This window comes from Pseudomonas sp. P179, assembly GCF_000478485.2.
Classification (GTDB): Bacteria; Pseudomonadota; Gammaproteobacteria; order Pseudomonadales; family Pseudomonadaceae; genus Pseudomonas; species Pseudomonas aeruginosa.
In genome coordinates, this window is sequence record NZ_KI517354.1 from 2,020,977 (window position 1) to 2,242,367 (window position 221,391).

At 67.3% G+C, this 221,391-nt stretch carries 204 protein-coding genes, 4 pseudogenes and 1 riboswitch (2 of these 209 running past the window's edge); of the genes and pseudogenes, 98 read left to right on the forward strand and 110 right to left on the reverse strand.

Annotated features, from left to right (window positions below):
* The 3 genes from HMPREF1224_RS21935 to HMPREF1224_RS21945 all read right to left on the reverse strand — a co-directional run.
* Positions 1–222 carry the start of a nuclear transport factor 2 family protein gene (locus HMPREF1224_RS21935; RefSeq protein ID WP_003118297.1) on the reverse strand. Its footprint begins 261 nt before the window's first position, so only the first 222 of its 483 coding nucleotides appear in the window; its start codon is at positions 220–222; its stop codon lies off the left edge, out of view.
* Positions 223–292: 70 nt separating this feature from the next.
* Positions 293–1,009, reverse strand: coding sequence for a phosphatidylcholine synthase (gene pcsA / locus HMPREF1224_RS21940; protein ID WP_003105024.1), 717 nt, complete (start codon positions 1,007–1,009; stop codon positions 293–295).
* Positions 1,010–1,120: 111 nt separating this feature from the next.
* Entirely contained in the window at positions 1,121–2,146 is a 1,026-nt protein-coding gene (locus HMPREF1224_RS21945) for an amino acid ABC transporter substrate-binding protein (RefSeq protein WP_003119272.1), read from the reverse strand.
* Between the two features lie 296 nt (positions 2,147–2,442).
* On the opposite strand from HMPREF1224_RS21945, the gene HMPREF1224_RS21950 reads away from it, so the two are divergent.
* Positions 2,443–3,090: an alpha/beta hydrolase gene (locus HMPREF1224_RS21950; protein ID WP_003105021.1), complete on the forward strand. Its 648-nt coding sequence runs from the start codon at positions 2,443–2,445 to the stop codon at positions 3,088–3,090.
* 15 nt (positions 3,091–3,105) lie between these two features.
* Here the strand turns inward: HMPREF1224_RS21950 and HMPREF1224_RS21955 are convergent, their stop codons facing one another.
* Positions 3,106–5,004, reverse strand: a complete 1,899-nt coding sequence (locus HMPREF1224_RS21955) for an acyl-CoA synthetase (protein WP_003118296.1) — start codon at positions 5,002–5,004, stop codon at positions 3,106–3,108.
* Positions 5,005–5,287: 283 nt separating this feature from the next.
* Here HMPREF1224_RS21955 and rhlB point away from each other — a divergent pair, with 283 nt between their 5' ends.
* The 4 genes from rhlB to dauR all read left to right on the forward strand — a co-directional run bounded on the left by rhlB (position 5,288) and on the right by dauR (position 9,764).
* The gene (rhlB, locus tag HMPREF1224_RS21960) at positions 5,288–6,811 is read left to right on the forward strand and encodes an ATP-dependent RNA helicase RhlB (protein WP_003158777.1); all 1,524 of its coding nucleotides are present in this window, start codon (positions 5,288–5,290) and stop codon (positions 6,809–6,811) included.
* 160 nt (positions 6,812–6,971) lie between these two features.
* The gene (gene dauB / locus HMPREF1224_RS21965; protein ID WP_003143090.1) at positions 6,972–7,919 is read left to right on the forward strand and encodes an NAD(P)H-dependent anabolic L-arginine dehydrogenase DauB; all 948 of its coding nucleotides are present in this window, start codon (positions 6,972–6,974) and stop codon (positions 7,917–7,919) included.
* A gap of 22 nt (positions 7,920–7,941) precedes the next feature.
* Complete coding sequence (gene dauA, locus HMPREF1224_RS21970) at positions 7,942–9,069, forward strand: FAD-dependent catabolic D-arginine dehydrogenase DauA (protein ID WP_010793392.1); 1,128 nt, start codon at positions 7,942–7,944, stop codon at positions 9,067–9,069.
* A gap of 62 nt (positions 9,070–9,131) precedes the next feature.
* A complete protein-coding gene (gene dauR, locus HMPREF1224_RS21975) occupies positions 9,132–9,764 on the forward strand; it encodes a transcriptional regulator DauR (protein WP_010793393.1) in 633 nt (210 codons plus the stop codon).
* Between the two features lie 23 nt (positions 9,765–9,787).
* On the opposite strand, the gene HMPREF1224_RS21980 is transcribed toward dauR, so the two are convergent.
* From HMPREF1224_RS21980 to HMPREF1224_RS45920, 5 genes and pseudogenes are all read right to left on the reverse strand, one after another.
* Complete coding sequence (locus HMPREF1224_RS21980) at positions 9,788–10,579, reverse strand: ABC transporter substrate-binding protein (protein ID WP_003118292.1); 792 nt, start codon at positions 10,577–10,579, stop codon at positions 9,788–9,790.
* Between the two features lie 964 nt (positions 10,580–11,543).
* Complete coding sequence (locus tag HMPREF1224_RS44255; RefSeq protein WP_071536042.1) at positions 11,544–11,882, reverse strand: hypothetical protein; 339 nt, start codon at positions 11,880–11,882, stop codon at positions 11,544–11,546.
* Positions 11,882–12,190, reverse strand: a complete 309-nt coding sequence (locus tag HMPREF1224_RS46190) for a colicin E5-related ribonuclease (RefSeq protein WP_170870257.1) — start codon at positions 12,188–12,190, stop codon at positions 11,882–11,884. Before HMPREF1224_RS46190 ends, HMPREF1224_RS44255 begins: the two co-directional genes overlap by 1 nt.
* Positions 12,173–13,552 (reverse strand): annotated as a pseudogene (locus HMPREF1224_RS46195) (S-type pyocin domain-containing protein); the annotation flags it as partial. The gene HMPREF1224_RS46190 and the pseudogene HMPREF1224_RS46195, both read right to left, overlap by 18 nt.
* Positions 13,543–14,176: pseudogene (locus tag HMPREF1224_RS45920) on the reverse strand (hypothetical protein); the annotation flags it as partial. The pseudogenes HMPREF1224_RS46195 and HMPREF1224_RS45920, both read right to left, overlap by 10 nt.
* Positions 14,177–14,505: 329 nt before the next feature.
* Between HMPREF1224_RS45920 and HMPREF1224_RS21990 the strand changes: the two are divergent.
* The 3 genes and pseudogenes from HMPREF1224_RS21990 to HMPREF1224_RS46200 form a co-directional block, all read left to right on the forward strand.
* Positions 14,506–15,081: a recombinase family protein gene (locus HMPREF1224_RS21990; RefSeq protein ID WP_010793395.1), complete on the forward strand. Its 576-nt coding sequence runs from the start codon at positions 14,506–14,508 to the stop codon at positions 15,079–15,081.
* A 4-nt stretch (positions 15,082–15,085) separates the two neighbouring features.
* A pseudogene (locus HMPREF1224_RS44260) lies at positions 15,086–16,647 on the forward strand (IS481 family transposase).
* A gap of 7 nt (positions 16,648–16,654) precedes the next feature.
* Positions 16,655–17,185 (forward strand): annotated as a pseudogene (locus HMPREF1224_RS46200) (AAA family ATPase); the annotation flags it as partial.
* Positions 17,186–17,541: 356 nt separating this feature from the next.
* Here the strand turns inward: HMPREF1224_RS46200 and moaA are convergent.
* From moaA to HMPREF1224_RS22040, 8 genes are all read right to left on the reverse strand, one after another.
* Positions 17,542–18,531, reverse strand: a complete 990-nt coding sequence (gene moaA / locus HMPREF1224_RS22005; RefSeq protein ID WP_003092949.1) for a GTP 3',8-cyclase MoaA — start codon at positions 18,529–18,531, stop codon at positions 17,542–17,544.
* 56 nt (positions 18,532–18,587) lie between these two features.
* Positions 18,588–19,406: a peptidylprolyl isomerase gene (locus HMPREF1224_RS22010; protein ID WP_010793396.1), complete on the reverse strand. Its 819-nt coding sequence runs from the start codon at positions 19,404–19,406 to the stop codon at positions 18,588–18,590.
* A 54-nt stretch (positions 19,407–19,460) separates the two neighbouring features.
* The gene (gene narI, locus HMPREF1224_RS22015) at positions 19,461–20,144 is read right to left on the reverse strand and encodes a respiratory nitrate reductase subunit gamma (protein WP_003092953.1); all 684 of its coding nucleotides are present in this window, start codon (positions 20,142–20,144) and stop codon (positions 19,461–19,463) included.
* 2 nt (positions 20,145–20,146) lie between these two features.
* Positions 20,147–20,887 (reverse strand): nitrate reductase molybdenum cofactor assembly chaperone, encoded by a 741-nt coding sequence (gene narJ / locus HMPREF1224_RS22020; protein WP_003092956.1) that lies wholly within the window; start codon positions 20,885–20,887, stop codon positions 20,147–20,149.
* Positions 20,888–20,892: 5 nt separating this feature from the next.
* Positions 20,893–22,434, reverse strand: a complete 1,542-nt coding sequence (narH, locus tag HMPREF1224_RS22025) for a nitrate reductase subunit beta (protein WP_003092958.1) — start codon at positions 22,432–22,434, stop codon at positions 20,893–20,895.
* A gap of 11 nt (positions 22,435–22,445) precedes the next feature.
* Complete coding sequence (locus HMPREF1224_RS22030; RefSeq protein WP_003092960.1) at positions 22,446–26,231, reverse strand: nitrate reductase subunit alpha; 3,786 nt, start codon at positions 26,229–26,231, stop codon at positions 22,446–22,448.
* 75 nt (positions 26,232–26,306) lie between these two features.
* The gene (narK2, locus tag HMPREF1224_RS22035) at positions 26,307–27,713 is read right to left on the reverse strand and encodes a nitrate/nitrite transporter NarK2 (protein ID WP_003119260.1); all 1,407 of its coding nucleotides are present in this window, start codon (positions 27,711–27,713) and stop codon (positions 26,307–26,309) included.
* An 11-nt stretch (positions 27,714–27,724) separates the two neighbouring features.
* On the reverse strand, positions 27,725–29,020 hold the full coding sequence (locus HMPREF1224_RS22040) for a nitrate/nitrite transporter (RefSeq protein WP_003105298.1): 1,296 nt from the start codon (positions 29,018–29,020) through the stop codon (positions 27,725–27,727).
* 174 nt (positions 29,021–29,194) lie between these two features.
* Here HMPREF1224_RS22040 and narX point away from each other — a divergent pair, with 174 nt between their 5' ends.
* From narX to HMPREF1224_RS22090, 10 genes are all read left to right on the forward strand, one after another.
* Positions 29,195–31,063, forward strand: coding sequence for a two-component system sensor histidine kinase NarX (gene narX / locus HMPREF1224_RS22045; protein ID WP_003105296.1), 1,869 nt, complete (start codon positions 29,195–29,197; stop codon positions 31,061–31,063).
* Positions 31,060–31,719, forward strand: a complete 660-nt coding sequence (narL, locus tag HMPREF1224_RS22050; protein WP_003092968.1) for a two-component system response regulator NarL — start codon at positions 31,060–31,062, stop codon at positions 31,717–31,719. Before narX ends, narL begins: the two co-directional genes overlap by 4 nt.
* Positions 31,720–31,803: 84 nt before the next feature.
* A complete protein-coding gene (gene anvM / locus HMPREF1224_RS22055) occupies positions 31,804–32,199 on the forward strand; it encodes an anaerobic/virulence modulator AnvM (protein WP_003092971.1) in 396 nt (131 codons plus the stop codon).
* A gap of 171 nt (positions 32,200–32,370) precedes the next feature.
* Complete coding sequence (locus HMPREF1224_RS22060) at positions 32,371–32,835, forward strand: hypothetical protein (protein WP_003092973.1); 465 nt, start codon at positions 32,371–32,373, stop codon at positions 32,833–32,835.
* Positions 32,836–32,850: 15 nt separating this feature from the next.
* Entirely contained in the window at positions 32,851–33,600 is a 750-nt protein-coding gene (locus HMPREF1224_RS22065; protein ID WP_003105293.1) for a class I SAM-dependent methyltransferase, read from the forward strand.
* Between the two features lie 86 nt (positions 33,601–33,686).
* Complete coding sequence (locus HMPREF1224_RS22070) at positions 33,687–34,517, forward strand: SDR family oxidoreductase (RefSeq protein WP_003113772.1); 831 nt, start codon at positions 33,687–33,689, stop codon at positions 34,515–34,517.
* A gap of 20 nt (positions 34,518–34,537) precedes the next feature.
* Complete coding sequence (locus HMPREF1224_RS22075) at positions 34,538–34,924, forward strand: hypothetical protein (RefSeq protein WP_003113771.1); 387 nt, start codon at positions 34,538–34,540, stop codon at positions 34,922–34,924.
* A gap of 94 nt (positions 34,925–35,018) precedes the next feature.
* Positions 35,019–35,675, forward strand: a complete 657-nt coding sequence (gene tpbA / locus HMPREF1224_RS22080; protein ID WP_003105672.1) for a tyrosine phosphatase TpbA — start codon at positions 35,019–35,021, stop codon at positions 35,673–35,675.
* A 104-nt stretch (positions 35,676–35,779) separates the two neighbouring features.
* Positions 35,780–36,679, forward strand: coding sequence for a TIGR01459 family HAD-type hydrolase (locus tag HMPREF1224_RS22085; RefSeq protein ID WP_010793397.1), 900 nt, complete (start codon positions 35,780–35,782; stop codon positions 36,677–36,679).
* A 29-nt stretch (positions 36,680–36,708) separates the two neighbouring features.
* Positions 36,709–36,954 (forward strand): YgjV family protein, encoded by a 246-nt coding sequence (locus HMPREF1224_RS22090; protein WP_003092978.1) that lies wholly within the window; start codon positions 36,709–36,711, stop codon positions 36,952–36,954.
* A gap of 58 nt (positions 36,955–37,012) precedes the next feature.
* Here the strand turns inward: HMPREF1224_RS22090 and HMPREF1224_RS22095 are convergent, their stop codons facing one another.
* Positions 37,013–38,287, reverse strand: coding sequence for a cation:proton antiporter (locus HMPREF1224_RS22095; protein ID WP_003105667.1), 1,275 nt, complete (start codon positions 38,285–38,287; stop codon positions 37,013–37,015).
* Positions 38,288–38,729: 442 nt separating this feature from the next.
* Here HMPREF1224_RS22095 and HMPREF1224_RS22100 point away from each other — a divergent pair, with 442 nt between their 5' ends.
* From HMPREF1224_RS22100 to HMPREF1224_RS22115, 4 genes are read left to right on the forward strand one after another with little or no spacing between them, the layout of a single operon-like run.
* Entirely contained in the window at positions 38,730–39,452 is a 723-nt protein-coding gene (locus HMPREF1224_RS22100) for an ABC transporter permease (protein ID WP_003092982.1), read from the forward strand.
* The gene (locus HMPREF1224_RS22105; RefSeq protein ID WP_010793398.1) at positions 39,452–40,387 is read left to right on the forward strand and encodes a glycine betaine ABC transporter substrate-binding protein; all 936 of its coding nucleotides are present in this window, start codon (positions 39,452–39,454) and stop codon (positions 40,385–40,387) included. The genes HMPREF1224_RS22100 and HMPREF1224_RS22105 overlap by 1 nt, the downstream gene beginning before the upstream one ends.
* Positions 40,387–41,049, forward strand: a complete 663-nt coding sequence (locus HMPREF1224_RS22110) for an ABC transporter permease (protein WP_003119254.1) — start codon at positions 40,387–40,389, stop codon at positions 41,047–41,049. Before HMPREF1224_RS22105 ends, HMPREF1224_RS22110 begins: the two co-directional genes overlap by 1 nt.
* A 12-nt stretch (positions 41,050–41,061) precedes the next feature.
* Entirely contained in the window at positions 41,062–42,225 is a 1,164-nt protein-coding gene (locus HMPREF1224_RS22115; protein ID WP_003113768.1) for an osmoprotectant ABC transporter ATP-binding protein OsmV, read from the forward strand.
* Between the two features lie 127 nt (positions 42,226–42,352).
* Here the strand turns inward: HMPREF1224_RS22115 and HMPREF1224_RS22120 are convergent, their stop codons facing one another.
* From HMPREF1224_RS22120 to HMPREF1224_RS22135, 4 genes are read right to left on the reverse strand one after another with little or no spacing between them, the layout of a single operon-like run.
* Positions 42,353–43,261, reverse strand: coding sequence for an efflux RND transporter periplasmic adaptor subunit (locus tag HMPREF1224_RS22120; protein ID WP_003113767.1), 909 nt, complete (start codon positions 43,259–43,261; stop codon positions 42,353–42,355).
* A 36-nt stretch (positions 43,262–43,297) separates the two neighbouring features.
* Positions 43,298–43,498: a DUF1656 domain-containing protein gene (locus tag HMPREF1224_RS22125; protein ID WP_003082823.1), complete on the reverse strand. Its 201-nt coding sequence runs from the start codon at positions 43,496–43,498 to the stop codon at positions 43,298–43,300.
* Positions 43,488–45,683: an FUSC family protein gene (locus HMPREF1224_RS22130; RefSeq protein WP_003119252.1), complete on the reverse strand. Its 2,196-nt coding sequence runs from the start codon at positions 45,681–45,683 to the stop codon at positions 43,488–43,490. Before HMPREF1224_RS22130 ends, HMPREF1224_RS22125 begins: the two co-directional genes overlap by 11 nt.
* On the reverse strand, positions 45,680–47,170 hold the full coding sequence (locus HMPREF1224_RS22135) for an efflux transporter outer membrane subunit (RefSeq protein ID WP_019396150.1): 1,491 nt from the start codon (positions 47,168–47,170) through the stop codon (positions 45,680–45,682). The genes HMPREF1224_RS22130 and HMPREF1224_RS22135 overlap by 4 nt, the downstream gene beginning before the upstream one ends.
* Positions 47,171–47,415: 245 nt before the next feature.
* On the opposite strand from HMPREF1224_RS22135, the gene HMPREF1224_RS22140 reads away from it, so the two are divergent.
* The gene (locus HMPREF1224_RS22140) at positions 47,416–48,369 is read left to right on the forward strand and encodes a LysR family transcriptional regulator (RefSeq protein WP_003092994.1); all 954 of its coding nucleotides are present in this window, start codon (positions 47,416–47,418) and stop codon (positions 48,367–48,369) included.
* A 94-nt stretch (positions 48,370–48,463) separates the two neighbouring features.
* On the forward strand, positions 48,464–49,441 hold the full coding sequence (locus tag HMPREF1224_RS22145; protein WP_003104226.1) for a 2-hydroxyacid dehydrogenase: 978 nt from the start codon (positions 48,464–48,466) through the stop codon (positions 49,439–49,441).
* Between the two features lie 17 nt (positions 49,442–49,458).
* Here the strand turns inward: HMPREF1224_RS22145 and HMPREF1224_RS22150 are convergent, their stop codons facing one another.
* Positions 49,459–50,361, reverse strand: a complete 903-nt coding sequence (locus HMPREF1224_RS22150; protein WP_003092997.1) for a DMT family transporter — start codon at positions 50,359–50,361, stop codon at positions 49,459–49,461.
* 125 nt (positions 50,362–50,486) lie between these two features.
* On the opposite strand from HMPREF1224_RS22150, the gene mdrR1 reads away from it, so the two are divergent.
* The 4 genes from mdrR1 to fecA all read left to right on the forward strand — a co-directional run bounded on the left by mdrR1 (position 50,487) and on the right by fecA (position 55,377).
* On the forward strand, positions 50,487–51,368 hold the full coding sequence (gene mdrR1 / locus HMPREF1224_RS22155) for an efflux pump transcriptional regulator MdrR1 (RefSeq protein WP_003132628.1): 882 nt from the start codon (positions 50,487–50,489) through the stop codon (positions 51,366–51,368).
* Between the two features lie 100 nt (positions 51,369–51,468).
* The gene (locus HMPREF1224_RS22160; RefSeq protein WP_003092999.1) at positions 51,469–51,978 is read left to right on the forward strand and encodes a sigma-70 family RNA polymerase sigma factor; all 510 of its coding nucleotides are present in this window, start codon (positions 51,469–51,471) and stop codon (positions 51,976–51,978) included.
* On the forward strand, positions 51,975–52,928 hold the full coding sequence (locus HMPREF1224_RS22165; protein WP_010793400.1) for a FecR domain-containing protein: 954 nt from the start codon (positions 51,975–51,977) through the stop codon (positions 52,926–52,928). The genes HMPREF1224_RS22160 and HMPREF1224_RS22165 overlap by 4 nt, the downstream gene beginning before the upstream one ends.
* A 94-nt stretch (positions 52,929–53,022) precedes the next feature.
* Positions 53,023–55,377, forward strand: a complete 2,355-nt coding sequence (fecA, locus tag HMPREF1224_RS22170; RefSeq protein ID WP_003104233.1) for a TonB-dependent Fe(3+) dicitrate receptor FecA — start codon at positions 53,023–53,025, stop codon at positions 55,375–55,377.
* A gap of 95 nt (positions 55,378–55,472) precedes the next feature.
* Here the strand turns inward: fecA and ivy are convergent, their stop codons facing one another.
* Positions 55,473–55,934, reverse strand: a complete 462-nt coding sequence (ivy, locus tag HMPREF1224_RS22175) for a lysozyme inhibitor Ivy (RefSeq protein ID WP_003093002.1) — start codon at positions 55,932–55,934, stop codon at positions 55,473–55,475.
* Positions 55,935–56,154: 220 nt separating this feature from the next.
* Between ivy and HMPREF1224_RS22180 the strand changes: the two genes are divergently transcribed.
* The 6 genes from HMPREF1224_RS22180 (at position 56,155) to tsiT (ending at position 60,916) form a co-directional block, all read left to right on the forward strand.
* Positions 56,155–57,738: a peptide chain release factor 3 gene (locus HMPREF1224_RS22180; protein WP_003093004.1), complete on the forward strand. Its 1,584-nt coding sequence runs from the start codon at positions 56,155–56,157 to the stop codon at positions 57,736–57,738.
* A gap of 384 nt (positions 57,739–58,122) precedes the next feature.
* The gene (locus HMPREF1224_RS22185; protein WP_003093006.1) at positions 58,123–58,518 is read left to right on the forward strand and encodes a PAAR domain-containing protein; all 396 of its coding nucleotides are present in this window, start codon (positions 58,123–58,125) and stop codon (positions 58,516–58,518) included.
* A complete protein-coding gene (locus tag HMPREF1224_RS22190; RefSeq protein WP_003104236.1) occupies positions 58,515–59,042 on the forward strand; it encodes a DUF4123 domain-containing protein in 528 nt (175 codons plus the stop codon). The genes HMPREF1224_RS22185 and HMPREF1224_RS22190 overlap by 4 nt, the downstream gene beginning before the upstream one ends.
* Positions 59,035–59,418: a hypothetical protein gene (locus HMPREF1224_RS22195; protein ID WP_003104238.1), complete on the forward strand. Its 384-nt coding sequence runs from the start codon at positions 59,035–59,037 to the stop codon at positions 59,416–59,418. Before HMPREF1224_RS22190 ends, HMPREF1224_RS22195 begins: the two co-directional genes overlap by 8 nt.
* On the forward strand, positions 59,415–60,200 hold the full coding sequence (tseT, locus tag HMPREF1224_RS44270; protein ID WP_003104240.1) for a type VI secretion system effector protein TseT: 786 nt from the start codon (positions 59,415–59,417) through the stop codon (positions 60,198–60,200). The genes HMPREF1224_RS22195 and tseT overlap by 4 nt, the downstream gene beginning before the upstream one ends.
* A complete protein-coding gene (tsiT, locus tag HMPREF1224_RS22200; protein ID WP_003093015.1) occupies positions 60,197–60,916 on the forward strand; it encodes a type VI secretion system immunity protein TsiT in 720 nt (239 codons plus the stop codon). The genes tseT and tsiT overlap by 4 nt, the downstream gene beginning before the upstream one ends.
* Positions 60,917–61,623: 707 nt before the next feature.
* Here tsiT and HMPREF1224_RS22205 read toward each other — a convergent pair.
* The 11 genes from HMPREF1224_RS22205 to HMPREF1224_RS22255 form a co-directional block, all read right to left on the reverse strand.
* Positions 61,624–63,966 carry an endonuclease/exonuclease/phosphatase family protein gene (locus HMPREF1224_RS22205; protein WP_003104243.1) on the reverse strand — a complete coding sequence of 781 codons (2,343 nt, stop codon included), beginning with the start codon at positions 63,964–63,966 and terminating at the stop codon, positions 61,624–61,626.
* Positions 63,967–64,002: 36 nt separating this feature from the next.
* Positions 64,003–65,565, reverse strand: a complete 1,563-nt coding sequence (locus HMPREF1224_RS22210; protein WP_003110915.1) for an alkaline phosphatase D family protein — start codon at positions 65,563–65,565, stop codon at positions 64,003–64,005.
* A 251-nt stretch (positions 65,566–65,816) separates the two neighbouring features.
* Positions 65,817–66,332 carry a ubiquinone anaerobic biosynthesis accessory factor UbiT gene (locus HMPREF1224_RS22215; protein ID WP_003104247.1) on the reverse strand — a complete coding sequence of 172 codons (516 nt, stop codon included), beginning with the start codon at positions 66,330–66,332 and terminating at the stop codon, positions 65,817–65,819.
* Positions 66,326–67,216: a U32 family peptidase gene (locus HMPREF1224_RS22220; protein WP_003110916.1), complete on the reverse strand. Its 891-nt coding sequence runs from the start codon at positions 67,214–67,216 to the stop codon at positions 66,326–66,328. Before HMPREF1224_RS22220 ends, HMPREF1224_RS22215 begins: the two co-directional genes overlap by 7 nt.
* A gap of 11 nt (positions 67,217–67,227) precedes the next feature.
* On the reverse strand, positions 67,228–68,223 hold the full coding sequence (locus HMPREF1224_RS22225; RefSeq protein WP_003093020.1) for a ubiquinone anaerobic biosynthesis protein UbiU: 996 nt from the start codon (positions 68,221–68,223) through the stop codon (positions 67,228–67,230).
* A gap of 114 nt (positions 68,224–68,337) precedes the next feature.
* Positions 68,338–69,561 (reverse strand): molybdopterin molybdotransferase MoeA, encoded by a 1,224-nt coding sequence (gene glp / locus HMPREF1224_RS22230; RefSeq protein WP_003114306.1) that lies wholly within the window; start codon positions 69,559–69,561, stop codon positions 68,338–68,340.
* The gene (moaB, locus tag HMPREF1224_RS22235; RefSeq protein ID WP_003093023.1) at positions 69,558–70,115 is read right to left on the reverse strand and encodes a molybdenum cofactor biosynthesis protein B; all 558 of its coding nucleotides are present in this window, start codon (positions 70,113–70,115) and stop codon (positions 69,558–69,560) included. The genes glp and moaB overlap by 4 nt, the downstream gene beginning before the upstream one ends.
* 100 nt (positions 70,116–70,215) lie before the next feature.
* Positions 70,216–70,668, reverse strand: a complete 453-nt coding sequence (moaE, locus tag HMPREF1224_RS22240; RefSeq protein ID WP_003093025.1) for a molybdopterin synthase catalytic subunit MoaE — start codon at positions 70,666–70,668, stop codon at positions 70,216–70,218.
* Between the two features lie 4 nt (positions 70,669–70,672).
* Positions 70,673–70,924, reverse strand: a complete 252-nt coding sequence (gene moaD, locus HMPREF1224_RS22245; protein WP_003093027.1) for a molybdopterin converting factor subunit 1 — start codon at positions 70,922–70,924, stop codon at positions 70,673–70,675.
* Positions 70,921–71,403: a cyclic pyranopterin monophosphate synthase MoaC gene (moaC, locus tag HMPREF1224_RS22250; protein WP_003093030.1), complete on the reverse strand. Its 483-nt coding sequence runs from the start codon at positions 71,401–71,403 to the stop codon at positions 70,921–70,923. The genes moaD and moaC overlap by 4 nt, the downstream gene beginning before the upstream one ends.
* Positions 71,404–71,651: 248 nt before the next feature.
* Entirely contained in the window at positions 71,652–73,043 is a 1,392-nt protein-coding gene (locus HMPREF1224_RS22255) for a PhoH family protein (RefSeq protein WP_003093038.1), read from the reverse strand.
* A gap of 503 nt (positions 73,044–73,546) precedes the next feature.
* On the opposite strand from HMPREF1224_RS22255, the gene copA1 reads away from it, so the two are divergent.
* A complete protein-coding gene (gene copA1, locus HMPREF1224_RS22260) occupies positions 73,547–75,925 on the forward strand; it encodes a copper-translocating P-type ATPase CopA1 (protein WP_003093042.1) in 2,379 nt (792 codons plus the stop codon).
* Positions 75,926–75,956: 31 nt separating this feature from the next.
* On the opposite strand, the gene HMPREF1224_RS22265 is transcribed toward copA1, so the two are convergent.
* From HMPREF1224_RS22265 to HMPREF1224_RS22280, 4 genes are all read right to left on the reverse strand, one after another.
* The gene (locus HMPREF1224_RS22265) at positions 75,957–78,677 is read right to left on the reverse strand and encodes a winged helix-turn-helix domain-containing protein (protein WP_003124089.1); all 2,721 of its coding nucleotides are present in this window, start codon (positions 78,675–78,677) and stop codon (positions 75,957–75,959) included.
* A 332-nt stretch (positions 78,678–79,009) separates the two neighbouring features.
* Positions 79,010–80,377 carry a DUF1329 domain-containing protein gene (locus HMPREF1224_RS22270; protein WP_003103009.1) on the reverse strand — a complete coding sequence of 456 codons (1,368 nt, stop codon included), beginning with the start codon at positions 80,375–80,377 and terminating at the stop codon, positions 79,010–79,012.
* Positions 80,378–80,437: 60 nt separating this feature from the next.
* The gene (locus HMPREF1224_RS22275) at positions 80,438–82,363 is read right to left on the reverse strand and encodes a DUF1302 domain-containing protein (RefSeq protein ID WP_003093045.1); all 1,926 of its coding nucleotides are present in this window, start codon (positions 82,361–82,363) and stop codon (positions 80,438–80,440) included.
* A 211-nt stretch (positions 82,364–82,574) separates the two neighbouring features.
* Positions 82,575–84,257, reverse strand: coding sequence for a fatty acid--CoA ligase (locus HMPREF1224_RS22280; protein ID WP_003103012.1), 1,683 nt, complete (start codon positions 84,255–84,257; stop codon positions 82,575–82,577).
* 181 nt (positions 84,258–84,438) lie between these two features.
* Between HMPREF1224_RS22280 and HMPREF1224_RS22285 the strand changes: the two genes are divergently transcribed.
* Complete coding sequence (locus HMPREF1224_RS22285) at positions 84,439–85,614, forward strand: acetyl-CoA C-acyltransferase (RefSeq protein ID WP_003103022.1); 1,176 nt, start codon at positions 84,439–84,441, stop codon at positions 85,612–85,614.
* Between the two features lie 56 nt (positions 85,615–85,670).
* On the opposite strand, the gene HMPREF1224_RS22290 is transcribed toward HMPREF1224_RS22285, so the two are convergent.
* Positions 85,671–86,852, reverse strand: coding sequence for an MFS transporter (locus HMPREF1224_RS22290; protein WP_003093049.1), 1,182 nt, complete (start codon positions 86,850–86,852; stop codon positions 85,671–85,673).
* 101 nt (positions 86,853–86,953) lie between these two features.
* Between HMPREF1224_RS22290 and HMPREF1224_RS22295 the strand changes: the two genes are divergently transcribed.
* The gene (locus HMPREF1224_RS22295) at positions 86,954–87,742 is read left to right on the forward strand and encodes an AraC family transcriptional regulator (RefSeq protein WP_004345774.1); all 789 of its coding nucleotides are present in this window, start codon (positions 86,954–86,956) and stop codon (positions 87,740–87,742) included.
* A 280-nt stretch (positions 87,743–88,022) separates the two neighbouring features.
* On the opposite strand, the gene HMPREF1224_RS22300 is transcribed toward HMPREF1224_RS22295, so the two are convergent.
* Genes HMPREF1224_RS22300 through cioA form a run of 3 tightly spaced genes read right to left on the reverse strand, consistent with a single transcriptional unit; the run spans position 88,023 to position 90,684 of the window.
* A complete protein-coding gene (locus tag HMPREF1224_RS22300) occupies positions 88,023–88,193 on the reverse strand; it encodes a DUF2474 domain-containing protein (protein WP_003103026.1) in 171 nt (56 codons plus the stop codon).
* Between the two features lie 13 nt (positions 88,194–88,206).
* Positions 88,207–89,214 (reverse strand): cyanide-insensitive cytochrome bd quinol oxidase subunit II, encoded by a 1,008-nt coding sequence (cioB, locus tag HMPREF1224_RS22305; RefSeq protein WP_003093053.1) that lies wholly within the window; start codon positions 89,212–89,214, stop codon positions 88,207–88,209.
* 3 nt (positions 89,215–89,217) lie between these two features.
* Positions 89,218–90,684, reverse strand: coding sequence for a cyanide-insensitive cytochrome bd quinol oxidase subunit I (gene cioA, locus HMPREF1224_RS22310; RefSeq protein WP_003093054.1), 1,467 nt, complete (start codon positions 90,682–90,684; stop codon positions 89,218–89,220).
* A gap of 437 nt (positions 90,685–91,121) precedes the next feature.
* Between cioA and HMPREF1224_RS22315 the strand changes: the two genes are divergently transcribed.
* The 3 genes from HMPREF1224_RS22315 (at position 91,122) to betT (ending at position 95,202) form a co-directional block, all read left to right on the forward strand.
* Positions 91,122–91,901, forward strand: a complete 780-nt coding sequence (locus tag HMPREF1224_RS22315; RefSeq protein WP_003093057.1) for a MetQ/NlpA family ABC transporter substrate-binding protein — start codon at positions 91,122–91,124, stop codon at positions 91,899–91,901.
* 175 nt (positions 91,902–92,076) lie between these two features.
* On the forward strand, positions 92,077–93,051 hold the full coding sequence (locus tag HMPREF1224_RS22320) for a sigma 54-interacting transcriptional regulator (RefSeq protein WP_010793402.1): 975 nt from the start codon (positions 92,077–92,079) through the stop codon (positions 93,049–93,051).
* A 189-nt stretch (positions 93,052–93,240) separates the two neighbouring features.
* On the forward strand, positions 93,241–95,202 hold the full coding sequence (gene betT, locus HMPREF1224_RS22325) for a choline BCCT transporter BetT (protein WP_003119234.1): 1,962 nt from the start codon (positions 93,241–93,243) through the stop codon (positions 95,200–95,202).
* Between the two features lie 107 nt (positions 95,203–95,309).
* On the opposite strand, the gene HMPREF1224_RS22330 is transcribed toward betT, so the two are convergent.
* The 6 genes from HMPREF1224_RS22330 to HMPREF1224_RS22355 form a co-directional block, all read right to left on the reverse strand.
* Entirely contained in the window at positions 95,310–97,346 is a 2,037-nt protein-coding gene (locus HMPREF1224_RS22330) for an OPT family oligopeptide transporter (protein ID WP_003114310.1), read from the reverse strand.
* Positions 97,347–97,508: 162 nt separating this feature from the next.
* Positions 97,509–98,342, reverse strand: coding sequence for a taurine dioxygenase (gene tauD / locus HMPREF1224_RS22335; RefSeq protein ID WP_003159356.1), 834 nt, complete (start codon positions 98,340–98,342; stop codon positions 97,509–97,511).
* 106 nt (positions 98,343–98,448) lie between these two features.
* Entirely contained in the window at positions 98,449–99,267 is an 819-nt protein-coding gene (locus HMPREF1224_RS22340) for an ABC transporter permease subunit (protein ID WP_003093070.1), read from the reverse strand.
* Complete coding sequence (locus HMPREF1224_RS22345) at positions 99,257–100,048, reverse strand: taurine ABC transporter ATP-binding protein (protein WP_003114313.1); 792 nt, start codon at positions 100,046–100,048, stop codon at positions 99,257–99,259. Before HMPREF1224_RS22345 ends, HMPREF1224_RS22340 begins: the two co-directional genes overlap by 11 nt.
* 64 nt (positions 100,049–100,112) lie before the next feature.
* Positions 100,113–101,126 carry a taurine ABC transporter substrate-binding protein gene (tauA, locus tag HMPREF1224_RS22350; RefSeq protein WP_003110398.1) on the reverse strand — a complete coding sequence of 338 codons (1,014 nt, stop codon included), beginning with the start codon at positions 101,124–101,126 and terminating at the stop codon, positions 100,113–100,115.
* 203 nt (positions 101,127–101,329) lie between these two features.
* Complete coding sequence (locus HMPREF1224_RS22355) at positions 101,330–102,250, reverse strand: acyl-CoA dehydrogenase family protein (RefSeq protein ID WP_003143037.1); 921 nt, start codon at positions 102,248–102,250, stop codon at positions 101,330–101,332.
* A 324-nt stretch (positions 102,251–102,574) separates the two neighbouring features.
* Here HMPREF1224_RS22355 and HMPREF1224_RS22360 point away from each other — a divergent pair, with 324 nt between their 5' ends.
* The gene (locus tag HMPREF1224_RS22360) at positions 102,575–102,901 is read left to right on the forward strand and encodes an HU family DNA-binding protein (protein WP_223198316.1); all 327 of its coding nucleotides are present in this window, start codon (positions 102,575–102,577) and stop codon (positions 102,899–102,901) included.
* Positions 102,902–103,024: 123 nt separating this feature from the next.
* Here HMPREF1224_RS22360 and HMPREF1224_RS22365 read toward each other — a convergent pair whose 3' ends face one another.
* The 7 genes from HMPREF1224_RS22365 to rocR form a co-directional block, all read right to left on the reverse strand.
* Positions 103,025–103,621, reverse strand: a complete 597-nt coding sequence (locus HMPREF1224_RS22365) for an HAD family hydrolase (RefSeq protein ID WP_003114316.1) — start codon at positions 103,619–103,621, stop codon at positions 103,025–103,027.
* Complete coding sequence (gene tesB / locus HMPREF1224_RS22370) at positions 103,618–104,487, reverse strand: acyl-CoA thioesterase II (protein ID WP_003093084.1); 870 nt, start codon at positions 104,485–104,487, stop codon at positions 103,618–103,620. The genes HMPREF1224_RS22365 and tesB overlap by 4 nt, the downstream gene beginning before the upstream one ends.
* A gap of 33 nt (positions 104,488–104,520) precedes the next feature.
* Positions 104,521–106,116, reverse strand: a complete 1,596-nt coding sequence (locus tag HMPREF1224_RS22375) for a SagB/ThcOx family dehydrogenase (protein ID WP_003114317.1) — start codon at positions 106,114–106,116, stop codon at positions 104,521–104,523.
* Between the two features lie 2 nt (positions 106,117–106,118).
* Positions 106,119–106,697, reverse strand: a complete 579-nt coding sequence (locus tag HMPREF1224_RS22380; protein ID WP_003106018.1) for a GNAT family N-acetyltransferase — start codon at positions 106,695–106,697, stop codon at positions 106,119–106,121.
* A gap of 26 nt (positions 106,698–106,723) precedes the next feature.
* A complete protein-coding gene (locus tag HMPREF1224_RS22385) occupies positions 106,724–107,314 on the reverse strand; it encodes a GNAT family N-acetyltransferase (protein ID WP_003106016.1) in 591 nt (196 codons plus the stop codon).
* Positions 107,315–107,528: 214 nt separating this feature from the next.
* Positions 107,529–111,167 (reverse strand): transporter substrate-binding domain-containing protein, encoded by a 3,639-nt coding sequence (locus tag HMPREF1224_RS22390; RefSeq protein ID WP_010793403.1) that lies wholly within the window; start codon positions 111,165–111,167, stop codon positions 107,529–107,531.
* Positions 111,168–111,268: 101 nt separating this feature from the next.
* Positions 111,269–112,447 carry a two-component system response regulator cyclic di-GMP-specific phosphodiesterase RocR gene (gene rocR / locus HMPREF1224_RS22395; RefSeq protein WP_003106013.1) on the reverse strand — a complete coding sequence of 393 codons (1,179 nt, stop codon included), beginning with the start codon at positions 112,445–112,447 and terminating at the stop codon, positions 111,269–111,271.
* A gap of 281 nt (positions 112,448–112,728) precedes the next feature.
* Here rocR and HMPREF1224_RS22400 point away from each other — a divergent pair, with 281 nt between their 5' ends.
* On the forward strand, positions 112,729–113,358 hold the full coding sequence (locus HMPREF1224_RS22400; RefSeq protein ID WP_003106011.1) for a response regulator transcription factor: 630 nt from the start codon (positions 112,729–112,731) through the stop codon (positions 113,356–113,358).
* A gap of 293 nt (positions 113,359–113,651) precedes the next feature.
* Positions 113,652–114,893: a TIGR03862 family flavoprotein gene (locus tag HMPREF1224_RS22405; RefSeq protein WP_010793404.1), complete on the forward strand. Its 1,242-nt coding sequence runs from the start codon at positions 113,652–113,654 to the stop codon at positions 114,891–114,893.
* Between the two features lie 22 nt (positions 114,894–114,915).
* On the opposite strand, the gene HMPREF1224_RS22410 is transcribed toward HMPREF1224_RS22405, so the two are convergent.
* The 3 genes from HMPREF1224_RS22410 to HMPREF1224_RS22420 all read right to left on the reverse strand — a co-directional run bounded on the left by HMPREF1224_RS22410 (position 114,916) and on the right by HMPREF1224_RS22420 (position 117,628).
* A complete protein-coding gene (locus tag HMPREF1224_RS22410; RefSeq protein ID WP_010793405.1) occupies positions 114,916–116,265 on the reverse strand; it encodes an RNA helicase RhlE1 in 1,350 nt (449 codons plus the stop codon).
* A 77-nt stretch (positions 116,266–116,342) separates the two neighbouring features.
* Positions 116,343–116,846: a LabA-like NYN domain-containing protein gene (locus HMPREF1224_RS22415; protein WP_003093104.1), complete on the reverse strand. Its 504-nt coding sequence runs from the start codon at positions 116,844–116,846 to the stop codon at positions 116,343–116,345.
* 65 nt (positions 116,847–116,911) lie between these two features.
* On the reverse strand, positions 116,912–117,628 hold the full coding sequence (locus tag HMPREF1224_RS22420) for a DUF2076 domain-containing protein (protein ID WP_010793406.1): 717 nt from the start codon (positions 117,626–117,628) through the stop codon (positions 116,912–116,914).
* Between the two features lie 99 nt (positions 117,629–117,727).
* Between HMPREF1224_RS22420 and HMPREF1224_RS22425 the strand changes: the two genes are divergently transcribed.
* The 4 genes from HMPREF1224_RS22425 to HMPREF1224_RS22440 all read left to right on the forward strand — a co-directional run bounded on the left by HMPREF1224_RS22425 (position 117,728) and on the right by HMPREF1224_RS22440 (position 120,802).
* Entirely contained in the window at positions 117,728–118,309 is a 582-nt protein-coding gene (locus HMPREF1224_RS22425) for a cysteine hydrolase family protein (RefSeq protein ID WP_003106834.1), read from the forward strand.
* A 157-nt stretch (positions 118,310–118,466) separates the two neighbouring features.
* Positions 118,467–119,561: a dimethylsulfone monooxygenase SfnG gene (sfnG, locus tag HMPREF1224_RS22430; protein ID WP_003093107.1), complete on the forward strand. Its 1,095-nt coding sequence runs from the start codon at positions 118,467–118,469 to the stop codon at positions 119,559–119,561.
* Between the two features lie 83 nt (positions 119,562–119,644).
* Positions 119,645–120,301 carry a DUF7847 domain-containing protein gene (locus tag HMPREF1224_RS22435; protein ID WP_003114321.1) on the forward strand — a complete coding sequence of 219 codons (657 nt, stop codon included), beginning with the start codon at positions 119,645–119,647 and terminating at the stop codon, positions 120,299–120,301.
* Between the two features lie 66 nt (positions 120,302–120,367).
* Positions 120,368–120,802 (forward strand): VOC family protein, encoded by a 435-nt coding sequence (locus HMPREF1224_RS22440; protein ID WP_009313391.1) that lies wholly within the window; start codon positions 120,368–120,370, stop codon positions 120,800–120,802.
* 6 nt (positions 120,803–120,808) lie between these two features.
* Here HMPREF1224_RS22440 and HMPREF1224_RS22445 read toward each other — a convergent pair whose 3' ends face one another.
* Positions 120,809–121,645: an SDR family oxidoreductase gene (locus HMPREF1224_RS22445; protein ID WP_003093110.1), complete on the reverse strand. Its 837-nt coding sequence runs from the start codon at positions 121,643–121,645 to the stop codon at positions 120,809–120,811.
* Positions 121,646–121,706: 61 nt separating this feature from the next.
* Between HMPREF1224_RS22445 and HMPREF1224_RS22450 the strand changes: the two genes are divergently transcribed.
* From HMPREF1224_RS22450 to HMPREF1224_RS22460, 3 genes are all read left to right on the forward strand, one after another.
* Positions 121,707–122,846: an endonuclease/exonuclease/phosphatase family protein gene (locus HMPREF1224_RS22450; RefSeq protein WP_003106827.1), complete on the forward strand. Its 1,140-nt coding sequence runs from the start codon at positions 121,707–121,709 to the stop codon at positions 122,844–122,846.
* Between the two features lie 89 nt (positions 122,847–122,935).
* The gene (locus HMPREF1224_RS22455) at positions 122,936–123,670 is read left to right on the forward strand and encodes a substrate-binding periplasmic protein (RefSeq protein ID WP_003159347.1); all 735 of its coding nucleotides are present in this window, start codon (positions 122,936–122,938) and stop codon (positions 123,668–123,670) included.
* 23 nt (positions 123,671–123,693) lie between these two features.
* Positions 123,694–124,101 (forward strand): hypothetical protein, encoded by a 408-nt coding sequence (locus HMPREF1224_RS22460; RefSeq protein ID WP_003093113.1) that lies wholly within the window; start codon positions 123,694–123,696, stop codon positions 124,099–124,101.
* A gap of 10 nt (positions 124,102–124,111) precedes the next feature.
* On the opposite strand, the gene hrpB is transcribed toward HMPREF1224_RS22460, so the two are convergent.
* A complete protein-coding gene (gene hrpB / locus HMPREF1224_RS22465; protein ID WP_010793407.1) occupies positions 124,112–126,628 on the reverse strand; it encodes an ATP-dependent helicase HrpB in 2,517 nt (838 codons plus the stop codon).
* A gap of 141 nt (positions 126,629–126,769) precedes the next feature.
* On the opposite strand from hrpB, the gene HMPREF1224_RS22470 reads away from it, so the two are divergent.
* Both HMPREF1224_RS22470 and fieF read left to right on the forward strand, forming a co-directional pair.
* Entirely contained in the window at positions 126,770–127,186 is a 417-nt protein-coding gene (locus tag HMPREF1224_RS22470) for a hypothetical protein (RefSeq protein ID WP_003093116.1), read from the forward strand.
* Positions 127,187–127,274: 88 nt separating this feature from the next.
* Entirely contained in the window at positions 127,275–128,171 is an 897-nt protein-coding gene (gene fieF / locus HMPREF1224_RS22475) for a CDF family cation-efflux transporter FieF (protein WP_003093118.1), read from the forward strand.
* Here the strand turns inward: fieF and HMPREF1224_RS22480 are convergent.
* Complete coding sequence (locus HMPREF1224_RS22480; protein WP_031628409.1) at positions 128,164–128,847, reverse strand: DUF6515 family protein; 684 nt, start codon at positions 128,845–128,847, stop codon at positions 128,164–128,166. The two genes, fieF and HMPREF1224_RS22480, sit on opposite strands and share 8 nt — an antisense overlap.
* A 447-nt stretch (positions 128,848–129,294) precedes the next feature.
* On the opposite strand from HMPREF1224_RS22480, the gene HMPREF1224_RS22485 reads away from it, so the two are divergent.
* From HMPREF1224_RS22485 to HMPREF1224_RS22495, 3 genes are all read left to right on the forward strand, one after another.
* Positions 129,295–129,804: an Lrp/AsnC family transcriptional regulator gene (locus HMPREF1224_RS22485; protein WP_003119210.1), complete on the forward strand. Its 510-nt coding sequence runs from the start codon at positions 129,295–129,297 to the stop codon at positions 129,802–129,804.
* A 201-nt stretch (positions 129,805–130,005) separates the two neighbouring features.
* Positions 130,006–130,215: a DUF2788 domain-containing protein gene (locus tag HMPREF1224_RS22490; protein WP_003093125.1), complete on the forward strand. Its 210-nt coding sequence runs from the start codon at positions 130,006–130,008 to the stop codon at positions 130,213–130,215.
* A 100-nt stretch (positions 130,216–130,315) separates the two neighbouring features.
* Entirely contained in the window at positions 130,316–130,708 is a 393-nt protein-coding gene (locus tag HMPREF1224_RS22495) for a globin (protein ID WP_003093127.1), read from the forward strand.
* 33 nt (positions 130,709–130,741) lie between these two features.
* On the opposite strand, the gene HMPREF1224_RS22500 is transcribed toward HMPREF1224_RS22495, so the two are convergent.
* Complete coding sequence (locus tag HMPREF1224_RS22500; protein WP_003114324.1) at positions 130,742–131,311, reverse strand: pseudouridine synthase; 570 nt, start codon at positions 131,309–131,311, stop codon at positions 130,742–130,744.
* Positions 131,312–131,449: 138 nt separating this feature from the next.
* On the opposite strand from HMPREF1224_RS22500, the gene HMPREF1224_RS22505 reads away from it, so the two are divergent.
* A complete protein-coding gene (locus HMPREF1224_RS22505; RefSeq protein WP_010793410.1) occupies positions 131,450–132,535 on the forward strand; it encodes an MBL fold metallo-hydrolase in 1,086 nt (361 codons plus the stop codon).
* Here the strand turns inward: HMPREF1224_RS22505 and HMPREF1224_RS22510 are convergent.
* From HMPREF1224_RS22510 to ladS, 6 genes are all read right to left on the reverse strand, one after another.
* Positions 132,493–133,059 (reverse strand): SEC-C metal-binding domain-containing protein, encoded by a 567-nt coding sequence (locus HMPREF1224_RS22510; RefSeq protein ID WP_010793411.1) that lies wholly within the window; start codon positions 133,057–133,059, stop codon positions 132,493–132,495. The two genes, HMPREF1224_RS22505 and HMPREF1224_RS22510, sit on opposite strands and share 43 nt — an antisense overlap.
* A 150-nt stretch (positions 133,060–133,209) precedes the next feature.
* On the reverse strand, positions 133,210–134,709 hold the full coding sequence (gene amn / locus HMPREF1224_RS22515) for an AMP nucleosidase (protein ID WP_003119204.1): 1,500 nt from the start codon (positions 134,707–134,709) through the stop codon (positions 133,210–133,212).
* Positions 134,710–134,763: 54 nt separating this feature from the next.
* The gene (locus HMPREF1224_RS22520) at positions 134,764–135,195 is read right to left on the reverse strand and encodes a PaaI family thioesterase (protein WP_003093139.1); all 432 of its coding nucleotides are present in this window, start codon (positions 135,193–135,195) and stop codon (positions 134,764–134,766) included.
* 11 nt (positions 135,196–135,206) lie between these two features.
* Complete coding sequence (locus HMPREF1224_RS22525; protein ID WP_003122024.1) at positions 135,207–136,856, reverse strand: acyl-CoA dehydrogenase family protein; 1,650 nt, start codon at positions 136,854–136,856, stop codon at positions 135,207–135,209.
* Positions 136,853–137,500: a TetR/AcrR family transcriptional regulator gene (locus tag HMPREF1224_RS22530; RefSeq protein WP_010793412.1), complete on the reverse strand. Its 648-nt coding sequence runs from the start codon at positions 137,498–137,500 to the stop codon at positions 136,853–136,855. The genes HMPREF1224_RS22525 and HMPREF1224_RS22530 overlap by 4 nt, the downstream gene beginning before the upstream one ends.
* A gap of 105 nt (positions 137,501–137,605) precedes the next feature.
* On the reverse strand, positions 137,606–139,993 hold the full coding sequence (ladS, locus tag HMPREF1224_RS22535; RefSeq protein WP_010793413.1) for a hybrid sensor histidine kinase/response regulator LadS: 2,388 nt from the start codon (positions 139,991–139,993) through the stop codon (positions 137,606–137,608).
* 210 nt (positions 139,994–140,203) lie between these two features.
* Here ladS and HMPREF1224_RS22540 point away from each other — a divergent pair, with 210 nt between their 5' ends.
* The 4 genes from HMPREF1224_RS22540 to HMPREF1224_RS22555 all read left to right on the forward strand — a co-directional run bounded on the left by HMPREF1224_RS22540 (position 140,204) and on the right by HMPREF1224_RS22555 (position 143,719).
* Positions 140,204–141,001, forward strand: coding sequence for a hydroxymethylpyrimidine/phosphomethylpyrimidine kinase (locus HMPREF1224_RS22540; protein WP_003100335.1), 798 nt, complete (start codon positions 140,204–140,206; stop codon positions 140,999–141,001).
* A 10-nt stretch (positions 141,002–141,011) separates the two neighbouring features.
* Complete coding sequence (gene thiE, locus HMPREF1224_RS22545) at positions 141,012–141,641, forward strand: thiamine phosphate synthase (protein WP_003093148.1); 630 nt, start codon at positions 141,012–141,014, stop codon at positions 141,639–141,641.
* Between the two features lie 37 nt (positions 141,642–141,678).
* A complete protein-coding gene (gene hemL, locus HMPREF1224_RS22550; protein ID WP_003093150.1) occupies positions 141,679–142,962 on the forward strand; it encodes a glutamate-1-semialdehyde 2,1-aminomutase in 1,284 nt (427 codons plus the stop codon).
* Between the two features lie 208 nt (positions 142,963–143,170).
* A complete protein-coding gene (locus tag HMPREF1224_RS22555; RefSeq protein WP_003093155.1) occupies positions 143,171–143,719 on the forward strand; it encodes a tetratricopeptide repeat protein in 549 nt (182 codons plus the stop codon).
* A gap of 15 nt (positions 143,720–143,734) precedes the next feature.
* Here the strand turns inward: HMPREF1224_RS22555 and HMPREF1224_RS22560 are convergent, their stop codons facing one another.
* A complete protein-coding gene (locus tag HMPREF1224_RS22560; protein ID WP_003093157.1) occupies positions 143,735–144,067 on the reverse strand; it encodes a DUF1820 family protein in 333 nt (110 codons plus the stop codon).
* A gap of 128 nt (positions 144,068–144,195) precedes the next feature.
* On the opposite strand from HMPREF1224_RS22560, the gene miaB reads away from it, so the two are divergent.
* The 5 genes from miaB to lnt all read left to right on the forward strand — a co-directional run bounded on the left by miaB (position 144,196) and on the right by lnt (position 149,756).
* Positions 144,196–145,536, forward strand: coding sequence for a tRNA (N6-isopentenyl adenosine(37)-C2)-methylthiotransferase MiaB (gene miaB, locus HMPREF1224_RS22565; RefSeq protein ID WP_003093158.1), 1,341 nt, complete (start codon positions 144,196–144,198; stop codon positions 145,534–145,536).
* 168 nt (positions 145,537–145,704) lie between these two features.
* Positions 145,705–146,727 (forward strand): PhoH family protein, encoded by a 1,023-nt coding sequence (locus HMPREF1224_RS22570; RefSeq protein ID WP_003093159.1) that lies wholly within the window; start codon positions 145,705–145,707, stop codon positions 146,725–146,727.
* Positions 146,717–147,199 carry an rRNA maturation RNase YbeY gene (gene ybeY, locus HMPREF1224_RS22575; protein WP_003093160.1) on the forward strand — a complete coding sequence of 161 codons (483 nt, stop codon included), beginning with the start codon at positions 146,717–146,719 and terminating at the stop codon, positions 147,197–147,199. The genes HMPREF1224_RS22570 and ybeY overlap by 11 nt, the downstream gene beginning before the upstream one ends.
* Complete coding sequence (locus HMPREF1224_RS22580) at positions 147,196–148,035, forward strand: HlyC/CorC family transporter (protein WP_003093161.1); 840 nt, start codon at positions 147,196–147,198, stop codon at positions 148,033–148,035. The genes ybeY and HMPREF1224_RS22580 overlap by 4 nt, the downstream gene beginning before the upstream one ends.
* A 185-nt stretch (positions 148,036–148,220) precedes the next feature.
* Positions 148,221–149,756, forward strand: a complete 1,536-nt coding sequence (gene lnt, locus HMPREF1224_RS22585) for an apolipoprotein N-acyltransferase (protein WP_003118259.1) — start codon at positions 148,221–148,223, stop codon at positions 149,754–149,756.
* Between the two features lie 49 nt (positions 149,757–149,805).
* On the opposite strand, the gene HMPREF1224_RS22590 is transcribed toward lnt, so the two are convergent.
* Together HMPREF1224_RS22590 and HMPREF1224_RS22595 are read right to left on the reverse strand one after the other, a co-directional pair.
* The gene (locus HMPREF1224_RS22590) at positions 149,806–150,567 is read right to left on the reverse strand and encodes a YdcF family protein (protein ID WP_003100328.1); all 762 of its coding nucleotides are present in this window, start codon (positions 150,565–150,567) and stop codon (positions 149,806–149,808) included.
* A 72-nt stretch (positions 150,568–150,639) separates the two neighbouring features.
* A complete protein-coding gene (locus tag HMPREF1224_RS22595; protein WP_003114329.1) occupies positions 150,640–151,071 on the reverse strand; it encodes a hypothetical protein in 432 nt (143 codons plus the stop codon).
* A gap of 170 nt (positions 151,072–151,241) precedes the next feature.
* Between HMPREF1224_RS22595 and leuS the strand changes: the two genes are divergently transcribed.
* From leuS to arfA, 4 genes are all read left to right on the forward strand, one after another.
* Positions 151,242–153,863: a leucine--tRNA ligase gene (gene leuS / locus HMPREF1224_RS22600; protein WP_003100324.1), complete on the forward strand. Its 2,622-nt coding sequence runs from the start codon at positions 151,242–151,244 to the stop codon at positions 153,861–153,863.
* 66 nt (positions 153,864–153,929) lie between these two features.
* The gene (gene lptE, locus HMPREF1224_RS22605; protein WP_010793414.1) at positions 153,930–154,553 is read left to right on the forward strand and encodes an LPS-assembly lipoprotein LptE; all 624 of its coding nucleotides are present in this window, start codon (positions 153,930–153,932) and stop codon (positions 154,551–154,553) included.
* A gap of 37 nt (positions 154,554–154,590) precedes the next feature.
* Positions 154,591–155,628 carry a DNA polymerase III subunit delta gene (holA, locus tag HMPREF1224_RS22610; RefSeq protein WP_003093168.1) on the forward strand — a complete coding sequence of 346 codons (1,038 nt, stop codon included), beginning with the start codon at positions 154,591–154,593 and terminating at the stop codon, positions 155,626–155,628.
* 91 nt (positions 155,629–155,719) lie between these two features.
* Entirely contained in the window at positions 155,720–155,872 is a 153-nt protein-coding gene (gene arfA / locus HMPREF1224_RS22615) for an alternative ribosome-rescue factor A (RefSeq protein WP_003093169.1), read from the forward strand.
* A gap of 115 nt (positions 155,873–155,987) precedes the next feature.
* On the opposite strand, the gene HMPREF1224_RS45635 is transcribed toward arfA, so the two are convergent.
* Complete coding sequence (locus HMPREF1224_RS45635) at positions 155,988–156,206, reverse strand: hypothetical protein (RefSeq protein WP_025271290.1); 219 nt, start codon at positions 156,204–156,206, stop codon at positions 155,988–155,990.
* 228 nt (positions 156,207–156,434) lie between these two features.
* Here HMPREF1224_RS45635 and HMPREF1224_RS22625 point away from each other — a divergent pair, with 228 nt between their 5' ends.
* Positions 156,435–157,781, forward strand: coding sequence for a lytic murein transglycosylase (locus tag HMPREF1224_RS22625; RefSeq protein ID WP_003118255.1), 1,347 nt, complete (start codon positions 156,435–156,437; stop codon positions 157,779–157,781).
* 109 nt (positions 157,782–157,890) lie between these two features.
* On the opposite strand, the gene HMPREF1224_RS22630 is transcribed toward HMPREF1224_RS22625, so the two are convergent.
* The gene (locus tag HMPREF1224_RS22630; protein ID WP_010793415.1) at positions 157,891–158,781 is read right to left on the reverse strand and encodes an alpha/beta fold hydrolase; all 891 of its coding nucleotides are present in this window, start codon (positions 158,779–158,781) and stop codon (positions 157,891–157,893) included.
* A 105-nt stretch (positions 158,782–158,886) separates the two neighbouring features.
* Here HMPREF1224_RS22630 and HMPREF1224_RS22635 point away from each other — a divergent pair, with 105 nt between their 5' ends.
* Complete coding sequence (locus HMPREF1224_RS22635; protein ID WP_003119197.1) at positions 158,887–159,780, forward strand: LysR family transcriptional regulator; 894 nt, start codon at positions 158,887–158,889, stop codon at positions 159,778–159,780.
* A 145-nt stretch (positions 159,781–159,925) separates the two neighbouring features.
* On the opposite strand, the gene lipA is transcribed toward HMPREF1224_RS22635, so the two are convergent.
* The 12 genes from lipA to HMPREF1224_RS22695 form a co-directional block, all read right to left on the reverse strand.
* The gene (lipA, locus tag HMPREF1224_RS22640) at positions 159,926–160,909 is read right to left on the reverse strand and encodes a lipoyl synthase (RefSeq protein WP_003119196.1); all 984 of its coding nucleotides are present in this window, start codon (positions 160,907–160,909) and stop codon (positions 159,926–159,928) included.
* Complete coding sequence (gene lipB, locus HMPREF1224_RS22645; RefSeq protein ID WP_003093177.1) at positions 160,906–161,559, reverse strand: lipoyl(octanoyl) transferase LipB; 654 nt, start codon at positions 161,557–161,559, stop codon at positions 160,906–160,908. Before lipB ends, lipA begins: the two co-directional genes overlap by 4 nt.
* On the reverse strand, positions 161,559–161,840 hold the full coding sequence (locus HMPREF1224_RS22650) for a DUF493 domain-containing protein (RefSeq protein ID WP_003100311.1): 282 nt from the start codon (positions 161,838–161,840) through the stop codon (positions 161,559–161,561). Before HMPREF1224_RS22650 ends, lipB begins: the two co-directional genes overlap by 1 nt.
* Before the next feature lie 70 nt (positions 161,841–161,910).
* Positions 161,911–163,071, reverse strand: coding sequence for a D-alanyl-D-alanine carboxypeptidase family protein (locus HMPREF1224_RS22655; RefSeq protein WP_003093182.1), 1,161 nt, complete (start codon positions 163,069–163,071; stop codon positions 161,911–161,913).
* 65 nt (positions 163,072–163,136) lie between these two features.
* Positions 163,137–164,159, reverse strand: coding sequence for a septal ring lytic transglycosylase RlpA (gene rlpA / locus HMPREF1224_RS22660; protein ID WP_010793416.1), 1,023 nt, complete (start codon positions 164,157–164,159; stop codon positions 163,137–163,139).
* On the reverse strand, positions 164,156–165,178 hold the full coding sequence (mltB, locus tag HMPREF1224_RS22665; protein ID WP_003132500.1) for a lytic murein transglycosylase B: 1,023 nt from the start codon (positions 165,176–165,178) through the stop codon (positions 164,156–164,158). The genes rlpA and mltB overlap by 4 nt, the downstream gene beginning before the upstream one ends.
* Before the next feature lie 8 nt (positions 165,179–165,186).
* Positions 165,187–166,290: a rod shape-determining protein RodA gene (gene rodA / locus HMPREF1224_RS22670; protein ID WP_003114090.1), complete on the reverse strand. Its 1,104-nt coding sequence runs from the start codon at positions 166,288–166,290 to the stop codon at positions 165,187–165,189.
* A gap of 31 nt (positions 166,291–166,321) precedes the next feature.
* The gene (gene mrdA, locus HMPREF1224_RS22675) at positions 166,322–168,262 is read right to left on the reverse strand and encodes a penicillin-binding protein 2 (RefSeq protein WP_003093191.1); all 1,941 of its coding nucleotides are present in this window, start codon (positions 168,260–168,262) and stop codon (positions 166,322–166,324) included.
* Between the two features lie 12 nt (positions 168,263–168,274).
* Entirely contained in the window at positions 168,275–168,742 is a 468-nt protein-coding gene (gene rlmH, locus HMPREF1224_RS22680) for a 23S rRNA (pseudouridine(1915)-N(3))-methyltransferase RlmH (RefSeq protein WP_003093193.1), read from the reverse strand.
* A gap of 7 nt (positions 168,743–168,749) precedes the next feature.
* Entirely contained in the window at positions 168,750–169,106 is a 357-nt protein-coding gene (gene rsfS, locus HMPREF1224_RS22685) for a ribosome silencing factor (protein ID WP_003100305.1), read from the reverse strand.
* Positions 169,107–169,128: 22 nt separating this feature from the next.
* On the reverse strand, positions 169,129–169,773 hold the full coding sequence (nadD, locus tag HMPREF1224_RS22690; RefSeq protein ID WP_003093199.1) for a nicotinate-nucleotide adenylyltransferase: 645 nt from the start codon (positions 169,771–169,773) through the stop codon (positions 169,129–169,131).
* Positions 169,773–171,038, reverse strand: coding sequence for a glutamate-5-semialdehyde dehydrogenase (locus tag HMPREF1224_RS22695; protein WP_003119194.1), 1,266 nt, complete (start codon positions 171,036–171,038; stop codon positions 169,773–169,775). The genes nadD and HMPREF1224_RS22695 overlap by 1 nt, the downstream gene beginning before the upstream one ends.
* Positions 171,039–171,335: 297 nt before the next feature.
* On the opposite strand from HMPREF1224_RS22695, the gene HMPREF1224_RS22700 reads away from it, so the two are divergent.
* The gene (locus tag HMPREF1224_RS22700; protein WP_003118251.1) at positions 171,336–172,559 is read left to right on the forward strand and encodes an alpha/beta fold hydrolase; all 1,224 of its coding nucleotides are present in this window, start codon (positions 171,336–171,338) and stop codon (positions 172,557–172,559) included.
* Positions 172,560–172,566: 7 nt separating this feature from the next.
* On the opposite strand, the gene HMPREF1224_RS22705 is transcribed toward HMPREF1224_RS22700, so the two are convergent.
* Positions 172,567–173,424, reverse strand: coding sequence for a class I SAM-dependent methyltransferase (locus HMPREF1224_RS22705; RefSeq protein WP_003093206.1), 858 nt, complete (start codon positions 173,422–173,424; stop codon positions 172,567–172,569).
* 63 nt (positions 173,425–173,487) lie between these two features.
* On the opposite strand from HMPREF1224_RS22705, the gene HMPREF1224_RS22710 reads away from it, so the two are divergent.
* Both HMPREF1224_RS22710 and HMPREF1224_RS22715 read left to right on the forward strand, forming a co-directional pair.
* On the forward strand, positions 173,488–174,207 hold the full coding sequence (locus tag HMPREF1224_RS22710) for a DNA-3-methyladenine glycosylase (protein WP_003100299.1): 720 nt from the start codon (positions 173,488–173,490) through the stop codon (positions 174,205–174,207).
* Complete coding sequence (locus HMPREF1224_RS22715; RefSeq protein ID WP_003100297.1) at positions 174,204–175,517, forward strand: bifunctional DedA family/phosphatase PAP2 family protein; 1,314 nt, start codon at positions 174,204–174,206, stop codon at positions 175,515–175,517. Before HMPREF1224_RS22710 ends, HMPREF1224_RS22715 begins: the two co-directional genes overlap by 4 nt.
* Positions 175,518–175,527: 10 nt before the next feature.
* On the opposite strand, the gene HMPREF1224_RS22720 is transcribed toward HMPREF1224_RS22715, so the two are convergent.
* The 3 genes from HMPREF1224_RS22720 to HMPREF1224_RS22730 are packed head-to-tail and all read right to left on the reverse strand — an operon-like array spanning position 175,528 to position 177,213.
* The gene (locus HMPREF1224_RS22720) at positions 175,528–176,121 is read right to left on the reverse strand and encodes an LON peptidase substrate-binding domain-containing protein (RefSeq protein ID WP_003093212.1); all 594 of its coding nucleotides are present in this window, start codon (positions 176,119–176,121) and stop codon (positions 175,528–175,530) included.
* A gap of 19 nt (positions 176,122–176,140) precedes the next feature.
* A complete protein-coding gene (locus HMPREF1224_RS22725) occupies positions 176,141–176,851 on the reverse strand; it encodes an LrgB family protein (protein ID WP_003093214.1) in 711 nt (236 codons plus the stop codon).
* Positions 176,851–177,213 (reverse strand): CidA/LrgA family protein, encoded by a 363-nt coding sequence (locus HMPREF1224_RS22730; protein ID WP_003100294.1) that lies wholly within the window; start codon positions 177,211–177,213, stop codon positions 176,851–176,853. The genes HMPREF1224_RS22725 and HMPREF1224_RS22730 overlap by 1 nt, the downstream gene beginning before the upstream one ends.
* Positions 177,214–177,406: 193 nt before the next feature.
* Here HMPREF1224_RS22730 and HMPREF1224_RS22735 point away from each other — a divergent pair, with 193 nt between their 5' ends.
* From HMPREF1224_RS22735 to HMPREF1224_RS22745, 3 genes are all read left to right on the forward strand, one after another.
* Positions 177,407–177,862, forward strand: a complete 456-nt coding sequence (locus HMPREF1224_RS22735; RefSeq protein ID WP_003093220.1) for a MaoC family dehydratase — start codon at positions 177,407–177,409, stop codon at positions 177,860–177,862.
* A 190-nt stretch (positions 177,863–178,052) separates the two neighbouring features.
* Positions 178,053–179,792 carry a C13 family peptidase gene (locus tag HMPREF1224_RS22740; protein WP_010793417.1) on the forward strand — a complete coding sequence of 580 codons (1,740 nt, stop codon included), beginning with the start codon at positions 178,053–178,055 and terminating at the stop codon, positions 179,790–179,792.
* Between the two features lie 46 nt (positions 179,793–179,838).
* A complete protein-coding gene (locus HMPREF1224_RS22745; protein ID WP_003100290.1) occupies positions 179,839–180,480 on the forward strand; it encodes an oxidoreductase in 642 nt (213 codons plus the stop codon).
* 19 nt (positions 180,481–180,499) lie between these two features.
* Here the strand turns inward: HMPREF1224_RS22745 and HMPREF1224_RS22750 are convergent, their stop codons facing one another.
* The 4 genes from HMPREF1224_RS22750 to eatR all read right to left on the reverse strand — a co-directional run bounded on the left by HMPREF1224_RS22750 (position 180,500) and on the right by eatR (position 184,859).
* Positions 180,500–180,748 carry a YceK/YidQ family lipoprotein gene (locus HMPREF1224_RS22750; RefSeq protein ID WP_042159398.1) on the reverse strand — a complete coding sequence of 83 codons (249 nt, stop codon included), beginning with the start codon at positions 180,746–180,748 and terminating at the stop codon, positions 180,500–180,502.
* Positions 180,749–180,776: 28 nt separating this feature from the next.
* Entirely contained in the window at positions 180,777–181,406 is a 630-nt protein-coding gene (ubiX, locus tag HMPREF1224_RS22755; protein ID WP_003093227.1) for a flavin prenyltransferase UbiX, read from the reverse strand.
* A gap of 8 nt (positions 181,407–181,414) precedes the next feature.
* Complete coding sequence (gene mpl / locus HMPREF1224_RS22760) at positions 181,415–182,770, reverse strand: UDP-N-acetylmuramate:L-alanyl-gamma-D-glutamyl-meso-diaminopimelate ligase (protein WP_003159333.1); 1,356 nt, start codon at positions 182,768–182,770, stop codon at positions 181,415–181,417.
* Positions 182,771–182,927: 157 nt separating this feature from the next.
* Positions 182,928–184,859: a sigma-54-dependent transcriptional regulator EatR gene (gene eatR / locus HMPREF1224_RS22765; protein ID WP_010793418.1), complete on the reverse strand. Its 1,932-nt coding sequence runs from the start codon at positions 184,857–184,859 to the stop codon at positions 182,928–182,930.
* Positions 184,860–185,197: 338 nt separating this feature from the next.
* On the opposite strand from eatR, the gene HMPREF1224_RS22770 reads away from it, so the two are divergent.
* From HMPREF1224_RS22770 to HMPREF1224_RS22795, 6 genes are all read left to right on the forward strand, one after another.
* Positions 185,198–186,718, forward strand: coding sequence for an acetaldehyde dehydrogenase ExaC (locus tag HMPREF1224_RS22770; RefSeq protein ID WP_004351623.1), 1,521 nt, complete (start codon positions 185,198–185,200; stop codon positions 186,716–186,718).
* A 209-nt stretch (positions 186,719–186,927) separates the two neighbouring features.
* Positions 186,928–188,376, forward strand: a complete 1,449-nt coding sequence (eat, locus tag HMPREF1224_RS22775; protein WP_003093230.1) for an ethanolamine permease — start codon at positions 186,928–186,930, stop codon at positions 188,374–188,376.
* A 57-nt stretch (positions 188,377–188,433) separates the two neighbouring features.
* Positions 188,434–189,828 carry an ethanolamine ammonia-lyase subunit EutB gene (locus HMPREF1224_RS22780; RefSeq protein WP_003093232.1) on the forward strand — a complete coding sequence of 465 codons (1,395 nt, stop codon included), beginning with the start codon at positions 188,434–188,436 and terminating at the stop codon, positions 189,826–189,828.
* Between the two features lie 10 nt (positions 189,829–189,838).
* Complete coding sequence (gene eutC, locus HMPREF1224_RS22785) at positions 189,839–190,660, forward strand: ethanolamine ammonia-lyase subunit EutC (protein ID WP_003102780.1); 822 nt, start codon at positions 189,839–189,841, stop codon at positions 190,658–190,660.
* Between the two features lie 162 nt (positions 190,661–190,822).
* On the forward strand, positions 190,823–191,284 hold the full coding sequence (locus HMPREF1224_RS22790; RefSeq protein WP_003093235.1) for a GNAT family N-acetyltransferase: 462 nt from the start codon (positions 190,823–190,825) through the stop codon (positions 191,282–191,284).
* 49 nt (positions 191,285–191,333) lie between these two features.
* Positions 191,334–192,227, forward strand: coding sequence for a substrate-binding periplasmic protein (locus HMPREF1224_RS22795; RefSeq protein WP_010793419.1), 894 nt, complete (start codon positions 191,334–191,336; stop codon positions 192,225–192,227).
* Here the strand turns inward: HMPREF1224_RS22795 and HMPREF1224_RS22800 are convergent.
* On the reverse strand, positions 192,120–193,703 hold the full coding sequence (locus HMPREF1224_RS22800; RefSeq protein WP_003114908.1) for a protein kinase family protein: 1,584 nt from the start codon (positions 193,701–193,703) through the stop codon (positions 192,120–192,122). The two genes, HMPREF1224_RS22795 and HMPREF1224_RS22800, sit on opposite strands and share 108 nt — an antisense overlap.
* Before the next feature lie 193 nt (positions 193,704–193,896).
* On the opposite strand from HMPREF1224_RS22800, the gene HMPREF1224_RS22805 reads away from it, so the two are divergent.
* The 3 genes from HMPREF1224_RS22805 (at position 193,897) to ppa (ending at position 196,002) form a co-directional block, all read left to right on the forward strand.
* Positions 193,897–194,562 carry a DedA family protein gene (locus HMPREF1224_RS22805; protein ID WP_003093241.1) on the forward strand — a complete coding sequence of 222 codons (666 nt, stop codon included), beginning with the start codon at positions 193,897–193,899 and terminating at the stop codon, positions 194,560–194,562.
* Positions 194,563–194,564: 2 nt separating this feature from the next.
* Positions 194,565–195,395 carry a M90 family metallopeptidase gene (locus tag HMPREF1224_RS22810; RefSeq protein WP_003093244.1) on the forward strand — a complete coding sequence of 277 codons (831 nt, stop codon included), beginning with the start codon at positions 194,565–194,567 and terminating at the stop codon, positions 195,393–195,395.
* A 79-nt stretch (positions 195,396–195,474) separates the two neighbouring features.
* Complete coding sequence (gene ppa, locus HMPREF1224_RS22815; protein WP_003093248.1) at positions 195,475–196,002, forward strand: inorganic diphosphatase; 528 nt, start codon at positions 195,475–195,477, stop codon at positions 196,000–196,002.
* A 91-nt stretch (positions 196,003–196,093) separates the two neighbouring features.
* Here ppa and HMPREF1224_RS22820 read toward each other — a convergent pair whose 3' ends face one another.
* Complete coding sequence (locus HMPREF1224_RS22820; RefSeq protein ID WP_003093250.1) at positions 196,094–196,810, reverse strand: response regulator transcription factor; 717 nt, start codon at positions 196,808–196,810, stop codon at positions 196,094–196,096.
* A 194-nt stretch (positions 196,811–197,004) separates the two neighbouring features.
* Here HMPREF1224_RS22820 and mucE point away from each other — a divergent pair, with 194 nt between their 5' ends.
* From mucE to HMPREF1224_RS22860, 8 genes are all read left to right on the forward strand, one after another.
* Positions 197,005–197,274, forward strand: coding sequence for a mucoid induction factor MucE (gene mucE / locus HMPREF1224_RS22825; protein WP_003093256.1), 270 nt, complete (start codon positions 197,005–197,007; stop codon positions 197,272–197,274).
* A 346-nt stretch (positions 197,275–197,620) separates the two neighbouring features.
* Entirely contained in the window at positions 197,621–198,310 is a 690-nt protein-coding gene (gene aqpZ / locus HMPREF1224_RS22830; RefSeq protein WP_003102790.1) for an aquaporin Z, read from the forward strand.
* A gap of 165 nt (positions 198,311–198,475) precedes the next feature.
* Positions 198,476–199,477 carry a FecR family protein gene (locus HMPREF1224_RS22835; RefSeq protein ID WP_003110517.1) on the forward strand — a complete coding sequence of 334 codons (1,002 nt, stop codon included), beginning with the start codon at positions 198,476–198,478 and terminating at the stop codon, positions 199,475–199,477.
* 18 nt (positions 199,478–199,495) lie between these two features.
* On the forward strand, positions 199,496–201,796 hold the full coding sequence (locus HMPREF1224_RS22840; protein WP_003114910.1) for a CHASE2 domain-containing protein: 2,301 nt from the start codon (positions 199,496–199,498) through the stop codon (positions 201,794–201,796).
* Between the two features lie 404 nt (positions 201,797–202,200).
* Complete coding sequence (locus tag HMPREF1224_RS22845; protein ID WP_003114911.1) at positions 202,201–203,127, forward strand: ABC transporter ATP-binding protein; 927 nt, start codon at positions 202,201–202,203, stop codon at positions 203,125–203,127.
* Entirely contained in the window at positions 203,124–203,858 is a 735-nt protein-coding gene (locus HMPREF1224_RS22850; RefSeq protein ID WP_003102804.1) for an ABC transporter permease subunit, read from the forward strand. The genes HMPREF1224_RS22845 and HMPREF1224_RS22850 overlap by 4 nt, the downstream gene beginning before the upstream one ends.
* A gap of 9 nt (positions 203,859–203,867) precedes the next feature.
* Positions 203,868–205,670 carry a GldG family protein gene (locus HMPREF1224_RS22855; RefSeq protein ID WP_004365812.1) on the forward strand — a complete coding sequence of 601 codons (1,803 nt, stop codon included), beginning with the start codon at positions 203,868–203,870 and terminating at the stop codon, positions 205,668–205,670.
* Between the two features lies 1 nt (position 205,671).
* Positions 205,672–206,679, forward strand: coding sequence for a DUF4340 domain-containing protein (locus tag HMPREF1224_RS22860; RefSeq protein WP_010793420.1), 1,008 nt, complete (start codon positions 205,672–205,674; stop codon positions 206,677–206,679).
* A 231-nt stretch (positions 206,680–206,910) separates the two neighbouring features.
* Here the strand turns inward: HMPREF1224_RS22860 and HMPREF1224_RS22865 are convergent, their stop codons facing one another.
* Positions 206,911–208,080, reverse strand: a complete 1,170-nt coding sequence (locus tag HMPREF1224_RS22865; protein ID WP_010793421.1) for a mandelate racemase/muconate lactonizing enzyme family protein — start codon at positions 208,078–208,080, stop codon at positions 206,911–206,913.
* A 157-nt stretch (positions 208,081–208,237) separates the two neighbouring features.
* Between HMPREF1224_RS22865 and HMPREF1224_RS0112160 the strand changes: the two genes are divergently transcribed.
* The 3 genes from HMPREF1224_RS0112160 (at position 208,238) to dxs (ending at position 211,356) form a co-directional block, all read left to right on the forward strand.
* Positions 208,238–208,480, forward strand: a complete 243-nt coding sequence (locus HMPREF1224_RS0112160) for an exodeoxyribonuclease VII small subunit (protein WP_003093283.1) — start codon at positions 208,238–208,240, stop codon at positions 208,478–208,480.
* Positions 208,477–209,364 (forward strand): polyprenyl synthetase family protein, encoded by an 888-nt coding sequence (locus HMPREF1224_RS22870; protein ID WP_003114915.1) that lies wholly within the window; start codon positions 208,477–208,479, stop codon positions 209,362–209,364. The genes HMPREF1224_RS0112160 and HMPREF1224_RS22870 overlap by 4 nt, the downstream gene beginning before the upstream one ends.
* A gap of 108 nt (positions 209,365–209,472) precedes the next feature.
* A complete protein-coding gene (gene dxs, locus HMPREF1224_RS22875; protein WP_003102816.1) occupies positions 209,473–211,356 on the forward strand; it encodes a 1-deoxy-D-xylulose-5-phosphate synthase in 1,884 nt (627 codons plus the stop codon).
* Between the two features lie 124 nt (positions 211,357–211,480).
* Here the strand turns inward: dxs and HMPREF1224_RS22880 are convergent, their stop codons facing one another.
* The 13 genes from HMPREF1224_RS22880 to nrdR all read right to left on the reverse strand — a co-directional run bounded on the left by HMPREF1224_RS22880 (position 211,481) and on the right by nrdR (position 221,202).
* Positions 211,481–212,278, reverse strand: coding sequence for a cobalamin-binding protein (locus tag HMPREF1224_RS22880; RefSeq protein ID WP_003102817.1), 798 nt, complete (start codon positions 212,276–212,278; stop codon positions 211,481–211,483).
* Entirely contained in the window at positions 212,278–212,697 is a 420-nt protein-coding gene (locus HMPREF1224_RS22885) for a hypothetical protein (RefSeq protein ID WP_003121958.1), read from the reverse strand. Before HMPREF1224_RS22885 ends, HMPREF1224_RS22880 begins: the two co-directional genes overlap by 1 nt.
* Entirely contained in the window at positions 212,694–213,311 is a 618-nt protein-coding gene (gene ribA, locus HMPREF1224_RS22890) for a GTP cyclohydrolase II (protein ID WP_003110510.1), read from the reverse strand. Before ribA ends, HMPREF1224_RS22885 begins: the two co-directional genes overlap by 4 nt.
* Positions 213,312–213,441: 130 nt before the next feature.
* Complete coding sequence (locus HMPREF1224_RS22895; RefSeq protein WP_003093301.1) at positions 213,442–214,086, reverse strand: TIGR02281 family clan AA aspartic protease; 645 nt, start codon at positions 214,084–214,086, stop codon at positions 213,442–213,444.
* A gap of 2 nt (positions 214,087–214,088) precedes the next feature.
* Positions 214,089–214,835, reverse strand: a complete 747-nt coding sequence (locus tag HMPREF1224_RS22900) for a substrate-binding periplasmic protein (protein WP_003102821.1) — start codon at positions 214,833–214,835, stop codon at positions 214,089–214,091.
* An 8-nt stretch (positions 214,836–214,843) separates the two neighbouring features.
* Entirely contained in the window at positions 214,844–215,359 is a 516-nt protein-coding gene (locus tag HMPREF1224_RS22905; RefSeq protein WP_003093304.1) for a phosphatidylglycerophosphatase A family protein, read from the reverse strand.
* The gene (thiL, locus tag HMPREF1224_RS22910; protein ID WP_010793422.1) at positions 215,352–216,320 is read right to left on the reverse strand and encodes a thiamine-phosphate kinase; all 969 of its coding nucleotides are present in this window, start codon (positions 216,318–216,320) and stop codon (positions 215,352–215,354) included. Before thiL ends, HMPREF1224_RS22905 begins: the two co-directional genes overlap by 8 nt.
* Positions 216,321–216,338: 18 nt before the next feature.
* Complete coding sequence (gene nusB, locus HMPREF1224_RS22915) at positions 216,339–216,818, reverse strand: transcription antitermination factor NusB (protein ID WP_003093308.1); 480 nt, start codon at positions 216,816–216,818, stop codon at positions 216,339–216,341.
* Positions 216,815–217,291, reverse strand: a complete 477-nt coding sequence (gene ribE, locus HMPREF1224_RS22920) for a 6,7-dimethyl-8-ribityllumazine synthase (protein WP_003093311.1) — start codon at positions 217,289–217,291, stop codon at positions 216,815–216,817. The genes nusB and ribE overlap by 4 nt, the downstream gene beginning before the upstream one ends.
* A 117-nt stretch (positions 217,292–217,408) precedes the next feature.
* Complete coding sequence (gene ribBA / locus HMPREF1224_RS22925) at positions 217,409–218,506, reverse strand: bifunctional 3,4-dihydroxy-2-butanone-4-phosphate synthase/GTP cyclohydrolase II (protein WP_003093313.1); 1,098 nt, start codon at positions 218,504–218,506, stop codon at positions 217,409–217,411.
* Between the two features lie 26 nt (positions 218,507–218,532).
* Positions 218,533–219,192, reverse strand: coding sequence for a riboflavin synthase (locus HMPREF1224_RS22930; protein WP_003093316.1), 660 nt, complete (start codon positions 219,190–219,192; stop codon positions 218,533–218,535).
* Between the two features lie 183 nt (positions 219,193–219,375).
* A riboswitch (FMN riboswitch) is annotated at positions 219,376–219,538 on the reverse strand.
* An 81-nt stretch (positions 219,539–219,619) separates the two neighbouring features.
* Positions 219,620–220,741: a bifunctional diaminohydroxyphosphoribosylaminopyrimidine deaminase/5-amino-6-(5-phosphoribosylamino)uracil reductase RibD gene (gene ribD, locus HMPREF1224_RS22935; protein ID WP_010793423.1), complete on the reverse strand. Its 1,122-nt coding sequence runs from the start codon at positions 220,739–220,741 to the stop codon at positions 219,620–219,622.
* The gene (gene nrdR, locus HMPREF1224_RS22940) at positions 220,738–221,202 is read right to left on the reverse strand and encodes a transcriptional regulator NrdR (RefSeq protein ID WP_003107181.1); all 465 of its coding nucleotides are present in this window, start codon (positions 221,200–221,202) and stop codon (positions 220,738–220,740) included. Before nrdR ends, ribD begins: the two co-directional genes overlap by 4 nt.
* 185 nt (positions 221,203–221,387) lie before the next feature.
* Between nrdR and HMPREF1224_RS22945 the strand changes: the two genes are divergently transcribed.
* Positions 221,388–221,391: the start of a YbaY family lipoprotein gene (locus HMPREF1224_RS22945; RefSeq protein ID WP_003113050.1), read on the forward strand. Its footprint extends 467 nt past the window's final position; 4 of the gene's 471 nt are visible here — the first part of the coding sequence; the start codon lies at positions 221,388–221,390; its stop codon lies beyond the right edge, outside the window.

The following is a 221,391-nucleotide window of genomic DNA, read 5'->3' on the forward strand; positions in this document are numbered from 1 at the left end:
CTCGTTCTCGTCGGCGCGGACGTTCGCGTAGTCCAGGCGGAAGTCCCGCGCCCGGCTGGTCAGCAGGCGCCACATGTCGCCCACCTCGCGCCCGCGCAGTTCGCCGAAGGCCGGGTCGTGGAAGGTCGCCTGGGGAGCGTAGCAGGCCGCCATGGCCTCGCCGTCGAGGCGCTGGAAGGCCTGGTAGAAGCGCTCGATCAGTTCGGCGTTGGGGTGGGCCATGCGGGGTTCCTTGCGATGAGAGGGACTTGCCAGGCGTCCCCAGGCGGGAACGCCGTCGTGCCGGGTCGTTTCAGCCGAACCACTCGCGGGCGCTGCGCCAGAGGCAGATACCGACGAAATAGGCCGAGGCGGCGAACCACAGGCCGAGCAGGATCGGCAGGTCGGCCGGCTGCTGGACGATCAGCAGACCGCTGCTGATCAGCCAGACGAAAGTCACGGCGATGTTCAGCGGCATGAACTGGCGCACGCGGAACGGGTGGAGGAACTTCATCCGGGTCAGGGTCAGGGCAGCCAGCACCAGCACCGTGGCGAGGTTGACCCAGGGGTGCAGGTCGAGCACGTAGAAGTACACCGCCACCACGTTCCAGGCGGCCGGGAAGCCGACGAAGTAGTTATCGGTGCTCTTCATGTTGACGTTGCAGAAGCAGAACAGCGATGAAACCAGGATCACGCCCACCGCCAGCAGCTCGAAATGCTCCGGCAGGGGGATGTAGCGGTAGATGAAGATGGCCGGGATGAACACGTAGGTCAGGTAGTCGATCACCAGGTCGAGCACCGAGCCGTCGAAATGCGGCAGCATTTCCTTGACTTCGTACTTGCGCGCCAGGGTGCCGTCGAGGCCGTCCACCAGCAGGGCCAGGCCGAGCCAGAGCAGGCAGGCCTGGGGTTTGTTGTCGACCAGCGCGAGCAGGGCCAGCAAGGCCAGGATCACGCCGCTGGCGGTGACGGCGTGGACGCCCCAGGCCTTGGCTTTGTTGATGGGAGTCATCGATAGGTTCACGGGCATTTCTCTTGTTCGGTGTTCGGCATGACGCGTCGCTCTATAGTGCACCGGCACCGGTGCGTCTGTCTGTTATCGGATTGTCGGTGCTGGCGAGAGTTCAGCCAGCCCCGCCGGTCAGCGAATCGGCGGCGCATAGTGCAGGCCGCCGAGATTCCATTGCGCGTTGAGGCCGCGCGGCATCTTCAGCGGGCTGCCGTCGCCGACGTTGCGGGCGAAGATCTCGCCATAGTTGCCGACCTGGCGCACCATCTGCACCACCCAGTCGCGCGGCAGTTGCAAGTCCTTGCCGGCGTCGCCCTCGCTGCCGAGCAGGCGGGCGACGTCCGGGTTGCGGCTGTCCCTGGCCTGGCGCTCGACGTTGCTCGAGGTGACCCCCAGCTCCTCCGCGTTGAGCAGGCCGTACAGGGTCCAGCGGACGATGTTGAACCAGGCTTCGTCGCCCTGCCGCACGGCCGGGCCGAGCGGCTCCTTGGAGATCACTTCCGGCAGCACCACGTACTGCTCCGGCTTGGCCAGCTTCAGGCGCTGGGCGTAGAGCTGCGACTGGTCGGAGCTGAGCACGTCGCACTGCCCCGCCTCCAGGGCACGGGCGCTCTTCTCGTAGCTATCGTCGAGCACCGCCTTGTAGCGGATGCCGTGGGCCCGGAAGTAGTCCGCCACGTTCAGCTCGTTGGTGGTGCCGGACTGGATGCACACCGTCGCGTCCTTCAGTTCGCGGGCGCTGGACACGCCGAGCTTGCGATTGACCAGGAAGCCCTGGCCGTCGAAATAGGTGACGCCGGTGAAGTGGATGCCCAGCGCGGTATCCCGCGAGCTGGTCCATGAGGTGTTGCGCGACAGCAGGTCGACCGTGCCGGACTGCAACGCCGAAAACCGCTCGGTGGCGGACAGCGGGGTGAAGCGCACCTTCTCGGCATCGCCGAACAGCGCGGCGGCCAGCGCCCGGCAGATGTCGACGTCGAGCCCCTTGAAACGGCCCTTGGCGTCGGCGTAGGAGAACCCCGGCAGGCCGTCGCTGACGCCGCACTGCACGTAGCCCTTGCGCTTCACCGCATCCAGCGTCGCACCGGCCTCGGCCGTGGCGCTGGCGCCGAGGCAGACAGCGGCCAGCAGCAGCCAGGTACCTTTCATTATTGTCATCTGTTCGCCACTCCCTTCGCCGCCCCTGGGTGAACCGCCGGCCCCGCGCCGGTCGCTTCCCGGGCCGGTCGCCGCACTGTAACCGCAAGCGCCGCGGCACCGGCAGAGGCAGCCGGCGGCGCGACGGCGGCGGGCGACGAACGGCGTACCCGGCGCACTTCCCTTAGCAAAGCGCATCCGCGGGAAATTGGCGAATGCATGATCTGCGACAATCTGGCCGACTTGCGAGCGGGAAAGCGCCTGTTGTCGAATGGTCCTCCCATTCCGAACGCATATGCCCCCTGCCTGGAGCCGTCATGAGCGAACCCCTGATCCTCGATGCCCCGAATGCCGACGCCTGTATCATCTGGCTGCACGGCCTGGGCGCCGACCGTACCGACTTCAAACCGGTGGCCGAAGCCCTGCAGATGGTCCTGCCGAGCACCCGCTTCATCCTCCCCCAGGCGCCGAGCCAGGCGGTGACGGTCAATGGCGGCTGGGTCATGCCGAGCTGGTACGACATCCTTGCCTTCAGTCCAGCGCGGGCCATCGACGAAGACCAGTTGAACGCCTCCGCCGACCAGGTCATCGCTCTCATCGATGAACAGCGCGCCAAGGGCATCGCCGCCGAGCGGATCATCCTCGCCGGTTTCTCGCAGGGCGGCGCGGTGGTCCTGCATACCGCCTTCCGCCGCTACGCCCAGCCGCTAGGCGGGGTGCTGGCGCTATCCACCTACGCGCCGACCTTCGACGACCTGGCGCTGGACGAGCGCCACAAGCGGATTCCGGTCCTGCACCTGCACGGCAGCCAGGACGACGTGGTCGACCCGGCGCTTGGCCGCGCGGCCCATGACGCCTTGCAGGCGCAGGGCGTGGAGGTGGGCTGGCACGACTACCCGATGGGCCACGAGGTGTCCCTGGAGGAAATCCACGACATCGGCGCCTGGCTGCGCAAGCGCCTCTGACGCCCGGAGCTTCTCTCAGACGGGGTGCAGCCGGTAGTTCAGCGCGTAGCCGCCGAGCAGCTCTTCCAGCGCCGCCCGGCGTCTTTCGTCAAGCGCGGGAACGTGCAGGTGGGCGAGTTGGCCGTGGCGCTCGTCGGCGACCACCTCCACGCGGATATCCTCGGCGATCCTCCGGCTTTCCTCCTCCAGCACCCGGCGGATCGCGTCCAGGCGCAGCGCCGGCTTGAAGGTCTTGCCCACCGCGGTGACCGGCATGCTCTCGATCAGCCAGATATCCTTGGGCACCGCCGCGCGCTCCGGTACGTGGCGGCTGGCGTGCTCCAGCAGCTCTTCCTCGCTGGTGCTGGCGCCGGGCTTGAGCTGGATATACGCCACCGGCAGCTCGCCGGCCTTGGCGTCCGGCTTGCCCACCGCCGCCGCCAGGGCCACGGCCGGATGCCGGTGCAGCGCTTCTTCGATCATCTGTGGGTCGATGTTGTGGCCACCGCGAATGATCAGGTCCTTGCTGCGCCCGGTGAGCCAGATGTAGCCGTCCTCGTCGATACGACCGAGGTCGCCGGTATTGAACCAGCCATCGCCGATCCAGATATCGCGGTTCCGGTCCTGTTGCAGGTAGCCCTTGAACACCGTCGGGCCCTTCAGGCAGAGGTTGCCCACCTCGTTCGGCGCGGCATCGCGCAGGTAATTGCCCTCGCCGTCGAGCACCGCGACCTTCACCTGGCAGTACGGCAGGCGCAGGCCGATCGAACCCGGCCGGCGCTCGCCGCCACGCGGGTTGCAACTGGTGCCGCAGGTACCTTCGGTGAGGCCGTAGCCCTCGATCACCTTGAGCCCGGTACGCGCCTCGAACTGGCGGATCAGCTCCACCGGCATCGGCGCCGCGCCGCACAGGGCGAAACGCAGGCTGGACAGGTCGCGGCCATCGCTGGGGACCTGCAGCAACGCCGCGTAGATGGTCGGCACGCCACTGAAGCTGGTGACCCGGTAGCGTTCCACCAGCTTCCAGAAGTCCTGGATCAGGGTCGGATTGCGGTAGCCCTGGGGCCCGGCCAGGAGCACCTGGGCGCCGCGATGGAAGGGCGCCAGGCCGGTAACCATCACGCCGTTGACGTGGAACAGCGGCAGGCCGCAGAGCAGCACGTCGTCCACCCCGTAGTCGGCGTTCAGGCCCATGATCTCGGCCATCGCCACCTCGTTGAAGTGGCTGTGCGGCGCCAGCTTCGGCGTGCCGGTGGTGCCGCCGGTGTGGAAATAGGAAGCGACGTCGTCCGGATGGATCGCCCGTCCGCTCTCCAGGCGGTCTGCCGGGCAGTCGGCGATCAGCGTATCGAAGTCCAGCACGCCCTCCGGCAGCGGCCCGCGCTGGGCCTTGAGCGCCTCGCGCTGCGGCGCCGGTAACAGGTTGGCCGGATCGACCACGACGATCGCGTACAGCTCCGGCAACTGCGCGCGCAGGCCGGCGACCTTCTGCCACAGGTCGGTGCCGGGGAACGGCGCCAGGGTCACCAGCACCCGGGTGTTGGAGGCGCGGATCAGCTCGGCGATGTGCTCCGGCTCCAGCAGCGGGTTGATCGCATTGACGATCCCGGCAGCCTCGCCGCCCCAGATCACGTAGTGGGTCTGCGGCAGGTTGGGCAGCAGGAAGGACACCGCCTGGTGGCTTTCCAGGCCCAGCCGGTGCAAGGCGTTCGCGGTCTGGGTGACGCGGGCGAACAGCTCGGCATAGCTGATCCGCAACGGTTCTTCGGCGGCGCTGCCATGCAGCAGGCAGCTCAGGGCGATACGCTGGCCGTGGCGCTGGGCCGAGCGTTGCAACAGTTCGTAGGTGCTGGACGGCAGGTCGCGCTGTTCCAGCGGCACGCGTTCCAGGGCTTCGATATCGCTCAGCCCGACGATCGATGGGGACGGATTCATGGTTTTCTTGTTCTTCCGTTGGTGAGTGGGCGGACACTCGCCGGATCGCTCCGGCACCGTCCCGAAGATGCCACCCCCGTCGTCGCCCTACCGTTGTCTTTTTGTAGCGCGCCGCCGGTCGCGCGCACGAGTCCTCCCGAAGGCTGCCCCGGGCGCTTCGCGCAGCCCCCTCCAGGCCCCGTCCGGCCAGGGCTGGAGGGCGCCGGCCAAGCATGGATTTCTCCCCGCTGGCAACATGCTTTACACTGGCGCCCGTTCATTCCTTAACCACTACGAGATCGCCGTGCTCAAAGCACTCAAGAAAATCTTCGGCAAGGCCGACGGAACCCAGCCGCAGAGCGGTTCCTCCCCGGTCCCGCAAGGCCCTGCCGGCGCTACCGCGAAAGGTACCGCCCCCACCGGCGAAAAGCCGACCGAGAAACGCCCACGCAAACCGCGCCCCCCGCGCGCCGACAACGAGTCCGGCGCCCCGCGCGCCGCTGAAAAGGCCGAGAAAGGCGAAAAGCCCGCCAAACCCGCCGCCAAAGAAGGCCGGGACGCCAAGCCGCGCAGCGACAAGCCGCGCCGCGAACGCAAGCCGAAGCCGGTGGACAACTGGAAGCTGGAAGACTTCGTGGTCGAACCGCAGGAAGGCAAGACCCGCTTCCACGACTTCAACCTCGCCCCGAGCCTGATGCACGCCATCCATGACCTCGGCTTCCCCTACTGCACCCCGATCCAGGCGCAGGTACTGGGCTTCACCCTGCGCGGCCAGGACGCCATCGGCCGCGCCCAGACCGGCACCGGCAAGACCGCCGCGTTCCTCATCTCGATCATCACCCAGTTGCTGCAGACCCCGCCGCCGAAAGAGCGCTACATGGGCGAGCCGCGCGCGCTGATCATCGCCCCGACCCGCGAACTGGTGGTACAGATCGCCAAGGACGCCGCGGCGCTGACCAAGTACACCGGGCTGAACGTGATGACCTTCGTCGGCGGCATGGACTTCGACAAGCAACTCAAGCAGCTGGAAGCGCGCTTCTGCGACATCCTGGTAGCCACCCCAGGCCGTCTGCTGGACTTCAACCAGCGCGGCGAGGTGCACCTGGACATGGTCGAGGTGATGGTCCTCGACGAAGCCGACCGCATGCTCGACATGGGCTTCATCCCGCAGGTCCGGCAGATCATCCGGCAGACCCCGCACAAGGGCGAACGCCAGACCCTGCTGTTCTCGGCGACCTTCACCGACGACGTGATGAACCTCGCCAAGCAGTGGACCGTCGATCCGGCGATCGTCGAGATCGAGCCGGAGAACGTCGCCAGCGACACCGTCGAGCAGCATGTCTACGCCGTGGCCGGCAGCGACAAGTACAAGCTGCTGTACAACCTGGTGGCACAGAACAACTGGGAACGGGTGATGGTCTTCGCCAACCGCAAGGACGAAGTCCGCCGCATCGAGGAACGCCTGACCAAGGACGGCATCAGCGCCGCCCAGATGTCCGGCGACGTACCGCAGCACAAGCGCATCCGCACCCTGGAAGGCTTCCGCGAAGGCAAGATCCGCGTCCTGGTGGCAACCGACGTGGCCGGCCGCGGCATCCACATCGACGGCATCAGCCATGTGATCAACTTCACCCTGCCGGAGGACCCGGACGACTACGTGCACCGTATCGGTCGTACCGGCCGCGCCGGCGCCTCGGGCACCTCGATCAGCTTCGCCGGCGAGGACGATGCCTTCGCCCTGCCGCCGATCGAAGAACTGCTGGGCCGCAAGATCACCTGCGAGATGCCGCCGGCCGAACTGCTCAAGCCGGTACCGCGCAAGCACTGAACGCAGGCGTGGAGAAAAAAGGCGAAGCCATCCGGCTTCGCCTTTTTCGTTTCTGCGACACGCAGGTGCCGCCGTCGGTCATCGAGGCGGGTCGGCGCTTGCCCGGCAATACCTTAAAGTCCAGAATGGACAAATTGTTTACATCCATTCCGGAGATCGCATGAGCGCCGCCACTCCCCTGATCGTCCAGCAGGCCGAAGCCGAGCAACTGCTCGCCCGTATCGACGTCCTCCAGGCCATGCGCCAGCTGTTCCTCGACCTGGCCGCCGGCCAGGCGCTCCAGCCGGCCCAGCAACTGGTGGAGTTCCCCGCCGGTCGCGGCGACTTCATCAACTACCTCGGCGTGCTCGCCCAGGAACAGGTCTACGGAGTCAAGACTTCACCCTACATCGTTCGCGAACAGGGCCCGTTGGTCACCGCCTGGACCCTGCTGATGTCGATGCAGACCGGCCAGCCCTTGCTGCTCTGCGATGCCGCCCGGCTGACCACCGCGCGCACCGCCGCCACCACCGCGGTGGCGGTGGATGCCCTGGCTCCGACCGAGGCCGGCCGCCTGGCGCTGATCGGCAGCGGACCGGTGGCCCATGCCCACCTGCAATACGTGAAGGGCCTGCGTGACTGGCAGGGCGTGCGAGTCCATTCGCCGAGCCTGGACGAGCGCCGCCTGCAAAGCCTCCGCGCCATCGACCCGCGCGCCGAAGCCGCCGGCAGCCTGGAGGAAGCGCTGGACGAAGCCGATGTGATCCTGCTCTGCACCTCCTCGGCCCGAGCGGTGATCGACCCGCGCCAACTCAAGCGCCCGGCGCTGGTCACCTCGATCAGCACCAACGCGCCCCGCGCCCATGAGGTACCGGCGGAAAGCCTGGCGGCCATGGACGTCTATTGCGACTACCGGCACACCACCCCAGGCTCCGCCGGCGAGATGCTGATCGCCGCCGAACAGCATGGCTGGAGCCCCGAGGCGATCCGCGGCGACCTCGCCGAACTGCTCAGCGGCCAGGCGCCACGTCCGGAATACCGGCGCCCGGCGTTCTTCCGCTCGATCGGCCTGGGCCTGGAAGACGTAGCCCTGGCCAACGCCCTCTACCGCCTGCGCCAGGCAGGCTGATCGCGCGATGCAGGAGAGCAGCATGATCGAAGCGGATTACCTCGTCATCGGTGCCGGCATCGCCGGCGCATCCACCGGCTACTGGCTGTCGGCCCACGGCCGGGTCGTGGTGCTGGAGCGCGAGGCGCAGCCCGGCTACCACTCCACCGGCCGCTCCGCCGCGCACTACACGGTGGCCTACGGCACACCCCAGGTGCGCGCGCTCACCGCCGCCAGCCGGGCCTTCTTCGACAACCCGCCGGCCGGCTTCTGCGAGCATCCGCTGCTCAGCCCGCGTCCGGAAATGGTGGTCGACTTCAGCGACGATCCGGAAGAACTCCGCCGCCAATACGAAAGCGGCAAGGCGCTGGTGCCGCAGATGCGCCTGCTGGACGCGGAACAGGCCTGCTCGATCGTGCCGGTGCTGCGTCGCGACAAGGTCTTCGGCGCCACCTACGACCCCACCGGCGCCGACATCGATACCGACGCCCTGCACCAGGGCTACCTGCGCGGCATCCGCCGCAACCAGGGGCAGGTCCTGTGCAACCACGAAGCGCTGGAGATCCGCCGGGTCGACGGCGCCTGGGAAGTCCACTGCGCCGCCGGCAGCTACCGCGCGGCGGTGCTGATCAACGCCGCGGGCGCCTGGTGCGACACCATCGCCGGGCTGGCCGGCGTCCGCCCGCTGGGCCTGCAACCCAAGCGCCGCTCGGCCTTCATCTTCGCCCCGCCGCCGGGCATCGACTGCCACGACTGGCCGATGCTGGTCAGCCTCGACGAATCCTTCTACCTGAAGCCGGACGCTGGCATGCTGCTCGGCTCGCCGGCCAACGCCGATCCGGTCGAGGCCCACGACGTGCAGCCCGAGCAACTGGACATCGCCACCGGCATGTACCTGATCGAAGAAGCCACCACCCTCACCATTCGCCGTCCGGAACACACCTGGGCGGGGCTGCGCTCGTTCGTTGCCGACGGCGACCTGGTGGCCGGCTACGCCGCCGATGCGGAAGGCTTCTTCTGGGTCGCCGCCCAGGGCGGCTACGGTATCCAGACCTCGGCGGCGATGGGCGAGGCCAGCGCCGCGCTGATCCGCCACCAGCCGCTGCCGGCGCACCTGCGCGAGCACGGCCTGGACGAGGCGATGCTGTCGCCGCGCCGCCTGTCCCCCTGATGACCCGGCGGCGGGTTTGCGGCACACTCGCCTCGCCCGTCGTCCCACGAGAGTTCCTGCGCATGAGCCCGAGCCAAGACCCCAGCCTGGAGAACTACCGGGCGATCGCCGACGGCATCGCCACCCTGTTCTTCCCCCACGCCGAAGTGGTCCTGCACGACCTGCGCAGCCAGCGGGTCGACTACATCGCCAACAACCTGTCCAAGCGCGAGGTCGGCGACGACTCGGCGCTGGAAGACATGCTCGAAGGCGATAGCAACGAGCGCAACATCGGTCCCTACGAGAAGCTCAACTGGGACGGGCAGAAGATCCGCTCGGTCAGCACCGTGCTGCGCGACTCCGCCGGCCAGCCGCTGGCGGTGCTGTGCATCAACCTGAACATCAGCCTGTTCGAGAGCGCCAAGGCGGCACTCGACCTGTTCCTCTCGCCGAGCAAGCTGATCCCGCAACCGGACGCGCTGTTCCGCGACGACTGGCAGGAGCGCATCAACACCTTCCTGCACGGCTGGCTGCGGCAGCGCCAGCTCGGCTTGAACCTGCTGACCCGCGAGCACAAGCGCGAACTGGTCCTGGCCCTGCACGCCGAGGGCGCGTTCAAGGGCAAGAGCGCCGCCAACTATGTGGCCAACGTGCTGAACATGGGCCGGGCGACGGTCTACAAGCACCTCAAGGAGCTGAAGGAAGGCGGCGACTGACGGCAGCCGCCGCCGGCGAGCGGTCAGTCGCCGTAGATGTCGCTCTTGAAGTACTTGCCCTCGATGCGCTTGTAGGTCCCGTCGGCACGAATCGCGTCGATCGCCGCGTTGAGCTTGCCGACCAGCTCGGCGTCCCCCTTGCGCACCGCGATCCCGGCGCCCTCGCCGAAGTATTTCGGGTCCTTGAACTCCGGCCCGACGAAGGCGTAGCCCTTGCCGCGCGGGGTATCGAGGAAGCCGGTCTGCAGCGGGATGGAGTCGGCGAAGGTGGCGTCGAGGCGGCCGGCCACCAGGTCCAGGTAGATCTCGTCCTGGCTGGTGTAGCGCACCACTTCGGCACCGGCCTTGGCCAGCACCGCACTGGCGAAGCGGTCGGCGGTAGCGCCGCGCTGCACGCCGATGCGCTTGCCGGCCAACTGGCTGAAGCTGTCGTCGAGCTGGGCGCCTTCCTTCATCACCAGGCGGCCCGGCGTGAAGTAGTACTTGTGGGTGAAGTCCACCGAGCGCCGGCGTTCCTCGGTGATGGTGATGGAGGACAGCGCGGCGTCTATCTTGCGAACTTTCAGCGAGGGAATCAGGCCATCGTACTCCTGCTCGATCCACTGGCACTTCACCTGCATCTGCGCGCACAGCGCGTTGCCGATGTCGTAGTCGAAGCCGGCCAGTTCGCCTTCGGCGGTCTTGAAGGAAAACGGCGGGTAGGCGGCCTCGATGCCGATCCGCAGGTTGCCATCGGCGGCGACGGCGGATCCGCTGGCGAGCACGCCGAGCAGCAGGCCTCCCAGCAGGTTCTTGGTGTTCAGCGACTTGATCATGGACGACTCCAGGGGTGACGAAGGTGCGCCCGCGGCCCGGGCGGGAAACAGACGGTGATCCGCCTTTATACTTTTCGTCCAATCTGGACCAAAAAGTATACATCGTCAATCGCCGTCCCTCCTCCGCTACCCCTCCTTACCTCCTTCGAGGAATAGGCCCGCCGGCCCGCGGGACTTAGTCTTGAGCCATACACAGCCACCCGCGAGGTGTTCCGCTACGCAGACATCACCCCCTTGCTCCATTTCAGCTATCACGGTTAAGGCTCTATTTACGCCTGGATCCCCGCGTCACGCTCATGCCGCGGGGATTTTTTCGTTTCGTCAACGCCCTTGAAAGGCTTCGCTACCCGTCGCAAACCGCGCTCCGCCAGCTAGCGCGCCCAGGTCGGCGCCGAGCGCGAGTACCGAAGGGTGCCTGAGCGACGTACGGGACCCGGTCGGGCTGGACATGCCCGGCCACCCGGACGCGCGGCGCAGCTATGTGTAGCGGCTTGCAATCGAAAACCGTCGGGCTCGCAATCAGCGCGATTTTGGGCTCAGATTATCTGTGACTGACGGTGGGGGCGGGCTCACATTAATTGCGAGCGAGCTTGCAATCCATGCGGTGGGCTTGCAGTCCATTACCGCGGGCTCACGCTCTTTGCGACTGACGCTCATACCGGTAATACGCCGATCCCGATGAAGCAGATGACCTTTGCCGACGCCGAGTACGCCGGCAAGCGCAAGCAGAGGCGCGTCTGTAATGGGGGAATGGCTGCTGCGAGGTGCTCGCGGCGGCTAAAAACACAGAAATGAGCGGGTGATCGGATCGTTTTTAATCGATTCTCCGCTTTCAAATTCGCCGGGGGCTGAAGTCGGCCAGAAAGACATGGCTACTTCAGACCATCCCTAAGGGAGCTGAGCCTATATTGTTTGTAGTCCATGCAAGGGATTGCAAGCCAACTCAGCCCCAAGGTTTCCACCTTTATTTTCTGGAGGCAATTGTTACAATAAAAGCATCATGCCCAAGAGAAGCATCTTCCTCTGTACTCTCTTTCGCTCTAGTATTATTATTATTGATATCATCAGGCACTTTTACTGGATTGACAAGCCCTTCAAATATGGCATCAAGTCTTGCCTCGAACCTCCCTACATCCTTATGCCAGATGAATCCCTCAATTTTTGAAATTGCCAACCCTTTTTTAGTTGCCAAAGATACGACTTCCAGAGTTGCCTTCGTAGTTAGCCACATCTTCCCATTGCCTTCTTTTGAAAAAAAATCTAGGCCATTGTCAACTATTTCGACAGAGTTAGGATTGATCATTACTTATTTCTCCAGATGATTCGCCCGTCAACCGCCCATGCGGAATCGTTCCGATCTGCAATTTGAATAATTTCACCTGTCCTATCGTTCACAACTATATATCCATTAGGAGGACTTCCATATACTGTTGCAGAGTCATTCCGCCCCAGCCCATCTATCGTCTTATTAGGCCGACGCTTATCTGAAGAACTACCTGTTGCACCTTTTCCGATAACATCTCTAATTTCAACCTCAGTCCACCCTCTAATTGGAATTTGCTCTCTGATCTTATCATCAATAACAACATCATGAGGGTTATGATTGAACATTATATAGATTGGCTTAACCCCCGAGCCCACCGGGAAGATCACGATCAGATCGTCCAGATCTAACGGCACTCCCGGATAGGACTCCGGCTCGGCCTGTACTGGGGTGATCGTTGCTCCCTCATACACCGGAACCGGCTGCGGTACGACCGGAGTGGTGCTTGAGGGGTTCTGGCTTCCTGGAGGGGTGGCAGGGGTCCAGGTCAAGATCAGCGGTGGTGTATTCGGCACGGTGGACTTTGCGGGAACCGTCACCTCATACCGGCCCGTCGCAGCATTGAGGGTCGCGGCGCGAACAGGCACGCCCTTGGGGACAGTTGCACCGTTGGTCAACATCGCGGCAATCTGCGATTTACCACTCGGGCTCTCTTGTGCAGCACTCGTGAGTCGTACCGGCATATCAACCGTGCCACCTGCCTTGGCGACGCTTTGCAAATCAGCCGTGCCAGGAAGCCCCAGAGCGGACGCCTCCAGTGCCAATGCATTGCGAACGCCGGCAGGAACCTTGTCACTGTCTTTACCAGCCTGGTCGGAATACAGCGACAGCACCGCGAAGGTGGCAACGTATGCGCCGGGTCCACTACCAGCAATCTGAACCAGGCGATTGACAGCATTCGTTAGGGAAGCCGCCAGGCGAGCCGTCTCCACTGCCGCACTACCAAACCCGGCCACCGAAACCAGCGGCGTAGAGGTAGCCGGCATCGCCAAGGTGTTCGCAGCCTGGATGATCTGACCTGGTACTACATCGGCTGTTTTTTGCAAATCGTTGGTCGCCGCACGCTGTGCCTCGGCTACCGCTGCCGAAACCTCCTTGGCTTTGGCCTGCAGCTCTGCTTCGGTCTGCTGGGCATAGGTGTTCACCTTGGCATAGGTGCTTTCAGTGAATTGTCGAAGGGTTGCTTGTGCAGCTTGCGAAGCCGCCTTGGTGGGGCTTGCCTTGACCTGGGCGGTTAGCCTGTTGACCTCGGTTTCGACCTCGGCGGCCGCATTGGCAGCAAACTGAGCCAGCGCTTGTTTTCGTGCTGTCGAAAACGCCGTGGCTTCGTTGACGATCTGCTTGACTTTGGTGTTGAAAGCCGTGACCTGGGCTTCTCCACTGGCCTGTGCTGCCAAGGCAATCTGATTCCGAAATGCCGCGCTGATCAGGTTCTGGCTGGACGAAATCTGGCTGTTGGCTTGTTGCTGGGCTTGCGCTGTCTTGACCTGCACCGCCTGGGTTGCCGAGGCGACTGCACCACTGACCTGGGTGGAAACCTGAGACAGACTAGCATCCACTGCTTTCACACGTTGCTGGACCTTGGTGGCGGTCGGAGTGGTGATCGCGTTGAAGTCGGCACCGAGCTGTTGAGTGACCTGCTGGGCTTGCGCCTCCATTGACCGGGCTTTACTCTCCAGTGCTTGAGACGTTTGTTTCAAGATAGCGATTTGCGCCTTATAGATATCAGCGCTGTACGCTTTGGCCAGCTCACTCATATGTCGATCAAGGAACTCTCCATAGAACTTTCGACTGGCTAGCAACTGATTCTGGTACATCGCCTCTGACTTCTGAGGAAAGTCTGAAGCCGTATAAAGATTGGCCGGGCGATCCTCAATGGCCTTTAGCGATTTTGCTTTGGCATCCATGAGTGCATCAACGATACTCTTTTCATCGCGGATGTCATTGGCACTGACCGCTTTAACTGGCAACCCCGCTTCACTCTTGAGTTCATCCACCTCCTTCAAGGTTTTATTCTTCAGGTTTTTCTTGAGTTCTGAATGGGACTTATCAAGAGTATCTCTTAGCCTCCTGTACTCTTGCATTCCAGGGCCAACATACGGGCTTGGTCCTGGCGGGACAAATGGTGGAGTACCGTAGCTTGACCGACCTGTAATGTACTGGATTATGTCTAGCCCACTAGCCTGTACATGCGTAATAACCATCGACCCAGGCTCGTAACCATTATCATTTCCTCTGGTCACGACAAGTGGTGGCGCACTATTATTTGTCATGAATGGCTTTCCTATCGAAAGAGTTGAACCAATATATTTACAGAACCTTCTTGAGCGATGCAGTAGTAGGTAGAAAATGCACGGCAATAGGCCGGCCAGATGCGGCAATCAACTGCAATATCTCAGTTTGAAGCTCTACGATGGTTGCACTCCATTCTTCCCTTTGCGGTATCGCTCCGTTCGTGGAAGCGTCCATCAGACGACCGTTTTCTGGACGCCAGCCTCGTTCCCCTTGGCCGCCCCCAGAAACCGCGTACTTTTAGTCCAGTAACGATTTCTCGCTTTCAAAATTCACCTATGCTGCCTTTCGCGCATTTCTGAACGAAATCATGCTGATTGGGTACGTGCGCATTTCCACCGACGATCAACTACTGGACCTGCAACGCGATGCGATGGCCAAGGCGGGTTGCGAGCGAGTGTTCGAAGACACTGCCAGCGGCGCCAAGGCCGATCGAATCGGCCTGGCCGCGCTTCTCGCCAATCTAAGGCGGGGCGACACGGTGGTGGTCTGGCGGCTGGACCGGCTTGGCCGCTCGATCAAGGACCTGATCTACCTGGTCGAGCAATTGGAGGATGCCGGCGTGGGTCTGAAGAGCCTCCAGGAGAACATCGACACCACATCCACCGGAGGGCGTTTGGTTTTCCACCTCTTTGCCGCGCTAGCCGAGTTCGAGCGCAACCTGATCAGTGAATGCACCCATGCGAGACTATCTGCAGCACGTGCTCGCGGTCGGCTGGGCGGCCGCAAGAAACGCCTGGATCCCGCCAAGCGCAAAGTCGCCCTGAAGCTCTATCACGAGCGCCAATACACCGTGGTGGAGATCTGTCGGATGATGGGAATCGGCCGCTCGACGCTCTACAACTACATCACCGAGGCAGAACGGAATGCCCACCAGCAGGCGTAAGGCCATTCCCGTCGATTCGCTGCTGCAACGGAGGCAGCGCCTGGATCACTTGCCGAAGAAGAGCCCGGAGCGGGCCCGTCAGGTGGCCCTTGTAGCTGAACTGTACGGCGTTTCCTCCAGTACGGTCTATCGCGCCCTGGTCCTTCTGCACAGGCCTAGGCAGCCCACCGCTCCGACCAGGGCAAGCCCCGCGTCCTGCCCCAGGCGGAACTGGAGCGCTACTGCGAACTGATTGCGGCGTTGAAGCTGCGCACCACCAACAAGCAGGGGCGGCATCTATCTACACACCGCGCCATTGAGCTGCTGGAAGAGTACGGTGTAGAAACTGACCGGGGCCTCATTGTTGCCCCAAGAGGCGTACTCCACAGACCCACCGTCAACCGATATCTATCACATTGGCGATTAAGGCCTGCTCAACTGTCCCGGGAGCCAGGCGCAACTCGGTTCCAGGCTGAGCACAGCAACGATTGTTGGCAGTTCGACATGTCGCCGTCGGACCTCAAGCATATTGAGCATCCGCGGTGGATCGATCCCGCCAAGGGCGAACCCACCCTGATGCTGTTCAGCGTGGTGGATGACCGCAGCGGTGTGGCCTACCAGGAATACCACTGCGTTTATGGTGAGGATGCGGAGACGGCACTTCGTTTTCTGTTCAACTCGATGGCGCCGAAAGCGGACCCGAGTTTTCCCTTTCAGGGCCGGCCCAAGCTGATCTATCTGGACAACGGTCCGGTGGCCAAGCGTCGCGTTTTCCAGAGCGTCATGCGGGCGCTGGGCATCGAGTGGCAGACACACATCCCTGCCAGCAAGGATGGAACGCGCACCACGGCCCGCTCGAAAGGCAAGGTCGAACGTCCTTTCCGCACAGTGAAGGAAGCCCACGAGACCCTGTACCACTTCCACAAGCCGGAAACCGAAGCCCAGGCCAACGAGTGGCTGTTGCGCTACCTAGTGCGCACCTACAACCAGCAGACACATCGTGCCGAACCCCTTTCACGGATCGAGGACTGGATCACCCATGTGCCAACAGAGGGGATCCGTGAAATGTGCTCATGGGATCAGTTCTGCCGCTTTGCTCGGGAGCCCGAGCGGCGCAAAGTCGGGCCTGATGCCCGAATCACCACCGACGGTACCGCGTACGAGCTTGAGCCAGAGATGGCCGGCGACTACGTCGTGCTGCTCTGGGGGCTGTTCGACGATGAGCTGCATGCCGAGTTCGATGGCGAGCGGTTCGGTCCTCACTACCCGGTGTCCGGCCCCATTCCGCAGCACCGCTACCGGGCTTTCAAGCGCAGCAAGGCAGACGAGCGCTCGGCTCGTATCCGATCTCTCGCGGACCAGTTGGGGCTGCCAATCGCGGCGCTTTCCGGGGAAGATGTACGACTAGAGCCCGGTTCTGCTGACTCGACGCTCCCCATCCAGCCCTTCGTTTTCGAGCCCCAGGAATCCCGCATTGCGGCCAAGCTGGCTATCGCCGAGGAACTGGCAATGCCGCTGGCCAAGCTTTCAATGGATGACCGCGCCTTCATCGACCAGGTGCTGAGCGAGACCCTGGCTACGGACTGAGCCCCCCTTGAATCAGGCGGGCTATTTCGAAACCACCCATCATCAGCAGTTGATGAGAGACATCCGCGGCGCCATCTTCGAAGGCCGGCTGATCGCCCTGTGTGGTGTGATCGGCAGCGGCAAGACGGTGATGCTGCGTCGTTTGTAGCACCTGCTGGAAGAGGAAAAGAAAGTCACGGAGTCCAGATCGATGGCCATCGAGAAGCACAACATCAAGCTGGCCACCTTCATCGCCGCGCTCTTCTATGACCTTTCCACCCAGAAACAGGTACGCATTCCCACCCAGATCGAAAAACGGGATCGCGAACTGTACGAACTGGTAAAGAAGAGCAAGCGCCCCGTGGCCCTGCTCGTTGATGAAACCCATGATCTCAATGGTCATACCTTGACCGGCCTGAAGCGACTGCTCGAACTGGCCGAAGACGACAGCGGCCGGCGACGCTTGTCCATTGTCCTGGCTGGCCATCCCAAGCTGTGTAACGATCTGCGCCGCCCCACGATGGAAGAAATTGGTTACCGCACCGACATTTTCGAGTTGCAGGAAAAGATGCAAAGTGCCGGATTACCGGTATGAGCGTCAGTCGCAAAGAGCCTGAGCCCGCGGTAACGGATTGCAAGCCCGGCGCACGGATTGCAAGCTCGCTCGCAATTAATGTGAGCCCGCCTCCACCGTCAGTCGCAGATAATCTGAGCCCAAAATCGCGCTGATTGCGAGCCCGCCGGTTTTCGACTGCAAGCCGCTACAGCTATGTGATCGCGCGCAGCTCCAGCGACGGTTATGCCGTGATGTTTTCCTGGGGTGAGCTGTACAGCAGCGAGACCCTGCTGGCCTACCAGAAGAGCGGCCTCGCCCTGGCCCCTGGCGAAGGCCCGCTGGCTACGCCCTGAGTCGCCTCAGCCGCCGCTCATGTTCATGAAGCGCAGCACCTGCACCTCGCCGGCGGCGCTGAATTCATGGCGCGCCGGCTTGCGCTGGAGCGCCTCGCCGATCGCTTCCAGCAACGGTCCGTCGTGCAGTGGGTGGCGGCGCAGCAGCGCGCGCAGGTCGAGCGAATGCTCGTGGCCGAGGCACAGCAGCAGGCGGCCCTCGACGGTCAGGCGCAGGCGGTTGCAGGTGGCGCAGAAGTTGTGCGAGTGCGGCGAGATGAAGCCGATGCGTGTCTGCGGATGCTCGACCAGGCGCACGTAGCGCGCCGGCCCGCCGCTCTGCTCGGCGCTGTCGAGCAAGGCGTGGCGCTGGGCGATCAGCGCGCGTACTTCGTCGCTGGAGCAGAAGCTCTCGCCACGTTCGCGGCCGACCTGGCCAAGCGGCATCTCCTCGATGAAGCTGATATCCAGGCCGCGGGCGATGGCGAAGTCCACCAGCGCCGGCACCTCATCGGCGTTGCGCCCCTTCATCACCACCGCGTTCAGCTTGATCCGGCGGAAACCGGCGGCCTGGGCGGCGTCGATGCCGGCCAGCACCTTGTCCAGCTCGCCGTTGCGGGTGATCGCCCGGAAGCGCAGCGGATCGAGGGTGTCGAGGCTGATGTTGAGACGCGACAGGCCGGCGTCGTACAACGGCCGGGCGTAGCGCACCAGTTGCGAGCCGTTGCTGGTCATGCACAGTTCGCGCAACCCCGGCAGTGCCGCCAGGCGCTCGCACAGGCCGACGATGCCGGGCCTCACCAGCGGCTCGCCGCCGGTCAGGCGCAGCTTGCGCACACCGCCGGCGACGAACAGCCGGGCGACCCGCTCGATCTCCTCCAGGGTCAGCACCTGCTGGCGCGGCAGGAAGCGCATGTCCTCGGCCATGCAGTAGACACAGCGGAAGTCGCAACGGTCGGTGACCGACAGGCGCAGGTAGTCGATCTGTCGGCCTTGGCCATCGATCCAGTCGGTCATGTCCTGGGTACTCCGTTTGATCTTCGGGAGGGAGAGGGAAACATCGGCGCCGAAGGCTATTGCACCAGCGCCCCATCCGCACCCTCGAAGGCGAAGCCCTCGATACAGGCGTCTCCCGCCAGCACGCCGATGTACTGTCCCACCGCTCGCTGCAACACCTGCGCTTGCAGGTGCGCGGCGATCTGTGCGCGGGCCGCGTCGAAGTCGAGCGGCTCGCCGCCTTCGCGCGCCAGCAGTTCCACCACATGCAGGCCATAGCGGCTTTCCAGCGGATGCTCGAGCAGCCCGGGCGCGCGGCGCAGCAGGCGCTTCTCGAATTCGGGGACGGTCTGCCCCGGCTCGATCCAGCCGAGGTCGCCACCCGACTCCTTCGACGGGCAGGCGGAAAAACGCCGGGCCAGGTCGACGAAGCGCTCGGGATGCCCGCGCAATTCGTCGAGCAGCTCCGCGGCCTGCTTGCGCGCCGTCTCGCGGCCCTCCAGGTCGTCCGGCGCGCAGGCCAGCAGCACATGGCGCAATTGCAGGCGCCAGGGGCCGAGCAGGCGTCCCGGATTGGCCGCGTACCAGGTCCGGCAGGCGTCTTCGTCGGCTTCCGGGACCTGCACCTCTTCCTCCAGCAATTGGCGGATGCGCGCTTCCTCCGGCGTCTCGCCGTCTTCGCAGCGGGCCTCGATGCCCAGCGCGTCGGCCCGTTGCAGGAGCAACTGGCGGACGATCAGCGCACGGCAGGCGGCCTCCAGCGCCAGCGCGTAGCTGTCCGCCGGGTGGTATTGCAGCTCGCGGGCCAGCAGGTCTTCACCGATGGCCACGCCGTTGACCTTCAGTTGCGGCAGTTCGACCTTCTCGACGCGTTCTTCGTAGTGGGAGCAACTCATGATCGATCACCTCGGTTCGGCGGGCCGGCGCCGGATGCGCCGGCCGCCCAGGGTTCAGGCAGGACGTTTCTGACGCACGATCTGGTAGCGCCGGCCCAGGTACCACACCGGCGCGCTGACGATGTGCACCAGGCGGGTGAAGGGGAACAGCACGAACAGGGTAAGGCCCAGGCCGACGTGCAGCTTGTAGACCAGGCCCACCGGCGCGATGGCCTCGGCCGCCGCCAGCGGACGCAGGGTGACGATGGCCTGGGCCCAGTCGGCGAGCATCACCATCACCGAGCCATCCATGTGATGGGTCGAGGCGACGATGGTGGAGAGGCCGAGGATCAGCTGGGCGTAGAGCACCAGCAGGATCATCAGGTCGGAGGCGTTGCCGGTGGCGCGCACCCGTGCGTCGGTCAGGCGGCGCAGGATCAGTCCGCTCAGGCCGATGAAGCAGAGCACGCCGAAGAAGCCGCCGGAGACCATCGCCAGCAGTTGCTTGTTCTCGGTGCTGATCAGGTGGTGGTAGACCGAGGCCGGGGTCAGCAGGCCGACGAAGTGGCCGGCGAGGATGAACAGCACGCCGACGTGGAACAGGTTGCTGTATACCCGCATGCCCTTCTTGCTGAGCATCTGGCTGGAACCGGCCTTCCAGGTGTACTGCGAGAGGTCGAAGCGCGCCCAGCTGCCGACCAGGCAGATCAGCAGCGCGACATAGGGATAGATCCCGAAGAACAGAAGATTGGTCGACATGCTCAGACTCCTTCGCGGGCCGCGCGGTACTGCATCTGCGGTACCGGCTGGGCGACCCATTGCAATGGTTGTTCGGTGGACGCCGTTGGACGGCGGCCGCTGCTCGACGGGCAACCGCCGGCGGGGTCGGTGAAGCTCACCGGGGTTTCCTCCCAGGCCCGGTCGATGGCCTCCAGGCTGTCGTCGCGCTGTTCCTGGGCCTGGTCGCGACGCAACGCGCCGAGGTCCGGGCGCTCGCCGCCGAGTTCCAGCAACGCCTCGAAAATCGCCGCATAGGCGCTGCCGCGTTCCTCCAGGCGCAGCGCCAGCAGGCCGAGGATGTGCGCCACTTCGGCGAGCCCTTCGCTGGCCGCCGCGAACGGCAGCAGCGACAGGTATTCGAGGTACAGCGGCAGGTAGTCCGGCAGCTCCGGTACGTCGATTTGCAGGCCGGCCCCGGTATAGCGGTCGAGCAGGTCGACCATCGCCTGGCCACGGTCGCGGCTCTCGCCGTGGACGTGCTCGAAGAGCAGCAGCGAGACCGAGCGGCCGCGCTCGAAGAGACCGTCGTAGCGCGCCTGGACGTCCAGCAGGTCGCCCTGGCAGAGCTCGTTGAGCAGCGCCGCGAGGCCGTCGCGCAGCGCTTCCGGCAGTTCGCAGGTGCGGATCAGCGCATGCAGGCCGAGGCTCTCCTCGCGCAGCTCGGCGCGTGGATAGTCGAGTAGCAGGGCGAGCAGGCGGAACAGTTGGCTGTGATCGTTCATGGCGCTCACTCCTGGATCTGCACGACCTGGATCACGTCGCGGCGGTTGGTCGGCTTGCCGCCGAACAGGTTGACGGCGGAGTTGCTGCCGCCGGAACAGCCGTTGCCGAAGCTGAAGCCGCAGCCGGAACGCTCGGCGAAGGCATCGGAAAGCGCTTCCTCGCGGTGCGCGCTGGGGATCACGAAGCGATCCTCGTAGTTGGCGATGGCCAGGTAGCGGTACATCTCCTCCACCTGCTCCACGCTCAACCCGACCTTGGCCAGCACCTCCAGGTCCTGGCGGCCTTCGACGTGCTCGGCGCGCTTGTAGGCGCGCATCGCCAGCAGGCGCTTGAGCGCCAGCAGCACCGGCGCGGTGTCGCCGGCGGTGAGCAGGTTGGCCAGGTACTGCACGGGGATGCGCAGCGACTCGACGTCCGGGATCACCCCGTCGCTGCCGATGTGCCCCTCGGCGGCGGCGTTCTGGATCGGCGACAGCGGCGGCACGTACCAGACCATCGGCAGCGTGCGGTATTCCGGGTGCAGCGGCAGGGCCAGCTTCCAGTCCATCGCCAGCTTGTACACCGGCGACTTCTGCGCCGCCTCGATGACGCTGTCGGCCACCCCGTCCTTGCGCGCCTGGGCGATCACCGCCGGGTCGAACGGATCGAGGAAGATCTCCAGTTGCTTCTCGTACAGCTCGCGCTCGTTCTCGCAACTGGCCACTTCGTGGATACGGTCGGCGTCGTAGAGCAGCACGCCGAGGTAGCGGATGCGCCCGACGCAGGTCTCCGAGCAGACGGTGGGCTGGCCGGCCTCGATGCGCGGGTAGCAGAAGATGCACTTCTCGGACTTGCCGCTCTTCCAGTTGAAGTAGATCTTCTTGTACGGGCAGCCGGAGATGCACATCCGCCAGCCGCGGCACTTGTCCTGGTCGATCAGGACGATGCCGTCCTCCTCGCGCTTGTAGATCGCCCCGCTCGGGCAGGACGCCACGCACGCCGGGTTCAGGCAGTGCTCGCAGAGGCGCGGCAGGTACATCATGAAGGTGTTCTCGTACTCACCGTAGATGTCCGCCTGGACCTGGTCGAAGTTCTTGTCCTTGCGCCGCTTGGCGAACTCGGTGCCGAGGATCTCCTCCCAGTTCGGGCCCCACTCGATCTTCTCCATGCGCTGCCCGGAGACCAGCGAGCGCGGGCGCGCCACCGGCTGGTGCTCGGCCTTGGGCGCGGTATGCAGGTGCTGGTAGTCGAAGTCGAACGGTTCGTAGTAGTCGTCGATCTCGGGCAGGTCCGGGTTGGCGAAGATGTTCGCCAGCACGCGGAACTTGCCGCCGATGCGCGGGCGGATCGAACCGTCTGCCGCGCGCACCCAGCCGCCCTTCCACTTCTCCTGGTTTTCCCATTCCTTCGGGTAGCCGATCCCGGGCTTGGTCTCGACGTTGTTGAACCAGGCGTACTCCATGCCTTCGCGGCTGGTCCAGACGTTCTTGCAGGTGATCGAGCAGGTGTGGCAACCGATGCATTTGTCGAGGTTCAGCACCATGCCGACTTGCGAACGAATTTTCATGGCGTCTCTCCTCAAATGTCCTGGGGCAGCGGTTGCGGCAGGGCGTCGCCGCCGAGTCCGCCGTGGCGGGGTTCGTCCAGCCAGTCGACCTTGCTCATCTTGCGCACCACGACGAACTCGTCGCGGTTGCAGCCGACCGTGCCGTAGTAGTTGAAGCCCCAGGCCTGCTGGGCGTAGCCGCCGATCATGTGGGTCGGCTTGAGCACCACGCGGGTCACCGAGTTGTGGTGGCCGCCACGGGTGCCGGTGGTCTCGCTGCCGGGTACGTTCACGATGCGTTCCTGGGCGTGGTACATCATCACCATGCCGTCCTTGACCCGCTGGCTGACCACCGCGCGGCAGGTCGCCGCGCCGTTGGCGTTGAACACCTCGACCCAGTCGTTATCGACGATCCCGGCCTTGGCCGCGTCGTGCTCGCTGAGCCAGATGATCGGACCGCCGCGCGACAGGGTGAGCATCAGCAGGTTGTCGCTGTAGGTGGAGTGGATGCCCCATTTCTGGTGCGGGGTGATCCAGTTCAGGGTGATCTCCGGGTTGCCGTTGGGCTTCCTGTTCAACAGCTTCTCGGTGGTCCGGGTGTTGACCGGCGGCCGGTAGCTGACGAAGCCTTCGCCGAACGCCTGCATCCACGGGTGGTCCTGGTAGAACTGCTGGCGACCGGTGATGGTGCGCCACGGGATCAGCTCGTGGACGTTGGTGTAGCCGGCGTTGTAGCTGACGTGCTCGTCCTCGAGGCCGGACCAGGTCGGGCTGGAGATGATCTTGCGCGGCTGCACCTGGATGTCGCGGAAGCGGATCTTCTCGTCCTCCTTGGGCAGCGCCAGGTGGGCGTGCTCGCGGCCGGTGATCTTCGACAGCGCCTCCCAGGCCTTGACCGCGACCTGGCCGTTGGTTTCCGGAGCCAGGGCGAGGACCACCTCGGCGGCGTCGATGGCGCTGTCGATACGCGGCCGGCCCTGGCTGACGCCGCTCTCGACGACGCGATGGTTGAGGTCGCCGACCAGCTTCACTTCCTTCTCGGTGTTCCAGCCGATGCCCTTGCCGCCGTTGCCCAGCTTGTCCAGCAGCGGACCGAGCGAGGTGAACTTGCGGTAGACGTTCGGGTAGTCGCGCTCGACCAGGTGCAGCGTCGGCAGGTTGCGTCCCGGCATCGGCTCGCACTCGCCCTTCTTCCAGTCATGGCCGTCGCCGCCGAACGGCTGCGCCAGCTCGGTGGGGGTGTCATGCAGCAGCGGCACCGTGACCAGGTCCTGCTCCACGCCGAGGTGGCCTTCGGCGACGGCGGAGAACTTCTTGGCGATGGCCTTGTAGATCTCCCAGTCGCTCTTGGCTTCCCAGGCCGGATCGGTGGCCGCCGACAGCGGATGGATGAAGGGGTGCATGTCGGAGGTGTTGAGGTCGTCCTTCTCGTACCAGGTAGCGGTCGGCAGGACGATGTCCGAGTACATGCAGGTGGAGGACATGCGGAAGTCCAGGGTGGTGACCAGGTCGAGCTTGCCCTCGGCACCGTCGTCGACCCAGTCGACCTCGGTGGGACGCGGACCGCCGGCCTTGCCGAGGTCATCGTTCATCACCCCGTTCTTCGCCCCGAGCAGGTACTTGAGCATGTACTCGTGCCCCTTGCCGGAGGAGCCCAGCAGGTTGGAGCGCCAGATGAACATGTTGCGCGGGAAGTTCTGCGGATCGTCCGGCGATTCGCTGGCGAAGCGCAGGCCGCCGCTCTTCAGTTCGCGCACCACATAGTCGGCGACCGGCAGGCCGGCGGCCTCGGCCTCGGCGGCGATGCGCAGCGGATTGCGGTTCAGTTGCGGCGCCGACGGCAGCCAGCCGAGGCGTTCGGCCTGGATGTTGTAGTCCAGGGCGTGTTCGGCGAAGCGGCTGGCGTCGGCCAGCGGCGACAGCACCTCGTGCATCGACAGCTTCTCGTGGCGCCATTGCGAGCTGTGCAGGTAGAAGAAGCTGGTGCCGTTCATCTGCCGCGGCGGCCGGCTCCAGTCCAGGCCGAAGGCCAGCGGCGCCCAGCCGGTCTGCGGGCGCAGCTTCTCCTGGCCGACATAGTGCGCCCAGCCGCCGCCGCTCTGGCCGATGCAGCCGCACATCATCAGCATGTTGATGACCGCGCGGTAGTTCATGTCCATGTGGTACCAGTGGTTCATCGCCGCGCCGATGATCACCATCGCCTTGCCGCGGGTCTTGTCGGCGCTGTCGGCGAACTCGCGGGCGACCTGCGTCGCGCGCGCCGCCGGGACGCCGGTGATGCGCTCCTGCCAGGCCGGGGTATAGGGCGTGTCGGCGTCCTCGTAGGAGGTCGCCACGTTGTCGCCGCCCAGGCCGCGATCGATGCTGTAGTTGGCCATCTGCAGGTCATAGACGGTGGCCACCCGCAGGCGCTTGCCGTCCGCCGCGACGATCTCGCGGAACGGCACCCGGCGCAGCAGTACCTCGTCGTTGGCGACGCCCTTGAAGTGCGGGTGCTCCTGCCCGGCGAAGTACGGGAAGGCCACCTCGCAGGCATGTTCCGGGCCATCGAGCAGCGACAGTTGCAGGCGCGTCTGGTCACCGCTCCTGCCGTCCAGCTCGGCGATGTTCCACTTGCCAGACTCGCCCCAGCGGTAGCCGATGGCGCCGGTGGGCGAGACCAGCCCGCCGCTGCGCTCGTCGTAGGCGATGGTCTTCCACTCGGGGTTGTTGTCCTGGCCGAGGTTGTCCGCCAGGTCGGCGGCGCGCAGGTAGCGGGTCGGCTTGAACGCGCCGCCGGCGTGTTCTTCCAGCAACACCAGCATCGGCATGTCGGTGTACTGGCGGCAGTAGTCGACGAAATAGGCGCTCGGCCGGTCGAGGTGGAACTCCTTCAGGATCACGTGACCGAAGGCCATGCCCAGCGCGGCGTCGGTGCCCTGCTTGGGGTTGAGCCAGAGGTCGGTGAGCTTGGCCACCTCGGAATAGTCCGGGGTGATGGAGACGGTCTTGGTGCCCTTGTAGCGCACCTCGGTGAAGAAGTGCGCGTCCGGGGTCCGCGTCTGCGGCACGTTGGAGCCCCAGGCGATGATGTAGCTGGAGTTGTACCAGTCGGCCGACTCCGGCACGTCGGTCTGCTCGCCCCAGATCTGCGGGCTGGCCGGCGGCAGGTCGCAGTACCAGTCGTAGAAGCTCAGGCAGACCCCGCCGATCAGCGACAGGTAGCGGGCGCCGGCGGCGTAGCTGACCATCGACATGGCCGGGATCGGCGAGAAGCCGATCACCCGGTCCGGACCGTAGGTCTTGGCGGTGTAGACGTTGGCCGCGGCGATGATCTCGGTGACCTCGTCCCAGCTGGAACGGACGAAGCCGCCCAGGCCGCGCTGGCTCTTGTAGCTCTTCGCCTTGGCGGCGTCCTCGACGATGCTGGCCCAGGCGTTCACCGGGTCGCCGTGCTGCGCCCGCGCCTCGCGCCAGAGCTTGAGCAACGGCTTGCGCACCTTCGGGTACTTCAGGCGGTTGGCGCTGTAGATGTACCAGGAATAGCTGGCCCCGCGCGGGCAGCCGCGCGGCTCGTGGTTGGGCAGGTCCGGACGGGTGCGCGGGTAGTCGGTCTGCTGGGTTTCCCAGGTGATCAGGCCGTTCTTCACGTAGATCTTCCAGGAGCAGGAGCCGGTGCAGTTCACCCCGTGGGTGGAGCGCACGATCTTGTCGTGCTGCCAGCGCTGCCGGTAGGCACCTTCCCAGGCGCGGCTCTCGTTGCTGGTCTCGCCGTGGCCATCGGCGAATTCGCCCTGCTTCTTCTTGAAGAACTGCAGGCGGTCGAGCAGGTGACTCATCTTGATCTCCTCACCCGGTCTGTGCCGGGCGTTACAACGCTAATCAGGGGTTGCCGCGGGCTGCTGCCGACGGACTCAACAGGGACTCTCCGCACCCTTGCGCGCGTACCACCACCAGGTGGCGACGATGCAGCTCAGGTAGTAGGCGATGAACACGTAGAGGGCGCCCTCGGCGCTGCCGGTCATGTGCAGCGAGGTGCCGAACGCCTTCGGGATGAAGAACCCGCCGAAGGCGCCGATGGCGGCGGAGAAGCCGATCACCGCGGCCGACTCCATGCTCGCGTTGCGCGCCGCGCCGGCTTCGTCGGCCTGGCCGTCGCGCACCCGCCGGGCCCACTCGTTGCGGAAGATCACCGGGATCATGCGGAAGGTGGAGCCGTTGCCGATGCCGGCGAAGAAGAACAGCAGGATGAAGGCGCCAAGGAAGCCGAAGAAGTTGCCCTGGCCGCCGTCGCCCGGCAGGAAGGCGATCACCGCGAACACCCCGCCGATCATCAGCGCGTAGTTCCACAGGGTGATCCGCGCGCCGCCGAACTTGTCCGCCAGCCAGCCGCCCAGGGGCCGGCTGAGGGCGCCCACCAGCGGACCGAGGAAGGCGTATTGCAGCGGGTTGACGTCGGGGAACTGGGTCTTGCTGAGCATCGCGAAGCCGGCCGAGAAGCCGATGAACGAGCCGAAGGTGGCCACGTACAGCCAGCACATCAGCCAGTTGTGCTTGCGCTTGAAGATCACCGCCTGGTCGCGGAACGAGGCCTTGGCGTCGGCGATGTCGTTCATCCCGAACCAGGCCGCGACCGATACCACGGCGATGAACGGCACCCAGATCCAGCCGGCGTTCTGCAGCCACAGGCGACCGCCGTCGCCGAGCTGCTGCGGCTCGCCGCCGAAGGCGCCGAACAGGCCGCCGGCCACCGCCAGCGGCACGGCGAACTGCATCACCGAGACGCCGAGGTTGCCGAGCCCGGCATTCAGGCCGAGGGCGGTGCCCTGCTGGCTCTTCGGATAGAAGAAGCTGATATTGGACATGCTCGAGGCGAAGTTGCCGCCGCCGAAGCCGCAGAGCAGCGCGATCAGGGCGAACACCCAGTACGGGGTGTTCGGGTCCTGCACGGCGAAGCCCAGCCAGATGCACGGGATCAGCATCGAGGCGGTGCTCAGGGCGGTCCAGCGACGACCGCCGAAGATCGGCACCATGAACGAATAGAACACCCGCAGGGTGGCGCCGGAGATCGACGGCAGCGCCGCGAGCAGGAACAGCTGGTCGTTGCTGAAGGCGAAGCCGGCGCTGTTCAGGCGCACAGTCACCGTGCTCCAGATCATCCACACGGCGAAGGCGAGCAGCAGCGCGGGGATCGAGATCCACAGGTTGCGGCTGGCGATGCGCTTGCCGTTGCGCGCCCAGAACTCGGGGTCCTCGGGGCGCCAGTCGAGCAGCAGCGGTCCCCGTGCGGCTTTCAGTTGGGTATTGGCGATCATGCCCATGACGGCATTCCTCAGGAGTGGGTGGGAAGGGTGGGAGGAAGGTCGACGTCGGCCGAGGCGGCCTGGCCGTCGATGCGGCGTTGCTGCTTGATCGCGTAGTGCATCCAGACCATGCAGACCACGGTCAGGCCGAACAGCAACATGAAGCAGGAGGAGCGCACGCCGATGTGGTCGGCGGCGTAGCCGAACAGGATCGGCAGGCAGAAGCCGCCGAGGCCGCCGATCACCCCGACCATGCCGCCGACGGTGCCCATGTTGCTCGGGTAGTAGTCGTGGATGATCCGGTACACGCTGGCCTTGCCGAAGCCCTGGGCAATGCCGACGACGAACACCAGGAAGGTGAACAGCCAGACGTTCAGGCCGATGCCCAGGCTGAGGTCGCCCTGGATGCCGTGGATGGTCATGGTGGTCTGCGGGTAGGAGAGGAAGAACAGGCACACCAGGCAGACCCAGAACACGCCCCAGTTCACCGAGCGCGCGCCGTAGTGGTCGCTGAACCAGCCACCGAGGGCGCGGATCAGGCCGGACGGCAGGGTGAACAGCATGGTGATGAAGGACGCGGTCTTCAGGTCCAGGCCGTATTCGGCGATGTAGTACTTCGGCAGCCACAGGGCCAGGGCGACGAAGCCGCCGAAGACGAAGAAGTAGTACAGGCCGAAGCGCCAGACGCGCAGCTCGGCGAGCGGCGCCAGTTGCTTGGCCAGGGTCGGCCGCTGGCTGGCCTCGGCGGCGCCCTTGAGGTGCGCCGGATCGGTCCAGGTGAACAGCCAGAACAGCACGGCGGTGACCAGCATGGCCACCGAGTAGACCTGCGGCACCATGCGCCAGCCGAAGGCGACCACGATCATCGGCGCCACCAGGTTGGTGATCGCCGCGCCGGCATTGCCAGCACCGAAGATGCCCATCGCGGTGCCCTGGCGCTCCTTCTCGAACCAGGCCGAGGTGTAGGCGATGCCGACCGCGAAGGAGCCGCCGGCCAGGCCGACGAACAGGCCGAGCACCAGGTAGTGCCAGTACTGGCTGGCGAAGGCCAGGCCGTAGATCGGGATGGCCACCAGCAGCATGTGGATGAAGAACACGATGCGGCCGCCGAAGCGGTCGGTGATCAGGCCCAGCGGCAGGCGCACCAGGGAGCCGGTGAGGATCGGCAGGGCGACCATCAGGCCGAACTGGGATTCGCTCAGGCCGAGCTCGTCCTTGATGCGGATGCCGATGATCGAAAACATCGTCCACACGGCGAAATTCACCGCGAAGGACAAGGTACTCATGCCGAGGACGGAGTACTGTTTCTGACGTAGGGAAGCCATGGCTAAACTCTCTGCACGGACAGCGTTCAGCGAGAGCCTAGGGAAGGTGTTCCTATGCAAATTTGATAGGAATCAATGAAATACCGGCCGTTCCGTGCCTAGATGCGCGCCCCTACCTCGAAAGAGGTACGGCTGAAATTATTGCGCAACTCACTGTTTTAAAAGGCTTTTCTCATGAACAAGGCGACCGCGCCGGACGCTGACCAGCGGGACAGATTCTTTGGAGGTAGTGACAGGGCCGGAAAGCCGATCCTGCGCCGCTCCCTGGTAGTCCGCTTCGGCTGCTACCTCACCCTGCTGGTATCGCTGGCGCTGATCGGGATGTTCAGCGCCCTGCTCTTCGCCGACTACACGCACCAGGACGCCGCGGTGATCAACCACGCCGGCTCGTTGCGCATGCTCACCTACCGGGTCGCCCTGGAGCCCAGCCTGGAAGGCCGCCAGGCGCTGCTCGGGACCCTCGGCGAACGCCTCGACAGCGGCGACATCCGCCGCCTGCTGCAACGCCAGGACGCCGACGACCCGATCCGCCAGTTGCACCAGGAGCTGCGCGAGGGCCTCGCGCGCCTGGACCCGCGCGCGCTGCCCGGACGCGCCGTGCTGGACGCCTACGTCGGCGACATCGACCGTTTCGTCGGCATCCTCCAGGCCAAGGCCGAGCGCCGCTCGCAACTGCTCAGCACGGTGCAGGGCCTGTGCCTGTTCCTCAGCCTGCTGGTGGTGTTCGTCACCCTCTACGACCTCAGCTATCACGTCATCGGCCCGCTGCGCGAACTCACCAGCACCGCCCGCCGCCTGGGCCGCGGCGAGCTGGACGCGCGGGTCACCTACAGCGGCGAGGACGAACTGGCGCAACTGGGCGAGCGCTTCAACCAGATGGCCGGCGAGCTGAAGAGCATCTACGGCGACCTGGAAGAGCGCGTGGAGGACAAGACCCGCGCCCTCTCGCAGAGCCACCAGCGCCTCGAACTGCTCTACGCCAGCGCCCGCCGGCTGGGCGAGAACCCCTACGACAGCCGCACCCTGCAACCGCTGCTGAACCAGTTGGAGAAAGTGCTCGACGCCGGCCGCGTGACCCTCTGCCTGAACAAGGACGGGGTCGAGCGCGCCTACAGTTCGCTGACCACCACCGAGCGCCCGGCGGACTTCTGCCTGCAGGGCGACTGCGGTAGCTGCCGCGAGCAGGCCAGCGCCTGCGACCAACCCTCGTCCCTGGCCCAGCCATTGCTGATGCAGCCCTTGTCCATCGCCGGCCACCGTTTCGGCGAACTGTTCATCGAAAGCCGCAGCGGCCGCCTGGAGAACTGGCAGCAGCAACTGATCGAGACCTTCTGCGACAACATCGCCCGCACCTTCGCCCTGTCCCTGCAACAGGAACAGGAAAGCCGCCTGGCCCTGTTCGCCGAGCGCGGCACCATCGCCCGCGAACTGCACGACTCGCTGGCACAGTCGCTGTCCTACCTGAAGATCCAGGTCAGCCGCCTGGGCACCCTGCTCAAGCGCGAGGCGCCGGCGGAGAAGATCGAGGACACCCTCGACGAACTGCGCGAAGGCCTCAACGGCGCCTACCGGCAACTGCGCGAACTGCTCACCACCTTCCGCCTCAGCCTCGACGAGCCGAGCCTGGAAGCCGCGCTGGGGAACGCCGTGGCCGAGTTCGGCGAGCGCGGCGAGGTGACGATTGAACTGGACAACCGCCTGCAACACGTGCCGCTGAGCCCCAACGAGGAAATCCACGTCCTGCAGATCGTCCGCGAGGCGCTCTCCAACGTGGTTCGCCATTCGCAGGCGCAACGGGCCTGGGTGCGCCTGAGCAGCCAGGCCGACGGCCAGGTGAGCATCGCCGTCGAGGACGATGGCGTCGGCTTTGATCCGCAGCAGAACCGCAGCGGCCATTATGGGCTTACCATCATGCAGGAGCGCGGCCAGACCCTCGGCAGCCAGTTGCGCTTCGAAGCGCGCGCGCCCCACGGCACGCGAGTGCTCTTCAGCTTCGTGCCGACCGCCCTGCAACCCTCCGCCGCCAAGGAGCCGACCCCATGACGGACATGCCAGCCACCGCCGACGAACCGGTTCGCCTGCTGCTGGTGGACGACCATCCGATGATGCGCAAGGGCGTCGCCCAGTTGCTCGAACTGGAAGACGACCTCAGCGTGGTCGGCGAGGCCGGCAGCGGCGAGGAAGCCCTGCGCCTGGCCGCCGAGCTGGACCCGGACATGATCCTGCTGGACCTGAACATGAAGGGCATGAACGGCCTGGACACCCTGCGCGCGTTGCGCGAGGCCGGAGTCGACGCGCGCATCGTGGTGTTCACCGTGTCCGACGACAAGGGCGACGTGGTCAACGTCCTGCGCGCCGGCGCCGACGGCTACCTGCTCAAGGACATGGAGCCGGAGCGCCTGCTCGAGCACATCCGCCAGGCCGCCACCGGACAGATGACCCTCAGCCCGCAGTTGACCCAGATCCTCGCCCAGGCCCTGCGGGGCGACGACCGCTCGAAGAGCCTCGACGAGCTGACCGAGCGCGAACGGCAGATCCTCCGCCAGATCGCCCACGGCTACAGCAACAAGATGATCGCGCGAAAGCTGGACATCACCGAAGGCACGGTGAAGGTCCATGTCAAGCGGGTGCTGCACAAGCTCGGCATGCGTTCGCGGGTCGAGGCCGCGGTGTGGGCGGTGGAGAACGACCTGGTGTGAGCCGCGCGCGGGCTTGATTCCGGTCAAGAAATCCACCGCGGCGCTGCGTCGATACTGGCGGCTTCCTTCCACGAGGCGCCCGTCATGATGTTCGAACGCAGCCCCGACGATCCCCTTCCCCTGGTCTACGCCTGCTCCGGCTGCTCCAACGTGGCGCAACTGGCCAACGATCTCGCGCTGCGCCTGGATCGCGCCCGGCTGGCGGAGATGTCCTGCATCGCCGGAGTCGGCGGCGACGTCCCGCTGCTGGTCCGCCGGGCCCGCTCCGGGCGACCGATCCTGGCCCTCGACGGTTGCCCGCTGCATTGCGTGAAAGGCTGCCTGGCGCGCCACGAGGTAGTCCCGACCCTGCACCTGACCCTCAGCGAACACGGCCTGAAGAAGCGCTACGGCGAGGACTGCGAGGCGCAGGACGCCGAGCGCCTGTTCGTCGAGCTGGAGCGTCTGCTGACGCCGGGCGGCAAGCGCCGCTGCGAATGACGGCGAGGCCGGGGGCGGCGGCTATCCCCAGCCTGCCGAAACCCGCATCCCCGACTTTCGGCCTCCCTTGCGCATATCGCGGCGCCTCCGCCGCGTAAGCGTGCCCGTACCGCCTGCGATACGCAGCAGTGCGCTAGGATGTCCCCTCGGCTTCGAAGAAAGGACATTTCAATGCTGATCGGTGCGCTGCTGGTCCTCACCTGGGTCATCCTCCTCGTCCGATACCCGGCCAAGGCCCTGCCGGTCTCCCTGGCGGCTCTCGCCGGGCTGGGCCTGGTGGCGGCCTGGGTGATCTGGCAGGACAACGACGAAAGCCGCCACCTGCAACGCCAGGAACTGCGCCTGAGCTATGCGCCGGAACGCTGTCCGGTGGACCGGCCGCTGGCGGTCGAACTGAAGAACGGCAGCGACCGTCCGTTGCTGGAGCTACGCTGGAGGATCGCCGCCTACCGCCCCGGCGACAGCGTCAACCTGGCCGACACCAGCTTCGACAGCCCGCGCTACCGGGCGCCGAACGCCCTGCTCGGCGGCGACAGCTGGCACGATTGCCTGCCGCTGCCGCCGCTGCGTCCGGGCTATCGCGCCAGCACCCTGGAATTCCGCGCCGAACGCCTGGACGGGCGTTTCGGCAACTGACCGAGGGAGGACCCGATGGAAACCCGCCGTCTGTTCGACCAGGGCTCCGCTGCCTACGCCAGCGCCCGCCCGCGTTATCCCGATGCGCTCTACCGCCATCTCGCCGGGCTCTGCGGCCAGCGCCGGCGCGCCTGGGACTGCGCCACCGGTACCGGCCAGGCCGCGCTCGGCCTGGCGCAGTACTTCGGCGAAGTCCTCGCCAGCGACACCAGCACGCAGCAGATCGAACACGCCGTTGTCCATCCGGGTATCCGCTACAGCGTGCAGGACGCCGAAGCCACCGACTATCCCGACGCCGCCTTCGACCTGGTCTGCGTAGCCCAGGCCTGGCACTGGTTCGACCACTCGCGCTTCAACCGCGAGCTGCTGCGCGTGCTGCGTCCCGGCGGCGTGTTCGCCGCCTGGGGCTACGGCTGGTTCAGCATCGACGCGCAGATCGATGCCGCCATCGACGAGGAATACCTGCGCCCGATCGGCCCGTACTGGGCGCAACAGAACCGCCTGCTGTGGAACGCCTACCGGGATGTCGAGCTGCCGCTGGGCGAACTCCCCGCGCCGGCCTTCGTCATCGAGCAACAATGGAGCCTGGCCCGGTTGTTCGACTACATGGCCACCTGGTCGGCCAGCCGCCTGTGCCGCGAGGCGCAGGGCAACGCTTTCGTGCGCCAGGCCCTGCAACGGGTCGCCGCGCTCTGGGGCGAGCCGACCTCGACACGCAGGGTTCGCATGCCGCTGGCGCTGCGGATCGCGCGCAAGGACGCCTGACCGAGCCTTCGAGCGGTTTTCCGCGGCCGGCGAATCCAGTACGGTAGGCCGCCCTCCTTCCAACTCCCAGCCAAGGAACGCTGCCCATGAGCCAACCCGTCGCCTTCGTCACCGGCTGCTCCAGCGGCATCGGCCGCGCCCTCGCCGACGCCTTCCAGCGCGCCGGCTACCGGGTCTGGGCCAGCGCGCGCAAGGAGGACGACGTGCGTGCCCTGGCCGAGGCCGGCTTCCAGGCGGTGCAACTGGACGTCAACGACGCCGCCGCGCTGGCCCGTCTGGCCGAGGAACTGGGAGTCGAAGCCGCCGGCCTCGACGTGCTGGTCAACAACGCCGGCTACGGCGCCATGGGTCCGCTGCTGGACGGCGGCGTCGAAGCCATGCGCCGGCAGTTCGAGACCAACGTGTTCGCCGTGGTCGGCGTGACCCGCGCGCTGTTCCCGCTACTGAGGCGCAAGTCCGGCCTGGTGGTGAACGTCGGCAGCGTCTCCGGCGTGCTGGTCACGCCCTTCGCCGGCGCCTACTGCGCCTCCAAGGCCGCGGTGCATGCGCTGAGCGATGCCCTGCGCCTGGAGCTGGCTCCGTTCGGCGTCGAGGTGCTGGAAGTGCAGCCGGGCGCCATCGCCTCGAACTTCGGCGCCAGCGCCAGCCGCGAGATGGACAGCGTGGTCGACGAACGCTCGCCCTGGTGGCCGTTGCGCCGGCAGATCCAGGCGCGCGCCGCGGCATCCCAGGACAATCCCACGTCCGCCGAAGACTTCGCCCGCCAGTTGCTAGCCGCCGTGCAGCGCCGTCCGCGCCCGCCGCTGGTGCGCATCGGCAATGGCAGCCGGGCCCTGCCGGCGCTGGCCCGCTGGCTACCGCGCGGCCTGCTGGAGCGGCTGCTGAAGAAGCGCTTCGGCCTCGACACGCGCCTCTGAAACCGCCAGGAGATACCGCCATGGGCGACCGCCTTGCCGTACCCATCCGCTACTACGCCCTGGCCGGGATCGCCGCGGCGATCCTGCTCAACGTGCTGCTGCGCGGGGTGGTCCGCTTCGGCGGCCTGCCGGCCAGCCTGCTGATCGCCGCGCTGGTCGCCGGCGGCCTGGCCTGGTGGTTCGCCCGCGCGCAGCGGCGCTGGCCGACCTGGGGCGAGCGCTTGCGCCTGGTCGCCCTGTATGGCGGAGTGCTCGGGGTCCTTTACCTGCTGCTGGTCGGCCTCGCCTCGCTGAAAGGCGATCCCAGCCCGGCGGCACTGCTCATCGTGGTGCTGCACTACCTGTGCTATCCGGCGCTGTTGCTGGTGTTCTTCTCCGGCAGGGTCTATGGATTCTTCCTGCGCTGACAGGTGAGGCTGCCTCAACGAATTCTTCACATTCTCTTCAGCTCGGCTTGACCCGCCCTCGCCTAGTGTTGGCCACCCACCGCACGAGGCCGACATGCACCGTTCACCGCTCGCCTGGCTCCGCCTGCTCCTCGCCGCCGTGCTCGGCGCCTTCCTGCTCGGCGGCCCGCTGCATGCCGCCGAGACTGCCGCCACGCGTTCGCCAGCCTGGGCGCAAGCGGTCGACCCGTCGATCAACCTCTACCGCATGAGCCCCACCCTCTATCGCAGCGCGCTGCCCAACGCACAGAGCGTCGCGCTGCTGCAACGCCTGCAGGTGAAGACGGTGGTCAGCTTCATCAAGGACGACGACCGCGCCTGGCTGGGCCAGGCTCCGGTGCGGGTGCTCAGCCTGCCGACCCACGCCGACCGGGTCGACGACGCCGAGGTGCTCAGCGTCCTCCGCCAGTTGCAGGCCGCCGAGCGCGAAGGCCCGGTACTGATGCACTGCAAGCACGGCAACAACCGCACCGGACTGTTCGCCGCCATGTACCGCATCGTCGTGCAGGGCTGGGACAAGCAGGCCGCGCTGGAGGAAATGCAGCACGGCGGTTTCGGCGACGAGGACGACATGCGCGACGCCAGCGCCTATGTGCGCGGCGCCGACGTCGACGGCCTGCGCCTGGCGATGGCCAACGGCGAATGCAGCCCGTCGCGCTTCGCCGTCTGCCATGTGCGCGAGTGGATGGCCCAGGCGCTCGACCGGCCGTAAACACGCGCAGGGCCGAAAGGCTTGGTCCCGTCACGCAAGTTTGGCACCCTTGGGACTCGCCGCCGCACGCGGCGGCCCACTTCGACAGCCGCGACGAGACTCCCATGAGCGATGCCCCGACCTCCCCGCGCTTCAGCGCCGCCACCAGCACCCGCCTGCTCGACCATGCGCAACTGGAGGCGCTCTACGCCGACTATGACGGCTTCCTTCTCGATCTCTGGGGCGTAGTGATGGACGGCGCCGAGGCGTTCCCCGGCGCCCTTGCCTGGCTCGCCCGGCGGCACGCCGAAGGCCGCCCGGTCTGGTTCCTCAGCAACTCGTCCAGCAGCGTGGCGGAAATGAGCGCCGGGCTCGAGCGCCTGGGCATCCGGCGCGACTGGTTCGCCGGCATCACCACGTCCGGCCAGTTGACCATCGACGCCCTGCTGCAAACCGCCGAATACCGGCGTGGCGGTATCTACCTGGCCGGCGTCGGCCTGGCCCAGCAGAGCTGGCCGGCGGAAATCCGCGAGCGCTTCGTCGAGGACATCGCCCAGGCGGCGCTGATCGTCGGCGTCGGCAGCTTTCCCCAGGATGAACTGGAACAGCGCTTCGCGCCCCTGCGCGGCGCCACCGACCTACCGTTCCTCTGCGCCAACCCGGACCGCGTGGTGGTTTCCGGCGGCCGCACGGTATACGGCGCGGGCATGCTCGCCGAGCTGTTCAGCGAGGAAGGCGGCCAGGTCAGCTGGTACGGCAAGCCCGACCCGGCGGCCTTCCGCATCGCCCAGCGGCAACTGGAAGCGCGCGGCGCGCGGCACATCCTGTTCGTCGGCGACTCGCTGGTGACCGACGTCCCCGGCGCCCTCGCCGCGCGCATCGATACGCTCTGGCTGGGCGCCACCGGCATCCACCGCGAAGCCCTGGGCGCCGAGTTCAACGGAGCACTCGACGAGGAGCGGGTCAGGTCGCTGCTGCACGGCTATCCGATCCGACCGCACTTTGCCGCGCCAGGGCTGGTCTGACCCTCAAAGGTCGGAAAAAGGATGCACGCATGCACTGGCTGGACTACCTGCAATGGCCCGCCATGCTGGTCACAGTGGTGGCCGCCTGGCTGGTGGCGTCGGCGCATCGGCGAAGACGCAAGGTCGGCTTCTGGGTGTTCCTCGCCAGCAACCTGCTGTGGATCGCCTGGGGCCTGTACGCCCAGGCCTATGCGCTGATCCTGCTGCAGGTCTGCCTGGCGGCGATGAACCTGCGCGGCACCCATCGCAACGAAGCGCCACAGGACAGCGCCTGATGGCCGCCAACGAAAACGCCCGCCATGACGGCGGGCGCTCGCTTTGCGAAGGCTGCGCTCAGTGCGCCCCCTCGCTTTTCTCCAGCGGCTGGCCGGCGTAGATACGACGCACCAGCGGGCCGATGGAAAGCCCCTGGAGCAGGATCGATACCAGCACCACGATGTAGGTCAGGCTGAGGATCAGGTCGCGCTCCGGCCCCAACGGCAGGGACAGCGCCAGCGCCACCGAGACGCCGCCGCGCAGCCCACCCCAGACCAGGATGCGGATGGTGCCCGCCGGTACCTGCCGGTTGGCGCCACGGAAACGGCGCAGGACCAGGATCGCCGGGCCCACCGTGAGCAGGCGCGAGACCAGCACCGCGCCGCCTAGGGCGAAGGCCGCCGCCACGTGCAGCCAGGAGAACGGCAACAGCAGCAGCTCCAGGCCGATCAGGGCGAACAGCAGGGCGTTGAGGATCTCGTCGATCAGTTCCCAGAACTTGTCCACGTAGCGCCGGGTCTCGTCCGACATCGCGTAGTGGCGTCCGTGGTTGCCGATGATCAGCCCGGCCACCACCATCGCGATCGGCGCCGATACGTGCAGGCGCGCGGCCAGCGCGGCACCGCCGATGACCAGGGCGAGGGTCAGCATGACCTCCACCTGGTACTGGTCGATGCCGCGCATCATCACGAACACGCCGTAGCCGAGCACCGCACCGAAGACCACGCCGCCGATGGCTTCCTGGACGAAGAGGATCGCCGTGGCGCTGACCGTGGGCGCCTCGCCGAGCTGGAGGATGCCGAGGATGATGGCGAACACCACCACCGCGGTGCCGTCGTTGAACAGCGACTCGCCGACGATGGTGGTCGCCAGCGGTTTCGGCGCGCCGGCGGACTTGAGGATGCCGAGCACGGCAATGGGGTCGGTCGGCGAGATCAGCGCGCCGAACAGCAGGCAGTAGATGAAATCCACCTGCCAGCCGAACAGCGGGAAGGTGTAGTAGGCCAGGCCACCGATGACGAAGGTGGCGATCAGCACCCCGGCGGTGGCCAGCAGGCCGATCGGCCACTTGTAGCTGCGCAGGTCGGAGAGGTCGACGTGCAGTGCGCCGGCGAACAGCAGCGCGGGCAGGAACCAGGTCATCAGCACTTCGGAGAAGTCGATGCGGCGGATGATTTCCTGCATCTCCACCTCGAGGATCGGATAGCCCAGTTCCGACAGCCCCTGGACGATCAGCGAGAACACCAGCGCCGTGGCCATCACGCCGATGGTCGGCGGCAGGCGGATGAAGCGGTAGTTCACGTAGGTGAGCAAGGTGGTCAAGGCAATGAATGCCGCGACGAGATCGAGCATGACGCGGGGTACTCCCTTAGCAGAAGGTAAAACACCTACCCCAAAAGGCCGATCCGTGAACCGTGGGGTGCGAATGTCTGGAAAAGCCCGAGAAAATTTCGGAACCCGCATCATAACCGCAGAAAAGCCCTGGACGTCCAGCGCACCGATACGGTGCATGGCGCGCCGCCGACGCGGCAGCGCCATTATCGACCGCTTCCCCGGGGAAAATTTCTTCGTTCGCCGCCAGCCCAGGCGAGACGGCGGCTGCGGCCGCTTGCCCAGGCCCGGTCATGGCACAAGCATGGCCGTTTCGTTGAACCTCCGCGAACGACGAACGGTCAACCCTTTCAGGGTCGGGAATTCGGTGCCCATCCGAAGCCTTTGATTTCCGGCCTGTTTCCGCGCTTCGACGAAGCGCCCGACAGCGTAGCCAACGCTCATTCCGAAGGGAGTCCCGACCATGGTGAAAACCTGTGGCAAGGCCCTGCTCGGCCTCTGCGCCGCAGCCGCCGTACTGGCCTTGCTGATCCACTGGATCACCCCCGCGACCATCCTCCACTACCGCGAGGACCTGCTGTTCTACTTGCAGGCCCACCTGGTGCTGGTCTTCAGTTCGATGGCGGCCGCCCTGCTGGTCGGCGTGCCGGCCGGCATCCTGCTCAGCCGTCCCGGCATGCAGGCCCAGGCCGAACGCCTGATGCAGGTGTTCAACGTCGGCAACACCATCCCGCCGCTGGCGGTGCTGGCCATCGCCCTGGCGATCATCGGCATCGGCAACGGCCCGGCAATCCTCGCCCTGTTCCTCGCCTCGCTGCTGCCGATCGTGCGCAACACCTACGAGGGCCTGCGCAATGTCTCGCCGGCGCTGAAGGAAGCCGCCACCGGCATCGGCATGACGCCCAACCAGGTGCTGCTGCGGGTGGAACTGCCGAACGCGGTGCCGATCATCGTCGGCGGCGTGCGCGTGGCCCTGGCGCTGAACGTCGGCTCCGCGCCGCTGGCGTTCCTGATCGGCGCCAACAGCCTGGGCAGCCTGATCTTCCCCGGCATCTACCTGAACAACCACCAGCAACTGCTGCTCGGCGCCGCCTGCACGGCGCTCCTCGCCCTGCTGCTGGACGCCCTGGTGGTGCTGTTCAGCCGCATGTTCCTGGAACGCGGCCTGACCGCCAAGGAGGCCTGATGAACCGACTGATCCGCTCACTCTGCCTGGCCTGCGCCGGCCTGTTCGCCGCCGGCCTGGCGCAGGCGGAAACCCTGCGCATCGGCGGCAAGACCTTCACCGAGCAGCGCATCCTCACCGCCATCACCGCGCAGTTCCTGCAGAAGCGCGGCTACGACGTGACGGTCACCACCGGCCTGGGCAGCACCCTGGCCCGCGCCGCCCAGGAAAGCGGCCAACTGGATATCGTCTGGGAGTACACCGGCTCGTCGCTGATCGTCTACAACCACATCGACGAGAAGCTCGACGCCGCGGCTTCCTACCGCCGGGTCAAGCAACTCGACGAAGCCCAGGGCCTGGTCTGGCTGAAGCCGACCCGCTTCAACAACACCTATGCCCTGGCCATGCCCGAGGAACAGGCCGAGCGCCTGGGCATCCAGAGCGTCAGCGATCTCGCGCGGGTGCTCGCCGAACAGCAGGAGGCCGAGCCCGGGAGCACCCACCTGTTCGCCATGGACCCGGAGTTCGCCGGCCGCCCCGACGGCCTCGGCCCCATGAGCGAGCTGTACGCCCTGCACTTCACCCGCAACGACATCCGCCAGATGGACGCCGGGCTGGTCTACACCGCGCTGAAGAACCGCCAGGTGTTCCTCGGCCTCGTCTACACCACCGACGGCCGCCTGAAGGATTTCAAGCTGCGCGTGCTGAAGGACGACAAGCAGTACTTCCCCTTCTACAACGCCGCCCCGGTGGTGCGTAAGGAGGTCATGCAGCGCCATCCGGAGTTCGCCACGCTGTTCGATCCGATCATCGAGCGGCTCGACGACGCCACCATGCAGGCGCTCAACGCGCAGGTCGATATCGAGCAGCAGACGCCACAGAAGGTCGCCGCCGACTTCCTCCGCGAACACCACCTGCTCGACGACGGCCAGGCCGGCCAGGGAGGTAGCCAGTAATGGACTTCTTCAGCGTGCTTTCCCATCTCGACTGGTCCCAGGTCGGCCAGCTCACCCTCCAGCACCTGCTGCTGGTACTGGTCGCCGTAGGCCTGGCGATCCTCGTCGGCGTGCCGCTGGGCGTGCTGATGACCCGCTTCACGTGGCTGGCCGGCCCGTTGCAGGGCGCCGCCACGGTGATGCTGACCATCCCCTCGATCGCCCTGTTCGGCCTGCTGATGCCGGTCTACTCGGTATTCGGCCAGGGCCTCGGGCCGCTGCCGGCGATCACCGCAGTGTTCCTCTATTCGCTGCTGCCGATCCTGCGCAACACCTACCTCGCCCTGACCGGCGTCGAAGCGGGCATCCGCGAGGCCGGCAAGGGCATCGGCATGACCTTCTGGCAACGCCTGCGGATGGTCGACATTCCCCTCGCGGTGCCGGTGATCCTCGCCGGCGTACGCACCGCCGTGGTGATGAACATCGGCGTGATGACCATCGCCGCGGTGATCGGCGCCGGCGGCCTGGGCGTGCTGATCCTCACTTCCATCAGCCAGAGCAACATGCCGATGCTGGTGGTCGGCGCGGTACTGGTCAGCCTCCTGGCCATCGCCGCCGACCTGCTGCTGCAATGGCTGCAACGCATCCTCACCCCCAAGGGACTGCGCGCCAGCGCGCACTGACAGGAGCCGAACATGATCGAACTGGACAAGCTCAGCAAGACCTTCACCCAGAAGAACGGCAAGGAGTTCCGCGCCGTCGATTCCGTCAGCCTGACCGTGGAGAAAGGCGAGATCTGCGTCTTCCTCGGCCCCTCCGGCTGCGGCAAGACCACCACCCTGAAGATGATCAACCGGATCATCCCGCCGACCTCCGGCCGCGTGCTGATCGACGGCCAGGACACCGCGGACCTCGACGAAGTCACCCTGCGCCGCCACATCGGCTACGTGATCCAGCAGATCGGCCTGTTCCCGAACATGACCATCGAGGAAAACATCATGGTCGTGCCGCGCCTGCTCGGCTGGGACAAGGCGCGCTGCAAGGAGAAGGCCCGCGAGCTGATGAGCATGGTCAAGCTGGAGCCCAAGCAGTACCTGCAACGCTACCCGCGCGAACTCTCCGGCGGCCAGCAGCAGCGCGTCGGGGTAATCCGCGCGCTGGCGGCGGACGCGCCGCTGCTGCTGATGGACGAGCCGTTCGGCGCGGTCGATCCGATCAACCGCGAGTCGATCCAGAACGAGTTCTTCGAAATGCAGCGCAAGCTCGGCATGACCGTGATCATGGTCAGCCACGACATCGACGAAGCCATCAAGCTGGGTGACAAGGTGGCGGTGTTCAAGAGCGGCCGGCTGCTCCAGTACGACCACCCGGACACCCTGCTGGCGCACCCGGCGGACGAGTTCGTCAGCGCCTTCACCGGCCAGGACAGCACGCTCAAGCGCCTGCTCCTGGTGCGCGCCGAAGACGCCGCCGACAGCAGCCTGGTCACCGCCCGGCCGCAGACCCCGGTGGCCGAGGCGCTGGAACTGATGGACGAGAACGACCGGCGCTACCTGATCGTGGTGGATGACCAGGGCAAGGGCCTGGGCTACGTGCGACGCAAGGACCTGCGCCGCCAGGAGGGCACCTGCGCGCCGTTCGTCACCCCGTTCCGGGTCACCGCCAGCCACGACGAGCACCTGCGCATCCTGTTGTCGCGGATGTACGAGTTCAACAGCTCCTGGCTGCCGGTGCTCGACCCCGACCAGCAGTTCCTCGGCGAGGTCACCCAGGAATCCATCGCCGACTACCTCAGCTCCGGCCGCTCGCGCGGCGGCAAGGGCCTGATCGTGTCGCCGGCCGAACAGGTCGGGGCCTAGGCCGCCGGGTGGATATTCACCGCCGGCAGCCGCCAACCGCAGCGTATTCCTGGCGAGTGGCGCCCTCTTCCGCCCCGCCGAAACGAAAAAGCCCGGCATCCGCCGGGCTTCTCCCTGCCCCTTCCACTCAACCGGCCCGCCCCGGCGCCTGCGCCGCCGAGGCCTGGTCGTCGCGCCCTTGCGGCTTGACGATCACCGTGCAGGTGATCCCCGCCGAGAGCAGCACGCCGTCCGGCACTTCGTCGATGTGTACCCGCACCGGCACGCGCTGGGCCAGGCGCACCCAGTTGAAAGTGGGGTTGACGTCGGCGGTCAGCTCGCGGCTTTCCGGGTTGTCGCGGTCGTAGATGCCGCGGGCGATGCTTTCCACGTGGCCCTTGAGGTGTTCGCCGCTCATCAGCTGCATGTCCACCGGGTCGCCTTCGCGGATGTACGGCAGCTTGGTTTCCTCGAAGTAGCCGTAGACCCAGTAGGAGTTCTTGTCGATCACCGCCATCTTCGCCTCGCCGACCCGCGCGTAGTCGCCACGGTGCACGTTGAGGTTGGTGACGTAGCCGTCGACCTGCGCCACCACCCGGGTGCGCTCCAGGTTCAGGCGCGCGGCGTCGAGCTGGGCCTTGGCCTGCTCGTAGTCGGCCATCGCCGCGGCGGCGGTGTTGTGGGCGTCGTCGCGGCTTTCGCGGGAGACCACCATCTCATCCATTTCCGCGCGCCGCCGGGCGTTCAACTGGCGCATCTCCAGGGTCGCCTTGCGCGAGGCAACCAGCGACTCGGCCTGCTTCACCGCAATACGGTAGTGGTCGGGGTCGATCTGCATCAGCAGGTCGCCTTTCTTCACCAACTGGTTGTCGCGCACCGGGACGTCGACGACGATCCCGGAAACGTCGGCGGCGACATTGATCACGTCGGCGCGCACGCGACCGTCACGGGTCCAGGGGGTGTCCATGTAGTTGACCCACAGGGTCCGCCCGATGAATACGGCGACCAGCAGGATCAGCAGGGTCGCCAGCAGGCTGATTACGGATTTCAAGGTCATGGTCGGCTCACGATAACGAAGAGGTGCGCTACCGCCTCAGCGGTAGATGGTCAGGGACAGGCCGCCGTACAGGCAGGCGAACAGGCTGACCCGGAACAGCGCCGGGTGCCAGGTGAAGCGATACAGGCCAACCGAGGCGAAGATCCGGTCGAGCCCCCAGGTGAGCGCCGCGGCGATCACGAACAACAGCGTCAGGGTCGGCATGTAGACCCCATGGATGGCGATTTCACGAGGCATGGACGGTACCTTGGCCGCTCGTCCGGCCGGCCAGTTCGGTCAGTGGCGAGGTCGGCGCGAGCAGGGAAGAACGGATGAAGTGCAGGTAGCTGCGCACCCGCCGTAGCGGCGAGCTGTCGAAGTGCGGCGCGCAGGGTTCGTCGGTGTGCCTGGCCGCGTGGATGGCCTGGTCGACAGCCGCCAGGGCGCGCTCCAGGTTCTCCGCACCGGGGCGCACGAACAGCCGGATCAGGGCCCGCCCCATGGCGCGGATCGCCTGGCGCCAGGGCATGGCCTCGGCGTAGCAGGGTTCGTCCGGCAGGCGCTCCTGCTCGCGACGCAGCTCGATGATCGCGTGGCCGACCTCGAGCACCAGGAACATCCAGCGCAGCAGCCCGCGCTGCACGTCCGGGCGCCCGGCGGCGACGCCATAGGCCTGGTTCAGCAGGTCGCGGGTACCGCTTTCGAAGGCCGAGCCAAGCCCCCTGCTCCTGCCGCTGATGGCGAACACCACGCGCATCCGCAGGTCGCGCTCGAGGCGCTTCCACAGCCAGGCGCTGTTGGGCGGCAGAATGACCGCGGCGGCCGCGGCCGAGAGCAGCATCGAGAGGATCAGGGCGATGTACTCGTTGATCACGTGGGCCGGGTCGTAGACGGTCAGGTTCGCCGGCACCGAACCGAAGCAGAAGAACACCAGCAGGCCGAGACCGTAGCCGGCCCACTGCGGCCGCGAGGAGATGAACGCGCCGAGGGCGAACACCGGCGCCAGTACCAGGCATAGCAGCGGGAAACCGTCGATATGCGGGTAGACGAAGAACATCTCGCTGAAGCCGAGCAGCGCCGCCGCCATGGTGCCGATGGCCATCTGCATGGCGACCTTCTTCGGGTTCGGCGCCGCCGAGGCCAGCGCCGAGACCGCCACCGCGTTGAGGGCGAAGGTGCCGCCGCTGGGCCAGGTGCTGTAGATCCAGAAACAGCCGAACAGGAGGATCATCAACCCGGTGCGCATCCCCGCCACTGCCGCCGCCACCGCGTTGGCCTTGGCGGTGAAGGCGTCCTTCCACTGCTCGCGCTCGTGGCGGTGGGCGGCCAGCGAGGCATGGGTCAGGGCGTAGTCGTGCATTTCCTCGGCGAAACGGTAGAGCAGCTCGGCGGCGGTATTGAAGTCCAGCCGCGCCTCTTCGCCCGGCTCCCGCGCCAGCAGCTCGCCGCGCGCCTGGCGGATACGCGCCATCAGGCGTTCGCGGCAGTCGGCGAGGCGCTGGGCGAAGCGCTCGGCGTCATGGTCGGTGACGGCGCGGCCACGGATCTCCTCGAGCAGCCCGGTGATTTCCTCCAGGCACGGCTCGAACGCATCCAGCACCTGGGTGGAGCCCTGCGCGCGCAAGCGTTCGAGCAACTGGTGGAGGGCGTGGAAACGGGTATTCATGGCCATGAACTCGCTGCTCAGGCGAATCAGCCGGCCATTGCGCAGGCGCATGTGCGGATCCTCGAAGGCGCTCGCCGCGCGCATCGTCTCCAGGCCCACCGCCTGGGCGGCGAAGGCCACGTTGCTGCTTTCGAAGCGCTCGCGCCCGCCGACCCCGCGCAGGCTGTCGAGGACGAACGCGGCGAACAGGCCGAAGCGCACGTACAGCGCATTGCGCATCGCCGCGCTGGTGGTCTGCGGCATGATCACCGCGCTGACCACCCCCGAGCAGAGGATCGCCAGGCTGATTTCCAGGACCCGCCAGATCGCCTGCATGAAGGCGCCTTCCGGATGGCTGGTGGCGGGGATGCCGATCAGCGTCGCGGTGTAGCCGGCGAGCACGCAGGCGTAGGAGCGGAAGTCACGGTAGCGGGCGGCCCCGGCGGTGCAGAGACCGATCCAGATCGCCGAGCTGAGCAGGAACAGCACTCGCTCCTGGGCGAACAGGGCGATCAGGGTGACCATCACGCTGAGGCCGACCAGGGTGCCGAGGATGCGGTAGAAGCTCTTGGCGAACACCTGGCCGCTCTGCGGCTGCATGACGATGAACACGGTGATGGTCGCCGTGCTCGGCTGCGGCAATTCCAGACGCATCGCCAGCCAGAGGGTCAGGAAGGCCGCGCAGAGCACCTTGAACACGTAGATCCAGGTCGCCCCGTCGCTGCGCGCCCACTCGGCCAGCGCGCGCCGCCACTCGTCGCGGCTGGGCAGGGCGAAACCAGCGGAGCGGCCACTCATCGCAAAGACACCGCTCTGACCGGGACGTTCTCCGGCGCCAGCTTCCGCTGCACCGGCGTATCGGCGCCGGCCCCGACGCCGCCGCCGAGGGCGGTGAGCAGGCTGGCATGGGCGGCCAGCCGGGCGGCCTGCACCTGCTCCTGGACCAGTTGCTGCTGGAACAGCCGGGTCTGCGCGTTGAGCACGTTGAGGTAATCGGTGAGGCCGCGCTGGTAGGCCAGGGTGGCGATATCGTAGGTCTTCTGCGCGGAAGCCACCGATTGCGCGGCGAAGTCCTTCTGGATGTCCACCGAATGCAGGCGGATCAACTGGTCGGAAATGTTCTTCAGCGCATCCACCAGGGTCTGGTTGTATTGCTCCACCGCCGCGTCGTAGCCGGCCGCCGCCTCGCCCAACTGCGAACGCAGGCGGCCGCCGTCGAAGATCGGCAGGGTCACCGCCGGGCCGGCGCTGTAGGTGTACTTGGCGCTGCGGAAGAACTCCAGCATGCCGCCGCCGACGGCACTGAAGCCGACCGAGGCCATCAGGTCGACGTTGGGGTAGAAGTCGGCGCGCGCCACGTCCACGCCCTTGGCCAGGGCGGCGACCTGCCAGCGGCGGGCGACCACATCCGGGCGGCGACCGAGCAGTTCGGCCGGCAAGGCGCTGGGCAGGCTCGGCTGCGCCGCCAGGTTCAGGCTTGGCCGGCGGATCGTGCGGCCTTCGCCCGGGCCCTTGCCGGCCAGGGCGGCGAGCAGGTTGCGGGTGAGCTGGATTTCTTCGTCGATCACCTCGATGCGGCGCTCGGTCTCGGGCAGCGGCACTTCCGCCTGGCTGACCTCGAAATGCGTGCCGATGCCGCCGCGCAGGCGACGCTGGGCCAGGGCGAGGATGTCGCGCTGCTGTTGCAGCATGGCCTTGGCGATGTCCATCTCGGCGTACTGCAACGAGAGCTGGACGTAGGCGCGGACGATGTTGCCCTCCAGCTCGAGCTGCGCCTGGCGCGCCTCGGCGGCGGCCATGTGGGCCAGGTCGACGGCGCGCTCGCTGTCGCTGCGGTCGCGCCCCCAGAGATCGAGCTTGTAGTTCAGGCCGATCTCGGTGGAGTTGTTCCAGGAAGTGGTCCGCGCCAGGTCGCCGGGGCCGTAGAAATAGTCGTCCGGCCAGCGGTGGCGGACCAGCGAGCCCTTGCCCTCGATCTGCGGCGACTCGATGGACTCCACCAGCCCGGCCATGGACTTCGCCTGGCGTACCCGCGCATGGGCTACCGCCAGGCCTGGATTGCCGTCCAGCGCCTTCTCGATCCAGGCGTCCAGCTGCGGATCGGCATACACCTTCCACCACTGCGCCTGCGGCCAGCCGGCCTCGCGGGCGGCAGCCTGGATCGCATGGTCGGTGGCCAGGGCGTTGGCGTCGAGCGTGGCGGCCTCGGGGGCGATATCGCCTGTACTGACACAACCGGATATTGCGGAGAAAACGACGAGAAAACCGACGAAGGAGCCGACCAAGGTCAGTTCCTTCCTGAGAGCACGCGGCACGTTGTCTGATCCTGGAGGGGCGAAGCACGGAATTTGAACGGTACGGGCGCCGTTCAACCCGCTCGAGCGTTCGTGCGCTCGGGGGCCGATGAATTTTAAGAGGCTGGCGGCTGCTGATAAGCTGGCTCAAGTGCGATTGTTTATTGCGTAATGTGAAATAATCCGCCCTCGCAACAATCTGACACACTTCTGCGCGTGCCTAGGAGGCCCCGTCGATGGACACCCTGCAAAACATGCGAGCCTTCGTCTGCGTGGCGGAAACCGGAAGCTTCACCGCGGCGTCCCAGCAGCTCAACACCACCACCGCCTATGTTTCGCGGGCGGTGGCCAACCTCGAGACGCACCTGCGCACCCGCCTGCTCAACCGTACCACTCGTCGCATCGCCCTCACCGAGGCCGGCCAGCGCTACCTGCTGCGCTGCGAGCAGATCCTCGCCTACGTCGAGGAAGCCGAGGCCGAAGCCAGCGATGCCCATGCCCGTCCCGCCGGCAAGCTGAAGCTGCATTCGATGACCGGCATCGGCCAGCACTACGTGATCCGCGCCATCGCCGGCTACCGCCAGCAGTACCGCGACGTGACCTTCGATCTGACCATGGCCAACCGCGTGCCGGACCTGCTCGACGAGGGCTTCGACGTGGCCATCGTGGTGGCCTCCGAGCTGCCCGATTCCGGCTTCATTTCCCAGCGCATCGGCGAGACCTACAGCATTCTTTGCGCCTCGCCGGAGTACCTGCGCCTGAACGGCACGCCGAGCGAGCCTTCGGAGCTGGCCAGCCACGACTGCCTGCGCCTGGTCAGCCCGGTGGTGCCGCTGGATCGCTGGCTGTTCGACGGTCCCAACGGCCAGGAAATGGTCTCCATCGGCGCCTCGCCGTTCCAGGTCAATGTCGGCGACGCCATGACCGAGGCAATCCGCTCCGGGCTGGGCATCGGTATCCTGCCGGTGTATTCGGCCATCGAGGACCTGGGCAAGGGCACCCTGGTGCGGGTCCTGCCGCAACACCGCCTGCAACAGCTCAACGTCTATGCGCTGTACCCTTCGCGGCAGTATCTCGACGCGAAGATCAAGACCTGGGTGGAATACCTCAAGGAAAGCCTGCCCGGCCTGCTCCAGCGCGACGAAGCGGCGCTGGTGGAGCTGGGCCTGGAACTCGGAAGACCCTCCTGAGCCGATAATCGCCCGCCCAGTGGCGGGCCCCTGCCCGCCGCTTCGATGGCGGTGGTATGGTCGGCGCTTTCGCTCCCGCTTGCAGAGTCCCGTCATGAAAAAGAACGTCTTCGTCTTCAGTCGCCTCGCCCCCGAGCATCTCGAACGCCTGCAATGCCAGTTCAACGTCCGCGTGCTCGAACCGAAACAGGGCGACATCGACGCCCAGTACGCCGCCGCCCTGCCCGATACCCACGGCATGATCGGCGTCGGCCGGCCGCTCGGCGCCAGGCAACTGGAACAGGCGAAGCAGCTGGAAGTCATCTCCAGCGTCTCGGTCGGCTACGACAACTATGACCTGGACTACCTGAACCGCCGCGGCATCGCTCTCACCAACACGCCCGACGTCCTCACCGAGACCACCGCCGACCTCGGCTTCGCCCTGCTGATCAGCGCCGCGCGACGGGTCGCCGAGCTGGACGCCTGGGTCAAGGCCGGGAACTGGAAGCGCACCGTCGACGCCCCGCAGTTCGGCACCGACGTGCATGGCAAGAAACTCGGCATCCTCGGCCTCGGCCGGATCGGCGCGGCCATCGCCCGGCGCGGCCGTTTCGGCTTCGGCATGCAGGTGCTCTACCACGGCAACAACCGCAAGCCGGAACTGGAACAGGAACTCGGCGCGCGCTTCCTCGGCTTCGACGAACTGCTCGGCGAGGCCGACTTCGTCTGCGTGGTGGTGCCGCTGGGAGCGCAGACCCGGCAGTTGATCGGTGCGCGCGAACTGGGCCTGATGAAACCCTCGGCGATCCTGGTCAACGTCGCCCGCGGCCAGGTGGTCGATGAGGCCGCGCTGGTCGCCGCCCTGCGGGAGAAGCGCATCCTCGGCGCCGGCCTGGATGTCTACGAGAAGGAACCGCTGGCCGAATCGCCGCTGTTCGCCCTGGACAACGTGGTGACCCTGCCGCACATCGGCTCGGCCACCCACGAGACCCGCCGGGCCATGGCCGAGCGGGCGCTGCAGAACTTCGAGGCGGCCTTGCGCGGCGAGCGGCCGCTGGACCTGGTCAATCCGCAGGTGTGGCGACGCGGCTGAGCGCGCCTCCCTCTCCGCTAGGTCGAGCGCGCCGGCCCGGCCAGCGCCGGCGCCTTCGGCTTGCGGAACACCAAGACGTTGCCGAGCATCACCAGGACCAGCCCGGCCAGCGCCGGTGCGGTCCAGCGGTAGCCCTCGGCGAAGGCCGAGATGTTCAGCGCCACCACCGGGAACAGCACGGTGCAGTAGGCGGCGCGATCCGGGCCCATGCGCCCGACCAGGGTCAGGTAGGCGGTGAAGCCGATCACCGAGCCGGGGATCGCCAGGTACAGCAGCGAGCCGACGTAGCGCGCGCTCCAGTCGAAATTCAGCGGCACGCCCTGGAACAGGCACAGCGCCAGGAGGATCAGGGTGCCGTAGAGCATGCTCCAGGCATTGCCGGTGAGCGGGCGGATGCCGGCCTTCTGTTGCAGGCTGGAAAGCATGTTGCCGGTGGAGAAGCACAGCGTGCCTAGCAGGGCCAGGCCGAGGCCGTAGAAGGTTTCCGGGGTGGCCTGGTGACCCACCAATTCCGGCCAGAACAGCAGCCCCAGGCCGAGCAGGCCGAGACCGCCACCGGCCATCACGTTCGACGCGATGCGCTGGCCGAACCACAGGCGGGCGTTCAGCGCATTCCACAGGGTGGCGGTGGAGAACACCACGGCCACCAGGCCGCTGGGAATCCACTGGCTGGCGGTATAGAAGCAGATGAAATTCAGGCAGAACAGGCATACGCCCTGGGCCATGCACAGGCGTTGGCCCCGTGCGTCCAGCCTTTGCAGGCGGCGGCCGAGCAGCAGCACGGCGAACAGCACCAGCGCCGCCAGGGCGAAGCGGTAGGCGATCGACAGGGTGATCGCCACCGGGCCCATCTGCAGCTTGATGGCGATCCAGGTGGTGCCCCAGATGAGCACGGTGAGCAGGTACAGCGAAAGATTCATGGCGACTCCGCAACGACAGGATGCCGTCAGTCTGCGGGCGAGGCCGGGCGCGACCATTGTCCATTCTTGCGCTTTTCATCCGCCGCCTCTCGCGGCAGCGTCCGGGCGCGGGTAGCATGGCCGGCATGCACCAACCCAGCGATTTCCAGGTATTCCGCACCCTCGACCGGACCTCCAATGCGCGCCTGCTGCGCAGCAGCACGCTCAGCGACGGCCTGGCGCTCGCCCATTGGTACCGCGACGAAGCGGAGATCCTCGGCTACAGCGACCCCGGCCATCACACCCTGTCGCTCTACCTGCAGGGCGGCTGGCAGACCTTCCGCCGCGATCGTCCCGGGCTCTATGGCGGCCCCGACCGCTTTTGCGTGATGCCGGCCGAACACCACTCCGACTGGGCGGTAACACGCGGCCTGGGCTTCATGCACCTGTACATAAGCCCGGAACGCCTGGCCGGCGCGGCGGTACGCACCCTCGATTGCGAACCACGCAGCCTGCAACTGGAGGAGCGCACCTACATCCAGGACGAGCCGCTGGCCGCCCTGTGCCGGACCCTGGAACGACAGGACTGGAACGAACCCGGCGAGCGCCTGCTATGCACCAGCCTCGCCCACCAGGCGGTGGACCACCTGCTGCTCACCGGGTGCGGCAGGCGTACCGACGTACGCTGGCAGGGCGGGCTGGCCGCGCACGTGCGGCGGCGCCTGGCCGACTACATCGAAAGCCACCTGGAGCAGCCGCTGGAACTGGGGTCGCTGGCGGAGCTGGCGGCGCTCTCCGAGTACCACTTCGCGCGCATGTTCCGCGTCTCCTTCGGCCTGCCGCCGCACCGCTACGTGCTGGAACGACGCCTGGCGCGGGCCCGCGACCTGCTGGCGTACTCCGCGCAGTCGCTCCAGGAGGTCTCGCTGGCCTGCGGCTTCGCCAGTCCGAGCCATTTCAACCGGCGCTTCCGCGAAGCCCATGGCGCCACCCCGGGGCAGTACCGCGCCGCCCTGAAAGCCTCCTGAAAGCCAGGAGCCGACAGCCTGCGGTTGTAGGCAGGCATTCCCGCAGCATAAAATGATAACTATTATCATTCGTTAATCCTTCTGCTCCGGGAATGTCCAGGTGTCGAGCGCCGACCTCGCCCACGCGGCCGCGTTGCATACCCTCTACAGCGACCACCACCACTGGCTCACGGGTTGGCTGCGGCGCCGCCTCGGCTGCCCGCAGAACGCCGCCGACCTGGCCCAGGACACCTTCGTCAAGGTCCTGGTTTCGCGCCAGGCCGCGCGCATCGACGAACCGCGCGCCTTCCTCACCACCATCGCCCGCCGCGTGCTGTGCAACCACTACCGCCGCCAGGACGTCGAGCGCGCCTACCTGGAAGCCCTGGCCAGCCTGCCCGAGCGGGAAGTCCCCAGCGAAGAGACCCGCGCCATCGTCCTGGAGACCCTGGTCGAGCTGGACCGTCTGCTCGACGGTCTGCCGCCGCTGGCCAAGGAGACCTTCCTGCTGGCCCAGCTCGACGGCCTGGGCTACGCCGAGATCGCCACGCAGCTGGGCATCTCCCTGAGCAGCGTCAAGCGCTACATGCTCAAGGCTGCGCAACGCTGCTACTTCGCCGAGCTGCCATGAGCCTGCCCGCCGCACCCAAGGTGCCGCCGCAGGTGGCTGAACAGGCCGTGCGCTGGCTGGTCGAGCTGCAGGGCGGCGCCGACGACGAACGCCTGCGCCAGGCCTGGCAGCGCTGGCGCCAGGCGGCCCCGGAACACGAGCAGGCCTGGCGCCACATCGAGGCGGTCAACCAGCGCCTGGCCGGGATAGGCACGCCACTGGCCCTGGCCGCCATCAACGCACCGCATTCGCCGCAACGCCGGCGCGCGCTGAAGACCCTGCTGCTGGTCCTGGCCGCCGGCGGCAGCGCCTGGGGCCTGCGCGAGAGCGGCAGCCTGCAGCGCTGGAGCGCCGACTATGCCACCGGCGTCGGCGAACGCCGGCGCCTGGCCCTGGCCGACGGCAGTCGCCTCGAGCTGAACAGCGACACGGCGGTGGATGTCCGCTTCGATGCCGGCGAACGGCGCCTGCTCCTGCTGCGCGGGGAAATCCAGCTCAGCACCGGCCACGACCCGCGCCCGCTGCACGTGTACAGCGCGGAAGGCCGGCTGCGACCGGTGGGCACCCGGTTCGACGTGCGCCAGTTCGCCGGACGCACCCGCGTCGCCGTCCACGAAGGCGCGGTACAGGTGGAGAACCGCGCCGGCCAGGGCCTGCTGTTGCCCAGCGGCCGGCAACTGGACTTCGACCGCGAGCGACTCGGCGCTCCGCAGCCGCTGCCGGTCGGCAGCGGCGCCTGGACCGACGGCATGCTGGTGGCCGCCGGCATGCGCCTGGACGAATTCCTCGCCGAAGTCGCGCGCTACCGCCCCGGCCGGCTGGGCTGTGACCCGCGCATCGGCGGCCTGCGGATTTCCGGCAGCTATCCGCTGGACGATAGCGAGCGGATCCTCGCCACCCTGCCGGCGGTGCTACCTGTGGAGGTACGGCGCGTCACCCGCTACTGGGTCGGCGTGCACTCGCGCGAATGAGCGGAAAGATATTTCCGCGCACCTGAGCCTTTTTCCCCACCTCGCGTGACAGAGGAGGAAAGCCAACCTCGAAAGATCCACTGGAGTGTCCCTCATGTCCCCGTCACGCGCCCTGTCGCCGCTCAGCCGCGCCCTGCTCCTCGCCTGCCTCGGCGGTCCCGTCCTGGTTTCCGCCGGCAGCGCCTGCGCCGCCGAGATCCGCACCGATGCCCGCCAGTACTACCGCCTGCCTGCCGAGCCGCTGGAGCAGGCGCTGAACCACCTAGGCCGCCAGGCCGGCGTGCTGATCGCCTTCAGCCCGGAACAGACCGCCGCGCGACGCAGCCAGGCGCTGGACGGCGAGTACACCCTGGAGGAAGCCCTGGCCGCCCTGCTCGTCGGCTCCGGCCTGGAGGCGCGCGCCCGCGGCGACGGCGCCTACACCCTGGAAGCGCTGCCGGTGGAAGACCCGGCCAACCTGCAGGCGCTCACCGTGGTCGGCGACTGGCTGGCCGACGCCAGCGCCGCCGACGTCTTCGAGCATCCCGGTGCGCGCGACGTGGTCCGCCGCGAGCAGTTCCAGGCCCAAGGCGCGGCCAGCACCCGCGAAGTGCTGGAGCGCATTCCCGGGGTCAGCGCGCCGCTCAACAACGGCACCGGCAGCCACGACCTGGCATTGAACTTCGGCATTCGCGGCCTCAACCCGCGCCTGGCGTCGCGCTCGACGGTGCTGATGGACGGCATCCCGGTGCCCTTCGCCCCCTACGGCCAGCCACAGTTGTCGCTGGCGCCGGTGTCCATCGGCAACATGGACGCGGTGGACGTGGTACGCGGCGGCGGCGCGGTGCGCTACGGGCCGCAGAACGTCGGCGGCATCGTCAACTTCGTGACCCGGGCGATCCCCGAGGACTTCGCCACCAAGCTCGACGTGCACAGCGAACTCAGCCCCAGTTCCAGCCAGGACGGCCTGAAGACCACCCACAACGTGCTGATCGGCGGCACCGGCGCCAACGGCCTCGGCGGCGCCCTGCTCTACTCCGGCACCCGCGGCGGCGATTGGCGCGAGCACAGCGATACGCGGATCGACGACCTGATCCTCAAGGGCCGCTTCCAGCCCAGCGACGAACACGCGTTTTCGGCGATGACCCAGTACTACGACGGCGAGGCCGACATGCCCGGCGGCCTCGGCACCGCGGCCTACCGCGACGACCCGTACCAGTCGACCCGTCCCTACGACAAGTTCTGGGGCCGCCGTACCCTGGCCAGCGCCAGCTACGAATACACCCCCAACGCCAGCCAGAAGCTCAACGTCACCGGCTTCTTCACCAAGACCCTGCGCAGCGGCTACCTCGACCAGGGCCGCAACCTCACCCTGTCGCCGCGCGAATACTGGGTGCGAGGCCTGGAAACCCGCTTCAGCCAGGGCTTCGAGCTGGGCGAAAGTCGCCACGAAGTGGGCATCGGCCACCGCTACGTCAACGAAGCCAGCCACGAGCTGCGCTACTGGACCCGCGCCGACAGCGGCCAGCTACCCAGCACCGGCAGCCGCAACGACCGCGACACCCGCGGCAGCACCGAAGCCAACGCGTTCTACATCGACGATCGCATCGACATCGGCAACTGGACCATCACCCCCGGCATCCGCTACGAGAAGATCGATTCCGAACAGAAGAACCTGCTGAAGAACAGCAAGGACAGCGGCCGCTACAACGCCTCGCTACCGGCGCTCAACGTGATCTACCACCTCACGCCGAGCTGGAACCTCTACGCCAACACCGAGGGCTCGTTCGGCACCGTGCAGTACAGCCAGATGGGCAAGGCGGTGCGCAGCGGCGACATCGAGCCGGAGAAGGCCCGCACCTGGGAACTCGGCAGCCGCTACGACGACGGCATCCTGCGCGCCGAACTGGGCGCCTTCCTGATCAACTTCGACAACCAGTACGAGAGCAACCAGCAGACCGACAGCGTGACCGCCCGCGGCAAGACCCGGCACAAGGGCATCGAGGCGGCGATCGCCTACGACCTGGCCGATCTCGACCCGCTGCTCTCCGGCTTCGACGTCTATGCCAGCTACGCCTACGTCGACGCGAGCATTCGCGAGGACGGGCCGAACAAGGGCAACCAGGTGCCGTTCTCCTCGAAGCACAAGGGCACCCTTGGCGCCAACTACCGCACCGGCGCCTGGAGCTACAACCTCGACGGCAGCTTCCAGACCAGCCAGTACGCCGACAACGCCAACACCGAGAGCGAAAGCGCCGACGGCAGCACCGGGCGGATCGCCGGCTGGATGGTCTGGAGCGCGCGCGGCACCTACGACTTCGGCCCGCAACTGAACGACCTCAAGCTCGGCCTGGGGGTGAAGAACCTGTTCGATCGCCGCTACTACACCCGCTCGTTCGACGACAACAACAAGGGCCTCTACGTCGGCCAGCCGCGCACCCTGTACGTACAGGCCTCGGTCGGTTTCTGAAGGAAGACCGCGGGAGCGCATGGCGCAACGGCGGACGATCGCCAGCGATCATCCGCCCTCCCCGCCGCCGGGCCTGGTTACCCTCAGGCCCGGCGTCACTTCCAGTTCGGATCGCTCTCCAACTGTTTCATCAGCAGCTCGCGGACCTGCCTGGAGGGTTCGCCGTACCAGCGATAGGTGGCGTACTTGCTCGGCGTCTGCATGACTTCGGCGGGCTCGTCCGGCAGGCTCACCTGCAGCCCGTAGGCGGCACTCTTGTCGCCGCGGAACGCCACCAGCAGGCGGTTGTTGCCGCAATCGTGGGGTTTGCAACTGTTGGCCAGGACGTAGGGCTGGCCCTCCAGGCTCAGGCTGGTGGACGGGGAACTCGGGCCGCTGGCGTCGGAAACCCATTTCGGCACGTCGCTCTCGCCCTTGAACATGGCATGCCAGGTGGCCTTGTAGCCGGGCTGGCCGAGCAGTTCGAACAGCCGCGGCTGCTCCTCGGCCTGCGCCGGCGCCCAGTGCAGCGCCGCGCCCAGCAAGGCCAGGGAGAGCAGTCTGGATACTCCGTTCATGGTGATTTCCTTCGATCGGGTGAAATGAAAGCAGTCTATCCGGCGGTGGCCGCCGCTGGCTGCTTGGAACGGCACGACTGCGACAAGTTCGCTGTCCACCGGCAATTCCATCGATCGCCGGATGACAGGCATCCCGACGCGCCGCGTTTTACCGCTATAATCCCGCGTTTTTCCGGGCCGTCCCGCGCCCACGCCAACGGATTCCAGCAGGCACGCATCCATGACCACTCAGGCCGCCGAAGTCGCGAAGCGCCGTACCTTCGCGATCATTTCCCACCCCGACGCCGGTAAGACCACCATCACCGAGAAGCTCCTGCTGATGGGCAAGGCGATCGCCGTCGCCGGTACCGTGAAGTCGCGCAAGTCCGACCGCCACGCCACGTCCGACTGGATGGAGATGGAAAAGCAGCGCGGCATCTCCATCACCACCTCGGTGATGCAGTTCCCCTACCGCGAGCACATGATCAACCTGCTCGACACCCCCGGCCACGAAGACTTCTCCGAAGACACCTACCGCACCCTGACCGCGGTGGACTCGGCGCTGATGGTGCTCGACGGCGGCAAGGGCGTCGAACCGCGGACCATCGCCCTGATGGAAGTCTGCCGGCTGCGCGACACGCCCATCGTCAGCTTCATCAACAAGCTCGACCGCGACATCCGCGACCCCATCGAGCTGCTCGACGAGATCGAGGCGGTGCTGAAGATCAAGGCCGCGCCGATCACCTGGCCGATCGGCTGCTACAAGGACTTCAAGGGCGTCTACCACCTGGCCGACGACAGGATCATCGTCTACGTCCCGGGCCACGGCCACGAGCGCATCGAGACCAAGGTCATCGAAAAGCTCGACTCCGACGAAGCCCGCGCCCACCTCGGCGATCTCTACGACAATTTCGTCGAAGAGCTGGAGCTGGTGCAAGGCGCCTGCCACGAATTCGACAAGGACGCCTTCCTCAAGGGCGAGATGACCCCGGTGTTCTTCGGCACCGCGCTGGGCAACTTCGGCGTCGACCAGGTCCTCGACTGCATCGTCGACTGGGCGCCGCAGCCGCTGTCGCGCGCCACCCACGAACGCAGCGTGGAGCCGACCGAGGAGAAGTTCTCCGGCTTCGTGTTCAAGATCCAGGCGAACATGGATCCCAAGCACCGCGACCGCATCGCCTTCATGCGCATCTGCTCGGGCAAGTACGAGAAAGGCATGAAGATGCGCCACGTGCGCCTGGGCAAGGACGTGAAGATCGCCGACGCGCTGACCTTCTTCTCCTCCGAGCGCGAGCAACTGGAAGAGGCCTATGCCGGCGACATCATCGGCCTGCACAACCACGGCACCATCCAGATCGGCGACACCTTCAGCGAAGGCGAGAACTTCGGTTTCACCGGCATCCCGCACTTCGCCCCGGAACTGTTCCGCCGCGTGCGCCTGAAAGACCCGCTGAAGTCCAAGCAGTTGCGCCAGGGCCTGCAGGAACTGGCCGAGGAAGGTGCGACCCAGGTGTTCTTCCCCGAGCGCAACAACGACATCATCCTCGGTGCGGTGGGCGTGCTGCAGTTCGACGTGGTCGCCAGCCGCCTGAAGGAGGAATACAAGGTCGAGTGCGCCTACGAGGCGATCAACGTCTGGTCGGCACGCTGGATCGAGTGCGACGACGAGAAGAAGCTCAAGGAGTTCAAGGACAAGGCCTTCGAGAACCTCTCCGTGGACGGCGGCGGGCACCTCACCTACCTGGCGCCGACCCGCGTCAACCTCAGCCTGATGGAAGAACGCTGGCCGGACATCCGCTTCCGCGCGACGCGCGAGCATCACTGATCGCACGGGAGGAGCCAGGGACAGCCTCCCTGGCTCCTCCCCCGGCGGTCTCGGCGCAGGGCGGATAACCCTATCGCGGCTATCCGTCGCTCCAGCGCGATATCGGCGGACAGTCCCTGCGCAGGCAAAGCGAACGCGACGCTGCGCGAAACGCCTCCTTCCCTCCTCCCAGGCTCCCCTCCCCATCGCGCCATCGCTCCGTACGCCTGCGCCTTTCGCAGGCGGGTGACGAGACTTCCAGGTAGGAAATCCCTTCAAGCGCAACCAGGCAAGGACGCGGTTGCCCAAGCCGTTTCCGAAGGTGCCTCCTGAGCAGTTCAGATAGGTTGTCCGCCCCCGAGTGGCACGGCAGAGTGCCAGGGTTTATCTCATAGGGACTTGAGCATGAGCGGCAAACCCGCTGCGCGCCTGGGCGATCCGACCGCGTGTCCGCTGCCGGGCCACGGCAGCAACCCGATCGTCGGCGGCTCGCCCGACGTCTTCTTCGACCATCGGTCCGCCGCCCGCCAGGGCGACGCCACCGCCTGCGGCGCCACCCTCAGCGCCAACGTCATCGCCAACGTACTGATCAACGGCAAGCCCGCCACCGTGGTAGGTAGCGTCGGCACCCACGGCAACCTGGTGGTCGGCGGCGCGGGCACGGTGCTGATCGGCAACAGCGGCGGCGGCGCACCCGCTCTCGCCCTCGCCCCACCGAAGCTGTGCCTGCAATGCCTGCTGCTGGCGGCACGCCGCAACCAGGCCCTGGTGCCCCTGGAAAGCCTCGGCGGCGCACCGTGAGCCGGCTCCAGCCGGCGCTCGCGGCGCCTACGCCGGACAGCCGCCTGTTCGCCCTGGCGGACGGCGCCCGCTACCTGACCCTGGACACCCGCCTGGAAAAGGCCGCGGGGGAAATCCGCTCGCGCTGGCTGCTGGCCGGGAGCGAGCTGGACGAAATCGCCCATGCCGGGCCGGTCCTGATCGAATTCATGGACAGCGCCCCGCTTTCGTCATCGGGCGAGTTCCTCGGCTGGCTGCGCGACTGGGACCGCCGCTCGCCCATGGCCTCCTGGCTGTGGAGCCGGGCGTCCTTCGAAAACCTCGCGAAACACTTCGCCGGGCTGCTCTTCACCCGCATGCCCGACGGCCGCCGGGCGCTGTTGCGCTACTACAGCCCGGAAGTGCGCCGGGCGCTGGAACAGGTCATGACCGCGCGGCAATGGACGCAAGTGATGGCGCCGCTGGAGCGTTGGCAGGTCTGGCAGCCCCTGCAGGGCGGCTACCTCGTCTATGACCGGGAAACGGAGCGGACCGCCGATGCTTGAACTGGATGCCGGCCAACTGGATCGCCTGCAGCGGGTCCGCGACGACGAAGTCATCGAGCGGGTCCTGCTGGAGGTACGCCGGGAGGCTCCCGCCTGGCTCGAACGACGCGGCCTGCTGCCCGCCATCCGGCAACTCGGCGAGCTGCGCGCGACGGCGCTGGAACTGGGTATCGAAGAGCCCGGGACGATCGAACGCTTTCTTCTGCACGGCCTGGCCTTCCCCGCTTTCCAGGACACGCCGGCGTTTCTCGCACACATGCGCCGGCCGCTGGCGGACAGCCCGGAACAACGCTTCCAGGACTACGAACGGATCGTCGAGTTTCGCCTGGCCAGCCAGAAATGGCGCGCGTACGAAACCTCGGGGAGACCGGCATGAGCGGCATAGGCGCGCTTTTCCGACCGCTGCCCCGCATGGGTCCGCGGCTGCCCTTCGAACTACCCGCGCCGCCCCGGCCGCACTTGCCGATGCCGGCGCCGCGCCCGCTGCCGCGACCGGCCCCCGGCGCGCTGCCCAGGCCGGTACCGCGTCCGATGCCGGTTCCGCAGACCCTGCCCAGGACCGAGACCGGCACGCTGAGCCGCGACCGGACCCGGGAAGCCGAGCGCGATTGCAGCAAGAGCCAGGGCCGCGACAAGGACTGCGTGGAGTGCCCGCCGTCCCGGGGCGAAATGGCCATCGCCAATAACGGCAAGGGCCACAGCATGTCGGACCTGTCCGCGCGCTACCAGCAGTGGGTGACCAATTTCCCGTTTCCCCACGAATGGTTCTGGAGCGGCACCTGGTGGGACGGCTTCGACGAGCCGCGCTGCACCCTGCTGGAGGCGAAGGCCAACTACGCCTTCCTGTTCGTCCCGCTGCTCGGCGTGCCCAGGCCCTGGGCGCGGGCCAAGGTGAAGTCGGACCTGCTGCAGAAGGCCGAGGTCCACAGCGACAAGGCCCGACCGACCCCGCCGGTGTTCGTCGAATGGCACTTCCTGCAGCGGATCGTCTACGAGTACTGCGCCGCGGAGTACCTGCGCATGGGACTGGCCAACCTGAAGGCATTCTGGAATCCGATGCCGGGAACGGACGAGCACGACGACTACCAGGAAACCCGCGCGAAGGAACAGGAAGAGATGAAAAGGTTTTGCGAAGAGAACCCGGGGTATTGCGCATGACGGACGCCAAGGCTTTCAGGCGCTACATATTCGAGCTGTACTTCGATCCGGCACGGCTCCTCGAACTGGACGACGACCAGCACCTGCAACGGATAGAGCGCTTCCTCGATGCCCTCGCGCCCCTCCATCCGGTGCTGGAGAACTGGTACCTGTGCGGCGACTCCCTGCGCGATGCCCTCAGCCACAACGTCACCGAGCACCGCCAGGATCTCGCCAAGGCCCTGTCGCGTGACCGACGCACCCGGGCGGTGGAACTGGTGCTATGGAACGGCGAGGAGGATCCGCTCAAGGGCGGGTTGTCGCTGGACTACGAGGCCAGCGGCAGGGCCGTCTCGTCCAGGCTCCAGTTGGAAGATGCCGGCAGCCTGCTGCAGGTGTTCGACGCACCGGCGTCCTCCTTCGTCGCGATCTTCCTCGCGGCGCTGGAAATCTGGCCCGAAACGACCTGGGGCATGCTCGCTCCGCATGCGTACTTCGTACACCAGCGGACCTTCCCGGACCGCCGCAGCATCGGCTGGATCGGCTTCTGCCCGCATCCGCTAAGGGCCACGGACTTCCCGGCGGCTACGGAGCTGGTCGACATTCCCGGCCGTGGCACCCTGCTGCTGAACGGCCGCGAACCGATGGACGAAACCCGTCGCGAACATTTCGAGCGCGTCGGCGAAGCGGACATCAAGCTGATGGAACTGGGCTACCTGCCGCCGCTGCGCGGCTGACGACGTACGAACCTGGTGGGGCCTCCGTTCCGTGGGGCGAATACGCCACCGGCGTAATCCGCCGGCATCCCGCCGCAACGGCGGATAACCGCAGGCGGTTATTCGCCCTACCAGGCCCACGTGCCACGCAGCAAGGCCACCCTGGAGTGACCTCCGTTCCGTGGGACGAATACGCCACCGGCGTTATCCGCCGATATCCCGCCGCAACGGCGGATAGCCGCAAGCGGTTATTCGCCCCACCAGGCCCACGTGCCACACTGGAAGGCCACCCTGGAGGGGGCTCCGTTCCGTGGGGCGAATACGCCACCGGCGTTATCCGCCGAGATCCCGCCACAACGGCGGATAACCGCAAGCGGTTATTCGCCCTACCAGGCCCACGTGCCACACTGGAAGGCCACCCTGGAGGGGGCTCCGTTCCGTGGGGCGAATACGCCACCGGCGTTATCCGCCGAGATCCCGCCACGACGGCGGATAACCGCAAGCGGTTATTCGCCCTACCAGGCCCACGTGCCACACTGGAAGGCCACCCTGGAGGGGGCTCCGTTCCGTGGGGCGAATACGCCACCGGCGTTATCCGCCGAGATCCCGCCACAACGGCGGATAACCGCAAGCGGTTATTCGCCCTACAGGCCCACGTGCCATGCAGAAAGGCCACCCGAGGGTGGCCTTTCTGCATGGCGACCAACGCCACGGGCGCTATCCGCTGCCTACCTGCGGTGCTTCTTCATCGCCACCCGGCGCAGGTCGATACCGATCACCACCGGGTCGTGGTCGGAGGCCCGGTACGGCTCGGCGTTGTACAGGCTGTCCTGCTGCCGAGGGGTCTTGAACTCGACGTTGTAGTCCAGCACCCGGGGCTCGTCGGCGTTGATGTGCCACTCCACCGCGCCGCGTACCTGGCGCGCCAGGCTGGCGTTGGCGAGGGCGTGGTCAAGGTAGCCGGACTGCCCGGAGAACACGTAGGAATAGCCCTTTCCTGCGCCCGCCTGACGCGCCACCAGGTCGGTGTAGCCGGCGCTGCGGATGACGTTCACCGGGTCTTCCTTGGCATAGGAATTGAGGTCGCCGATGATCAGGCGATCAGGCTCCTTGGCGCCCGTCGGATCGCCCGCCAGCCAGTCCACCAGGGCCTGGGCGGCGCGCGCCCGGGTCAGGTTGCAGTTGCCCTGGCCGTCGCCGGTGTCCGGGTCGCCGTCGCAGGCCGAGCCCTTCGACTTCAGGTGGTTCACCGCGATGGTCAGGCGTTCGCCGCCATTGATCTCCTGGAAGGTCTGGGCCAGGGTCGGACGGTTGCGGGTGTCGTCGAACTCCGGGTTCACCGAACTGTCGAGCACCGCCGCGGATCGATAGGTGCGGACCTTGTCGCCGCGATAGATCAGCCCCACGGCAATTTCGTCGCTGCCCAGCTTCGCCCGGTTCGGGTTGACGAAGGCATAGCGCTGGCCCTGGGGCAGGCTGGCGTTGAGGCCGTTGACCAGGTCGGCGATGGCGCTGAACTCGCCGTAGCCGTCGTTCTCGATCTCCATCAGGCCGACGATGTCCGCCTTCGAGGCGAGGATCGCCGCGACGATCTTCGCTTTCTGCCGTTGGAACTCCTCGGCCGTGTTGGCTCCGCGCGAGGTGGGGAAACCGCCGCCCTTGCCATCGCCGTTGAAGTAGTTGAGCACGTTGAAGCTGGCCACCCGCAGGCGCCCTTCCACCGCCGGCTGGGCCGGACGCGGATTGGCCGCCTCGAAGGTCGGCGTCTGCAACGGCTGGATACGGTAGCTGCCGGCCGAGTAGTCGAGCACGCCGTCGATGGCGCTGGTACGGTCGCCGACGCGCAGGCTGTTGTAGGCGCTCAGTTCCGGTGCCGGGTAGCGGATCGGGTCGGGGTTCTGCCCGCTGCGGCCGTCGTCGAGGAGAATCCGGTCGAGGTCGTTGCGCGCCTGCATGGCCTTGGCCTGTTCGCCGGGAGCCACCACGTTGGTCGGAGTCATCTGGCGGCCGCCGGAGGACAGCAGGACCTCGCCGTAGCGGCCGAGGTTGTAGACCTCGTTGACGGTCAGCGTCTGGCGGAGCTGCACGCGCATGCCTTCGTAGCGCTCCAGCGCATCGGCGCTGGCCAGCGGCAGGCTGATGCCGGCCGGCGTCGGCAAGGCCACGCCGCTCGCCAGGACGCTGACCTGCAGCGGCCCGACCAGCTCGGTGAGGCCGTTGAACTCGCGGACCTGGCCGGTCACCCGGACGCGGTCGCCGAGCTTGACGTCGCTGCCGTTGCCGCCGTCGTAGACGAAGATGCCTTCGGAGGTCGCCGGGTCGCCGTCCACCGTGGCATCTTCCTGCTGCACGTAGAAGCCCTTCAGCTCGCTGGCGTTCTGGAAGTCGCCGACCACCACGCCCTCGATGGCGACCCGCTGGTTCACCAGCGGACTTTCGGCTCCGGCGCCCTGCACCTCGTGGATCGGTCGCAGGCCGGCCTCCTCGCCGCCGCCGGGCTCGCCAGCGCCATGCTGGCCGAGGTTGGCGAAGGTGTCGCGCGGGTAGCCCAGCCATTGCGCCGCCGGGTCGAAGGCGTCGCTGGGGTCGCTGTCGCCGTCGCGGATGTCGGCCTTGCGCACCAGGCTCCGGTCGAGGGTCTGCACATCGCCGCTGCCCCAGGTCGTGCCGGGGTTGAAGCCGACCTGGCCGAGGCTGTCGAGGATCTCGCCGCTGCGCCGGCGCAGCAGCACCGCATCGTTGCCATTGAACCAGCTGCCTTCCACCCGCTGGCTGGCCAGCGCCAGCAACGCCGGGTCGGCCACGCCGTTGGCGAGGACGAAGGTCTTGCCCGGCGCCAGGCTGCCGCTCAGGTCGATGCTGCGGCCCGCCGCGCTGGCGCCGTTGAAATAGAACTCGACGCGGTAGGCGGAGAGGTCGAGGACCTGGCTGCCGCTGTTGTAGAACTCCAGCGCCTTGTTGTTGCCGCTGCCTTCGACATACTCGGAGATGATCAGCTCGGCGGCGTTGGCCACCGGCAGGCCCAGCAGGGCCAGGCCGCCCAGCAGGGCGGCGTTACGCAAGGGGTGCATCGGGATACTCCTTTATCGGAATGGGGTCGCCGCGGCTCAGGCGCCGTCGGGCTGCAGTTCCTGGGAAAACACCGGCTCGCCGTCGAGGTCGCGCAGGGTGACGGTGAGCGCGCGGCTTTGCGCATCGATCTCCACCTCGCCGAAGAACTGGTAGCCGGCGAAGGGGGAACTGTTCTGGACCAGCGGGGCCTTCTGGAACATCACCTGCGGGCCGAACGTGCCATCCAGCGCGTTGGGTCCGAAACTACCGGCATTGAGAGGCCCGGCGACGAACTCCCAGAACGGCGCGAAGTCCTTGAACGCGGCGCGCTCCGGGCTGTAGTGGTGGGCTGCGCAGTAATGCACGTCGGCGGTCAGCCAGACGGTGTTGCGCACCCCGGCGCGCTGGACGAAGCGCAGCAGGTCGGCGATCTCCAGCTCGCGGCCGAGGGCGGCGCCGTCATTGCCGTTGGCGATGGCCTCCCAGCGGTCGCGGCCCTGGGCGTCCTTGCCATCGGGCACGCAGAGGCCGATCGGCATGTCGGCGGCGATCACCTTCCACTGCGCACGCGAACCGCGCAACTCGCGCTTGAGCCATTGCAACTGCTCACGGCCGAGGAAATCGGTGGCGGCGCTGCGCCGCGCCTGCAGGTTGGCGCTGTTGCCGCCGCGGTAGCTGCGCATGTCGAGGACGAACACGTCGAGCAAAGGGCCGTAGGCGACCTTGCGGTAGATCCGCCCGTCGCGCCCCTGGCGCTGGAAGCGCAGCGGCGCGTATTCGAGGAACGCCTGGCGTGCACGGGCCGCCAGCACGTCGATGTCCTTCACCTGGTAGCGCTCGTCGAGCTGCTTGCTGGAGGACCAGTTGTTGGTGGTCTCGTGGTCGTCCCATTGCCAGATCTGCGGCACCTCGGCGTTGAAGCGGCGCAGGTTGTCGTCGAGCAGGTTGTAGCGGTAGTTGCCGCGGAACTCGTCGAGGGTCTCGGCGACCTTGCTCTTGGCCTCGGTCACCCGGTTGCGCCAGATGCGCCCGCTCTCGGTCTCGATGCGTTCGGGGATCGGCCCATCGGCATAGATGGTGTCGCCGCTGTGCAGGAAGAAATCCGGCTGGCGCCGGCGCATGGCTTCGTAGATACGCATGCCGCCGATATCCGGATTGATCCCGAAACCTTGCCCGCAGGTGTCGCCGCTCCAGACGAAACGGATATTGCGCGCCTCGCTCGGCGCACTGCGCAGGTGGCCGAACCAGGGCTTGCTCAGGCTGCCGTCGCGGGCATCCTCGAAGCGCACCCGGTAGAAGATCGACTGGTCGGCTGGCAGGCCACGCAGGTCGATGCGCGCGGTGTAGTCGAGGCGCTCGTCGGTGACCGGCGAGACCAGCCGACGCGGCTCGCTGAAGACGCTACGGGTGTCCCATTCGACGATCATCCGCGCCGGGCGGTCGGTGCGGCTCCAGACCAGCGCGCGGTCGCCCTGCACATCGCCGGATTGCACGCCATCGGTCAGCTTCGGCCGCGCCCTGGGCGAGGCGATCACCGCCGGCGCGCCCAGCGCCGGCAACAGCAGTCCAGCGCCCAGGCCTTGCACGACGCGGCGGCGCTTGAGGTCCATCCCACTCATACCGGAGTTCTCCGCAGGCTTCACGAAGGTCCGGTTTACCGGGGCAAGTTGACAGGGGCGTTACGGGGACAGACAGGCTATCCGTTTGGTCAGGGGAAACGCCCATTCGCTCCGCGCCGCCCATGCGGCAACGAACCGGGCGTTGCCTCGCTGAAAAGAGCTTCAGTGAGTTTCAGGCTTCAGGGAATACACCCAATCGGAGGGGCGCGCCCAGCGACATTGGCGTCGCTATACGCCCCTTTCCACCGACCTCAGCCGCCCCGCGCGCCCTGGACCGGCCCCTGGGGCGCCTCGCCGCGCTCCTCCTGCACTGCCCGCCCGGCCCGTTCCACGGCGTTCCACAACCAGGGCGGCAGGTGCTCCGGGTCGAGGCTGTCGAGGAGGTTCTTGACCGCCAGGCCCAGCTCGGTGTCGCCCTCGATCACCAGGCGGCGGCGGAAGAACAGGGTATCCGGGTCCTCATGCCGGCTGGCCAGCAGCAGGAAGTCGCGCCAGTCGCCACGGATGGTCACGCTGGCCCGTGGCCGTTCGACCAGGCGCAGGCCGCCGGGCACCCGGGTGACGCACCAGCCGACGCCGAGGTCCCTGACTTCCAGGCGCAGCCAGCGACCTTCCAGCAGGTCGAAGGCGCCCTCCTCCAGCGGCTGGGCGAACAGCCGGTTGGCGACCCGTTGCAGGACCAGGTGCTGGAGCCCGCGCGGAACCTTCGCCGCCAGCGGCAACAGGCGTCCGGCGACGCCGAGGAGCAGGCGTTGGCGGTTCAGCATAGCCCTGCCTCCTCTGCCCGCAGCATCCCCGGCCGGCCGTGCCAGTAGCCGTTGCAGCCTTCCACGGCGAGCGGCGGAGCGGCACCCTTGCGTACCCGGTCGAAGGCCGCGATCACCTCGGCCATGCCCTGCGCCCGAGGACTCAGGCGTAGCAGGTCGGCGCCGCTATGTTCCAGCGAGCGGTAGTCGGCCAGCAGGTTGCTGACCTTGCCGGACATGGTCTGGATGCCGTTGAGGGTGAACAGCGCCTCGCCCTCCTGGCTGAGCAGCGGGATACCTTCGGGATACTGCTGGCAGCAGAACTGGCAGTCGTCCTTGGGCCGGTTCTCCGCCCGCGCGGTGAAGCAGCGCGCCGAGTAGGCCAGCGGCAGGTGACCGTAGGCGAAGACCTCGGTCTGCAATTGCTCCAGGCCCAGCTGCGCAGCCTGGTCGAGCACCCCGCGCAGCAGCTTGCCGGAGACTTCCACCGGCGGAATCCAGCGGCGCATGCCCCAGGAATACAGTTCGGCCAGGGCATGACCGTTGTAGAGGTTCAGCGCCGGACCGCCGACAAAGGGCACGCCGCGCTGGCTGAGGTAATAGACGGCGGCCATGTCGTTGGCCTCGACCCGGAGTTCGCCGTTCTCGCATAGCCGGCGCAGGCTGGACAGCTCCGAAGCGGCCTCGATCAGCGCCAGCCCGGAGAGCACCAGCTCGGCACGGGTCGCCTGCGCCAGCTCGCGGGCCAGCGCCTGCCAATCGTTCAGGGACAGCGCCCGGCGCTTGGCGCAGACGGTCTCGCCGAGGTAGATGACGTCGAGCGGCTGGCCGGCCATCTCGGCGTAGAAATCGAATATCTGCCGCTTGTCCCAGTAGAACAGCAGCGGTCCCAGGCTCAGTTTCATCGCGGCGGTCCTCACTGCCAGGAACGGTGATAGGCGCCCAGGGTGGTCTGGTGCCCTTCGGAAAGTCCGGCCAGCGCGCGCTGCCATTGCGGCTGCACGCTATAGGCGCCCGGCGCGCTGGCGTAGCTGTCCAGCGCCTGGCGCCAGACCCGGGTGACCTGCTCGACGTAGGCCGGGCTGCGCTGGCGGCCTTCGATCTTCACCGCCGCCACGCCGATTTCCGCCAGCTGCGGGACCAGGTCCAGGGTGTTCAGGCTGGTCGGTTCCTCCAGCGCATGGAAGCGCTGGCCATTGACCAGGAAACGGCCCTTGCAGAGGGTCGGGTAGCCGGCCGCCTCGCCGGCGGCGTAGCGGTCGATGAGCACTTCGTTGAGGCGCGAGGTCAACCCCTCCGGTTCCTCGCTCCAGCGCACCGCCCTGGCCGGCGAACAGACGCCGCAGAGGTTCGGCGACTCGCCGGTGACGTAGGAGGACAGGTGGCAGCGGCCCTCGGCCATGATGCACAGGCTGCCGAAGGCGAACACCTCCACCGGCACCGGGCTACCGGCCGCCACCTGGCGTACCTGCGCCAGCGATAGCACGCGGGGCAGGACCGCGCGACGGATGCCGTAGCGTTCGTGATAGAGGGCCAGGGCCGCGGCATTGGTTGCCGAGCCCTGCACCGACAGATGCAGGTTGAGCCGCGGATGACGCTTCGCGGCATAGCCGAGCACCGCCACGTCGGCGGCGATCAACGCATCGACGCCGAGGTCGGCGGCCTGGTCCACCGCGCGCTGCCAGCGCTCCCAGCCCTGCGCGCTGGAATAGGTGTTGACCGCTACGTAGAGCTGCCGCCCGGCCTCGTGGACTCGCCGCAGGCCTTCCTGCAACTGGCGTTCGTCAAGGTTGAGGCCGGCGAAATGGCGGGCGTTGGTGTCGTCGCGGAAACCGACGTAGATGGCATCGGCGCCCTGTCGCAGGGCCGACTTCAAGGCGGGCAGGCTGCCCGCCGGACAGACCAGTTGCATGGGGTTGCTCCTCTGGCGAAAAACGCGCTCCGCGGCAGTGGGCAACCCCGGGGCACAGGCGCCACACTCTAGAAAGACGCTCCCGGTCGGCGCTTGACCGGGATCAAGAAGGCCTCAGGCCATCAGTGCGGAGAACGGCAGAAAGTCGATCGCATCACCCACGCCCAGGGTGGCGCCGCGCTCGATCACCGCCAGCCCGTCCGCCCAACTGGCGGCAAGCAGCATCGCCGAGCCCTGCTGCGGGTGGATTTCCACCCGCCCCCGTTCATCGAGCCGCGCCCGCAGGTACTGGCGACGCGCCCGCGGTTGCGGCCAGTCGAAGGCCGCCGGCAACGCCAGCGGCCGCGGCACTACGTCGAACAGTCCCTGCTGGCGAAGCAGGAACGGACGCGCCACCAGTAATGCGGTGACCAGCGCCGCCGCAGGGTTGCCGGGCAGCCCCAGCCAGGGCTTGCCGGCCACGGAGCCGAAGGCGAACGGCTTGCCCGGCTGGATCGCCAGGCGCCACAGGTTGACCTCGCCAAGCTCGGCGATGGCGCGCTTGAGGTGGTCTTCCTCGCCTACCGAGACACCGCCGCTGGTGACCAGCGCGTCCCATTCGGAGGCCGCCAGGCTGAGCGCATCGCGGCTGGCCACCAGTTCGTCGGCGAGCACTTCCTCGTCGTGCACCTCGAAGCCCAGACCGCGCAGCAAGGCGCCGATGCAGTAACGGTTGGCGTTGTAGATCTGCCCGGCCAACAGTGTCTGGCCGGGCTCGCGCAATTCGTCGCCGCTGCTCAGCAGGCCGATGCGCAAGCGCCGACGCACCGAGACCGTGGCGACGCCGAGACTCGCCAGCAGGCCGAGTTCCTGCGGGCGCAAGCGCTGTCCGGCACGCAGCACCGGCGCGCCACGACGCAACTCCTCGCCGCGCCGGCGCACATGCTGGCCGGCGCTCACCGGCGGCAACTGCACGCGCTCGCCGTCGACCACGCAGAGTTCCTGCGGCACCACGCAGTCGGCGCCGGTCGGCAGCGGCGCGCCGGTGAAGATCCGCGCCGCCTGGCCCAGCGGCAGGCTCATGCCGCGGGTGTCGCCGGCGGCGATCCGCGCGCCGACCGTCAGGCTGCCGCCGCTGCGCGGCAGGTCGGCGGAGCACAAGGCGTAGCCGTCCATCGCGCTGTTGTCCCAATGCGGCAGGTCCATCGGCGCCAGCAGGTCCTCGCCGAGCACTCGTCCCAGCGCCCGCTCCAGGGCCAGGCTCTCGCAGGCTGGCGGGCGCGGCGCGCGCGCCAGCAGTTCGGCCAGCGCCTCGTCGAGCGGGCGCAGTTGGCCGCCATCGCAGGCGCAAGCGCTCACGAGCGGCACCCGCAGCCGGCCACCGGCGCCACGGCTGGCGGGGTCTTCAGGTGCGGGACGAAATTGCACGGGCGGGTGCGGCTGTCCAGTTGCGCCAGGAGAATCTCGTTCCAGGCGGTGCGACAGGCGCCCGGCGAGCCGGGCAGGCAGCACACCAGGGTACCGTTGCTGAGCCCGGCCAGCGCCCGCGACTGGATGGTGGAAGTGCCGATCTCGCGCTGCGAGACCTGGCGGAACAGTTCGCCGAAGCCCTCGACATCGCGCTCGAACAGCGGCCCGACCGCCTGCGGGGTGTTGTCCCGCGCGGTGAAGCCGGTGCCGCCGGTGATCAGGCCGACCTGTACCTCGGGGTCGGCGATCCAGGCCGAGACCACCGCGCGGATCTGGTAGATGTCATCGGTCTTCAGGCTCCGCTGGTGCAGGCGATGACCGGCGGCCAGCAGCGCGTCGGCGAGGGTCTGGCCGGAAGTATCGGTTTCCAGGGTACGGGTGTCGCTGACGGTGAGGATGGCGATGTTCAGCGGCTGGAAGGTGGAGGTGGCCAGGTGGCTCATGGAAGGGGTCCTAGGAACGGGCGATGCCTCAGCCTGAACCGCGGGCCCCCGGCTGGCTATTCCTCCGAAGAGGTAAGCCGGCGGCGCGAGGAGGTAGACGTCACTCCTCCCAGCGCTGCGCGGCGGCCTGGTCGCTGCAGCGGCCTTCGACCCAGCGCGGGCCTTCGGCGGTGTCTTCCTTCTTCCAGAACGGCGCGCGGGTCTTCAGGTAGTCCATGACGAAGTTGCAGGCGTCGAACGCCGCCTGCCGGTGGGCGCTGGCGCAACCGACGAAGACGATCGGCTCGCCCGGCTCCAGGCGGCCGATGCGGTGGAGGATCTCCAGGCGCAGCAGCGGCCAGCGCTGCCCGGCCTCGGCGGCGATCTTGCCGAGGGCCTTCTCGGTCATGCCCGGATAATGTTCGAGGAACATCCCGCCGACCTCGCGACCGTCGTTGAAGTCGCGCACGTAGCCGACGAAGCCGACCACCGCGCCGATGCCGACGTTCTGCGCATGCAGGGCGTTAAGCTCCTGCCCCGGATCGAAAGCGGCCTGCTGGACGCGGATGGCCATGGGTTCAACCTCCGGTGACGGTGGGGAAGAAGGCGACTTCGTCGCCGTCCTGCAACGGCTCGTCGAGGCCGCACAGTTCCTGATTGCGCGCGCACATCAGGTTCTGCTCGCCGAGGGTACGCTCCCAGGCCCCGCCGCGCTCCACCAGGAGCTGGCGCAAGGCGCCGAGGGTCGCCAGCCCGGCGTCCCAGTTCAACTGCTCGCCGTCGATGCCGAGGGCTTCGCGGTAACGGGCGAAATACTGCACGCGGATCATGCCTGCCCTTCCTCCTCTTTGCGATAGTGGCCGCTCTTGCCGCCGAGCTTCTCCAGCAACTGGACCTGCTCGATGACCATCCCGCGGTCCACCGCCTTGCACATGTCGTAGATGGTCAGGGCCGCGACGCTGGCGGCGGTGAGCGCCTCCATCTCCACGCCGGTCTGCCCGGCCAGCCGGCAACGCGCGCGGATGCGCACGGCGTCCGGCGCCTCGGCCTGCAGTTCGAGCTTGACGCTGGTGAGCAACAACGGATGGCACAGCGGGATCAGTTCGTGGGTGCGCTTGGCCGCCTGGATGCCGGCGATCCGCGCCACGGCGAAGACGTCGCCCTTGGGATGGCCGCCGTCCTGGATCAGTTGCAGGGTTTCCGGGCGCATGCGCACCACGGCCTCGGCCGTGGCTTCACGGGAGGTCACGGCCTTTTCCGTGACGTCGACCATGTTGGCGCGGCCCTGGGAATCGAGATGGGTCAGCACGTGGGTGCTCCTGGAAGAGGATACTGGCCAGTCATTGTAAGCCCTGGAGGGCATGACGCGATGCCTGGGGGAGGTTCGGAAGGGGGATGATTGTATACATAAAGAGGTAGGGCAGGCCGGCGCAAGGCACCTCATCCCGATCGGGTAACGATGCGGGCCCGGTCCCCGGACCGGGCCTGGCAGGATGTATATCCCGCCCGGCTTTTTCAACCGGGCGGGATATCGGCCGGCGATTGCCGCCGGCTACCTCACATGTGCGCCTCGGCGTACTCCGCCAGCACCGAGCGCGGCACCCCTTGCAGGGTCACGTGCACGCCGTGGGGGAAGTCCTTGAAGCGTTCGGTGAGGTAGGTCAGGCCGGAGCTGGTGGCGGACAGGTAGGGCGTGTCGATCTGCGCCAGGTTGCCCAGGCAGATCACCTTCGAACCGCTGCCGGCGCGGGTGATGATGGTCTTCATCTGGTGCGGCGTGAGGTTCTGGCATTCGTCGATGAGGATCAGGCTCTGCTGGAAGCTGCGCCCGCGGATGTAGTTCAGCGACTTGAACTGCAACGGCACCTTGCTGAGGATGTAGTCGACGCTGCCATGGGTGCATTCGTCGTCCATGTGCAGCGCTTCGAGGTTGTCGGTGATGGCGCCGAGCCAGGGCTCCATCTTTTCCGCCTCGGTGCCGGGCAGGAAGCCGATGTCCTCGTCCAGGCCCTGCACGCTGCGGGTGGCGATGATGCGCCGGTAGCGCTTGCTGACCATGGTCTGCTCGATGGCCGCGGCGAGCGCCAGGATGGTCTTGCCGGAACCGGCGGCACCGGACAGGTTGACCAGGTGGATGTCCGGGTCGAGCAGCGCGTACAGCGCCAGCGACTGGTACACGTCGCGTGGCCGCAGGCCCCAGGCTTCCTGGTGCAGGAGCGGCTCCTGGTGCAGGTCGAGGATGGTCAGCTCGTCCTGCTGGATGCCCTTGATCCAGCCGACGAAGCCCTGTTCGTCGACGATGAACTCGTTGATGTGCACCGCCGGCAGGTTGTCGGTGAGCTGCACGCGATGCCAGGTACGGCCGTGGTCCTGGCGGGTCTCGACCTTGCTCACGCGGTCCCAGAAAGAGCCGGCGAGGGAATGGTAGCCGCGCGACAGCAGGGCCACGTCGTCGATCAACTGGTCGGTGTGGTAGTCCTCCGCGTCCACCCCGCAGGCGCGCGCCTTCAGGCGCATGTTGATGTCCTTGGTCACCAGCACCACGCGCACGCCGCTGTGGCGGCTCTTCAGCTCGACCAACTGGTTGATGATCTTGTTGTCGTTGAGGTGCTCCGGCAGCCAGGTGATGGGCTCGGCACGCTTGCTCATGAGGATCGACAGGCTGCCGCTGGGGCCGTTCTTGCCACGCTGGATCGGTACCCCTCCCTCTACCTGCTCGGGCGTGGCCTCGCCGAGTACCTGGTCGATCAGGCGGATGGCCTGGCGGCACTCGGCGGCGATGGTGTGCTTTCCGGTCTTCAGCTTGTCCAGCTCTTCGAGCACCGTCATCGGGATCGCGACGCGGTGTTCCTGGAAGTTCAACAGGGCATTCGGATCGTGGATCAGGACATTGGTATCGAGGACGTACAGGGTGGGCTGGGTGGGGCGGGAACGTCCGTGGTCATCCATACGCGATCACCTTCTGCTAAGGGCCTGGCGACGGAATGCCGGGTCGGCGCTCCGCCGGGGGGCGAGCCGCCTTCTCTCTTCCGGTGGGGAGAGCCTGACAGCAGAGGTGAGGGCCGGGGCCGCCACCTGTGCTGCAGGGTTCGGCGGTCTACGGTTCCACAAATACCGCAAAAAATATGACGGTAAAAAGTACTTTTCGTCATCAGCAGGTTTTTTTTCCGCAAGCGACGAAATACCTTGGCGCAGTCCTTCGCGAGGTCTAGTGTTATCGGTCCCACCTCTGTGAAAACCCTCCGCTTTTCCGTGCCGCAACGGTTTTCCAGCGCCATTCCCCCTCCCCCCTGCCCCTGCGACATAAAGCCGCCACTGCGCCCTGCGCCGCCTTCCTGTATGAATCCGGGGCTTGACCTTGACACGATGTCAAGGCTGAACCTGGCGACAGATCTCACCGGCGCCTCCCAGGGCGCCTGCGGTGCCACTTCTGTCCATTCCAAGGAGGACTCATGAACAGCGCCACGCTAACCGAGCTCGATCTGCCGGTCAGCGGCATGACTTGCGCGTCCTGCGCCGGCCGTGTCGAACGAGCCCTGAAGAAAGTGCCCGGGGTCGCGGCCGCCTCGGTCAACCTGGCCAGCGAGCAGGCCCGCGTACAGGCCCCGGCGGACAGCCTGCCGGCCCTGGTGGCGGCGGTCGAGCAGGCCGGCTACCAGGTTCCGGCGCGCAGCCTGGAACTGTCCATCGAGGGCATGACCTGCGCCAGTTGCGTCGGCCGGGTCGAGCGGGCGCTGAAGAAGGTGCCCGGCGTACGCGAGGTCAGCGTCAACCTGGCCAGCGAGCGCGCCCACCTCGAGCTGCTCGGCGCCGTGGACAGCCAGGCCTTGCTACAGGCGGTGGAACAGGCCGGCTACAAGGCCCGCCTGCTCGACGCGGGGCAACCACGCCAGGACGATGCCGAGCGCCGCCTGCGCCGCGAACGCTGGTGGGTGATCGCCGCGCTGTTGCTGGCGTTGCCGCTGGTGCTGCCGATGCTGGTGGAATGGGCCGGCCTGCACTGGATGCTGCCGCCGTGGGCACAGTTCCTCCTGGCGACCCCGGTGCAGTTCGTCATCGGCGCGCGCTTCTATGTCTCCGCCTGGCGCGCGGTGAAGGCCGGCGCCGGCAACATGGACCTGCTGGTCGCCCTCGGCACCAGCGCCGGCTACGGCCTCAGCGTCTACCTCTGGCTGACCGCCCCGCCCGGCCACATGCCGCACCTCTACTTCGAAGCCTCCACCGTGGTGATCGCCCTGATCCTCCTCGGCAAGTACCTGGAAAGCCGCGCCAAGCGCCAGACCGCCAGCGCCATCCGCGCCCTCGAGGCGTTGCGCCCGGAGCGCGCGGTGCGCCTGCGCGACGGTCGCGAGGAAGAGGTGGCGATCGCCGAGTTGCGCCTCGGCGACGAGGTGGTGGTGCGTCCCGGCGAACGCTTCCCGGTGGACGGCGAGGTGCTCGACGGCAGTAGCCACGCCGACGAGGCGCTGATCACCGGCGAGAGCCTGCCGGTACCCAAGGCTCCCGGCGACAAGGTCACCGGCGGCGCGATCAACGGCGAAGGCCGCCTGCTCCTGCGCACCACTGCGCTCGGCGGGGAAACGGTGCTGGCGAAGATCATCCGCCTGGTGGAAGACGCCCAGGCCGCCAAGGCGCCGATCCAGAAGCTGGTGGACAAGGTCAGCCAGGTCTTCGTCCCGGTGGTGATCCTCATCGCGCTGGTCACCCTCGGCGCCTGGCTGGTCGCCGGGGTCGGCCTGGAGCAGGCCCTGGTTAACGCCGTGGCGGTGCTGGTGATCGCCTGCCCCTGCGCCCTCGGCCTGGCCACCCCGACCGCGATCATGGCCGGCACCGGCGTGGCCGCGCGCCACGGCATCCTGATCAAGGACGCCGAGTCCCTGGAAGTCGCCCATGCGGTCACCAGCGTGGCCTTCGACAAGACCGGCACCCTGACCTCCGGGCGACCGCAGATCATCCACCTCGGCGGCGACGACCAGGAGCAACTGCTCAGGCTCGCCGGCGCCCTGCAACGCGGCAGCGAGCACCCGCTGGCCAAGGCCGTGCTCGAGCGCTGCGCCGAGCGCGACCTGGAGGTTCCGCCGGTGAACGCCAGCCAGGCCCTCAGCGGTCGCGGCATCCAGGGCGAGGTCGAGGGTCGCCGGCTGGCCCTGGGCAACCGCCGCCTGCTCGACGAGCAGGAACTCAAGCCCGGCGCGCTGGCGAGTGCCGCCGCGGACTGGGAGGCCGAGGGCCGCACCCTGTCCTGGCTGCTGGAATTGGCTCCGGAGAAACGCGTGCTCGGCCTGTTCGCCTTCGGCGACAGCCTCAAGGACGGCGCCGCCGAAGCGGTGGAGGCCCTGCGCGGACGGGATATCCACAGCCACCTGATCACCGGCGACAACCGCGGCAGCGCGGCGGTGGTGGCCAAGGCCCTGGGCATCGACGACGTACACGCGGAAGTGCTGCCGGCGGACAAGGCCGCCACGGTCGCCGAGCTGAAAGGCCGGGGCCGGGTGGTGGCGATGGTCGGCGACGGCATCAACGACGCCCCGGCGCTGGCCGCCGCCGACGTCGGCATCGCCATGGGTGGCGGCACCGACGTGGCCATGCACGCCGCCGGCATCACCCTGATGCGCGGCGACCCGCGCCTGGTGCCGGCGGCGCTGGACATCTCGCGGCGGACCTACGCGAAGATCCGCCAGAACCTGTTCTGGGCCTTCATCTACAACGTGATCGGCATCCCGCTGGCGGCCTTCGGCCTGCTCAACCCGATGGTGGCGGGCGCAGCGATGGCCTTCTCCAGCGTCAGCGTGGTCGGCAACGCCCTGCTCCTGCGACGCTGGAAGCCCTGAGCCAGCACGCCAGGCACATGGGGTGGCGCGCCTAGCGCAACAACCCCATGTGCTTGGCCCGCGCCACCGCCTGGGTGCGACGCTCGACGCCGAGCTTGTCGTTGATATGGCGGGCGTGGCTCTTCACCGTATGCAGCGAGATGAACAGCCGCTCGCTGATCTCCTGGTTGGACAACCCCTGAGCGATCAGCTCCAGCACCGCCAGTTCGCGCCCGCTGAGCACCTCGCCCGCACCGCCCGCGGGCTCGGCGGGCGGCTCCGGCAACAGCGCGCGCATGCGCTGGGCGCCGGGACAGGCAGGGAAGCGCTGCAACTGTTCGCGCAACCATTCCGGCTGCTGCACGAGCAATTCGTGGAGCGGCAGCAAGGCTCCGCCGACTGCGCCCTCCATGGCCTGTTGCAGGGTCGCCAGCGCCTCGCGCTCGCGGCCCTGCTCCAGGTGCAGCGCAGCCAGTTGGCCGAGGGCCAGGCGAGCCGGCAATAACGCGCCGTTCTCCCGCGTCGAGCGGGCCAGCCGGTCCAGGCGCCGGGCGGCTTCCTCCGGGCGTCCTTCGCGGCGCTCCAGGCCGGCCTGGAGCAACTCCACATGCAGCGGCAGCAGCGGACTGCATTCCGGCGGCGTGGCCGCCTGCCCGCCGTAGGTGCCGCCCAGGCGCTGTAGCCAGACGCCGGCCAGTTCGGTCTGGCCCTGGGCCAGCCAGAGTTCGCACTTGATCAGGGTGATCGCCGCCAGGTAGTAGATCGGCGGGATATCCCAGGCATGCATCAACCGCTCGACGTCGCCAAGCCGGGCGAACGCCGCCGCGTAGTTGCCCAGGCGCCCTTCCAGGCTGGCCAGGACGCAATAGCCGATCACCAGGCTGACATCCCGGCAGCTGCGGGTTTCCTCGATTCCCTGCTTGATCCACTTGCGCGCTTCGTCCGGCTGCAGCGCCAGGCTGCGCAGGTAGCCGCGGTACAGCAGGAGCCGCCCGCGCACCGCGTAGCGGCGTTGCGCCGGCAGGTGCTGGAGGCGTTCCAGGCCCTGGCGCACCTCCTCCTCGGCGCGCGCCACCTCGCCGCGCGCCTGGAGGACGCGGGCGCGGTCGTAATGGACCAGTGCCTCGAACAGCGGGTTGCCGTAGCGCTGGGCGAACTCCAGGGCGTCGCGGTTGTAGTTGCGCGCCTGCCAGAAGTCGCCACGGGTCACCGCCAGGTTGCTCAGCGTCGACAGGCATTGCAGGCGGGTGCCATAGCGCTCCCCGGCGAGGTCCTGCAAGGCCTCGCGGCAGTGCGCCTCGGCCTTGTCGATATCGCCGCGGCCGCGCGCGATCACCCCGCTCAGGGCCTGCCACTGGGCCAGCAGGTCGCGCTGCGCGGACTCGTCCGGCGCCGGCAGGAAACGCGCCAGTTGGCCGGCCAGTTCTTCCGCGGCATCCAGCTGGCAGGCCAGCGCCAGCGCCCAGCCGTACAGCAGGATCAGGCGCGGCGTGCTCGCCAGGAGGCTGTCCGGCAGGTCCATCTTCCAGCGCAGCAGGGTGGCGATGTTCTGCTCCGCCAGCAGTTGCTCTTCCGACAGGTTCTGCACCAGGCTCGCCGCCACGTCCGGCTGGCCGGCGCGCAGCGCCTGCTCCACCGCCTGGTCGAGCAGGCCATGGCGGCTGAACCAGCCGCAGGCGCGCAGGTGCAGGGAGCCGGCGGACGGACCGAAGTCGGGCAAGGGACGCGCCAGCAGCAGGTCGGAGAACAGGTGGTGGTAGCGGAACCACTGGCCGTTTTCGTCCAGCGGCACGAGGAAGACCTGGTGCTGCTGCAGGTGGTCGAGGATCGCCGCGCTGTCGCCGGCCTCGCGCACGGTATCGCAGAGCTCGGCGCAGAAGCGCTCGAAGCGCGCGGTCTGGGCGAGGAACGCCTGGACCTCGGGCGGCTGCCGCTCGATCACCTCCTCCAGCAGGTAGTCGCGGATCAGTTCGTCGGCGCCGTGTACCCCGGGGCTGACCTGCTCCTCTGGATCGCCGCGCGCCAGCAGCCAGAGGCGCAGCCCGGCGACCCAGCCTTCGCTGCGCTCGAGCAGCGCGTCCAGCGCGTCCTCGTCGAGTTCGAGGCCGCTGGCGGCCATCAGCGCCCCGCTCTCCTCGGCGGTCAGGCGCAGGTCCTGTTCGCTGAGTTCGAGCAATTGCCGCGACAGGCGCAGGCGCGCCAGGTGCCAGTCCGGCCGCTGCCGGCTGGTGACCAGCAGCACCAGGCCCTCGGGCAGGTGATTGAGGAGGAATTGCAGGCAACGGTCGAGCACCGCGCCCTGGGCCAGGTGGTAATCGTCCAGCACCAGTAGCAGGGGACGCTGCGGGTCCAGGCAGGGGGCGAGTTCGTCGAGCAGGTCGTCGAGCCAGGTCTCGAAGGCGAACGGCTGGTGACGCTGGCGCATCTTCAGCAGGCCGAGGGCCTCTTCGCCCAGGGTCGGGTGGTACTGTCGCAAGCCATCGAGCAGGCGTTCGAGGAAACGTCCGGGATCGCTCTCGCGGCTGCTCAGTCCCAGCCAGAGGCTCTGCCAGCGCGGATCGAGGCTTTCGCAGAACTCGATGGCCAGGGAACTCTTGCCGAATCCGGCGGGCGCGGCGATCAGCAGCAGGCGACCGTCCAGTCCGTCGCGCAGTCGACGGCAAAGACGCGGGCGCGCCACATGGGCCGACGGCAGCGGGGGGCGGAAAAAGCGGTTGGCCGTCGGCAGAACGGCGGATGGAGTGCCCGAGAAGGTGCGCGAGAAGTCAGTCATCACCCGGTTTCTTGGTTTATGTATGGGGCGTGAACGCTCCGGAGACTAACCACAAGTGATGGCTATTTGAAGCACTATCCATCGGCTCGGACGAAATAGCGCACCGGCGCTTCAGCTCGATAACCAAGGAAAGACCGGTTTCCCGGCGCGGTCCAGGCGCGGCAAACGTTTCCCGGCCACACAGGTGCCCGCCGGGAGGATGGCGACGACGGAATCCGCGGGCGAGGCGGGAAAACACTTTGTAATGAATTGACGGCCGGAGCGGCACGCCGCCCGCGAAAACGAAGAAACCGGCACAAGGCCGGTTTCTTCGTGGCTAGGAACGCCGTTTCTCAGCGTACCCCTTCCTGGCGCAGCGCCGCCGGGGTGTAGTCGCTTTCCGAAGCGCTGTAGTTGAAGTCGTAGGCCTGTTTCTCCTCGTTCTTCATGCCAAGCGCCAGGTAGCGGCCGGAGAGCAGGTCGTAGAGGGTTTCCACCGCGTACCAGGGCACCTGCTTGTCGTAGTACTGCTCGGCATGCGCCTCGGCCACGCGCCACAGGGTGCCGCGACCGTCGTAATGGTCGATCTCGGCGGCCTGCCAGGTGTCCTCGTCGATGTAGAAGTCACGCTTGGCGTAGATGTGCCGCTCGCCCGGCTTCAGGGTCGCGACCACATGCCAGACGCGGTGCAGCTCGTAGCGGGTCAGGTCCTGGTTGATGTGGCCGGCCTTGACGATTTCGCTGTACTTGATCTTCGGATCGTCGAGCTTGTAGCTGTTGTAGGGAATGTAGATTTCCTTCTTGCCTTCCAGCTTCCAGTCGTAGCGGTCCGGCGCACCGTTGTACATGTCGAAGTTGTCCGAGGTGCGCAGGCCGTCGGCGGCGGTGCCGGGACCGTCGTAGGACACCTGCGGAGCCCGCCGCACGCGGCGCTGGCCGGCGTTGTAGAGCCACGCCAGGCGCGGCTCCTTGACCTGGTTGAGGGTCTCGTGGACCAGCAGCACGTTACCGGCCAGGCGCGAGGGCGCGGTGACCCGCTGCTTGAAGTAGAACAGCACGTTGCTCGGCTTGTTCGGGTTGTAGTCCTTCAGGTTGGTACGGAAGGTGAAGGCATCCTGGAAGTAGACCAGCTGGTAGGAGCCGTTGACCTGCGGAGTGGCCTGGGTCACCAGGCGCCGGACGCTGCCGCCGCGGTAGCGGGTGATGTGGTTCCAGATCACCTCCAGGCCGTTCTGCGGGATCGGGAACGGGTTGGCGGTATCGAAGTTCTCCAGGCCGTTGCCGCCTTCCACCAGCTTGGTGGTGGTGGCGTTGCGCTTGGCCGCCTCCTGCACCGCCGCCGGGACGGTGGCGCTGCGGTGGGTCTTGTATACCGGGATCTTGTAGGTATCCGGGTAGCGCTTGAACATGGCCAGTTGGCCGGGAGTCAGCTTGTCCTTGTACTGGTCGACGTTCTGCGCGGTGATGGTGAACAGCGGTTGCTCGCTGGCATAGGGGTTGGCGAGGAAGCCACGGCTGTCGACGCTGCCGGCGTTGGTCGCCAGGCCGCCGTCCCAGGCGGGGATGCTGCCGTCGGCGTTGCCGGCCTTCTCCGCCCCCAACGGAGTCAGGCTGGTGCCGAGCTTGGCCGCCTCGTCGGCGGATACCGCCGCCATCACCTGGGTGGCCAGCAGGCTCAGGGCCAGTACACCGGTATGCAGAAGAATCTTCGTTGTTTTCATTCGCTCGTCGTCCTCGTTAAGTCCTGCTCGCTGGCCCGGTTCGCACCGGGCCGGCGTACATCAGAAGTTCATGCCGAAGCTGAGCGCGACGAAGTCGCGATCGTCCACGGTGGTGTACTTGCCGTCGAAGAAGTTGGTGTAGGAGAGGCTCGCGGTGTAGGTGTTCTGGTACTCCGCGTCCACCCCCAGGCTGACCGCCTTGCGGCCTTCCTCGAAGTTGGCGCCGGGGCCGGGCGAATAGCCATCGACGTCGTGCGACCAGGCCACACTGGGCTTGAGGTTCACGCCCATGAACACGTCGTTGTAGTCCCAGATCGCACGGGCGCGATAACCCCATGCGTCCGAGGTGGTATAGCCATCGTTCTCGCAGTAGCGGCTGACGTTGTTCGCTTCGGCGGTGCCCAGCGTGCTGACGTTCAGCGCCTGGCAGCTGGCCAGGCCGGAGATGGTCCCCGGCAGCGGCCCCGGTCCGAAGACCGGGTCACGCCCGTAGCGTGCCTTGGAGGTGCTTTCCAGGCCGCCGACGTGGGTCCAGCCGATCTCGCCCACCAGGGTCAGCCGCTCGGCGCCCATCACCTGGTCGAAGAAGTGCGTCAGGGTGGTCTGCAGTTGGGTGATCTCCTTGCGCCGATAGCCGTGCAGGTCCTGCCCGGCCTGGCCGTTCAGCACCGAGGCGTTGTCGTAGGGGCGGTTGCCGCCGATGCTCACCGGGTCGAGGCCGGCGAAGAGGATGTCGGTGGTGTTCAACTGCACCGGCGCGTTGGGCCGGTAGCTGACTTCGCCGCTCCACGCGGTGCCGTTGGGCAACGTGGTGGAGAAGCTCAGGCCGAACATGCGGATATCTTCCGGGTACTCGATGAAGTAGCTGGAGTTGCCGGCGGTGGCCGCCGCCGCAGCCTGGGCGGCCAGTGCCGGGTTGATCGCGGCGAGGCGGGTGGCGAGGTCGTTGATCGCCGCCATGGTGCTGGCCGAGGCGCCCTGGCCGCTGAAGATCGGCAGGCGGCTGTGGTAGTTCATGTAGTAGGCGCCGAACTCGGTGTTCAGTTCGTCGGCGAAGTAGCGCAGGGCGAAGCCGTACTGGCCGCTGTCGCGAGCGTCGCGGTCCGGCCCGCGGCGGACCAGGATGCCCTCGTCCCAGGGCGACGGGGTAACGCTCAGGCCAGCCCCGGCGAGCACGTTGTTGAGCAGGTTGATGGACGCCTTGTTGTTGGTCAGCACCGCCAGGTTCTGGTCGCAGCCATCGGCCACCACGTCCGGCTGGGAGAAGAAGGTGCCACAGTTGTCGACCACCGTCTGGTCCCACTCGATCTGGTAGAAGCCTTCGGCGGACAGGTTGTCGGTGAGGTTCTGCGACAGGTAGAACATGTTCACCGGGATCAGGCCTTCCTTGATCTCCGAGCCGGGCCGGCGGAAGGCGGTGACGTCGATCGGGTTGATGGCGCTGATGCCGTTCTGGATGAAGGTGCTCTCGCCCCAGTTCACCACCTGCTTGCCCAGGCGCACGCTGCCCGGCAGGTCGCCGATGGCATAGTTGTGGTAGATGAAGGCGTCGAGCAGTTCGGCTCCGGAGGACTTGGCCAGGGTCTTGCGGCCGCTGTCGTCGATGTCCTTGAACTCGCGGTGCTCGTCCTTCAGCTCGAAGTCGTACCAGTACTTGCCGCGCAGGAACACACCGGTATCGCCGTACTTCAGTTCGAGGTCATGGATGCCCTTGAAGACCTTCGAGAACGTTTCCCCACGCTTGAAGTTCAAGTGGCTGTCGTCGGAGGTCTGGGAAAGTCCCTTGCCGCCGTTGTTCACACCGATCAGGTTCTTGTTCGGCTTGGCGGTCGACCAACTGGCCCCGACCGACAACGCCGAATCGAAGGAACCTTCGATTTCCCCGATGTTGAAGGTCACCCCAAAGGCCGGAGCCGCCAGCGAGGAAGCCAGGCTGACGGCCAACGGCAACCGGGCCCGACGCGAGAACGGATTACGGGTTGTCATCGACGCTACTCCATGTGTGTTTTTTGTTATGAGTGCGTGGACTATAGCTAGCGCTGCCTGCCGCTTGATCCCTCGAAAGTGTGATTTGCGCGGCGCAACCACTCTGGCTCGCGCCTTTGCGGCGGATGGAGAATGACCGGGCGGTCGCGAAAACGCGGAGACCAAGCGTTTGCTTGGCCTCCGGGCGTTTCGGCGGTGTAGGAAAGCCCCGTCAGACGGTCGACAGGAAGGCGCTGCCGGCTTCCTGCCACTGGGCGATCTCGATACGGATGCGCTTCTTGTCCAGCTTGCCGACGCTGGTCTTGGGAATATCGGTAACAACCGCGATCTGCGAGGGGATCGCCCACTTGTTGATGTTGCCCTGCTCGACGAAAGGCTTGAGGTGCTCCTTCAGGCCACGGGCGTCCAGTTGCTGGCCCTCGCGCACCACCAGCAGGGCGAACGGGCGCTCGCCCCATTGCGGATCGGGCACCCCGACCACCGCCACTTCGCGTACCGCCGGATGGCGGCTGATCAGGTCTTCCAGCTCCAGGGAGGACAGCCACTCGCCGCCGGTCTTGATCACGTCCTTGATGCGGTCGCGGATCTCGATGAAGCCCATGCCGTCCAGGGTCGCCACGTCGCCGGTGTGCATCCAGCCGCCGCGCCACAACTCCTCGCCGCGCTCGGGTTCGCGGAAATACCCCTGGGTCAGCCATGGCGAGCGCAACACCAGCTCGCCCTGGGACTCACCGTCGGCCGGGAGGAAGCGGCCCTGTTCGTCCATGATCGCCGCATCCACCAGCGGCACCGGCACGCCGGCCTTGATCCGGTAGGTGGTGCGCTCGTCCTCGCTTCCGGCCAGCAGTTCGTCGTTGAGGTAGGCGCAGGAAATCAGCGGACAGGTCTCCGACATGCCGTAGGCGGCGGTCAGTTGGATGCCGCGCGCCTTGGCCGCCTCGTAGAGCGAGCGGTTCAGCGCGCTCCCGCCGATGATCACCTTCCAGCCCTTGAAGTCCACGCCCTGGGCAGCCCTGGCGTTCATCACCATCTGCAGGATGGTCGGCACGCAGTGGGAGAAGGTGACCTTCTCGCGCTTCCACAGTTCGACCAGCAGTTCCGGATCGTAACGCCCGGGATAGACCTGCTTGACCCCGAGCATGGTCGCCACGTACGGAGTGCCCCAGGCGTGGACATGGAACATCGGGGTGATCGGCATGTACACGTCGCTGGTACCGAGCAGGCGGATGCTGTCCAGGCTGCCGATGGTCGAAGCCATCGCCAGGGTGTGCAGGACCAGTTGCCGGTGGCTGAAATACACACCTTTCGGATTGCCGGTGGTGCCGGTGGTGTAGAAGGTGGTGGCGATGGAGTTCTCGTCGAAATCGGGGAAGTCGTAGCGCGGGCTGGCCGCGGCCAGCAGCGACTCGTATTCGCCGACCAGGCCGGGCAGTTCCGCGCTCTTCTCCGCGCCGTCGGTGAGCAGGATGGTCCGCTCCACCGTGGCCAACTGCCCCGCCACCGCCTGGTAGAGCGGGACGAACTCGCTGTTCACCAGCACGAAGCGATCCTCGGCGTGGTTCATGGTGTAGAGGATCTGTTCCGGGGAGAGGCGGATGTTGATGGTATGCAGCACCGCCCCGATCATCGGGATGGCGAACATGCATTCCAGGTAGCGATGGCTGTCCCAGTCCATCACCGCCACCGTGTCGCCGGCCTTCACCCCAGCCTCGCTGAGTACGTTGGCCAGGCGCGCGACGCGCTCGTTGAAGGTGGCGTAGCTGTAGCGCACCTGGTCGCGGTAGACGATTTCATGACTCTTTTCGTAACGACGGCCGGAAAGCATCAGGCTCTTGATCAGCAACGGATACTGATAAGCGCCGGCGGCGGCCGGGATGAGACGGGTCTTCAGCATGGGGCGTACACCTGGGAGCGGGTTCGTTGTCAGGATGAGGCCGACTCTAGAGCCGTCGGCGGGCTTTGTTCATCAGTCAAAAGAGTGATTTGCCCCGTGACCTTTCGGAGCCTCCCGGTCACAAGATAGAATCCGCCCACTGAATCGTTCAGACCCTATCCAGAACAAGAGGTAACGTTCCATGTCCGATATCGTCATCGTCGCCGGCGCCCGTACTCCCATGGGCGGCTTCCAGGGCAGCCTGGCCGGCGTTTCCGCGGTCGACCTGGGTGCCGTCGCGATCCGCGAAGCGGTGCAGCGCGCCGGCATCGCCGCCGAGGACGTACAGGAAGTGATCATGGGTTGCGTCCTGCCCGCCGGCCTGAAGCAGGGCCCGGCCCGCCAGGCCGCGCTGGCGGCCGGCCTGCCCGCCGCCACCGGCTGCACCACCATCAACAAGCTGTGCGGCTCGGGGATGAAGGCGGTGATGCTGGCCCACGACCTGCTCAAGGCTGGCACCAACCAGGTGATGGTCGCCGGTGGCATGGAAAGCATGTCCAACGCGCCCTATGTCCTGGAGAAAGCCCGCAGCGGCCTGCGCATGGGCCACGGCGAGATCAAGGACCACATGTTCCTCGACGGCCTGGAGGACGCCCGTACCGGCCGTTTGATGGGTTCGTTCGCCCAGGAGACCGCCGACAAGTACGGCGTGACCCGCGAGGAGATGGACGCCTATGCCATCGAATCGCTCAAGCGCGCCCAGGCCGCCATCGCCGATGGCTCGCTGGCGGCGGAAATCGTCCCGGTCACCGTCACCAGCCGCAAGGGCGAGAGCGTGGTGAAGGACGACGAGCAACCGCTGACCGCCAACCTGGAGAAGATCCCGAGCCTCAGGCCGGCGTTCCGCAAGGACGGTACCATCACCGCCGCCAATGCCAGCTCGATCTCCGACGGCGCCTCCGCGCTGGTCCTGATGACCGCCGAGGAAGCCCAGCGCCGTGGCCTGAAGCCGCTGGCGCGAATCGTCGGCCATGCCACCCAGAGCCAGGACCCGAGCGAGTTCACCCTGGCGCCGATCGGCGCGATGACCAACCTGTTCGCCAGGACCGGCTGGAGCAAGGACGACGTCGACCTGTTCGAGATCAACGAAGCCTTCGCCATGGTCACCATGCTCGCCATGCGCGAACACGGCCTCGATCATGCCAAGGTCAATGTCTATGGCGGCGCCTGCGCCCAGGGCCATCCGGTCGGTTCCACCGGCTCGCGGATCATCCTCACCCTGATCAACGCCCTGCGCCAGAAAGGCGGCAAGCGCGGCGTCGCCTCGCTGTGCATCGGCGGCGGCGAAGCCACCGCCGTGGCGCTCGAACTGCTCTGATACGGCGTTGAGCCATCGGCGCCCGGCCGGCTCGCGCTGTCCGGGCGCCCTCTTCCTCAGGTGCCCACCGCGGCGCTGCGCGCCGGACGCGGAAACACCAGCGCCGCGGCGAAGGTCAGCGCGGCGAAGCCCGCCAGTACCAGGTACAACCCCAGCAGCCCCTGCCGTGGTTCCAGGTAGGCAATCATCGGGATCGCCGCCGCGCTGGCGCCGAACGACAGGAAATAGCGCAGGGCGAAGACCCGCGCCTGCCACTGCGGCGCGACGAAGTGGGCGACCATCGCATCGTTCACCGTCACCTGGCCGAACACCGCGAACATGAACAGCGCGCCGAACAGCACCACTGCGCTGCCGTGGCCGTAGGCCAGGGCCAGCAGCAGCGGCACCTGGCAGAAGGTGAGGAAGACGAACGGCAACTTCAGGTTCAGGCGATCGATCAGGCGCCCCATGATCAGTTGCGCCACCGCGCCGAAGGCATAGGCCAGGCTGACCACCACGCCGAGGGTCTGCGGCGACGCCAGCAAGTCGCTCAGGCGCTCCTGGAACAGCTTCGGGTAGGTCACGGTGCTGGCGTTGAACACCACCCCGCCGGTGGCGGTGACCAGCGCCAGCACGCCGAACACCCGGCGCATCGACAGGCCCTCGCTGTCCTCGCCACGCGCCGCGGCCTTGGCCGACAGGTGCGGCGATGGCTCCTCGCGCACGCAGAAGAAAAAGCCGATGCCGAGCAGGATGGCCACCCCGCCGGGCAGGATGAACGCCGCACGCCAACCGAAGTGCGCGGTGAGAAAGCCGGTAAGCAGCGCGGCGAAGGCGACCCCGAGGTTACCCCACATGCCGTTGATGCCGATCTCGCGGCCGCGGTTCTCCGCGTGTGCCACCAGCATCGCGGTGCCGACCGGGTGGTAGATCGCGGCGAATACCCCGATCAGGGTCAGCCCGGTCACCAGCATCGGTACGCTGCCGGCCAGCCCGGTGAGCAGTGCGGCGGCGCCGATACCGAAGAAGAACAACAGCATCATCCGCCGCCGGCTCCAGGTATCGCCCAGCCAGCCGGCCGGCAGCGAACAGGCGCCGAAGGCGATGAAACCGCCCAGCGACAGGCCGATCAGACCGGCGTAGTCGAGGTCGAAGCTGCCGGCCATGCCGAGCACGGCGGCGGGGAAGATCAGCATGAACATGTGGTCGATGACATGCGCGGCGTTGATGAAGCGGATAACGGTTCGAGGTCGGTTCATGGCGTGCGGCCTGAATGGTCGGTGAGGAATGGGCGTCATGACCCGGGCATGATAGGTTGACCGAAAAGCGCAGACAGGACAGCGAGGTCATCGAAACGGACATGCTGATCGAGCACCGCCCGGACGGCCTGCTGGCCGCCATCTCCCTCGACTTCCCCGACGGCCATCACCTGGGGCGGCATTTCCACCCGCAGGCGCAGTTCCTCTACGCCGCTCGCGGCCTGATGCGCCTGGCCACCCACCACGGCGCCTGGGTGATCCCGCCGACCCGCGCGGTATGGATTCCGCCCCGGGTGGAGCACGAGATATTCATGTCCGGCGAGGTGCACATGCGCACCCTGTTCATCGAGCAACCCGAAACGCCGACACCGCTAAGCGACTGTTGCGTACTGGCGGTGACGCCGCTGCTGCGGGAAATGATCCTGCGCGCCATCCACCTCGAGAGCCAGCCGCGCCTGGACGACTTCCGCCAGCGCCTGCAAGGGCTGATCCTCAGCGAGATCGCCAACCTCGAACGGATGCCGCTGTACCTGCCGATGCCCCGCGACCGCCGCTTGCAGGCGATCTGCCAGGCATTGCTGAAACAGCCGGAACTGGGGCTGACCCTCGATGACTGGGGCCTGCGGGTCGGCGCCAGCTCGCGCACCCTGGCGCGGCTGTTCGCCCAGGAACTGCAGATGAGCTTCCATGAGTGGCGCCAGCAATTGCGCCTGACCGAAGCCCTGCCGCGCCTGCTGGCCGGCGACAGCGTGCAGGTGGTCGCCCGCGACCTCGGCTACGGCAGTACGCGGGCCTTCAGCAGCATGTTCCGCCGCCTGCTCGGCGAAACCCCGCGCGACTACCTGGGGCGACTGGAGCAACTGGCACGGGTCAGGGGCCGCGAGGACTGATGCCCCACGGCGCAACGCCAAGCAATGGCGAGTCGGCGGATAACGCCTGCGGCGTTATTCGCCCTACCAAGGCTTCAGTAGGGCGCATCCGCCGCTCCCGTAGGGCGGATAACCGCAGCGCGGCTATCCGCCGAACCGGCCTGGATGGTGCAAGGCGGGAACGCGAGGATTGACGCCCTACGGCGCAACACCGAGCACTGGCGGATCGGCGGACAAAAAGAAGCCCTCCAGCGGAGGGCTCTCGGAAAAGGGCGCCGGAGCGCCCGGATGGGATCGTCGATCAGTGCGGGACGCCCAGCCCCGCCGCGCTCATGAACAGGCGCATCAGCCAGGCGGCGACGCCCAGGGCCAGCACGCTGGCGGTCCAGATACCCGCCAGCCAGGCCAGGCGTCGCCAGAGCGCTGGCTTGGCCGCGCTATCTCGTTCGGGATGACTCGGCGTACGGACCATATGCGGCGCCTCCTCAGTGATAGCCATCGCCGTGCTTCACCTTGCCGCGGAACACGTAGTAGCTCCAGGCGGTGTAGCCGAGGATGAAGGGAATGATGAACAGCGCGCCGACCAGCATGAAGCCCTGGCTCTGCGGCGGCGCCGAGGCCTCCCAGATGCTCACCGCCGGCGGGATGATGTTCGGCCACAGGCTGATCCCCAGGCCGCTGTAGCCGAGGAAGATCAACACCAGGGTGAGCACGAACGGCTTCACGTGGTCGTTGTTGGCCACCGAGCGCAGCAGCGCATAGAAGGTCACCAGGACCAGGATCGGCACCGGCAGGAACCAGAACAGGTTCGGCAGGCTGAACCAGCGTGCGGCGATCTCGGCATGGGCCAGCGGCGTCCACAGGCTGACCACCCCGATGATCGCCAGCAGCACCAACGCCAGCGGGCGCGCCAGGTCGTGCATGCGCTCCTGCAGGCGGCCTTCGGTCTTCATGATCAGCCAGGTGCAGCCGAGCAGGGTGTAGGCGACGATCAGGGCCAGGCCGCAGAACAGCGGGAACGGCGCGATCCAGTCCAGCGAACCGCCGGCGAAGCTGCGGTTCTCCACCGGGATGCCTTCGATGAAGGCGCCCAGCGCCACGCCCTGGAAGAAGGTCGCCACCAGCGAACCGCCGATGAACGCCTTGTCCCAGATGTGCTGCTTGGCCGGCTTGGCCTTGAAGCGGAACTCGAAGGCGACGCCGCGGAAGATCAGCCCGACGAGCATGAAGATCAACGGCAGGTAGAGCGCCGACAGGACCACCGCGTAGGCCAGCGGGAAGGCCCCGAACAACGCCGCGCCGCCCAGCACCAGCCAGGTCTCGTTGCCGTCCCAGACCGGCGCCACGGTGTTCATCATCACATCGCGGTCGCCGCTGTCCTTGAAGAACGGATAGAGCATGCCGATGCCCAGGTCGAAGCCGTCCATCACCACGTACATCATGATGCCGAAGATGATGATGACCGCCCAGATGAGGGGAAGATCGATACCCATGTCTCAGTTCCTCTTGTCCTGGTCGCGGTCGGCCGCTTGCGCGTGGCCGTCGTGCTCTTCGTCGAAACCTTCGCCGGCGGCCGACAACGGCCGTGCCGGCGTGCGCTTCTGCCCGGCGCCTCCCGGGTTGGTCTCGCGTCCCTCATGGGTGACCGGGCCCTTGCGCACCAGGCGCATCATGTAGCCGATACCGACGCCGAACAGCGAGAAGTACACCACCACGAAGGTCAGCAGGGTCAGGCTCATCTGCGTCACGCTCTGCGCCGAGGAGGCGTCGGCGGTGCGCATCAGTCCGTAGACCACCCAGGGCTGGCGGCCCATCTCGGTGGTGAACCAGCCGGCGAGGATCGCGATCAGGCCGGACGGTCCCATCAGCAGGGTCAGGCGCAGGAAGGCCTTCGAGTTGAACAGCTTGTCCTGGCCGCGCCAGCGCAGCCACAGGCTCCAGACGCCGACCAGGATCATCAGCATGCCGAGGCCGGCCATGATCCGGAACGACCAGAACACCACGGTGGAGTTCGGCCGGTCTTCCGGCGGGAAGTCCTTCAGCGCCGGGATCGGCTCGGTCAGGCTGTGCTTGAGGATCAGGCTGCCGAGCACCGGGATCTCCACCTTGAAGCGGGTTTCCTCGCGCTGCATGTCCGGCCAGCCGAACAGGATCAGCGGGGTCGGCTCGCCGCTGCTGTTGTCCCAGTGGCCTTCCATCGCGGCGATCTTCGCCGGCTGGTGCTCCAGGGTATTGAGGCCATGGGCGTCGCCGATCAGCGCCTGTACCGGGGCGACGATCAGCGCCATCCACATGGCCATCGAGAGCATCTTGCGGATCGCCGGGTTGTCGCGCCCGCGCAGCAGGTGCCAGGCGGCCGAGGCGCCGACGAAGAAGGCGGTGGCGAGGAACGCGGCGACCGACATGTGCAGCAGGCGGTAGGGGAACGACGGGTTGAAGATCACCGCCACCCAGTCCACCGGGATCACCCGACCGTCGACGATCTCGAAGCCCTGCGGGGTCTGCATCCAGCTGTTGGAAGCGAGGATCCAGAACGTCGAGATCAGCGTGCCGATCGCCACCATCACCGTGGCGAAGAAATGCAGGCCCGGTCCCACGCGGTTCCAGCCGAACAGCATGACGCCGAGGAAACCGGCCTCGAGGAAGAACGCGGTGAGCACCTCGTAGGTCAGCAGCGGACCGGTGATGGACCCGGCGAAGTCGGAGAAATGGCTCCAGTTGGTGCCGAACTGGTACGCCATGACCAGCCCGGACACCACGCCCATGCCGAAGTTGACCGCGAAAATCTTCGACCAGAAATGATAGAGGTCGCGGTAGACCTCTTCGTTCGTTTTCAGCCAGAGGCCTTCCAGTACGGCCAGGTAGCTGGCCAACCCGATGGTGATCGCCGGGAAGATGATGTGGAAGGACACGGTGAACGCGAACTGGATGCGGGCAAGGTCGATAGCCTCCAATCCGAACATGGCAACTCCTCTTCAGGTTCTCGGCCCTTCCGGCTTACGTGCGGATTCGGCCGTGCTTCCTCACGCGCAACGCTACGCAAGGTTTTGGAACACATCCTTCAGCTATCGTTCTTGTCATTGGAAAGCGACCGCAGCCCTGGATGGCAGGAATGCGGGAAGGGTCGCAAGCAGATTCCCGGACCACCCGCCTTGATGCAGAGCAATTCGGTACGAAAATCTTACCCGTTAGCCTAGACCGTCCTGCTGTGGTCGGTTGTCGCGAGACAAATTGCCTCAGCTCTCGCATATTCATTAATAGAATATAAAAATAAACAAATAATATTTTTATGGAATAAAAAGAGTCGCTACTCTCCCCTTCAAGCCGCCCCTCGCGTGTTGGCGCCCCTCCTTCACCGCCCTGCGCGCAGCGGCGGACATCGCCCTACAAGGATCGAAGAATGAAAAAACTGCTCCTGCTGACTGCCCTGGCCTCCGTCATCAGCGTTTCCGCCAGCGCCGCGGAAAAGCTCATCGTCGCCGCCACGCCGATCCCCCATGCGGAAATCCTCGAACTCATCAAGCCGACCCTGGCGAAGGAAGGCGTCGACCTCCAGATCAAGGTGTTCACCGACTACGTGCAGCCCAACGTGCAGGTCGCCGAGAAGCGTCTGGACGCCAACTACTTCCAGACCCTGCCGTACCTGGAGAACTTCAACAAAGGCAAGGGCACCAACCTGGTCACCGTGGTCGGCGTACACGTCGAACCCTTCGGTGGCTATTCGAGGAAATACAAGTCGCTGGCCGAGCTGCCCGACGGCGCCACCGTCGCCATCCCCAACGAAGGCAGCAACAGCGGGCGCGCCCTGCTGCTGTTGCAGAAGGCCGGCCTGCTCAAGCTGAAGGACCCGAACAACGCCCTGGCCACGCCCAAGGACATCGCCGAGAACCCGAAGAACCTGAAGTTCAAGGAACTCGAATCGGCCCTGTTGCCGCGCGTGCTGGACCAGGTCGACCTGGACCTTATCAACACCAACTACGCGCTGGAGGCCAAGCTCAACCCGGCCAAGGACGCGCTGGTCCTGGAAGACCGCGACTCGCCCTATGTGAACTACCTGGTGGCGCGTCCGGACAACAAGGACAGCGACGCCCTGAAGAAGCTTTCCGCCGCGCTGACCAGCCCGGAAGTGAAAGCCTTCATCGAGAAGAAATATGCCGGCGCGGTGGTCCCGGCCTTCTGACCCCAGCCCGTCCCGACTCCCACGCTGGGCGCCGTTGCAGCGCCCCTTGTTCACGCCGGTGTCGCATGGCTTGCACCGGCGTTTCTTTTTCCGCAACGGCCCCCGCCCGCAGCCGTCCCGGTCCGTCGTCGCGGCGCAGGCGCTGGAGGCGCCCCGTGCCGTCAAGGAGTTACCCATGAGCGAGAAACCACGCCCCGCGCCGTTGACCTTCCCCGACGCCGACCGCAGTCCGCTGAGCATCCGCGCCAAGGCCCTGGTGTTCTTCGACCCACGCTCGCACCGGGTCCGCGAAGAACTCGAGCGCCTCGCGCCGCAGGGCCAGCCGGTGCTGATCGAAGGCGAGACCGGCACCGGCAAGGAGCTGCTCGCCCGGCAGATCCACCGCCACAGCGAACGCGCCGGTCTGTTCGTCGCGGTCAGTTGCAGCGCCCTCAGTCGCAACCACGCCGAAGCCGAGCTGTTCGGCTACGCCCCCGGCGCCCACAACGGCCCGGTCGGCAGCCGCGCCGGCTGGTTCGGTTCGGCCAATGGCGGCACCCTGTACCTGGACGAGATCGGCGACCTGCCGCTGACGTTGCAGGCCAGGCTGCTACAGGCGCTGGAGGAACGCGAGGTGCTGCGGGTCGGCGCGCAGCAGCCGATTCCCCATGACGTGCGCCTGGTCACCGCCACCAGCGTCGACCTGGACCAGGCGGTGCGCGCCGGCAAGTTCCTGGCCGGCCTGCAGCAGTACCTGCACGACGGCCGCCTGAGCCTGCCGCCATTGCGCGAACGTCCGGGGGACATCCTGCCGCTGGCGGAATACTTCGTCGGTGTCTATGCCCAGCGCCTGGACCTGCCGGTGCCGGCCATCGGCGTGGAGACCCAGCGGATCCTCGAGAGCTATCCCTGGCCAGGCAACATCCGCGAACTGGAAAACGTCGTCCACTTCGCCCTGCTGGTCAGCGACAAGGAAGAAATCCTACCGCAGCATCTGAATTTTGGCGGGGCAACGCCAGACCCATCGCTGGCCGGTCTGCGGCGCCTGCTCGGCCAAGCCGGAGCGCCGTCGCTGGAGCAGGTACAGGCCCTGCTCCTGCAACTGGCCACCGAGCAGGCAGGCGGCGACGAGGAGGCGGGAAGGCGGCGCCTGGGACTGGCGGCGAACTGAAGGAATCCTTCGGCGAACGTGCGGGAAAAGCGCGGCGCCGAAGGCTCCCATACGTCCGAAGGATTGGCTCCCGGGCCCTCGATCGTGTTTATATTGAACGCTTGATCAAATTAAGGACGAGGAGACCAGCCTGTTTTGACTGACGCACAATCGCCCTCCGCCACCCCCTCCGCCCCCACGCCCATCCGCATGAATCCCCCGGTGTTCTACGGTGCGGCGATCCTGATCCTGCTGTTCGCCGCGGTGGTCATCGGCTTCCCCCAGCGCGCCGGCGAATGGTTGCTGGCCGCACAGACCTGGGCCTCGCAGACCGTCGGCTGGTACTACCTGCTGGCGATGACGCTGTACCTGATCTTCGTGGTGGTCACCGCGCTTTCCGGCTACGGCAAGATCAAGCTCGGTGCCGACCACGACGAGCCGGAATTCAGCTACCTGTCCTGGGCCGGCATGCTGTTCGCCGCCGGCATCAGCATCACCCTGTTCTTCTTCTGCGTATCCGAGCCGTTGACCCACTTCCTCCAGCCGCCGCAAGGCGAGGCCGGTACCCAGGAAGCCGCGCGGCAGGCCATGGAACTGCTGTTCCTGCACTGGGGCCTGCACGGCTGGGGCGTGTTCGCCCTGGTGGCGATGGCCCTGGCCTACTTCGCCTACCGCCACAACCTGCCACTGGCCCTGCGCTCGGCGCTCTACCCGTTGATCGGCAAGCGCATCAACGGGCCGATCGGCTACACGGTGGACTGCTTCGGCATCATCGCCACGGTGTTCGGCCTCGGCGCCGACATGGGCTTCGGCGTGCTCCAGCTCAACTCCGGGCTGGACTACCTGTACGCCATCCCGCATACCCACCCGGTGCAGATGGCGCTCATCGTGCTGATGATGGGCGCGGCGATCTCGGTGGCGGTCTCCGGGGTCGACAAGGGCATCCGCATCCTCTCCGACATCAACATGCTGCTGGCCTGCAGCCTGCTGCTGTTCGTGCTGTTCGCCGGTCCGACCCAGCACCTGCTCAACACCCTGGTGCAGAACGTCGGCGACTACCTCGGCCACCTGCCGGGCAAGAGCTTCGACCTCTACGCCTACGGCGGCCCCAGCGACTGGCTGGGCTCGTGGACGGTGTTCTACTGGGCCTGGTGGATCGCCTGGGCGCCCTTCGTCGGCCTGTTCATCGCGCGCATCTCGCGCGGCCGGACGATCCGCGAATTCGTCTTCGGCGTGCTGTTCATCCCGCTCGGCTTCACCCTGGCGTGGATGTCGATCTTCGGCAACAGCGCCCTGGAGCAGGCCCTCGGCGGCGCCAGCGAACTCGGCCGGGTGGCCATCGAGCAGCCGTCGATGGCCCTCTACCAGATGCTCCAGAACTACCCCTGGAGCCGCGCGGTGATCACCGTCACGGTGCTGGTCAGCTTCGTCTTCTTCGTCACCTCGGCGGACTCCGGCACCGTGGTCCTCTCCACCCTCTCCGCCCACGGCGGCAGCGCCGACGACGACGGACCGAAGTGGCTGCGGGTGTTCTGGGGCTCGGTCACCGCGCTGGTCACCGGCGGGCTGCTGTTCGCCGGCAGCATCGACGCGCTGAAGTCGGCGGTGGTGCTGACCTCCCTGCCCTTCTCGCTGATCCTGCTATTGATGATGTGGGGCCTGCACAAGGCCTTCTACATGGAGTCGCAGCGCCAGCGGGCGCGGAGCCACTCCCTGGCGCCGCTGATGAGCGGCAACGGCAAGCGCTCCGGCGGCTGGAAGCGACGCCTGTCGCAGGCCGTGCACTTCCCCTCGCGGGACGAGGTGTACCGCTTCATGAACGACGTGGTGCGCCCGGCGATCAGCGAGGTTTCCGAGGTGTTCCGCGAGAAGGGCCTGGCGGTGGACGCCCAGCTCGACCCGGGCAACGCCTCGCTGAGCCTGGAGATCGGTCATGGCGAGCAGCATCGGTTCCTCTACCAGGTGCTGATGCGCGGCTACTTCACGCCGTCCTTCGCGCGTGCCGGCATGGGCGGCCTGCACCTGAAGAATCGCCGCTACTTCCGTGCCGAGGTGCATCTCGCCGAAGGTAGCCAGGACTACGATCTGATGGGCTACACCAAGGAGCAGATCATCAACGACATGCTCGACCAGTACGAGCGGCACCTGCAGTTCCTGCACCTGGTGCGTTGAGCGCAGGAAAAGGGGGCGCGCAGGGCGCCCCTTCCCTCATCCTCCGTCCCTGACCGCGGGGAATGACGCTAGCGGCAACATCCCATCCCCGTGCAGCTGCGAATCCCTCAGCGCGCCAGCACTCGCCGGTAGAACAGCACGCAGATCGCGACGAATACCACCAGTCCCAGCCACTGGGCGATGCCCGCGAAGCCGGCGCCGGCCAGCGCCAGCGGCGCGTCCTCGCCGGTGGCGCCGATCACCCCGGCGAGCAGGATGCCCATCAGGCTCTCGCCGACGATCAGCCCCGAAGCCAGCAGCACGCCGCGTCGCTTCGGCTCTTCGGCATAAGCCTCTTCGTCGACCCCGGCCGCCGCCGCACGCTTCTTCAGGGCATTTTCCAGCAGCCAGGAAATCAGCGCACCGACCACCAGGGTCATGCCGATGGTCGGCGGCAGGTAGATCCCCAGGCCCACCGCCAGCACCGGCAGGCAGGCCTTGCCGGTACGGCGCAGGAGCAGGTCGACGAGGATCAGGGCGATGCCCAGGGCGACGCCGATGAGGATCATGTTCCAGTTCAGCGCGTCGTGGAAAATCCCGCTGGCGATCGCCGTCATCAGGGTCGCCTGCGGCGCGGCCAGGGCCTGGCCGGGGTCCATTCCCTCGCGCGGCAGGGCCCCGGTGAAGCCGTAGGCGCTGTAGAGCAGTTCCAGCACCGGGGGGATCACCAGCGCGCCGACGATGCAGCCGACGATCAGCGCGACCTGCTGGCGCCAGGGCGTGGCGCCGACCAGGTAGCCGGTCTTGAGGTCCTGCAGGTTGTCGTTGGAGATCGCCGCGATGGCCAGCACCACCGAGGTGGTAAACAGCGCCAGGGCGATCGCCAGCTTGCCGTTCTGGCGGTCCAGCAGGCCGCCCTCGATGCTGCCGAAGCCGAGTATCAGCAACGACACCAGGATGACCGCGATGATTCCGATCCCCGAGATCGGACTGCTCGACGAACCGACCAGGCCGGCCATGTAGCCGCAGGCGGCGGCGATCAGGAAGCCGAAGAAGAAGGCGAACACCACGCATACCGCCACCAGACTCCAGAACTGCGGGCTGGCCATGTCCGGCGCGGCGGCACCGAGGAAGTGGCTGAAGACCACGAACAGCGAGACCAGCAGTATCCCGGCGATCAGCAGGATCCACTTGGCCGGCATGTCCAGCTCGGTGCGCAGGCTGTTCGCCTGGCTATTGCCGCGCACTGCCCCGAGGGAGGCCCAGACGCCCCGCACCATCGGCTTGAACAGGGTCGCCAGGGTCCACAGCGCGGCCACGCCGATGGTGCCGGCGCCGAGGAAGCGCACCTGCGAACTCCACAGTTGGGTGGCCAGGTCCGACAGGCTCTGGCCGTCGGCCGGCACGCTGTTGACGGTCAGCAGCGGCACCGCGACGCCCCAGGAGATCACCACGCCGATGAGGATCGCGATGCCGGCGGTGATGCCCATCAGGTAGCCGGCACCGACCAGCGCCAGGGAAAAACCGGTGGAAAGGCGGAACGCCGCCTGCCCGGCACTGAGCCAGACGCTGAAGCCTTCGGCGAGAACCTTGAAGCCGCTGCTCCAGAGGCTGAACAGCGCCGCCACCAGGCCGCCGCCGAGGATGTCGTAGAGCCCCGGCGCGTTACCGGCGGCACGCGGCGCGCGGGCGTCTTCCTCGTCCTCGGCGCCGTCGCTGCCGACCCGGAGGATTTCCGCCGCCGCCACCCCTTCCGGATACGGCAGTTCGCTTTGCACCACCATCACCCGGCGCAGCGGAATGGTATAGAGCACCCCGAGAATGCCGCCGATGGAGCAGATCGCCGCGGTCTGCCAGAACGGGAAGCCACTCCAGTAGCCGATCATCAGCAGGCCGGGAAGGATGAAGATGATCGAGGACAGAGTGCCGGCCGCCGAGGCCTGGGTCTGCACCATGTTGTTCTCGAGGATGTTGGCGCCGGAGAAGTAGCGCAGGACGGCCATCGAGATCACCGCCGCCGGGATCGACGAGGCGAAGGTCAGGCCGACCTTCAGACCGAGGTAGACGTTGGAGGCGGTGAAGACCACGGTGATCAGCGCACCGAGGATCAGGCCACGCAGGGTGAGCTCTGGCAGGGTCAGCTCATCCGGGATGCGTTCTTGCATGGATGAAAACTCTCGAAACAATTGGACCCGCCAAGCTTAGGCGAGAGCGGCACGCCGGGACACGACAGCGAATGTCGCAGAGGCGACCTTTTCGAGAGCAAAAGCTGGCGGAACGGACAGTTGCCGGCGCGGGCCGCCGGAGGAAGCCCGCGCGCGGCGTCGTCAGAAGGGCTTGTCGCCGAGGATGGTGGCGCGATGCATGACCCGCCGCTGTGGCCGGTAATCGTCCACCGCGTAGTGCTGCGTCACGCGGTTGTCCCAGAACGCCACGTCGTTTTCCTGCCAGCGCCAGCGCACGGTGAATTCAGGTCGCGTGGCATGGGCGAAGAGGAACTTCAGCAGCGCATCGCTCTCGGCCGGCTCCAGTTCGTTGATGCGGGTGGTAAAGCCATCGCTGACGAACAGGCCCTTGCGCCCGGTGACCGGATGGGTGCGCACCACCGGATGCGAGCGCGGCGGATTCTTCAGGCGGGCCTCCTCCAGGCGCGCCAGGTCGGCCTCGGTGACGCCGAAGCGCTCGCGGGGGAAGGACTTGCCGATGTCGTGGGTCGCCGTGAGACCGTCCAGCAGACGCCGCAGCGGCGCCGACAGCGCCTCGTAGGCCGCCGTGCTGCTCGCCCAGAGGGTGTCGCCGCCGTACGGCGGCAATTGCTTGGCGGCGAGCACCGCCCCCAGCGCCGGGGTCTCGAGGAAGGTCACGTCGGTGTGCCAGATGGCATTGTCGCGCACGTCGGTGACCGCGGTGTCGAGGACGATGACCTCCGGCTGCTCCGGCACGCTGGGGTAGATCGGATGGATGTGCAGGTCGCCGAAGCGGGCGGCGAAGCGCGCCTGGCTCCTGGGTTCCAGCGACTGGTCGCGGAAGAACAGCACCTGGTGTTCGAGCAGGGCCTGCTCGATGGCCCGCTGGCCGGCGTCGTCCAGCGGCGCGCCGAGGTCGATGCCGGAAACGATGGCGCCCAGGGCCGGGCTGATGGGTTGGATGGTCAGGCTCATGTCGTGCTACTCGTCGGGCAGGTTGCGGGCGCGCCCTGCGCGCCCTCGCTCCGGCCTTCGCCGCGTGGGTGAAGGTCGGTTCGGAAATGACTCGGGACTCTCGCGCTCAACCCCAGGCGGCGAAGCGCCGCTGGACCCAGCGCAGCCCCAGTTCGAAGGCCAGGGCGATGGCGGCGATCAGCAGGATGCCGACCACCACCACGTCGGTGGCGAGGAATTGCGCGGCGGACTGGACCATGAAGCCGAGGCCGCGGTTGGCCGCGATCAGCTCGGCGGCGACCAGGGTCGACCAGCCGACGCCGAGGGCGATGCGCAGGCCGGTGAGGACCTCCGGCAAGGCGCTCGGCAGGATCACGTAGCGCACCACCTGCCAGCGGCTGGCCCCCAGGCAGCGCACCGCCTGCACCCGCGATCGGTCGACGCGACGCACGCCGGCGGCGGTAGCGATCAGCAGCGGCGCGAACAGCGCCAGGTAGATCAGCAGCACCTTGCTCAGCTCGCCGATGCCGAACCAGATGACGATCAACGGCAGGTAGGCCAACGGCGGGATCGGCCGGTAGAACTCCACCAGCGGATCGAGGGCCGCTCCGGCCAAGGGGTTGAGGCCCATCAGCACGCCCAGCGGGATCGCCGTCAGCACCGCCGCGCCGAGCGCCAGGAGCACCCGCAGCAGACTGGTGCCGACGTGTTGCAGCAGGCTGGCATCGAGGTAGCCCTCCTGCCATAGCCGTTGCAGGGCTTCGAAGAGCTGTTCGGGCGCCGGCAGGAACAGCACGTCGACCCAGCCGAAACGGGTCGCCGCCCACCACAGCAGGGCCAGGGCCAGCACGCTGGCACCGGCGGCCCAGCGCCGACGGTCGCCGGGCAGGCGCCGCTTGCGCGGGACAGGCTTGGCGGCGGCGAGTCCGAGGGTATCAGTGGGCATGTTCGGCCTCCGCGACATCGAGGAATTCGTCCAGCAACGCCTGGCGCAAACGGCCGAACTCGGGATCGGCCTTGATCGAGCGCACCGTTTCGCCGGCGGCGTAGCGCCGCGCGAAGTCCACCGGCAGGCGCTTGACGATGCGCGCCGGCGGGCCGTCCATCACCACCAGGTCGGTAGCCAGGAACAGGGCCTCGTCGACGCTGTGGGTGATCAGGAAGAGGCCCTTGCCGGTCTGCTTCCACAGGTCCAGCAGGAGCACCTGCATGCGTTCGCGGGTCAGCGCGTCGAGCGCGCCGAACGGCTCGTCGAGCAGCAGGAAGTCCGGCTCGACCGCCAGCGCGCGTGCCAGCCCGAGGCGTTGCCGCTGGCCGCCGGAGAGCTGGGCGACGGACTGCTCGGCGTACTCCTGGAGGCCCACCAGTTGCAGGACCTGGCGCGCCCGCGCGGTGCGCTCGGCCTTGCCCAGGCCACGGATGCGCAGGCCCAGGGCGACGTTGTCGAGGGCGTTGAGCCAGGGCATCAGGGCGTCGTCCTGGAATACCACGCCGCGCTCGCCGCCAGGCCCTTCGAGTGTCCGGCCGTCGATCTGCACGCGTCCCTGGTCCGGCTTCTGGAAACCGGCAAGGATGTTCAGCAGTGTCGACTTGCCGCAGCCCGAAGGACCCAGCACCACCAGCGACTCGCCCTTGGCCAGGCCCAGGCTGAGATCGCGGAGGATGGCGCGGCGCTGGCCGCGCTGTTCGAATGAGAGGCTGATCGCCTCGGCCGTCAGACGGCTCATGTGTTCTGCCCTCCGTAGGGTAAGAAAGCCTCCGCTCCGACAGGCCGGAGCGGAGGCGCGGAATTCAGCGCTGGCCGACCTGGACCTGCTCCGCCTGGCGCACGAAGTCGGCGCTGACGTAGGGCGAGTAGTCGCCGAGGACGGCCGGCACGCGCTTCTGTTCCTTGAGGAATTCGGCAGTGCCGGCGATAGCCTTGGCGGTGCCGCCGCCGAGCAGGTCGGCGGACAGTTGCGCCTGGCTTTCCGGGAAGGTCGAGCCGGCCAGCAGTTCGGGGACGTCCCTGGGATCGGCGCCGGTCAGCCGGGCGATCTTCTTCACCGGCTCGGAGTCGGCGGTCCATTCGGCCTTGTGCGCGTTGTAGTCGGCGAAGGAATCGAGGCTGACGCGGGCGAAGCGGGCGACGATTTCAGGATGCTTCTCGGCGAAGTCCTTGCGCGCCACCCACACCTCGAATGTCGGCGCACCCCACTGGCCGACTTCGGCGGCGTCGGTGAGGACCTTGCCGCTTTTCTTGATCTCGCCCAGCGCCGGCGACCAGACGAAGGCCCCGTCGATGTCGCCGCGACGCCAGGCGGCAGCGATCTCGGCCGGGTTGAGGTTGACGATCTTCACCTTGGACGGATCGATCTGCCAGTGCTTGAGGGCGCCGAGCAGGCTGTAGTGGGAGGTTGAAACGAACGGGGTAGCGATGGTCTTGCCGGCCAGGTCCTCGGGTTTCCCGATCCCGCTTCCATTGCGCACCACCAGCGCCTCGGCGGCGTTGATCTGCGCGGAAACGATGAAGGCGACGATCGGCAGCTTCCGCGAGGTCGCCGCTGCCAGCGGGCTGGACCCGATGTTGCCGAGTTGCAGGTCTCCGGAGGCGAGCGCGGCGATCACTTCCGGACCGCTGTTGAAGCGGCGCCAGTCGATCTTCTCGCCGATGGCTTTCTCGTACAGGCCATCGGCCTGGGGCACCTTGGTCGGGTCGATGCCGGTCTGGTAGCCGACCGTGATGTCGGCGGCCTGGGCGGCGACGGAAAGGCTGGCAAAGGCCAGGGCTGCCACCAGGCGGTGCAGGGAATTCGGGCGTTTCATCGGGCGAACCTCGGAGGCAACGGTGCCGCGCTCCGGAGGAGAACGGACCAGGGACGGGCAATGGGTGGCGACAGCGAGTCCGGTGGTCCGGTGCGATGCAGATTACAGATATAAAAAAATCGATATAAATAATATTTTGGAATTAGTTTATGAGCGCGAATGCGCCCCCGGATGCCCTTCCGCCCTTGCTCCATGCCCCGTCCCTACAGGGCCGCGCCCAGCAGACGGGCTTCCAGGGCCTGTCGGCGCAGGCAGGCGAGCAGCCCGGCGCGGGCCACCGCCTCCGCCTCGCTCGCCAGCAGCGACGCCGCCGCGCTTTCGCGGAATGTCAGCGCGCCGCCGCGGGCGAATGCCGCCTGGAAGGACTCCGCCGCCAGTTCGACAAGACGCAGCGCGAGGGCGAGGAGACGCGGCGCCTCTCCCTGCCCCGCCACGTCGCCCGGCACCCGCGCAGCCTGGCCCAGGTCGAGGTTGGCCTGGGCCAATCGGGTCAAGCCTTCGCGCAGTTGCCCGCACGGGGTCGGCGGCAGGCCAGGCGGCACCAGGATGTCCTCGGGATGCAGCCGCAGCCGCTGGTAATGCAGCCGCTGCCCGGCGGGCAAGAACAGCCCCGAGCCATCGGCGAGGCCGGAGATGTCGATGCCTGCCCGCCCCGTTTCGGCGACAGCGATCAGGTGAGCGCGGGAGGGCGCGTGCCAGGCTGAGATCAGCAAGCGATCCACGTCTTCCACGGCGAAGCAATCGCTACCCCGTCCACCCACCAGGAAACCGCCCCGCCAGTGCTCCTGCGCTTCGGGCTGGGCGCGCCGCAGATCGACCGCCTCGCTCCACAGCCAGCGGCGCTCGACGCTGGCCGGCAACAGGCGGCGCTGCTGTTCAGGACTACCCAGCAGGCGAATGGAAGCGATCTGCAGATGATGCAGGGCCAGGCGCCGTGCCAGCTCGAGTTCCTGCTCGGCCAGGTGGCGGACGCCAGCGAAGATTTCCCCCCAGTCCCGCTCCATGCCGGCGAACACGCGCGGCACTGCCAGCGCCAGCAGTCCACTGTCGCGCAGGCTTGCCGCCCAACCGGCCATGGGTCGCGGTGTCCTGGGGTCGGGCGAGTGGAGCCGGGCTTCGCTCATGCGGCACCTCGAACGGGGAGCGAGGGCCAGGCGTTGGCGCGAGGTAAGCAGGCTCCGGTGATGGAAAGGGACGGGATGTCCTGCTTATAACCCTAATGGATGAAACCCTAACCTATAAATAACCAATAATCCTTAACTAAGAACCGGAGGCATGCGCCCCTGGCAGAACCATGAGGATGCGTCGGGCAACCGACGCCGGCATCATTCCGGACAGCCGCGAAAACCTCTGTAACGGCTCTGTCATGCGCGTCGTGCGAGGAAACAAATAAGCGGAGAAAAGGGAACCTTATTCGCGCCAAGCTGTTTAAAATCACGCCCGTTTCTGTGCGAGGCCCCTCGCGCAGTCTTTTACCAAGGAGCTACACCACCATGGCACTGACCAAAGACCAACTGATCCAGGACATCGCCGAAGCCATCGACGCGCAGAAGACCACCGTTCGCAGCGCGCTCGACCAGCTCGCCGAGATCGTCAAGGACGCCCTGGAGAACGATGGCGAAATCACCCTGCCGGGTATCGGCAAGCTGAAGGTCTCCGAGCGTCCCGCGCGCACCGGCCGCAACCCGCAGACCGGCAAGGCGATCGAGATCGCTGCCAAGCGTGTAGCCAAGTTCGTTCCGGCCAAGGCGCTGACCGACGCGATCAACGGCTGATAACGGCCGCCGCATCCCGCACGGATGCGCAGGAAAAAAGCGCAGGAGCCTGGCCTCCTGCGCTTTTTTCGTTTTCGGGGAGCCGCTGGCGCTGCCGCCCTCGAGGTTTTCCGCCGGATATTCCTACGGCGTTTGCAGTTGCTCGAGCAACGCATGGCAATCGGCAGCGTGCCAGTCGGCCAGCTCCGGCCAGGGGTTTTCCGGCAGGTTGACCAGCACCGTGCGACTACCCGCGGCGCGTCCGCAGTCGAGGTCGAAACGGTAGTCGCCGACCATCACCAGCTCCGCCGGCGTCACGTTCCAGCGTCGGGCGATGCGCAGCAAGCCATCAGGGTCCGGCTTGGGCCGCGCCTCGCCGCGCCCGAGGATGTGCTCGCTGGGGAAGCAGCCGCCCAGGCCGATCGCTTCGAGGGTGATCAGCGCCAACTGGTGGTCGTTGCGGGTCAGGATGCCCAGGCGCACGCCGCGCCGCTGCAACTCGCGCACCAGTTCCAGTGCGCCCGGCGCCGGCCGCGCGGCCTCGGCCAGGGCGCGCTCGTGTTCGAGCAGCCAGGCGTGCTTGGCCGCCGCCTCGGCCTCGGGCAGGGCGGCGAGGTGCAGCAGGATGTCGTCCTGCTCGGGGATGTCCAGCGCTCGGCGGATCGCCGGGAAGTCGTGCACGGCCCGGGTCAGGGTGCCGTCCATGTCGAACACCCAGTGGCGGATGTCGGCCAGCCTCACGCCCAGTCCTCACGCTTGCGGATCAGGCCTTCCTGGCTCGACGAGGCGACCAGCTGGCCGCTCTGGTTGAAGATGCTGCCGCGCACGAAACCGCGTGCGTTGCCGGCCCAGGGGCTGTCGATGGCGTAGAGCAGCCACTCGTCCGCGCGCAGGTCGCGGTGGAACCACAGGGCGTGGTCGAGGCTGGCGACCTGCATGGTCTTCTGCCACACCGAAACGGCATGGGGCTGCATCGAGGTGGTAAGGAAACCGAAGTCCGAGGCGTAGGCCAGCAGGTACTTGTGCAGCGCCGGGACGTCCGGCAGCTTGCCGTCGGCACGGAACCAGAGGTACTTCACCGGTTCGTCGGGCTGCGGGTCGTAGGGGTCGTGCTGGGTGACCGGACGAATCTCGATGGGCTTCGGATATAGCAGCTTGTCGCGGATGCGCTCGGGAATCCGCTCGGCGCGCTGGCGGGTCAGCTCCAGTTCCGAAGGCAGATTATCCGGGCCAACCACCTCGGGCATCTCGATCTGGTGGTGGAAACCTTCCTCGTCGTACTGGAAGGAGCTGCTCAGGGTGAAGATCGGCTGGCCTTTCTGGATCGCGGTGACCCGGCGGGTGCTGAAGCTGCCGCCGTCGCGCACCCGGTCCACCTGGTAGACCACCGGCATGCTGGCGTCACCGGGACGCAGGAAGTAGCCGTGCATGGAGTGTACGTGGCGATCGTCCTCCACCGTCTGGCTGGCCGCCGACAGCGCCTGCCCCAGGACCTGGCCGCCATAGAGCTGGCGGAAGCCGAGATCCTGGCTCATGCCCCGGAACAGGTTCTCCTCGATGGGTTCCAGGCTCAGCAAAGCCACCAGGTTGTCCAGTATCTGGGTCATGGGGTGTTTCCTCGAATTCGGGCTGTCGACGGGCTAGTCGCGGCGCAAGGCCGGGTACGCGGGCATGTTGCAAAGACGAGTGTCCCACACCGCGCGGCCGAGGGTGAAATGGTAGAGACTGGCCATGGACTCATCCGTTAGTCCAAGCAGCTCATGCACCAGGGGGTCGTAGTAGCAGCCGATACCCGTCCCAGACAGCCCAGCGGCCTCCGCCTCGAGGTAGAGCAACTGGCCGAGCTGCCCGCATTCCCAGTACAGCCGCGGATAGCACCAGGGGCCTTCTTCGAGCGCCGCGCCGAGATGGGCGAGCATGGCGAGCGCGACGCAGCCGTCGCCGGCGATGTCCTGCTGGCAGGAGAGATACGCCGACAGCGCGCGCGCATCGCCTTCCTGCAACAGGTACAGCGGCAACTCCGGATCGACGTGCTGCCAGAGGAAGTCCTCGCGCATCGGCGGCCGCCGCAGGCCGCTGCGATCCAGCCAGTACAACCCCGGCACCAGGCCCCGGACGCGATGGACGAACAGCAGTAGATCGACCCGCGCGGCCTCGCCGGTGACCGCGAAAGGCACCGGCGAGCGCTCCGGCAGCAGCCTGCGCAGCCAGGCCCGCAGCAGTTCGACATCGATGCCGGCGCGCCCGTCCATGCGCTGCGCGCTACGCCGCCGATGCAGCAGCGGTCGCAGCGGCAGGCCGGGGTTGTCGTTGCCGGGCTCGCCCGGTGCGACCCTCCACGGGCGTGCCGGCAGGCGCGGCGCCCGGCATAGCCCATGTATCCGCTGCAACTCCGGCCAGTCCCGGTACTCCCGCGACAGCCGGTTCGGTGCGCCGGCCAATGGCAGGGCCGCCAGCCCTTCGCACAGGCGCGGCGAAAGGGAAGGCTCCTGCGTGAGCGCCGGCCCGATCCAGAACAGTGCGTCGACGCTCTCGCACTCGGCGAAGCCGTCCCGGTCAAGGCCGAACAGGCCGTCCAGTGCGCTTTCGGCGACGCCGCGCAGCAGGCGCATCTCCCAGCCCTGGATCGCCGCGGCGATCGAGAGGCAGGCCAGCGCGTGGCCGAGGTCATGCTGGCAGTAGCGATAGGCTCGCTCACCGTATTTCCAGGCCTCGCGCCAGGGCACGCTGGTCAATGCCAGGAGGCAGCCGCCGGGCGGCAAGCAGTCATCCAGCAGCGAAGCCAGCGTTGCCGGCAGTTCGCCGCGCACCTCCAGGGCATGCTTGTCGGGACGGTAATGGGCGAGCAGCGGCGCCGGCTCCAGGGTACCGCCGGGAAGCAGCAGGTAGGCTTCGGTGGGATGCAGGTTGCCGCTCGACGGATTGACCCGCAGCGCCCAGCGAGTGCCGCCGGCCTCCTTCCAGGCCGACAGCGCCAATCCGTCGTAGAGCATCTGCGAGAGGCTGCGGCGATCGAGCCGAGAGGGCGCGGCCGCCGGCCCGGAAAACACCCCGTCGTAGGGTGGCGACTCCTCCAGCGGCCGATGCAGCAGTTCGATTTGCCGGCAGCCCCGGTACTGGCGGAACGGCGCCGGCTGGGTCGCCCAGTCCAGTCCGCCGGGACCGGGTGCGTAGCGCTCCGGGCGATGCATGCTGAGGCGATGGTAGGAGAGCACCTCGCCGCCGCCGTCGCCCATGTTCACCGCTCCGCCCAGCGGGCCGCGTCGACGCGATAGAGGATATGCCGGCGCATCGGGTGATCCGCTGCCAGGAGTGGGTGGTCGAAATCCTCGGCCGGATCGCGACGCATGCCCAGGCGCTCCATCAATCCCCAGGAGCGGCGGTTGGGCGGCGTGGTGAAGGCCACCACCTCGGGCAGGCGCAGCCGCTCGAAGGCGAAGTCCAAGGCGGTTTCCGCCGCTTCGCGGGCGAGTCCACGCCCCCAGTAGGCGGGCGCCAGGCGCCAGCCGATCTCCACGGTCGGGGCGAAGTGCACGTCCATGGTCACGTCGAACAGGCCGGTGAATCCGATGAACGCCGCCTCGCCCGGTAGCTCCAGGGCCCAGGGCCCGTAGCCACGCTCGGCAAAATGCGCCTGGACGCGATCGACCAAGGCGTCGCTCTGCGCGCGGTCGAGCACACTGGGGAAGAATTCCATTACCTGCGGGTCGGCGCACATCTCGGCGAACGCCTCGCGGTCGCTGTCGCGCCAGGCGCGCAGCAGCAGGCGCGGGCCATGCAGTTCGGAAATGGCGGAAGGGGGAAGGTTCGCGTTCATGGGAGGCCTTTTCGGAAACGGCCGACTCATCTGCGAAGCCAGTCCTCGCGCGTCAACCGGTACAGCACATGATGCCGCAAGCGGTGGCCGGGAGGCAGGTCGGGATGCTCGAAGTCGTCGGTGGGATCGCGATGCATCCCCAGGCGCTCCATCAGCCCCAGGGAGTTCTCGTTGGCCGGTACGGTGAAAGCCACCACCTGGTCCAGGCCAAGGGTATCGAAGGCGTAGCTCAGCGCCGCCTCGGCCGCCTCGTGGGCGAAGCCCTCCGCCCAATGCTCGGCGGCGAGACGCCAGCCGATGGCCACCGCGGGTACGAAGGGCGCATCGAAGTCCACGACCTCCAGCCCCACGTAGCCGATGAAAGGATCGCCGCCCTTGACCTGCAGCGCCCACCAGCCAAAACCGTGCTCGGCGAAGTGCGCGTCGATGCGGCGCAGCAACGCGTCGCTCTGGGCACGATCCAGGCAGGACGGAAAGAACTCCATCACCAGTGGATCGGCATTCAGCTCGGCGAACCTGGCCCGGTCCTGCACCAGCCAGGGCCGCAGGATCAGACGGTGGGTATACAGCCGTGGCGAGCGAAGATGCTCGATGCTCAGGCTGGTCAGGTCGGCCATCGCTTGGTTCCTTTCGTTCAACGCACTCCAGAAGGACTATCTGACCGCAGGAATCGGCTGGGGTGCCCGCGAGGGCGGTATTCCGATCTTTGGTCAGGCTCCGCGGAAAAGGCTCCCCAACCGGAGTGTAGTCTTTTCCGCGCCTGGACATGCCCGATCCTCGGGCAAAGCGATGACGATTGGTTTACCGCCCGGGCAACGGGCGCGGGCCACGTCAATCCGTGCACTCTTCCACCAGGCTTTCGTCCAGGGCGAGGATCGCCAGTTTCACCCCAACGGCGCACTCTTCCACCCAGGCGAACGAGGCGTTCGGGCTGAGGCAGGCATCCTCGAGGCGCCGGCAGCTTTCCACCAGTTGCTCGCCACGCACCACCCTCGCCGCGCCCTTGATCCGATGCGCCAGCTCGGCCAGTTCGCCGGTCTCCTGGCGTTGCACCAGTCCCTCGAGGGTCTCCAGGTCCTTGCGGTTGCTGGTCAGCAGTTCGTCGAGCAGCCGCCTGAGCATCGTCGGCTCGCCGCCGGTCAGCGCATGCAGGGAATCCAGGTCGTAGAGACGGGGGGCCGTCGGTATGGCGACGGGTTCGGCATCGATGGTGACGGGCAGCTCGTCGGCGGCGAAGCCCAGGGCCAGCAGGCGCTCCTCGAGGACATCGAGGCCGATGGGCTTGATCAGGCACTCGTTCATTCCAGCCTGGATGCAGCGCTCGATCTCCTCCGGCTGGGCGTCCGCGGTGAGGCCGATGATGACCACCGGCTCCTCGCCATTCTCGCGCTCCTCCTGGCGGATCGAGCGGGCAAGGTCGGAGCCGCTCATCAGCGGCATGTGGCAGTCGGTGATGACCATGTCGAACGGTTGCCCATGCCACAGGTTGAGAGCGCTCAGGCCGTTCTCCGCTTCCTCCACGTCATGACCGAGGAAGCTCAGCTGTTGATGGAGGATCTGCCGGTTGACCGCATGATCGTCCACCACCAGCACCTGCAACCGCCGCGCCTGGCGACTGCCGAGCGGGATCGCCCGCACGTTCTCGACGATCGGTTCCAGCACCTGCAGGCGCAGCTCGACGTCGATCCGCGTACCCTGCCCCAGCTCGCTGCTCATCACCAGGCGCCCTCCCATCATTTCGCACAGCGAGCGCGAGATCACCAGGCCGAGCCCGGTGCCCTCGGTGTTCTGCAGGTTGCGGTTGACCTGGGCGAAAGGCCGGAACAACTGCTGCTGGTCGCCCAGGGAAATACCGATGCCGGTGTCTTCCACACAGAGATTGACCTGCAACAGCGACGGCTCCACCTGGCGGCCATCGATGCGGATGCGGATCGAGCCCTCGTCGGTGAACTTGATCGCGTTGCTGACCAGGTTGGAGAGGATCTGCTTGAAGCGCATGGCATCCAGCAGTACGTCGCCGTTGATGCTCGAATCGATCTCCAGCACCAGGCTCAGGCGCTTTTGCCGGGCCAGGCCTTCGAATACCCGTGCCACCGATTCCACCAGCTCGCGCAGGTTGGCCCGTTTCGGCGACAGGCTGAGGCGACCTGACTCGATGCGGGCGATGTCGAGAATATCGCCGATCAGCTCCAGCAGGCTCTTCGCCGAGGCATAGGCGATCTCGATGCTGGAACGGTCCACCCGACCGGTCTCGGCACGCTTGAGCGCCAGTTCGAGGATACCGATCACCGCGTTCATCGGCGTGCGGATCTCGTGGCTCATGGTCGCCAGGAAGGTGGTCTTGGCCCGGCTCGCTTCGTCGGCCAGATTCTTTGCCTCTTCCAGCTCATCGATCAACTGGCGGTGCTCGGTGATGTCCAGCCAGCCACAGATGACACCGCGGATGGTCCCGCTGGAATCGCGGAACGGCTGGATCCAGTGGTCGATCCAGCGCTCCCGACCGCCCAGCGCCACCGGGTAGACCGCCTCGATGGTCCTGCCCTCGCGCATGGCCATCAGGTAGCTGCGATGGAACTCCGGAGCGGTCTCGAAGTTTTCCATGGGCAGTTCGAGCACGGTGCGGTTCATCACCTCCTCGGAACTCAAGCCGACGCTCTGCAGGTAGCTGCGGTTGCAGGACAGCATCCGTCCGTTGACATCGCGCACATACAGCGGCGGAGGCATGCAGTCGGTCAGGGCCTCGACGAACCGCAACTGGTCGCTGAGCGCCTGTTCGACCCGCGCGCGCACCCTGATCTGCCGGCGCTGATAAGTGACCCAGCCCAGGCAGAGCAGCAGCAAGGCCGCTGCGATCGCCAGGATCTCGGTGATCACCAGGATGTAGTCGACCCAGGTCTGGCCGCTCATTCCCGGCGGCGAGCGCCAGCGATTGACGATATCGCTCAGGTCGTCCGGCGAGATGCTCAGCAAGGCCTTGTCGAGAATCGACTGGAGTTCGGCGTCGCCTCGGCGAACGGCGAAGTGGGCGGTGGCCGCACCGATGGGAACCAGGTCGGCGATCGCCAGCCTCTCGCGGAACAACCGGACGATGTAGTAGCGAGCGGTGACCAGCGGCACCACCGCCGCGTCGGCCCGTCCTTCGTAGACCAGGTTCATGGCATCCAGCGCGACGCCGACCTCCACCATCGTGGCCTGCGGATAGCGCTCGCGCACCTGTTGCATGCCCACATGGCCGGCGGGAATCGCTATGCGCTTGCCGTCGAGGCTCCCGGGGCTCTCCGCGCGTCCCTTGTCGTCCGCCCGGGTGACGAGGACGTACGAGGTGGACAGGAACGAGCGGGTGAAACGCAGCATTTCCTCGCGCTTGCTGCTGCGGCTCATGATCGCCAGGTCCGCCTCCTTCCTGGCCAATACGCCGATCTGCTCGGGGAAGCCGCCACTGCGAGGCGTGACCTGGAAATGCAGGCCGGTGCGGCGGGAAATCATGTCCAGCAGGTCGGAGGCGATGCCCGAGAAGGTCTCGTCGGAATTGAAGAAGGCCAGCGGCGCCAGGTCGTCGTTGATGACCAACCGCACCACCGGGTGGCGAGCGATCCAGCGACTCTCCTGCGGCGTCAGCGCGATACGCTGGCCCGTTGGCAGGGAACCGCTGCCGACCCAGCGCCTGGCGATGCTTTCGAGACGGTCCTGGTTGATCGCGCCGATGGCCGAGTTGACGACGCGCAACAGGTTCGTGTCGCCGCGACGAAGGAGGAAGCCGTAGCCCCCTTCCAGGCGGGCATCGGCAAACCGCTCGAACCTCACGTAGCCGTAATAGGACCGATTGATCCGGTGGTAGGCGCTGAGCACATCGTCGAGATACAGGTCGGTATGTCCGAAAGCCACCGCGGCAACGGCCTCGTCATGGCTGCCGAAGACCACGAAACGCGCCCGCGGGAAACGCTGGCGCAATTCCCCGACATGCTCCCGGGCCACCGCCACGCTGAGTCCGGCGAGATCCTCCGGCGAGTTGCGCTTTTCCCCCATCCGCTTGAACACCGCCAATCGATCACGGGCATAGGGTTGGCTGAGCACCAGGGAGGAATCACCCGCCGAGCTGTAATGGCTGCCAAGCAGGTCGATCTTTCCGGCAGCGAGCGCCGCCACGGCATCCGCATGGGTATCGAAGCTCACGACCTTGATGCGCATGCCGAGCAACTGCCCGACCAGCGTGGCGACGTCCGCCGTTATGCCTTCGTAGTTCTCGTCGTCGAGCCGGACGTTGAAGGGCGAGGTCTCGTCCAGCGCCGCGCCGAGCCTCAGGTGACCCTTGTGACGCAGCCAGGCCCAGTCGTCCTCGGCGATCGCCATGTCCTCGTGCTCGATGCGCAACTGGCTGAACAGCGTCAGGGACGGATGCGCTTCGACGGCGAACAGGCGTCCGCCCGACAGCAGCAGGCAGAAGAACAGCAGGAATAGTTTTGATCGCATGAAAGGTCTGTGCGGCAGGGCCGGCAGTTGTATGGAAAGGAAACGCGTCCGGCGCGAGGCCCGGCGTTCGGCTAGAGGCAGCCGAGGCCAGGGCGGCGGCGTCAGGATCCGGAGCAATAGTCGAGAAAGTGCTGTTCCGGCATCGGCCGGGCGAACAGGTAGCCCTGGGCTATGGAGCAACCGAGTTCGATCAGGCGTACCCGTTGTTCGTCGCTCTCCACCCCTTCCACCACCAGGGAAATTCCCAGCGCCTGCGCCAACGCCACGACACTGCTGATGACGGCGCAACTCCTGGGCTGGGTCTTCATCTTCTGGACGAAGGTTCTGTCCAGCTTGATCTGGCTGAAGGGAAACTCGCAGAGCCGGTCGAGGGACGAATAGCCGGCGCCGAAATCGTCCATCGCCAGGCCGCAGCCCATGATCCGCAGACGCACGAGGTTCTCCAGGCTGCTGGCAGGAGCGCTGATCAACCCGGTCTCGGTGATCTCGAACATCACCGAACTGGGCGGCAGGTGGAACTCGGTCAGCAACGCCGAGATGTTCTCGGCCAGGGCACGCGAACCCAGTTGCGAAGGATGGACGTTGAACGCCAGGTTGATCGGCTGCCCCAACTGCGCCAGCTTCCTGCGCGTCGCCAGCCCCTGGCTGAACAGTTGCCAGAACAGCTTGTCGACCAGGTTGTAGGTTTCCATCACATAGAGGAAATGCGACGGCGGCAATACGCCGAGATGCGGGTGGTTCCAGCGTGCCAGGACCTCGGCGCCGATCAGGCCGCCGCCATCCAGGGCCACCTTGGGCTGGTAGTAGGCTTCGAACTCGCCGTTGTCGAGGCCGCGCACCACGTCCGCCACGGAGGGCAGCTCGGCGACTTCGATCTGTCGCGGCAGGTCCTGGCGACGAGCGTTGTAGCGGGTCAACAGGGCGGTGATCCGCTCCAGGCTGAATGGCTTGCCGAGGTCGCCGAGAAAATTGAGGCCCAGGCACTCGATCATCGAAATGGTGGCCTGGCGCAGGATGGGATCCACCTCGCTGCTGAGGATCACCGAATGGACCTTGCCGCTCAGGCTTGCGTGGCGAAGGAACGCCAGGCCGTCCATGCCGCTCATCTGCAGGTCGCAGATGGCGATGTCGACGTGTCCGCAGGACTCCAGGATCGCCACCGCCTCCTTGCCGTCCGCCGCCTCGAGGATCGATCCGGGCACCACTTTCTTCAGGGCTGTGACGGCTACCAGGCGCTGAAAAGGCTCATCCTCCAACACCAGAACATTCAAATCATTCATCACGGTCCACACAGGGTTTCCAGGAAATACCGGCGATATACTGCTGTGTTTCCCTTACTAGACCTATGGGACAAGTCCCCATGTTTTGTGGGAATTTTCCTACTGATTTGGAGGTTCGGTTGGATTAGCATGGTTCCACATGAAAAACCGAATCGCCCCGCCTTAACAGGCTATTCTGGACGGCGATCTCGGCCTAGCGCCCAACATGGATGACCACCGGCGGCAGCGCCCGGGAAATCGAATCCCGACCCTGTCCCGGTCCCTCAAGGTAAATCGAATTTATGCATACCGTCCTGATCGTCGACGACCACCCCGTCATCCGTCTCGCCGTGCGCGTCCTGCTGGAAAAGCATGGTCTGCAGGTGGTCGCCGAGACGGACAATGGCGTGGATGCCATCCAGTTGGTCCGGGAGCACGAACCGGACGTGGTGATTCTCGACATCGGCATTCCCAAACTCGATGGCCTGACCGTGATCTCGCGGATCAAGTCCCTGGGACTGCGCAGCCAGGTGCTGGTACTCACTTCGCAATCCGCAGAGGCGTTCTGCAAGCGCTGCATCCAGGTCGGTGCCCGTGGGTTCGTCAACAAGGAAGAAGACCTGAACAACCTGATCAACGCCCTGAACGCGGTGACCGCTGGCTACACGTTCTTTCCTTCGCTCACGTTCGATACCCTCGGCACCCCGCCGGAACGCATTTCCGAAAGCGAGCTTATCGGCCTGCTCTCCGACCGCGAGATGATCGTCCTCCAGCATCTCGCCATGGGCTATTCGAACAAGGCCATCGGCGAGAAGCTGTTCCTCAGCAACAAGACCGTCAGCACCTACAAGACCCGCCTGTTGCAGAAGCTCGGCCTGGGTTCGCTGGTCGACCTCGCAGAGTTCGCCAAGCGCAATTCGCTGATCCACTGACCTGGCGCTTGGCTGTCGAAGCCAAGGCCTAGCGCACCTTCGGGCAAGCGCGACCGGAAGCCGTTCCTGCCACGCGACGAGCGTCGGCGGATTTCCACAAAGCGTGTGGAACCGCCTGTGGATAAGGTGCGAAAAACGCTCCGTGCAGCGCATCGTGTCTGGCCTCCCGACGGTTGATCAGTTCCTGACCAGGCGCACGGCGAGCGGACCAGGTGGCATCGACAAGGCTCGGAGGCGGTCTTCGCCTCGGTTACACTGCACGCCGGTTTCCCCAGGTCTCGCTCGTCGTCCACATGCCCAGTCAAGCATCCTCCCCTTCCCCCCAGGTCGCCATCGTCGGCGGCGGTCCCGCAGGCCTGATGGCCGCGGAGGTCCTGAGCCAGGCGGGCGTACGCACGGAAGTGTTCGACGCCATGCCCTCGGTCGGCCGGAAATTCCTCCTCGCGGGCGTCGGCGGCATGAACATCACCCATGCCGAGGCCAGGGAACAATTCCTCGGCCGCTATGGCAGGCGCCAGAAGGAAATCGCCGCACTGCTCGGCGAATTCGACGCGGATGCGTTGCGCGCCTGGATCCACGGCCTGGGTATCGACACCTTCGTCGGCAGTTCCGGCCGGGTGTTCCCCTCCGACATGAAGGCCGCGCCGTTGCTCCGTGCCTGGCTCAAGCGCCTGCGCGAGCAAGGCGTGCTCATCCATACCCGCTGCCGTTGGCTGGGCTGGAACGCGGACGGTACGCTGGACATCCAGAGCGCCGCCGAGCGCCTGTCGATACGGGCCGACGCCGTGATCCTGGCGCTCGGTGGCGGCAGTTGGCAGCGCCTGGGCTCCGACGGCGCCTGGGTGCCCCTGCTGCGGGCCCGCGGCGTCGAGGTCGAGCCCCTGCGGCCAAGCAATTGCGGTTTCGAGATCGACGGCTGGAGCGAGCTGTTTCGCGACAAGTTCTCCGGCGCTCCGGTCAAACCGGTGGCCATGGGACTGGCGGGCGAAACGCCGCGCCAGGGCGAATTCGTCGTGACCCGCGACGGTATCGAGGGCAGCCTGGTCTATGCCCTCTCCGCCGCCATCCGCGAACGGATCGAGGCACGGGGCTCGGCCGAAGTATGGCTGGACCTGTTGCCGAACAGGCGTCGCGAGCAGATCGAGGCAGCCCTGGCTCGCCCGCGCGGTTCCAGGTCGATGGCCAATCACCTGCGCAGCCAGTTGGGCATCGATGGGGTTCGGGCCGGCCTCCTGCGTGAACTCACCCCCGCCGCCACCTATACCGAGCCGGCCCGCCTGGCGGCGGCGATCAAGCGCCTGCCGCTGACGCTGCTGCGCCCGCGTCCGCTGGACGAAGCGATCAGCAGCGCCGGCGGCGTACGCTTCGAGGCGCTCGACCGCAACCTGATGCTCGATGGCCTGCCCGGCGTGTTCTGCGCTGGGGAAATGCTCGACTGGGAGGCGCCCACCGGCGGCTACCTGTTGACCGCCTGCTTCGCCAGCGGGCGCGTGGCCGGACTCGGCGCGCTGGCCTGGTTGCGCGGCAGGCGCTAGAGACCGGTACGCCAGCGCCTCGCTATTTGCCGGACGGCCGCTTCTTCGGCTTGCCCGCCGCACCCGCGCCGAAGCCCGGTGCCTTGCGCACCGCCTTGACCGTCGGCGCGCTGCTGTCGAACCAACTGCCCAAGTGGATCTTGCCGGGCTTGCCGACGCTCTCCGCGGCCTTGGGTTTCTTCGGCTTCTTCGGTTTCTTCAGCACCACGCCGCCCGGTGCGGTCTGCGGCACCCGGTGCTCCGGCTCGAAGTCGGGCTCCTCGCGGCGTGGCAGGGTCTGCCCGATCAGTGTCTCGATCGCCGCCAGCAGCTCCACTTCGTCGGCGCAGACCAGCGACACCGCCTGGCCGGAGGCACCGGCACGTCCGGTACGGCCGATGCGATGCACGTAGTCCTCGGCGACGATCGGCAGGTCGAAGTTGACCACCAGCGGCATTTCCTCGATATCCAGGCCACGCGCGGCCACGTCGGTGGCTACCAGCAGGTCTACCTCGCCGGCCTTGAACCGCTGCAAGGCGCGCAGCCGCGCCGGCTGCGGCTTGTCGCCATGGATCGAGTCGGCGGCGATACCCTGCCGCTGCAACAGTCCGACCAGTTCCTCGACGCTCTTGCGGGTCTTGGCGAAGACCAGCGCCTGGCGCCAGCGATTGGCCTGCAACAGGTGGCAGAACAGCTCGACCTTGCGCTTCTTGTCCACCGGCACCAGCCATTGCCTGACGCTCTTCGCCGCGGTATTGCGCGGACTGACCTCGATGGACAGCGGGTCGCGCAGCAGTTCACGGGCCAGCGTGCGGATGGCGTCGGAGAAGGTCGCGGAAAACAGCAGGGTCTGGCGCTTGCGCGGCAGCGCGGCGAACAGTTCGTCCAGCTCGCGGGCGAAACCGAGGTCGAGCATGCGATCGGCTTCGTCCAGCACCAACGCCTGGAGCTGGGCGAACTTCACCGCGTTCTGCCGATACAGGTCGAGCAGCCGCCCAGGAGTGGCGACGAGGATATCCACTCCCTTGCGCAGCTTCATCATCTGCGGGTTGATGCTGACCCCACCGTAGGCCACCGCGGTACGCAGCGGCAGGTGCTGGCCGTAGTCGCGAATACTGGCATGGACCTGCTCGGCCAGTTCGCGGGTCGGAACCAGGACCAGTGCGCGCACCGAGTTGGCAGCGACCTGCGGCCCCTCCAGGGTCAGCCGCTGCAGCAACGGCAGGGCGAAACCGGCGGTCTTGCCGGTGCCAGTCTGTGCTGCGGCGAGCAGGTCGCGGCCCTTGAGCGCCGGAGGTATGGCCTGGGCCTGGATCGGCGTAGGCGTGCCGTGGCCGAGCCCTTCGAGGGCCTTGAGCAGGGGGTCGAGCAGACCGAGGGAAGCGAACGTCATGAGCGACTCGGAAAAAAGGAAACGGACGGCATTCTAGCGGATTCGCCGTCTCCCATCGTCCTCTGGAGCGCGGCCGGTCAGCCCTTGAGTAGCAGTCCGCCCTCGATCGGCACGTAGCGCGACGCCGCTCGGATCAGCGCGTTGGCGGTCAGGCCAGGCACCCCGTAGGCCGTAGCCACGACGCCGTGGGCGCGGATGACCTTCTCCAGCAGCAGATCGAAGTCGCCGTCACCGGACAGCAGCACCACTTCGTCCACCCGTGGCGCGGCATCCAGTACGTCGATGGTGATGCCGACATCCCAGTCACCCTTGGCCGAGCCGTCGGCACGCTGGATGTAGGGCTTCAGCTTCACCGTGAAACCGAGGTTGCGCAGAATCTGCTGGAACTGCTGCTGACGCGGGTCGCCGCGGTCGATGGCGTAGGCATAGGCCTCGACGATGCTCCCGCCGCGAGCGATGTCTGCCCACAGGGCGGCGTAGTTGAGATGGCAGCCGTAGGCCTGGCGCACGGTGTAGTAGAGGTTCTGCACATCGGCGAAGACAGCGATCTTCTTCGCCGCGGGCGACTCGGGACGACTCAAGGGGAACTCCGGAACGACGGCAGTGGGCCACCATTATCGCAGCCCACGGCCCGCAACCCTAACGGTCAGGTGAACAAATCGTCGTCGCCGAGGAAGCTGGAGTCGTCGTTGAAGTCGCTGTCGCTGAAATCGCCATCGGCGAAACCGCCGTCGGCGGGATAGTCGCTATCGGCGAAGCGCTCGGTCGCCGGCTCGGGATCGGCAAACTGGCTGGCGTCGAGGTTATCCACCGGGACGTCCTGGATCACCTCGACGATTTCCTGCGGCTGGCTGTGGCGGAACATGCCGGTGAGCAGGTCGGCCACCAGCATCCCGCCAGCGACCCCAGCGGCCGTCTGCAGCGCACCGCCGAGAAAGCCGCTGGCCCGCGAAGGCGCGGCCGCCGCGGCGGGCGCCATACCCGGACGCATGTCGCCGGCCGCCGCCGCCGGATTGGAGAAACGCGTCTCGCCCCAGCCCGTCGGGCGCCCCGATTGGCTCGGCGCCGGCTCGTCGCGCGCGCCGCCGCCGAACAGGCCGGAGAGGAAGCCGCCGCTGCTCGGACGGCTCTGCTGCAACTGGGCGACCTGCGCCTCGAGCTCCTTCACCCGTTGGTCGAGGCGCTTCAGCGCGGCTTCCTGGATCAGCACCACCTGCGCCATGTAGTACGGCGCCGCCGGCTGCCGCACCAGGTGCTGGTTGATCTGCGCCTCGGCCTCGGCGTCACGCGGAGCGGACTGCCCCTCGGCCTCGCGCAGGCGGCTGAACAGGCCGTCGATCAGGGTTTTCTCATCGGATTTCATCGCACGCCTCGACTGCATTTCGAGAAGGAAGGATGGATTGCACCAAAGGGAAATATTGGAGCACCCTGCACGATCTCAAGTTCCTCCGGTGAATTCCCGATGAATGACGATGCCCAGCGCTCCGCACGGTCCCAGGTCGCCCTGCTGATCGTCGACCTGCAACGCGGCATGCAGCGCCACGACCTGCCGCCGCGCAACAATCCCGGCGCCGAGGCGCGCATCGTCGAACTGCTTGCCGCCTGGCGCGCCGCCGGCTGGCCGGTGGTGCACGTCCGGCACGTATCCCGGCAGCCCGGCTCGCCCTTCGCGCCCGGCCAGCCTGGCGTGGAGTTCCAGCCAGCGCTGGCGCCGCGCGACGACGAGGCGGTGTTCGAGAAGAACGTTCCCGACGCCTTCATCAACAGCGGCCTGCAACGCTGGCTCCATGTCCGCGACATCCGCCAGGTGGCGCTCGTCGGGGTAGCCACGGAGAACTCGGTGGAAGCCAGCGCACGCAGCGCCGGCAACCTCGGCTTCCAGACCTGGGTAGTGGCCGACGCCTGCTTCACCTTCGCCAAGCCCGATTTCCACGGCACCCCGCGCAGCGCCGACGAGGTGCATGCGATGGCGTTGGCCAACCTGCACGGCGAGTACGCCGTGGTACTGCGCGCCGCCGAACTGTTGCAGCGCTTGCCGGCCTGACTGTCTGCCGGGCAACAGCGGGACAACAGGGCTGTCCGGCAGAAGACAGGCCGGTTCCGCCATATCCCCCATAAGCCATTGATTCGAAAACATGAATCCGGGATGGCACGGTTCCTTCATAGACACCGGACCACGCCCCTACCCGGAGATACCCCCGATGAGCCAAGAGCAACAGCCGATCCGCTTCGCCTACTGGGTCCCCAACGTCAGCGGCGGCCTGGTGGTGAGCAAGATCGAGCAACGCACCAGCTGGGACATCGACTACAACCGCAAGCTGGCCCAGTTGGCGGAACGCAACGGCTTCGACTACGCCCTCTCGCAGATCCGCTTCACCGCCGGCTACGGCGCCGAGTACCAGCACGAGTCGGTGGCCATCAGCCACGCCCTGCTGGCGGCCACCGAGAAGCTCAAGGTGATCGCGGCGATCCTGCCTGGCCCCTGGCATCCGGCGGTGGTGGCCAAGCAACTGGCGACGATCGACCAACTGACCAATGGCCGGGTCGCGGTGAACATCGTCAGCGGCTGGTTCAAGGGAGAGTTCACCGGCATCGGCGAACCCTGGCTGGAGCACGACGAACGCTATCGGCGCTCCGAGGAGTTCATCCGCGTGCTGAAAGGCATCTGGACCGAGGAAAACTTCACCTTCAAGGGCGATTTCTATCGTTTCCACGACTACACCCTGAAACCCAAGCCGATCCAGCAGCCGCACCCGGAAATCTTCCAGGGCGGCAGCTCGCGGGCGGCGCGGGACATGGCCTCGCGCGTGTCCGACTGGTACTTCACCAACGGCAACAGCATCGACGGCATCCGCGCCCAGGTCGAGGACATCCGCGCCAAGGCGGCGGCCAACGGCCATTCGGTCAAGGTCGGAGTGAACGCCTTCATCATTGCCCGCGACACCGAGGAGGAAGCGCGGGCGGTGCTCGACGAGATCATCGCCAAGGCCGACTACGAGGCGGTGAACGCCTTCGGCGACGCGGTGAAACAGGCCGGCAAGGCCTCGCCGGAGGGCGATGGCAACTGGGCCAAATCCACCTTCGAAGACCTGGTGCAATACAACGACGGCTTCAAGACCAACCTGATCGGCACGCCACGGCAGATCGCCGAGCGCATCGTCGCGCTGAAGGCGGCCGGGGTCGACCTGGTGCTGTCGGCCTTCCTGCACTTCCACGAAGAAGTGGAGTATTTCGGCAAGCACGTGTTGCCGCTGGTCCGCGAACTGGAGCAGGCCCAGGCTCGCGAAGCGGCCTGAACGGCAACGGCGGCCGCCAGGCGTTGGCCTCGGCGGCCGGCTGGGTTAGAGTCGCGGGCTCGTATCCGATCTGCCGACCCGCGATGAATCCTCTGCTGCCGCTGCGTGACGCCTGGTTCTTCTTCACCCGCCACCTGACCACCCTGGTGCCGCTCTGCCTGCCCTGGATATTCCTCGAAAGCCTGCTCCAGCAGCAGATCGACGAAGCCGTCGGCCCCCAGCAGATGGGCGCCTGGAGCCTGGTCGCCGGACTGCTCTTCTACCCGCTCTACACCGCAGCCCTGATCCTGTTCATGGACGCGCGCGGGCGCGACGAGCGGCCTCGCGTCGGCCAGCTGTGGAGCGCCGCGCTGCGCCTGTGGCCAGCCTTCGCGCTACTCGCGGCGCTGACTTCGCTGCTGATCGTGCTCGGCCTGTCGCTGCTGATCCTGCCGGGCATCTTCGTCATGGTGAAGCTGTCCTTCGCCGAATTCTGCCTGGTGCTGCGCGGCCGTAGTCCGCTGCAGGCGCTGCGGGAAAGCTTCGAGTTCACCCGTGGGCGATTCTTCCTGATCCTCGCCTGTTCGCTGGTGATCCTGCTGCCGGTCTGGAGCCTGGAAGCCTGGCTCGCCGATTCGGCCGGCGACGCCGTCGTGCTGCGGGTCGCCCTGCATGCGCTCAGCGGGTTCTTCCAGCTGCTGTTGACCATCGTCGCCTTCCGCATCTACAGCCTCGGTCCGGCGCCACGCAACGGGATGTGAACGGCGCCGCGCGCCGATTCGCCGCGCTGGCCTATGCTTGACGAGCCCTGCCTCGAGGAACGGACCATGAGCGACGAATCGGCCAACCCCAGCTGCATTTCCCACCTGTCCATCGGCACCAACGACTTTCCCCGTGCCCGAGCCTTCTACGACGCGGTGATGGCCGCCCTCGGCTGCAAGGTGATCCTCGAATACCCCGGCGCCGTAGCCTACGGCAAGCTCTATCCGGAGTTCTGGGTGCAGGCGCCGATCGACGGCCGTCCCGCCAGCGTCGGCAACGGCAGCCACGTCGGCTTCTTCGCCGACAGCAAGGCCCAGGTCGACGCCTTCCACGCCGCGGCCCTGGCCGCCGGCGCAGACGACGAGGGCGCGCCGGGCCCGCGTCCGCTGTACGGCGAGCCCTACTACGGGTGTTTCATCCGCGACCTCGACGGGCACAAGGTCGAGGCCTCCTACTGGGACATGAGCCAGGGCTTCGACGTCCACGACCACGCCCACTGAGCGCCGTCAGGGTTGCGGCTTGAGTCCCGACAGGCGCGGCACCAGCAGCTTTTCGAAGAGACGCGGAAAGAAGCGCGCCAGCAGCCGCGCCCGCCAGTTGACGTTGGACAGCACCAGCAGGCGCCGGCGCCGCGCGGCGCCCTGGAAGATCGCCTCGGCGACCTCCACCGGCGATGCCACCTGGCTGCCCAGCACTTGCACCGGCTGGCGAGTCACCGAGCCATCGCCGACCAGCGCGTTCTTGCGCAGGTCGGTGGCGGTGAATCCCGGGCAGGCCAGGGTCACGCTGACGCCGGTGCCTTCCAGCTCCATCCGCAGGGTATCGAACAGACCGTGCAAGGCATGCTTGCTGGCGTTGTAGGCGCTGCGGTAGAGCAACGGGGCGAAGCCGGTCAGCGAACTGAGCACGACGATCTGCCCGCGCCGTTCGAGCAGGCTCGGCAGCGCCGCGCGGGTGCAATGCACGGCGCCGAAGAAGTTCACCGCCATGACCTTGCGGAAAACCCCCAGGCCGGTTTCGGCGAAGGTACCGCGGTGGGTGATGCCGGCGTTGTTGACCAGCACGTCGATGCCGCCGAAGCGCTCCACCGCCAGCGCCACGGCACGCTCCACCGCATCGGCGTCGGCGACGTCGCAGCGCAGGCCGAGCGCCTCGCCGCCGAGATGGTCGCGCAGGTGCTGGACCAGGCTGTCCAGCGCCGCCTGGTCGAGGTCGAGGATCGCCAGTCGCGCACCGGCCCGGGCGAAACGCAGCGCCAGCGCGCGACCAATGCCGGAACAACCACCACTGACCAGCACCACCTTGTGGCGGTAGGCCTGGCTGCTGAATACCTTGCGCGGCATGCGATACCCTCCCGCTCGAAAAAACGCGAACCCTTGCGTCAATTCGACCTGCAAGGGTGAAATGCGCGGCGGCAAGCTCTATGCTCTGGTCCTTTCCAGCATAGTCTCGATTGCGATGTCACTGCCCCGTCTACGCAACCTGCTGTTCGTCGGCCTGCTCCTGCTGGTCGGCGGTGCCCTGCTCGCCAGCTACCTGCTGAGCTGGCAACCCGCCGATCGCGAAGCCGCGCCCCTGCATTGCCAGGGCGCCGCGCCGGCGCTGAAGCCGGGGCAGGCCCTGAAGGTGATGACCTGGAACATCCAGTACCTGGCCGGCAAGCGCTACGTCTTCTGGGACGACCTGCCGGATGCCACCGGCCCGGACCAGCGCCCCACCGCCGAAGACCTGGCGTTCACCCTCGACGAGGTGGTCCGGGTGATCCGCGACGAGCAGCCGGACCTGGTCCTGCTCCAGGAGATCGACGACGGCTCCAGCGCCACCGACGATCAGGACCAACTGGCGCTGATCCAGGAGCGCATCAACGATCTCTACCATTGCAGCGCCCAGGCCTACGAGTGGAAGTCGGCCTTCGTGCCGACGCCGCACATCTTCGGCAGCGTCGGCCGCAAGCAGGCCACCCTGAGCCGCTATCGCATCGATAGCGCCGAGCGGCGCCAGTTGCCGCCACGCGATGGCGGGCTGTTCGACCGCCTGTTCGGGCCGCGCCCGGCGATCCTGGTCAGCCACCTGCCGATCGACGGCGGCGGCGAGCTGGCCGTGCTCAACGCCCGCTTCGACCGCCCGCAGGCGAACGACGACACCCTCGAGCGCCAGGTCGAGACCACCCGTACGCTGCTCGACGAACTGCAGGCCAGGCGCACGCCCTGGCTGCTCGGCGGCGACCTCAACCTGCTGCCGCCCGGCCAGTATCCCTACCTGCTGGCGCCGCTGCGCGCGCCCTACCGGGAAGACAGCGAACTGGCCATCCTGAGCGGGCGCTTCCCGATGGTGCCGTCGCTGGAAGAGGCCAGTGGCGTCGACCAGGTTCGCTGGTACACGCACTTCCCCAACGACCCACGGGTCCAGGGGCCGGATCGGACCCTCGACTACCTGTTCCACAGCCCCTCGCTGACCCGTCTCGATGCCCGGGTCCGGCGCAGCGATACGCTGCAGATCTCCAACCACCTGCCGCTCGCCGCGCGCTTCCTGCTGCCCCATTGACCGGGCGCGCGCCGGGCTGGACAAGCGGCCCGGCGCGCCGCATGCTTCGCCCCCATTCATAACAACAAAAAACGGCAAGGCCGCACACCATGCCCCTACGCACCACAACGCCCCTGCTCGCGCTGCTGGCGTTCGCCCTGCTGGCCGCCCCGCAGCTCCATGCGCAGGACGCAAGGCCGTCGTTGAACGTCGGCTACTACGAATTCCCCCCCTACATCTATACCGCCCGGGATGGCCACGCCGCCGGTTCCGGCGCCCGCCTGGTCCGCCTGCTGCTGGAGCGGGCCGGCTATCGTCCGGCGTTCCGCGCCCTGCCCAGCGCGCGCCTGTACCTGGGGCTGCAGGATGGCAGCGTGGCGCTGTGGGCCGGCGCGGCCAAGCCGGAGCTGGCCGCCGACACCCTCCAGGCGCGGCGCGTGCTCGGCCACGTCAGCCTGAACCTGTACTACCCGGCGCACCATCCGGCACCGCGGGTTCCCCAGGACCTGGCCGGACGCCGGCTGATCCTGATCAGCGGCTACAGCTACTGGAAACCGGTCACCGACTTCATCCAGGACCCCAACCTGCACCTGCGCCTGTACCGCACCGGCACCCACCACGCCGCCTTGCGCATGCTCGAACTCGGGCGCGGCGACTACCTGCTCGACTACCAGGCGCCGGTGGAAGCGGCCAGCCGCCAGGCGTTGGCAAGCCAGGAACTGTACCGCCTGCCGCTGCGGATGATCGTCTCGCGCCACATTCCCGGCGCCGAAGCGCTGCGCGACCGCCTGGACCAGGCCTACGACCAGTTGCGGAGCGACGGCGCCGACCTGTCCCTGCTGTGAACCGACCCCGGAGGAGGAGCCCGATGCATACCGCCATCCCCTGCTGCACGATCAACGGCGAACAGCCCGCCCTGCGCGGACAGGTCTGCCAGTCGCTGCTGATCCAGGAATGGTGGTGGGAAGGCCGTCCGGCCGATCCGGTGAACGTGGTCTACCTGCAGTTCGAGCAACGCTGGTATCGCCTCTACTTCGAGGGCGAGACGGTGTTCTGGCGCAGCGGCGAAGCGCCGCGGCCCTGCGAGAACGACGAAGGCCCGGGCGAGTACCGCCTGCACGACCTCGGCCGGCAGCGCGGCCTGGTCGGTGTGCGCCTGCTGGCCCTGGAGTTCGTCCTCAACGGCCCGACCCTGGACAGCCACTTCGACTTCGCCGACGGCCAGCGCCTGAGTTTCCGGCACTTCCTCGACGACGACCTGACCCGGGTGCTCTGAGCGCCGTCGACTACTTACGTGGCTTGGCCCGGGCAGTGGCCTCGGCCACCAGCGGGTCGTCCGGCCAATAATGCTTCGGATAGCGTCCCTTCAGGTCCTTCCTGACTTCCGCATAGGTGCTGCGCCAGAAGTTCGCCAGGTCCTGGGTCACCTGCACCGGGCGATGCGCGGGAGACAGCAAGTGCAGCTTCACTGCCAGGCGGCCCTGGGCGATGCGCGGAGTGTCGCCGAGGCCGAACAGTTCCTGCAGGCGCACCGCGAGGATCGGCGGGGTTTCGCTGTAGTCCAGGCGGATGCGCGAGCCGGAGGGGACTTCCAGGGTTTTCGGTGCCCACTCGTCGAGACGCTGCGGTAATGGCCAGGGCAACAGCCCGGCGAGGATCGAAGCCAGGTCGAGGTTGGCGAAGTGAGCCAGGCGGGTGACCTTGCCGAGATAGGCCGGCAACCATTCCTCCAACCGTTCCAGCAACGCGGCGTCGCTGACGTCCGGCCACTCGCTCTCGCCCTTGTCTTCCAGGTCCAGCCGGCGCAGCAAGCCGATGCGCGCCTGCCACTGGCGCAGTTCCGGGGTCCAGGGCAACAACTCCAGGCCCTTGCGCCGGACCAGGCCGAGCAGCGCCTGGCTGCGCGCCGCTTCGTCGAGGCCGGGTAGCGCCTCGCTGGACAGCACCAGTTCGCCGACCCGGCGCTGGCGCTCGGCGCGCAGCACGCCTTCGCGCTCGTCCCACTGCAGCTCGTCGCGCTGGCTGACCTGCTCCGCCAGGACCGTATCGAACAACCTCGGATCGAGTTCGGCGGCCAGGTAGATCCGCTCTTCGCGCTGGCCCTGGCGGCTGCCCAGATCGGCGATCACCAGCCAGGGCAGCTTCATCAGGCTGTCCGGTTCGCCGAACTGCGCAGCGCGTCCATTGGCCAGCCGGTAGTCGCCGCCGCCGGCGCGGCGCTGGCGAGCGATGCGGTCGGGATAGGCGAAGGCCAGCAGGCAACCCAGCCAGCGCGGATGGCCGGGATCGACGACCGCCTCGCTGGCGGCGCCGCGCAGGTAACCGCGGAACTGCCGGGCCAGTTGCCGGGCGCGCTGTACCGCGCCGCGCGAGGCGCCAGCGCGGGCCTCGCCGGCGAGCAGGGCGAGACGGCTGTGCAGGTCGGCGCCGCCGCCACGCTGTATGTCACGTTCGCCGAGCAGCGCCGCTACGTCGCAAGCCAGTTCGCCAAGGCCGAGGGCCTGGCCGCGCAGCAGCAGGTGGGCAATGCGCGGATGGGTCGGCAATTCGGCCATCGCCTGGCCATGGGCACTCAACGCGCCGCTGGCGTTCAGCGCCCCCAGCCGCCCGAGCAGCTCGCGGGCCTGGGCGTAGGCCGCCGCGGGCGGCGCGTCGAGCCAGGCCAGCTCCTCCGGCGCCACGCCCCAGCGCGCCAGTTGCAGGGCCAGCCCGGCCAGATCGGCCTGGAGGATTTCCGCCGTGCCGTAGGCAGGCAACTGCTCATGCTGGCTCTCCGACCACAAGCGGTAGCATACGCCCGGCTCCAGGCGCCCTGCGCGGCCGGCACGCTGGGTAGCGGAGGCGCGGGAGATGCGCTGGGTCTCCAGGCGGGTCATGCCGCTACCCGGATCGAAGCGCGGCACCCGCGCCAGGCCGGCGTCGATCACCACCCGTACGCCGTCGATGGTCAGGCTGGTCTCGGCGATGTTGGTCGCCAGCACCACCTTGCGCGTGCCCCGCGACGCCGGCTCGATGGCGGCGCGCTGGGCGGCGAGGTCGAGCTCGCCATGCAGCGGGCAGAGCAGCACCTCGGGGCGACCGTCAAGGGCCTCGCGCAAGCCTTCGTGAACGCGGCGGATCTCGGCCTGGCCGGGAAGAAAGACCAGCACGCTGCCGCTTTCCTCCGCCAGCGCCTGGAGCACCGCCTGCTGCACCCGCGGCTCGATGAACTCGCCGGGTTGCGCCGCCCGTCCCCAGCGGATATCCACCGGGAACATGCGGCCCTCGCTGCGCACCACCGGCGCTTCGCCGAGCAGCGCCGCAAGACGCTCGCCCTCCAGGGTCGCCGACATCACCAGCACTTTCAGCGGCGGCTCGTCGCGCAACAGTTCGCGGCCATTGAGAGTCAGCGCCAGGGCCAGGTCGGCATCCAGGCTGCGCTCGTGGAATTCGTCGAAGATCACCAGGCCGACACCGTCCAGCGCCGGGTCGTCTTGCAGGCGACGGGCAAGGATACCCTCGGTGACCACTTCGATGCGGGTCTTCGGGCCGACCCTGCTCTCCAGGCGGATCCGGTAGCCGACGGTCTCGCCGACCTTTTCGCCCAGCTCGGCGGCCAGCCGCTCGGCCGCGGCCCGCGCCGCCAGGCGTCGCGGTTCGAGCATGAGGATGCGTTGGCCGGCGAGCCAGGGCTCGTCGAGCAGGGCCAGCGGCACCCGGGTGGTCTTGCCGGCACCCGGCGGGGCTTCCAGGACGGCCTGGTGTTGTGCACCAAGGGCCTGGCGCAGGGCGGGAACAACGGCGTCGATGGGTAGGGAAATCATGCTGGCTCCGGACTGACCGACGAAGTATACCGGCGAACCGGCAGGCGCTTTCGACGGTCTTATCGTCATCGTCGCGGCAGAAGATTGCCGAACGCTGGTCGATTGCTATAGTTCGCCGTCATGTTCACCCGGAGGTCATACATGCGCCTTGCCACCCGCGTTTCCTGTGCCGTTCTCAGTGCAGCCCTGCTGAGCCAGTTGTCGGCCTGCGGTACGCTGTTCTACCCCGAGCGACGCGGCCAGATCGACGGTCGCATCGATCCGGCCATCGTCGCCTTCGACGCCATCGGCCTGCTGTTCTATATCATCCCCGGCCTGATCGCCTTCGGCGTCGACTTCGCCACCGGCGCCATCTACCTGCCCGACGCCAAGTACTCGGTCGCCCCGGAAGTGCTCAAGGATGCCGTCGGCGCGGACGGCAAGGTCGACAACCGCAAGCTCAAGGCCATCCTCGAACGCGAGATCGGCCGTGAACTGCCGCTCGACGACCCGCGCCTGATCCGCCACAGCGGCAGCGTCGAGCAACTGGCGGCCTATGGCCTGAAGCCGGCCGCCTGATCCGCCCTCCGAGCGCGACCGTGCGTCAGTGCCCGGTCGCCGCCCGGTTGGTTTACAGTGGCGCCGTCCCTCCTGACAGAAGCGCCCCATGAGTCCCGATTCCCCCCACGCCCGCCTGCTGCGCCTGGCCACCCTGGCCTCGCTCGGTGTCGCCGTCACCCTGGTCATCGGCAAGGCCATTGCCTGGTGGCTGAGCGGTTCGGTGAGCCTGCTCGCCGGCCTCACCGACTCCCTGCTGGACAGTGCCGCCTCGCTGCTCAACCTGCTGGCGGTGCACTATTCGCTACGCCCGGCCGACGACGACCACCGCTACGGCCACGGCAAGGCCGAGGCCCTGGCCGGCTTGGCCCAGGCCATGTTCATCGGTGCCAGCGCGGTGCTGGTGGCTATCCAGGCGGTCGAGCAATTGCGCGACCCGCAGCCCCTCGGCGCGGCCACCTGGGGCATCGCGGTGATGCTGCTGTCGCTGCTGCTCACGGCCCTTCTCCTGGCCTTCCAGACCCACGTCATCCGCCGCACCGGTTCCACCGCGATACGCGCCGACTCGCTGCACTACCGCTCGGACCTGCTGCTCAACGCCAGCATCCTCGTGGCACTGCTCCTGGCCCGCTACGGCTGGCCACAGAGCGACGGCCTGTTCGGCCTGGGCATCGCCCTGTACATCCTCTGGAGCGCCCTGCAGATCGCTCGCGAGTCGGTGTCGATCCTGATGGACCGGGAACTGCCTACCGACATCAGCGAGCGCATGCGCGAACTCGCCTGCAGCGTGCCGGGAGTGCTCGGCGCGCACGACGTGCGCACGCGGATTTCCGGCAACCACTGGTTCGTCCAGTTGCACCTCGAACTGCCCGGCGAGCTGAGCCTGTCGGTGGCCCACGCCCTGACCGACCGCGCAGTGCTGGCGATCAAGCGCGAATACCCGAAGGCCGAGGTGCTGATCCATGCCGACCCGCAGGAAGTGGTCGGCAAGGAAACCGTCAGTTGACGCTGTAGCCGCGCCCGCTCAGGCAGGCGGCCATGGCCCGGCGGTAGCCGTTGGCGACCTCGGCGGCCGGCGCGTAGGTCGCCCCCGCCGGGTCGAAGCCGCTCTCGCCCACCGCCCAGCGGTGGCACTCGTAGCGGTCGCGGCCCTGCTGGTCGGGCCCCTGGCCGCGCGCGGGGTAGGCCACCACGTCGTAGCTGGCGGCCGGCCCGCTGACCGGATAAACGGGTCCCGCTGCCCGCGGCGGCGGGCTGACTACTTCGTACTCACGGGTGTCGGCATGCCACAGGTAGTAAGTGCCGGCGGCAAGGAAGTACAGCACGCTGCCCAGCCAGACCTGCTCCGCATAGGGCGGCAGGCTGCGGACGCGCACCCCGCGGGGCGGCACGACCAGCACATAGCGCGGGCCGTCGGGTCGGTACCAGTAGCCGTCGTCGAAGAAATACTCGCCGCCGCGATAGGGCACCCGCAGGTGTCCGCGCGGCAAGGCCTCCACCACCCGGCCCGGACGCCAGTCGGGATGCGGTCCCCAACTGCCGCCATGCGCTTCGCCGCGGCCAGGTCCCGGTTGTCCGTGGGCAACACCGCGCTCGCCGCCGGCTCCACCGCGTCCCCCTCGGCCGTCGTCGGCCTGCGCCTGGACGCACAGGCACAGCGAGAGAGCGCCCACCCCGAGCATTCGCCACCATCCACCGTTCATCGTCTGCCTCGCCCCGGGCCTGGTCGCCCGGCCACGTTCGAATGATCCCGGGAACGACTTTCCGCCGTTTTCCGCCAAGGGTGGGTAAACGCCGGGTAAAGAATGGGTAAAAGCGCGGCACGGGCCGGATCGCGGGCAAAGAAAAAGGGAGGCCCGTCGACCTCCCTTCTGGGGTAACTGTCCTGGCTCGGCGCTGTTGGCGACGGCTCACCTCACTCCACCTTCTGGGCGGTGTGCAACCCGGAGGCCGGCGCAACCCTGTAGGGTCGGCGGCCACGGCTGGCCTGATTGGGCGAGCCGTGATGGACGAGATGTCCGGGCCGTGAATCTGGGTAAAAGAATACGTCGCCAGGCGCGACCAATGATTGCTAATATTGCTCACCAGAACCTTGATTGCGCAATAAATCACTCAAATTCACCTTGCCGATGGCAATCAACCTGAAAGAAATCCTCGCCATGAACAAACTCGACCGCTACGACCTGCGTATCCTCGAAGAACTCCAGCGCGACGCACGCATCTCCAACCAGGAACTGGCAGAACGGATAGGCCTGTCGCCATCGCCCTGTTCGCGACGGGTCAAGCAGCTCGAGGACGACGGCTACATCGTCCGCCAGGTAGCCTTGCTGGACCGCAAGAAACTCGGCCTGAGCCTCACCGCCTTCGTCCTCATAGGCATGGACCGACACACCCCGGAACGCTTCGAACATTTTCAGGAAGTCATCGGCAAATGCCCGGAAGTGCTGGAGTGCAGCCTGGTCACCGGGATGGACGCGGACTACCAGTTGAAGGTCGTGGTGCCGGACATGGACCATTACCAGAAACTCCTGCTGGGTACCCTGACGCGCATCGAGGGGGTCTCCAGCGTGCGCTCCAGCTTCGTCCTCAACCAGGTGCTGGCGAGTACCGAACTGCCGCTGGAGCACCTGCGCGATTGATCGTAGCGAGACCTGGGACATGACACGGAACAGGCGGCATGCCGTATAATCGGCAGCCTGTTTCAGTTGTCATGCCCGCGTGGCCCCCGCATATAAAGAGCAGCCTGCTCGTAGAACGATAAACGCCTTGCCCGCCCCCCATGGCACGCTCCGTCCGACCGCGAGCCGGACTTCGTTTGCTTGAAAATCCGGAGGTTGCCAATGGATCCCGAACTGTTCGAAGAGTGGATGATGACCGGTCTGGTGACCGTGCTTATCCTGTTCATGGCTTTCATCGTGTGGGACCTGGCGAAGAAGTCGAAAGCCGGCAAGTTCGGAACCCTGATCCTGTTCTTCGCCCTCGGCCTGGGCGTACTGGGCTTCATCATCAAGGGCCTGGTCATCGGCAGCCTCGAAGGCGCGGGCATGTAACCCCGGCGCCACGCGCGTCATCCAACCACTCGTAATCATCCGCCGGCCCCGGCCAACGGGGCCGGCTCGCCTTGCCATTGCCTAGAACAAGGGAGTCGCCATGAACGCCGCCGACCGCGTCATGCAGAGTTATGGACGCTGCTGTGCCAGCACCGGATTCTTCGATGATTTCTACCGGCATTTCCTTGCCAGTTCCCCGCAGATTCGCGCCAAGTTCGCCACCACCGACATGACTGCGCAGAAACACCTGCTGCGTGCCGGGATCATGAACCTGGTGATGTACGCCCGCGGCATGTCCGACAGCAAGCTGCGCGCCCTCGGCGCCAGCCATTCGCGCGCCGCGCTGGATATCCGCCCGGAACTCTACGACCTGTGGCTGGACGCCCTGCTGATGGCGGTCGCCGAGCACGACCGCGACTGCGACGCCGAGACCCGCGACGCCTGGCGCGACGTGATGGGTCGCGGCATCGCCGTGATCAAGTCGTACTACTGATCGTTCCGCGCCCGCTGGACGACGCCCCTCTCGTCAGTCCAGCCGCGCCGGCACTTCCCGCCATTCCCCGAGGCCCAGGCCGTCCAGGCTCCAGGGGCCGATCCGCACCCGCACCAGCCGCAGCGTCGGCAAGCCCACCGCCGCCGTCATCCGCCGCACCTGGCGATTGCGCCCCTCGCGGATCACCAATTCCAGCCAGTGGGTCGGCACCGACTTGCGAAAACGCACCGGCGGCACCCGCTCCCACAACGTCGGCTCATCCAGCAGACGCGCCTCGGCGGGCAGCGTCGGGCCGTCGTTGAGCGTCACGCCCTCGCGCAGGCGCCGCAATTGCTCCTCGTCCGGCGTACCTTCGACCTGCACCCAGTAGGTCTTCGGCAGCTTGTGCCGGGGGTCGGCGATGCGCGCCTGCAGGCGACCGTCGTTGGTCAGCAGCAACAGGCCCTCGCTGTCGCGGTCCAGGCGCCCGGCCGGATACACGCCCGGCACCGGGATGAAGTCCTTGAGGGTCGAACGCCCTTGCTCGTCGTTGAACTGGGTCAGTACGTCGAACGGCTTGTTGAACAGCAGCAGCTTCGGCTCGCTCGGCGGCGCCTTGGCCACCCGGCGTGGCGCAGGGCGGACGGGATAACGCGGGGAAGGACGCGGTGGACGGGACATGACTGGAAACGAGTTGGCTTGATCGGGGTACCGGGCGGCATGCTAGGTTGTCCGAGAGCCTGACCGCAAGAGCATCCCCTCATGCCCTCCCTGCGTCCCACCTGGCTGATCAGCCTGCTGACCCTGGCCGGCTGCGCTGGCAGCGCCTATCAGGGTCCGCCTTCGGACCATTTCGACGGCGAACGTTTCCGCAATATCCAGCCGACCGCGCACAAGAGCCTGCGCGACCTGCTCAAGTGGCAGTGGAACCGCCCGCCGCAACGCCCGTGGGTCGCCCTGCCGCCGACGGCAACGCCGCCAAGGATGAACGAGCGCGCCCGCGGCGAAGAACTGCGGGTCACCTACATCAACCACGCCACCCTGCTGATCCAGCACCGCGGCCTGAACATCCTCACCGACCCGGTCTGGTCGCAACGGGTCAGCCCGCTCGCCTTCATCGGCCCGAAGCGCCACCATCCGCCCGGGTTGACGCTCGACCAGTTGCCACCGATCGACCTGGTGCTGGTGAGCCACAACCACTACGACCACCTCGACCTGGAAACCCTGCGCCAGCTCCACCGGCGCTGGCCGACGGCCAAGGTGGTCAGCGGCCTGGGCAACGCCGGGCTGATCCGCCAGACAGGTTTCGCCGACGTCGTGGAGATCGACTGGTGGCAGGCCGTGCCGCTGGGCGCTGGCCTGACGCTGCATGGCGTACCGGTGCAGCACTGGTCGTCGCGCACCCGCAGCGACACCAACCGCACGCTCTGGCTCGGCTTCGTCATCGACTCGCCGGACGGCCCGCTGCTGTTTCCCGGCGATACCGGGCTCGGCCCGGAGTTCGGGCTGATCAACCAGCGCTTCGGGGCGATGCGTTTCGCCGCCCTGCCGATCGGCGCCTACGAGCCGCGCTGGTTCATGCGCGACCACCACATGAATCCCGACGACGCGGTGCAGGCCCATCGCACGCTGCAGGCGCAGACCAGCATGGCCATCCACTTCGGTACCTTCAATCTCACCGACGAACAGCAGGACGACCCGCCCAAGGCGCTCCAGGCGGCGCTGCGCAGCCAAGGCGTGGACCCGGCGACCTTCGGCACGCCGAAACCCGGCGAGCAGTGGCGCGTCGCACCGCGCAACGTCGCTCAGGAGGCCGGGGCCACCAGGCGGGAGCAGCAGTTGCGGTAGCGCTTGCCGCTGCCGCACGGACAAGCCTGGTCGCCACGGCCGCCCAGGGCCAGCCAGCTTTCCAGGCGCGCGGCCATCCCGGCCAGGCGCTCGCGGGCCTCATCGTCCAGGCCGGCGCGGGCCAGTTGGCGCCGCAGGCCGAGGTAGTCTTCCAGCAGGACATCGCGGCTGAGCGCCTGGTACTGGTCGGCCAGCGGCACGCCTTCGTAGCGCCGCTGCGGGTCGGCCAGGAAAGCGATGGCGCCCGCCTGCGGCAGGACATTCCACAGGTTGCCGCGCGGATCGCGCCAGCAAGCGCTGAAACGCGCGCGCAGGGCCAAGCCACGCCATTCTTCCAGGATCCAGCCATCGACCCGCTCGCCGCCGAGGGCCTCGACCGCCCGCCCGACCGAGAACCACGGTTCGCCGGCCAGGCTTTCCGGCATCGGCAACGGCGCTGCCACTTCCGGCGCGGCATCGGGTACCAGGCGGCGGGCGAAGCGACGGAGCGGGTTGCTGAGATGAGTGGGGACGCTGAACGGCATGGGGCTCACATCGATGGCAGGCGTGGTCGTTCCGACCGGCAGAGGGCGCCGCGGTTCCACGCAGGGCGAAGGGCCATCATTGTAGGGCCTCGGCGCCGCAAGGCGTAGAAGCGCGCCGCGGTTTCCGCACGGAAACCGCGGCGCGTCCGATCAACGGAACGGCGGCTCGTCGAAACTCCGCAGCTTGCGCGAGTGCAGCGAGTTGAGCTGGCTGCGCAACAGATCGAGGGCGGCGATGCCGATCCGCAGGTGCTGGTTCACCGCGCGCTCGTAGAAGGCGTTGGCCGAGCCGGGCAGCTTGATCTCGCTGTGCAGCGGCTTGTCCGAGACGCACAGCAACGTGCCGTAGGGCACCCGCAGGCGGTAGCCCTGGGCGGCGATGGTGCCGCTCTCCATGTCCACCGCGATGGCCCGCGCCAGGTTGATCAGTGGCCGCTCCTGGGCCCAGCGCAGCTCCCAGTTGCGGTCGTCGTAGGTGAGCACGGTGCCGGTGCGCAAGCGTCGCTTGAGCGACTCGCCGCGCTCGCCGGTGACTTCGGCGGCGGCTTCCTGCAAGGCGACCTGGACTTCGGCCAGCGCCGGGATCGGGATGTGCGGCGGCAGCGCGCGGTCGAGGATGCCGTCGCGGCGCATGTAGGCGTGCGCCAGTACGTAGTCGCCGATGGTCTGCGACTGCCGCAGGCCGCCGCAGTGGCCGATCATCAGCCAGCAATGCGGACGCAACACCGCCAGGTGGTCGGTGATGTTCTTCGCGTTGGACGGGCCGACCCCGATGTTGACCAGGGTGATGCCGTCGCCATCGGCGGCGATCAGGTGGTAGGCCGGCATCTGGTAGCGGTGCCAGACCACCCCGGCGACGATGGCGTTGGCCTCGCCTTCGTCCATCCCGCGTTCGATGATCACGTTGCCCGGCAGGACCATGCGCACGAAGCGCGGGTCCTCGCGCAGGCGGGTCAGGCCGAGGCGGATGAACTGGTCGACGTAGCGGTGGTAGTTGGTCAGCAGGATCCACGGCTGCACGTGGCGCCAGTCGCTGCCGGTGTAGTGCACCAGGCGGCGCAGGGAGAAGTCCACCCGCGCGGCGTCGAACAGCGCCAGCGGCAACTGGTCGGCGCGTTCCCATTCGTAGAGGCCGTCGGCGATGTCGTCGGAAGCGGCGGACAGGTCGGTGCTGGGGAACACCCGCGCCAGCTCGGCGGCGGTCACCCCGGAGCCGGCCAGCTCGTCGCCCTGCTCGACCACGTAGGGATAGGGGATGTCCTGTTGGCTCGGGCCGACCTGCACCTGCACGGTGAAATCGTCCATCAGCGGACGCAACTGTTCCAGCAGGTACTTGCGGAAGGCGTCGGGGTGGGTGACGGTAACGCTGTACTCGCCCGGCACCTGGACCTTGGCGTAGGCGCGGGTGGTGGACGGCACCTCGCCCTGGCAGCGGTAGCCGATGCGCAGTTGCGGGTAGTGGAAGTTCTGCCGCTCGGCCTCGCTTGGCTCGATGCGCTCCTTGATGTAGCGCTTGAGCGCCTGGCTCAGCGCCGCGGTGGCCTGGCGGTGCAGCTCGGCAAGACGGTCGACGGCCTCCTCGGCCGTGCGGGCGACGACGAACCCGTCGTCGGAATCGATACTCATGGTGGGCTTCCTGTCGGTTCGCATGGAAAACATCTTGCCTGTACCGACAGGAAAACACAGCGCTTTTCTCCCGTTACCTCATTCGGCCAGCGCCACCACCGCCATGGTCACGGTGGCCTTGCTGAACAGGTGCCGCCGACCGTCCCGCTCGGCGAACACCTCGGCCTCGACCACCGTCACCTGGCGCCCGGCCTTGAGCACCTCGGCGCGACACAACAGGCGCTGGCAAAGCGCCGGGCGCAACAGGTTGAGCTTGAACTCCAGGGTCAGCACCGTCTGCCCCTCCTCCACCAGGGTCGCGGCGGCGGCCCCGGCGGCATGGTCGGCCAGGGTCGCCTGGACCCCGGCATGGATGAAGCCGTTCTGCTGGGCGTGGCGGGGCAGGATGTCCAGCCCCGCTTCGACCCAACCCGGCCCGCAGTCCAGCGGACGGATGCCGAGGTCGCCAACGAAACTGGCCGCGGCGAAGCCCTGCTCGACCAGCTCCCGGTAGCGCGGATGCGCCTGCATCGCGACGCGCCTCAGGCCAGGTGCGGGGTGGCGCGAGCCAACAGCGCCTCGACCTCGACGCCGCGCGGCAGGGTGCCGTAGACCCGCCCGCCGTCCCCCAGGCGACTGCCGATGAAGGCGTCGGACACCGCGGAGTTGCCGGCTTCCAGCAACAGCTTGGCCTGCAGGGCGATCGCCACGTCCTCGGTGAGCTGGCGGGCGCGGTACTGGATGTCGGCGGTGTCGGCGAAGGCCGCCTTGAGGTTGCCGATGTGCGCGGCGAGACGGGCGTCGCCATGGCCGTCGCCCAGTTCGGCGAACAACGCGTCGAGCACCCCCGGCTCCTTCGACAGGGCACGCAGCACGTCCAGGCACTGCACGTTGCCGGAACCTTCCCAGATCGAGTTCACCGGGGCCTCGCGGTACAGCCGCGGCAGGATGGTTTCCTCGACGTAGCCGGCACCGCCCATGCATTCGGAGGCTTCGTTGATCATCGCCGGGGCACGCTTGCAGATCCAGTACTTGCCCACCGCGGTGACCAGGCGGGCGAACTTCTCCTCCTGCTCGTCGTGGGCACGGTCCAGGGCATGCCCCATGCGCAGGGTCAGGGCCAGCGCCGCCTCGCTTTCCAGGGCCAGGTCGGCGAGCACGTTCTGCATCAGCGGTTGCTCGGCCAGCACCCGCCCGCCGACCTTGCGGTAGGCACAGTGGTGGGCGGCCTGGGTCAACGCCTGACGCATCAGTGCGCTGGAGCCGATCATGCAGTCGAAGCGGGTCATGGCGACCATCTCGATGATGGTCGGCACGCCACGGCCCTCTTCGCCGACCATCCAGGCCAGGGCGCCGCGATACTCGATTTCGCTGGAGGCGTTCGACCAGTTGCCCAGCTTGTCCTTCAGGCGCTGGATGTAGAACTGGTTGCGGCTGCCGTCCGGCCGGTGGCGCGGCAGCAGGAAGCAGGTCAGGCCCTTGTCGGTGTAGGCCAGGGTGAGGAAGGCGTCGCACATCGGCGCCGAGCAGAACCACTTGTGCCCGACCAGTTCGTAGGCCTGCCCCGGTCCGGGAATCCCCACCGGGTAGGCCCGCGTGGTATTGGCCCGGACGTCGGTGCCGCCCTGCTTCTCGGTCATCGCCATGCCGATGGTGACGCCCGCCTTCTGCTCCATCGGCACGTTGCGCGGGTCGTACTCGCGGGAGAGGATCTTCGGCAGCCATTTCTCGGCTAGGTCCGCCTGCAGGCGAATCGCCGGCACGCTGGCGTACGTCATGGTCAACGGGCAACCGGTGCCGGCCTCCGCCTGGCTGTGCAGGTAGGACAGCCCGGCCCGCGCCACCTGGGCGCCGGGGCGCGGGTCGGTCCAGGGCAGCGAGGGCAGTTCGTGCTCGATGGCGGCGCGCATCAGCTCGTGGTAGGCGGGATGGAACTCCACCAGGTCGACGCGGTTGCCGTAGCGGTCGTGGCTATGGAACTCCGGCTTGTGCTGGTTGGCCAGGAAGCCGGCCGCCATCAGCGGGCCGCCGGCCAGCTCACCGTAGCGCTGCAGGCGCTCCTCGGCCCAGCCGCCCTGGTAGCGACGCACCCACTCCTGGAGAGGCAGGTCGAGGCGGTAGAGGTTGGCGCCATCCAGCGACGGTACCTGGTTGGTCACTTCGTGGGTTTCGGCGTACTGGTGCAGGTTCATGAGGGTTCCTCGCAGACAGGCGCGCCCACCGCGCGCAGGCAGAAGTTCACCAGAGCCGTACTCACCGGCTCCAGACTCGGTTCCGGCTGGCCGCTGTCGCGAGCGGCGCGCGCCGGGGGAGACAAGGGGCCGACCAGCGCCTCGGCGATGGCCCCGACCAGGCAGGCCGCGGCAAGCGGCACCAGGGAAAGCTGGAATGCGCCACTGCGCCGGCCCTCCTCGAGCAGTTCGACGAACAGTGCGGCGTAGGCCTCGCGATAGCGCAGGCGCTGCTCGTCGACTTCAGGATCCACCGGCTCGGCGATCAGGGCGAAGGCCAGCCGCTGGCTGCTCCAGGCGCGCGCGGCGAAGCGCCGCAAGCCCTCGGCCAGGCGCCAGGCGGGCGCGCCGGGACCGCGCAGAACGACGGCCAGGGCATCGACCTCACGCTGGCTGGCGCGGCGGAAGATTTCCGCCGCCAGCTCGCCCTTGCCCCGGAAGTGGCGGTACAGGCTGCCGGTGGCGATCCCCGCGTCGTCGGCCAGGGCCTGCATGGTCAGCGCGGCGAAACCGCCCTCCGCGACACGCCGCAGGCCTAGCTGGAGGATGTGCTCGCGCAGCGCGGAATCGCGTTGCAGGCGGCGTTCGGTGACACGATAGACCATGACTGAATCCGGATTCACTTTTTCCCAGTGAATCACGCTTCAGGCTTTGCCTAAAGAGACATACAGGTCGCGCAGGCCGGCATTTCAGCCAGCCGCGGAACGGCTTCAGGCAGTCTTGGTGACGATCGGCTGGCACAGCAGCCAATCGTGCAGCAGGGTCTGCAACTCTTCGAACTTGACCGGCTTGGCCATGTAGTCGCTCATGCCCGCCGCCAGGCAGCGCTCGCGATCGCCGCTGTGGCTGTGGGCGGTCAACGCCAGCACCGGCAGTTCCGCGCAGCCGGGCAGCGCGCGGATCGCCCGACAGGTGGCGAAGCCGTCCATCACCGGCATCTGGCAGTCGAGCAGTACGCCGTCCGGCCGCTCGCGCGCCAGCAACTCCAGGGCTTCGCTACCGTTGTCGGCGGTGCGCACCCGGTAGCCGAGCTTGAGCAGCATGCCGCGAGTCACCAACTGGTTGATGGCGTTGTCCTCCACCACCAGCACCGTGCACTCCTCGGGACGCCGCACCGCCTGCCCGCCGGCGCGCCGCGGCGGCGGCGCCATGCCCTGGGCCGGCTGGGTCAGTTGCAGGCGCAGGAGGAAGCGGCTGCCCTGTCCCGGCCGGGACTCGTGGGTCAGCTCGCCGCCAAGCAGCTCCACCAGCTTGCGGCACAGAGCCAGGCCGATGCCGAGGCCTCCGTAGCCACGGGTCAACGAGCTGTCGGCCTGGACGAAACGCTGGTAGAGGTCGCTGCCGGCGGCCATGTCGAAACCGATGCCGGTGTCGATCACTTCCACCCGCAGCGCCACCCCGTCATGGGTACGCCCGGCGGCGACGCGCAGGGTCACGCTGCCCCTGGCGGTGAACTTGATCGCGTTGTCGACCAGGTAGCCCAGCGCCTGGGCCAGCTTGCCGGCATCGCCTTCGAGGGTATCCGGCAGGCTGTCGTCCAGTTGCAGGGCGAAGCGCAGGCCCTTCTCCTCGGCGCGCGGCGCGTACTGCGCGCGCAGGCTGTCGAACAGGCCGCGCAGGCTGAACGGCTCGCGGCGCGGGTAGAGCTTGCCGGCCTGCAGTTCGATGAGGGCGAGGATGTCGTTGACCATCCGCATCATGTCCCGCGCCGAACCGGCGGCGGTGCGCTGGTACTCGGCGAGTTCGACGTCCATCGGCACCGTCTGCATCAGCTCCAGCGAACCGATCACCCCGCTCATCGGGGTGCGCAGTTCATGGGTGACGGTGGCGAGGAACTCGTCCTTCAGGCGGTTGCTGTTGGCCAGTTCCTGGTTCAGCGCTTCCAGCTTGCGGCTGGACTCCTGGAGGATTCGCGCGCGCTCCTCCTTCATCGCGTTGATCCGGTCGGCCAGCGCCAGCGACAGCAAGCCCACCTCCAGCGCCGAACCGATCTGGCTGGCATACATGGTGAGGAACATGTTCGGTAGGTAGCCGAGGACCATCAGGGTGTTGACGATGCCGCCGAGAAGGAAGGCGGTCCAGGCGATGATGAAATAGCGCGCCACGCGCATGCCGCGCAGCCAGGCGAGGATGCCGGCGGCGAAGATCAGGCCGGTGAAGGCCAGCGCCAGGTAGGTGGCCAGGCGCAGGGCCACGGCGTAGCTCATGGTCAGCGCCATCAGCATGACCAGCGCGCCGACCGCCATCAGCGCCAGCAGGCCGCGGTCGACCCACACGCTGTGGTCGCGGGTATGCAGGAAGCTGCGCGCGAACTGGCAGCCGAACAGCGCCGCCGAACCGATCAGGAATGGCGTGGCGGCGTTCGCCCACCAGGGGCTGTCGGGCCAGAAGTACTCGATGCCGGCGCCGTTCACCGAGACCTGGTAGAGCCCGAACGAAGCGATATAGAGGATGTAGTAGAGATAGCTGGTATCGCGGACGCTGAGGAAGATGAACAGGTTGTAGATCAGCATCACCAGCAGCACGCCATAGATGATGCCGAGCACATAGATGCGTTCGGGCTGCTCCTCCAGGTAGGCCTTGGGCGACCACAGGGTCAGCGGCGCCTGGATCGACCCCTGGCTTTCCAGCCGCAGGTAGACACGCTGCGGCTTGTTCGGCTCGAGGCCGAGTTCGAACAGGTAGTTGTTCTGCCGGATCGGCCGACTGGCGAACGGCAATGTGTCGCCGGTGCGCTGGGCGAGGCGGTAGCCGCCCTGGCCATCGGGCAGGTAGAGGTCGAGCTTGTCCAGCGGCGGATAGGCCAGCTCCAGCAGCCAGGTGCGCGGATCGCTGGAGGCGACCGGCCGGTAGTCCAGGTCCAGGCGCAACCAGAACACCGAGCGCGAATAGCCGGCATTGAGCACGTCCTTGTCATGGCGGCGGAAGCTGCTGTCGATGGCCCGCGAGGTGATGTCGTTGATATCGGCGCTACCGCGCACGTCCTCGAACACGTCGATGGACTGCCCCAGCGGCAGGCGCTCGACCTGCTCGTTGAAGCTCACCGCACCCGCCAGGCACGGCAACGCAAGAAGAAAGAGAATCAGCCAGTGCCGCATGATGCCCCGCAGTGCTCCTCGAACGGACCGGGAGCCCCACCTCCCTCGTCATGGTCCGCCCTTGGCGAGCGTTGTATGAATATTCGCCGAACTTTAGCACACGCCACGCCACGTCAGGCCCGGGACGTGTCACGCAGGGCCCGGGCGCGGCGCCCGAAAGGTCGTCCGCGCAGCCGCCACGAAGCCCTTTTAGTGGTAAGCTCACGCGCCATGAAAACACCGACTTCCCGCCCCGTAGTGCTCTGCCTGTCCGGTCACGACCCCAGTGGTGGCGCCGGACTGCAAGCCGACATCGAAGCCCTGCTCGCCCAGGGCTGCCACGCCGCCCCGGCGGTCACCGCGCTGACCGTGCAGGACACCGTCAACGTCAGCGACTTCCGCGTCCTCGACCGGGAGTGGGTGCTGGCCCAGGCCAACGCCGTACTCGCCGACCTGCCCGTCGCGGCGGTCAAGCTGGGTATGCTCGGTTCGCTGGAGATGGTCGACACGGTGGCCGAGATCCTCGCCGCCCACCCGCACTTGCCGGTGGTCTGCGATCCGGTGCTGCGCGCCGGCGGCGGCGGTGCGCTGGGCAAGGGCGACGTCGGCTTCGCCATGCGCGAGCGGCTGCTGCCGCGCGCCACCATCGCCACGCCGAACCTGCCGGAAGCGCGCCTGCTCGCCGACCTGCCCGAGGGCAGCGCCGACCAGTGCGCCGAGCGCCTGCTGGAACACTGCGAGCACCTGTTGATCACCGGCGGACACGGCGACGAAAGCGAAGTGCACAATCGCCTGTACAGCCGCGACGGCAGCCGCCGCACCTTCACCTGCCAGCGCCTGCCCGGCAGCTACCATGGCTCCGGCTGCACCCTGGCCAGCGCCCTGGCCGGTCGCATCGCCCTCGGCGAAGCGCTGCACGGCGCCGTGCAGAGCGCCCTCGACTACACCTGGCGGACCCTGCGCGACGCCGAGAGTCCGGGCCACGGCCAATACGTGCCGCGCCGCCTGCCCACCGACTTCTGTCACTGAGAGCCAGCCGATGAAACTGCGCGGCCTGTACGCCATCACCGATAGCCAGCTACTGGACGACGGCCGCCTGCTGCCCTACGTCGAAGCCGCGCTCCGCGGAGGCGCGCGCCTGCTGCAATACCGCGACAAATCCAGCGACCAGGCGCGGCGCCTGCGCGAGGCGGAAAGCCTGCGCGAACTCTGCGAACGCCACGGCGCGCAGTTGATCGTCAACGACGACGCCGAACTCGCCGCGCGCCTGGGCGTCGGCCTGCACCTCGGCCAGACCGACGGTTCGCTGTCGGCGGCGCGCGCCCTGCTCGGCCGCCAGGCGATCATCGGCGCCACCTGCCACGCCCAACTGGAACTGGCCGAGCAGGCGGTGGCCGAGGGCGCCAGCTACGTCGCCTTCGGCCGCTTCTTCAATTCCAGCACCAAACCCGGCGCCCCCGCCGCCAGCGTCGAACTGCTCGACCAGGCCCGGCCGCGCCTGCACCTGCCGATCACCGCCATCGGCGGCATCAGCCTCGACACCGCGCCCGGCCTGATCGCCCGCGGCGTCGATCTGGTCGCCGTGATCCATGCGCTGTTCGCCGCCGCGTCCGCCGCCGAGGTGGAACGCCGCGCCCGCGCCTTCAGCGCCCTGTTCGAACCTGCCTGACGCCTCCGCGCCTCGCCCGAGAGATAGAGAGCTAGCCATGTCCCGTTCCGAAACGCTGTTCAACAACGCCCAGAAACACATTCCCGGCGGGGTCAACTCCCCGGTGCGCGCCTTCAAGAGCGTCGGCGGCACCCCGCTGTTCTTCAAGCACGCCGAAGGCGCCTATGTACTGGACGAGGACGACAAGCGCTACGTGGACTATGTCGGCTCCTGGGGCCCGATGATCCTCGGCCACAGCCATCCGGACGTGCTCGACGCGGTGCGCCGGCAGCTCGACCACGGTCTGTCCTATGGCGCGCCGACCGCGCTGGAAGTGGAAATGGCCGACCTGGTCTGCTCCATGGTGCCGTCGATGGAGATGGTGCGCATGGTCAGCTCCGGCACCGAGGCGACCATGAGCGCCATCCGTCTGGCCCGCGGCTACACCGGGCGCGACAGCATCATCAAGTTCGAAGGCTGCTACCACGGCCACTCCGACAGCCTGCTGGTGAAGGCCGGCTCCGGCGCCCTGACCTTCGGCGTGCCGAACTCCCCGGGCGTTCCGGCGGCCTTCGCCAAGCACACCCTGACCCTGCCGTTCAACGACATCGAGGCGGTGCGCAAGACCCTGGGCGAAGTCGGCAAGGAGGTCGCCTGCATCATCGTCGAGCCGGTTGCCGGCAACATGAACTGCGTGCCGCCGGCGCCGGGCTTCCTCGAAGGCCTGCGTGAAGCCTGCGACGAACACGGCGTGGTGCTGATCTTCGACGAAGTGATGACCGGCTTCCGTGTCGCCCTCGGCGGCGCCCAGGCCTACTACGGGGTCACCCCGGACCTGTCGACCTTCGGCAAGATCATCGGCGGCGGCATGCCGGTGGGCGCCTTCGGCGGCAAGCGCGAGATCATGCAGCAGATTTCCCCGCTGGGCCCGGTCTACCAGGCCGGCACGCTCTCGGGCAACCCGCTGGCGATGGCCGCCGGCCTGACCACCCTGCGCCTGATCAGCCGCCCCGGTTTCCACGACGAACTGACCGCCTACACCACGCGCATGCTCGACGGCCTGCAACAGCGCGCGGACGCCGCCGGCATCCCCTTCGTCACCACCCAGGCGGGCGGCATGTTCGGCCTGTACTTCAGCGGTGCCGACGCCATCGTCACCTTCGAGGACGTGATGGCCAGCGACGTCGAACGCTTCAAGCGCTTCTTCCACCTGATGCTCGACGGTGGCGTGTACCTTGCGCCTAGCGCCTTCGAGGCCGGCTTCACCTCCATCGCCCATGGCGACAAGGAGCTGGAAATCACGCTGAACGCCGCCGAAAAAGCCTTCGCCGCGCTGAAATGACCCTCTTCGCGGCGCCCTTCCCGGGCGCCGCCCTCCTCCCCGCCGGAACGCCTTCCTAGCCGAAATGCATAAACGCGCCGACAAAGTTCCCGAAAAGACAGTAAAGACTTTGTAAGGAGGCGTCGGCTTATTTCATAATGTGAGGGTCAGCGCATTTCGTTGGCCGGGCAGCCCTTGCCCGCCCCGATCCAGGAGGTGTCTTCCCCTCATGTTCCGTACCGGCCGCACCCTCGCCCTGGGTTGCCTGTTGATCCTCCAGCCGCTGCTCGCGCAGGCGGGAGGCAACTCGTTGCTGATTCCAGCGACCGGCCGCTGCGCGCTGAACACCGTTCCCGAAGAATTGCAGCAGGCGCTCGCCGCCTGCCAGCAGGTCGCCAATGGCGGCGACGCCGAGGCGCAATACGAACTGGGCGAATTCTTCTACGACGGCGAGCGCATCCCGCGCGACCTCCAGGCCGCCCTCAACTGGTTCGAGAAAGCCTCGCTACAGGGCCATGCCCAGGCCCAGTACCACCTCGGCACCATGTTCTTCCGTGGCGAAGGGGTTCCGGCGAACAACGTACAGGCCTACATCGTGCTGAAGATGGCAGCGGTGAACGGCGCCGAGGACGCCCTGGACAGCGCCGACCTAGTAGCCGAGCAGATGAACCGCGACGAACTGGACATCGCCACCCGGGTGCTGGGGCAGATCTTCCGCAACTACCTGATCGAACTGCAGACTGCCGGCGGCGTCACGCCCTTCGCGCCGCTGCCCTGACGTCCCTTTCGCGAATCAGTCGCTCTTGCCGGGCATCGGCATGGGGAACGGCATGACGTTGCCCGCGCCCTTGGCCTCGCTGATCTTCGGCGTACCCAGGCGCTCGACCTCGTCGATGCGGACGATCGCGTGCATCGGCACGAAGCTGCGCAGAACGCCTTCGAACTGCGCCTTGAGCTTCTCCTCGCTGGGGTCCACCACCACCTGGGTGCGCTCGCCGAAGACGAACTCCTCGATTTCCAGGAAGCCCCACAGATCGCTCTGGTAGATCTGCTTGGCATACATCTCGAAGACCTGGCCCTGGTTGAGGAAAATCACCTTGTAGATGGGGTTTTCGCGCTTGTTCATGGCGGGGAAAGCAATGCCGGAAAATGAAGGGCGCGAATCATAGCACAGCCTTTCGGCCAGCAACGCTAGGAACCGGGGGCCCCGCCCTCTATAATGCGCGGTCCTTTTCGAACTGTCCGACGAAGCGCATGGCCAAGAAGCTTTTCATCGAAACCCACGGCTGCCAGATGAACGAGTACGACTCGTCGCGAATGGCGGACCTGCTCGGTGAACACCAAGCCCTCGAGGTGACCGAAAACGCCGCCGAGGCCGACGTCATCCTGCTCAATACCTGCTCGATCCGCGAGAAGGCCCAGGAAAAGGTGTTTTCCAAGCTCGGCATGTGGCGCGAGCTGAAGCAGCAGAATCCCGACCTGGTGATCGGCGTCGGCGGCTGCGTGGCCAGCCAGGAAGGCGCCGCGATCCGTGAGCGCGCGCCCTATGTCGACGTGGTCTTCGGCCCGCAGACCCTGCACCGCCTGCCGGAAATGATCGACGCCGCGCGCAGCACGCGCAAGCCGCAGGTCGACGTGTCCTTCCCGGAAATCGAGAAATTCGACCGCCTGCCGGAACCGCGGGTCGATGGCCCCACCGCCTTCGTCTCGGTGATGGAAGGCTGCAGCAAGTACTGCAGCTTCTGCGTGGTGCCCTACACCCGCGGCGAGGAAGTCAGCCGACCATTCGACGACGTGATCGCCGAAGTGATCCACCTGGCCGAGAACGGCGTCCGCGAAGTCACCCTGCTGGGACAGAACGTCAACGGCTTCCGCGGCCTGACCCACGATGGCCGCCTGGCCGACTTCGCCGAACTGCTGCGGGTGGTCGCCGCCGTCGACGGTATCGAGCGCATCCGCTATACCACCTCGCACCCGCTGGAATTCTCCGACGCGCTGATCCAGGCCCACGCCGAGGTGCCGGAGCTGGTGAAATTCATCCACCTGCCGGTGCAGTCGGGCTCCGACCGCGTGCTGGCGGCGATGAAGCGCAACCATACCGTGCTGGAATACAAGTCGCGTATCCGCAAGCTGAAGGCCGCGGTACCGGACATCTGCATCAGCTCCGACTTCATCGTCGGTTTCCCCGGCGAAACCGAGAAGGACTTCGAGCAGACCATGAAGCTGGTGGAGGACGTCGGCTTCGATTTCTCCTTCTCCTTCATCTACAGCGCGCGGCCCGGCACGCCCGCCGCCGACCTCGCCGACGACCTGCCGGAAGAAGTGAAGAAACAGCGCCTGCAGATCCTCCAGAGCCGCATCCACCAGCAAGGCTACGAGATCAGCCGGCGCATGGTCGGCAGCACCCAGCGGATCCTGGTCACCGACTTCTCGAAGAAGGACCCGGGCATGCTCCAGGGGCGCACCGAGAACAACCGGATCGTCAACTTCCGCTGCGACAATCCACGCCTGATCGGCCAGTTCGCCCAGGTGCACATCGACGACGCGCTGCCGCACTCGCTGCGCGGTACCCTGATCGACAGCACCCTGCATTGAGGCCGACGACCGTACGGCGGGCTCGCTGAACCTTCCCGCCGCCACGGTGCACCAACGTTTCAGCGGGAACCGGGAAAGCGCCGCCGCGATACGGCAACTTTGCGCGACGATATCCAGCGGTTATTCTCTTCCCTATCAATCAGCCACTGGCGAGTACGACAGAACACCTTGAACGCCCCCCAGGAACTTCATCGCTTTATCCTCGAGCCGTTCGACGCCCGCAGCTTCGCGACACTTTGCGGGCAGTTCGACGAGCATCTCCACCAGATCGAGAAACGCCTCGACATCGAGATCCGCAACCGCGGCAACCAGTTCGAACTGGCCGGCGAACCGCGCCGGACCAAGGTTGCCGAACGCCTGCTGCAGCGTCTCTACCGCGAGGCGCAGAACGGCACCGATCTCACTCCCGACACCGTGCACCTGTACCTGCAGGAGTCCGGCCTGGAAGACCTCGAGGAATTGCAGAGCGCGCCGCAGGTCACCCTGAAATCGCGCAAGGCGCACATCCGCCCGCGCGGCGCCAACCAGCAGCGCTACGTCAAGGCGATCCTCGACCACGACATCAACTTCGGCATCGGCCCGGCCGGCACCGGCAAGACCTATCTCGCCGTGGCCTGCGCCGTCGACGCCCTGGAGCGCGAGCAGATCCGCCGCATCCTGCTGGTGCGCCCGGCGGTCGAGGCCGGCGAGAAGCTCGGTTTCCTTCCCGGCGATCTGTCGCAGAAGATCGACCCCTACCTTCGCCCGCTCTACGACGCGCTCTACGAGATGCTCGGCTTCGAACACGTGGCCAAGCTGATCGAGCGCAACGTCATCGAGGTCGCGCCGCTGGCCTACATGCGCGGGCGCACGCTGAACAACAGCTTCATCATCCTCGACGAGAGCCAGAACACCACAGTCGAGCAGATGAAGATGTTCCTCACCCGGATCGGCTTCGGCTCCACCGCGGTGATCACCGGCGACGTCACCCAGGTCGACCTGCCCCGCGGCACCCGCTCCGGCCTCAAGCACGTGATCGAGGTCCTGCAGGACGTCCCCGGCATCAGCTTCACCCACTTCAAGCCCAAGGATGTGGTCCGCCACCCGCTGGTGCAGCGTATCGTCGAAGCCTACGAGCGTCACGAGAGCCGCCAGCAAGGCCAGGTGCGGCCGGTCGAGGGAACGGGCAAGGGCGGTCACGATGCCGCTTGAGCTCGACCTGCAGGTCGCCAGCGCCGCCCCGGACCTGCCCTCCGAAGCGCAGTTCCGCGCCTGGTGCGAACTGGCCCTGCGCCAGCGTCCGGAGTCGGAGCTGACCATCCGCCTGGTGGACGAGGCCGAAGGCCTGGAACTGAACAGCACCTACCGGCACAAGGACTACGCGACCAACGTGCTGTCCTTCCCCGCCGATGTCCCGGACGAGCTTCTCGATATCCCGCTGCTCGGCGACCTGGTGATCTGCGCCCCGGTGGTCGCCCGCGAAGCCCTGGAACAGCGCAAGCCGTTGCAGGCCCACTGGGCCCACCTGGTGATCCACGGCTGCCTGCACCTGCTCGGCTACGACCACATCGACGACGCCGAAGCGGAAGAAATGGAAACACTGGAACGTGAATTGCTGGCGGAACTGGGTCATCCCGATCCGTACGCCTGCGACGACGAAGAGCCACCGAGCAAGGAAAAATGAGCGAAGACCGATCGAGCAACGGGCACAAGTCCTGGCTGGACAAGATCACCCAGGCTTTTGCCCACGAGCCGAGAAACCGCCAGGAGCTCCTCGAGCTGCTGCGCGATGCCCACGACAACAAGCTGCTGGACAGCGAGGCGCTGTCCATCGTCGAGGGGGCGATCCAGGTCGCCGACCTGCAGGTGCGCGACATCATGGTGCCGCGCTCGCAGATGATGAGCATCCGCTCGACCCAGACGCCGAAGGAATTCCTTCCGGCCATCATCGAAGCCGCCCACTCGCGCTACCCGGTGGTCGGCGAAAGCCTCGACGACGTCATGGGCGTACTGCTGGCCAAGGACCTCCTGCCACTGATCCTGCACAACGACGAGCGTCCCTTCGACATCAAGGAACTGCTGCGTCCGGCTACCTTCGTCCCCGAATCCAAGCGCCTCAACGTGCTGCTCCGCGAATTCCGCGCCAACCGCAACCACATGGCCATCGTCATCGACGAATACGGCGGCGTGGCCGGCCTGGTGACCATCGAGGACGTGCTGGAACAGATCGTCGGTGATATCGAGGACGAGCACGACGTCGAGGAGGACAGCTACATCAAGCCGCTGCCCAGCGGCGATTTCATCGTCAAGGCGCTGACCCCCGTGGACGCCTTCAACGACTTCTTCGGCTCGGAATTCTCTGACGAGGAATTCGATACCGTGGGCGGCCTGGTGATGAGCGCCTTCGGCCACCTGCCCAAGCGCAACGAAGTGGTCGAGCTGGGCGAGTTCCGTTTCCGCGTACTCAACGCCGACAGCCGCCGCGTCCATCTGCTGCGCCTGTCTCCCCTGCAGAACTGAGCGCGCCCCCTCCGCCGCGGCGGAGGGGGCATCTTCCCGCGCCGTCCTTCTGGCGTCTCGCCAGCCCCTCCTTTACTCTTGCGCCTTGCGCCAGACTCCCCTGTCGCCGCGGACGTTGCCGTCCGGCAGCCGAAGGCGGCCCCGGTCTGCGCAGTCGGACATTGAACAGGCTCTAAGGACATTCGATGCGTTGGATTTCTCGTCCCGGCTGGCCCGGACACCTGCTGGCACTCGCCGCAGGCGCGCTCACACCCCTGGCCCTGGCGCCCTTCGACTACTGGCCGCTGGCGATCCTCTCGATCGCCCTGCTCTATCTCGGCTTGCGCGGCCTTCCCGGCAAGTCCGCCCTGTGGCGCGGCTGGTGGTACGGTTTCGGCGCGTTCGGCGCCGGCACCAGCTGGATCTACGTCAGTATCCATGACTACGGCGCCGCCTCGGTGCCGCTGGCAAGCCTCCTCATGCTCGGCTTCACCGCCGGCGTCGCCTTCTTCTTCGCCCTGCCGGCCTGGCTGTGGGCGCGCTGCCTGCGCCGCGACAACGCGCCGCTGGGCGACGCCCTGGCGTTCGCCGCCCTGTGGCTGGCACTGGAGCTGTTCCGCAGTTGGTTCCTTACCGGTTTCCCCTGGCTCTACGCCGGCTATAGCCAGTTGCAGGGACCGCTGGCCGGGCTGGTACCGGTGGGCGGCGTATGGCTGTCCTCCTTCGTCATCGCCCTCAGCGCGGCCCTGCTGGTGAACCTGCCGCGCCTCTTCCCGCACGGTGCCAGCCTGCTTCTGGGGCTGGTCCTGCTGCTCGGCCCGTGGGCGGCCGGCCTCTATCTCAAGGGCCACGCCTGGACCCATTCGGCCGGCGAACCGCTGAGGGTAGTGGCGATCCAGGGCAACATCGCCCAGGAGCTGAAATGGGACCCGAATCAGGTCCGCGCGCAACTCGACCTCTACCGCGACCTGAGCCTGCCGCAGCAGGACGTCGACCTGATCGTCTGGCCGGAAACCGCGGTGCCGATTCTCCAGGACATGGCCAGCGGCTACCTCGGCGCCATGGGCCAGGTCGCCGACGAGAAGAACGCCGCGCTGATCACCGGGGTCCCGGTGCGCGAACGTCTCGCCGACGGCAAGAGTCGCTACTTCAACGGCATCACCGTGGTCGGCGAAGGCGCGGGCACCTACCTCAAGCAGAAGCTGGTGCCGTTCGGCGAGTACGTGCCGCTGCAGGACCTGCTGCGCGGCCTGATCGCCTTCTTCGACCTGCCGATGTCCGACTTCGCTCGCGGTCCGGCCGACCAGCCGCTGCTCAAGGCCAAGGGCTACCAGATCGCCCCGTATATCTGCTACGAAGTGGTCTACCCGGAGTTCGCCGCCGCGCTCGCGGCGCAGAGCCAGGTGTTGCTGACAGTGAGCAACGACACCTGGTTCGGCACTTCCATAGGCCCTTTGCAGCACCTGCAGATGGCACAGATGCGCGCCCTGGAAAGCGGTCGCTGGATGATCCGCGCGACCAACAACGGCGTCACCGGCCTGATCGATCCCTATGGCCGGATCGTCCGGCAGATCCCGCAGTTCCAGCAGGGCATCCTGCGCGGCGAGGTGATTCCCATGCAGGGCCTGACGCCCTATCTGCAATACCGCGTCTGGCCGCTGGCCGGGTTGGCCGGCGTGCTGCTGCTATGGGCTCTGCTCGGCCGCCAGTTGCGTCCGCAGGAGCGACGCCTGTTCGGCTGAAACCAGCCCCTCCTGGAAAGACCGGCGCCCCTGCGGCGCCGGTTGCGTCTCAGCGGTAGAACAGGCGATAGCCGACCAGGCCGATCGCCTCGTTCAGCAGCATGCCGCTCTGCCAGAAGGCCTGCGCTTCCGGCAGCCAGCCGCCGAAGGGCCGCAGGTTGGCCCCGCCGAGGAAGCCGACCGGCGCCGGGATCACCTCGAACCCCTGGCGCTCGAAGCTCCAGCGTGCCCGCTGCATGTGCCAGGCCTGGGTCACCAGCACCACCCGGCGCACGCCGGCCTCGCGCAACTGCGGGGCGCTCAGGGTGGCGTTTTCCCAGGTGGTACGGCTGAGACCTTCCTGCCAGCGCGTCGGCACGCCGAAGTCCTGCAACAGGGCATTGGCCATCAGCGCCGCCTCGCTGGGCGGGCGTCCGTAATGCAACCCGCCGCTGATCAGTACCGGCAGCGCCGAGGTCTTGGCCAGCCGCGCGGCATAGCGCAGCCGCTCGGCCGCCAGCAGGCTCGGCGCATCGTCGCCCCAGGCCGGGTCGTTGGTCTGCCGGCCGGCACCGAGGATGACGATGGCGTCGGCGCGCTGCGCCAGGCCCGGCAGATCCTCCGCCAGCAGGGCCGGTTCGCTTTCGAGCCAGCGCGCCATCCACTCCACGCTGAGCGGCATGCTCATCAGCCACAGACCGAAGAACCCGCAGACACCGCACAGCCGCGCCAGCCTCGGTCGGCTGGTGCGCCACCAGAAAGCGAAAAACAGCAGCAGCAACAGGCCGCCCGGCGGCAGCAGAAGTTGCTTGAAGAAATAACGGATCGGCATCGCCCCCTCCCTGTCGGAAGAGGCAATCTAAAGGATTGCGCGACGCCTGGCGAAACTTCCCGGAAAGAGACCCTAGCGGCCGTTGCCCGAACGGAACAGTTGCGAGCCGCAATGGCCGCACGGCAACACGCCATGCCCCTTGCTCCACTGCACCGGCGCACCGCAGAGCGCACAGAGCAGTTGCCGCTGTTTCAACGAGACGTGGCGACGGGGCGCCGGCGGTTGCGGCCGGGGCGGCCGGGGTGTCCTGCCGGGCTGGCGCTCGAGCAGCGCCAGCTCCTCGGCGGCCGCATGCCAGCCGCGCAACCAGTGCAGGTCCTGGTCGAGATAGGCGCGTATCAGCCCCATCTCCGCTTCGCTCAAACCACGCAACTCAAGCTCCGTGGGATGCTCGTCACGCAGGCGCTCGGCCGTATCCGCTTCATCCAGAGCCAGGGCGAGACGCTGCAGCAGCCTCTCGTACAGCCCACCTCCCGTCACACTCGCGCGTTGCAGCTCAGCCATCGAACACCTCTGAAGGTACCACTGGGCAGCCAGCCATCGACGGCCCATAGGGCAAGCTTAGCGTTCCCGTTCGGCTGAACCGCCCCCGGCGACAAACGGCGCGGGCTATCGACAGGAGTGGGGGTCATGTATGCTACGAGGCTTTCGAACAGTCACGTCTAAGTAGCGCCATGCACGAGCAATATCAGCCACTCGAGATCGAAACCCAGGCCCAGAACTACTGGAAAGAACACCAGTCCTTCCTCGTCAGGGAGCTACCCGACAAGGAGAAGTTCTACTGCCTGTCGATGTTCCCGTATCCGAGCGGCAAGCTGCACATGGGCCACGTGCGCAACTACACCATCGGCGACGTGATCAGCCGCTACCACCGCATGCAGGGCCGCAACGTGCTGCAGCCGATGGGCTGGGACGCGTTCGGCATGCCGGCGGAAAACGCCGCGATGAAGAACAACGTCGCCCCGGCGGCCTGGACCTACGACAACATCGCCTACATGAAGTCGCAGCTGGACAGCCTCGGCCTGGCGATCGACTGGAGCCGCGAGGTCACCACCTGCAAGCCGGACTACTACCGCTGGGAGCAGTGGCTGTTCACCCGCCTGTTCGAAAAAGGGGTGATCTACCGCAAGAACGGCACGGTCAACTGGGATCCGGTCGACCAGACCGTACTCGCCAACGAGCAGGTGATCGACGGGCGCGGCTGGCGCTCCGGCGCGCTGATCGAGAAGCGCGAGATCCCGATGTACTACTTCAAGATCACCGCCTACGCCGAGGAACTGCTGGAGAGCCTCGACAACCTGCCCGGCTGGCCGGAGCAGGTGAAGACCATGCAGCGCAACTGGATCGGCAAGTCGCGCGGGATGGAGATCGGCTTCCCCTACGACCAGGCCTCCATCGGCCACGCCGGCCAACTGAAGGTGTTCACCACCCGTCCGGACACCCTGATGGGCGCCACCTACGTCGCCGTCGCCGCCGAACACCCGCTGGCCACCCAGGCAGCGCAGAACGACCCGCAGTTGCAGGCGTTCATCGACGAATGCAAGCGCGGCGGCGTCGCCGAGGCCGACATCGCCACCCAGGAGAAGAAAGGCATGGCCACTTCCCTGTTCGTCGAACACCCGCTGACCGGCGACAAGCTGCCGGTATGGGTCGCCAACTACGTGCTGATGAACTACGGCGAAGGCGCGGTGATGGCGGTGCCCGGCCATGACGAGCGCGACTTCGAGTTCGCCAACAAGTACGGCCTGCCGATCCGCCAGGTGATCGCCAAGGTCGAGGGCGACAACGACTTCGAGTCCAGCGTCTGGAAGGAGTGGTACGGCGCCAAGGACGAGTCCGTGCTCACCGTCAACTCCGGCAAGTACGACAACCTCGGCTACCAGGCCGCCTTCGACGCCATCGGCGCCGACCTCGAGGCCAAGGGCCTGGGCCAGGCGCGCACCCAGTTCCGCCTGCGCGACTGGGGCATCAGCCGCCAGCGCTACTGGGGCTGCCCGATCCCGATCATCCACTGCGAGGCTTGCGGCGACGTCCCGGTGCCGGCCGACCAGTTGCCGGTGGTGCTGCCGGAAGACGTGGTACCGGACGGCTCCGGTTCGCCGCTGGCGAAGATGCCGGAATTCTACGAATGCAACTGCCCGAAATGCGGCCAGCCGGCCAAGCGCGAAACCGACACCATGGACACCTTCGTCGAGTCGTCCTGGTATTTCGCCCGCTACGCCTGCCCGCAGTTCGAAGGCGGCATGCTGGACAGGAAGGCGGCCGACTACTGGCTGCCGGTCGACCAGTACATCGGCGGCATCGAGCACGCCATCCTGCACCTGCTCTATGCGCGCTTCTTCCACAAGCTGATGCGCGACGAAGGCCTGGTCGGCAGCGACGAACCGTTCAAGAACCTGCTGACCCAGGGCATGGTGGTCGCCGATACCTACTACCGGACCACCGCCAACGGCGGCAAGGACTGGTTCAACCCGGCCGACGTCGAGGTCGAGCGTGACGCCAAGGCCAAGGTCGTCGGCGCGCGCCTGAAGAGCGACGGCCAGCCGGTCGAGATCGGCGGCACCGAGAAGATGTCGAAGTCGAAGAACAACGGCGTCGACCCGCAATCGATGATCGACCAGTACGGTGCCGATACCTGCCGCCTGTTCATGATGTTCGCCTCGCCGCCGGACATGAGCCTGGAGTGGTCGGACGCCGGCGTCGAGGGCGCCAACCGCTTCCTCCGCCGCGTCTGGCGCCTGGCTCACGCCCACGTCAGCGCCGGCCTCCCCGGCGCGCTGGACGTCGCCGCCCTGAGCGACGCGCAGAAGCAGGTCCGCCGCGCCATCCACCTGGCGATCAGGCAGGCCAGCCAGGATGTCGGCCAGCACCACAAGTTCAACACCGCCATCGCCGCGGTGATGACCCTGATGAACGTGCTGGAGAAGGCGCCTAACCAGGACGCCCAGGACCGCGCCCTGATCCAGGAAGGCCTGGAAACCGTGGTCCTGCTGCTGGCGCCCATCACTCCGCACATCTGCCACGTGCTCTGGGGCCAGCTCGGCCATGCCGAAGCGGTGATCGATGCGCGCTGGCCGAGCGTCGACGAGAGCGCACTGGTGCAGGACACCCTGCAACTGGTGGTGCAGGTCAACGGCAAGCTGCGCGGACACATCGACGTGGCCGCCAGCGCCAGCCGCGAGGATGTCGAGGCCGCCGCGCGCGCCAACGAGAACGTGCTGCGTTTCACCGAAGGCCTGAGCATCCGCAAGGTCATCGTGGTACCGGGCAAACTGGTCAACATCGTCGCCAACTGATACGCGATTCCATTGGACGCCCCCGGCCATCCGGGGGCGCTGATCAACAGGAGTGAGGGAAGCTTGATGAAACGTATCCTGACCAGCGCCGCGCTGATCGGTATGACCACCCTGCTGGCCGCCTGCGGCTTCCAACTGCGCGGCCTGGGCGATGCGCAATTCGCGCTCAAGGAAATCGACGTGTCCGCGCGCAACGCCTACGGCCCGACCGTGCGCGAACTGAAGGAAACCCTGGAAAACAGCGGCGTGAAGGTCACCAGCAACGCGCCCTACCACCTGGTGCTGGTCCGCGAGGACAACCAGCAGCGCACCGTCAGCTACACCGGTTCCGCGCGCGGCGCGGAGTTCGAGCTGACCAACACGATCAACTACGAGATCGTCGGCGCCAACGACCTGGTCCTGATGAGCAACCAGGTACAGGTGCAGAAGGTCTACGTGCACGACGAAAACAACCTGATCGGTTCCGACCAGGAAGCCGCGCAGCTGCGCAGCGAGATGCGGCGCGACCTGATCCAGCAGTTGTCCATGCGCCTCCAGGCGCTGACCCCGGCGCAACTCGACGAAGCCCAGCGCCAGGCAGAAGCCAAGGCCAAGGCGGAAGCCGAAGCCCTGCGCGCCGCCGACGAGGCGGAGCGCCAGCGCCGCGCCGCCGAGCCGCAGCAGTCGCCGATCGAGTTCCCCAACCCGTGATGCCCCGGGGCCGGTTTCGCCGGCCCCGTCTTCTCCTATGAAGCTGACTCCCGCGCAACTCGCCAAGCACCTCCAGGGCCCCCTGGCGCCCGTCTATGTCGTCAGCGGCGATGAACCGCTGCTCTGCCAGGAAGCCTGCGATGCCATTCGCCAGGCCTGCCGCGAGCGCGACTTCGGCGAGCGCCAGGTATTCAATGCCGAAGCCAACTTCGATTGGGGCTTGCTGCTGGAGGCCGGCGCCAGCCTGTCGCTGTTCGCCGAGAAGCGCCTGATCGAACTGCGCCTGCCCTCCGGCAAGCCCGGCGACAAAGGCGCGGCGATTCTCCAGGAATACCTGCAACGGCCGCCGGAAGACACCGTGCTCCTGCTCAGTCTGCCCAAGCTCGATGGCAGCACGCAGAAGACCAAGTGGGCCAAGGCCCTGATCGATGGCAACGCCGCGCAGTTCATCCAGGTCTGGCCGGTCGACGTCCACCAGTTGCCGCAGTGGATTCGCCAGCGCCTGTCCCAGGCCGGCCTGTCCGCCAGCCCCGAAGCCCTGGAGCTGATCGCCGCGCGCGTGGAAGGCAACCTGCTCGCCGCCGCCCAGGAAATCGAAAAGCTCAAGCTGCTCGCCGAGGGCAACCAGATCGACGCCGCCACCGTACAGGCCGCGGTCGCCGACAGCGCACGCTTCGATGTCTTCGGCCTGATCGACGCTGCCCTTGGCGGTGAAGCGGCCCACGCCCTGCGCATCCTGGAAGGACTGCGCGGCGAAGGCATCGAGCCGCCGGTGATCCTCTGGGGCCTGGCCCGCGAGATCCGCCTGCTGGCTGGTCTGTCCCAGCAATACGGCCAGGGCATCCCGCTGGAGAAAGCCTTCGCCCAGGCGCGTCCGCCGGTCTGGGACAAGCGCCGTCCGCTGCTGACCCGTGCCCTGCAACGCCACTCCAGCAGCCGCTGGAACCAGATGCTGCGGGATGCCCAGTTGATCGACGCGCAGATCAAGGGACAGGCACCCGGCAGCCCCTGGAGCGGTCTCTCGCTTCTCGCCCTGAGCCTCGCCGGCCAGCGTCTCGGCCTGCCGGCAGCCTGAAGGCGCAACCGGCACTGGACAATCCGCGGCGACAGGCAGATGATGCGCGCGCTGGCGAGCGCCAGCCCGATCACCTTCGAGGACCTATGCCATGGCAAAGAAAAGCAAGCGGCCGAACAAGGCCAAATCCCTGGTCGCCCAGCCACTGTTCCGCAGCCGCCAGGAACAGGCGAAGAAAGGCAAAGGCAGCTACCGCCGCGAAGCCTCCCGTAACTGGGAGGCTTCTTTCGTTATGGCGGCCTGAAACAGCCGCTGGTCCATCCTCCCGCAACGCCCTCCTCACCCACGCGCCCCGCCTACCCCGCCCGAAGCCCGTCGACAAGACCAACCCCACCGCCAGCCTGCCGCCCATGGGCACACTATCGTCGGCGCGCAAGCCCTGGCCCCATCGGGTTGGGCGAAAAGCCAATGGTTCCTCCATCATGATCCGCGGCCTCGACATCCCGCGCGGCCGACTGGCAACCCTCTGGCCATTGCAGCGCACCAACCAGGCTCGGGCGTTCGATGCCGACGCCGAAGCGGGTAGCCATGTCGCGCAGAACGAAGGCCAGGAAGAAGAAGTCGAAGGCCTCGAGCATGCCGCGCGGCCCGTCGCCGATCCCGACTCGGGTGCGCCGCGAGGCTTCGACAGGCGGCGGAGCGGTACGGACGAAACCATTGGCCGCCCGACAGTGACCGAACCTATGTCGAAGCCGATGGAACCGTATTGGCGAACCCGGGGCCCTGCCGGCGCGTCCAACGACGGCAGACGCGTCCTGGCCGGCGTGCTAAGGTGGCCCGTCCCGAGGACCCTGCTGAGGAGAGCAATGCGTAACCCCGAACGATCCGCCCTGCTGAAGGTGAGCGGGCTGCTGGGCAGCACCGTCGTCGCCATGGGGCTTGGCCTCTCCAGCGCCTGCGCGCAGAAGAATCCGACAGTCGAATACAACCAGCCTGCCGCTCCCCTGCAGACCAAGGCGCCCTTCTCCGGCGCCGGCCCGGCCGCCTCGGTGCCCGCTGGCGCGCCGAACGAGGCCCAGCCTGGGCAAAGCTTCGAACAGTGGCGTGACGCCTTCCGTCAACAGGCGCTGGCCGGTGGAATCGATGCGCAGACCTTCGATCGCGCCTTCGCCGGCGTCCAGCCCGATCCCGCCGTGGTCGAAGCCGACCGCAGCCAGCCGGAATTCACCCGACCGGTATGGAAGTACCTGGAAGGCGCCCTCGATCCGCTGCGCGTTCGCCAGGGCCAGGCGCGCCTGGCGCAGCATGCGCGCATCCTCGGCGAAGTCGACGCGCGCTATGCGGTGGATGCGGATGCGGTGGTGGCGATCTGGGGCATGGAGAGCAACTACGGTTCGCACATGGGCAACAAGAACGTGATCCGCTCCCTGGCGACCCTCGCCTATGAAGGACGCCGCCCGGAATTCGCCCACGCCCAGTTGCTCGCCGCCCTGAAGATTCTCCAGCACGGCGACGTTCCGGCCTCCTTCATGATCGGCTCCTGGGCCGGCGCCATGGGCCAGACCCAGTTCATCCCGACCACCTACAACCAGTATGCCGTGGACTTCGACGGCGACGGCAAGCGTGACATCTGGGGCTCGCCCGGCGACGCCCTGGCCTCCACCGCCAACTACCTGAAAGCCTCCGGCTGGATCGCCGGACAACCCTGGGGTTTCGAAGTCCGCCTGCCGGCAGGCTTCGACTATTCCCTGGCGGAACTCACCATCCGCAAGCCCCTGGGCGAATGGCAAGGGATGGGCGTACAAGGCGTCAACGGCGGCCCCCTGCCCTCCGGACTCTCCGGCGAACAGGCCTCGCTGCTGCTGCCGGCCGGGCACCGCGGCCCGGCCTTCCTGGTGCTGCACAACTTCCGCGCCATCCTCAAGTACAACAACTCCAGCGCCTACGCCCTGGCCGTCGGCCTGCTCGCCGACAGCTTCAAGGGCGGCGGCCGGATAGTCGGCGCCTGGCCGCTGGAGGATGTTCCGCTGAGCCGCTCGCAGCGCATCGAGCTGCAACGGCAACTGGCCGCCCGCGGACACGATCCGGGCGCGGTGGATGGCATCATCGGCGCCAATACGCGCAAGGCGATCCGCGCCTGCCAGCAGGAGTTCGGCTGGCCGGCGGACGGCTATCCGACCCCGGCGCTGCTCGACCGCCTGCGGACGCCATAGGGCCACCGGCGGAGCTTACGACCCCACGTCCGCCGCGACCGCTCGCGGCACACCGGTTCGTAGGGCGGATAACGCCATGGGCGTTATCCGCCGCTGCGGTGTCCAGGACCTAGTCATCCGCGCAGAACCGCAGGATAGCGTCCGCCACCTGGGCGGCCGCCTCGCGCTGCGGAAAATGGCCGACGCTCTCCAGCACCAGCCGCTGGTAGCGCCCGCTGAAGTAGTGCTCGCGTCCGCGAGAGCCGTCGGGGTGGGTGCAGGCATCCGCGCCGCCGTGCAGCACCAGGGTCGGCAGCGCCAGGCGCGGTGCCGGGAGCAAGCGCTGTTCCGCCGCCCCGTAGCGCGGCTCCCCCGCGACGAAGCCCCAGCGATGCCGGTAATAGTGCAGCACCACGGCGACCCAGTCCGGCCCGGAGAAGGCCTGGGCGGCCTCCTGGAAATCGCGCTCGGCATACCATCCCGGCGGCGACCAGGTGTCCCACATCTGCCGGGCGAATGCCTCGCCCTCCTCGCGCAGCGCGCGCTCTCCGCGTGGCGTAGCCATGAACCACTGGTACCAGAAGCTACGGGCCTGCGGCAGGGAAAGAACTTGCTGCGGATCGTTGCTGGCGTACCCCACCGAGAGCATCACCAGGTGCGAGGCTACGCCCTCGCGCAGTCCGCAGGCACTAGCCACCGCGCGAGCCCCCCAGTCATGGCCGACCAGCAGGGGACGTTGCAATGCCAGGCTGTCGACGAATGCCAGCAGATCGCAAGCCAGAGCCGCCAGTTGCCCGCTGCGCGGAGTAGACGCATCGCGGAAGCGGGTCGGGGCGAATCCCCGGAGGGCTGGTGCCAGCACCCGATAGCCGGCGTCCGCCAGGGACTCCGCCAGGTCTTTCCAGGCATGCGGGCTGTCCGGCCAACCGTGCAACAAGACGGCGCTGCGCGCCCCCTGCGGATTCCACTCCAGGTAGGCGATATCCAGGACATCGGCGGAAACGAAGGCATAGCGGCTCATCGGACCTCTCCAAGAGAAAGAAGGGACATCCTAGGACGCTTGCCAAGGGTGATTCATGAATAGTTAGCGTCTACTATTCATGAAACGAGATGAATGGAAGACCTCATGGAGCTTGCCGTCCCCACCTCCCAATCCCTGGATATCGTGTTGTTGCGTACCTTTCTCGAAGTGGTCGACAGCGGCGGTTTCGCCCTCGCCGCGGACAATCTCGCGCTCACCCCCTCCGCAGTCAGCGGGCATATCAAGCGCCTGGAACAGACAGCCGGCGTCAGCCTGCTCAGCCGCACCACTCGCCGCCTGGAGCTGACCCAGGCGGGCGAGACGCTCTACGCCTATGCCCGCAACATCGTCGAGCTGGAGCGCGAGGCCCGCGCCAGGCTGCACGGCACGCCGATCCGCGACCGCCTGCGCATCGGCGCTTCGGAGGACTTCGCCAGCGCCTGGCTGCCACGCGTCCTGCAACGCTTTCGCCGCTGGCACCCCGAAGCATCCATCGAACTCAAGGTCGGTATCACCACCGACCTGCTCCGCCAGCAGGCCCAGGGGCGCACCGACGTGGTGTTCGGCAAGCAGTGCCGGCGGGTAGGAGACGACGGCGAACTGCTCTGGGAGGAACCGCTGGTCTGGGCCGCGGCGACCGCGATCGAGCTGCCCGCGGGCGAACCGCTGCCGCTGGCGCTGTTCCCCGAACCCTGCGTCTACCGCGAAGCGGCGATTACAGCCCTCGGCGCCGCTGCGCGTCCCTGGCGCCTGGTGTTCGAGAGCGCCAGCATGGCCGGCTGCCTGTCCGCCGCGCTGGCCGGTTTCGCCGTGACGGTGGTGGCGCGCAGCCAGATGCGCGAGGGGCTGCGCGAACTGGGCCCGGAACAGGGTTTTCCGACGCTGCCGGAGGCGCGTTTCTACGCCTTCTCGCGCCAACCCAGCCTGGCGGCCGATGCACTGATCGAGGCGGTGCGGCAGCTCGGCCAGCGCAGTCGCTTCGTTACCGCACAGGGATGAGAGCAAACGGTACTCACCTACGCGCCGGCGGATAACCGCAAGCGGTTGTTCGTCCTACGTCCGAAGAGGCTTCGTGGCTGCCCAATGAAAAACGCCGCGTCCCTGTGCAGGGACGCGGCGTCGGAAGGCATTGGCGCGGCGTCGATCAGCCGATCTTGTTGCCGTGCGCCTGCTGGTCGGCATGGTAGGACGAACGCACCAGCGGGCCGGACGCGACGTTCTTGAAGCCCATCTTCTCGCCTTCCTCGGCGAACCAGGCGAAGGTGTCCGGATGCACGAAGCGCTGCACCGGCAGGTGGTTGCGCGACGGCTGCAGGTACTGGCCGAGGGTCAGCATGTCGATGTCGTGCTCGCGCATCCGCTGCATGACCTCGATGACCTCGTCGTCGGTCTCGCCCAGGCCGAGCATCAGACCGGACTTGGTCGGTACGTGCGGAACCATCTGCTTGAACTTCTGCAGCAGGTCCAGCGACCACTCGAAGTCCGAGCCCGGCCGCGAGGAGCGGTACAGGCGCGGCACCGTCTCCAGGTTGTGGTTGAACACGTCCGGCGGCTCGTTGGCGGTGATCTCCAGGGCGATGTCCATGCGACCGCGATAGTCGGGCACCAGGGTTTCCAGCTGGATCCCCGGCGACAGCTTGCGGATCTCGCGCAGGCAGTCGGCGAAGTGCTGGGCACCGCCGTCGCGCAGGTCGTCGCGGTCCACCGAGGTGATCACCACGTACTTCAGCCGCAGGTCGGCGATGGCGATGGCCAGGTTGGTCGGCTCGTCGACGTCCAGCGGCTTCGGCCGGCCATGGCCGACGTCGCAGAACGGGCAGCGTCGGGTGCAGATATCGCCCATGATCATGAAGGTCGCGGTGCCGCCGGAGAAGCACTCGCCCAGGTTCGGGCAGGACGCCTCTTCGCAGACGCTGTGCAGCTTGTGCTTGCGCAGCAGTTGCTTGATGCGGTCGACCTCGGGGGAAACCGGGATGCGCACGCGGATCCAGTCGGGTTTCTTCGGCAGTTCCTCGGTGGGAATGATCTTCACCGGAATCCGCGCGACCTTTTCCGCGCCGCGCAGCTTCACGCCGACTTCCACCTTGCCCGGCTTGGCTTCTCCGGACTTCTCCACAACAGTGCTCATGTCAGTTCGATCCCGCCCGTAAGGGTCTTCTGTTCAGCGTAGCCAAGGCGTGAGACGAGCTCAGCGCGCAATCGGGTACACACCTCGGCAAAATCCACCGGCCCAACCAGGTCGCGCAGTTGGGTCATGGGCATCCCGGCGTAGCCGCAGGGATTGATTCGTTGGAACGGTCGCAGGTCCATGTCCAGGTTCAGCGCCAGGCCATGGAAGGAACAGCCGTTGCGGATGCGCAGGCCGAGGGAGGCGATCTTCGCCCCGTCGACGTAGACACCCGGCGCGTCCGGCTTGGCCACGGCCTGCACGTCATAGGACGCCAGCAGGCCGATCAGGCTCTGCTCGATCCGGCTGACCAGCTCGCGCACGCCCAGTCCCAGGCGGCGGACATCGAGCAGCAGGTAGGTGACCAACTGGCCGGGGCCGTGGTAGGTCACCTGGCCGCCGCGATCTACCTGGATCACCGGGATGTCGCCGGGGAACAGCACATGCTCCGCCTTGCCGGCCTGCCCCTGGGTGAAGACCGCAGGGTGCTGCAACAGCCAGGCTTCGTCCATTACCGATTTGTCGCGTTCGGCAACGAAGCGCTGCATGGCATGCCAGGTCGGTTCGTAGGGAACCTCGCCGAGCTCACGGAAGCCCAGCTCGAGTCCCATCAGAGCACCATGTGCACGCGTCCGGTCGCGCGCAGGTCGTTATGGATGGCTTGCAGTTGGTCGACATCGGTGGCGGTGATCAGCACCTGCACCGAGAGGAATCGCCCCTTGCTGCTGTCACGGACCACCAGGGTCTCGACGTCGAGATCCGGCGCGTGGCGCTGGATGATTTCCACGACCAGGTCGGAGAAACCTTCGCCGGCGTCGCCGATCACCTTGATCGGATAACGCTCGCAGGGGAATTCGATTTTCGGGGGTTGAACGTCAGGGGTATCGGTCATGGCGGCGGCGGACCCGTGGTCCGCGGGGACGGGCGCCCGCTGGCCTCGTGAGCGGGCGGGCGCCGGTCGGTCAGTTGAACAAACCGTAGAAGAACAGGCGGATGCTATCCCACAGGCGGCGGAAGAAACCACCCTCCTCGACGGCGTTGAGGGCGACCAGGTCGGCGCTGCGGATGACCTTGTCGTCCAGCTTCACTTCCACCTTGCCGATCACCTGGCCCTGCTGGATCGGCGCCATCAGTTGCGGCTCCAGGACCATGCTGGCCTGCAGCTTCTGCATCTGGCCGCGCGGCAGGGTCATGGTCAGGTCTTCGGCGAGGCCGGCTTTCACTTCATGCTCGGAACCCTTCCAGACCAGGCCCTTGGTCAGCTCGGTGCCCTTCTTGTAGAAGTTGCGGCTTTCGAAGAAGCGGAAGCCATAGGTCAGCAGCTTCTGGGTCTCGGCGGCGCGGGCCTGCTCGCTGTTGGTGCCGAACACCACGGCGATCATGCGCTGGCCGTCGCGTACCGCGGAAGCCACCAGGCAGTAGCCGGCTTCGTCGGTGTGGCCGGTCTTCAGGCCGTCGACGGTCTTGTCGCGCCACAGCAGCAGGTTGCGGTTCGGCTGCTTGATGTTGTTCCAGAGGAATTCCTTCTGCGCGTAGATCGCGTAGTGGCTCGGCTCGCCGTAGATGATCGCGCGGGCCAGCACCGCCATGTCGCGGGCGGAGGAATAGTGGTCCGGGTTGGGCAGGCCGGTGGCGTCCATGAAGTGGGAGTTGGTCAGGCCCAGCTTCTGCGCGGTGGTGTTCATCATGTCGGCGAAGGCGTCTTCGCTGCCGGCGATATGCTCGGCCAGGGCGACGCTGGCGTCGTTGCCGGACTGGATGATGATGCCATGCAGCAGGTCGCTCACCGAGACCTGGCTGCCGACCTTGATGAACATCCGCGAACCGCCGGTGCGCCAGGCATGTTCGCTGACGGTGACCAGGTCGTTCTCGCCGATGCGGCCGGCCTCGATCTCCTTGGTGGCGATGTAGGCGGTCATCAGTTTGGTCAGGCTGGCCGGCGGCAGGCGCTGGTCGCCGTTGTTCTCGACCAGAACCTGGCCGCTCTCGCCGTCCATCAGGACGTACGACTTGGCGGCCAGTTGCGGCGGCGCCGGAACCATGGATTCAGCAGCCCAGCCAGCCGTAGGGGCGATGAACAGGACAAGCAGTGACAAGCGTTTCGCGATAGTGGTGATGTTCATCCGTCTCTCTGGTTCTACCAATGGTCAAACAATCCCTTGCGGGAATTCCCTGCGTGAGTAGGCGCTCAGTCGGGGCGTACCAGCGTCGGCTGGCCAAGGTTGGCCACGCGGATGCTGTCCTGGGTGCGGCTAACCTCGTCCGCCGAACCGATCGGTCCCAGCCGCACCCGGTGCAGAATCTGCTGGTTGCGTACGACCGAGCTGATAAACACCGGCGCAGCCGTCACGCCGCTCAGCTTGGCCTTCAGCAGCTCCGCCGCATCCGGGTTGGCGAAGGCGCCCACCTGGAGATACAGGCCATCGGCTGGTAATGAAGCGTTTTTTTTTGAGTCGATCTGCACCGGCAGCACGGCGGCCGCGTGCTGCGCCGGCGGCGGAGTGTAGGTCTCGATCGGCTGGGCCATCGCCACCGCCTGCGCCGCGGCGGGAGCGGCCTGGGCCACCGCCTGCTTGGGCTGCGCCAGGACCATCGGTGCCGGCCGGCCGCGCTGGGCCCACCACTGCACCGGGTCGATGCCTTCGACCTTGACCCGCGCGGTGCCGGTCTCGGCATAGCCGAGCTTCTTCGCCGCGGCGAAGGACAGGTCGATGACCCGGTCGGAATAGAACGGGCCGCGGTCGTTGACGCGGACGATCACGCTCTTGCCGTTGTCCAGGTTGGTCACCCGCACATAGCTCGGCAACGGCAGGGTCTTGTGCGCGGCGGTCATGCCGTAGAGGTCGTAGGTCTCGCCGTTGGCGGTGGCCTGGCCGTGGAACTTGGTGCCGTACCAGGACGCGGTGCCGACCATCCGGTAGGCCCGCGCATCGTTCATCGGGTAGTAGGTCTTGCCCAGCACGGTGTAGGGGTTGGCCTTCACCGAACCGTTGTGCGGCATCGGTACCGCATCGGGGATCCGCGACACGTCGACGTCCCACCAGGGGGCGCCGTCGCGATGCGGACGGGAATAGTCGCCCGGCCCGGAAATGCCCGCCTGCCTGGCCGGCTGCTGGGGCGCCTTGCTGGAGCAACTGCTCAACAGCACGGCCGCCAGCCCGAGGCCGCAGACGGCGGGCAGGATCAGGGAGGAGCGGACACGCTTGCTCAATGGGCACCTCGCGCGCGGGCAATCTCGCCCGCCAGCTGATAAACCGCCATGGCATACATGGCGCTGCGATTATAGCGGGTGATCACGTAGAAGTTCGGCAAACCGACCCAATACTCGATGCCCTTGTCGCCGACGAAACGCATCGCCGTGACCTTCTGGTCGTCGCGCAGCGCATCGTGGGTGCGCCAGCCGCGGGCACGCAGCTCACCCAGGCTCATGGTCGGGTCGACGCCCCTGGTCACCGCGCTCTCGGCGCTCTCGTCGTTGATCTCGGCCACCGAGACCACCGGCTCGCCGGTGACCCAGCCGTGCTGCTTGAAGTAGCTGGCGACGCTACCGATGGCGTCGGTCGGGTCGCTCCAGATATTGATGTGGCCATCGCCGTCGAAGTCCACCGCGTAGGCGCGGAAGCTGCTCGGCATGAATTGCGGCAGGCCCATGGCGCCGGCGTAGGAGCCGGTCAGGCTGAGCGGGTCGACCTGCTGTTCGCGGGCGAGCAGGAGGAACTCGCGCAACTCCTTGCGGAAGAAGTCGGCTCGCGGCGGGTAGTCGAAGCCGAGGGTGGACAGCGCGTCCATCACCCGGTAGCTGCCGGTGTTGCGGCCGAAGAAGGTTTCCACGCCGATGATCGAGACGATGATCTCGGCCGGCACGCCGTATTCCTTCTCCGCCCGCGCCAGGTCTTCGGCATGCTTGTTCCAGAAGTCGACGCCACGACTGATGCGCGCGTCGCTGATGAAGATCGGCCGGTATTCCTTCCACTGCTTGACCCGCTCGGCCGGGCGCGAGATCGCATCGAGGATCGACTGCTTGCGGTTCACGTCGCGGAACAGCCCCATCAGCTGCTCTCCGGCGAAGCCGTAGTCGCGGGTCATTTCGCTGACGAACTCGGCCACTTGCGGCGAGCCGTCGTAGTCCCCCGCCTGGGCCGCCCCGGACAGGCCAATGACGCCGGCTACGCCGACCCATTGGACGCCCCTGGCCGCCCATGTACGCAGTACTTGCATTGCGTTCTTCACTCTTGGTCTCAAACCTGGGCGATCCACTTCCGATGGGTATGGATCGACATCAGAACCCCGAACCCTGACAACAGGGTAACCAGCGAAGTTCCGCCATAACTAATGAAAGGCAGCGGTACCCCCACCACCGGCAACAACCCGCTCACCATACCGATATTCACGAAGACATAAACGAAAAACGTCATGGTGATGCCACCGGCCAGCAGTTTGCCGTAGAGCGTCTGCGCCTGGGCGGTGATCACCAGGCCACGACTGATCAGCAGCAGGTAGAGCACCAGCAGCAGGCAGACGCCGACCAGGCCGAACTCCTCGCCGAGGACCGCAATGATAAAGTCGGTGTGGCTTTCCGGCAAAAAATCCAGGTGCGACTGGGTGCCCAGCAGCCAGCCCTTGCCGAATACCCCGCCGGAACCGATGGCCGCCTTAGACTGGATGATGTTCCAGCCGGTGCCCAGCGGGTCGCTTTCCGGGTCGAGGAAGGTCAGCACCCGCTGTTTCTGGTAGTCGTGCATGATGAAGAACCACATCGCCACTGCGATCGGCACCGCCGCCGACACCGCGCCGACGATCCAGCGCCAGCGCAGGCCGCCGACGAACAGCACGAAGCCGCCGGAAGCGAGGATCAGCATGGCGGTGCCGAGGTCGGGCTGTTTCAGGATCAGCACGAACGGGGTGATGATGATCGCCAGGCTGATCACCATGTGCTTGAGCCCCGGCGGCAGGTTGCGCTTGGACAGGTACCAGGCCACCGTCATCGGCATCAGCAGCTTCATGAACTCCGAGGGCTGGAAGCGGATCACCCCGGGGATGTTGATCCAGCGCGTCGCCCCCTTGGCGTCGTGGCCGATCACGTCGACCACCACCAGCAGCGCGACCCCCACCAGGTAGCCCAGCGGCACCCAGCGGGCCATGAAGCGCGGCTCGATCTGGGCGATGACCACCATCATGCCCAGTCCCAGGCCGAACGAGGTGGCCTGCTTCATCAGCATGTCCCAGCTCTTGCCGCTCGCCGAATAGAGGACGAACAGGCCGGTGGCGCCGAGGATCAGCAACAGCAGCAGGAGAATCCCGTCGATGTGCAGGCGCTGCAGCAGGCTGGCGCGCCGGCGCATCACGTCTTCGTTGGACAGGGTGCGGTCGAAGTTACTGTTCAAGGGCGGGCGCCTCCGGCTCGGCTGCCGTGGGTTCGGGCTTGGCCACCGCCGCCGCGAGCGGCGCGACGGGTTCCGCGTATTCGGCCTTGAGCTTGCCGTGCTCGTCGAGCAGCCAGGCGTCCATCACCTGCTTGACCACCGGGGCGGCGACGCCGGAGCCGGACTCGCCGTTCTCCACCATCACCGCCACCGCGATCTGCGGGTTGTTGGCCGGCGCGAAGCCGACGAACAGGGCGTGGTCGCGGTGCCGCTCGAGCAGCTTGGAGCGGTCGTAGCGCTCGTTCTGCTTGATCGCCACCACCTGGGCGGTACCGCTCTTGCCGGCGATCAGGTAGGCCGAGGTGGCGCCGACCTTGCGCGCCGTGCCGCGGGCGCCATGCACCACCTGCTGCATGCCGTAGTCGACGCGGTCCCAGTTGGCCGGGTCGCGCAGCACGATGTCGGGCATCGGGTCGGGGTCGACCGGCGGCTGGCCGTCGATGGTCTTGGCCAGGTGCGGGCGGATCCAGTGGCCCTTGTTGGCCAGCAGCGCGGTCATCTGCGCCAACTGGATCGGCGTCGCCTGCATGTAGCCCTGGCCGATGCCGAGGATCAGGGTCTCCCCCGGGTACCAGACCTGGCGGCGGGTCTTGCGCTTCCATTCGCGCGAGGGCATCAGCCCGTCGGCTTCGCCGAACATGTCCAGGGCGACTTTCTGGCCGAAACCGAAGCGACTCATGAAGGCGTGCAGGCGGTCGATCCCCAGCTTGTGCGCGAGGTCGTAGAAATAGGTGTCGTTGGACCGGTAGATCGCCGACTCCAGGCTCACCCAGCCATCGCCGTAGCGGTTCCAGTTACGGTACTTGTGGTCGTAGTTGGGCAACTGGTAGTAGCCGGGGTCGAAGACCCGCGAGGTCGGCGTGACCACCCCGGCGTCGAGGCCGGCCAGCGCCACCGCCGGCTTCACCGTCGAGCCCGGCGGATAGAGCCCGCGCAGGACGCGGTTGTACAGCGGCCGGTCGATGGAGTCACGCAGCTCGGCATAGGCCTTGAAGCTGATGCCGGTGACGAACAGGTTAGGGTCGTAGCTCGGCTGGCTGACCATCGCCAGCACGTCGCCGGTGGACGGCTGGATCGCCACGATGGCGCCCCGCCGCCCGGCCAGGGCGTTCTCGGCGGCCTCCTGCAGGCGGCTGTCGATGCTCAGGACGATGTCCTTGCCGGGAATCGGGTCGGTGCGCTTGAGCACCCGCAGCACCCGCCCGCGGGCGTTGGTCTCGACTTCCTCGTAGCCAACCGTGCCGTGCAACTCGCTCTCGTAGAAGCGCTCGATGCCGGTCTTGCCGATATGGTGGGTGCCGCTGTAGTTGATCGGGTCGAGGTTCTTCAGTTCCTGCTCGTTGATCCGCCCGACGTACCCGACCGAATGGGCAAAGTGCTCCTTCAGCGGGTAGTGGCGGACGAACTGGGTCGCCACGTCGACGCCCGGCAAGCGGAACTGGTTCACCGCGATGCGGGCGATCTGTTCCTCGTTGAGTTCGAACATGATGGGAACCGGCTCGAACGGACGCCGCCCCTGCTTCATGCGCTTCTCGAAGATGGCCCGGTCGTCCTCGGTCAGGCCGAGGATCTCCACCAGCGTGTCGAGGGTCTTCTGCAGGTCCTCGGTGCGTTCGCGGGTGATGGTCAGGCTGAAGCTCGGCCGGTTGTCGGCGATGATCACGCCGTTGCGGTCGAAGATGATCCCGCGGGTCGGCGGGATCGGCTGCACATGGACCCGGTTGTTCTCCGACAGCGTCGAATGGTACTCGTACTGGGTCACCTGCAGGTGGTACATGCGCGCCACCAGCACCAGGGTCAGCAAGACCACCGCCACCGCCCCGACGATGACGCGCCGACGCACCAGGCGGGCGTCTTTCTCGTGGTCTTTCAGGTGGATCGGCTGCGGCATCGGGACTGGGGACTATTTGTGGTAGGGGTGCCCGGACAATACGGTCCAGGCCCGGTAGATCTGCTCGCCGACCAGGATCCGCACCAACGGGTGCGGCAGCGTCAACGGCGACAGCGACCAGCGCTGCTCGCTGCGCGCGCAGACCTCCGGCGCCAGCCCTTCCGGGCCGCCGACCATGAGATTCACGGTGCGTGCGTCGAGACGCCAGCGATCCAGTTCGCGAGCCAGTTGCTCGGTGCTCCAGGGCCGACCTTCGACCTCCAGGGTCACCACCCGTTCCCCCGGCTGCACGCGCGCCAGCATGGCCTCGCCTTCCTGACGGATCAGGCGCGCCACGTCGGCGTTCTTGCCGCGGGTGTTGAGCGGGATCTCCACCAGTTCGAGGGACAGCTCGGCCGGCAGGCGCTTGACGTACTCCTGCCAACCTTCCTCGACCCAGCGAGGCATGCGCGAGCCAACCGCGATCAGGCGCAACCGCATGCCGGCGTCACTCTTCCGGCTGGTGCTGGGCGCGGCTCTGCTCGGCGCCCTGCCACAGGCGCTCCAGGTCGTAGAACTGGCGGGTCGCCGGGAGCATCACGTGGACCACCACGTCGCCCAGGTCGAGCAGCGCCCATTCGCCGGACTCCAGGCCTTCGCTGCCCAGGGGCTTGACGCCGTTTTCCTTGGCCTTGGTCAGGACGTTGTCGGCCAGCGACTTGACCTGGCGGCTGGAACTGCCGCAGGCGATCACCATGTAGTCGGTGACGCTGGTCTTGTCCCGCACATCGAGGGTCACGATGTCCTGGGCCTTGAGGTCTTCCAGGGCATCGATGGCCACTTGGACGAGTTGTTCGGTTTGCATTGAGTCGGTCTCTGTTTCTTTATCAGTGTGGCGCACGATACAGGTGGTGCGCCTCGATGTAGTTCAATACCGCGTCCGGCACCAGGAAACGCACGGAGCGCCCGGCACCCAGCAGCGCGCGGATCTGGGTGGCGGACACCGCCAGCGGCGTCTGCCAGACGAAGGTGATCTGTCCGCCCGGCCCTTTCAGGGCCTGCGGGTCGGCCACGCTCCGCGCCGCCAGCAGGTCGCGCAGCGACTCCGGCGGCTCGCTGTCGGCATCCGGACGCTGCAACACGACGATGTGGCAGTGATCCAGCAACGCCTCCCAGCGGTGCCACGTCGGCAAGCCGCAGAAGGCATCCCAGCCGATCAGCATGAACAACTGGTCGTCGGCCGCCAGTTCCGCCCGCACCGACTCCAGGGTGTCGATGGTGTAGGACGGCTTGTCGCGCTGCAGTTCGCGGGGATCGACCGTCAATCGCTCGACTCCCGCCACCGCCCGCTCGACCATCGCCAACCGCTGCGCGGCCGACACCTGCGGGGTTTCCCGGTGCGGCGGCCGCGCATTGGGCAGCAGGCGCAGTTCGTCGAGGGCGAACTGCTCGGCCATTTCCACGGCGCTGCGCATATGTCCGATATGCACGGGGTCGAAAGTGCCGCCGAACAGGCCGATACGTTTGCCCATCAGGTGCGCACGTGACCGTCGCCGAAGACGACGTACTTCTCGCTGGTCAGGCCTTCCAGGCCGACCGGGCCGCGGGCGTGCAGCTTGTCGGTGGAAATCCCGATCTCGGCGCCGAGGCCGTACTCGAAGCCGTCGGCGAAGCGGGTCGAGGCGTTGACCATCACCGAAGCGGAATCCACTTCGGCGAGGAAACGCCGCGCATCGCTGAAGTTCTCGGTAATGATCGCGTCGGTGTGCTGCGAGCCGTAGGTGTTGATGTGCTCGATCGCCGCGTCCAGCCCGTCGACGATGCGGATCGACAGGATCGGCGCGTTGTACTCGGTACGCCAGTCCTCCTCGGTAGCCTCCAGCACGTCTGCGCCGAGCAGCGCGCGGGTCGCGGCGTCGCCGCGCAGTTCCACGCCCTTCTCGCGGTAGATCGTGGCCAGCGGCGGCAGCACCTGCTCGGCGATGCCGGCATGCACCAGCAGCGTCTCCATGGTGTTGCACGGTGCATAGCGCTGGGTCTTGGCGTTGTCGGCGACGCGAATCGCCTTGTCCAGGTCGGCGGCGACATCGATGTAGACGTGGCAGATGCCGTCCAGGTGCTTGATCACCGGCACCTTGGCCTCGCGGCTGATGCGCTCGATCAGGCCCTTGCCGCCGCGCGGGACGATCACGTCGACGTATTCGGGCATGCTGATCAGCGCGCCGACCGCGGCGCGGTCGGTGGTTTCCACCACCTGCACGGCGGCGGCCGGCAGGCCGGCCTCGGCCAGGCCCTGCTGGATGCAGCGGGCGATCGCCTGGTTGGAGTGGATCGCCTCGGAGCCGCCGCGCAGGATGGTCGCGTTGCCGGACTTCAGGCACAGGCTGGCGGCGTCGATGGTCACGTTCGGCCGCGATTCGTAGATGATCCCGACCACGCCCAGCGGCACGCGCATCTTGCCGATCTGGATACCCGAGGGCACATAGCGCATGTCGCGGATCTCGCCGATCGGGTCGGGCAGCGTGGCGACCTGGCGCAGGCCCTCGATCATGTCGTCGATGCGCGCCGGGGTCAGCGCCAGGCGGTCCAGCATCGCCGGCTCCAGGCCATTGGCGCGGCCGGCGGCGAGGTCCTGCTCGTTGGCGTGGGACAACTCCGCGCGGGCGGCGTCCAGCGCATCGGCCGCGGCCAGCAGGGCGCGGTTCTTCTGCGCGGTGGCGGCGCGCGCGAGCAACCGCGAGGCGGCGCGGGCATCGCGGCCAAGGCGGCTCATATAGTCGAGGACGGACTCGGTCATGGTCTCGGCATCTGGCGTCAGGGAAATGCGCGATTATAGCGAGCCAGCCCCGGCGCGCCCAGCCGCAACAGCCGGTCGGTAGACAGTGCGTTCCATCGCCCCCGGCGGTAACGCGGCAGCCCCGCTGCGCCTGGGGCTGTGCGCGAGACGGTGACACCCGGGCGCAGGCGCCGGCCGAAGGATAGGTAAACAAAATTGCTACCTCTGTTTACCTTCGAGGCGAGCCTGGCCACTGCCACCCACCGGCACCCGCTCGGCAGAACAACAATAACGACGCACACACCGCGGGGCCTCGCCATGCGCTACCGTACCGACTACAGCGCGCAGTCGCTAAGCAGCGAACCGGATATCCTCTTCCTAGACGGCTGGCAACTGCGCTACCAGGCCTTCGCCGCCCGCGCCGACGACCCGCGCCCGCCGGTGCTCCTGCTGGGCGGCGCCTTCCAGAGCTTCCGCTCGTTCACCGGCGAGGTCAGCGAACTGCTCGCCGAGCACCCGGTGATCCTGCTCGACCTGCCGAGCCAGGGCGGCAACCTGCAACTGGCGGCGGAACTGAGCCTGGAAGACCTCGCCGACCTGATCGCGGCCTTCGCCGAACAGCTCGGCCTGCCGCCGTTGATGCCCATCGGCCTGTCCTACGGCTCGGCCCTGGCCGCGCTGTTCGCCGCCCGCCATCCGCGCCGCTGCGCGCGCCTGCTACTGGCCGGCATCACCGCATTCGGCCGCCCCGGTGCGCGGCTGCTGCTGGAAGAAGCCCTGGCCCGGCTCGACGAGGGCGACCAGAGTGCCTTCGCCCACGGCGTACTGACCGGCCTGATCAACCCGCTACAGCTGGAACGTACCGGCGTCTCCCCGGTATTTCGCAAGGCCATGCTGCGCCAGTTGCAACGCCTGACCGCGGCGGAGATCGAACGCTACCGGCAGAATAGCCGGCGCCTGCTGGCCTTCGGCGGCTTCGAGCGGCACCCGACCTGCCCGACCCTGGTGCTCGCCGGCGAGTACGACCATTTCACCCAGCCCTGGGAACATGCGGTGTTCGCCCATGCCTGCGGGAACGCCGAGTTCGCCCTGATCCACGACGCCGACCATCTTGCCCAGTTCGAACGACGCGAGGCCTGCGCCCGGCTCTACGGCCCGTTCCTGCGCGGCGAGGCACTGCCGGAGCGCGCCGAGGGCAGCACGCGGATCCCGCGCACGCGCCTGCTCGGCCTGGAGCGACGCTTCGAGGTCCGCCATCGGCCAGCCCAGGGGCACGCTCGGCTGGAACATCCGCAGTTCGGCGTCTATGCGGCGGAACTGGTGGAACTCGGCTATTTCGGCGGGCGGCTGCACGCCGAGCTGCCCGAATCCCGCCCGCAACGCGGCTGGCGGTTGTGCTGCGACGGCCTGGCGGACTTGGACATCCTGCCCCTGCGCTCGACCGCCGGCGGCTTCGCCTTCATCTTCCCGCACTCCGATCCGGCGGCCAGCGCCGGACTGGCCGACCTCCTCGCCGCCTGGGAGCGAGCGGAGGTCGCCTGAGAGGCGGCTATGCCGTGCGGCTTTCGATCACCCGCACCAGGCTCGGCAGGCGTCCCTGCGGCAAGCCCAGGGCGGCGCCTTCGCGCTGCGGGTCGAGCACCAGGGTGGAGGCGAAGCCGCAGCGGGCGAAGGCCGCCTCGATTTCCGCGGCATTGCGGTAATGCAACGGATAGCTTCCCCGCGTCAGCCGCCCGATGATCCCCACTCCCCAACGGATCTGCCGGTAGCGCGGGTGCTCGCGGAGATCGGGATAGAGGTCGGTCAGGTAGGTGCCCTGGGGGAAGCGTTTAAGTTCGGTCGCCAGGCGACTCCAGAAGGCCTCGATCACCGGGCGCTGGAAATAGTTCACCAACCCCTCGGTGATCACCACCAGCGGGCGCTCGCGATCGAGCCCGGCGAACAGCGCGGCGAGGCTGCGCTCGCCGTCCTCGGCGAGGATATCCACAGCCGCCACCGCGTGCTCCGGGCCCAGCCACCCCTGCTCGCGGAGCAACGCCGCCTTGCGCGCGGCCATCGGCGGCAGGTCGGCCTCCAGGTAGCGCAACTGTGGATAGCGTTGCCGGAAGCGTCGCCCACGCGGCGAGAGCCCGCAGGCCATTTCCACCACCTGGACCACTCCCTCGCGTTCGACGGCCTGGGTCAGGCGCGCGTCGATCATGAGGTGTCTTTGTAACAGGAAATCCTCGATGTTCAGTCCGAAACCGAGCTGCGCGCCCCAGTTGATCGGCGCGACGAAGCCGTGTACCCAGCGGCCGAAGACGGTGGCGAAGGCCGGTTCGGCGAGCCGATGGCGGAACCAGACGTACCCGGTGTAATGGGCGCTGGGCGTGATGTGGGCACTGTCGACACGCTCTCGTTCAACCATGATTCAGGCTCTTGTTGTTATCATTCGCCAGCCTATGACTGCCATGGTCCCAGCGACAATCCCATGTCCCGCGATCCCATCCTTAGTTTGCCCTGGCCCGACGCCCGGCCGCTCCCCGACACCTTCTTCGACCGCGATGCGTTGCTGGTCGCCCGCGAGTTGCTGGGCAAGGTGATCCGCCATCGCCAGGGCAATCTCTGGCTGGCGGCGCGAATCATCGAGACCGAGGCCTACTACCTGGAGGAGAAAGGCAGCCATGCCTCGCTCGGCTACACCGAGAAGCGCAAGGCACTGTTCCTCGACGGCGGGCACATCTATATGTATTACGCGCGCGGCGGCGACTCGCTGAACTTCAGCGCCGGCGGGCCGGGCAATGCGGTGCTGATCAAGTCCGGCCATCCCTGGCTGGATCGCATCAGCGACCACACGGCGCTGGAGCGGATGCAGAGCCTGAACCCGGACAGCCAGGGCCGGCCCCGCGAGATCGGCCGCCTGTGCGCCGGCCAGACCCTGCTGTGCAAGGCCATGGGGCTGAAGGTGCCGGAGTGGGACGCGCAGCGCTTCGACCCGCAGCGACTGTTCGTCGACGATGTCGGCGAGCGCCCCAGCCAGGTGATCCAGGCCGCTCGGCTGGGCATTCCGAAGGGGCGCGACGAACACCTGCCGTACCGTTTCGTCGATGCCACCTTCGCCGCCTTCTGCACCCGCAACCCACTGCGCCGCGGCCAGGTCGCCGGGCGCGACTATCATCTACTCGGACATCAGGACCCGCACCTGCAATGAGTCTCGACAGCTTCAACGCCTGGATGGCCGCCAACCCCGAGTGGCTGGGGCTGGCCATCTTCCTCATCGCCTTCCTCGAATGCGCGGCCATCGTCGGTATCGTCCTCCCCGGCGTGGTGCTGCTGTTCGGCGTCGCGGTGATCGCCGGCAGCGGCGCCCTCGGCCTCGGCGAAACCCTGCTGCTGGCCTACGCCGGCGGGGTGCTGGGCGACCTCAGCTCGTACTGGATCGGCCGCCGCTTCCACCAGAACATCCGCCGCCTGCCCGGCCTGCGCAGCCATCCGCAGTGGATCACCGCCGCCGAGGTGTACTTCGAACGCTACGGTATCGCCAGCCTGCTGGTCGGCCGCTTCATCGGCGCCCTGCGACCGATGCTGCCGATGGTCGCCGGCATGCTCGACATGCCGTTCGGCCGTTTTCTCGGCGTTTCGCTGATCGCCGCCGCCGGCTGGGCGGTCGCCTACCTGTTGCCCGGCTGGGCCACCGGCGCAGCCCTGCGCCTGCCGTTGCCGGAAGGCTTCTGGAGCGAAGCCGGGATCGTCGCGGCCTGCCTGGCGGTGCTGGTCGGCGTGGTAGTCCAGGCCAGCCTGCGGCGCAAACGCTGGGCAACCGCTGTGGCGGCCGCGCTGAGCCTGGTCCTGCTGCTGGCGATGACCGTCGCCTGGCCGTACCTCCAGGACCTCGACCAGGGCCTGATGACGCTGGTCCAGGAGCATCGCAACGCCGACCTGAACCCGGTGATGGTGGTGGTCACCCGGCTCGGCGATTTCCGCACCCAGTTCATCGCCGGCGCGCTGCTCGGCGGTATCCTCCTGCTGACCCGGCAATGGCGTCCGGCCATCTTCGCCATCGGCACCCTGGTGGGTACCGCGCTGGCCAACCAGACCCTGAAGACCCTGTTCGCCCGCGCCCGCCCGGAAGTGCTGGCCGAACCGCTGAGCAGCTTCAGCTTCCCCAGCGGACACAGCTCGGCGTCCTTCGCCTTCTTCCTCACCCTGGGCGTCCTCGCCAGCCGCCAGCAACCGCCGCGCTGGCGCCTGACCTGGGTACTGCTGGCGGTGATCCCGTCGCTGAGCATCGCCCTGTCGCGGGTCTACCTTGGCGTGCACTGGCCGTCGGACATCGTCGCCGGCGCCCTGCTCGCCACTACGGTCTGCGCCGCCAGCCTGTGGCTGAGCCAGCGCCGCGAGTCGCTGCCGGCGCTGCCGCAACGGGTCTGGTGGCTGCTGTTGCCGGTCTGCGTGGCGACCCTGGCGATCGCCGCCGGCTGGGCCCTGCCGGAAGCCATTGCGCGCTACCGGCCGCTGTGAGGGTTGGCGCTCAGTCGATACCCAACTCGCCCTGCAGGTGCTCCAGCAGCACCTGGATCCGCGCCAGTTGCATCTGCGCGTCGGGCAGGGCGAGCAGTTCGAGCTTGCGTTCGGTATCGAACGGCAGCAGGTAGGCCAACTGGTTGGCCAGGTCCTGCTGGCCGCCGGGCTCGCCGCCCATCTCCAGCGCGGCCACCATCGGATGCTCGGCCAGCACGCTGAGCAACGCGGCGAGATCGTTGTGTTCGTAGGTCAGGGGTTGCTCCGGCAGGTCTTCGAACCACTCGATCTCGCCAACGCTGAGCTGGTCGGCCTGGACCTCCACCGACAGCACCTGGAAACGCCGACCGCCCTCCACGCGGATGCCCAGCAGGCCGTTCGGGCGCTGCTGCCAGTCGCGGACCGAGGCCTCGCAGCCGACCATCGCCAGGCGGCTCGGCGCTTCGCCGACCTCCCGCCCTTCGCCGATGGTCACCACGCCGAAACCGGTGCCCTGCTTCATGCAGCGGCTGATCATGTCCAGGTAGCGCGCCTCGAAGATCTGCAGGTCCAGGCGGCAACCGGGGAACAGCACGGCGTTGAGGGGAAACAACGGCAACTTCATCGCGACTCCTCGGGCATCGTCAGGCAACCAGCGCTACCGCCAACGGTAGCAGCACTGCGGTGGCAACGCCCATCAGGCTCATCGCCAGGGCGGCGAAGGCACCACACTCCTCGCCTTCCTGCAAGGCCCGCGAAGTGCCCACCGCGTGGGCCGTCATGCCCAGCGCCATGCCCTGCGCGGCGGGGTGCCGGACGCCGATGGCGCGCAGCAGCTCCGGCCCGAGGATCGCCCCGAGCACCCCGGTGATCAGTACGAACACGGCGGCCAGCGCCGCCACGCCGCCGATCTGGCTGGCCACCAGCATGGCGATCGGCGAGGTCACCGACTTCGGCGCCATGCTCATCAGCATCCGCGGCTCGGCACCGAACAGCCAGCCGAATGCGATGCCCAGCACCGTCGCCAGCGTACCGGCGACCACCAGGGTCAGCAGGGTCGGCCAGAACAATTGGCGGATACGCCGCAGGTTGAGGAACAGCGGCACCGCCAGGGCCACCGTGGCGGGGCCGAGGAGAATGGTCAGGACCTTGGCGCTGGCACTGTATTCGTCGTAGTCGATGCCGCAAAGCAGCAGCACGCCGATCACCACCAGCATCGATACCAGCACCGGCTGCAGGAACACCCAGCGGGTCCGTTCATAGGCGGCCAGGGCCAACTGGTAGGCGCCCAGGGTCACGCCGACGCCGAACAGCGGATGGTGGATCACCGCCTCGAGGGCGGCCTGCCAGGCCATCAGGACTCCTCCCGGCGACGTTGCTGGCGATCGATGAGCTTCTGCATCATCCAGCCGGCGAACAGGAACGACAGCACCAGCGACAGTACCAGCGCGCCGACGATGGCCCAGAAGTCAGCGGCGATCTCCCGCGCATAGGCCATCACCCCGACCGCCGCCGGCACCAGCAGCAGCGGCAGGTAGCGCAGCAACGAGCCGGCCGCCTCGTTGACCGGCTTGCCGACCTCGCCACGCGCCAGGAAATAACCGAACAGCAGCACCAGGCCGATGATCGGACCGGGCAGCATGGGCAACAACAGAACGTTCAGACCTGTGCCGAGCAACTGGAACAGCACCAGCCAGGTCAGACCACGAAGCAACATGGGCACCTCCAGCAAGGGCCGACCATTATGCCCAGCCCGCCGGGACATTGGCACGCTCCTCGCCTATCCATCAGTCGCAGTCGCGGCACCGCATGACGCGATATTCGCCAGGCCGATGGTTTCTTGACCCGGTCGCCAACGCGTGCTGATCTTCCTGCACCATGAGAACAACAGCCATCCTCCCGGAGGACTTATGCCATTCGTACCCGTAGCAGCGCTCAAGGACTATGTCGGCAAGGATCTCGGCCATTCCGAATGGCTCACCATCGACCAGGAGCGGGTCGACCAGTTCGCCGAATGCACCGGCGACCACCAGTTCATCCACGTCGATCCGGAGAAGGCGGCGAAGACGCCCTTCGGCGGCACCATCGCCCACGGTTTCCTGTCCCTGTCGCTGATCCCGAAGCTGATGGAAGGCCTGCTGGTGCTTCCCGAAGGACTGAAGATGGCGGTCAACTACGGCCTCGATACGGTGCGCTTCATCCAGCCGGTGCGGGTCGGCTCGCGGGTCCGCCTGGGCCTGACCCTGCTCGACGTCAACGAGAAGAATCCCGGCCAGTGGCTGATCAAGGCGCGCGCCACCCTGGAGATCGAAGGCCAGGAGAAACCCGCCTACATCGCCGAGACCCTCAGCCTCTGCTTCGTCTGAGCCCGCCCCAGCGAGCGCTGCCGTTCGCTTGACGGCCAGGCGCCTTCGCGCCCCTCTCCCCCCTTCCAAAAGCCCCCGCTCGCGGGGGCGCTCTGGGCCGGCAGGGAAATACCCTACTGCCAGGCAACGATTTTTCCGCCACACTGTCTCCCCTCCACCCTCGGACCGAACCACTCATCGGGAACGCCGCATGCTTCGCCCCGCCAGGTCTCTCTCGCTCTGCTCCGTCCTGGTCATCCTGCTCGCCGCCTGTGGCGAGGGCGAACCGCTGCTCCCGGCCGATGCGCGCCTGCCTGACGGCGCGCGCTATCGCGGCGAGCTGGTGGACGGGCGCCTGGAAGGCCAGGGCCGGCTGGACTACGACAACGGCGCCTGGTACGCCGGCCGCTTCGAGCATGGCCTGCTGCACGGCCATGGCACCTGGCAGGGCGCCGACGGCAGCCGCTACAGCGGTGGCTTCGCGGCCGGCCTGTTCGACGGTCAGGGACGCCTGGCGATGGCCGATGGCAGCGTCTACCAGGGCGGTTTCCGCCAGGGCCTGTTCGATGGCGAAGGCAGCCTGGAACAACAGGGCACTCGCTACCGCGGCGGTTTCCGCAAGGGCCTGTACAGCGGCCAGGGCACGCTGGACGGCAGCGATGGCAGCCGCTACCAGGGCAGCTTCCGCCAGGGCCGCCTGGAAGGCGAAGGCAGCTTCAGCGACAGCCAGGGCAACCAGTACGCCGGTACCTTCCGCGACGGGCAACTGAACGGCAAGGGGCGCTGGAGCGGGCCCGATGGCGACCGCTACGTCGGCCAGTTCAAGGACAACCAGTTCCATGGCCAGGGGCGCTACGAAAGCGCCAGCGGCGATGTCTGGATCGGCCGCTTCAGCGAAGGCGCGCTGAACGGCCCCGGCGAGCTTCTCGGCGCCGACGGCAGCCGCTACCGCGGCGGTTTCCAGTTCTGGCGCTTCCATGGCCAGGGCCTGCTCGAACAACTGGACGGCACCCGCTACGAAGGCGGCTTCGCCGCCGGCGCCTATGCCGGCCAAGGCACCCTGGACCGCGCCGACGGCAGCCGTGAGCAGGGACTCTGGGCCGACGGCAAGCGCATCCGCGACGCCGCCGGCAAGGCCCTGCCCGACACCCTGGAAATCGGCCTGTTGGCCCAGGGTCGCCTGCTCGACGAAGAACTGCGCAAGATCCCGGCCTCGACGCCGGCCAGCGAACTCTATGCCCTGAGCCTGGGCGGCGATGGCCGCCAGGGCGTGTTCCTGCGCGAGGCCGATTACGCCGGTGACCTGCTCGGCCAGCGTTTCGCCGCTCGTGGCGTGATTCGCCTGGTCAACCACCGCGACCACTTCGGCGACCGCCCGCTGGCTACCCGGGAAAGCCTGTCCCGCGCCGTGCGCACCCTGGCCGAACGCAGCGGGCCGGAAGACCTGGTCTTCATCTACCTGACCAGCCACGGCTCCAGCGACCACCAGTTGGCCCTGGACATGCCCGGCCTGAACCTCGGCGACCTGCCGGCCGCGGAACTGGCCGAACTGCTCGCGCCGCTGCGCCAGCGCGACAAGGTGCTGGTGGTATCGGCCTGCTACAGCGGGGGCTTCATCCCGCCGCTGAAAGACGAACGTACCCTGATCCTGACCGCCGCGCGTGCCGACCGGGTCTCGTTCGGCTGTTCCGACGACGCCGACTTCACCTATTTCGGCCGCGCCTTGCTGGCCAATGCGCTGAACCGCACCGACGATCTGTCCAAAGCGTTCGAACTGGCGAAAGAGGAAGTGCGTCAAAGGGAGAAGGAGGAAGGTTTCGAAGCTTCGGAACCGCAAGCCTGGTTACCGGAACGCGTGCTCGCGCACTGGCGGACGCTGCGGGGGCAGCAAGCCGAGCGCGCGCTCGCGTTCCGGGAAGGAAAAACCGGCGAGGGCGCGGCGGGCAAATAGATACGCCGCGCACTACGCTCATTGGTGTGGAAGGGGAGAAACACACATGCACTCGACGCCCAAGCGCGTTCTGCTCGCCGGCGCGACCGGTCTTACCGGCGAGCACCTGTTGGATCGGATATTGAGCGAGCCGACCCTGGCCAAGGTCATCGCCCCTGCCCGCAAGGCGCTGGCCGAGCATCCGCGGCTGGACAACCCGGTCGGCCCGCTGGCCGAGCTGCTGCCGCAACTCGACGGCAGCATCGATACCGCCTTCTGCTGCCTCGGCACCACGATCAAGGAAGCCGGCTCGGAGGAGGCCTTCCGCGCGGTCGATTTCGACCTGCCGCTGGCGGTGGGCAAGCGCGCGCTGGAGATGGGCGCCCGGCATTACCTGGTGGTCAGCGCCCTGGGCGCCGACGCCAAGTCGTCGATCTTCTACAACCGGGTCAAGGGCGAACTGGAGCAGGCCCTGCAGGAACAGGGCTGGCCACAACTGACCATCGCCCGGCCATCGCTGCTGTTCGGCCCGCGCGAGGAATTCCGCCTGGCCGAGATCCTCGCTGCGCCGATCGCCCGCATCCTTCCCGGCAAGTACCACGGCATCGAGGCCTGCGACCTGGCCCGCGCGCTCTGGCGCCTGGCGCTGGAGGAAGGCAAGGGCGTGCGCTTCGTCGAGTCCGACGAACTGCGCAAGCTGGGGAAATGAGCCTGGGGCGGGTCTCGCCCTACATGCCGCCGCTGACGCCGAGGTTGAGGCCGATGGCGGTGGCCAGCGAGAACGGCAGCAACAGGGTGTCCAGCAGCGCGCTGCCCGGCAGGTCGAGCCCCGGATGGGCCGGCGCCTCCGCGCCGAAGCGTTCCATCGGGCAGCAGCCGCCGTGCAGGCTGTACCAGTCCAGCCGGGTGCCGGCGTAGACCACCGGCGCCCCTGGCTTGGCCGCATCCAGGGTGCGCACGGTGGCGCAACCGCCCATCTGCACCGCCAGGACCAGCAGCAGCACCCTACTCGTCGCTGACAAGGTGCTGTTCCCCCCAGCGCGGCAGCATATCCTGGGGAATCCCCAGGGTGTTGAGGATTCGCGCGACGACGAAGTCCACCAGGTCCTCCACCGATTGCGGCTGGTGGTAGAAGCCCGGCGCCGCCGGCAGGATCACCGCGCCGAGGTTGGACAGCTTGAGCATGTTTTCCAGGTGGATACTGGAGAACGGCGCCTCGCGCGGCACCAGCACCAGCGGCCGGCGCTCCTTCAGGGCGACATCGGCGGCGCGCTCGATGAGGTTGTTGCAGGCCCCCGTGGCGACCGCCGACAGGGTGCCGGTGGAACACGGGCAGATCACCATGGCATTGGGCGCGCTGGAGCCGGAGGCCGGCGGCGCCATCCAGTCGTTCTGGCCGAACACGCGGATCTGTCCGGCGGCGGCACCGCAATATTCGGTGAGGAAGGCCTGCATCGCCTGCGGCTTGGCCGGCAAGGCCACGTCGGTCTCGGTGGCCATCACCAGTTGCGCGGCCTTGGAGATCAGGAAGTGCACCTCGCGCTCTTCCTGCACCAGGCAATCGAGCAAGCGCAGGCCGTACTGGGCGCCGGAGGCGCCGGTCATCGCCAGGGTAATGCGTTCCGGACCGCTCATCGCGCCCCTCACTCGGCCAGCGCCGCGGCCAGCTTGCCGTGCAAGCCGCCGAAGCCGCCGTTGCTCATGATCACCACTTGCGCGCCGGGCCTGGCCTGCTGGCGCACCTGCTCGATGATCGCCTCCAGGGTATCGCAGACCTGCGACGGTATCGCGCATTGCGCGGCGGTGGCGGCCAGGTCCCAGCCCAGGTTCGGCGGCGCGTACCAGAGCACCTGGTCGGCCTGGCGCACGCTGTCCGGCAGGCCGTCGCGATGAGCGCCGAGCTTCATCGAGTTGGAACGCGGCTCGACGATGGCGATCACCTGGGTATCGGCGCCAACCTGCTTGCGCAGGCCGTCGAGGGTGGTGGCGATGGCGGTCGGATGGTGGGCGAAGTCGTCGTAGAGGGTCACGCCCCGGACCTCCGCGACCTTCTCCATGCGCCGCTTGACGTTGCGGAACTCGCTGAGCGCTACCGCGCCCTGGCTGGGCACCACACCGACATGGCGCGCCGCCGCCAGGCTGGCGAGGGCGTTGGCGACGTTGTGCAGGCCGGTCAGCGGCCAGTCCACCTCGCCCTGGACGATGCCGTCGAACAGCACCTCGAAGCGCGAGCCGTCCTCGGCGAGCAGGCGCGCCTGCCACTGGCCGCCTTCGCCGGTGGTCTGCACCGGGGTCCAGCAGCCCATCCCGAGTACGCGCTCCAGGGCTTTCTCGGCGCTCGGGCGAATGATCAGGCCCTCGCCCGGCACGGTGCGCACCAGATGGTGGAACTGCCGCTCGATGGCCGCGAGGTCGGGGAAGATATCCGCGTGGTCGAATTCCAGGTTGTTCAGGATCGCCGTGCGCGGGCGGTAATGGACGAACTTCGAGCGCTTGTCGAAGAAGGCGCTGTCGTACTCGTCGGCCTCGACCACGAAGAACGGCGTACCGCCCAGGCGCGCCGAAACCCCGAAGTTCTGCGGCACCCCGCCGATCAGGAAGCCCGGGCTCATACCGGCGTGCTCCAGGACCCAGGCGAGCATGCTGGTGGTGGTGGTCTTGCCGTGGGTACCGGCCACCGCCAGCACCCAGCGTCCTTGCAGCACGTGGTCGGCCAGCCACTGCGGGCCGGAAACGTAGGGCAGGCCCTTGTTCAGGACATGCTCCACCGCCGGATTGCCGCGCGACAGGGCGTTGCCGATCACTACCAGGTCCGGCGCCGGCTCCAGGTGGGCCGGATCGTAGCCCTGCATCAACTCGATGCCCTGGGCTTGCAGCTGGGTGCTCATGGGGGGGTAGACGTTGGCGTCGGAACCGGTCACCCGGTGGCCCAGTTCCTTGGCCAGCACGGCCAGCGAGCCCATGAAGGTCCCGCAGATGCCGAGTACGTGGATGTGCATGCAGACTCCTGCAGATCAAGCCGTCGAAGGCGCTGTGAATGGGCGGCAGATTAGCACAGCGGAGGCGCCGGCCGCCCGGCGTCGCGGCATCAGACGACGCGGCGTCGGCGGGGTTCCCGCCGGCCTCGCGGCGGCCCGCCTGGAGCCGTCCCGCCCGTCAGGCCTGGCCGCGCACCAGGCCGTGCCGGCGCAGCTTGCGATACAGGGTGTTGCGGCTGATCCCCAGTTGCTCGGCCACCCGGCTCACGTGCCAGCGCTGGCCGTCCAGCGCCGCCAGCAACGCGGCTCGCTCGGCGTCGTCCAGGCTGTTGCCCGCGGCCGGGGCGGGCGCCGCTGCGGCGGGCGGCAGCGCCGCCAGGGCCTGGCGGATATCCGCGGGCAGGTCGCGCAGGCCGACCCGGCCGTCCTCGCAGAGTGCCACCAGGGTCCGCAGCACCGTGCGCATCTGCCGGACGTTGCCCGGCCAGCGGTAGGCCAGCAGGCCCTGGCGAACCTCGCCGTCGAGCTGGATGCGCTGGCCCCTGGCCTCCTCGGCCAGCAGGTAGTCCAGCAGCTCCTCGCGGTCGCTGCGCTCGCGCAGCGGCGGCAGGCTCACGACCATGCCATTGAGGCGGTAGTAGAGATCCTCGCGGAAGCGTCCATCGGCGACCAGCCCGGCCAGGTCGCGGTGGGTAGCGCTGATCAGGCGCACGTCGACATCCTCCGGCTCGCCGCCCAGCGGTACCACCCGGCGCTCTTCCAGCACCCGCAGCAGGCGGGTCTGCAAGGCCAGTGGCATGTCGCCGATCTCGTCGAGGAACAGGGTGCCGCCGTCAGCCTGCTGCAACTTGCCGCGCATGCCCTCCTTGCGCGCGCCGGTGAAGCTGCCGCCGCGATAACCGAACAGTTCGCTCTCGATCAGGGTTTCCGGGATCGCCGCGCAGTTCAGCGCGACGAACGCCTGTTCCGCGCGCGGGCCGGCCAGGTGCACGGCCTTGGCGAAGGCCTCCTTGCCGGAACCGGTCTCGCCGTTGAGCAGCAACGGCACGTCGCGCGCGTAGACCTTCAGCGCCCGGCGGAAATCGGCGGCCAGCTCGGCGTCGCCCAGGCACAGGCCGGTCGCGGCAGGCGCCGGCTTCGCTGCCGTGGGCACCGCCAGGGCCTGGGGTATCGCCCGCGGCGCGCCGCGCAGCATGGCGTACAGGGTCCGTCCCTCGCGGGTGCGCAGCGGCCAGCTGGCGCTGGGTTGCGGCGAGGCGCGACCGAGCAGGTCGTCGAGACGGCAATCGAAGAAGGTCTCCACCGGCTGGCCGAGCAGGCGCTGGCGCGGACAACCGAGCAGGTTCAGCGCGCTCTGGTTCACCGCGCGGATCCGCCCGTCTTCCTCGAAGGCCAGCAGCCCTTCGCTGAACAGGCCGACATAGTCGCCCTGGACATGGAAGCGCAGCAGCCAGGAGCCCTCGAAGCGACGGAGGAAATAGCAGCCCTCGATGATCTTCGCCGACAGGTTGACCAGCGCCATGGTGTGGAACTGGCTCTGCCGCGAGACTTCCTGGCGCGCCGAAGACACGTCGAGCACCGCCATCAGCTCGCCCTGCGGATCGAACACCGGGCTCGCCGAGCAGGTCAGGCCGGTATGGCGGCTACGGAAGTGCTCTTCCTGCTGGATGGTCAGGGCCTGCCGCTCGACCACGCAGGTGCCGATGCCGTTGGTGCCTTCGCAGGGCTCGCTCCAGTCGGCACCGAGCCAGAGGCCGGCGTGTTCGAAGGTCTGGCGCTGGGCGTCGGCGTTGACGCAATTGAGGATCACCCCGCGGGCATCGGTGAGCAGTACCGCGTGGTCGTTGCCGGAAAGCTGCTGGTAGAGGCTGTGCATCTCGCCATCGGCGATCTCCAGCACCTGTTGCAGGCGCTCGCGGCGTTCGAGCATGCGCGCGTGCTCCAGCACCATCGGCGCCATCGGCTGGCCGGGATCGAGATGGTGCTGTTCCAGGCAGCGCAGCCAGGAGCGGGCGATGGACGGATCGGTCGCAGGGCCGCCCGGCGGGATCTTGCCCTGGGCGACGGTCAGCACTTGCCGCGCGTGGCGGCTCATGGAACTGGCAGGCATTGTTATGGTTCTCCGCGAGGGACGGGCCGTCTCTTGCCTGGGCGCGGTGGATCGGTCCGCGAGTCTCCGGACGGCTATCGGTGCAGCATCCAACAGGCCGGGGCGCAATGCAACGACGGACTGACCGATGAGTCATGCGCTGCGCCAAAAACGGTACAGAGTGTCACTCACGAGCGTCCCGCCCGCGTGACAGGGAGCGTTCGCAAGCTCCCCTGCGAAACCTCCAGGACGCTCTACTCCGGGCATTTCGCCACTCTGGCCCGGCCCTTGCTCCAGGCTTACGACAAGCGCGACAGCGCGTCCTCCCCTAATAAGCACAAGAGCCAGGAGATACCATCATGCGTTACGCCCATCCCGGTAGCGAAGGCGCCATCGTTTCCTTCAAGGCCCGCTACGGCAACTACATCGGCGGCGAGTTCGTGCCTCCGGTCAAGGGCCAGTACTTCACCAACACCTCGCCGGTGAACGGCCAGCCGATCGCCGAGTTCCCCCGTTCCACCGCCGAGGACATCGACAAGGCCCTCGACGCCGCCCACGCCGCCGCCGAGGCCTGGGGCCGCACCTCGGTGCAGGAGCGTTCGAACATCCTGCTGAAGATCGCCGACCGCATCGAGCAGAACCTGGAACTGCTCGCCGTCACCGAGACCTGGGACAACGGCAAGGCCGTGCGCGAGACCCTCAACGCCGACATTCCCCTGGCCGCCGACCACTTCCGCTACTTCGCCGGCTGCATCCGCGCCCAGGAAGGCTCCGCCGCCGAGATCAACGACAGCACCGTGGCCTACCACATCCACGAGCCCTTGGGCGTGGTCGGGCAGATCATCCCGTGGAACTTCCCGCTGCTGATGGCCGCCTGGAAGCTGGCCCCGGCGCTGGCCGCCGGCAACTGCGTGGTGCTCAAGCCGGCCGAGCAGACCCCGCTGGGCATCTGCGTGCTGCTGGAACTCATCGGCGACCTGCTGCCGCCGGGCGTGCTCAACGTCGTCCAGGGCTTCGGCAGGGAGGCCGGCGAGGCCCTGGCCACCAGCAAGCGCATCGCCAAGATCGCCTTCACCGGTTCCACCCCGGTCGGCTCGCACATCCTCAAGTGCGCGGCGGAGAACATCATTCCCTCCACCGTCGAGCTGGGCGGCAAGAGCCCGAACATCTATTTCGAAGACATCATGCAGGCCGAGCCGGCGTTCATCGAGAAGGCCGCCGAGGGCCTGGTGCTGGCTTTCTTCAACCAGGGCGAGGTGTGCACCTGCCCGTCCCGCGCGCTGGTCCAGGAGTCGATCTACCCGGCGTTCATGGAAGAGGTGCTGAAAAAGGTCAGGGCGATCAAGCGCGGCGACCCGCTGGACACCGAGACCATGGTCGGCGCCCAGGCTTCCCAGCAGCAGTACGAGAAGATCCTCTCCTACCTCGACATCGCCCAGCAGGAAGGCGCCGAGCTGCTCGCCGGCGGCAGCGTCGAGAAGCTCGAAGGCAACCTGGCCAGCGGCTACTACATCCAGCCGACCCTGCTCAAGGGGCACAACGGCATGCGCGTGTTCCAGGAGGAAATCTTCGGCCCGGTGGTCGGCGTCACCACCTTCAAGGACGAAGCCGAGGCCCTGGCCATCGCCAACGACACCGAGTACGGCCTCGGCGCCGGCCTCTGGACCCGCGACATCAACCGCGCCTACCGCATGGGCCGCGGGATCAAGGCCGGTCGCGTGTGGACCAACTGCTACCACCTGTACCCGGCCCACGCCGCGTTCGGCGGCTACAAGAAGTCCGGCGTCGGTCGCGAGACGCACAAGATGATGCTCGACCACTACCAGCAGACCAAGAACCTGCTGGTGAGTTACGACATCAACCCGCTGGGCTTCTTCTAGTAGGACCCCGGACCGGCCGCGACCGCTCTTTCCCGGAGCGGTCGCGCCGGCTCGTGAAACACGCCGCCGAGGCTGACGGCGGCGCCCCTTCCACCTCCTCGCCAGGCCGATTGCAGAGCGGCTGGCATAGCTATTGCCTGCGTTCACCACGTACAGCACACCACCGGGAAAACCGGGGTCGATAACAACAAGATTGAGGTGAAAAACCCATGTCCCTCGAACAAACCGGCCATGCGCCCGCAACTTCCGGGGTCGACTTCGAAAGCGTCGACGCCGACTACTTCCAACACCGTCAACTGAAGAAAGGCGCCGCCGGCTGGGTCCTGCTGGTCGGGCTCGGCGTCGCCTACGTGATCTCCGGCGACTACGCCGGCTGGAACTTCGGCCTGGCCCAGGGCGGCTGGGGCGGGATGTTCCTCGCCACCCTGCTGATGGCCACCATGTACCTGTGCATGTGCTTCTCGCTCGCCGAACTGTCTTCGATGATCCCTACCGCCGGCGGCGGCTACGGCTTCGCCCGCAGCGCCTTCGGGCCCTGGGGCGGCTTTCTCACCGGCACCGCGATCCTCATCGAATACGCCATCGCCCCGGCGGCCATCGCCTGCTTCATCGGCGCCTACTGCGAGTCGCTGTTCGGCGTCGGCGGCTGGCTGATCTACCTGGTGTTCTACATCGTGTTCATCGGCATCCACATCCTCGGCGCCGGCGAGGCGCTGAAGCTGATGTTCGTCATCACCGCGGTGGCGGCCATCGCCCTCGGCGTGTTCATTGTCGCGATGGTTCCGCACTTCGACTCGGCCAACCTGTTCAACATCCCGCAGACCGCGGCGACCGGCGCCAGCAGCTTCCTGCCGTTCGGCTATGTCGGGGTCTGGGCGGCGATCCCCTACGCGATCTGGTTCTTCCTCGCCGTCGAAGGCGTGCCGCTGGCCGCCGAGGAAACCAAGAACCCCAAGCGCGACCTGCCGCGCGGACTGATCGGCGCCATGTTGGTGCTTCTCGCCTTCGCCGCACTGATTCTGGTCGTCGGTCCCGGGGCCGCCGGAGCCAAGGAGCTGATGGGCTCGGGCAATCCCCTGGTGGAAGCGCTGGAGTCGGCCTACAAGGGTTCGACCTGGATGAGCCAGTTCGTCAACCTGGTCGGCCTGGCCGGGCTGATCGCCAGCTTCTTCTCGATCATCTATGCCTACTCGCGACAGATCTTCGCCCTCTCCCGCGCCGGCTACCTGCCGCGCAGCCTCTCGCTGACCAACCGCAAGAAGGCGCCGGTACTGGCCCTGGTGGTGCCGGGGGTGATCGGCTTCGGCCTGTCGCTGACCGGCCAGGGTGACCTGCTGATCCTGGTCGCGGTGTTCGGCGCGACCATCTCCTACGTGCTGATGATGGCCGCGCACATCACCCTGCGCATCCGCCGCCCGGACATGCAGCGCCCCTACCGCACCCCTGGCGGCATCCTCACCTCCGGCGTAGCCCTGGCGCTGGCCTGCGTCGCGGTGGTCGCCGGCTTCCTGGTCGACCCGCGGGTCGTGGTCGGCGCGGTGGCGATCTACGCTGTACTGATCGGCTACTTCGCCCTGTACAGTCGGCATCACCTGGTGTCCGGCACCCCGGAAGAAGAGTTCGCCGCGATCCAGGCGGCGGAACAGGACCTGCGCTGAGAGCGACAACGACAAAGCCCGGCCCGCCGCTGGCGAGGCCGGGCACTGGAGACACACATGGCACGTTTCACCCATAGCGTCGGCGGCGAAACCTACCGCTTCGACAGCCTCAAGGACGTGATGGCCAAGGCCAGCCCCGCGCGCTCCGGCGATTTCCTCGCCGGCGTCGCGGCGAGCAACGACGGCGAGCGGGTCGCCGCGCAGATGGCCCTGGCCGACATCCCGCTCAAACACTTCCTCGACGAGGCGCTGATTCCCTACGAGGACGACGAGGTCACCCGCCTGATCATCGACACCCACCAGCGCGACGCCTTCGCCCCGGTGTCCCATCTCACCGTCGGCGGCTTCCGCGACTGGCTGCTCGGCGACGCCGCCGACGAGGCCAGCCTGCGCGCCCTGGCTCCGGGCCTGACGCCGGAAATGGCAGCGGCGGTATCGAAGATCATGCGTGTCCAGGACCTGGTCCTGGTGGCGCAGAAGATCCGCGTGGTCACCCGCTTCCGCAACACCCTCGGCCTTCGCGGCCGGCTCTCCACCCGCCTGCAACCGAACCACCCGACCGACGACCCGGCCGGAATCGCCGCGAGCATCCTCGACGGCCTGCTGTTCGGCAATGGCGACGCGATGCTCGGGATCAATCCTGCCACCGACAGCATGGCCTCGATCTGCGCCCTGCTGGAGATGCTCGACGCGATCATCCAGCGCTACGAGATTCCCACCCAGGCCTGCGTGCTGACCCACGTCACCAGCTCCATCGAGGCGATCAACCGCGGCGTGCCGCTGGACCTGGTGTTCCAGTCGATCGCCGGCACCGAGGCGGCCAATGCCAGCTTCGGCATCAGCCTGAAGATCCTCCAGGAAGGCTACGAGGCCGGGCTCAGCCAGAAGCGCGGCACCCTAGGCAACAACCTGATGTACTTCGAGACCGGCCAGGGCAGCGCGCTCTCGGCCAACGCCCACCACGGCGTCGACCAGCAGACCTGCGAGACCCGCGCCTATGCGGTGGCTCGTCACTTCAAGCCGTTCCTGGTGAACACCGTGGTCGGCTTCATCGGTCCCGAGTACCTGTACAACGGCAAGCAGATCATCCGCGCCGGCCTGGAAGACCACTTCTGCGGCAAGCTGCTCGGCGTGCCGATGGGTTGCGACATCTGCTACACCAACCATGCCGAGGCCGACCAGGACGACATGGACATGCTCCTGACCCTGCTGGGCGTCGCCGGGATCAACTTCATCATGGGCATTCCCGGCTCCGACGACGTGATGCTCAACTACCAGACCACCTCCTTCCACGACGCCCTCTATGCGCGCCAGACGCTGGGCCTGAAGCCGGCGCCGGAATTCGAGGACTGGTTGCAGCGGATGGGAATCTTCACCCAGGCCGACGGGCGCATCCGCTTCGGTGACGAGTTACCGCCGGCGTTCCGCCAGGCCCTGGCGCAACTGGCCTGAGGAGATGCCGATGAACGACAAGCACCTGCCCGACGCCAGCGCCGAGAACCCCTGGCTGCCGCTGCGCCAGCTGACCCCCGCGCGGATCGCCCTGGGCCGCACCGGCACCAGCCTGCCGACCCGCCCGCAACTGGACTTCCAGTACGCCCACGCCCAGGCGCGCGACGCCGTGCACCTGCCCTTCGACCATGCGGCCATCAGCGACGGCCTGCGCCAGCGCGGCCGCGACAGCCTGCTGCTGCACAGCGCCGCCGCCGACCGCCACGTCTACCTGCAACGCCCGGACCTCGGCCGGCGCCTCGACGAGGCCTCGGTGCAACGCCTGCGCGAACACGCCGCCTGCTACGACGGGCAGATCGACCTGGCCATCGTGGTCGCCGACGGCCTCTCCGCGCTGGCCGTGCAGCGTCACACCCTGCCCTTCCTCGAACGCCTGGAGGAACAGGCGCTGGCCGAAGGCTGGTCGCTGTCGCCGGTGGTCCTGGTGGAACAGGGACGGGTGGCGGTGGCCGACGAGATCGGTGAATTGCTGCGGGCGAAGATGAGCGTGATCCTGATCGGCGAGCGTCCCGGCCTCAGCTCGCCGGACAGCCTCGGCCTGTACTTCACCTGGGCCCCGCGGGTCGGCCTCACCGACGCCTATCGCAACTGCATCTCCAACGTCCGCCTGGAAGGCCTCAGCTACGGCATGGCCGCGCACCGCCTGCTCTACCTGATGCGCGAGGCCTGCCGGCGGCAGCTTTCCGGGGTCAACCTGAAGGACGAGGCGGAGGTCCAGGCGCTGGACGGCGAGGCTCCGCGCACCGGCAACTTCCTCCTGGCGAGGGACTGAGCCTCCCGGCCGAAGGATGGGCCGGCGCGCGTCGCCCCTCCTTCGGCCGATTCAAACGTTCGCTTGGATTGCGCTTTCCAGGGAGATTGGGCAGCATCGAAGCGTTGCTGGCATGCAGCCTGCATCGTCCCGGCAGCCCCTTCCCGCAATGCGAGGCCCGTCATGCGAATCGTGCAAGCCACCCTCGAACACCTCGACCTGCTGGCGCCGCTGTTCGTCAAGTACCGCGAATTCTACGGCATGCTCTCCTACCCCGAGTCCTCGCGGAAATTCCTCGAGAAACGCCTGCGCCGCAAGGAATCGGTGATCTACCTGGCGCTGGCCGACGAAGAAGACCGCCTGCTCGGTTTCTGCCAGCTCTATCCGAGCTTCTCCTCGCTGTCGCTCAAGCGCGTCTGGATCCTCAACGACATCTACGTCGCCGAGGAGGCACGCCGGCAACTGGTCGCCGACCACCTGCTGCAACACGCCAAGCAGATGGCCCGGGAAACCCATGCGGTGCGCATGCGTGTCTCCACCAGCGTCGACAACGAGGTAGCGCAGAAAGTCTACGAGTCGATCGGCTTCCGCGAAGACCAGGAGTTCAAGAACTACACCCTGCCGATCAGCGACGAACTAAGCTGAAGACAAAGGCACGGCACCTCCCAACCGATCGCTCAGAGCAGAGGCATCCATGGGTTCGCGCACCTGGCACTGGCCCGGCGTCCTGCTCGGCCTGCTCCTCGCCACGGCCGGCGCGCAGGCCGACACCCTGCGCGTGGCGACCCTCGACTGGGCGCCCTACGTCGGCCCCGACCTGCCGGGCAAAGGCCTCGCCAGCCGCATCCTAGACGAAGCCCTGGCCCTCGACGGGCACCGCGCCGAACTGGTGTTCCTGCCCTGGCAACGTGCCCTGAAGGAAGCCGCCGAGGGGCGCTTCGACGCCCTCATGCCGGCCTACCTGTCGCCCGAGCGGCGCGAACTGTTCCACGCCACCATCCCCCTGCTCGACTCGCAACTGGGCTTCTTCCGCCAGCGCGAGCGCCTGCTGCCGGTCAATCCCGCGCATCTGGAAAGCCTGCGTCCGTACCGCATCGGCGTGGTCCGCGGCTACGTCAACCGGGAGGATTTCGACGCCGACCGCAGCCTGACCAAGGACGCGGTGACCAACGACTGGCAGAACCTCGAGAAGCTCCTGCGCGGGCGTATCGACCTGGCCGTGGTCGATCGCTACACCGGCTACCACCTGCTGGCGCGCAACGTGCCGGCGCTGAAGGATCGCCTGGTGTTCATCGAACCGCCGCTGGAGGTCAAGCCGCTCTATGTACTGGTGCCGAAAAGACACGCCCGCGGCGCCGCCCTTGCCGCCAGCCTCGACCGCAACCTGCGCCTGATGCGTCGCAGCGGCCGGCTGGAACAACTGATCGCCGAAGCACACCTCGAACGCAGCGGGCAGACCCGCACGCTGGCCGTCGATCCGTTAACCGGCCAGACCGACCAGCAGCGCAGCCCCGGCCAGGAGCAGGACCAGGGCCAGCACGCCCCGTTGCAACCGGCGTGGCGCGAAGACCCGCTGGGGATGCGCTAGCGGCTTCTGCAAGGCCAGCCAGAATTCCGACAACGCTTCGAAGCGCCCCTCCGGACGCGGCGCCAGGGCCCGCGCCAATACCCCATCCCAGCCGACCGGCAGGTCCGCCTGACGCTCGCCCAGGGGCTCGTAGCGGCATCCGCCGTCGCTCTCCGGGCAGGCGATCGACGGCCAGCGACCACAGAGCAGCCAATAGAACAGCGCCGCCAGGGCGAACTGGTCGGCCCGGCCATCGAGCGCCTCGCCGCGACGCAACTCCGGCGCCAGCGGCACGCTGTCCGCAGGCAGCGCCTGGCGCGCCACCCCCGGCAGGATCGCCGCCGCCTCGGGGAGGAACAGCAGGCGCCCGCCCTCGTCCAGCAGGATCTGCCGCGGCGCCAGCCACAAGCCCTGTACGCCGCGCCGCTGCAAGGCGCGAACCGCATCGATAAGTTGCTCCAGGAGGACCAGCGCGCATTGCGGTTCCAGCGGCAGGTGCGCTGGCGCCCAATCCAGCAGGCTGCGCATCGGCCAGCGCGGCGGAGCGAACAACTGGAAGGCATGACGACGCAACCGGGGCGACGACAATACTCGCGGCAGGCTCTCCGCACGGCAGCGCCGCAATGCCCATTCGCGCTGCCAGAACGCTTCGTCGGCATCGACCGCCGCGAGCAGCAGCAACGCCTCGCGTCCTTGCTCGTCGCAGGCGCGGAATAGCCGCCCGGGCGGGCCGAACGCGCAAGCTGCCTGCAAGGTCCAGCCATCCACGCAGTCGCCGGGGCACGCCGCGCCCAGCGCTGGCCAGCCGGTATGCCGTGGCGCCGCCGGGGCGCGCTCGAGCGCCCCCGGCAAGACCAGCGCCACCGCCCCCGGCGCATGCAGCAACGGCTGCAGCACGCCCTCCAGGCGCCCCGTGGCCAGCCCCGCACAACGCTCTCCGAGGGCGCGCAGGTCGGCCACTTCGAGCAGCGGCTGGGGCGCCAGCAACAAGGGCTCGCCGGCCACCTGGGTCAGGTTGTGCTGGACCAGCGCCAGCTCCGCGCTGCTACCCAGCGGCTGGCCGCTCCCTCCCAGGCGCTGCAGGCTGCCCTGGCGATAACGCAGCAGGCCGACGGCGCCGCACTGGAGAAAGTGCACGCCTCCGGCATGGACCAGCAGCAACCCCGCCGCCAGCTCGAGCACGCCCGGCTCGCCTTCGCGGCGCCGGCGATAGAGCTGCATGTTCAGCGAAGCCAGGACCTGCCGCGCCGCCTGCGCTTCCGGCCAACCCTCGGGGGTACAGGCGTAGTCGGCGAACAGGGCGTCGAGATGGCCTTCGATGGCCTGCACCACGTTGGCGCAACCGCGTCCCCAGAGCAGCGCCAGGAGAAACGCCGGAGCCCGTCCGGGGCGAGGCGCGAGCCATTCGGCGCGAACCCGCGCGGCCTGCCCCGGGAGGTCGCGCCCGGCGCCCAGGGCGAGACTGAGCGGTGGCTGGGCAAAAGGCTGGAGTGTCATCGCACGCCCTTCCCTGCTAGAAATTTCTCCTGTTCTTGCAGACTTTATGCCGACCAATTTCGGAAAAATTACCGAAACATCCTGCAATCAGTGGTTTTGCCGGGATCGCGACAAACAGCCCCCCACCCATCCGGACGCCCCCCTATAATGGCGGCCCTCTGCCGCTCAACGCGTTGTCTCCGCAGGTTGCTCAATGGACTTCAACCCAATCGATCTGATTCTCCACCTGGATACCTACCTGGCCATGCTGGTCAGCAACTATGGCGTCTGGATCTACGCCATCCTGTTCCTGGTGATCTTCTGTGAAACCGGCCTGGTGGTGACTCCGTTCCTCCCCGGCGACTCGCTGCTGTTCATCGCCGGCGCCATCTGCGCCACCGGCGGCATGGACCCATGGCTGCTCGGCGGGCTGCTGATGGTCGCGGCGATCACCGGCGACAGCACCAACTACGTGATCGGCCGGACCCTCGGCAAGCGGCTGTTCAGCAACCCCGACTCGAAGGTATTCCGCCGCGACTACCTCGACCGCACCCATGAGTTCTACGAACGCCACGGCGGCAAGACCGTGACCCTGGCGCGCTTCCTGCCCATCGTGCGGACCTTCGCGCCCTTCGTCGCCGGCATGGCGAAGATGCACTACCCGCGCTTCGTCATGTTCAGCGTGGTCGGCACCGTGGCCTGGGTCGGCGGCCTGGTGACCCTGGGCTACTTCTTCGGCAACGTGCCGTTCATCAAGAAGAACCTGTCGCTGCTGGTGATCGGCATCATCCTGCTGTCGCTGCTGCCGATGATCCTCGGCTTCATTCGCCATCGCCTGCAGGCGAGCGCCGCCAAACAGGCCAAGGCCCAGAGCGACTGAGCATGTGGTCGTTCCGCGCCTGGCGACGCCGGCGCCTGCTGGCACGCCACCCGGTGGCCGAAGAGCTCTGGCAGCGGGTACGCCGGCACCTGCCGATCCTCGACGGTCTGGACGCCGACGAGGACCGCCGCCTGCGCGAGCGGGCCGTGCTGTTTCTCGCCGACAAGCACCTGACCGCACTCGCCGGCGTCGATCTCGACGACTTCGGCCGCCTGCTGCTGGCGGCGCAGGCGCAACTGCCGCTGTTGCACCTGCCGGAGCTGAACTGGTACCAGGGCTTCCACGAGCTGGTGCTGTATCCCGATGATTTCGTCAGCCCGCAGAAACACCGCGACGCCAGCGGCGTAGTCCATGAGTTCGACGACGAACGCAGCGGCGAGACGTCCCTGCAAGGGCCGGTGGTCCTGGCCTGGCCCGGCGTCGTCGGCGGGGGTGGCTGGGATGCCTACAACCTGGTGATCCACGAACTGGCGCACAAGCTGGACATGCTCAACGGCGACGCCAACGGCCTGCCGCCGCTGCACGCCGGCATGCGCATCGGCGACTGGGCGAGCGCCATGCAGGCCGCCTACGACGAGATGAACGCCCTGCTCGACCGCGACCCCGACGCGCAGACCGCCATCGACCCCTATGCGGCGGAAGATCCGGCGGAGTTCTTCGCCGTTACCAGCGAGTATTTCTTCACCGCCCCGGATCTCCTCCACGAGGCCTATCCGGCGGTATACCGGCAGCTCCAGTTGTTCTACCGCCAGGACCCGCTGCAACGCCTGCGCCGCCTGCAGGCCGAGCATCCGGACTACCGCGAGGCGGCGGGCGACACGACTAACGGCTGAATGCCGGTACATGGCATCGACAACCGAATATGCCTATAATCGCGGCCTCTTTTTTGGCCAGAAACCTCTGGAGTCACCCATGAGCTACAGCAAGATCCCGGCCGGCAAGGACCTGCCGAACGACATCTACGTCGCTATCGAGATTCCGGCCAACCATGCGCCGATCAAGTACGAGATCGACAAGGACACCGACTGCCTGTTCGTCGACCGTTTCATGGCCACCCCGATGTTCTACCCGGCCAACTACGGCTTCATCCCGAACACCCTGGCCGACGACGGCGACCCGCTGGACGTGCTGGTGGTGACCCCCTATCCGGTCGCTCCCGGTTCGGTGATCCGCGCGCGCCCGGTTGGCGTCCTGCACATGACCGACGAGGCAGGCGGCGACGCCAAGCTGATCGCCGTGCCGCACGACAAGCTGAGCGTCCTGTACAAGGACGTGAAGGAATACACCGACCTGCCGGCCCTGCTGCTGGAGCAGATCAAGCACTTCTTCGAGAACTACAAGGATCTCGAGAAAGGCAAGTGGGTCAAGGTCGAAGGCTGGGGCAACGCCGACGCCGCCCGCGCCGAGATCACCAAGGCCGTGGCCGCGTTCCAGAAGTAAGCGCGCCTCGCCGAAAAGAAGCCCCGCAGCCGCGGGGCTTTTTCATTCTCCCTCGCCGACCGCCAAGGTCGGTCTCGCCACCCCGCTCCGCTCAGTCGACCGTCGCCACGCTCTCCAACCGATATCCGTAGCCGTAGATGGTCAGCAACTGCCAACCGCGCTCGGCGGTCAGGCCAAGCTTGTTGCGCAGGCGATAGATGTGGGTATCCAGCGGCCGCGAGGACAACACTTCCTCGTGGGGCCAGAAGCGCTCGTAGAGATATTCCCGCGACAACGGCCGTCCCAGGTTGGCGAACAGGCAGCGGGCCAGGCGGTATTCGCGTTCGGTCAGGCTGATCGGCGCGCCGGCCCGGGTCACGGTCAGCTCGGCATCGTCGAAACTGAGGTCGTTGAAAGTCTGCACCTCATGCTGCGCGGGACGCGTTCCCCCGTGGCGACGCAGCACGGCGGCTACCCGCGCCTTCAGTTCGTTGGGCCGGAACGGCTTGCTGACATAGTCGTCGGCGCCGCTGTTCAACGCCTGCACGATGTCCTGTTCGGCGTCACGGCTGGTCAGCATGATCGCCGGTGGCGGCGCATCCAGATGCTCGCGGCTCCAGCGCAGCAATTGCAGGCCGCTGAGGTCCGGCAACTGCCAGTCGAGGATCAGCAGGTCGAAGGTTTCCCGCTTGAGCTGCTTGAGCAGGTCCTCGCCACGGGCGAAACGGTGCACCGTCCAGGCCTGTTCGCCCTGCGCGGGTATCTGCTGCAAGGTCTGCTCGACCCGGTCCAGTTCGGCCGACTCGTCGTCCAGTATCGCGACACGCATAAAAGCTGGTCCTGTTCAATCGGGCTAACGCCCCTTTTTCGCTCCAGGAACGGCGAATTACGTACAAATCTGAAGAATTGTGACGAATCTCTCTGGTCGCGACCAGCCCTTGATAGCCTGATTCCAAATAGCCATTAAGCGGGACGAAGAGCCCGTGAGCCAGCGCCAGCCTGACCTATCAAGGAGTCGTAGCCATGGGTTTCCGGCCAGTTAGCCAACGTTTGCGTGACATCAACCTGCAGGCCCTCGGCAAGTTTTCCTGCCTTGCCCTGGTCCTCGGCCTGGAATCGGTAAGCCATCCGGCCGGCCCGGTCCAGGCCCCGTCGTTCAGCCAGGGCACCGCCAGCCCGTCCTTCGCTACTCCGCTCGGCCTCGACGGCCCGGCCCGCGCCAGGGCCGAGATGTGGAACGTCGGCCTGTCCGGCGCCGTCAGCGTGCGTGACGAGTTGCGCTGGGTGTTTTGAACGCGACGAATCTGAAATAGCGCGGAAGAATCTGAAGAAATATGGCAAATCTCACAGCAGACAAATCGCGCTTGGTAGATTTCCAACCGCTGAGTAGGCCAAGGAGCAAATGGATTGCTCCGACACAGGGATGTGTAAACCCGCTCCGGCGGGCCGTGGAACGAGACCACTCGAACCACAGTCAGGGGTCGGTAACGGACGATCGCCCCAGGCAACCGAGCCAATCCCCCCAGGGCTGGCTTCGACACACGGATGTGTCATCTCCCCTTCCTTGTTCGAATCATCCCCTCCCGCTATCCGGACGCCTCGATCCGCGTCCCATCCTGGATCTGAAAAGGACCTCATCATGAAGCAATACGGAGCAGAGTTCTTCGGCACCTTCTGGCTGGTATTGGGCGGCTGCGGCAGCGCAGTACTCGCTGCCGGCGTACCGGAACTGGGAATCGGCTACCTCGGCGTGGCCCTGGCGTTCGGCCTCAGCGTGCTGACCATGGCCTATGCCATCGGCCCGATCTCCGGCGCACACCTGAACCCCGCGGTATCGGTAGGCCTGTGGGTCGGCGGGCGCTTCCCGGCCAGCCAACTGCTGCCCTATGTCGTCGCCCAGGTCCTCGGTGGCCTCGCCGCCGGCGGCGTGCTGTACCTGATCGCCAGCGGCAAGGCCGGCTTCGACCTGGCCGCCGGCTTCGCCTCCAACGGCTACGGCGAACACTCGCCGGGCGGCTACTCGTTGCAAGCCGCGCTGGTCAGCGAAGTGGTACTTACCGGCATGTTCCTGCTGATCATCCTCGGCGCCACCTCCAAGCGCGCGCCGCAGGGCTTCGCGCCGATCGCCATCGGCCTGACCCTGACCCTGATCCACCTGATCAGCATCCCGGTCACCAACACCTCGGTGAACCCGGCGCGCAGCACCGCGGTCGCCCTGTACGTCGGCGACTGGGCGGTTTCCCAGCTGTGGCTGTTCTGGGTCGCGCCGATTCTCGGTGCGGTACTCGGCGCCCTGGCCTATCGCCTGATCGGCGACAAGAACGACTGAACCGAAGCGCCTGGCCCAACCGCCAGGCGCTGCGGCCGAGGAAACGACAAGGGAGCCTGCGGGCTCCCGATGTCGTTGCAAGGATTGCGAAACCGGCGCCCGATCAGGCAGATTGCAGCCTGACCGGACCGCCAGCGATACCTGACCCGCCGCCCAGTGAAGCCTATGACAGCCCTCGCCCTTACTTCCCGATCCCTCTTTCCGGCTTGCGCCGCCCTGGCGCTGGGCGGACTGTTGACGCTGCTCGCCGGCTCCGTCGCGGCCGCGCCGGCCAAGACGAAACGGCCGCCGTTCATCGAGCAGGGCGAAACGTGCCTGCCCCAGCCGCTCCCCGCCAGCGTGCTCTATCTCGCCGGCGACGCCTGGAAGCTCGACGCCAAGGGCAACCAGACGCCCCTGGAAGAAGGCATGGACATCGACGAACTGGAAGGCGTCAAGACCTCTCCGACCGCCTTCGTCAGCCTGCTGCTCGGCGACGGCAGCCGCATCGTCCTGCCCTCCAGTTCGGAAGTCACCCTGCACCTCGACGAGGACACCGGCATTCCGCAGATCGCCCTGCGCGCGGGGCAGGTCGAGTCCTATGTCCTGAAGAGAAAGAGCGATCACGACCGCTTCCAGGTGCTGACCCCGGTCGGCGTACTGGGCGTGCGCGGTACCCACTTCCGCGCCCGCACCGAAGACGGCCAGGCGCTGACCGAAGTGCTCGACGGGCGCGTCGCGGTGAACCGCGAGCTGACCAGCGACGACCTGCCGCTCAACGGCAGGCGCCCGGCCCGCAAGGCGGCGCAGGCCGAGCCGGACGAGGACGTGCTGGTCGACGCCCGCCGCGGCCTGAAGGTCAAGCCGCAGGGCAAGCTGACGCCGGTGGACCTGCTACCCGCCCCGCAATTGCGCGGCCAGGGCGGCGAGCACGGCGAGTCGCCGGTTTGGAAGCTCTATCTTGCCCCGCTGCACGGCGCCAAGCGCTACCGTGCCCAGGTAGCCAGCGATCCGGACTTCCTGCGCATCCAGCAGGAGCGTTTCTCGAGCACCCCGGAAGTCAGTTTCAGCGGACTCAAGGCGGCCTTCTACCACGTCCGTCTCTCGGCCTTCGACAACGACGGCCTGGAGGGCGAGACCAGCGTATACGACATTCTCTACTACCCGCGAGGCGGCAGTGCCCGATAGGGCGCCGGGGCCTCGCCGATGAAGGCGCTCGACCGCCAGGACGAGCCCAGCCAGGCGCAGCGGCTGTTCCGCGGCCTGGTGCGCGAATGGCTGCTGGTCAGCCTGCTGCTCCTTCCGCTCACCGCCCTGCTTTCGCTGAGCAGCGGCCTGCCGCTGAACAACCTGCTCTACGACCGCCTGCGCAACCTCGCCCCGCTGGCCGTCGATCCGCGCATCCTCGTCGTCGCCATCGACGACCGTAGCCTGGAAAGCCTCGGTCGCTGGCCCTGGCCGCGCAGCGTCCACGCCGAGCTGCTGGATCGCCTGGCCGCCGCCGGCGCACGCAGCGTACTGCTCGACGTGATCTTCAGCGAACCCTCCTCCAATCCGGACAGCGACCGCCAGTTGGCAAGATCGCTGTGCCGGGCCGGCAACGTCCTCCTGCCACTGCTGCGCGAAAGCGTGCCGCGCTACGGCGAACCGCCACGGGAGATACCGCCGACCGCGCCGCTGGCCGGCTGCGCCGCCGGCATCGGGCATATCAACGTCGAAGCGGACAGCGACGGCACGGTGCGCAGCGTCTACCTGCGCGAAGGACCGCTCGGCCAGCCGCGCCCGCTGCTCGCCTGGCAAGCATTCGCCGATGCCGGCGCCATGCCCATGCCCGGCCTCGACGACATGCGCAACCTGCCCGGCTGGCAGCGTGACCACGCCATCCGCATTCCCTTCATCGGTGCCGACGCGGGCTTCCCCAGCGTGCCCTACGTCAGCGTGTTGCGCGGCGAGGTGCCAGACAGCCTGCTGCGCGACCGCCTGGTCCTGGTCGGCGCCACCGCGCCGGGCCTCGGCGACCGCTATGTCACCCCGCTGTCGGCCAGCCTCGGCACCACGCCGGGGGTGGAGATCCAGGCCAACATTCTCAACGGCCTGTTGCAGCAGCGCACCGCCGTCGACCTGCAACCCTGGCTCGCCGCCCTGCTCTCCGCCGCCAGCGTAGCGCTGCTGCTCGGCCTGATGCTGTTCCGCTCGCGCCACGCCTTGCTCCTCACCCTGGCCTGCGCGGCCCTGGCCCTGGGTCTTTCCTGGGCGCTGCTGCTCAACGGCTGGTGGTGGTCGCCGCTGGCCAGCCTGGTCGGCCTGCTGCTGGCCTACCTGATCTGGAGCTGGCGCCGGCTGAACGCGGTGCTCGCCTACTTCGGCTGGGAACTGGCGCGTCTCGACCGCGAGCCCAAGGTGCTGCCCGAGCGGGCCAGCCCCCCGCGCGCCGGCAACGATCCATTGCAGAACCGCATCGCCGCCCTGGAGCAGGCGGTCAGCCGCACCCGCGACAGCCGGCGGTTCATGGCCGACGGCCTGGAAGGCCTGCCGGTGGCGACCCTGATCTGCGACCCGCAGGGGCAGATCCTGCTGGCCAACCGCAAGGCACGCGACCTGTTCGGCGGCGAGCTGCGCGGCGCCGAACTGCGCCAGCGCCTGGCCGAACTCGGCCATCCGAGCCTCGCCGGTGGCGCCCGCCCAACGCTGGAAACCCTGGAAGCCATCGAGTTCCGCGACCACCGGGAACGCGACCTGCGCCTCGACCTGGCGCGCCTGCTGCCGGTCGAAAGCGAAACCGCCATCGGCTGGCTGGTGAGCCTGATCGACCTGAGCGCCGAACGCGATGCCGAGCGCCAGCGCGCCACCCTCCTGCGCTTCCTCTCCCATGACCTGCGCGCGCCGCACTCGGCGATCCTCGCCCTGCTCGACGTCCGCCCCGCCGAGGACGAAGCCGGCCAGCAGGTCTACCGACAGATAGAGCAGCAGGTCCGTCGCGCCCTGGGCCTGACCGACGCCTTCGTGCAACTGGCCAAGGCCGAATCCGACGCCTACCGCTTCGAAGCGTGCATGTTCACCATGTTGGCGATGGACGCCGCCGACCAGCTCTGGCCCCTCGCGCAACAGAAAGACATCGACCTGCGGCGCGACTGGGACGACGAGCAGGAACCGATGGTCTGGGCCGACCCCGGCCTGCTCACGCGCGCGCTGTTCAACCTGCTGGAGAATGCGGTCAAGTACAGCCCGGCGGGGACCGTCGTCAGCCTGAGCATCCGCCTCGAAGGCGACTGGCTGAGCTGCCGGATCGTCGACCAGGGCAAAGGTATCGCGGCCGCCGAACTACCGCGCCTGTTCAGCCAGTACCAGCGCTTCGCTTCCGCCGAGGGCAGCGCCGGCCTGGGCCTGGGGCTGGCCATGGTCAAGACGGTGATCGACCGGCACGGCGGCAGGATCGGTTGCCAGAGCCAGGTTGGCCAGGGCACCACTTTCGAGATTCGCCTTCCGCTGCTGAAAGGCGAGGAATAACCGCTACTGGCGGAAGTCGGGTCTTCCTCCAACTTGCATTGGTCTCGAAGTTCGGAAGATCCAGGCGGCCGGGCTATTCCGCTTCCCGTCTATCGAAACGGCAACTGCCTTCCCTCGTGAAACTCCGCAGGGGGAATCGACGCGTCCCCAACATAGGCACCAGCGAGCGCGACATGGCCGCGTTCCCACAGCGGAACCAAGGCGCTGCGCCAGCTACAGGGCTGCCCTGGAAGTCTCGATAACTTCCATCTTTTAACGAGAGTTCGTAGGAAGTTTCCCAACAATATAAGTAACTAATCTTAAAAAGAGCCCACTGGAAAAACCAGCCAATAACTCCCGGTAATCTACCGCGCTCATGCGATCCCCTACGCATATCAGCAAACGGCTCAACTTCCAGTGAAACCATGATCGACATAGACAGACTGAGCAAACGCTTTTCCGGCCGGACGGTGGTAAACGACTTGAGCTTCCGCATCGACCGGGGAGAGATCGTCGGTCTCCTCGGCCCCAACGGAGCGGGCAAGTCGACCACCCTGAAGATGCTTTCCGGCTTCCTCGCGCCGAGCGCCGGCAGCGTACGCATCTTCGGCTTCGACATGCAGGACAAGGCGCGCCAGGCACAGAAGCTGATCGGCTACCTGCCGGAGAACGCTCCCAGCTACGGAGAAATGACGGTCGAGGGCTTTCTCGCCTTCGTCGCGTCCATCCGCGACTACAGCGGACGGGAAAAACGTCGGCGCATCGACAGCGCCATGGACTGCATGGAGCTGCGGGATGAGCGCAGGAGCATCATCGAAACCCTGTCCAAGGGCTTCAAGCGCCGCGTCGCGCTGGCCCAGGCGATCCTCCACGATCCCGAGCTGCTCCTGCTCGACGAGCCCACCGACGGCCTCGACCCGAATCAGAAGCACCAGGTCCGGCAACTGGTGAAGAACCTCTCGGAAAGCAAGATCGTGGTGATTTCCACGCACATCCTCGAGGAAGTCTCGTTCATGTGCAGCCGCGCCCTGGTGATCAACGGCGGCCGCCTGCTGGCCGACAACACCCCGGGCGAACTCAGGACCCGCAGCCGCTACCACCATGCCGTCAGCCTCAGCATCGAAGCACCGGTAGACCCGCTGGCCATCGCCATGCTCCCCGGCGTCGCCGGTATCGAAGGACGCCCCGACCGGGCCGGCACCCTGACCATTCTGGCCCGCCCCGGCGCGCAGATCCTTCCCGCGCTCAACCGCCTGATCCACGGCAGCGGCTGGCGGGTATCCGGGGTGCGTACCGAACACGGCCAACTGGAAGAAGTGTTCCGCCAACTGACCCGAGAACCCCCCGCATGACCGCCATCGGCACCATTTTCAGACGCGAGCTGGGCAGCTACTTCGCCACGCCGCTCGCCTATGTGTTCACCCTGGTATTCCTCGTCCTCTCCGGCGTGGCCACCTTCTACCTGGGCGATTTCTTCGAGCGCGGCCAGGCCGACCTGGCGCCGTTCTTTTCCAGCCTGCCCTGGCTCTACCTCCTGCTGATCCCCGCGCTGGCCATGCGCCTGTGGGCCGAGGAGCGCAAGTCCGGCTCCATCGAGATGCTGATGACCCTGCCCGTCTCCCGCGCCACCCTGGTCACCGGCAAGTTCCTCGCGGCCTGGTTCTGCGCCGGGCTGGCGTTGCTGCTGACCTTCCCGATGCCGCTGACGGTGAACTACCTCGGCTCGCCCGACAACGGCGCGATCATCGCCGGCTACCTGGCCGGCTGGCTGCTGTCCGGCGGCTACCTGGCCATCGGATCCTGCATGTCGGCGCTGGCGAAGAACCAGATCATCGCCTTTGCCCTGACCGTTCTCGTCTGCCTGCTATTCGTCGGCGCCGGCACTCCCCACGTACAACAGGCGCTCTCCGGCTGGCTTCCGCAATGGCTGCTGGACGGCATTGCCTCGCTGAGCGTGCTGGTCCGTTTCGAGGCGCTCGGCCGGGGCGTGCTCGACGTCCGCGACCTGGCCTACTTCTGCAGCCTGATCGTCGCCTGGCTGGTCGCCACCACCATCGTCATCGACCTGAAAAAGGCAGCGTAGGAAACATCCATGAAACGAACCCTGTACTCGGGCGTCGGCCTGCTGCTGGTCGGCCTGCTGTTCCTCGCTTTCAACCTGCTGTCCAGCCTGCTGCTGCGCGACCAGCAGTTCGACCTCACCCAGCAGAAGCTCTACACCTTCAGCGCCGGCACCCAGGAAGTCCTCGACAGTCTCGACGAACCGCTCAACCTCTACCTGTTCTTTTCGAAAAGCCGCGCCAGTGACCTACCTGCCCTGCGCAACTACGCCCGCCGCGTCGAGGAAGTGCTGGACCTCTATGCACGGCGGAGCCATGGCAATGTCCGATTGTTCGTGATCGATCCCCTGCCATTCTCCGACGACGAGGACCGTGCCGCGCGCTTCGGCCTGCAGGCGCCGCCCATCGGCCCGAATGGCGAAGCCATCTACTTTGGCCTGGCGGCCACCAACCCGACCGACGGCCTCCAGGTGATCCCGTTCTTCTCGCCGGAAGAAGAGCCGCTTCTGGAATACGATCTCAGCCGCCTGGTCCAGGCACTCGCACAGCGGGAACGCACGGTAGTCGGCCTGATGAGCTCGCTGCCGATGACCGGGCAGGCGCCCACCGACGGGCAGCCGGGCAGCAGGCCCTGGGCGATGATGGACAAGCTCTACCAACAGTTCGACATCCGCACCCTGGGGCTCGCTTCGACGGAAATCCCCGCCGACGTCTCGGTGTTGATGCTGGTGCACCCCAGGCAATTGTCCGAACAGACCCAATACGCCATCGACCAGTTTGTCCTGCGCGGCGGCAAGCTGCTGGCCTTCGTCGACCCTCTGAGTCTCGCCGATGCAGACGGCGGGAAAAGCTCCGACCTGGCCCCGTTGCTGCGCTCCTGGGGCGTCCAGTTGCGGCCGGATACCCTGCTGGCGGATGCCTCGTTCGCCATGATCAAGCCCAACGCCGAACGTCGCCCGGAGCGCAATCCGACCTGGCTACACCTCCCCGGCGACACGTTCCCCCACGACAACGTGCTGACCACCGGCCTGGAAAGCCTCAACCTCGCCAGCGTCGGCCTGCTCGAACCTCTCGGCGGAGCCTCGACGCGCTTCATTCCGTTGCTGCACAGCTCGGCGCACAGCATGCCGCTGTCGCTGGAACGCTTCCGCCAATCCTCGACGGAGCAGCTCAACGCCACCCTGGTCCCGACCGGGGAACGCTACGTGCTGGCCGCCAAGGTCGAGGGGCCGGCGACGAGTGCCTTCCCTGCGGACCGCGGGAAGCAAGGCGAAGGCCTGAGCGACAGCGCGAACATCCATGTGCTGTTGGTCGCCGATACGGACCTGCTGAGCAATCCGCTCTGGCTCCAGGAACAGCCCGGCCACAACGAGCCGCAGGTATGGGCGGACAACGACCTGTTCGTCGGCAATGCCCTCGACTACCTCTCCGGTTCGGACGCGCTGATCGACCTACGCTCGCGAGGCCATACGAAGCGCCCGTTCACCCGCGTGGAAGCGCTCCGCCGCGAGGCCGGGCTGCGCGCCCAGGAACAGCTCAACGCGCTGCAGCAAAGCCTCAACGACACCGACAGGAACCTGCGCACCTTGCAGCAATCGATGGACGCCGGCGACCAGGAGGTGACTCCGGAAATGGAAGCGACGCTGCGCCGCTTCATCGATGACAAATTGCGCATCCGCCAGCAACTACGTCAATTGCAGTTCCAGCTGAATGCCGATGTCGAGCGCCTGGGGGAACAGGTGAAACTGGCCAATACGGTCCTGCTGCCGGCACTGCTCACCCTGTTCCTCCTGCTGCATTGGAGCTGGCGCAGCATGCGCCGGAGGAGGGGCTGACATGCGCCTGCGTAACGTAGCGGGACTCGCTCTCGCCCTGGCGCTGTTCGCCGGAATCTTGGGCTGGCTCCACGAACGGCAGCAACCGCCCGCGCAACCGCCTGCGAGCCGCGCCTGGCTGCCAGGGCTGAAACCGCACCAGGTGACCGCGCTGTGCATCGCCACCCCCGGCCAACCGACGATCCGCGCCAGGCGCGATGGCAAGGACTGGACGCTCGCCAGCAAGGACGGCTATCCCGCCTCGGGGGAAACCATCCGGCAGCTGTTGCGCAGCCTGGCCGACGCGCGCCTGCTGGAGGAAAAGAGCGCCTCGCCGGAAAACCGCGAACGCATGGGACTCTCCGACCAGGGCAAGGGCCAGGCCAGCCGGATCACCCTGGAGCGCGGCGACGCGCCGCCGCTGGTCCTGTTGCTGGGCAAGCGCACCTCGCAGGGCGGGCAGTTGGTCAGGCAGGCCGACAATGAGGGGGCCTGGCTGATCGACCGAACGGTCGGCCTGCCGGTCAACGACCTGGCCCTGCTCGACCCTCGGTTGACCGACCTGCCATTCGAACAGTTGCGCGAACTGACCCTGTCCTATGGCAACGGCGTACGGCTGAACATTTCCCGAGCCAGTGAAAAGGACGATGGCATCCGCCTGCGACAGTTCCCATCCAGGCCACAGTTGATGGGCGAGGCGGAAGCCGAGCAGGCCGCACGCCTGTTCGCTGCGCTCAGGCTGCTGGAGGTCGCGCCGGCCAAGGCCTCGCGGCAAAAACCGCTGCTGACCTTCACGCTCAAGAGTTTCGCCGGCGGCACGCTGCAGGGCCAGCTTCTGGAACTGGAGCGCCAGTACTGGTTGCAACTGACCGACAGCAAGGGCTTCGCCGACGGGCAGGTCTCAGCCGTCAAGGGTTGGCGCTACCGCGTGGAGGGTCTGAGTCCGGATACCGCTCCCGCGCCCCAGCCACCCAAGGCATCGCCGGTGAAGCAAAGCAAGCCGGCCAAGCCCTCGTCGCCCAAGTGCTGAGCGCTCTCGCCAGGCGCCGCTCGCAGCCGGCGAAATAGAGCCCCGCGGGATGCTGGGCAGGACTGGCCGAGTTTGCTAGAGTAGCGCTTCCTTCACGAGCCCTCGGCTCGTCGATGCAGAATTCCTAAGGCAGGCGCGGCTTATCAGAAGTAAGCCAACCCCACCCCAGAAAAGCCGGCCACAAGCCGGCTTTTTTAATGCCTCCGCACAACCCCAGCCAATCACCGTTCTCTAGGCCTCCAGAAGCTTGCGGAACAGCCCGGCAAGTGTCGCCTGGCGCTCGAAGCCGATACCAGGCGATTGTGGCAATCCCGCCAATCCCGAGGAAAACGGCAGGGCACCGGCGAAATCGTCGAATGGCCGGAAAGCCGACGGCGTAGCCTCGGCCCAGCCCAGGCGCAGGGCCGCCACCAAGTGCAGGCTGAACAGGTAGCCGGCGTGCGGGCGGAAGGCCGCGCGCGGCCAACCCCGGGCGCACAGGTGGTCGAGTATCGCCAGGTAGCCCGGCAGGCCATAGCAATGCACGGGGTCGAACACCAGCACGTCGCGCTCCCGCCGCACGCCGCCATAGAGATCCAGCAAGCGAGCCTCGGCCAGGGAGAACAAGGCCTCGCCGGCACCGATGGGCCCCGGATAGATATCCGCCACTTCGGCCTGGGTAGGGAAATCGTGGGGGTCGCAGATGTCCTCGAACCACCACAACCCCAGCGGCGCCAGGGCTTTCGCTGCGTCGACCGCGCCCTCCGCGTCGTAGCGGTTCATCGCGTCGACCGCCAGCCGCGAAGCGTCGCCGAGAACCCGCAGCGCCCTGTCGATACGGCGCCGGTCCTGGTCCAGCCCGGCCGCGCCGATCTTGATCTTGGCGTGGGTGTAGCCGAGATCGACGAAGCGCCGCAGTTCCTCTTCCAGGCGTCCCAGGTCGTCGTGCGGATAGGGGTAGCCGCCGCCGGCGTAGACCGGTACGCGCTGCGGATAGTCTTCCGCCAGCCCCAGGCGTCGCGCCAGGAACCGATGCAGCGGCAGGCCGGCGGCCTTGGCCGCGGCATCCCACAGCGCCATGTCCAGGGCGCCCACCGCGACGCAGCGTTCGCCGTGGCCGCCGGGCTTCTCGTCGCGCATCATCAGGTCCCAGGCTCGCAACGGATCGATGCCACTGCCGTCGTCGCTCGCCAGGCTGTCCGCCGGAGCCCCCAGCAGGCGCGGGGCGAAACGCTCGCGGATCAGCCCGCCCTGGGCGTAGCGCCCTACCGAGGCGTGGCCGTAGCCGACCACACGCCGACCGTCGCGCACGGTATCGGTGAGCACCGCCACCAGGCTGGTGCTCAAACCACCGGTGGCAGCCGCCACGCCGGCGTAACGGGAAAGGGGAATACTGCGTTCCCGGACCTCCTGGATGCGCATCGCCTGTCGGCTCCTCCTCGCTGGACCTCTCTCCACCTTAGCCAAGGCCGCCGCCATGGTCGTCCCGATCGGTCGTAGCGACCTTCCGCCGATTTGCCCGGCCCCCGCCCCTCTGCTAGTGTCGCGGGGTTTTGTACACCTCGCCGAGACTCCCCCGATGGCCCGCAAGAAAACCCTCGATTTCGAACAGTCCCTCACCGAGCTGCAAACCCTGGTGGAACGCCTGGAAAGCGGCGAGCTGTCGCTGGAAGAGTCGCTGGGCGCCTTCGAGCAGGGCATCCGCCTGACCCGCGAATGCCAGACGTCGCTGAGCCAGGCCGAACAGAAGGTACAGATCCTCCTCGAACGCGACGGCGAGCTCAGCGAAGCGCCGTTCGATGCGGAAGGCGACGAGGCATGATCGCGGCCTACCAGGCGCGCTGCCAGGCGCGCGTCGATGCCGCCCTGGACGCCCTGTTCGTCGCTCCCCGCGAAGAACTGCAACGCCTCTACGAGGCCATGCGCTACAGCGTGATGAACGGTGGCAAGCGGGTTCGCCCGCTGCTCGCCTACGCCGCCTGCGAGGCCCTCGGCGGAGCGCCGCAGCGCGCCGACGCCGCGGCCTGCGCGGTGGAGCTGATCCATGCCTACTCGCTGGTCCACGACGACCTGCCGGCGATGGACGACGACGACCTGCGCCGTGGCCAGCCGACCACCCACCGGGCCTTCGACGAAGCCACCGCGATCCTCGCCGCCGACGGCTTGCAGGCGCTGGCCTTCGAAGTGCTCGCCGACACCCGGCGCAATCCGCAGGAACATGCCGTCTGTCTGGAAATGCTCACCCGCCTGGCGCGCGCCGCAGGCTCCGCCGGCATGGTCGGCGGCCAGGCGATCGACCTCGGCTCGGTCGGCGTGGCCCTCGACCAGGCGGCCCTGGAAGTCATGCACCGGCACAAGACCGGCGCGCTGATCGAAGCCAGCGTGCGCCTCGGCGCCCTCGCCAGCGGTCGCGCCGAGCCCGCCTCGCTGGCCGCCCTGGAGCGCTACGCCGAAGCGATCGGCCTGGCCTTCCAGGTGCAGGACGACATCCTCGACGTGGAAAGCGACACCGCCACCCTCGGCAAGACCCAGGGCAAGGACCAGGCGCACAACAAGCCGACCTATCCCGCCCTGCTCGGCCTGGAGGCCGCCAAAGGCTATGCCCTGGAGCTGCGCGACCTGGCCCTGGCCGCCCTCGACGGTTTTCCGCCGAGCGCCGACCCGCTGCGCCAACTGGCCCGCTACATCGTCGAGCGACGCAACTGACCGACGGGTCGTCGGAAGTCCCCGGCAAAGGTAGGGGCTCCCTTGCTTGGGCGCGGCCGGTGCATCAGGTAAACTGCTGGCCTCTCCGGATTGCATAACGACAGCCTGATGCCCAAGACGCTCCATGAGATTCCCCGCGAGCGCCCCGCCACGCCCCTGCTCGACCGCGCCTCTTCGCCGGCCGAACTGCGCCGGCTGGGCGAGGCGGACCTGGAAACCCTGGCCGACGAGCTGCGCCAGTACCTGCTGTATACCGTCGGCCAGACCGGCGGTCATTTCGGCGCCGGCCTCGGCGTGGTCGAGCTGACCATTGCCCTGCACTACGTCTTCGACACTCCGGACGACCGCCTGGTCTGGGACGTCGGCCACCAGGCCTATCCGCACAAGATCCTCACCGAGCGCCGCGAGCTGATGGGCACCCTGCGCCAGAAGAACGGCCTGGCGGCCTTCCCGCGCCGCGCAGAGAGCGAGTACGACACCTTCGGCGTCGGCCACTCCAGCACCTCCATCAGCGCCGCCCTGGGCATGGCCATCGCCGCCCGCCTGCAAGGCAAGGAGCGTAAGTCGGTGGCCGTGATCGGCGACGGTGCGCTGACCGCCGGCATGGCCTTCGAGGCACTCAACCACGCCTCGGAAGTCGACGCCGACATGCTGGTGATCCTCAACGACAACGACATGTCGATCTCGCACAACGTCGGCGGGCTCTCCAACTACCTGGCGAAGATCCTCTCCAGCCGCACCTATAGCAGCATGCGCGAGGGCAGCAAGAAGGTGCTCTCGCGCCTGCCCGGGGCCTGGGAGATCGCCCGGCGCACCGAGGAATACGCCAAGGGCATGCTGGTCCCCGGCACCCTGTTCGAGGAGCTCGGCTGGAACTACATAGGCCCGATCGACGGCCACGACCTGCCGACCCTGGTGGCTACCCTGCGCAACATGCGCGACATGAAGGGCCCGCAGTTCCTCCATGTGGTGACCAAGAAAGGCAAGGGCTTCGCCCCGGCCGAACTGGATCCGATCGGCTACCACGCGATCACCAAGCTGGAAGCTCCCGGCAGTGCGCCGAAGAAGACCGGCGGACCCAAGTATTCCAGCGTCTTCGGCCAGTGGCTGTGCGACATGGCCGCCCAGGACGCGCGCCTGCTCGGCATCACCCCGGCGATGAAGGAAGGTTCCGACCTGGTGGCCTTCAGCGAACGCTATCCGGAACGCTACTTCGACGTCGCCATCGCCGAACAGCATGCCGTGACCCTGGCCGCCGGCATGGCCTGCGAGGGCATGAAGCCGGTGGTAGCGATCTACTCGACCTTCCTCCAGCGCGCCTACGACCAGTTGATCCATGACGTCGCCGTGCAGCACCTCGACGTGCTGTTCGCCATCGACCGCGCCGGCCTGGTCGGCGAGGACGGCCCGACCCACGCCGGTAGCTTCGACATCTCCTACCTGCGCTGCATCCCCGGCATGCTGGTGATGACCCCCAGCGACGAGGACGAGCTGCGCAAGCTGCTCACCACCGGCTACCTGTTCGATGGCCCGGCCGCGGTGCGCTATCCGCGCGGCAGCGGCCCCAACCATCCGATCGATCCGGACCTGCAACCGGTGGAGATCGGCAAGGGCGTGGTCCGTCGGCGCGGCGGCAGGGTCGCACTGCTGGTCTTCGGCGTGCAGTTGGCGGAGGCGATGAAGGTCGCCGAAAGCCTCGACGCCACGGTCGTCGACATGCGTTTCGTCAAACCCCTCGACGAAGCCCTGGTACGCGAATTGGCGGGCAGCCACGAACTGCTGGTGACCATCGAGGAAAACGCCGTGATGGGCGGCGCCGGCTCGGCGGTCGGCGAGTTCCTCGCCAGCGAGGGCCTCGAAGTCCCGCTGCTGCAACTGGGCCTGCCCGACTACTACGTCGAACACGCCAAGCCCAGCGAGATGCTCGCCGAATGCGGCCTGGATGCCGCGGGCATCGAAAAGGCGGTACGCCAGCGTCTCGACCGGCAATAGCGCCAAACCCAGCGACAACGGCGGATAACCGCGTTGCGGTTATTCGCCCTACCCCCCAATTGCCGTAGGGCGAATAACGCCACCGGCGTTATCCGCCGATACAGCGCGCGATACCGGCAAGCATTCAGCGCGCCCCGGCGAGCGAGCGGCAGAGTTTCTCGGTCGCCGCCAGCATGGCGAAGCTCGGCCGCTCGAGGTTCTTGTCTTCGATCCGGTACAGCTGTCCGCGCCGCGTCGCCGCCAGCGCCGGCCATTGCCGCCAGAGTTCGAGCTGGGCGTGACTGCCGGCGACGATGACCGCCGGATCGCGCGCCAGAACCGCCTCGACGCTGACCTGTGGCGCCGGCTGCGGCAGGTCGCCGAATAGGTTCTCGGCGCCGCAGACGCGCAGCGCATCGCTGATCACCTGGCGTCCGCCAATGGTGTACAGCGGCCGGTCCCAGACCTGGTAGAACACCTTCAGCGGCTTGTCCCGCCGGTAGCGCTCGGCCAGGCGCCGCATGCCTTCGCGGAACCTGGCCGACAACCGCTGGCCGGCCTCGGCCTCGCCCAATGCCTCGCCCAGCGCAGCCAGTTGCAGGGCCAGTTCGTCGAGGCTGTGCGGTTCGGCGATGAAGAGGGCGATGCCGAAGTCCCGCAGGCGCTGCAACTGCGCCTCGGGCACGCTGCCGGGCCAGACCAGGATCAGGTCGGGCTGCAGTTCCAGCAGGCGTTCGAGATTGACCTGGCCGTAGCGGCCGACGGAAGGCAGGTCGCCAATCGCCGCCGGACGCTCGCCGCCATCCAGCACGCCGACCAGGCGGCGCGCTGCGCCGAGTTCGAGGACGCTGTCGGTCAGCGAAGGCGCCAGGCTGACCACCCGCTGCGCCGCCCCGGCGGAAAGGCTGAGGAGCAGGCAGGCGAGCAGCCAGAACGAGCGCATCAACCGAGTTGACGCGGAATACGGTAGAGCCAGAACAGCACCAGGCTGGTGACCCCGAGCAGGATCAGCGCAACGCCGTTGAGCCCGGCGAACACACCCGGCACGCCGATCCAGGCCGGCAGGCTGGCGCCGAACAGGGCCTTGCGGCGCACCTGCGCCAGACGGGTCCAGGCGGCGGCTTCCTCCGCCGTATCCAGCGCTTTCTGGGTGGCGATGAGACCACGCTTGTAGGCACCGAACAGCGGCAGGTTGACGAACATCGACAGCAGCGCGGCGATGAACAGCGGCATCGCCAGGCCATGGGGAAGGGGTTGCAGTTCGCCGAGTAAGAACTCGACCAGGATCAGCGGCAACAGCGCCAACGCCAGTTGCAACCACCAGGCACGTCCCAGCGCGCCGCGGGCTTGCTGGCGACTCACGTGGTTTCCGCCTCGCCCTGGTGCAGGCTGCCGAGCATGTGCCCGAGCTTGCCGGCCTTGGTCGCCAGGTAGCGCCTGTTGTGCTTGTTCAGGCCCTTTTGCAGCGGCACGCGCTCCGCCACGGTGATGGCGTAGCTTTCCAGCGCCTTGACCTTGCGCGGATTGTTGGTCATCAGGCGCAGGGAGGAGACGCCCAGGTGCGCGAGCATCGGCTGGCACATGGCGTAGTCGCGCTGGTCGGCGCCAAAACCCAGTTGCAGGTTCGCCTCGACGGTGTCGGCACCGCCATCCTGCAATTCATAGGCACGGATCTTGTTCAGCAGGCCGATGCCGCGACCTTCCTGGCGCAGGTAGAGGAGCACGCCGCGGCCCTCCTCGGCGATGGCGGCAAGCGCGCCTTCCAGCTGGAAACCGCAATCGCAGCGCAGGCTGAACAGCGCGTCGCCGGTCAGGCATTCGGAATGCAGGCGACCAAGCACCGGCGCGCCATCGGCGATGTCGCCCATGCTCAGGGCTACATGTTCCTTGCCGCTCTCCTCGTCGAGGAAACCATGCATGGTGAATTCGCCGAAGGGAGTCGGCAGTTTGGAGGCGGCGACGAACACGACGGACACCGGGGAACTCCTAGGGAAACGGAAGTCCGCCATTGTACCAGCAGCGTCCGGCGCCCGGTCAGCTCGAAATGCCGCAAATACCTATCGAGATGGACGATGAATAGAACCCCGGGTTATGAGCGAGCGACATTCAATGCTTGGCCTCGATAAGCAGCATTCCCTGTTCCTCGCGCCAACGCACCCGGTTGAGGAAACTCATGCCGAGCAGGGCTTCGGTCGGATAGCCACCCTCGATCACCGCCGCCTCGACACCCAGCAACTCGATACCGCCGATCTTCACCCGGTCCAGGGTCACCCGCCAGCCGCGCGAGGTTCCGCTGGCAGTGGAGGCGACCATCGGCTTGCCGTCCACCCGGTAATCGATACCCAGGCGGCGCGCCTCGTTCTCGTTCATGGCGATGCTGGTGGCGCCGGTATCCACCAGGAACTGCATGTTCTGCCCGTTCACCGAGCCAGCCACCCAATAGTGCCCGCCCGTACCGCGGGCGATGCTGAAGCTTTGCCGCTGCGGCGCCGAATAGCCTGCCTCGTTGTATTCGCGGCTCAGTTCGTAGGTGCGCTCGACGCCGTCGATCCGCAGCACCGCCTTGCGGCTGTCGGCGCTGACCACCTGGACGCCCTGCGGGCCGGTCTGGCCGACCCTGACCAGCTTGCGCTGGCCATCGACGTTGAGTACCGCCGCGCCGGGGAACAGGCCGACCACGAACACCTGGGGCGCGGCCAGCGAGGACAACGCGAGAACGCTGGAAAACAGGGCGACGCACAGCCGCAGCATGATCACTCCTTGGGTGGCAGGATTGCCTTCAACGGCGCATAGGGCCAGTTCCAGCGGGCGAAGATCCGCTCCAGCTCGCCGCTGGCATGCAACTGCCGCATGCGCCGGTCGAACAGCGCCAGCAGCTCACGGCCCCTGGGGGAATCGGAGAAGCCAAGATACAGCGGCAACCGAGTGACGTCGGTGATGCGGTACTCAGCCGCCAGCGCTCCGGCCCCTGCGAGCATTTCCTCCAGTTCCGGACGCGAATCGATGAAATAGTCGACCCGGTGGTTGAGCAGCATCGGCAGCGCCGAGGTGCGGCGCTGCAACTCGCTGTGCGGGGTCAGGGTAGGGAAATAGCGGGCGAAGGCGTAGCCACGCATCCATGACAGGCGGAACCGGCTCAGGCCCTCCAGTGGCGGCGGCGGATTGTCTTTCAGGGAAAGCACGGCGATCGGATCGACGTCATAGGGCCAGCGAGGGTAAAGCGCTTCGTCGATTTCCCCGCGGTAGGCGCCGACCCAGGCGTCGGCCTCGCCGCGCAGGACCAGGCCGACCGCCCGGGTATAGGGCTCGTTGGCGATCCGCAGGCGTACCCCGGCCGGCTCGTAGACGGCCCGCAGCAGGTCCCAGGCCACCCCGCGACCGTCCTCCTGGGTGTAGCGCGTCCAGGTTTCGCTGACCACGCGGATCTCGCCCACGGAGGGGGCGGCGGAAGCGACGCCGGGCAGCAGCCACAGGCAGCAGAACAGGACGAGCAGACGCATGGGAGGCCTCAGACCAGCCAGTGTACCCATCCCCAGACTAGACCCTGCATGACCAGCCAGGCGAATACCCCGGCCAGGACGTCGTCGAGCATGATCCCGACGCCGCCGTGCACGTTGCGGTCCACCCAACTGATCGGCCAGGGCTTGAGAATATCCACGATGCGGAACACGACGAAGCCGATCAGCAGCCACCACCAGCCCTCCGGCACCAGCCAGAGGGTTATCCACATGCCGACCATCTCGTCCCAGACGATGCCTTCGTGGTCGTGCACGCGCAGGTCGTCGGCGACCTTGCCGCACAGCCAGAAGCCGAACAGCATGGTCACTCCCAGCATCAGCCAGTAGCCCCAGTCCGGCAGCATCTGCCACAGCGGGATGAACGGGATGGCCACCAGCGACCCCCAGGTGCCCGGCGCCTTGGGCAGGGTGCCGGAGCCGAAGCCGAAGGCGAGGAAATGCCAGGGATTGCGCCAGACCGACGGCGGCACCGGCTGCGCCGGCGCCTGATCAGGATGCTCAGTCACGTTGGGTTCCGAAATGTTGGTAACCGGCCGCGGCCGGTATGAGTTCCTTTCCGGCGGCGTCGAGCAGGTGCACCCCCTGTCCCGCCTCGACCCGGCCGATGACGGCCGTGGCCGGCCACGCGGCGCGAATCTCGCCAAGGTACTCAGGCGGCAGGGTGAAAACCAGCACGTAGTCGTCGCCGGCGGCCAGTTGCTGGCGCAAGGCTTCCTCGCCGGCGAGCAGGCCGCTCAACGCGGCGCTTGCCTGCAAGCGCTGGCATTCGACCAACAGGGCAACGCCGGAAGCGCGGGCGATATGCCCGCAGTCGGCGAGCAGCCCGTCGGAGATGTCCAGGGCGGCGCTGGCCTTGCCGCGCAGGGCGAGGCCCAGACCGAATTGCGGGGCCGGCGTCCAGTAGCGCGCCAGCAGCGGTTCGGCCACCTCGGCGGGCGCCGATCTTCGCTCCAGCACCAGTTCCAGCGCCGCTCCAGCCTCGCCGAGCGGGCCCCCGACGCAGAGCAGGTCGCCCGGGCGCGCACCGGCGCGGGTCAGCGCCTGGCCGGCCGGCACCCTGCCGAATACGGTCAGGGTCATGCTCAGCGGGCCGCGCGTGGTGTCGCCGCCGACCAGGGCCAGGCCGCACTGCCGGGCCATGGCGTCGAGGCCGCGGGCGAAGCCCTGCAACCACTCGGCGTCGGCCTGCGGCAAGGTCAGGGCCAGGGTGAAGGCCAGGGGCGCGGCGCCCATCGCCGCCAGGTCGCTGGCGGAGACCGCCAGGGCGCGCTGGGCAAGAAGGAAAGGGTCGCAACCGGCGGGAAAATGCACGCCTTCCACCAGGGTATCGGTGGAGACCGCCAGTTGTTCGCCGGCTGGCGGCGCCAGCAGGGCGCAGTCGTCGCCGATGCCGAGGGCCACGTCCGCCGCCGGCGCCGCGCAGGCGGCCGCGGCGAAGAAGCGGCGGATCAGCTCGAACTCACCCATGACGCCGCCGGCGCGGGATCAGCGCTTGCCGCCGCGCAGCTCGGCGGCGCGCAGGCGCGGCGCCAGCTTGTCGAGCACGCCGTTGACGAACTTGTGGCCGTCGGTGGCGCCGAAGGTCTTGGCCAGCTCGATGCCCTCGTTGATCACTACCTTGTAGGGCACGTCGATGCGGTTGCGCAGCTCGTAGGTGGACAGCCGCAGGATGGCCAGCTCGACCGGGTCGATCTCGGCCAGCGGGCGGTCCAGGCAGGGCTCGAAGGTGGAGTCCAGCTCGCTCTTCTGTCGCGGCACGCCGTGCAGGATCTCGTGGAAGTAGGCGCCGTCGACCTCGGAGAAGTCGTTGTCGGTGCGGAACTGCGCCTCGATCTCGTGCAGGGGCTGGCCGGCGATCTGCCAGGAGTACAGGGCCTGGACGGCCAGGCTGCGGGCCTTGCGGCGAGCGGCGGTCTTGCCTTTCGGCGGCTTGGCTGCCGGGTTGCCGCTGTCTTGATTGCTCACTTGGCCTCCAACTGCGCCAGCAGGCTGACCATTTCCAGGGCCGACAACGCGGCTTCGGCGCCCTTGTTGCCGGCCTTGGTGCCGGAGCGCTCGATGGCCTGCTCGATGGAGTCGACGGTGAGGACGCCGAAGGCGACCGGGATGCCGAACTGCAGGGACACCTGGGCCAGGCCCTTGGTGCACTCGCCAGCCACGTATTCGAAGTGCGGGGTGCCGCCACGGATCACCGCGCCGAGGGCGATGATGGCGTCGAAGCCGCCTTGCTGGGCGACCTTCTGGGTCACCAGCGGGATCTCGAAGGCACCCGGGGCGCGGATGATGGTGATCTCGCTTTCAGCCACGCCGTGGCGGACCAGGGCGTCGACGGCGCCGCTGACCAGGCTTTCCACGACGAAGCTGTTGAAGCGGCCGACCACCAGGGCGTAGCGGCCTTTGGGGGCAATGAAGGTACCTTCGATGGTCTTCAGGGTCATGAGCAGGTCTCATCTGTTAAAGAGCCGGGACGCCGTTGCGCCCCGAGCGAAAAGGGTCGAAAGGTCCGTCCAGCATAGCGCCCACCGCGATCTTGCACGCGGCGGGCGGGACAGGCCTTATTCGGCGGGCAGGTATTCTACAACTTCCAGGTCGAAACCGGATATCGCATTGAAGCGCATCGGCGCACTCAGCAGGCGCATCTTGCGCACGCCGAGGTCGCGCAGGATCTGCGAACCGGCACCGACGGTGCTGTAGGTGGTGGTGGCCTTGGGCGCCGGAGCCGGCGCCGAAGCGATCTCGCGGACATGGGCGAGCAGGTCGTCGCCGCCGATCTGGTGACCGAGCAGCAGCACCACGCCGCTGCCCGCCTCGGCGACCTTGGTCATCGCCGCGCGCAGGCTCCAGCGGCCCGGCTGGTTGACCTGCAGCAGGTCGCGCAGCGGGTCCATGTTATGCACGCGGACCAGGGTCGGCTCTTCCGCGCAGACCTTGCCGAGGGTCAGCGCCAGGTGCACGTCGCCCTCCACCGAGTCGCGGTAGGTGATCAGGTTGAAGTGGCCCAGTTCGCTGTCGAGCGGCTGCTCGGCGATGCGCTCGACGGTGCGCTCATGGATCAGCCGGTAGTGGATCAGGTCGGCGATGGTGCCGATCTTGATCCCGTGCTCGGCGGCGAACGCCTCCAGTTCGGGCCGGCGAGCCATGCTGCCGTCGTCGTTCATCACCTCGCAGATCACCCCGGACGGCTCGAACCCGGCCATCCGCGCCAGGTCGCAGGCCGCCTCGGTGTGCCCGGCGCGAGCCAGGGTACCGCCCGGCTGGGCCATCAGCGGGAAGATGTGGCCGGGGCTGACGATGTCGGCGGCCACGGCGTTCTTCGCCGCCGCAGCCTGCACGGTGCGGGCGCGGTCCGCGGCGGAGATGCCGGTGGTGACGCCCTCGGCGGCCTCGATGGAGACAGTGAACTTGGTGCCGAAGCCGGAGCCGTTGCGCTGCACCATCAGCGGCAGGCCGAGGCGCTCGCAACGCTCGCGGGTCATCGGCATGCAGACCAGGCCGCGGGCATGCTTGACCATGAAGTTGATGTCTTCGGTGCGGACGCATTCGGCGGCCATGATCAGGTCGCCTTCGTTCTCGCGGTCCTCGTCATCCATCAGGATGACCATCTTGCCTTGGCGGATGTCTTCGATCAGTTCGTCGATCGTGTTGAGTGCCATGGGCACCCCCTTATGCAATTCGTGGGTTACTTGAGAAAACCGTTCTCGGCGAGAAACGCTTCGCTGATGCCGGAGGCGCTGGGCTCGGCGGCCTTGTCGCCAAGCAGCAGGCGCTCCAGGTAACGGGCCAGCAGGTCGACCTCGAGGTTGACCCGGCGTCCGGGCTGGTACTCGGCCATGATGGTTTCGCTGAGCGTATGCGGGACGATGGTCAGCTCGAACTCCGCGCCGTTCACCGCGTTCACCGTGAGGCTGGTGCCGTCGACGGTGATCGAGCCCTTGTGCGCGATGTACCTGGCCAGTTCGCGCGGGGCACGCACGGTGAACTGGATGGCGCGGGCGTTCTCCTCGCGCTTGAGCACCTCGCCGACGCCGTCGACGTGGCCGCTCACCAGGTGTCCGCCGAGGCGGGTGGTCGGCGTCAGGGCCTTTTCCAGGTTCACCCGGCTGCCCACCTTCAGGTGCTGGAAGGCGGTGCGCGCCAGGCTCTCGCGGCTGACGTCGGCCCAGAAGCCATCGCCGGGCAGTTCCACCGCGGTCAGGCAGACGCCGTTGACCGCGATGCTGTCGCCGAGCTTGACGTCGCCCAGGTCGAGCTTGCCGGTGGCGATGTAGACCCGCAGGTCGCCGCCCTTGGGCGTCATTGCGCGGACGCTGCCGATCGACTCGATTATGCCGGTGAACATGCGACCTCCCGTTTTTCCGCCGCACAGGCGCGCAGCATGGCCGGCGCGACGCCGAGCGGCCTGCGTGCCATAGCGCGGGTATTCCAAGATGAAGACATATGACGAACTCCTGTTTCGTGAAAAACAGGGCTTTTTGGATCGAAGGGGATCTTGCGGGCGCACAGGGTACGCCCAGGCAGGCAATCCCGTTCTCTCTTTATCCGGACTATGACCGTCGGCCCCGGAATCGCACCGGGTCTGCTGACCTTGTCGTCCGGCGGTGGCCGGTCCGGCAAGCGCTCGCGGGCTAGGCGCCTTGCGCGCCATTACCGCCGGTGGGGACTTTCACCCCGCCCTGAGAACGTTACGGCCACCGAGATGGCCGTGTGGCGTTTTACCACAGTTGCGCCGCTTGTGCATCGTCCGCCGCGTCGCCGCGCAGCGAAGTTCAGGCGTCCCGCGGATGGGGCCGCGCGGTGACCAGCCAGTCGTCGCCCACCGCGCGGATGTCGTCGATCCGCAACTGCGCCGCATCGGCCATCCGCGCCAGCGGCCAGTCGAGCAAAGGACGGGCGCTGGAGCCGAGGAACTTCGGCGCGACGAACAGCCGGTACTCATCCACCAGCCCCAGCCGGGCGAAGGCGCCGGCCAGACGCGGGCCGGCCTCCACCAGCACTTCGTTGGCGCCGCGCGCCGCCAGTTCCAGGAGCAGCTTGTGCAAATCGACGTGGCCCTCGGCGGAGGGCAGCGCCAGCAGTTCGTGGCCGGCGTCCTGGAAGCGTTCGCGCGCCGAGGCGGCGGCGCAGGTCGCCACCAGCGCCGGACCGGCCTGGTAGAACGCCGACACCAGCGGCACCCGCAGGCGCCCGTCGACCAGCACCCGCAACGGCTGGCGAGCCGCGGCGAGCGCGGTAAGCTCGGCGTTCAGGCCCAGTTCGTCGGGGCGTACGTTGAGCCGCGCATCGTCCGCCAGCAGCGTATCGGCGCCGGACAACACCACGCTGGAGCGAGCGCGCAAGCGCTGCACCGCCGAACGCGCGGAGGGCCCGGTGATCCACTGGCTTTCCCCGCTGGCCATGGCGGTGCGCCCGTCCAGGCTCATCGCCAGCTTGACCCGGACGAACGGCAGGCCATGTTCCATGCGCTTGATGAAACCGATGTTGAGTTCCCGCGCCTCGGCCTCGAGGACGCCGCTCTGCACCGCGATGCCGGCCTGCATCAGACGCAGCAGGCCGCGACCGGCGACCTCGGGGTTGGGATCCTGCATCGCCGCGACCACCCGCGCCACCCCGGCGCCCACCAGCGCATCGGCGCACGGCGGGGTGCGGCCGAAGTGGCTGCAGGGCTCGAGGGTCACGTAGGCGGTGGCGCCGCGTGCATTCTCGCCGGCCTGGCGCAGGGCATGGACCTCGGCGTGCGGCTCGCCGGCGCGGACGTGCCAGCCCTCGCCGACCACCTGGCCGTCCTTGACCAGCACGCAGCCGACGCGCGGATTCGGATGGGTGGAGTACAGCCCCTGGCGCGCCAGTTCCAGGGCGCGGGCCATGTACAGCGGGTCGGCGGCGTTCATTCCTTGGCCGGCTCGCGGGCGAGGCGTTCGATCTCCTCGCGGAATTCGTTGAGGTCCTGGAAGCGCCGGTAGACCGAGGCGAAACGGATGTAGGCGACTTCGTCGAGCTTCTGCAGCTCGGCCATCACCAGTTCGCCCAGCACCCGCGACTTGATCTCGCGCTCGCCGGTGGCGCGCAACTGGTGCTTGATGTGGCCGATGGCCGCTTCCAGGCGCTCGACGCTGACCGGACGCTTCTCCAGGGCGCGCTGCATGCCGGCGCGCAGCTTGTCCTCGTCGAACGGCTGGCGGCTGCCGTCCTGCTTGATCAGGCGCGGCATGACCAGCTCGGCGGTCTCGAAGGTGGTGAAGCGTTCGCCGCAGGCCAGGCACTCGCGGCGCCGGCGCACCTGATCGCCCTCGGCGACCAGTCGCGAGTCAATCACTTTGGTGTCATGGGCACCGCAGAAGGGACAATGCATGGTGCTGATACAGGCGTAGCTGAAGGAAGCCGCATGGTAGCGCATCCGCGCCCGACCGAGCACCCGCAGAATCGACCGGCGCCGGCACGCTGGGAAAGGCGAGAGGAATCGGACGTTGCGGACTACGCGAAGCGCGACAAGAATCACACTTTGCGCTATACAAGCGCCGCCCGGATTCCACCGCTATGG

What these genes read in the sequence shown, in the direction of transcription:
- hemL (WP_003093150.1), top strand. Translation starts at nt 141,679, where the DNA reads ATGTCCCGTTCCGAAACGCTGTTCAACAACGCCCAGAAACACATTCCC.
- HMPREF1224_RS22195 (WP_003104238.1), top strand. Translation starts at nt 59,035, where the DNA reads ATGCTTGAACTGGATGCCGGCCAACTGGATCGCCTGCAGCGGGTCCGC.
- HMPREF1224_RS22730 (WP_003100294.1), bottom strand. Translation starts at nt 177,213, where the DNA reads ATGTTGCTTCGTGGTCTGACCTGGCTGGTGCTGTTCCAGTTGCTCGGC.
- HMPREF1224_RS22140 (WP_003092994.1), top strand. Translation starts at nt 47,416, where the DNA reads ATGGACACCCTGCAAAACATGCGAGCCTTCGTCTGCGTGGCGGAAACC.
- HMPREF1224_RS22150 (WP_003092997.1), bottom strand. Translation starts at nt 50,361, where the DNA reads ATGAATCTTTCGCTGTACCTGCTCACCGTGCTCATCTGGGGCACCACC.
- HMPREF1224_RS22625 (WP_003118255.1), top strand. Translation starts at nt 156,435, where the DNA reads ATGCGTAACCCCGAACGATCCGCCCTGCTGAAGGTGAGCGGGCTGCTG.
- HMPREF1224_RS22010 (WP_010793396.1), bottom strand. Translation starts at nt 19,406, where the DNA reads ATGAGTTGCTCCCACTACGAAGAACGCGTCGAGAAGGTCGAACTGCCG.
- HMPREF1224_RS22530 (WP_010793412.1), bottom strand. Translation starts at nt 137,500, where the DNA reads ATGGTCTATCGTGTCACCGAACGCCGCCTGCAACGCGATTCCGCGCTG.
- tseT (WP_003104240.1), top strand. Translation starts at nt 59,415, where the DNA reads ATGAGCGGCATAGGCGCGCTTTTCCGACCGCTGCCCCGCATGGGTCCG.
- holA (WP_003093168.1), top strand. Translation starts at nt 154,591, where the DNA reads ATGAAGCTGACTCCCGCGCAACTCGCCAAGCACCTCCAGGGCCCCCTG.
- HMPREF1224_RS22555 (WP_003093155.1), top strand. Translation starts at nt 143,171, where the DNA reads ATGTTCCGTACCGGCCGCACCCTCGCCCTGGGTTGCCTGTTGATCCTC.
- mdrR1 (WP_003132628.1), top strand. Translation starts at nt 50,487, where the DNA reads ATGCACCAACCCAGCGATTTCCAGGTATTCCGCACCCTCGACCGGACC.
- HMPREF1224_RS22850 (WP_003102804.1), top strand. Translation starts at nt 203,124, where the DNA reads ATGACCGCCATCGGCACCATTTTCAGACGCGAGCTGGGCAGCTACTTC.
- HMPREF1224_RS22425 (WP_003106834.1), top strand. Translation starts at nt 117,728, where the DNA reads ATGAATGACGATGCCCAGCGCTCCGCACGGTCCCAGGTCGCCCTGCTG.
- HMPREF1224_RS22800 (WP_003114908.1), bottom strand. Translation starts at nt 193,703, where the DNA reads ATGACACTCCAGCCTTTTGCCCAGCCACCGCTCAGTCTCGCCCTGGGC.
- HMPREF1224_RS22735 (WP_003093220.1), top strand. Translation starts at nt 177,407, where the DNA reads ATGCCATTCGTACCCGTAGCAGCGCTCAAGGACTATGTCGGCAAGGAT.
- HMPREF1224_RS21990 (WP_010793395.1), top strand. Translation starts at nt 14,506, where the DNA reads ATGCTGATTGGGTACGTGCGCATTTCCACCGACGATCAACTACTGGAC.
- fecA (WP_003104233.1), top strand. Translation starts at nt 53,023, where the DNA reads ATGTCCCCGTCACGCGCCCTGTCGCCGCTCAGCCGCGCCCTGCTCCTC.
- mucE (WP_003093256.1), top strand. Translation starts at nt 197,005, where the DNA reads ATGGGTTTCCGGCCAGTTAGCCAACGTTTGCGTGACATCAACCTGCAG.
- HMPREF1224_RS22440 (WP_009313391.1), top strand. Translation starts at nt 120,368, where the DNA reads ATGAGCGACGAATCGGCCAACCCCAGCTGCATTTCCCACCTGTCCATC.
- HMPREF1224_RS22715 (WP_003100297.1), top strand. Translation starts at nt 174,204, where the DNA reads ATGAGTCTCGACAGCTTCAACGCCTGGATGGCCGCCAACCCCGAGTGG.
- cioB (WP_003093053.1), bottom strand. Translation starts at nt 89,214, where the DNA reads ATGGGTATCGATCTTCCCCTCATCTGGGCGGTCATCATCATCTTCGGC.
- rocR (WP_003106013.1), bottom strand. Translation starts at nt 112,447, where the DNA reads ATGAATGATTTGAATGTTCTGGTGTTGGAGGATGAGCCTTTTCAGCGC.
- HMPREF1224_RS22590 (WP_003100328.1), bottom strand. Translation starts at nt 150,567, where the DNA reads ATGCCGATCCGTTATTTCTTCAAGCAACTTCTGCTGCCGCCGGGCGGC.
- HMPREF1224_RS22280 (WP_003103012.1), bottom strand. Translation starts at nt 84,257, where the DNA reads ATGCTGAAGACCCGTCTCATCCCGGCCGCCGCCGGCGCTTATCAGTAT.
- HMPREF1224_RS22745 (WP_003100290.1), top strand. Translation starts at nt 179,839, where the DNA reads ATGCACTCGACGCCCAAGCGCGTTCTGCTCGCCGGCGCGACCGGTCTT.
- HMPREF1224_RS22075 (WP_003113771.1), top strand. Translation starts at nt 34,538, where the DNA reads ATGGGCGACCGCCTTGCCGTACCCATCCGCTACTACGCCCTGGCCGGG.
- tsiT (WP_003093015.1), top strand. Translation starts at nt 60,197, where the DNA reads ATGACGGACGCCAAGGCTTTCAGGCGCTACATATTCGAGCTGTACTTC.
- HMPREF1224_RS22115 (WP_003113768.1), top strand. Translation starts at nt 41,062, where the DNA reads ATGATCGAACTGGACAAGCTCAGCAAGACCTTCACCCAGAAGAACGGC.
- HMPREF1224_RS22810 (WP_003093244.1), top strand. Translation starts at nt 194,565, where the DNA reads ATGTGGTCGTTCCGCGCCTGGCGACGCCGGCGCCTGCTGGCACGCCAC.
- HMPREF1224_RS22270 (WP_003103009.1), bottom strand. Translation starts at nt 80,377, where the DNA reads ATGAAAACAACGAAGATTCTTCTGCATACCGGTGTACTGGCCCTGAGC.
- HMPREF1224_RS22255 (WP_003093038.1), bottom strand. Translation starts at nt 73,043, where the DNA reads ATGGATGACCACGGACGTTCCCGCCCCACCCAGCCCACCCTGTACGTC.
- mrdA (WP_003093191.1), bottom strand. Translation starts at nt 168,262, where the DNA reads ATGCCGCAGCCGATCCACCTGAAAGACCACGAGAAAGACGCCCGCCTG.
- HMPREF1224_RS22090 (WP_003092978.1), top strand. Translation starts at nt 36,709, where the DNA reads ATGCACTGGCTGGACTACCTGCAATGGCCCGCCATGCTGGTCACAGTG.
- HMPREF1224_RS22865 (WP_010793421.1), bottom strand. Translation starts at nt 208,080, where the DNA reads ATGCGCATCCAGGAGGTCCGGGAACGCAGTATTCCCCTTTCCCGTTAC.
- leuS (WP_003100324.1), top strand. Translation starts at nt 151,242, where the DNA reads ATGCACGAGCAATATCAGCCACTCGAGATCGAAACCCAGGCCCAGAAC.
- copA1 (WP_003093042.1), top strand. Translation starts at nt 73,547, where the DNA reads ATGAACAGCGCCACGCTAACCGAGCTCGATCTGCCGGTCAGCGGCATG.
- moaB (WP_003093023.1), bottom strand. Translation starts at nt 70,115, where the DNA reads ATGAGCCACCTGGCCACCTCCACCTTCCAGCCGCTGAACATCGCCATC.
- HMPREF1224_RS22835 (WP_003110517.1), top strand. Translation starts at nt 198,476, where the DNA reads ATGACAGCCCTCGCCCTTACTTCCCGATCCCTCTTTCCGGCTTGCGCC.
- HMPREF1224_RS22455 (WP_003159347.1), top strand. Translation starts at nt 122,936, where the DNA reads ATGCCCCTACGCACCACAACGCCCCTGCTCGCGCTGCTGGCGTTCGCC.
- HMPREF1224_RS22855 (WP_004365812.1), top strand. Translation starts at nt 203,868, where the DNA reads ATGAAACGAACCCTGTACTCGGGCGTCGGCCTGCTGCTGGTCGGCCTG.
- narJ (WP_003092956.1), bottom strand. Translation starts at nt 20,887, where the DNA reads ATGAACGATCACAGCCAACTGTTCCGCCTGCTCGCCCTGCTACTCGAC.
- moaE (WP_003093025.1), bottom strand. Translation starts at nt 70,668, where the DNA reads ATGGCCATCCGCGTCCAGCAGGCCGCTTTCGATCCGGGGCAGGAGCTT.
- HMPREF1224_RS22840 (WP_003114910.1), top strand. Translation starts at nt 199,496, where the DNA reads ATGAAGGCGCTCGACCGCCAGGACGAGCCCAGCCAGGCGCAGCGGCTG.
- dxs (WP_003102816.1), top strand. Translation starts at nt 209,473, where the DNA reads ATGCCCAAGACGCTCCATGAGATTCCCCGCGAGCGCCCCGCCACGCCC.
- HMPREF1224_RS22525 (WP_003122024.1), bottom strand. Translation starts at nt 136,856, where the DNA reads ATGAACCTGCACCAGTACGCCGAAACCCACGAAGTGACCAACCAGGTA.
- HMPREF1224_RS22470 (WP_003093116.1), top strand. Translation starts at nt 126,770, where the DNA reads ATGCGCCTTGCCACCCGCGTTTCCTGTGCCGTTCTCAGTGCAGCCCTG.
- HMPREF1224_RS22275 (WP_003093045.1), bottom strand. Translation starts at nt 82,363, where the DNA reads ATGACAACCCGTAATCCGTTCTCGCGTCGGGCCCGGTTGCCGTTGGCC.
- ladS (WP_010793413.1), bottom strand. Translation starts at nt 139,993, where the DNA reads ATGCGGCACTGGCTGATTCTCTTTCTTCTTGCGTTGCCGTGCCTGGCG.
- eat (WP_003093230.1), top strand. Translation starts at nt 186,928, where the DNA reads ATGTCCCTCGAACAAACCGGCCATGCGCCCGCAACTTCCGGGGTCGAC.
- HMPREF1224_RS22485 (WP_003119210.1), top strand. Translation starts at nt 129,295, where the DNA reads ATGGCAATCAACCTGAAAGAAATCCTCGCCATGAACAAACTCGACCGC.
- amn (WP_003119204.1), bottom strand. Translation starts at nt 134,709, where the DNA reads ATGCGAACCGACAGGAAGCCCACCATGAGTATCGATTCCGACGACGGG.
- eutC (WP_003102780.1), top strand. Translation starts at nt 189,839, where the DNA reads ATGAACGACAAGCACCTGCCCGACGCCAGCGCCGAGAACCCCTGGCTG.
- moaA (WP_003092949.1), bottom strand. Translation starts at nt 18,531, where the DNA reads ATGACCGACTGGATCGATGGCCAAGGCCGACAGATCGACTACCTGCGC.
- HMPREF1224_RS22805 (WP_003093241.1), top strand. Translation starts at nt 193,897, where the DNA reads ATGGACTTCAACCCAATCGATCTGATTCTCCACCTGGATACCTACCTG.
- HMPREF1224_RS22030 (WP_003092960.1), bottom strand. Translation starts at nt 26,231, where the DNA reads ATGAGTCACCTGCTCGACCGCCTGCAGTTCTTCAAGAAGAAGCAGGGC.
- HMPREF1224_RS22720 (WP_003093212.1), bottom strand. Translation starts at nt 176,121, where the DNA reads ATGAAGTTGCCGTTGTTTCCCCTCAACGCCGTGCTGTTCCCCGGTTGC.
- lptE (WP_010793414.1), top strand. Translation starts at nt 153,930, where the DNA reads ATGAAACGTATCCTGACCAGCGCCGCGCTGATCGGTATGACCACCCTG.
- arfA (WP_003093169.1), top strand. Translation starts at nt 155,720, where the DNA reads ATGGCAAAGAAAAGCAAGCGGCCGAACAAGGCCAAATCCCTGGTCGCC.
- HMPREF1224_RS22705 (WP_003093206.1), bottom strand. Translation starts at nt 173,424, where the DNA reads ATGGTTGAACGAGAGCGTGTCGACAGTGCCCACATCACGCCCAGCGCC.
- HMPREF1224_RS22635 (WP_003119197.1), top strand. Translation starts at nt 158,887, where the DNA reads ATGGAGCTTGCCGTCCCCACCTCCCAATCCCTGGATATCGTGTTGTTG.
- HMPREF1224_RS22265 (WP_003124089.1), bottom strand. Translation starts at nt 78,677, where the DNA reads ATGACTGACTTCTCGCGCACCTTCTCGGGCACTCCATCCGCCGTTCTG.
- HMPREF1224_RS22820 (WP_003093250.1), bottom strand. Translation starts at nt 196,810, where the DNA reads ATGCGTGTCGCGATACTGGACGACGAGTCGGCCGAACTGGACCGGGTC.
- ubiX (WP_003093227.1), bottom strand. Translation starts at nt 181,406, where the DNA reads ATGAGCGGTCCGGAACGCATTACCCTGGCGATGACCGGCGCCTCCGGC.
- HMPREF1224_RS45635 (WP_025271290.1), bottom strand. Translation starts at nt 156,206, where the DNA reads ATGCTCGAGGCCTTCGACTTCTTCTTCCTGGCCTTCGTTCTGCGCGAC.
- HMPREF1224_RS22390 (WP_010793403.1), bottom strand. Translation starts at nt 111,167, where the DNA reads ATGCGATCAAAACTATTCCTGCTGTTCTTCTGCCTGCTGCTGTCGGGC.
- HMPREF1224_RS22040 (WP_003105298.1), bottom strand. Translation starts at nt 29,020, where the DNA reads ATGGCTTCCCTACGTCAGAAACAGTACTCCGTCCTCGGCATGAGTACC.
- dauB (WP_003143090.1), top strand. Translation starts at nt 6,972, where the DNA reads ATGAGCGCCGCCACTCCCCTGATCGTCCAGCAGGCCGAAGCCGAGCAA.
- HMPREF1224_RS22385 (WP_003106016.1), bottom strand. Translation starts at nt 107,314, where the DNA reads ATGGCCGACCTGACCAGCCTGAGCATCGAGCATCTTCGCTCGCCACGG.
- HMPREF1224_RS22330 (WP_003114310.1), bottom strand. Translation starts at nt 97,346, where the DNA reads ATGCAAGAACGCATCCCGGATGAGCTGACCCTGCCAGAGCTCACCCTG.
- HMPREF1224_RS22505 (WP_010793410.1), top strand. Translation starts at nt 131,450, where the DNA reads ATGCCCTCCCTGCGTCCCACCTGGCTGATCAGCCTGCTGACCCTGGCC.
- HMPREF1224_RS22315 (WP_003093057.1), top strand. Translation starts at nt 91,122, where the DNA reads ATGAAAAAACTGCTCCTGCTGACTGCCCTGGCCTCCGTCATCAGCGTT.
- HMPREF1224_RS46190 (WP_170870257.1), bottom strand. Translation starts at nt 12,190, where the DNA reads ATGTTCAATCATAACCCTCATGATGTTGTTATTGATGATAAGATCAGA.
- narL (WP_003092968.1), top strand. Translation starts at nt 31,060, where the DNA reads ATGACGGACATGCCAGCCACCGCCGACGAACCGGTTCGCCTGCTGCTG.
- HMPREF1224_RS22560 (WP_003093157.1), bottom strand. Translation starts at nt 144,067, where the DNA reads ATGAACAAGCGCGAAAACCCCATCTACAAGGTGATTTTCCTCAACCAG.
- narX (WP_003105296.1), top strand. Translation starts at nt 29,195, where the DNA reads ATGAACAAGGCGACCGCGCCGGACGCTGACCAGCGGGACAGATTCTTT.
- narK2 (WP_003119260.1), bottom strand. Translation starts at nt 27,713, where the DNA reads ATGGGCATGATCGCCAATACCCAACTGAAAGCCGCACGGGGACCGCTG.
- HMPREF1224_RS44255 (WP_071536042.1), bottom strand. Translation starts at nt 11,882, where the DNA reads ATGATCAATCCTAACTCTGTCGAAATAGTTGACAATGGCCTAGATTTT.
- HMPREF1224_RS22540 (WP_003100335.1), top strand. Translation starts at nt 140,204, where the DNA reads ATGAAAACACCGACTTCCCGCCCCGTAGTGCTCTGCCTGTCCGGTCAC.
- HMPREF1224_RS22060 (WP_003092973.1), top strand. Translation starts at nt 32,371, where the DNA reads ATGCTGATCGGTGCGCTGCTGGTCCTCACCTGGGTCATCCTCCTCGTC.
- HMPREF1224_RS22495 (WP_003093127.1), top strand. Translation starts at nt 130,316, where the DNA reads ATGAACGCCGCCGACCGCGTCATGCAGAGTTATGGACGCTGCTGTGCC.
- fieF (WP_003093118.1), top strand. Translation starts at nt 127,275, where the DNA reads ATGAGTCCCGATTCCCCCCACGCCCGCCTGCTGCGCCTGGCCACCCTG.
- HMPREF1224_RS22780 (WP_003093232.1), top strand. Translation starts at nt 188,434, where the DNA reads ATGGCACGTTTCACCCATAGCGTCGGCGGCGAAACCTACCGCTTCGAC.
- HMPREF1224_RS22340 (WP_003093070.1), bottom strand. Translation starts at nt 99,267, where the DNA reads ATGCCCACTGATACCCTCGGACTCGCCGCCGCCAAGCCTGTCCCGCGC.
- HMPREF1224_RS22125 (WP_003082823.1), bottom strand. Translation starts at nt 43,498, where the DNA reads ATGCCTCGTGAAATCGCCATCCATGGGGTCTACATGCCGACCCTGACG.
- HMPREF1224_RS22655 (WP_003093182.1), bottom strand. Translation starts at nt 163,071, where the DNA reads ATGAACATCACCACTATCGCGAAACGCTTGTCACTGCTTGTCCTGTTC.
- HMPREF1224_RS22860 (WP_010793420.1), top strand. Translation starts at nt 205,672, where the DNA reads ATGCGCCTGCGTAACGTAGCGGGACTCGCTCTCGCCCTGGCGCTGTTC.
- ybeY (WP_003093160.1), top strand. Translation starts at nt 146,717, where the DNA reads ATGCCGCTTGAGCTCGACCTGCAGGTCGCCAGCGCCGCCCCGGACCTG.
- HMPREF1224_RS22085 (WP_010793397.1), top strand. Translation starts at nt 35,780, where the DNA reads ATGAGCGATGCCCCGACCTCCCCGCGCTTCAGCGCCGCCACCAGCACC.
- HMPREF1224_RS22065 (WP_003105293.1), top strand. Translation starts at nt 32,851, where the DNA reads ATGGAAACCCGCCGTCTGTTCGACCAGGGCTCCGCTGCCTACGCCAGC.
- pcsA (WP_003105024.1), bottom strand. Translation starts at nt 1,009, where the DNA reads ATGCCCGTGAACCTATCGATGACTCCCATCAACAAAGCCAAGGCCTGG.
- HMPREF1224_RS22595 (WP_003114329.1), bottom strand. Translation starts at nt 151,071, where the DNA reads ATGGCTGAGCTGCAACGCGCGAGTGTGACGGGAGGTGGGCTGTACGAG.
- rodA (WP_003114090.1), bottom strand. Translation starts at nt 166,290, where the DNA reads ATGCGCCGGCGCGCCAGCCTGCTGCAGCGCCTGCACATCGACGGGATT.
- HMPREF1224_RS22900 (WP_003102821.1), bottom strand. Translation starts at nt 214,835, where the DNA reads ATGCGTCTGCTCGTCCTGTTCTGCTGCCTGTGGCTGCTGCCCGGCGTC.
- rsfS (WP_003100305.1), bottom strand. Translation starts at nt 169,106, where the DNA reads ATGCAAACCGAACAACTCGTCCAAGTGGCCATCGATGCCCTGGAAGAC.
- HMPREF1224_RS22770 (WP_004351623.1), top strand. Translation starts at nt 185,198, where the DNA reads ATGCGTTACGCCCATCCCGGTAGCGAAGGCGCCATCGTTTCCTTCAAG.
- tpbA (WP_003105672.1), top strand. Translation starts at nt 35,019, where the DNA reads ATGCACCGTTCACCGCTCGCCTGGCTCCGCCTGCTCCTCGCCGCCGTG.
- HMPREF1224_RS22220 (WP_003110916.1), bottom strand. Translation starts at nt 67,216, where the DNA reads ATGAAACTGAGCCTGGGACCGCTGCTGTTCTACTGGGACAAGCGGCAG.
- HMPREF1224_RS22380 (WP_003106018.1), bottom strand. Translation starts at nt 106,697, where the DNA reads ATGAACGCGAACCTTCCCCCTTCCGCCATTTCCGAACTGCATGGCCCG.
- narH (WP_003092958.1), bottom strand. Translation starts at nt 22,434, where the DNA reads ATGAAAATTCGTTCGCAAGTCGGCATGGTGCTGAACCTCGACAAATGC.
- betT (WP_003119234.1), top strand. Translation starts at nt 93,241, where the DNA reads ATGAATCCCCCGGTGTTCTACGGTGCGGCGATCCTGATCCTGCTGTTC.
- tesB (WP_003093084.1), bottom strand. Translation starts at nt 104,487, where the DNA reads ATGACCCAGATACTGGACAACCTGGTGGCTTTGCTGAGCCTGGAACCC.
- cioA (WP_003093054.1), bottom strand. Translation starts at nt 90,684, where the DNA reads ATGTTCGGATTGGAGGCTATCGACCTTGCCCGCATCCAGTTCGCGTTC.
- HMPREF1224_RS22700 (WP_003118251.1), top strand. Translation starts at nt 171,336, where the DNA reads ATGCGCTACCGTACCGACTACAGCGCGCAGTCGCTAAGCAGCGAACCG.
- HMPREF1224_RS22400 (WP_003106011.1), top strand. Translation starts at nt 112,729, where the DNA reads ATGCATACCGTCCTGATCGTCGACGACCACCCCGTCATCCGTCTCGCC.
- HMPREF1224_RS22320 (WP_010793402.1), top strand. Translation starts at nt 92,077, where the DNA reads ATGAGCGAGAAACCACGCCCCGCGCCGTTGACCTTCCCCGACGCCGAC.
- rlmH (WP_003093193.1), bottom strand. Translation starts at nt 168,742, where the DNA reads ATGCGGTTGCGCCTGATCGCGGTTGGCTCGCGCATGCCTCGCTGGGTC.
- ivy (WP_003093002.1), bottom strand. Translation starts at nt 55,934, where the DNA reads ATGAACGGAGTATCCAGACTGCTCTCCCTGGCCTTGCTGGGCGCGGCG.
- sfnG (WP_003093107.1), top strand. Translation starts at nt 118,467, where the DNA reads ATGAGCCAAGAGCAACAGCCGATCCGCTTCGCCTACTGGGTCCCCAAC.
- HMPREF1224_RS22490 (WP_003093125.1), top strand. Translation starts at nt 130,006, where the DNA reads ATGGATCCCGAACTGTTCGAAGAGTGGATGATGACCGGTCTGGTGACC.
- HMPREF1224_RS22740 (WP_010793417.1), top strand. Translation starts at nt 178,053, where the DNA reads ATGCTTCGCCCCGCCAGGTCTCTCTCGCTCTGCTCCGTCCTGGTCATC.
- HMPREF1224_RS22930 (WP_003093316.1), bottom strand. Translation starts at nt 219,192, where the DNA reads ATGTTCACCGGCATAATCGAGTCGATCGGCAGCGTCCGCGCAATGACG.
- HMPREF1224_RS22215 (WP_003104247.1), bottom strand. Translation starts at nt 66,332, where the DNA reads ATGCTGAACCGCCAACGCCTGCTCCTCGGCGTCGCCGGACGCCTGTTG.
- dauA (WP_010793392.1), top strand. Translation starts at nt 7,942, where the DNA reads ATGATCGAAGCGGATTACCTCGTCATCGGTGCCGGCATCGCCGGCGCA.
- HMPREF1224_RS22520 (WP_003093139.1), bottom strand. Translation starts at nt 135,195, where the DNA reads ATGCAGGCGCATCCGCGCTACCGGGAGCTGGTCGAGCAGGGCTTCGCC.
- HMPREF1224_RS22210 (WP_003110915.1), bottom strand. Translation starts at nt 65,565, where the DNA reads ATGAGTGGGATGGACCTCAAGCGCCGCCGCGTCGTGCAAGGCCTGGGC.
- ribBA (WP_003093313.1), bottom strand. Translation starts at nt 218,506, where the DNA reads ATGGCACTCAACACGATCGACGAACTGATCGAAGACATCCGCCAAGGC.
- HMPREF1224_RS22420 (WP_010793406.1), bottom strand. Translation starts at nt 117,628, where the DNA reads ATGAAATCCGATGAGAAAACCCTGATCGACGGCCTGTTCAGCCGCCTG.
- HMPREF1224_RS22185 (WP_003093006.1), top strand. Translation starts at nt 58,123, where the DNA reads ATGAGCGGCAAACCCGCTGCGCGCCTGGGCGATCCGACCGCGTGTCCG.
- lipA (WP_003119196.1), bottom strand. Translation starts at nt 160,909, where the DNA reads ATGAGCACTGTTGTGGAGAAGTCCGGAGAAGCCAAGCCGGGCAAGGTG.
- HMPREF1224_RS22880 (WP_003102817.1), bottom strand. Translation starts at nt 212,278, where the DNA reads ATGCGCTCGTTCTGGCTGCTCGCCTGCCTGCTCCTCAGCCTTTCCGCC.
- ppa (WP_003093248.1), top strand. Translation starts at nt 195,475, where the DNA reads ATGAGCTACAGCAAGATCCCGGCCGGCAAGGACCTGCCGAACGACATC.
- HMPREF1224_RS22870 (WP_003114915.1), top strand. Translation starts at nt 208,477, where the DNA reads ATGATCGCGGCCTACCAGGCGCGCTGCCAGGCGCGCGTCGATGCCGCC.
- HMPREF1224_RS22895 (WP_003093301.1), bottom strand. Translation starts at nt 214,086, where the DNA reads ATGCTGCGGCTGTGCGTCGCCCTGTTTTCCAGCGTTCTCGCGTTGTCC.
- HMPREF1224_RS22695 (WP_003119194.1), bottom strand. Translation starts at nt 171,038, where the DNA reads ATGACCGAGTCCGTCCTCGACTATATGAGCCGCCTTGGCCGCGATGCC.
- HMPREF1224_RS22510 (WP_010793411.1), bottom strand. Translation starts at nt 133,059, where the DNA reads ATGCCGTTCAGCGTCCCCACTCATCTCAGCAACCCGCTCCGTCGCTTC.
- HMPREF1224_RS22480 (WP_031628409.1), bottom strand. Translation starts at nt 128,847, where the DNA reads ATGCTCGGGGTGGGCGCTCTCTCGCTGTGCCTGTGCGTCCAGGCGCAG.
- hrpB (WP_010793407.1), bottom strand. Translation starts at nt 126,628, where the DNA reads ATGATTTCCCTACCCATCGACGCCGTTGTTCCCGCCCTGCGCCAGGCC.
- HMPREF1224_RS22225 (WP_003093020.1), bottom strand. Translation starts at nt 68,223, where the DNA reads ATGCAACTGGTCTGTCCGGCGGGCAGCCTGCCCGCCTTGAAGTCGGCC.
- HMPREF1224_RS22130 (WP_003119252.1), bottom strand. Translation starts at nt 45,683, where the DNA reads ATGAGTGGCCGCTCCGCTGGTTTCGCCCTGCCCAGCCGCGACGAGTGG.
- ribD (WP_010793423.1), bottom strand. Translation starts at nt 220,741, where the DNA reads ATGAACGCCGCCGACCCGCTGTACATGGCCCGCGCCCTGGAACTGGCG.
- HMPREF1224_RS22120 (WP_003113767.1), bottom strand. Translation starts at nt 43,261, where the DNA reads ATGACCTTGAAATCCGTAATCAGCCTGCTGGCGACCCTGCTGATCCTG.
- HMPREF1224_RS22180 (WP_003093004.1), top strand. Translation starts at nt 56,155, where the DNA reads ATGACCACTCAGGCCGCCGAAGTCGCGAAGCGCCGTACCTTCGCGATC.
- HMPREF1224_RS21950 (WP_003105021.1), top strand. Translation starts at nt 2,443, where the DNA reads ATGAGCGAACCCCTGATCCTCGATGCCCCGAATGCCGACGCCTGTATC.
- HMPREF1224_RS22285 (WP_003103022.1), top strand. Translation starts at nt 84,439, where the DNA reads ATGTCCGATATCGTCATCGTCGCCGGCGCCCGTACTCCCATGGGCGGC.
- lnt (WP_003118259.1), top strand. Translation starts at nt 148,221, where the DNA reads ATGCGTTGGATTTCTCGTCCCGGCTGGCCCGGACACCTGCTGGCACTC.
- tauA (WP_003110398.1), bottom strand. Translation starts at nt 101,126, where the DNA reads ATGAAACGCCCGAATTCCCTGCACCGCCTGGTGGCAGCCCTGGCCTTT.
- HMPREF1224_RS22165 (WP_010793400.1), top strand. Translation starts at nt 51,975, where the DNA reads ATGAGCCTGCCCGCCGCACCCAAGGTGCCGCCGCAGGTGGCTGAACAG.
- tauD (WP_003159356.1), bottom strand. Translation starts at nt 98,342, where the DNA reads ATGAGCCTGACCATCCAACCCATCAGCCCGGCCCTGGGCGCCATCGTT.
- HMPREF1224_RS21980 (WP_003118292.1), bottom strand. Translation starts at nt 10,579, where the DNA reads ATGATCAAGTCGCTGAACACCAAGAACCTGCTGGGAGGCCTGCTGCTC.
- HMPREF1224_RS22750 (WP_042159398.1), bottom strand. Translation starts at nt 180,748, where the DNA reads ATGGGCGGTTGCGCCACCGTGCGCACCCTGGATGCGGCCAAGCCAGGG.
- HMPREF1224_RS0112160 (WP_003093283.1), top strand. Translation starts at nt 208,238, where the DNA reads ATGGCCCGCAAGAAAACCCTCGATTTCGAACAGTCCCTCACCGAGCTG.
- HMPREF1224_RS22345 (WP_003114313.1), bottom strand. Translation starts at nt 100,048, where the DNA reads ATGAGCCGTCTGACGGCCGAGGCGATCAGCCTCTCATTCGAACAGCGC.
- dauR (WP_010793393.1), top strand. Translation starts at nt 9,132, where the DNA reads ATGAGCCCGAGCCAAGACCCCAGCCTGGAGAACTACCGGGCGATCGCC.
- ribE (WP_003093311.1), bottom strand. Translation starts at nt 217,291, where the DNA reads ATGACCCTGAAGACCATCGAAGGTACCTTCATTGCCCCCAAAGGCCGC.
- narI (WP_003092953.1), bottom strand. Translation starts at nt 20,144, where the DNA reads ATGTCGACCAATCTTCTGTTCTTCGGGATCTATCCCTATGTCGCGCTG.
- mpl (WP_003159333.1), bottom strand. Translation starts at nt 182,770, where the DNA reads ATGCACATCCACGTACTCGGCATCTGCGGGACCTTCATGGGCTCGCTG.
- HMPREF1224_RS22795 (WP_010793419.1), top strand. Translation starts at nt 191,334, where the DNA reads ATGGGTTCGCGCACCTGGCACTGGCCCGGCGTCCTGCTCGGCCTGCTC.
- lipB (WP_003093177.1), bottom strand. Translation starts at nt 161,559, where the DNA reads ATGGGACTCGAGCTGGGCTTCCGTGAGCTCGGCGAGGTTCCCTACGAA.
- HMPREF1224_RS22100 (WP_003092982.1), top strand. Translation starts at nt 38,730, where the DNA reads ATGGTGAAAACCTGTGGCAAGGCCCTGCTCGGCCTCTGCGCCGCAGCC.
- miaB (WP_003093158.1), top strand. Translation starts at nt 144,196, where the DNA reads ATGGCCAAGAAGCTTTTCATCGAAACCCACGGCTGCCAGATGAACGAG.
- HMPREF1224_RS22580 (WP_003093161.1), top strand. Translation starts at nt 147,196, where the DNA reads ATGAGCGAAGACCGATCGAGCAACGGGCACAAGTCCTGGCTGGACAAG.
- HMPREF1224_RS22405 (WP_010793404.1), top strand. Translation starts at nt 113,652, where the DNA reads ATGCCCAGTCAAGCATCCTCCCCTTCCCCCCAGGTCGCCATCGTCGGC.
- HMPREF1224_RS22710 (WP_003100299.1), top strand. Translation starts at nt 173,488, where the DNA reads ATGTCCCGCGATCCCATCCTTAGTTTGCCCTGGCCCGACGCCCGGCCG.
- aqpZ (WP_003102790.1), top strand. Translation starts at nt 197,621, where the DNA reads ATGAAGCAATACGGAGCAGAGTTCTTCGGCACCTTCTGGCTGGTATTG.
- HMPREF1224_RS22845 (WP_003114911.1), top strand. Translation starts at nt 202,201, where the DNA reads ATGATCGACATAGACAGACTGAGCAAACGCTTTTCCGGCCGGACGGTG.
- HMPREF1224_RS22445 (WP_003093110.1), bottom strand. Translation starts at nt 121,645, where the DNA reads ATGCCGCGCAAGGTATTCAGCAGCCAGGCCTACCGCCACAAGGTGGTG.
- HMPREF1224_RS22145 (WP_003104226.1), top strand. Translation starts at nt 48,464, where the DNA reads ATGAAAAAGAACGTCTTCGTCTTCAGTCGCCTCGCCCCCGAGCATCTC.
- HMPREF1224_RS22205 (WP_003104243.1), bottom strand. Translation starts at nt 63,966, where the DNA reads ATGCACCCCTTGCGTAACGCCGCCCTGCTGGGCGGCCTGGCCCTGCTG.
- HMPREF1224_RS22460 (WP_003093113.1), top strand. Translation starts at nt 123,694, where the DNA reads ATGCATACCGCCATCCCCTGCTGCACGATCAACGGCGAACAGCCCGCC.
- HMPREF1224_RS21955 (WP_003118296.1), bottom strand. Translation starts at nt 5,004, where the DNA reads ATGAATCCGTCCCCATCGATCGTCGGGCTGAGCGATATCGAAGCCCTG.
- HMPREF1224_RS22630 (WP_010793415.1), bottom strand. Translation starts at nt 158,781, where the DNA reads ATGAGCCGCTATGCCTTCGTTTCCGCCGATGTCCTGGATATCGCCTAC.
- nadD (WP_003093199.1), bottom strand. Translation starts at nt 169,773, where the DNA reads ATGGGCAAACGTATCGGCCTGTTCGGCGGCACTTTCGACCCCGTGCAT.
- HMPREF1224_RS22435 (WP_003114321.1), top strand. Translation starts at nt 119,645, where the DNA reads ATGAATCCTCTGCTGCCGCTGCGTGACGCCTGGTTCTTCTTCACCCGC.
- HMPREF1224_RS22105 (WP_010793398.1), top strand. Translation starts at nt 39,452, where the DNA reads ATGAACCGACTGATCCGCTCACTCTGCCTGGCCTGCGCCGGCCTGTTC.
- HMPREF1224_RS22070 (WP_003113772.1), top strand. Translation starts at nt 33,687, where the DNA reads ATGAGCCAACCCGTCGCCTTCGTCACCGGCTGCTCCAGCGGCATCGGC.
- HMPREF1224_RS22725 (WP_003093214.1), bottom strand. Translation starts at nt 176,851, where the DNA reads ATGGCCTGGCAGGCCGCCCTCGAGGCGGTGATCCACCATCCGCTGTTC.
- nrdR (WP_003107181.1), bottom strand. Translation starts at nt 221,202, where the DNA reads ATGCATTGTCCCTTCTGCGGTGCCCATGACACCAAAGTGATTGACTCG.
- HMPREF1224_RS22355 (WP_003143037.1), bottom strand. Translation starts at nt 102,250, where the DNA reads ATGAGCGAAGCCCGGCTCCACTCGCCCGACCCCAGGACACCGCGACCC.
- HMPREF1224_RS22790 (WP_003093235.1), top strand. Translation starts at nt 190,823, where the DNA reads ATGCGAATCGTGCAAGCCACCCTCGAACACCTCGACCTGCTGGCGCCG.
- eatR (WP_010793418.1), bottom strand. Translation starts at nt 184,859, where the DNA reads ATGCCTGCCAGTTCCATGAGCCGCCACGCGCGGCAAGTGCTGACCGTC.
- HMPREF1224_RS22290 (WP_003093049.1), bottom strand. Translation starts at nt 86,852, where the DNA reads ATGAACCGACCTCGAACCGTTATCCGCTTCATCAACGCCGCGCATGTC.
- thiE (WP_003093148.1), top strand. Translation starts at nt 141,012, where the DNA reads ATGAAACTGCGCGGCCTGTACGCCATCACCGATAGCCAGCTACTGGAC.
- anvM (WP_003092971.1), top strand. Translation starts at nt 31,804, where the DNA reads ATGATGTTCGAACGCAGCCCCGACGATCCCCTTCCCCTGGTCTACGCC.
- HMPREF1224_RS21945 (WP_003119272.1), bottom strand. Translation starts at nt 2,146, where the DNA reads ATGACAATAATGAAAGGTACCTGGCTGCTGCTGGCCGCTGTCTGCCTC.
- HMPREF1224_RS22375 (WP_003114317.1), bottom strand. Translation starts at nt 106,116, where the DNA reads ATGGGCGACGGCGGCGGCGAGGTGCTCTCCTACCATCGCCTCAGCATG.
- moaD (WP_003093027.1), bottom strand. Translation starts at nt 70,924, where the DNA reads ATGATCCGCGTGCAGTATTTCGCCCGTTACCGCGAAGCCCTCGGCATC.
- HMPREF1224_RS22095 (WP_003105667.1), bottom strand. Translation starts at nt 38,287, where the DNA reads ATGCTCGATCTCGTCGCGGCATTCATTGCCTTGACCACCTTGCTCACC.
- HMPREF1224_RS22650 (WP_003100311.1), bottom strand. Translation starts at nt 161,840, where the DNA reads ATGACCGATACCCCTGACGTTCAACCCCCGAAAATCGAATTCCCCTGC.
- HMPREF1224_RS22110 (WP_003119254.1), top strand. Translation starts at nt 40,387, where the DNA reads ATGGACTTCTTCAGCGTGCTTTCCCATCTCGACTGGTCCCAGGTCGGC.
- HMPREF1224_RS22410 (WP_010793405.1), bottom strand. Translation starts at nt 116,265, where the DNA reads ATGACGTTCGCTTCCCTCGGTCTGCTCGACCCCCTGCTCAAGGCCCTC.
- HMPREF1224_RS22450 (WP_003106827.1), top strand. Translation starts at nt 121,707, where the DNA reads ATGCGCGGCGGCAAGCTCTATGCTCTGGTCCTTTCCAGCATAGTCTCG.
- thiL (WP_010793422.1), bottom strand. Translation starts at nt 216,320, where the DNA reads ATGGGTGAGTTCGAGCTGATCCGCCGCTTCTTCGCCGCGGCCGCCTGC.
- HMPREF1224_RS22300 (WP_003103026.1), bottom strand. Translation starts at nt 88,193, where the DNA reads ATGGTCCGTACGCCGAGTCATCCCGAACGAGATAGCGCGGCCAAGCCA.
- HMPREF1224_RS22295 (WP_004345774.1), top strand. Translation starts at nt 86,954, where the DNA reads ATGCTGATCGAGCACCGCCCGGACGGCCTGCTGGCCGCCATCTCCCTC.